The organism is Salmonella sp. 2020_1459 (genome assembly GCF_043847915.1).
Taxonomy (GTDB): Bacteria; Pseudomonadota; Gammaproteobacteria; order Enterobacterales; family Enterobacteriaceae; genus Salmonella; species Salmonella enterica.
In genome coordinates this window covers 57,672-288,357 of the sequence record NZ_JBCMFA010000003.1, presented here as the reverse complement: position 1 = coordinate 288,357, position 230,686 = coordinate 57,672, and the positions used below count along the sequence as shown (strand labels likewise).

Below are 230,686 nucleotides of genomic sequence, written 5' to 3'. Positions count from 1 at the left end.
GTTTACTACAAGGCGCGGGCGCCATGTGGCTATTAAGCGTGAGCCAGGTCGGGCTGGCTGCCGTAAGCCAGGTCGTTGCGGTGCGTATCTGGCCTGCGTCCAGCTATACCCGCGTCACGGTAGAGTCGAATCGTCTGCTGAAATATAAACAATTTGCCTTAAGTAACCCGGACCGCGTGGTAGTAGATATTGAGGATGTGAATCTGAACTCGGTGCTTAAAGGCATTGGCGCGCAGATTCGCAGCGACGATCCGTATATCAAATCCGCAAGGGTAGGGCAGTTTGATCCTAAGACTGTGCGTATGGTCTTTGAGCTAAAACAAAACGTGAAGCCGCAGCTATTTGCGCTGGCGCCTGTGGCAGGCTTTAAAGAACGTCTGGTGATGGATCTTTATCCTGCCAATGCGCAGGATATGCAGGATCCGCTGCTGGCGCTGCTGGAAGACTACAATAAAGGCGATCTGGATAAGCAGGTGCCGCCTTCGCAAAGCGGGCCGCAGCCCGGTAAAGCGGGGCGCGACCGCCCCATTGTTATTATGCTTGATCCGGGACACGGCGGCGAAGACCCCGGCGCGATAGGCAAATACAAAACGCGTGAAAAAGACGTGGTGCTCCAGATAGCCCGCCGCCTGCGCGCGTTGATCGAAAAAGAAGGCAACATGAAGGTCTATATGACGCGCAATGAAGACATCTTCATTCCGTTAAAAGTCCGGGTGGCGAAAGCGCAGAAACAGCGCGCCGACCTGTTTGTCTCTATTCATGCGGATGCCTTCACCAGCCGGCAGCCTAGCGGTTCATCCGTATTCGCACTATCGACCAAAGGCGCCACCAGTACCGCGGCGAAATATCTGGCGCAAACGCAGAACGCCTCGGACTTAATTGGCGGCGTGAGCAAAAGCGGTGACCGTTATGTCGACCATACGATGTTCGATATGGTGCAATCGCTGACCATTGCCGATAGTTTGAAATTCGGTAAAGCGGTGTTGAAGCAGCTTGGTAAAATTAATGACCTGCATAAAAACAAGGTCGAGCAGGCGGGGTTTGCGGTGTTAAAGGCGCCCGATATTCCGTCTATTCTGGTCGAGACGGCGTTTATCAGTAACATTGAAGAAGAACGCAAGCTCAAGACCGCGACGTTCCAGCAACAGGTCGCAGAGTCGATTCTGGCGGGCATTAAAGCGTATTTTGCCGATGGGGCGACGCTGGCGAGAAGAAGTTAACCTGAGATGACGGCGAGTTTATTGCGCGGGTAAGTAGGATGCTGCCCGCACTGTCGTTGCGGACCAGACGACAGATACAAAAAAACACCCGTAAGGGTGTTCATTAAGTTGGTTGCGGGGGCCGGATTTGAACCGACGACCTTCGGGTTATGAGCCCGACGAGCTACCAGGCTGCTCCACCCCGCGTCCGTCTAAACTTGCATTCTCATTGTAATTGGTTGCGGGGGCCGGATTTGAACCGACGACCTTCGGGTTATGAGCCCGACGAGCTACCAGGCTGCTCCACCCCGCGTCCGTGGATGCGCACTATACTCCGCTGAGCTTTTGTTGCAACCCTTTTTTCATATAAATCGCTAATTTCTCATGAATTGCGCAAATACACCGCAGATAGCGCGATTTTTAAACGAATTTACATAATGAGATCGCGATCGCATTTCATTACTCCGGACGGTTTGTTATCTTCACCGGGCACTTTCGATTACGCAGAAGACGAGACACCATGAAAGGACGTTGGGCAAAATATGTGGCGACAGGCGTAATGCTGGCAATGCTGGCTGCCTGTTCATCAAAACCGACCGATCGCGGTCAGCAATATAAGGACGGGAAATTTACCCAGCCCTTCTCCCTGGTAAACCAGCCGGACGCGGTGGGCGCGCCGATTAATGCTGGTGACTTTGCCGAGCAGGTCGACCAGATCCGTTCCGCGTCGCCGCGTTTATACACCAATCAAAGCAACGTCTATAACGCTGTCCAGAACTGGTTACGTTCCGGAGGCGATACGCGCACTATGCGCCAGTTTGGTATTGATGCCTGGCAGATGGAAGGCACCGACAACTACGGTAACGTCCAGTTCACGGGCTACTATACGCCCGTCGTTCAGGCTCGCCATACGCGCCAGGGCGCGTTCCAGTACCCTATCTATAGTATGCCGCCAAAACGCGGACGCTTACCGTCCCGCGCCCAGATCTACGCAGGCGCGCTGAGCGATAAATACATCCTGGCCTGGAGTAATTCGCTGATGGATAACTTTATTATGGATGTCCAGGGCAGCGGTTATATTGATTTCGGTGATGGTAGTCCGCTGAACTTCTTTAGTTATGCCGGTAAAAACGGCTGGCCTTATCGCAGTATTGGTAAAGTGCTTATCGATCGCGGTGAAGTGAAAAAAGAAGATATGTCGATGCAGGCTATACGCGAATGGGGAGAGAAGCATAGCGAAGCGGAAGTGCGTGAATTACTGGAGCAGAACCCGTCGTTCGTCTTCTTTAAGCCGCAATCTTTTGCGCCGGTCAAAGGCGCCAGCGCCGTACCGCTGATTGGGCGAGCATCCGTCGCCTCCGACCGCAGCATCATTCCGCCTGGCACGACCTTGTTGGCGGAAGTACCGTTGCTGGATAACAACGGTAAATTTAGCGGTCAGTATGAGCTACGTTTGATGGTCGCGCTGGATGTCGGCGGAGCGATTAAAGGCCAGCACTTTGATATTTACCAGGGAATTGGCCCGGATGCCGGGCATCGTGCCGGATGGTATAATCACTATGGTCGCGTCTGGGTGTTAAAAAGCGCGCCGGGCGCCGGTAACGTGTTTAGCGGCTGATTGTGGTATTCTGCGACAACCGGATTGCCCGATAACGCGATCGCTATTGGGCCTGAAAATAGTGAGCAGGGGTGAGGAATAACCTCACCTTTTTTTATTCTGAGGTCATATGTCAGTGGTGATAAGTGATGCCTGGCGCCAACGCTTTGGCGGCACCGCGCGTCTGTACGGTGAAAAAGCGCTGCAGCGGTTTGCTGAGGCGCATATCTGCGTCGTGGGAATCGGCGGGGTGGGATCATGGGCGGCAGAGGCGCTGGCGCGTACGGGCATCGGCGCGATTACGCTGATTGATATGGACGATGTCTGCGTGACCAATACGAACCGTCAGATCCATGCGTTGCGTGATAACGTCGGGTTGGCGAAAGCGGAAGTGATGGCCGAACGGATTCGGCAAATTAACCCGGAGTGCCGGGTAACGGTTATCGATGATTTCATCACGCCGGATAATGTGGCGGGTTATATGAACGCGGGTTTTACCTATGTCATTGACGCCATTGACAGCGTTCGTCCAAAAGCCGCGCTGATTGCGTACTGTCGCCGATATAAGGTTCCTTTAGTGACCACTGGCGGCGCGGGCGGGCAGATCGATCCGACGCAAATCCAGGTCGCTGATTTGGCGAAAACCATCCAGGATCCGCTGGCGGCAAAACTGCGCGAGAGATTGAAACATAATTTTGGCGTAGTGAAGAACAGTAAAGGTAAGCTGGGCGTGGACTGCGTTTTTTCCACCGAAGCGCTGGTTTACCCACAGGCGGACGGTTCCGTATGGGCGATGAAAGCTACCGCAGAAGGGCCAAAACGGATGGATTGCGCCTCTGGCTTCGGCGCGGCGACGATGGTGACGGCAACGTTCGGTTTTGTCGCCGTTTCCCATGCGCTGAAGAAGATCATGGCTAAAGCGGCGCGACAAGAATAAAAGGACGGGGCGGAGTGTCACGCAGACGCGTATCCGGCCCTGCGCCCTTCGTTAGCGAAAGAAGCGCTGTACCCTGCCGAACACCGGTTTCAGACGGGCGCGGAGATAATGGGAATATAAATTTTCAGATATGCATAGAAACAACCCGAACCATACCGCACAAAAGCAGAGCAGTTCCGCGTAATTAATGTGTTCGCCAAATATCATAATGGCAAGTAAGAACTGTAAAGACGGCTCTATATATTGCGCCAGTCCGGTGACAATCAACGAGGTGTGATTTAACGCGATGGCAAATAATACCAGTGGAATGATCGTCACTGGCGCCGTCATGACATACAAAAAGAAAGGAGTATTAGCGGATATAATTGGTCCGGTATCGCTAAAGAGAAAAATTAATAGTGAGACAGGCAATGCCCATAATGTTTCAATCGTTATCGATGTCATCACATCATAATGTATAAACTTTCGCGCCAGGCCATATAGCGCAAATGATAATCCCATGGTTAGCGCCAGCGCCGGGAAATGCCGTAACATGATAATTTGAAAAGTCAGGCCACAGACACCAGAAAAAACGGCGATGGCCTGAAACAACGACAGTTTTTCTTTAAGAAAAATGCATCCCAGCGCAATAACAAATAGCGGGTTGATAAAATAGCCGAGGCTGGCATCAAGCACCAGATGATGGGTTAGCGCATAAATAAAAGATGACCATGAGACAATCATCAAAAGTCCGGCGATCATGCAGAAGAAAAAAGATTTTTTATCTTTCCAGGCATCATGAAATCGCGTTCGCTGCCGAAATAACAATCTTACTGCCAGTAATAATGGAATTGACCAGAACACCCGGTATATCAATATTTGTGCGAGATTTCCCCCTGATAAATATTGATAATATAAAGGTGTTAACCCCCATAATATAAATGCCAGTACCACAAACATGGTACCGCTACGCAGATATTTTTCCACTTATCCATATCCTGTTATAACTTCACCCGATACGTATGAATTTTCCAGTTCTCCTGCTACGCTACATCGAGTGGCTTTATTTACTCTAAAATCTTCACGCCGTTTTAACATGGATTCTAACATTGTAATTTCATTGTGATAGCTGATAAAAATCAAAAGAATGTTTATCAGGGAAATCTGACGCCGAAACTAATAAAGTGACTGGATTATTTTATCTGCATCGCCTGACCGCCGCGGACGGCGCTGTCAGGCGACAGAATATTTACGCTATTTCAACGCTTATGCGTTGCGGCAACAATCGCTTCGCTCAGCGCGTTCAGCCCCTGACTGCGTGAGGCGCTAAGCTGGGCGCGTAAACCCAGCTCATCAAACAGCGCCAGCGGTGAACGAGCCTGCAACTCGGCGGCGTTTTTTCCTTCCACCGCGGTGAGCAATACCGCCAGCAGGCCGCGGACAATCCGCCCCTCACTGTCGCCGAAAAAGTGCATCGTTCCGTTATCTGATCGGGTAAAGCCCAGCCAGACGCGGTTCTCGCAGCCGGCTATCTCCTTCGCCTGCGCTTTGCATTCATCCGGCAGAGCGGGGAGCTGTTTTCCTAACAGAATCAACTGACGATATTTATCCTCCCACTGGGTCAGCGGGAGAAAGATAGCGCGTAACGTCTCTTCCGTTACCGTTGTGCCGAACGGGTGTCCGGTATAAAGAGGGGTTGTCATTAATCCACCAGCAGTTCCAGCGCGCGGTCAACGGCGTTAACCAACGCATCCACATCATGTTGGGTATTATACGGCGCAAAAGAGGCGCGCAGAGTCCCTGTGACGCCAAGTTCCGCCAGCAATGGCTGGGCGCAATGTTGCCCGGCCCGGAGCGCAATACCGTATTCCGCCAGCAGCGTCACCATATCGCCGTGGTGCACGCCGACAAAATCAAAGGCCAGCAGGCTGGCGTCCTGGCAGCGGAACGAACGAAAGCCCGGACGTTTCGCCAGTGCGTCTTCCGCCAGCGTCGCCAGCCCCCGGCTCCAGTTTTCGGCCTGTTCAATATCGATATCGGACAGCCATTCCAGCGCAGCGCTCAGGCCGATGACCCCGGCGACGTTCGGCGTCCCCGCTTCCAGTTTCCAGGGAGCGCTTTGAGTGGTGAAGCCTTCAAAGCTAACGTCACGGATCATCTTGCCGCCGCCGAGCCAGGGCGACATCGCCTCAAGAAGCTCCGGCTTACCGTACAGCACGCCGATACCGGTCGGGCCATACAGTTTGTGAGCGGAAAAAGCATAAAAATCGATATCAAGCTGCTGGACATCCGCCGGGAAGTGTACCGCGCCTTGCGCGCCATCTACCATCACGACCATTCCCGCTGCGTGAGCGGTGCTGATAGCGCTTGCGAGATCCGGGCAGCCGCCCGTTACGTTCGACATTTGCCCCAGCGCCAGAATCCGGCTGCGCGACGTGATCAGTTCCGGCAGACGCTCAACATCAGGAAGACGCCGGTCATTAAGCGGCAGTTTTATGACCTGCGCGCCGGTTTGTTGCGCCACCATCAGCCAGGGCACAAGGTTGGCGTGATGCTCGGCGACGCTAACGATAATTTCATCGCCGGGGCGCAGACGAGGACGGGCGTAACACTGCGCCACCATGTTGATCGCTTCGGTGGTGCCGCGTGTCCAGACGATACTTTTTTCATCGGGCGCGTTTAACAGTCGCGCTGCTTTTGCTCTGGCCGCTTCATATTGCGCCGTCAGGCGCTGCGCCTGCGCAAACTGGCTACGATGAACGTTACCGGCGCTCAAATAATAAAACTGGTGCGTGGCGTCAATGACTGCCTGTGGCTTTAATGCCGTGGCGGCGCTATCGAGATAAACACCCGCATCGGCTAGCGCGGGAAACTGCGCGCGAAACTGCGTGGGATTAAAAGCGTTCATGATATTCCTCGGTTCAGTTTACCGATCGTGGCGTAAAAGCGCGGCTGATACAAGGTTTGTCCTAACCATCGGAATCGTCTGTATATCCTGGCGAATTATGTAAAGGAGGTTATGCTGAATAATGTTAGGCGAATGTTTAAGCCTGTTACGGAGTCCGCTTTAAATAGCACAAACAGCTTTAAGGAGAAGAAGATGAAAAAGACTGCCGCAATTATCTCTGCATGTATGCTGACTTTTGCCCTGAGCGCCTGTTCCGGTCCTAATTACGTTATGCACACCAATGATGGACGTAGCATTGTGACCGACGGTAAACCCCAGACCGATAACGATACCGGTATGATTTCGTATAAAGACGCTAATGGCAACAAACAGCAGATCAATCGTACTGACGTGAAAGAGATGGTGGCTCTGGAAAACTAACCGTTTGTTATACAAAAAAAAGCACCGCAATATGGCGGTGCTACATTAATCACTATGGACAGACAGGGTAAATGTACAGGAAGTGAAAAAGGGTAGTCTCGCTACCGTGGTCTGAATCGCAGACCAATTGCAAACACAACAACACAACATCACAACCGTAAGCCAAAAGCCCATCAGAACACGCATTCCGATAAAACTTTTCGTTCCGGCTCAGGAAGTGCCGCCACTATAGGTATTTGCTGGTAGAACCTCAACGGACAATTTATAATGTCTCAGATTAAAAAAACTAATAGGTTACATGTTGTTACCTATTTGTTAAATTCATTCGACATTAAGTCCAGAGGCCATGTCAAAACGATTACCTCCTTTAAATGCGTTACGCGTTTTTGATGCTGCCGCGCGCCATTTGAGCTTTACGCGAGCAGCGGAAGAACTTTTTGTGACGCAGGCCGCAGTAAGCCACCAAATTAAGTCACTTGAGGATTTTTTGGGGCTAAAACTGTTCCGCCGCCGCAATCGTTCGCTGCTGCTGACGGAAGAAGGCCAAAGCTATTTTCTCGACATTAAAGAGATATTTTCCCAGCTCACGGAAGCAACGCGTAAGCTCCAGGCGCGCAGTGCCAAAGGGGCGCTGACGGTGAGTTTACCGCCCAGTTTTGCCATCCAGTGGCTGGTGCCCAGGCTCTCCAGCTTTAACTCAGCTTATCCGGGAATTGACGTTCGGATACAAGCCGTTGACCGTCAGGAAGATAAACTGGCAGACGATGTCGATGTCGCGATTTTTTATGGCCGGGGAAACTGGCCGGGCTTGCGCGTCGAAAAATTATACGCAGAATATTTACTGCCCGTCTGTTCTCCTTTATTACTCACAGGCGAAAAACCGTTAAAAACGCCGGAAGATCTGGCGAAACACACGCTATTGCACGACGCCTCCCGGCGTGACTGGCAGGCCTATACTCGTCAGTTAGGGCTCAACCATATTAACGTTCAGCAAGGGCCGATATTTAGCCACAGCGCGATGGTGCTACAGGCCGCTATTCACGGACAGGGGATCGCGCTGGCGAATAATGTTATGTCGCAGTCGGAAATTGAAGCCGGGCGACTGGTGTGTCCATTTAACGATGTTCTGGTGAGTAAGAATGCTTTTTATCTGGTTTGTCATGACAGCCAGGCAGAACTGGGTAAAATAGCCGCCTTCCGTCAGTGGATTTTGGCGAAGGCGGCGACGGAGCAAGAAAAATTCCGTTTTCGTTACGAACAATAATTAACTTAGGGTATGACCATGACCAGCCGTTTTATGCTGATTGTCGCCGCTATCAGCGGTTTTATTTACGTTGCTCTGGGCGCGTTCGGGGCGCATGTTTTGAGTAAAACCCTGGGCGTGGTTGAAATGGGCTGGATTCAGACCGGCCTGCAATATCAGGCGTTCCATACGCTGGCGATCTTTGGCCTGGCGGTGGCGATGCAGCGCCGTATCAGCATCTGGTTTTACTGGAGCAGCGTTTTTCTGGCGCTGGGCACGGTGCTGTTTAGCGGCAGTCTGTACTGCCTTGCGCTTTCGCATCTGCGCCTGTGGGCGTATATCACGCCTGTCGGCGGCGTCAGTTTCCTGGTGGGCTGGGCGCTATTGCTGATTGGCGCCATTCGTATGAAACGTAAGGGCGCGAGCCATGAATAAAGTTGTATTGCTCTGCCGTCCGGGGTTTGAAAAAGAGTGCGCTGCAGAAATTACCGATAAAGCGGGAAAACGGGAAATATTTGGTTTTGCACGCGTAAAAGAGAACGCAGGCTATGTCATTTATGAATGCTACCAGCCGGAAGATGGCGAAAAGCTGATTTCAGAACTGCCGTTCAGTTCGCTGATTTTCGCCCGCCAGTGGTTTGTGGTGGGTGAACTGCTGCAACATTTACCGCCGGAAGACAGAATTACGCCGGTTGTCGGCATGTTGCAGGGCGTAGTGGAAAAGGGCGGCGAGCTGCGAGTTGAAGTCGCCGACACCAATGAAAGTAAAGAACTGATGAAGTTCTGCCGCAAATTTACGGTGCCGCTGCGCGCGGCTTTGCGTGATGCGGGCGTATTGACGAATTATGAAACGCCGAAGCGTCCGGTCGTTCATGTCTTTTTTATCGCGCCAGGATGCTGCTATACCGGTTATTCGTTCGCGCATAACAATTCACCGTTTTATATGGGCATCCCGCGTTTGAAGTTTCCGTCTGATGCGCCGAGCCGCTCAACGCTGAAACTGGAAGAGGCGCTCCACGTTTTCATCCCGGAAGATGAGTGGGATGAACGTCTGGCGAACGGCATGTATGCGGTGGATTTGGGTGCCTGTCCCGGCGGATGGACGTACCAGTTAGTGAAGCGCAATATGTGGGTCTACTCCGTAGATAACGGCCCGATGGCGCAAAGCCTGATGGACACCGGGCAGGTGACCTGGTTGCGTGAGGATGGCTTCAGGTACCGTCCGAACCGGAATAATATTTCATGGATGGTCTGCGATATGGTGGAGAAGCCGGCCAAAGTCACCGCGTTAATGGCGCAGTGGCTGGTGAACGGCTGGTGTCGGGAGACGATTTTTAACCTTAAACTGCCGATGAAAAAACGCTATGAAGAGGTGTCGCATAACCTGGCGTATCTTCAGGCGCAGTTGGATGAGCATGGCGTTAATGCGCAGATCCAGGCGCGTCAGCTTTATCACGATCGCGAAGAAGTGACGGTACACGTGCGTCGGTTGTGGGCGGCTGTTGGCGGGCGTCGCGACGAGCGATAAAAACGCGCTGCCGTCATCCGGCGCGTCATCAGCGCCGGATGGCGCACGCTTATCCGGCCTATGACTGCGGCGCATCTGAAACAATATGCGTCACGTCATCCAGATGGCCGATGCGCGCCTCTCCTGAACGATTAAATTTACTTTTATCAATCAATAATAAAGACTGCGAGGCGCGCCTGAGCAGGATAGATTTAAAATCGGCGTTGATCGCATTGGAGTCCCACAGATCGCCGCCGCCGTCGATCCCCTCACAGGAAAAGATGAACAGATCGATATCAAGCGATTTTAGCTGTGAGATAAGCGACGGATTAACGTAACAGCCATATTTACGTTCAAGCTGGCCGCCGGAACTTATCAGCGCAATGCGTTCGCGTTTTCCCAGCTCCTGACAGATAGGATGGCTATTGGTAAAAACCTGAATGGGAATATCCGGCAACTGGCGGGCCAGATACCAGCAGGTTGAACTGGCATCCAACGCAATCGTCATTCCTTCTTCTATCCACGCTAACGCTTCACGGGCAATATCGGCTTTATGCGCATAATGGCTTTTCAGGCGGATATGGAATGGATCGCCGCTGTCCTGATTTTCACGATGAATATATTTAGCTCGTCCGTGATTACGCAGCACTTTTCCCTGCGTCTGTAGTTCACTGAGATCGCGGCGGATGGTCTCTTTACTGACGTTAAGCCGGGTGGCCAGCGCTTCGGTGGTCAGACTTTTATGATTGATCAGCAGATCGACTATCGCTTGTTGGCGTGCCGCTTTCATTTTTCTCACCCCATCATTCGATGAACGCCCGCGTCATGCGGGCGCACCGGCAAGAGATTACGGCGTTACCCCTTTTTTTAAAAGAATATTTCCGTACTTCGCGCACTCTCCTGTGATAACGATCGCAAACGCTTTTTGCGCCCGCTCATAAAACGCATAGCGGTCGATACGGACGATATCCGGGCACGGCGCTTCTAATGACAAGGCATCGCGATAACGCGCTTCAACGCTGGGGTCGAGCGTGTCGCCTTCCACGGCGGCCATCATCACCAGCGGCGGGGCGTAGCTATCCAGCTCAAAGAGCGGAATGATTGCCCGCAGTAGATCGCTGACGCTAAGACCATCGGCGCGAATCACCTGCGGGCCCAGGCTATGCGCGGGAAAGTGAGCGTCGGAAAAAATGATTTCGTCCCCGTGGCCCATCTCGGCCAGCACTTTGAGCAGTGTCGGGGAAATTAACGGTGAAATGGTTTTTAGCATTTCATACTCCCTCAATAATTTCAGGTTCGGTTTGCGGCCAGAAATAGCGATACTGATAATTGACCTGCGCGCGCGCCTGCTCCGGGCTACTAAATTCGCCTACGCCGTACCAGCCAAACATGGCAGCGCCGGCCACGGTGGTTTCCGCGTCGTCCAGCACTTTGATAGGGAGAGCAAGCTGATTCGCTTTAATTTGATTCCATAAAGCGTTGCGACTGCCGCCGCCAACCAGTAACAGTTCTGTGGCGTTAAAATGACCGATTTTCTCCAGCGTGCGCAGATTACGCTGAAGTTGCGCCGTCAGGCCTTCCAGCGCGGCGCGATAGAAATGGCCGCGGGTGGTATTGAGCGTCACGCCCTGCCAGCCTGCATTTTGGCAGGCGAGCAGATCGCACTGCATCCGTACGCCTTCCGCGCCAGCGGGAATAGCGCGCGCTTCGTCGATCAGCGTTTGCCATGGTGTTTCCGGCGTCCACAGCAGTTTTCGTACCCATTCGAGTACACCGGAGGCCAGCCACTGCATTCCGGGGTTATAAAGCCCCGACTGACTGTCCAGTTCACAGGTCGAGCCCGGATACTGACTGAGCAGCGAGGTATCCACCTGACCGCTGCGTACCATCAGAATCTCCCATGTTCCGGAGGAGAGCACCGGTTCACCTTGCTGCGCGCCAGCGCCGAATAACGCGAACTGAGTATCGTGTCCGGCAGAGATCACCGGCACACCCGCCGGGAGACCGAGTAGCCTGGCCGCGTCTGTCTGTAGCGTGCCTATCTGGGCGCCTGCTTCCACGATACGCGGAAACAGGCGGCGCGCCAGGCCCGTCGCCTGCAGGATTTCCGGACTAAAGTCGCGCTGATGGATATCCAGTAGCTGGCTGGTGCCTGCCATAGTGATATCGGTCGTAAACTCGCCGGTCAGACGGTGGTTAATCAGCGACGAGATAAACAGCCAGCAGTGAGCTTGTTCCAGCAGGCGCGGATGATTCTCTTTAAGCCAGACCAGTTTATACAGCGTGTTAAAACTGAACGCGCCGACGCCGGAGAGCGTCTGCAATTGCCGGGGCGAGATAAAGCGCTCAATCGTTTCCATCACGGCGGCGGTTCGCGGGCATTTCCAACTGATGACCGGGTAGAGCAGCTTACCCTGCGCATCGACCAGCGCGCCATCGACGCCGAACGTAGTCACCGTAATACCGCGAACAACACACTCCGACAGGGCGCTGGAGAGTGACCTGCAGCAGTCGGCGAAACGTTGCAGGATGGCGTCCAGCGACCACTGATGCCAGGCGCTATTTTCTGCGGCAATGTCGCTGGCGTTAGCGGTTGAGGCGCGGGCGACAATTTTCCCCTGGCGATCAACGGCGATCGCCCGAACGTTTGTCGCACCGCAGTCGAGAACCAGGATAACGTCTTGTTTCATAGATAACTCCATAAACGCCGCCCGATGGCGCTACGCTTATCCGGCCTACGGTTCACGAGCCCGTAGGCCCGGTAAGCCTGCGCCACCGGGCTAAGCCGCATTAACGTTTATACAGCGGGCCATAATTCTGGCAGGCGCGATAATCCTGGCCTTCGATATCCATACCGTGAGCCGCCCAGGCGGAAGGACGGTAGATCTTCGCCTCCTCCACGTTGTGCATACATACCGGGATACGCAGCATCGCGGCGAGAGTAATAAAGTCTGCCCCTACATGGCCGATGGTGAGTACGCCGTGGTTAGCGCCCCAGTTCGCCATCACCGAATAGACATCGGTAAACGGGCCTTTGCCGGTAAGACGCGGCGCAAACCAAGTAGTAGGCCAGGTAGAGTTGGTGCGGGCATCAAGCTGATCGTGCATCGCTTTCGGCAGTTCGACGCTCCAGCCCTCGGCGATTTGCAGTACTGGTCCCAGGCCTTTAATGATATTCACGCGGGTCATGGTGAATGGCACGCCGCCTTCGGTCAGGAAACGGGATGAGTAGCCGCCGCCGCGGAAGTATTCGTGAATCGCCGGGCACCATTCGGTGGCCGCCAGACACGCATCCGCCTCTTGTTGGCTGATTTCCCAGTGTGGTTTCATGGTCGGCTTGCCTTCGCTGTCGCGCTGTTTACAGGCACCGTCCAGAGCGGCAGAACCGGAATTAATCAGGTGAATAATGCCGTGTTCCGCCAGGCCGCTGAGCGCCTGGCCGGTGACGCGTTCTACGGCTTCCGGCGACCAGTAGGTTCGCACGTCGGCGAATATCTGCGCGGTACCAGTGAGTTGATGGCCGAACAGCATCGCTACGCCGTTCAGACTGTCATTTTCGGTGGCGACGACAAACGGTTCGCGTACGCCATTCCAGTCAAAAGAGCTATTGAGCAGCGCTTCGGCGGTATCGCCGTTCGGGTATTGATCGGTCCAGTGGCGCTGGCCCTGGAAGCCGGCGGCAATGGCGTTGTAGCCCAGCGATTCTTCAACTAACCCTTTGTCTGCCAGCGTCTTGTTGCCCTGCATCATGTCGCGAATACACATCGCCATCAGCAGGCTCTCTTTTAACACCGCGCGGTTCTGGGCTTCATTGCGCTTATACTGCGAGGCGTTCTGATCTTCGCCGTAGCGGAAGTTTTTATCCGCCCACGCCAGCGCCATCGCCAGTTCGGCCTCATCATAAATTTTTTGATCGATACGGCGGCGCAGTTCGGTCATATCTACCGCTTGCACCTTCATGCCCAGCCAGGATTCAAAGAAGTTATGATCGACAATGGAACCCGCGATCCCCATCGACACGCCGCCGACGGAGAGGTAGCTTTTGCCTTTCATACTGGCTACCGCTAACCCTGCCCGCGCAAAACGCAGCAGTTTTTCTTCGACGTCGGCGGGAATGGAGGTATCGTCGGCATCCTGCACGTCATGGCCATAAATGGAGAACGCTGGAATGCCTTTCTGGCTGTGCGCCGCCAGCGCCGCGGCAAGGTAAACCGCCCCAGGACGCTCTGTGCCGTTAAAGCCCCAGATGGCTTTCGGACGCATCGGGTCCATATCAATGGTTTCGCTGCCATAGCACCAGCACGGCGTAACGGTAATGGTCACGCCCACGTTCTGGCTACTGAATTTTTCTTCACAGGCGGCGGATTCCGCCATTCCGGCAATACAGGTATCCGCAATGACGCACTCCACCTGTGCCCCGCAGGCGTGGCGGATTTTCTCGGTGATGAGCGCCGCCGTCGCTTTCGCCATGTTCATGGTTTGTTCTTCGAGCGACTCGCGTACGCCCATACGACGTCCATCAATCACCGGGCGGATACCGATTTTCGGTAAGCTGATTTTTTTCATGACAGATTCCTCACGTTATTCGGATAAATGTTCAGTTTGTCGCCGCTTGTGAACGGAAACGGGCAAAAATGAAGATGACGGCAAAGCACAATGCCGGAACCAGTTCGGCGGTCGGGATTTTGCCTGCGGCGTCGCTAACGAAGCCCATTACTGGCGTGACAATACCGCCGCCAATGATGGTCATGACGATAAAAGACGAGCCGTACTTAGTGTCCTGTCCCAGATTTTTGATACCCAGCGAGAAGATGGTCGGGTACTGGATTGACATAAATGCGCTACACAACGTCAGCGCCAGCAGGCCGATATGTCCGCCGCTAAAGGCGGAAATCAGACACAGGAGCATGGCAAACAGGGCGTAGGCGGCCAGCACTTTATGCGGCGCGAAGCGGCTGATAAGCCAGGTCCCGGTGAAACGGCCGATAAAGAAGCACACCATCGTGCCGGTCAGGTAATTGGCGGCGAAACCGGGCGTCATTCCAGGGATCTCCTCAATGGCGTAGCGGATCAGATAGCTCCAGCAGGCGGTTTGCGCCCCCACGTAGCAGAACTGCGCCAGCACCGCCCAGCGCCAGTGGCGGATACGGATGAGTCGGGAGAGAGAAGATAAGAAAGAGCTTTGTTTAGCATCGCTATGATCGTCACTTTGCAGGGCCGGAAATTTGGTCAGCATAATCAGCAGCGCAACTACTAATACGATGGCGACGATAATCATGTATGGCGTTTGTACCGATAACACCAGGCTGTGTTTATAGGCGCTAAGCTGATCCGGCGTCATTTTATCAAGCGCTTCTTGCGATTGATGCGGCACGTTAGACAAAATAAGGCTTTGCCCAAACACAACGGCGATAATAGCGCCAAAGGAGTTAAAAGTTTGCGCCAGATTAAGCCGGAAATGTCCGCCGCTTTCTGGACCTAATACCGTAACAAAAGGGTTGGCTGCAGTTTCAAGGCAGCCTAAACCGGCGGCGATGATAAACAGGCCAATTAAAAACAATGTGTAATTCATTATCTCGGCGGCAGGCCAGAATAATGCGGCGCCAACAGCATACAAAAAAAGTCCGGTGATAATCCCTGCTTTATAACTGAGTTTTTTCATCAAAATCCCAGCGGGAATTGGAATGACGAAATAACCGAAATAAAACGCTGACTGAATAAGCCCGGCCTGAAAGTTAGTTAGCGTAAAAGCTTGTTGAAACTGCGGTAATAAAATGTCATTCAGATTATTGGCGACGGCCCACAGAAAAAATAGCGAGCAAAGTAAGGCGAATGGAATAATGTAGCGCTTGCTCTTGCTTTGCTCTGCATCCACAGCACGAAAACTCTGCGTTTGTATTGTTGTGTTTCCCATAGCATCCTCATCGGTTCAGAAGCTTTTGCGTGCGGTCGGTTCTGGTCACCAGACCGTAAAATTAGGTGAGTTCGCTTTTCTTTCCGGTAATAAATTGGCGTCCGGAATGAACTCATGGATTCATTTTCAAATAAAAAAGGCCTTTTAATATGATGGCGGTCACATTTATACCTGAGAGCAGAGCGTTCTGTGATTATCATCACTTTAATTTCCATAAAAAAATGACCGTTTGAGATGTTTAATTTAAAAAACCACAGACTGAATGCCCGAATTAAATTATTGCCACGAAAACGGGCAGTAGTAACTTATTCTTCATTTTTGCCCGTTTTAAAAAATATTATTAAGAGCGGGCATTTATCGGCGAGAGAAACGGTAGTCGTCTGGTTTATCGTGGCGAATTAATTGATGTGAATCACAAAATATCGTTATTTAAATTCCCTTCTCTTTATTCAGTATGATGATAGTTGCTAACTATTCGATTATTTCAACAGGACAGCAGCGCGATGCGAAAGGCGGTTTTGTTGTCTCATTTTGAATCACAGAGAGAGGTAAATAATGGAACGAAATAGACTGGCGCGGCAGATTATTGATACCTGTCTGGAAATGACGCGGTTAGGGTTAAATCAGGGGACGGCAGGTAACGTGAGCGTACGTTATCAGGGCGGATTGCTGATTACGCCGACGGGGATCCCCTACGAGAAGCTGACAGAGTCGCACATTGTCTTTATTGATGCTGACGGTCAGCATGAGCAGGGCAAGCTGCCTTCCAGCGAGTGGCGTTTTCATATGGCGGCATACCAGACGCGCCCTGACGCCAATGCCGTGGTACATAACCACGCTGTCCATTGTACGGCAGTCTCGATCCTCAATCGCCCGATTCCGGCGATTCACTACATGATTGCCGCCGCAGGAGGAAACTCTATTCCCTGCGCGCCCTACGCCACTTTTGGCACCCGCGAACTTTCTGACCATGTTGCCGTGGCGCTTAAAAATCGTAAAGCGACGCTGTTACAGCATCACGGGCTTATTGCTTGTGAAGAAAATTTAGACAAAGCGTTGTGGCTGGCGCATGAAGTGGAAGTGCTGGCGCAGCTCTATTTAAGTACGCTGGCCATTGTCGATCCGGTACCGGTACTGGATGACGAGGCGATCGCTATCGTACTGGAGAAATTTAAAACTTACGGATTACGTATTGAAGAGTGATGTAAGGAGACAGGCGATGGCGAACAGAATGATTCTGAATGAAACGGCATGGTTTGGCCGGGGAGCGGTGGACGCATTAACCGATGAGGTGACGCGCCGCGGTTATCATAAAGCGCTGATTGTTACCGATAAAACGCTGGTGCAATGCGGTGTGGTCGATAAAGTGACAAGCAGAATGGATGCCGCAGGGCTGGCGTGGGAGATCTATGCGGGCGTGATCCCTAATCCTACGATTTCCGTTGTCCAGGAAGGGCTTAAGGTCTTTACCCAAAGCGGCGCGGACTATCTCATCGCCATTGGCGGCGGTTCTCCGCAGGATACCTGCAAAGCGATCGGTATTATCAGTAACAATCCGGAATTTGCCGATGTGCGCAGTCTGGAAGGGCTATCGCCGACCCGTAAACCCAGCGTGCCGATTATGGCGATCCCGACAACGGCGGGAACCGCTGCGGAAGTCACTATCAATTATGTGATTACCGATGAAGAGAAACGGCGCAAATTCGTTTGTGTCGATCCGCATGATATTCCGCAGGCGGCATTTATCGATGCCGATATGATGGACGGTATGCCACCCGCGCTGAAAGCGGCAACGGGCGTGGATGCGCTAACCCATGCTATTGAAGGCTATATTACCCGGGCCGCATGGGCGCTGACGGATGCATTACATATCAAAGCCATTGAGATTATTGCTGGCGCGCTGCGCGGCGCCGTAGCCGGAGAAAAAGAGGCCGGTGAGGCGATGGCGCTGGGGCAATACGTTGCCGGGATGGGGTTTTCCAATGTGGGGCTGGGACTGGTGCATGGGATGGCGCATCCGCTGGGCGCGTTTTACAACACGCCGCATGGCGTCGCGAATGCTATTTTGCTTCCGCATGTGATGCGTTTTAATGCCGGGTCTACCAACGAGAAATTCCGTGATATCGCCCGGGCGATGGGGGTGAAGGTAGAAGGATTGAGTCTTGGAGAGGCGCGTAATGCCGCAGTGGAAGCCGTATTTACGCTAAATCGCGATGTGGGAATTCCGCTGCATTTGCGTGATGTCGGCGTTCGAAAAGAGGATATCCCGGCGCTGGCGCAGGCGGCGTTCGATGATGTCTGTACGGGCGGCAATCCGCGTGAAGCGAGTCTGGCGGACATTGTCGAACTGTATCATACCGCCTGGTAATTTTGCCGGATGGCGCTGCGCTTATCCGCTCTACATTTCGTGCAGTTCTGTAGGCCGGATAAGGCGTTCACGCCGCCATCCGGCAACAAAACTACCGCGCCAGCCGTAGCTGCTGTAAGTTTCCGTCGATATGTAAATCGGTTTGCAGACGTGCAATATCGCGGCAGAGAAATGCCATTTCTCTATGCGTCTCAAGCTTTTTGCGCCACTTTTCCGGCACCTCGTCCAGATGGGCGTAAATTCCCTCCAGATTTTGAAACTGAATCAATAGCTGGGTCGCGCTTTTAGGGCCGATACCGGCAACGCCTGGGACTTTCGAACTACTGATTCCTGCCAGACCCCAGTAATCCGGCAACTGCCGGGGAAGTACGCCAAACTCTTTTTCAATAAACGGCGCGTCCAGCCAGCGTTTCTGGAAGTAGTCGCGAATGCGCAATCCCGGAGAGAGCAACTGGCAATAGCCTTTATCGGTTGACACAATGGTTGCCTGGTGTCCGGCTTCGGTAACTTTTAGCGCCAGCGTCGCCGCCAGATCGTCCGCTTCGTTACCGTCTGATGCCCAACAGCGTACGCCGCGCTGTTCAAATGCGGCGCGTAGGGCGGGCATTTCATTATGTAAATCGTCAGGCATCGGCGGACGTCCTGCTTTGTAGTCCGGCAAACGCTGATGACGCCAGCCGCTACTGCGCGCGTCGTCATCAAATACCGCTACGGCATGGGTTGGCTGGCTGTGGATAATCAATTGATCGAGCGCGTGTTGGCAGGTTTCCACACAGGGCGATCCCTGAACGGCGTGAATACGGCGAATCAAATTGAGCGCGTCGACGATAAGCAGATGAGCAGCCACGGTGTTCTCCCTTACAAACCTGCGCGTAGGGTAACATTCACGGCGGGGGGAGGCGAGCATTGCGAAATAGCGCTATCCGTAGGCCTGATAAGCGAGGCGCCATCAGGCAACAAAAGCCGGATGGCGGCGAGCGCCTTATCCGGCCTACAGATCCTAAAATGTGCTGAGAATTAATCGCAGGTAACGATCTTCATCGCCAGGCCGCCGCGCGAAGTTTCGCGGTACTTAGCGTTCATGTCTTTACCGGTTTCGTACATGGTCTCAATCACTTTATCGAGGCATACGCGCGGTTCGCTGGTACGGCGCAGCGCCATACGCGCGGCGTTGACCGCTTTGACTGAAGCAATTGCGTTACGCTCAATGCAGGGAACCTGTACCTGACCGGCAACCGGATCGCAAGTTAACCCCAGATTATGCTCCATGGCGATTTCTGCGGCGATACACACCTGCGCCGGACTACCGCCCAGCAGCTCGGCCAGACCCGCTGCCGCCATGGAACAGGCCACGCCGACTTCTCCCTGACAACCCACTTCGGCGCCGGAAATAGAGGCGTTCATCTTATACAGCGAGCCAATCGCGCTGGCGACCAGCATATAGCGAGCAAGTGAGTTAGCATTTACTTCGCGGATAAACTTGTCATAGTACGCCAGCACCGCCGGAACAATACCACATGCGCCGTTAGTCGGCGCAGTGACTACTCGTCCGCCTGCGGCATTCTCTTCGTTCACCGCCAGCGCGAACATATTGATCCAGTCGACGACCGCCATCGGATCGGTGGTGGTCTTATCCTGACTGACCAGCACCCGACGCAGCGCCGCCGCGCGACGCGGAACGCGCAGTTTGCCCGGCAATACGCCCTCGGTGGTGATACCGCGCTCAATACCGCTGCGCATCACCTCCCAGACCCTGGCGAAGTGCTGCTCCAGCGCTTCTTTACTGTGCAGAGCCAGTTCGTTTTGCATCATCAGACCGGAGAGCGACAGACCCGTCTCCTGGCAATGGCGCTGTAAATCCGCGGCGGTTTTGTAAGGGTACGGTACGTTAACAGGTTCGCTATTCGTCAAACCAAAGTGCTCTTCATCGACGATAAAGCCGCCGCCAATGGAGTAGTAGGTTTGGCTGTAGAGCACCTTATCGCCCGCCAGCGCGGTAATACGCATCCCGTTCTCATGCAGAGACAGGTTGTCGGCGTGGAAATTCATGCACTTATCGACCGGAAATTCGACTTCATGCTGCCCATTGGCCAGTAGTAAACGCCCATGGGTGTTCACATCCTGGATAAAGGACGGAATGGCGTCGATATCGACGGTGTCCGGCAGATTCCCCGCCAGGCCCATAATAATGGCGATATCAGTGTGGTGGCCTTTACCCGTCAATGACAGAGAGCCGTAGACATCCACCACGACGCGGGTGACATCTGTAAGGATATGGCGGGCAATCAGATCGTCCGTGAACTGCTTGCCTGCTTTCATTGGTCCGACGGTGTGAGAACTGGAAGGGCCAATGCCGATTTTAAAAATATCGAATACGCTAATCATAGGGCATCCATTGCGGTTGTATCATAGAGAAGCGCCGCGGTAAGCGGCGCTAAAGGACTTAGCTGAACAGTGAGTAGAAAATAGCGGAGATGGCAATCAGGCCCATAATCACAACGAATACGTTGCTGATATGACCGCTGTACTTACGCATTGCCGGTACTTTCTGGATGGCATACATCGGCATCAGGAACAGAATCATCGCGATGATCGGGCCGCCCAGGGTTTCAATCATGCCCAGGATGCTGGGGTTCAGCGTCGCCACAATCCAGGTGGTGACCAGCATGAACAGCGCGGTAATTTTATTCAGTTTGTTGATTTCGATGGATTTACCTTTACCACGCAGCGATTTAATCACCATCCCGTTAAAGCCTTCACGCGCGCCCAGGTAGTGGCCGAGGAAAGATTTGGTGATAGCAATCATCGCAATGATCGGCGCCATCCAGGCGATGATCGGCGCGTTAAAGTGGTTCGCCAGGTAAGACAGAATAGAGATGTTCTGCTCTTTTGCCGCTGCCAGATCTGCCGGCGTCAGGCTCAGCACGCAGCTGAAGACGAAGAACATCACGGTCAGCACCATCATGATGTGGGCGAAGGCCAGAATTTTAGAACATTTCTTCTCAGCGCCTTCACCGTACTCTTCACGCTTCGCAACCGCGAAGGAGGAGATGATCGGGGAGTGGTTGAAAGAGAAAACCATCACCGGAATCGCCAGCCACAGCGTCATCCACAGACCGTTACCGGTAGACGCGGCGGAATCAAAGGACAGAGTTTCCAGCGCCGCGCCGTTCCACTGCGGGATCAGGTACAAGGCCAGCAGCATCAGCGCAGCGACGAACGGGAATACCAGGATACTCATCGCCTTAACGATCATTTGCTCGCCGAAGCGCACGATGGTCATCATGCCAACAATCAGGATCAGGGAAAGAATCGCCCGCGGCGGCGGATTAATCGCTAACTGGTGGGTCAGGAAGCTTTCCACGGTATTAGTAATCGCCACGCTGTAAACCAGCAGGATGGGGTAAATCGCGAAGAAGTAAAGCAGGGTAATCAGTTTACCTGCGCCGATACCGAAGTGTTCCTCAACGACTTCAGTGATGTCTTCACCCGGATTTTTACCGGACAGCACGAAGCGTGTTAAGCCACGGTGTGCGAAAAAGGTCATCGGGAAAGCGAGAATCGCCATGATGATGAGCGGAATCATGCCGCCGACGCCTGCGTTGATCGGCAGGAACAGAACGCCCGCGCCGATAGCCGTGCCGTAAAGGCCCAGCATCCACATGGTATCCGTTTTGCGCCATGCGCTTCGAGAGTCAATCGAAGCAATCGTGCTGGTCTGAGTGGTTTCCATCTATTTCTCCTGGAGGATGCTAAAAATCAGGTTGCTGGTCTAATCCAATGAAAAAAGACCTGATCGTAAAATGAAATCTGCTTAGGGACGCTTTTTATATAATTTTTCGCCGTAATAATTTTCGGGCGGAAAGATACATTTAAGTGATGAATCTATCAGTGATCCCGATCTCAAATGCAATAATCCGCTTCTTACATGGATAAATTTGGACCATTAATCTATTAAAAAAACGTCATAACGAATTTCCGGGCGCGAAGGCTACCATTAACGATATAAGGCCGGAAAGATTGGGGCGCAAGATACGGAGGTTTGACTATAAAAATCAAGGTTTTTAGTAGATTCTGGCGAAGAATAAGAGTTTGGACCGATAAATCACGGTAAGAGGAGTGAGGTAAACGTTTGCCTGGCAATCTATTTATGGTGAATTATAAATGGTGTTTATAAAACAATGCGGGCTATGCCACTGATGATCATCATAAAAAATGAAGGCATACGTTAATTGCCGTACCGCAATGAAAGGAATGGGAGAAGCGCCCGGCTGCTGGCGGCAACCGGGCATAAGCGTTAAGCGCAGATCTCGTAACAGGGGATGTAGGCGGAACCTGGCAATTTCATACGATGCTGCGCGACGAAACCCTGCAGCAGATCGTCCATGCGACGCATCATTTCTCGATCGCCGTGGATTTTATACGGACCATTAGCTTCAATGGCGCGTATCCCGACCTCCTTCACGTTCCCCGCGACAATACCGGAGAAGGCGCGTCGCAGATCCGCCGCCAGAATCTCAACCGGCTGATCCGGGTACAGTTTCAGGTTGGCCATATTCTCATGCGACGGCTCAAACGGCACCTGAAGATCCGGTGCTATACGCATCGACCAGTTAAAACTATAGGCGTCGCCGGTATCGCGGCGATTCTCTTTCACTTGCGGCATCGCTTTCTTCATCAGTCGCGCTACCTCCGCCGCATCGTCAATGATGATGCGGTAATGACGGCGGGCCGCTTCGCCCAGCGTATGGGTAATAAACTCATCCAGCACGCGGAAGTAATCGGCGCTCTCTTTTGGTCCGGTCAGGATCAGCGGCAGCACCTGATTTTTATTGGCTGGATTCATCAGAATCCCCAGCAAATAAAGCAGCTCTTCCGCCGTACCCACGCCGCCCGGGAAGATGATGATACCGTGTGCGATACGGACGAACGCTTCCAGGCGTTTTTCGATATCCGGCATGATGATCAGTTCGTTCACCAGCGGGTTAGGCGGTTCAGCCGCAATAATGGAAGGTTCAGTCATGCCGATAAAGCGGCTGTCTTTATAACGCTGCTGTGCGTGACCGACCGCCGCGCCCTTCATGGGGGCTTCCATCGCCCCAGGGCCGCAGCCGGTGCAGATGTTCAGCTCGCGTAATCCCAACTGCGTGCCGACGCGACGGGCATACAGGTACTCGTTTTCGTTAATTGAGTGGCCGCCCCAGCATACCACCATGTTTGGCGCTTCGCCGACGTGCAGCGCCCGGGCGTTGCGCAAAATGGAGAACACCAGATTGGTGATATGTGTTGAGCTTTCAAGATCCAGATGCTGGAAACGACCAGCATTGTGGATCTGTCCATTCACAAAGAGAATGTCGCGCAGCACCGCGAACAGGTTAGCCTGTAGCGCACGAATAATCCGCCCGTCAACAAAGGCGTCTTCAGGCGGATTAATCAATTCCAGCTTCACGCCGCGCTCGCGGCGCAGTACGTTAATATCGAAATTTTCAAAGCGGGACAGCAGCTCTTTGCTGTTGTCGGTCAGGCTGCCGGAGTTAAGAACGGCAAGTGAACAGTTACGAAACAGTTGATACAGGTCGCTACTGGCCGTGCGTTTCAGCATGTCCACTTCCAGTTGCGACAACATATCCATTGAGCCAAGCGGGCTAATATGTGTAATCAAGTAAACTCCTTATGGGACGCAACACGCCATTCCCTGTTGATTACAATAGCCCTGGCTGATGACCTTTCACAACCTTACATGCGCAATCCGGCACGCAAAATTGACAAAAAAATTACTGTCGCGCCAGCCTGCCCGTGGCGGGCACGAAATCGGTATTGCTGCGCCAGGGATTAATGTCCAGCCCGCCGCGGCGGGTATAGCGCGCATAAACGCTTAACGTTTCCGGCTGGCAGAAGCGCAGAATGTCATTAAAAATACGCTCTACGCACTGCTCGTGAAATTCATTATGGTGACGGAAGGAGACCAGATAACGCAGCAGTTTTTCCCTGTCGATTTTGCGCCCGCGATACTGAATTTGTATCGAGCCCCAGTCCGGTTGGTGGGTGATCAGGCAGTTGGATTTCAACAGATGGCTGACCAGCGTCTCCTCTACTTGCTTCTCGCCGCTGACCGCATGTTGCAGATAGTCGGTAGTAAACTGGTAGTTGTCGATACTGATATCCTGATCGTCAATACAGGCGCCGTGGAAATGGGCGACAGGCTGTCCTTCCAGCTCATCAAGACGATGAAGCTTCACGCTAACGTTGCCCTGCGCGCAGGCGCGCAGATCGCGCTCCAGCGTCTGGCGCACCGTCTCCCAGGTGTCAAAGCGCGTCTGGTTAAAGCTGTTCAGATACAGTTTAAAGCTTTTGGATTCGATTAAATTAACGCTGGTGTAATCCAGTTCGACATGCCCGACGGCGACCTGCGGAAGACCCTGGCTGTTAAGCCAGGAAAGTTCATACAACGTCCAGATATCCGCGCCGTGGAACGGCAAATTATCGGCTGTTAATCCGAGCGGGTCACGATTCAAACTGCGCGGTACGCCCTGCAGCAGGCTGGCGTCATAATTGTCCCGGTAATCCGTTGATTTTCCGAGAGTCAGGCCATCAAGAGCCTGATGGTTTTCATAAGAAGACATGTTTCACCGTCATAAACCAGATACACTATGCGTCAAGTGTATCCTGGCTTTTATGAAGAGAGAAACTGGTGGACGAACTGACAGCGCAGGCATTGAAAGCCTTTACGACGCGTTACTGCGACGCGTGGCAAGAAAAACACGGTAGCTGGCCGTTGAGCGAAGAACTGTATGGCGTACCTTCTCCGTGCATTATTTCTTCAACCCGCGATGCCGTTTACTGGCAGCCGCAACCTTTTGAAGGCGAAGAAAATGTAAACGCGGTTGAACGCGCCTTTGATATTATGGTACAACCTGCGCTCCACGCGTTTTACACCACGCAGTTTGCTGGCGACATGCCCGCGCAGTTTGCGGATGAAAAGCTTACGCTACTGCAAACCTGGAGTCAGGATGACTTTCGGCGCGTGCAGGAAAATCTGATAGGCCACCTGGTCACGCAAAAGCGGCTCAAGCTTCCTCCCACGCTTTTTATTGCGACGCAGGAAAATGAGCTTGAGGTCATTTCGGTCTGTAACCTGTCCGGCGAGGTGATTAAAGAAACGCTGGGCACCCGTAATCGCACCGTTCTTGCCGCAACGCTTGCGGAATTCCTTACGCAACTTAATCCTCTTCTGTAATCGTTTGCCCTAACGGGTGTGAGAGATCTCTTACAAAGTCTGTAGGAGATCGCCAGGATATCAGCGGATACTGAGTCCCGTTTTCTTATGTAAGTCTATATAAAACAACTAATTAAAATGTTTTTGCGCACTTTCATATGAAAATTTACTTAAGGTATTGTCTGTAAGCGTCTTGTAAGACAAGGTGAAACAGGCGATTCTATCTTCGTCGACAGGGAGTCGTACAACGAAGCGAACGTCAGGATGATGACGCTTCAGCAGGACACGCCAGGATGGTGTTACAAGGAAAGGCTTCAGGATGAAGCAAAGTGGAAAGCGCAGGATGCGTTAAAGGACACCTCCAGGACGGAGAACGAGAGCCGATCAGGATGTTCGGCGGGTCTGGATGACCAGGGACGCTTCAGGATGAAGCTATCACATCGGGCGATGTGCGCAGGATGCAAACGTTCAGGATGAACAGGCCGTAAGGTCACAGGAAAAGTTGTCACGGATGAGCAGGGAGCACGAAAAGTAGCTGGAATGCTGCGAAACGAACCGGGAGCACTGTTTATACAGTGCTCCCTTTTTTTTGTTATTCTTCGCGCCAGATTTTCATCATTGAGGTTTTAACATGACGACTCATGACCGTGTGCGTCAGCAGTTACATGCGCTTGAAACGCTGCTGCGCGAGCATCGCCACTGGCGGCAGGATGCGCCGCAGGCGCACCTGTTTACCAGCACCCAACCATTTTTTATGGATACCATGGAACCGCTGGAATGGCTGCAATGGGTATTGATCCCACGTATGCATACCCTACTTGATAATGCGCAGCCGCTGCCCGAGGCGTTTGCCGTCGCCCCTTATTATGAAATGGCGCTGGCGGCGGATCATCCGCAGCGGGAGGCGATCCTGGCGGTTTTGCAGGATCTGGATGCGCTATTCGTCCGCGATAAATCCTGATGCTGGAGATCCTCTATCAAGACCCGTGGCTGGTTGCCGTGAATAAACCCGCAGGCTGGCTTGTTCACCGGAGCTGGCTGGATCGCGACGAAAAAGTCGTGGTCATGCAAACGGTGCGCGACCAAATCGGCCAGCATGTTTTTACCGCCCACCGTCTCGACAGGCCCACGTCGGGCGTACTGTTAATGGGGCTGTCCAGCGAAGCGGGACGCCGTCTGGCGCAGCAGTTCGAGCAGCACCACATCCGTAAACGCTACCATGCCATTGTGCGCGGCTGGCTGATGGATGACGCGGTACTGGATTATCCGCTGGTGGAAGAGCGCGATAAAATTGCCGATAAATTCGCCCGCGAAGATAAAGCGCCCCAGCCGGCTGTAACGCAGTATCGCGGGCTGGCGACGGTCGAAATGGCGGTGCCGACCGGACGTTATCCCACCACGCGTTATGGTCTGGTTGAGCTGGAACCAAAAACGGGACGCAAGCACCAGCTTCGTCGTCATCTGGCGCATCTGCGTCATCCTATCATCGGCGACAGCAAGCATGGCGATTTGCGACAAAACCGCAGCGCCGCAGAGCATTTTGCCTGTCGTCGCCTGATGCTTCATGCCAGTCGGCTTGAACTGACGCACCCCTTTACCGGACAGCCGTTGATAATTCAGGCCGGGTTGGATGAAACCTGGATGCAGGCGCTGACGCAGTTTGGCTGGCGTGGACTTCTCCCTGACAATGAAAGGGTTGAGTTTACGGCGGCGTCCCGGCAGGATGAGACTCATCAGGCATAATTCAGGGAGATACGCATAATGGCGGAAATTGGTATTTTTGTCGGGACCATGTATGGCAACTCACTGCTGGTGGCGGAAGAAGCGGAAGCGATCCTCGCCAGACAGGGCCACAGCGCGACCGTGTTTGAAGATCCTGAACTGTCCGACTGGCAGCAATATCAGGATAAGGTTGCGCTGGTCGTTACCTCGACGACCGGGCAGGGCGATCTACCGGATAGCATTGCGCCGCTCTTTCACGGCATTAAAGATACAGTCGGTTTTCAACCAAACCTGCGTTACGGGGTGATTGCGTTAGGTGATAGCAGCTACCCCAATTTCTGTAATGGCGGCAAACAGTTTGATGCCCTGTTGCAAGAGCAAAGCGCGCAGCGGGTGGGGGAGATATTATTCATTGACGCCAGCGAACATCCGGAGCCGGAGAGCCAGTCCAATCCCTGGGTTGAAAACTGGGGAACTTTACTTTCCTGAGGTAAATCCCTCCCCCCTACGGGAGGGTACCTTTTCGTTTGCTTGCGTTGCCAGTAAGCAAATAACGACCTGTATACAGTGTAAAGTAACTGAATCGTGTTAGCTTTGTGCATATGCCCGCAAAAGCAGCAGTTTTTTACGGGCGTTTTCATGTAATCAAGCGACCTGTTTCACATTCTTCTCTTTTTACTCCTCCTGCGTCGACGCCGACGCCTTCTGATTTCATTTCCGTGAAGTGGCTTCCACTGTCTTGGGCTTTTGCCATAAACAGGCGTAATTCATCGCCAAAATACTGTGTTGTTGCACGGTGAGTGTGTGTGGCGCGCTTTTTATACTTCTCCTGCCAGTGAATAAAAGCATGCAGCGTGCAAAGCAAACGACCTAATAAAAGCTGCAACAAGGAAACGTTATCTCTGATTCCCTACCGGTTGTGCAGTTCAGAGTGAGCGTAGCTAACGCGAAATTTCAGGAGTGCAACAATGAGTTCATTAAGTCACGCGGCGAGCAGTGCGGAGAAACGCACGAACGCCCGCTACTGGATAGTGGTGATGCTGTTTATCGTCACATCCTTCAACTACGGCGACCGCGCCACATTGTCCATTGCCGGCTCAGAAATGGCCAAAGATATCGGCCTTGATCCGGTAGGCATGGGCTATGTTTTTTCTGCTTTTTCATGGGCCTATGTTATCGGGCAGATCCCGGGCGGCTGGCTGCTGGACCGCTTTGGTTCCAAACGCGTCTATTTCTGGTCTATTTTCATTTGGTCAGTCTTCACCCTGTTGCAGGGTTTTGTCGATATCTTTAGTGGTTTCGGCATTATTGTCGCCCTCTTTACGCTTCGTTTCCTGGTCGGTCTGGCGGAATCGCCTTCTTTCCCGGGCAACAGTCGCATCGTTGCGGCCTGGTTCCCGGCGCAGGAGAGGGGAACGGCGGTGGCCATCTTTAACTCCGCGCAATACTTTGCCACGGTTATTTTCGCGCCGATTATGGGCTGGCTGACGCACGAAGTGGGCTGGTCGCATGTCTTCTTCTTTATGGGCGGGTTAGGGATCATCATCAGCTTTATCTGGTTGAAAGTTATCCATGAACCAAATAACCATCCGGGCGTAAATAAGAAAGAGTTGGAGTACATCGCAGAAGGCGGCGCGCTGATCAATATGGATCAGAAAGACACCAAAGCGAAAGTACCGTTTAGCGTCAAATGGGGCCAGATCAAACAGCTGCTGGGCTCTCGTATGATGATTGGCGTTTACATCGGTCAGTACTGTATTAACGCATTGACCTATTTCTTTATTACCTGGTTCCCGGTCTATTTGGTCCAGGCGCGCGGCATGTCGATTCTCAAAGCGGGCTTTGTCGCCTCGGTTCCTGCAGTCTGCGGCTTTATCGGCGGCGTGTTGGGCGGCATCATTTCCGACTGGCTGATGCGTCGTACTGGCTCCCTGAATATCGCGCGCAAGACGCCGATTGTGCTGGGAATGTTGCTGTCAATGGTTATGGTGTTCTGTAACTATGTGAACGTGGAATGGATGATCATCGGCTTTATGGCGTTGGCCTTCTTCGGTAAAGGTATCGGCGCGTTGGGCTGGGCAGTAATGGCGGATACCGCGCCGAAAGAGATCAGCGGTCTTTCCGGCGGCTTGTTTAATATGTTCGGCAATATCTCCGGTATTGTGACGCCAATCGCGATTGGTTACATCGTTGGCACCACCGGCTCCTTCAACGGCGCGTTGATCTATGTCGGCGTACATGCCCTGGTGGCCATCATCAGCTATCTGGTGCTGGTAGGTGATATTAAGCGTATTGAACTGAAACCTGTCGCAGGACAATTATCATGACAACGCAATCCAGTCCCGTTATTACGGACATGAAGGTCATTCCGGTTGCCGGACATGACAGTATGCTACTCAACATCGGCGGCGCGCATAACGCGTACTTCACCCGTAATATCGTCGTCCTCACCGATAACGCCGGGCATACTGGCGTCGGCGAGGCGCCGGGCGGAGAAGTGATTTATCAGACGCTGGTCGATGCTATTCCGATGGTATTAGGCCAGGAAGTCGCCCGCCTGAACAAAGTGGTGCAGCAGGTGCATAAAGGCAACCAGGCTGCTGATTTTGACACCTTTGGTAAAGGCGCATGGACGTTTGAACTGCGGGTTAACGCGGTGGCAGCTTTGGAAGCGGCGCTGCTTGATCTACTGGGGCAGGCGCTTAATGTGCCGGTCTGTGAACTGTTAGGGCCCGGTAAACAGCGCGATGCCGTCACCGTGTTAGGCTATCTCTTCTATATTGGCGATCGCACTAAAACCGATCTGCCGTATCTGGAAAGCACGCCGGGCAGTCATGAATGGTATCGCCTGCGTCATCAGGAAGCGCTGAACAGCGACGCGGTCGTGCGGCTGGCGGAAGCGTCTCAGGATCGCTACGGTTTTAAAGATTTTAAACTCAAGGGCGGCGTGCTGCCGGGCGAACAAGAGATTGATACCGTTCGCGCGCTAAAAAAATGCTTCCCGGACGCGCGTATTACCGTGGATCCGAACGGCGCCTGGCTACTGGATGAAGCCATTGCGTTGTGCAAAGGGCTGAATGATGTACTGACCTACGCGGAAGATCCGTGCGGCGCGGAGCAAGGATTCTCTGGTCGTGAAGTCATGGCGGAATTCCGCCGCGCGACAGGACTGCCGGTGGCGACCAATATGATTGCCACCAACTGGCGTGAAATGGGACACGCGGTGATGCTCAACGCGGTAGATATTCCTCTTGCCGACCCGCATTTCTGGACCCTCACCGGCGCCGTTCGCGTGGCGCAACTGTGCGATGACTGGGGGCTAACCTGGGGCTGCCATTCGAATAACCATTTTGATATTTCATTGGCGATGTTTACCCATGTCGGCGCGGCGGCGCCAGGCAAACCCACCGCTATTGATACGCACTGGATCTGGCAGGAGGGCGATTGCCGCCTGACTAAAAATCCGCTGGAAATTAAAAACGGCAAAATTGCCGTTCCGGATGCGCCAGGACTGGGCGTGGAGCTTGACTGGGAACAGGTGCGAAAAGCGCATGACGCGTATAAAAAGCTGCCAGGCGGCGCGCGTAATGATGCAGGCCCGATGCAATACCTGATCCCCGGCTGGACTTTTGACCGCAAACGCCCTGTTTTTGGTCGTCACTAATTCTGAATAAGGACACAGTTATGAGTACTCAATTTACGACGCCTGTAGTGACTGAAATGCAGGTTATCCCGGTTGCGGGTCATGACAGTATGCTGATGAACCTGAGCGGCGCGCACGCCCCATTCTTCACGCGCAACATCGTCATTATTAAAGATAACTCCGGTCATACCGGGGTTGGCGAGATTCCGGGCGGCGAAAAAATTCGCAAAACGCTGGAAGATGCGATCCCACTGGTGGTGGGAAAAACGCTGGGTGAATATAAAAATGTCCTGACCGCCGTTCGCAACCAGTTTGCCGATCGCGATGCGGGCGGACGCGGTTTACAAACATTCGATCTCCGTACCACTATCCATGTGGTGACTGGCATTGAAGCGGCAATGCTTGACCTTTTGGGCCAACACCTGGGCGTCAACGTCGCTTCGCTGTTAGGCGACGGTCAGCAGCGCAGCGAAGTCGAAATGCTGGGTTATCTGTTCTTTGTCGGCAATCGCAAGGCCACGCCGCTGCCGTATCAGAGCCAGCCGGATGAGCAATGCGACTGGTATCGTCTGCGCCATGAAGAGGCGATGACGCCGGAAACGGTAGTGCGTCTGGCGGAAGCCGCCTATGAAAAATACGGCTTCAACGACTTCAAACTGAAAGGCGGCGTGCTGGCGGGCGAAGAAGAGGCCGAGTCAATCGTGGCGCTGGCGAAACGTTTCCCACAAGCGCGCGTCACGCTCGATCCAAACGGTGCCTGGTCGCTGAACGAAGCGATCAGCATTGGTAAATACCTGAAAGGTTCTCTGGCCTATGCAGAAGATCCGTGCGGCGCGGAGCAGGGTTTTTCCGGACGTGAAGTGATGGCGGAATTCCGTCGCGCGACCGGATTACCGACGGCCACCAATATGATAGCGACCGACTGGCGTCAAATGGGGCATACGCTGTCGCTGCAATCCGTCGATATCCCGCTGGCGGACCCGCACTTCTGGACTATGCAAGGCTCTGTACGCGTGGCGCAAATGTGTCATGAGTTCGGTCTGACCTGGGGCTCGCACTCTAACAACCACTTTGATATTTCGTTGGCGATGTTTACCCATGTTGCCGCGGCGGCGCCGGGCAAGATCACCGCGATCGATACCCACTGGATCTGGCAGGAAGGCAACCAACGTCTGACTAAAGAACCGTTTGAAATTAAAGGCGGCATGGTGCAAGTACCGACCAAACCGGGTCTGGGCGTTGAGCTCGATATGGATCAGGTGATGAAAGCGCATGAGCTCTATCAAAAACATGGCTTAGGCGCGCGTGACGACGCGATGGGAATGCAGTACTTAATTCCTGGCTGGACGTTTGATAATAAGCGTCCTTGCATGGTGCGTTAAGTCAGAACCGGTTCCGTAAGGAACCGGTGCTTCTCTGGGTGTATGCTTAACAGGATCAACATGCGTAAGGACGACTTATGAAAATAGTGATCGCACCAGACTCGTATAAGGAAAGTTTGAGTGCTCTTGAGGTAGCGACCGCCATTGAACAAGGATTTCGCGAGATCTGGCCTGACGCCGATTACCTGAAATTACCGCTGGCTGATGGCGGAGAAGGTACTGTCGAAGCGATGGTTGAAGCGACGGTGGGTCGAATCGTGCATGTTGAGGTCACCGGGCCGTTGGGGCATCGCGTCAATGCGTTTTATGGGCTTTCCGGCGATGCGCGTTCCGCGTTCATTGAAATGGCGGCCGCCAGCGGGCTGGAGCAGGTGCCGCCCGCGCAACGCGATCCGTTGAAGACCACATCATGGGGAACCGGCGAGCTGATCCGTCATGCGCTGGATGCGGGCGTTGAGCATATCATTATTGGTATCGGCGGTAGCGCCACCAACGATGGCGGCGCGGGGATGGTGCAGGCGCTGGGGGCCAGGCTACGGGATGCGCAGGGCAATGATATTGCGCAAGGCGGCATTGGGCTGGAAACACTCGCCAGCATTGATATCCGCGGCCTGGATAAGCGTTTGTCGGCGTGCCATATAGAGGTCGCCTGCGATGTCACGAATCCCCTTACCGGCAAAGAGGGCGCGTCTGCGGTTTTTGGTCCGCAAAAAGGGGCGACGCCGGAAATGATTGAACGCCTGGATACGGCATTGACTCGCTATGCGCATTTGATTGCCCGCGATCTGCATGTCGATGTGTTGGATCTGGCAGGCGGCGGCGCGGCAGGCGGCATGGGGGCGGCGTTATACGCGTTTTGCGGCGCGCAGCTACGGCGTGGCATTGAGATTGTCACCGATGCGCTTCATCTGGAAGCGTGTCTTGCGGATGCTGATTTAGTCATCACCGGCGAGGGACGCATCGACAGCCAGACCATTCACGGTAAAGTCCCTATTGGCGTGGCAAACATCGCCAAACGGTATAACAAGCCGGTAATTGGTATTGCGGGTAGCCTGACGGCGGACGTTGGCGTGGTTCATGAACATGGGCTTGATGCCGTTTTCAGCGTGATTTATACCATCTGCACGCTGGAGGACGCGCTGAAGAATGCGAGTGAAAACGTACGAATGACCGCGCGCAACGTGGCTGCAACGCTGAAAGCGGGGCAACAGTTACGCTGAGTTATAGGCCGGATAAGGCGGTCACGCCGCCATCCGGCGAATATCATCCTAATATCTTCTTCGCTTCACGCGCAACATTATCCATCTCATCCAGCAGCTCCAGAAACTCAGGCTCCAGCTCCTCTTCGTGGACGCCGCTGCGAAGCTGTTGCTCAATAAGCTGGCAAAGGTTCTTCATCCGCGGTACGCCGCTATAGCCGCAGCTCCCGTGTAGCTTATGGACCAGATCGACCAGGCCGTTGGGATTTTCTCCCACCAGTTGTTCTTCAATTTTGTTGCGCACTTCCGGCAGAAAATCAATCAGCATTTGCAGCATATCCCGCGCCAGATCGGGCTTACCGGCAGCCTGGCGGAGCGCAAGCTGCCAGTCGAGCGTTGCATTCGGATTGAAGATAAACTCAGCCGGTTCCTGCGCCATCAGGCGCGCTGCTACGTTGGCGCCAGGTTTATAGCGCAGCAACAGATTATGCAACTTCTCTTCTTCTATCGGTTTAGCCAGATAGTCGTTCATGCCCGCGCTGAGCAACTTCTCTTTTTGCCCGGCCATCGCATGTGCCGTAACGGCAATAACCGGTGTTTGCTGCTGATGAGGAAGCTGGTGAATCAATTCGCAGGCGCGTATGCCGTCCATATCCGGCATCTGAATATCCATCAAAATCAGATCAAACTGCATTTGTTTCGCCCGATCCACCGCCTGATGTCCGCTATCACAAAGCTCTACGTGCTGGACTTTATCTTCCAGTAACGCGCCGATAAGCTTCAGATTAGCGGGATTATCATCAACCGCCATAACCGTCATGGTGATTTTACTGGTATCCATTAGCAGCGGTTCAGGATGGTGATTCAACTGGCAATATTCCGTCAGCGCTGGCAACAGGCGCGTTGACGTCAATGGTTTTAACAGACAGGCCGCCGCGCCTCCTTGTTTCAGCTTTTCGGCGTTAATTTGCGCATGGCAAGGTAGCGCCAGCAGTAGAAAGTCCGTCATTGACGCCGCTTTCGCCAGACGTTCATGCTGCATGGTGAGCGGCTCGCGGAAGGTCACCGGAACGCTCAAAATCATAATATCGTAGTGCGCTAACGGCAGCGCGGAGAAGGTCGGGCTGTAAACCACCTCCACCGGCGTGTCGCTCAGCAGATCCAGGGTACATTGCGCGGCGGTAGCATTCGGTTCGACATAAGCCAGCCGTTTCCCGGCCAGACACGCGGTCGACGGCCCGTCAATAATGACATTTGGGTTAAGATCAAGATTAATATGAAACCAGAAGGTCGAGCCGCGATTAGGCTGGCTGTGGAAAGAGATATCCCCGCCCATTTCGTTGACCAGCTTTTGCGTAATCACCAGCCCAAGGCCGGTGCCGCCGTGACGGCGAGAAATACTGGCATCGGCCTGGCGAAACGCCTGAAACAGTCGCGACTGGTCGCGTTCCGGAATGCCGATCCCCGTATCGCGGATCTGCACTTCAATCTGTACTTTGGTGTTACTGAGCGCCCGCTTTTCTACCAGAATGTCGATATTGCCACTCTCGGTGAACTTAATGGCATTACCCACCAGATTAGTAATGACCTGTTGCAGGCGCAGCGGGTCGCCAATCACATTATCCGGGACGTCGTTTTTAATATTTAACGTCAACTCCAGTCCTTTATCATGCGACGAGTGAGCCAGCAGCGTAACCACTTCATCCAGCGTGTTGCGCAGTGGAAAAGGGATACTTTCCAGAATGAGCTTACCGGCTTCCAGCTTGGAGAAATCAAGCACGTCATTAATGATCGCCAGCAGATTATTCGCGGAACGCTCAATGGTGTTCAGATGGTCACGCTGGGTGGGGTTCAGCTCCGTTTTTAATGTCAGGCGGGTAAAGCCAATGACGCCGTTCAGCGGTGTTCGCAGTTCGTGCGACATGTTCGCCAGGAACTCCGACTTAATACGCGCCGCTTCCTGGGCGCGCTTTTTCGCCAGATCCAGCTCAACGTTTTGGATTTCCATCTGCTCAAGGGTTTCACGCAGGTCTGAAGTGGCCTGATCGATATTATGCTGCATCTCTTCGTGATAGGCGGCAAGCGACATCGCCATGGAATTAATGCCGTTTTTCAGCATGTCCAGCTCGCCCAGCATAAATCCTTCCACCCGGCTATCCAGTTGTCCGCGGCGAATGCGGTCAACGGTATTCACCATATTACGGATAGGCCCGGTGACATCGCGCATAAGCCGCCAGCCAAAGATCAGCGCAATGCCAATACAAAAAAGCATCATTACGCTGGAGATAAAAATCTCTTTGTATTGCTGTAGCCTTACCGACTTGAGATCCAGTTCAAGCGCCACATACCCCAGCATATTTTTGGTATTTTTCGCGTCGGCAATCGCTGACTCGTCCGGCGAATAGCTCTCCGAGATAATCGGGGTGCGCAGAATCATAATATCGCCGTGGCGATCGACACTCAGACGACGTGGAAACGGCGCTCCGGCGGGAAGCTGCATCTGTGAGGGGTCCAGATGGAAATTAGACGTTACAAACAGGCGGTTATGATCGTCATAAACGGAAATCGCCCGCACAATATCAGAGTGTCTGCGGTGCAGGACGCTGATAAGTTGGCCGATAGACTCCCGGTTTTGTAAGTTCATACCATATTCGCTGGAGACGGCGAGCGGTTCAATAATACTGGCGCCGGCATCTTCCAGTTGACGCTGCAGGTCGTTATAGCGGTGCACTACAAAAAAGATACTGAGCAGCAAACCTATCAGGACGGTCGGGGCCAGGATCAGAATCATCATGCGTGCGCGCAGGCTGTAGTTGGTCATGGAGTTCCGTTATGGGACAATTAGGGTCACACTGTTAAATTGAGAAAAACCTGGTCGATGGCGCAATTCTACTCTGCAAAACGGCGCGTGACGACGCGTCAGATCATAACCGTTAAAGTCAATGACCTCGATTCATTTGGTCAGGGCGTAGCCCGTCATAACGGAAAGGCGCTGTTTATCCCCGGTTTATTGCCTGAGGAAAGCGCAGAAGTCATTATTACAGAAGATAAAAAGCAATTTGCCCGCGCACGCGTTTCGCGCCGTTTGAATGATAGCCCGGAACGAGAAACGCCGCGCTGCCCGCATTTTGGCGTCTGCGGCGGTTGTCAGCAACAGCATGTCAGCATCGCCCTGCAACAACGCAGCAAAAGCGCGGCGCTGGCGCGTTTGATGAAACACGAGGTGAATGACATCATCGCCGGCGCGCCCTGGGGTTATCGGCGTCGTGCGCGGTTAAGTCTGAATTGCCCGCCGGATAAACCGCTGCAAATGGGATTTCGCAAAGCGGGTTCCAGCGATATCGTCAATGTCGAACAGTGCCCCGTTTTGGCGCCCCAGCTTGCAGCATTGCTGCCCCGAATCAGGGCGTGTCTGGCGAGTTTACACGGCACCCGACATCTTGGGCATGTTGAGCTGGTACAGGCGGGAAGCGGTACGCTGATGATTCTGCGCCATACCGCGCCATTAAGTGCGGCGGATAAAGAAAAACTGGAACGCTTTTCGCATTCTGAGGGATTGTCTCTGTTTCTGGCGCCGTTTAGCGAGATACTGGAAACGGTATCTGGCGAAGCGCCTTGGTATGATTCGCACGGCTTACGTTTAGCCTTCAGTCCGCGAGACTTTATTCAGATTAATGAGGCGGTAAACCAGCAAATGGTCGCCCGCGCGCTGGAGTGGCTTGATGTGCGCGCCGAGGATCGTGTCCTGGATCTGTTCTGCGGAATGGGGAATTTTACGCTGCCGCTGGCAACGCGCGCGGCAAGCGTGGTAGGGGTTGAGGGCGTTCCGGCGCTGGTAGAAAAAGGCCGTGAAAACGCCATCCGCAATGGTTTACATAATGTGACATTCTTCCATGAGAACCTGGAGGAAGATGTCACGAAGCAGCCGTGGGCGAAAAACGGCTTTGACAAAGTCTTGCTCGATCCTGCGCGTGCGGGGGCTACAGGAGTGATGCGACATATTATAAAATTAAAACCTATTCGCATTGTTTATGTATCCTGTAACCCGGCGACGCTGGCGCGCGATAGTGAAGCGCTGGCCAATGCGGGATATGAGGTTACGCGTTTAGCGATGCTCGACATGTTCCCGCACACAGGACATCTGGAATCAATGGTTCTGTTCGAGCGCATGTAATGATTACCGGCTTACCGACTTCGGTAGGCCTGGTCCCTTAAGGAGAGGACGATGGTCGCGGTAAGAAGTGCACATATTAATAAAGCTGGTGAATTTGATCCGAAGAAGTGGATCGCAAGCCTGGGAATTTCCAGCCAGCAGTCGTGTGAGCGCTTAGCCGAAACCTGGGCGTATTGCCTGCAACAGACACAAGGACATCCGGATGCGGATCTGTTGCTGTGGCGTGGCGTGGAGATGGTAGAAATTCTTTCCACGCTGAGTATGGATATCGACACGCTGCGGGCGGCGCTACTGTTCCCTCTGGCCGACGCCAACGTAGTCAGCGAAGATGTACTGCGCGAAAGCGTCGGCAAATCTATCGTTACCCTGATTCATGGCGTGCGCGATATGGCGGCGATCCGTCAGCTAAACGCCACTCATAACGACTCTGTTTCTTCGGAGCAGGTTGATAACGTCCGTCGAATGTTATTGGCGATGGTGGATGATTTCCGCTGCGTGGTTATCAAACTGGCCGAGCGAATCGCTCATTTGCGCGAAGTGAAAGAGGCGCCGGAAGATGAGCGCGTGCTGGCGGCGAAAGAATGTACCAACATCTATGCGCCGCTCGCTAATCGTCTGGGCATCGGGCAACTGAAGTGGGAACTGGAAGACTACTGTTTCCGCTACCTGCATCCGGCGGAATACAAACGCATCGCCAAACTGCTGCATGAGCGCCGTCTCGATCGCGAACATTACATCGAAGAGTTTGTTGGACATCTGCGCGCTGAAATGAAAAACGAAGGCGTGCAGGCGGAAGTCTACGGACGACCAAAACATATTTATAGCATCTGGCGCAAAATGCAGAAAAAGCATCTGGCGTTTGATGAACTCTTTGACGTGCGCGCCGTGCGTATCGTCGCTGAACGTCTGCAAGACTGCTACGCCGCGTTGGGGATAGTGCATACGCACTATCGCCACCTGCCGGATGAATTCGATGATTATGTCGCTAACCCGAAACCGAACGGTTACCAGTCTATCCACACCGTGGTCCTGGGACCGGGCGGTAAAACCGTTGAGATCCAGATCCGTACCAAACAGATGCATGAAGACGCCGAACTGGGCGTGGCGGCACACTGGAAGTATAAAGAAGGCGCCGCGTCCGGCGGCGTGCGTTCCGGTCATGAAGACAGAATTGCGTGGCTGCGTAAGCTGATCGCCTGGCAGGAAGAGATGGCCGACTCCGGCGAAATGCTGGATGAAGTGCGCAGCCAGGTGTTTGACGATCGGGTCTACGTTTTTACGCCAAAAGGCGACGTGGTTGACTTGCCTGCCGGATCTACGCCGCTCGATTTTGCTTACCACATCCACAGCGATGTCGGGCACCGCTGCATCGGCGCGAAAATTGGTGGGCGTATTGTGCCATTCACCTATCAGTTGCAGATGGGCGATCAGGTTGAAATTATCACTCAGAAGCAGCCGAATCCCAGCCGCGACTGGCTGAATCCAAACCTGGGCTATGTGACGACCAGCCGCGGACGCTCGAAAATTCACGCCTGGTTCCGCAAGCAGGATCGTGACAAAAATATCCAGGCTGGACGGCAGATCCTCGACGATGAGCTGGCGCATTTGGGGATTAGCCTGAAAGAGGCCGAAAAACATCTGCTGCCGCGCTACAACTTTAATGAGCTGGAAGAGTTGCTGGCGGCGATAGGCGGCGGCGATATCCGTCTTAATCAGATGGTGAATTTCCTGCAATCGCAGTTCAATAAGCCGAGTGCAGAGGAGCAGGATGCAGCGGCGCTGAAACAGCTTCAGCAAAAAACATACGCGCCGCAAAATCGTCGTAAAGACGACGGGCGCGTGGTGGTGGAAGGGGTTGGTAACCTGATGCACCACATTGCCCGCTGCTGCCAGCCGATTCCGGGGGATGAAATTGTCGGCTTCATTACTCAGGGGCGGGGAATTTCCGTGCACCGGGCCGACTGCGAACAGCTGGCGGAACTGCGCTCCCATGCGCCGGAGCGGATCGTAGAGGCGGTATGGGGCGAAAGCTATTCGGCGGGATATTCGCTGGTGGTGCGCGTCCAGGCCAACGATCGCAGCGGCTTGCTACGTGATATCACCACCATTCTGGCTAACGAAAAAGTCAACGTGCTGGGTGTCGCCAGCCGCAGCGACATTAAACAGCAGATCGCCACCATTGATATGACCATCGAGATCTACAACCTGCAGGTGCTGGGCCGCGTGCTCGGTAAGCTGAACCAGGTGCCGGATGTGATTGATGCACGGCGACTGCACGGGGGGTAAAGTGAAACGTTATTATCTACAAAGTAGTCTGATATATCTACCCGTTATACTTTACGTTGCCTGTGTGTTGGCATGGCCCGGCTCTCCGGGCCTCGCCCTAAAGGGCCGCCGTAAGCGGCGTTCACATCGGCCTTGCCAATTTGTCCTCGCTCCCCCCAGTCACTGACCAGCGTAAGCCTCGGGGATTGATGGGGGACATCCTTGTCCCCTACCGCAGGTAGCCTTCGGCTGTTCAAATTCGTATCAGACGAATTTGTCACTGCGTCGCCGCCTGCCTGCAACTCGAATTATTTAGGGTATATGAGTATAAAAGTATGCAATCGTAAACTCAGATCTATTAAGAAAAATACTATTGCCAGGGCAAAATAACTGTCACGCTGCAATTAGTATCAACGTTTATTCGTTCCCAGTTGCCGATTATTCTTCCCAGTTCGCCATTGTTGCATGCCCCCATATCACCATTCCTACATTGATAATCTACATTTGTTTTAATCCTGCTATCAGCACAAACTACATTGATCGTGCTATTTTCCAATGTATAATCGAATCCTTCACCCCACGTGACATTTTTCTCCTTATACATCAAATAAATTTTCCCTAGTTCTATATTTTCTGCCTTATCGTTATAATGAAGTTCATTATAATTTAACACGGAGTTCTTATCCAAAGACGCAGTTATGAAACCAATCGGCGATGCAACCGTATAAGTTGAATTGTTATTCGTAAAAACAGAACCTGTCCCAGAATGATATTTGTATTGACCGCATCCAGGTACCGTAAAAATAAACCCGGGATCATATAGTGGTGGCATTGTTATGTTAGAAATAACACCTGTATTAGGGGTTGGTGTTATTGCGCCTGTATTAATTACTACTGCACCACCAATCGCCATACCCTGAAAGCCACTGCCATCCATCGGGATCTCTGTTATATATCTCATTGTTCCTGTAGCATATAATTTACTTTCGATAATTGACATGCCATTATCTGTCCTTACAGGTACAGCTTTGTCTGTGTCATAACCAGTAACAAAGCATGTTATGCCGTAATAACCAGGAAAATTACCATTGAGTAATGTACACTGGGCATCTGTATTAACTTTGACATCTGCTGTTGTATATAAATTAACTGTTATGCCACCAATAAACATAGATATGAGACTTCCATTAAGCAGGGTTGCCTCATATTTTGCTGGAATAACAGTGCTATCATGCGGCCAGCTTTTGCATTGTGAGAATTCAGCCTGTTGAGCCTGAGGTAGTACTAAATAATTTGTTGAGTCACGTATTACTAATGGTTCAATCATTACATTTTGGTTAATGGCCTGAGTTATCCCAGGATATGCAATTATACTTAGAAAAAATAATGCTTTTTGATTCATTTAAATTTCCATTATTTAAATAAAATATTAGAAATGAGTATATAACTTGAGAAGTTACTGATATTCAAAACTCACTGTTGCGCTACCCGAAAATTCCCCCGGCATAACCTCTTCACCAGCGTATTTTTGCAGCCTGGCCTGCAAGTTGATGGTGGTAATCCCTTCTTTCAGCACAAAAGCTGTACCCACTGTTGCATTGATACTCACTGGTTGCTGTGCAGCCGTTTCCACGCCAATCGCAAAACCACTGGCTTCCGACGAGGGCTCCAGCGCCAGCAGTCCGGGCAGGGTACTGTCTTCAACGCCCTGAAAGGTCACCAGCACGCCGTTGGCTAGCGCTGTTTTGCAATCCTGGAGGCTAAGTGTGAATGGAACAGGAGTCGTTTGCCCGCTGGCGTCGAAATTGTCACTGCCAATAGTATGAAAATCCACCGTCGCCATCGTGTCATTATCCACTACCAGGTTACAGGCGCCGGCAACCAGCTTACCGCTGTAGTGCACATTAGGCGTGGCGGCAGGTAACGTATTGCAAACCGCCCATAACATTACGCCTCCGATCAAATGCCCGGCAGTTTGAAAAATACGGTTCATTGGTAATCCACCTGTAACGTGGCAAAAGCCTCAAAATCGCCTTCGGCAGGCTCTTTACCGGGCTGTTTTACCGGCACGGCTTTTAATGTGGGAAGCGATGACTCATCGATGGTTAGCGACGTGCCGGGAGGAAATACCGTGCCGTTCTGCTGAAGTTCAATGCCCAGCTCAGGGACATTGGTGGTTAAGGCATTTGCGGAGTAAGGCGTCGCCGTGCCCAGATAGCTCAACGTAAAAGTTAATGCGTCATCGCGAAAGCTGCTGTCGCAGGTAAGGGTCCACGGGATCTCGGTCAGGTAATTGACGCCGTCAATATTATCAATAATCACGCTACCAAAACTGACCTCCAGCGTTTCACCATTATTGATAGTACAGGCGGGCGGGTTTATCAGTTTGCCGTGAAAGGTCAAATTGTCGGCGCAGGCAAACTGGGTGATTAAAAGCGTCAGGATAAGCGCCCTTTTCACTATGAATCTCTCCATCACTGGTAATCCACGACTAACGTCGCACTGGCGTTAAAATCGCCACCCGCTAACTGCGTGGTGGGCTCTTTAACCGGTACGGCTTCCAGCTCCGGCCCATTGCTGCCGCTCAGGGTGAAGTTCAGCCAATCCGTTATGCCAACCGGAACCAGTTGCTTATTGCCCGCCTGCTGAATACGGATGCCTAACCCCTGTACCGAAGTTTGCAGAACCTGCTCCCCGCTGATGGTGGTGGTGGTCCCCTGAATTTGTAGCTTCAGATAGTCGCTCGCTCTGCCATCGCAGTTCAGGCTGTAGCCCACAGGTTTCGTTTGAGAAGCATCTCCAACTTTGGTGGTCAGGACATCGCCAAACTCTACGGAAGCGCCGCCTACCGTACAGGGCGGTGGTTGAGTGACGACCAGATGCAGCTCCAGTTGCACGGTTTTTGTGCCGGCAGCCTCGGTGCCGGCAACGAATCCACCGCACAGCAGCACCAGCATTTTCCAGCGAGTCAACATCGTCATGGATCTCTTTCGCACAGGATTACTTATTCGCTTTCTTCTCAGCGTCACGGGTTTTTTCCTCATTGACCTTGCAGGTATTCCCTGAGCAGGTGAAAACCAGCAGGCGATGGCCGCCGTAATCATCGACGTAGCCCACCACCGGCGAGCTGCCGAGCGAGGAACCTTTGATGGGAGAGGTCACTTTTTCACGCGGGGCAATCAGCAGGTTTTTAAAGCCGGAGGCGGTTTCGTTCTCTTTGCTACCGGCATTGCTGATGACGAGGTAAAACGGTGTGGGGTTGTCGAAGATCACACCATCGCCCTGGTAGGTCAGCGTGAGCTTCGTCTGCCACGGGTGCGTCTTATCTACCTGCCGGGCGACGGCTACCGGGCGGTAGAAAAACTTAATACGCGTTTGCAGCGCCAGCTGGAGCGTATTAGGCTTATCGCTTTTCGGCGGAATTTCCCGCACGTTGAAATAAAACAGACTTTCCCGGTCCTGCGGTAGGCTAGCCGCGGCTGGTAACGGCTGGACTTTAACCTGCCCGTCGGATTTTGGCTCAATACGCTGCAGCGGCGGCAGGGCGGTAAAATAGCGGGTATCTTTGGCGAACTTATCGTCTTCCAGCCACGCCTGTGCGAGATAGGGCAGCGTGGCGTTGCCGTTTTTCAGCGTGACGGTGATTGAATTTTCATTGCCGTTAAAAATAACGCGGGTACGATCCGGCACAATCGCGCTGTGCGATACCAGCGGCGCAGCCAGTAATACCGAAGCGATAAGCGCCTGGCGCTTAAAATGGTTGGTCTTGTTCATTACGGGTTCCCTTTATTCCATATCCTTGCGATTCACCGCATGGTTGTCAGCCAGCGGTATGGGCGGGGTTTGAGTGGTTGTCGCCACCGGCGCGGCCGGTTGGCCATCGGTTTGCGTATGTTCCTGGATTAGCGGTTGCGCAGGCAGCGGAGAACTTTTCTGCGGTGCGGTGGTGGGCTGACCTTCCAGCATTTTGCATGGCAGCAATAGCGCGTTGGCCAATAGCTCCGGTGTAAACGTGGGCGGGAGTGATGCTTCACACTGCGCCGCGCCATCCCAGAAGACTTTCAATGTTTCCCCGGCTTTTACGCCCGCCAGCCAGGCGTTGCCGTCATCGGCCACCAGGCCCAACTGCTGCTGGCGCTCGTTTTTCACTTCGGCGCCGAACGGTGGGAAGTCGCCGTCTGCCAGCCGGAAAACCGCCATCATTTTCTCGCCGCTGACCACGTCAAAGTGACGGTAGCCGATGGCGCCTTCGGTGAGCGTGATCTGCACAACCGACTTAGTAGCTTCCGCCTTCTCCGGCAATTTGTTCAGATCGATACGCGCCAGGCTGCGCGAATAGCTTCCGACATCCGCAATCACGGCCTTGCCGAAAATGTTGGTTGAGGTTGGCGAGCCGCTACCGCTAACGGGGACGTCCGCAATGCCGTCGGTATCAACCAGCAAACGTGTGCTGCCCGCTAAACTTCCCCGGTGCAGCGCGCCGCCCTGGGTGGTCAGCGTCATGCCGCCGCGCAGCGACATGCCCAGCGAACGGTACGATCCTTCTTCATAATCCGCGCTCAGATCGATGTCCGTCAGCGCGCCCTGATGGCTGTAATAACCGTCTGCCTGCGCGCCTTGTTCATCCTGCCCGACATGAAGCTGCCAGTTATCGCCGTTCTGGCTGTGGCCGGAATAGCCGAGTTGATTACGGTGTTGACTACCGTTAAACGTACCGTTGTAGCTGATGGAATCATTGCCCCAGGGAACAGACAGCGAGATATAGACGCCATCATCTTTATCACCGTTATATTCGCTGCGATAGCCGTTCAGCGACGCACTGAGATTTTTTATCGACCCTAAGTCGAAGTACCAGGAAAGAGACAGGTTATAGTTACTCTGATCCGGGCTGTCCCAGAAGGTACTGCGTGAGTAGCTGAAATAGGCGCTCATGCCCTGTTCACGGAAGTTCTGGTTATAGGTGACCGTATAGCGTTCTTTTTCGTGACCGGCATTGAGATGATGGTAGGTTTTCGCATCCAGATAGTCGCTCATGCTCATAAAGTTCTTTTCTGAGAAGCGGTATCCGGCAAAGGTTAGTCGGCTGTCGATTTCATCAAAGTCACGGGAATAGCTGATGCGATATGAGTTACCCTGCAGCGTTTCGCCGTCAAACCCGTCGTCTTGCGGCATGTGGGCGATGGAGTGCGTAATGTCGACCGCCACCGCGCCCACCACGCCAAGATCCTTACCACTTCCCAGCGCCACGGCCTGATAGTTGCTTTCTCCAATTGCGCCGCCATATAGCGACCAGCCGTTGGTGACCCCCCACGAAGCTTCCGCCGAGGCGAATGTGCCGGTAATGGGATGATGATCCCAGTCCTGCGGGCGGCCCAGCGCCATCTTGTAGCGCACCATGCCGGGGCGCGTCAGGAAGGGAACCGATGCGGTGTTAACGTCAAACTCCTGGGTCTGACCGTTCTGCTCTTCCACGGTGACGTGCAACGTACCGGAAACGGACTGGTTGAGATCCTGAATACGGAACGGTCCTGCGGGCACCTGCGTTTCATACAGTACGCGCCCCTGCCAGGAGACTTTGACTTTTGCGTTAGAGCGCGCAATGCCCACGATCTCCGGCGCATAGCCGCGCAGTTTCGGCGGCAGCATCTGATCGTCAGAAATGACGCTGGCACCGATATAGTTAAAGCTGTCGAAAACATCGGACTGGAGATAGCTTTCGCCCAGCGTAAGTTTGGCCCCGAGCGTCGGTAGTGCTCGATAGGCGTAGTAGCGGCTCCAGCTCTGATCGTGGAGGGTGGAAGTGTTCTCGTCATCGTCACGATGGTCGTAGCTGGCCTGCCAGTCGGCCCGCAGTCGCCATGCGCCCAGGTTCGCGCCTAACGTCCCGTTGCCGCTGATACTTTGCTCTTCGCTGCCGCTTTCTTGATCGTGGCGGAGCTGATTATTAATGTTGTAATCCAGAATGATGCCGGGAATACCATTATCCCAGCGGGCGGGTGGATCCCAGTCGACATCGCTGTATTCCATATACGCCTGGGGTAAATTCACCAGCAGCGTGGAGTGTCCCAGGTCGGCCTGAAAATCCATGCCTTTCAGTGAATCTGGCGCCAGACATTGTCGTTCACCGTGCGTTATCCAGACGAGTTTTTCCGCGAGTTCCGGTTTTATACCCAATTGCGTAACTAATTCTGGTTCTGCGCAAACCTCACTTCCTTGTGGATCATGTTCTGGTATAACCCAGTTAACAGGAAATTCCTGCGGCAGAGTCTGTCCGTTAATTTTAATTTGTAAGAGGTAGACGCCTGGCAGAATAAAACCCTTACGAGAAAACTGTGCAATGTTAACGTTATCGCGATTTTTTACATCGAGGAAATCGGTATTAAATTCGATGTCTTTGCCTGACGCGCTATAAGGGGAGGCGCTTAGAAGCATTCCCACTCCGCACGCTATTGGGCAAAGAACACTTTTCCATGTGTTATTCATCAAATATATTCCGCAATAAAACTCAACAGGAATACCCTACCTAAAGCGGCAGGGTATTATCGTCGTGACTCTGTTAACTGAATTACAGGTAAGAGATAGTGACGTTGGCGGCACTGCTGAATTCACCTGTGCCTACGGTGCCGGTTGCTGCGCCAACCAGCCAGGCGGTGAAATTCAGGCTTTGCTTCTCATCAAGGATGCTGTCTCCGTCCAGGTCCGCAATGGCCTGTGTATAGGTATCGCCCAGTTTGATATTGTTTTTGCCAGCATCGCCGATTGCCAGGCTTACGTTGCTAATAGCGCCAGTGCCGTCAGTCTTCATCAGCGCGAGATTATCCGTGGCGCCTGTAGCCGCTGTGGTTCCACTACCTGTAGTGAATACCACATTCATATTTTTCTCGGTAGCCCAGGTACAACCCTCAAGATCGATATGAAAGGTACGGGCATTGTTGATGGTCGTTTTACCATTACTCAGCGTGCCATTACCGATACTTGAACCCATATTGACTGTTTGATCTTCCGTATCCAATGTGACGGAGCAGGGGGAGTCAACAATATTACCAAGGAAAGTGACCTTCGCTGTGTTGCTACCCGCGGCTTGAGCGCCGGAGACAATTCCCATAACTAAAGATGCAGTTACTGCCAGTTTACAAAAATGAGATGACTTCATCGTGTTATCCTTAATTAACGTGTTTTATGGCAACATTTTGTACGCGTATACCAAGGGATATGCGGCATAGAGCCATGCTGCGGGCTTTGGGTAAAAAATAGGTCATAATAAAAATATTATATTTCTACATTTTTATGAGTATATTCTTATGAGCTGAATGATCGTACCTGCTCATAGAATATTATATGTAATACTTTCAATATATTTATTTCATGTATGTTCCAGAAAAAACAAAAAAGCGGTCTTTTTTGAATATTAAACTGGCGTGCATGCTACTCGTTTTTCCGTAAAAGTGAAATAATTTATTTTTTTTGAAAGGGAAGGCTCTTTGGGGGGGGAGGCTTATAGTGTTTGCATAATTTTTTTACTTAATTGATGTTATTTATAATGCCTGGTGCAAATATCTGTTTTTTTAATAAATTAGTTATATGATATATTATATTGTTGTGTATCGATTAATAATTTTAAAGTTATACGGGAAAGGTAGCATTCAACGCCTGTTAACAATATATTTTATTATATAGGCGTTGTCGTAGTGTCTCTGTGCGTGAATGGTTAAGAATAATACGTTACAATTGTCGCTAGTATTTACAACCGATTAAAAACCATGACAACTAACCATCAAATTGACCGTCTTCTCACCCTCATGCAGCGCCTGCGCGACCCGGAAAACGGCTGTCCGTGGGATAAAGAGCAGACCTTCGCCAGCATCGCGCCTTATACGCTGGAAGAAACCTATGAAGTACTGGATGCGATTGCGCGTGAGGATTTTGACGATTTGCGCGGCGAACTGGGCGACCTGTTGTTCCAGGTGGTGTTTTACGCGCAGATGGCGCAGGAAGAAGGCCGCTTCGATTTTAATGATATCTGCGCTGCCATCAGCGACAAGCTGGAGCGCCGCCATCCGCATGTTTTTGGCGAGCTTTCCGCGGATAATAGCGAAGAAGCATTAGTTCGCTGGGAGCAAATCAAAACGGAAGAGCGCGCGCAAAAAGCGCAGCATTCCGCGCTGGACGATATTCCGCGCAGCTTACCGGCCTTAATGCGCGCGCAAAAAATCCAGAAACGTTGCTCAAACGTGGGCTTTGACTGGACGACGCTGGGACCGGTCGTCGATAAGGTCTATGAAGAGATCGATGAGGTGATGTTCGAGGCGCGGCAGGCGGTTGTTGATCAGGCTAAACTGGAAGAGGAAATGGGCGATTTGCTCTTTGCCACGGTCAACATGGCGCGTCATTTAGGTACGAAAGCGGAGCTCGCTTTGCAAAAAGCGAACGATAAATTTGAACGTCGTTTTCGCGAAGTTGAACGTATTGTCGCAGCCAGAGGCCTGGAAATGACCGGGGTGGACCTGGAAACAATGGAAGAAGTTTGGCAGGAAGTAAAACGCCAGGAAATTGATCTCTAAAGGTTTTAGGCGGTCAAGAGCGATTTGTGTGATTTTTTAAATAACAAGCGCTTGATTTACGTCAAAAACATTTACCTCAAAGGGGCTATTTTCTCCCTCCCTGTGTGAATGTCAGCCTGACGAAGAGGAGGAATAATGAAAGTTTGTGGCGTAGGTCATGTTCGGGTATACTGCTTTCCCGTCCTGGTTATTCCATCGTCTTTTAAACCTAACTTCTCAGGTTCCGCATGACAACGAACTATATTTTTGTGACCGGCGGGGTCGTATCCTCTCTGGGTAAAGGCATTGCCGCAGCCTCCCTCGCAGCCATTCTGGAAGCCCGTGGTCTCAACGTGACCATCATGAAACTGGATCCGTACATCAACGTCGATCCGGGTACTATGAGCCCAATCCAACACGGGGAAGTGTTCGTTACTGAAGACGGCGCTGAAACCGACCTGGACCTGGGGCACTACGAGCGTTTCATCCGCACCAAGATGTCTCGCCGCAACAACTTCACGACTGGCCGCATCTACTCCGACGTTCTGCGTAAAGAACGCCGTGGCGACTATCTGGGCGCAACCGTACAGGTAATCCCTCACATCACTAACGCGATTAAAGAGCGCGTGCTGGAAGGTGGCGAAGGCCACGATGTGGTACTGGTGGAAATCGGCGGTACCGTCGGTGATATCGAATCGCTGCCGTTTCTTGAGGCGATTCGTCAATTGGCGGTAGATATCGGTCGTGAACACGCGCTGTTTATGCACCTGACGCTGGTACCTTACCTGGCGGCTGCGGGCGAAGTGAAAACTAAACCGACTCAGCACTCCGTGAAAGAGCTGCTGTCTATCGGTATTCAGCCCGATATTCTGATTTGTCGTTCCGATCGCGCGGTTCCTGCCAACGAGCGTGCAAAAATTGCATTGTTCTGTAATGTGCCGGAAAAAGCCGTTATTTCAATGAAAGATGTCGATTCCATTTATAAAATTCCAGGCCTGTTGAAATCTCAGGGGCTTGATGATTATATTTGTAAACGATTCAGCTTGAACTGTCCGGAAGCTAACCTGTCTGAATGGGAACAGGTCATTTACGAAGAAGCGAACCCGGCAGGCGAAGTGACTATCGGCATGGTCGGCAAATATATTGAACTGCCGGATGCCTATAAGTCGGTGATCGAAGCGCTGAAACACGGTGGTCTGAAAAACCGCGTTACCGTCAACATCAAATTGATCGATTCGCAAGATGTTGAAACGCGCGGCGTCGAAATTCTGAAAGATTTGGACGCTATCCTGATCCCCGGCGGCTTCGGCTATCGTGGCGTTGAAGGTAAAATCGCCACTGCGCGCTATGCGCGTGAAAACAATATTCCTTATCTGGGCATTTGCCTGGGGATGCAGGTTGCGTTGATTGAGTTCGCTCGTAACGTGGCCGGCATGGACAACGCCAACTCAACGGAATTTGTGCCAGACTGTAAGTACCCGGTTGTGGCGTTAATTACCGAGTGGCGCGATGAAGACGGTAACGTTGAAGTCCGTAGCGAGAAAAGCGATCTGGGCGGCACCATGCGCCTGGGCGCGCAGCAGTGCCAGCTTAGCGATGACAGTCTGGTACGTCAGTTGTACGGCGCGTCGACGATTGTTGAACGTCATCGCCATCGTTACGAAGTCAACAATATGTTGTTGAAACAAATTGAAGCAGCGGGTCTGCGTGTCGCAGGCCGTTCCGGTGATGATCAGTTAGTCGAGATCATTGAGGTACCGAATCATCCGTGGTTCGTGGCCTGTCAGTTCCATCCGGAATTTACTTCCACGCCGCGTGATGGACATCCGTTGTTCGCCGGCTTTGTTAAAGCCGCCAACGAGCATCAGAAACGTCAGGCGAAGTAAAAAAGTTAGAACGGCGGTGCACCCTCAGCGGTGCACCGTTTGTCTGAAGTTTTAGTTTAACTAGTGACTTGAGGAAAACCTAATGTCCAAAATCGTTAAAGTCATCGGTCGTGAAATCATCGACTCCCGTGGTAACCCGACTGTTGAAGCTGAAGTACACCTGGAAGGTGGTTTCGTAGGTATGGCGGCGGCTCCGTCAGGTGCTTCTACTGGTTCCCGCGAAGCGCTGGAACTGCGCGATGGCGACAAATCCCGTTTCCTGGGTAAAGGCGTAACCAAAGCTGTTGGCGCGGTTAACGGCCCGATCGCTCAGGCTATTCTTGGCAAAGACGCTAAAGACCAGGCTGGCATCGACAAAATCATGATCGACCTGGACGGTACTGAAAACAAATCTAACTTCGGTGCAAACGCCATTCTGGCTGTCTCTCTGGCTAACGCCAAAGCTGCTGCTGCCGCTAAAGGTATGCCGCTGTACGAGCACATTGCTGAACTGAACGGCACTCCGGGCAAATACTCCATGCCGGTTCCGATGATGAACATCATCAACGGCGGCGAGCACGCTGACAACAACGTCGACATCCAGGAATTCATGATCCAGCCGGTTGGCGCGAAAACGGTTAAAGAAGCCATCCGTATGGGTTCTGAAGTTTTCCATCACCTGGCAAAGGTGCTGAAAGGCAAAGGCATGAACACCGCTGTGGGTGACGAAGGCGGCTATGCGCCGAACCTGGGCTCCAACGCGGAAGCACTGGCTGTTATCGCTGAAGCGGTTAAAGCGGCTGGTTACGAGCTGGGTAAAGACATCACCCTGGCGATGGACTGCGCAGCATCTGAATTCTACAAAGACGGTAAATACGTTCTGGCTGGCGAAGGCAACAAAGCGTTCACCTCCGAAGAATTCACCCACTTCCTGGAAGAACTGACCAAACAGTACCCGATCGTTTCCATCGAAGATGGTCTGGACGAGTCTGACTGGGACGGTTTTGCATACCAGACCAAAGTACTGGGCGACAAAATCCAGCTGGTTGGTGACGACCTGTTCGTAACCAACACCAAAATCCTGAAAGAAGGCATCGAGAAAGGCATCGCTAACTCCATCCTGATCAAATTCAACCAGATCGGTTCTCTGACCGAAACTCTGGCTGCAATCAAGATGGCGAAAGACGCTGGCTACACTGCTGTCATCTCTCACCGTTCTGGCGAAACTGAAGACGCTACCATCGCTGACCTGGCTGTTGGTACCGCTGCAGGCCAGATCAAAACCGGTTCTATGAGCCGTTCTGACCGTGTTGCTAAATACAACCAGCTGATTCGTATCGAAGAAGCTCTGGGAGAAAAAGCACCGTACAACGGTCGTAAAGAGATCAAAGGCCAGGCGTAATCCTGCTTTTACCTCTTAATGTAAAAACCCGCTTCGGCGGGTTTTTTTGTATCTGTTCAATAGCGCAGCCGCTGTGCATGACCGGGCAGACGAAATCTGCAATAATTAACGATTATCCCCTTAACAGAGAACGCTATGCAGTACCCGATTAACGAGATGTTCCAGACTCTACAAGGCGAGGGTTATTTTACCGGCGTCCCCGCTATTTTTATTCGTTTACAGGGATGTCCGGTCGGCTGTGCCTGGTGCGATACCAAACACACCTGGGATAAACTGAGCGATCGGGAAGTGTCTCTGTTCAGCATTCTGGCAAAAACCAAAGAGAGCGACAAATGGGGTGCTGCGAGCAGTGAAGACTTGCTGGCAGTAATTAATCGTCAGGGCTATACCGCGCGTCACGTTGTCATCACCGGTGGAGAACCCTGTATTCATGACCTCATGCCGCTCACCGATCTGCTTGAAAAGAGTGGTTTTAGTTGTCAGATTGAGACCAGCGGGACGCACGAAGTGCGCTGTACGCCCAATACCTGGGTCACGGTTTCACCAAAAGTGAATATGCGCGGGGGATATGACGTGCTTTCCCAGGCGCTGGAGCGCGCCAATGAAATCAAGCATCCCGTTGGGCGAGTTCGTGATATTGAGGCGCTGGATGAACTGTTAGCCACGTTGAGCGATGATAAACCGCGCGTGATTGCTTTGCAGCCCATTAGCCAGAAAGAAGACGCGACGCGTCTGTGTATTGAAACTTGTATTGCACGTAACTGGCGGCTGTCTATGCAAACGCATAAATATTTAAATATCGCCTGATGCATTACTAATCTTACGGACGGCCTGCCGATGCCGTCTGTGACTTATCCATTACCTTGCATTGTTTATTTTCTCTATGTGAATTTCGATGAGTGTATAAAAGCGCGGATAAATTTTTCCATAGCGATGCATGGATCACGCTATTTTGGTAAATTTAAAGAAAAAATCATTCTATGAACTTTTTTGCATCAAAATCAGCAAATTAGCTGTTCTTTAATAATTTAAATTGTTGCGATTATGTTGGTGGAATGTAGTGCTGATAAAAAGTAGTTTATAAACAATGATATCCGTTTAGTGTGTTCCCCGCGCCAGCGGGGATAAACCGTTTTGTTTAATTCTAAAACGGGACAAATGGAAGTGTTCCCCGCGCCAGCGGGGATAAACCGGGAACAACCATTCCCTCAATGAACGGGTTATTGTGTTCCCCGCGCCAGCGGGGATAAACCGCGGACAGGCCTGCCAGTCGGGCAATATCCGTCGTGTTCCCCGCGCCAGCGGGGATAAACCGTTGACGGCCTGGCAGCGCGTGACGTTATTAGCGTGTTCCCCGCGCCAGCGGGGATAAACCGCCAGGCTGGTACTGTGCGCCATAAAGACGCCTGTGTTCCCCGCGCCAGCGGGGATAAACCGCCGACCACAATCAGGGAACTGATCCAGCGTGGGTGTTCCCCGCGCCAGCGGGGATAAACCGTTCAGATTGTCGCTTTTTGTTGCTGCCATTGCGTGTTCCCCGCGCCAGCGGGGATAAACCGCGCATTATTAATGGCGTTGATGTTCTGGCGGGGTGTTCCCCGCGCCAGCGGGGATAAACCGCCTTATCAACTAATTCGTTCCTTGACACTCGTGTGTTCCCCGCGCCAGCGGGGATAAACCGTACCGCGACACCGTCAACGACAGCAACCACTTGTGTTCCCCGCGCCAGCGGGGATAAACCGCAGGTCACTAAAATTTGTAGGGTTATCCACAGGTGTTCCCCGCGCCAGCGGGGATAAACCGGCGCAATTGCAGTTTGACGCGGTGCTGTCATTGTGTTCCCCGCGCCAGCGGGGATAAACCGTCGTTTGTGGCGTCAGTAATACTATTATCGGTGTGTTCCCCGCGCTAGCGGGGATAAACCGTTTTTAAATCCGGACAGACCCTGTAACGGATCGTGTTCCCCGCGCCAGCGGGGATAAACCGATCCGACTGTATGCCCAGCAGAACGAGGGCGCGTGTTCCCCGCGCTAGCGGGGATAAACCGCACGAGTGGCAAATTGATTTCGACGAAAAACCGTGTTCCCCGCGCCAACAAGGATAGCCGTTGCATAATCATAATCTGTGTACCAGTAATGGCAGCTACAAACCTGTAAAGTAAAAAGGCCGCGTTTTCCCGGGGAGGCTTTTAGACAGGAGAAGGCCATGGCGTTAAGGATCAGGGTATTGCTCGAAAATCATAAGGGAGCTGGAGCGGATAAATCGTTGAAGGCCCGGCCAGGATTAAGCCTGTTGGTCGAGGATGAGTCTACGTCGATCTTGTTCGATACCGGCCCTGATGGCAGTTTTATGCAAAACGCGTTGGCGATGGGGATCGATCTGTCCGATGTGTCTGCTGTGGTGCTTTCGCATGGTCATTACGATCATTGCGGCGGCGTGCCGTGGCTTCCTGATAACAGTCGAATCATCTGCCATCCCGATATTGCGCGCGAACGTTATGCGGCAATGACTTTTCTCGGTATTACCCGAAAAATAAAAAAATTGTCGTGTGAGGTGGACTATTCACGCTACCGAATGATGTACACGCGTGGACCCCTGCCGATTGGCGAAAACTTTATCTGGTCAGGGGAAATACCGGTGGTCGCGCCTGAAGCCTACGGTATTTTTGGCGGCCACGATGCGGAGCCGGACTCTATTTTGGATGAGGGCGTACTGATTTACCAATCGACAAAAGGATTAGTCATCATTACGGGATGCGGGCATCGGGGGATCGCAAATATTGTCCGGCACTGTCAGAACATTACCGGTATAAAGCGGATTTACGCGCTTGTCGGCGGATTTCATCTCCGCTGCGCATCACCGTTCACGCTGTGGCGAGTCAGGCGCTTTCTGCAAGAACAAAAACCTGAAAAACTATGCGGTTGTCACTGTACAGGGGCCTGGGGGCGGTTGTGGCTACCGGAAATAACCGCACCTGCAACCGGTGATGTGCTGCGTTTTTAACACCGCGCGCTGGACAATGTTTTCACTGATAAAACGTCGTGTGGATAGGCTGGAATCAATTTGCCATCCAGCCCACGCGTTAATAAACCTTATTCGCCGCGATAGACGCAGCCGGCTGTACAGGTCTCTTTCACCATCACGGCGCTCAGTAGCGGCACGACGGGCTTAACCTGATCCCAAATCCATTTTGCCAGCACTTCGCTGGTGGGATTGGACAGCCCTGGAATATCATTCAGATAGTAGTGATCAAGACGATCGTAAGTCGGTTTAAACGCCGCTTTGAGATCCGCGAAATCCATAATCCAACCGGTATGCGGATCGACTTCACCGGTAATTTCGAGACGCACCATAAACGAGTGTCCGTGCAGGCGGCCGCACTTATGCCCTTCAGGCACGTGAGGCAGGCGGTGAGCGGCTTCAAAGGTGAAATCTTTATACAACGTGGTGGACATGATGAACTCTCAGGCAATAAAAAAACCGCCGTAGGGTACCGGAAAGCGCATTTTTTATCATTAACTAAAACCATTCTCCGCCTTGTGACGGGCAATTAATTTAAGAATTTCCAGAAAATTTAATAATTATCAATCAATTATAAAATCGATTTTGGCGTTAATAACGATAACTAAAACAGGTTAGTTCATTTGGTTATTTGTTATTTCCAACCCTTCTTTAATTGTTATTCCTCTCACCGTTACCCTTATCCTTAGTTTGGGATTTATCGCTTATACACTTCATCCTTCAAGCCGCATCTGTGTTGACTGCGTTTACTCGCCCCAGTCACGTATTTATGTACGCTCCTGGGGCGCGATCAGCTTACAGTCTGGCTACAGCGAACTTGAATGATTTTGTGTATAGATCCGCTTTGCTTACTGGAACATAACGACGCATGACGACACCGGCTCCACTGACTGGGTTGCTTCCGCTTAATCCGGAGCAACTGGCGCGCCTTCAGGCCGCGACAACCGACCTTACTCCCGAACAGCTTGCCTGGGTCTCCGGCTATTTTTGGGGCGTACTGAACCCGCGCTCAGGCGCTGTTGCCGTCACGCCTGTTCCTGAGCGGAAGATGCCGGGGGTTACGCTTATCTCCGCTTCGCAAACCGGCAATGCGCGTCGTGTGGCGGAAGCGCTGCGTGATGATCTGCTGGCGGCCAACCTTAATGTGACACTGGTGAACGCCGGCGACTACAAATTCAAACAGATTGCCAGTGAAAAACTGTTGGTGATAGTGACGTCCACCCAGGGAGAAGGCGAGCCGCCGGAAGAGGCCGTCGCGCTGCATAAGTTCCTGTTCTCGAAAAAAGCGCCGAAACTGGAAAACACCGCTTTTGCCGTGTTTAGCCTCGGCGACACCTCTTATGAATTTTTCTGCCAGTCCGGAAAAGATTTCGACAGCAAACTGGCGGAGCTGGGCGGTGAACGTCTGCTCGACCGTGTCGATGCTGACGTTGAATATCAGGCAGCTGCCAGCGAATGGCGCGCCCGCGTGGTTGATGTTCTGAAGTCTCGCGCACCTGTCGCGGCACCTTCGCAATCCGTCGCTACTGGCGCGGTAAACGACATCCACACCAGCCCCTATACTAAAGACGCGCCGCTGATCGCGACCCTCTCCGTGAATCAGAAAATCACCGGTCGCAACTCGGAAAAAGATGTGCGCCATATTGAGATTGATTTAGGCGACTCCGGTCTGCGTTACCAGCCGGGCGATGCGCTGGGCGTCTGGTATCAGAACGATCCGGCTCTGGTGAAGGAGCTGGTTGAGTTGCTGTGGCTGAAGGGCGATGAGCCGGTGACGGTTGACGGTAAAACCCTGCCGCTCGCCGAAGCGCTGGAGTGGCACTTCGAGCTGACGGTGAATACCGCCAACATTGTTGAGAACTACGCGACCCTGACGCGCAGTGAGTCGCTGTTGCCATTAGTGGGTGATAAAGCGCAGCTCCAGCACTACGCCGCGACCACGCCCATTGTTGATATGGTGCGTTTCTCTCCGGCGCAGCTCGACGCTGAAGCATTAATCGGCCTGCTGCGTCCGCTGACGCCGCGTCTGTACTCCATCGCCTCCGCGCAGGCGGAAGTCGAAAGCGAAGTACACGTAACCGTCGGCGTCGTGCGCTACGATATTGAAGGCCGCGCCCGCGCGGGTGGTGCTTCCAGCTTCCTCGCCGACCGCGTGGAAGAAGAGGGCGAAGTGCGCGTCTTTATTGAACACAACGATAATTTCCGCCTGCCAGCGAATCCGCAGACTCCGGTGATTATGATTGGCCCAGGTACGGGTATCGCGCCGTTCCGCGCCTTTATGCAGCAACGCGCCGCCGACGGTGCGGAAGGCAAGAACTGGCTGTTCTTCGGTAACCCGCACTTCACCGAAGACTTCCTTTATCAGGTTGAATGGCAGCGTTACGTGAAAGAAGGCGTGCTGAACCGGATCGATCTGGCCTGGTCCCGCGATCAAAAAGAAAAAATCTACGTACAAGACAAACTGCGCGAACAGGGCGCGGAGCTGTGGCGCTGGATCAATGACGGTGCCCACATTTATGTCTGCGGCGACGCCAGGCGTATGGCCGCAGATGTCGAAAAAGCATTGCTGGAAGTGATCGCTGAATTCGGCGGTATGGACCTCGAATCGGCAGATGAATATTTAAGTGAGCTGCGCGTAGAGCGCCGTTATCAGCGAGATGTCTACTAATGAGCGAAAAACATCCAGGCCCACTGGTGGTCGAAGGTAAACTGTCCGATGCCGAGCGCATGAAGCTGGAAAGCAACTACCTGCGCGGTACCATTGCGGAAGATCTGAACGACGGTCTCACCGGCGGTTTTAAAGGCGATAACTTCCTGCTGATCCGCTTTCACGGCATGTATCAGCAGGATGATCGCGATATTCGCGCCGAGCGTGCGGCGCAGAAGCTGGAGCCACGTCATGCGATGCTGCTGCGCTGCCGCCTGCCGGGCGGGGTGATTACTACGACGCAATGGCAGGCGATCGATAAATTCGCGGCGGATAACACGATTTATGGCAGTATCCGTCTGACCAACCGCCAGACCTTCCAGTTTCACGGCATTCTGAAGAAGAACGTCAAGCCGGTGCACCAGATGCTGCACTCGGTGGGGCTGGACGCGCTGGCGACCGCTAACGATATGAACCGTAACGTGCTGTGCACCTCCAATCCCTACGAGTCTCAGCTGCACGCTGAAGCCTACGAGTGGGCGAAGAAGATCTCCGAACATCTGCTGCCGCGCACCCGTGCGTATGCGGAGATCTGGCTCGATCAGGAGAAGGTCGCGACCACCGATGAAGAACCGATCCTCGGGCAGACCTATCTGCCGCGTAAGTTCAAAACCACGGTAGTGATCCCGCCGCAAAATGATATCGATCTGCACGCCAACGACATGAACTTTGTGGCGATTGCCGAGAACGGCAAGCTGGTCGGCTTTAACCTGCTGGTGGGCGGCGGTCTGTCTATTGAGCATGGTAATAAGAAAACCTACGCTCGTACGGCCAGCGAGTTTGGCTATCTGCCGCTGGAGCACACCCTGGCGGTGGCCGAAGCGGTAGTGACGACGCAGCGCGACTGGGGTAACCGTACCGACAGGAAAAATGCCAAAACCAAATACACCCTTGAGCGCGTGGGACTGGAGACATTTAAAGCGGAAGTCGAGCGTCGCGCGGGGATCAAATTTGAGCCGATCCGCCCGTATGAGTTTACCGGTCGCGGCGATCGTATCGGTTGGGTGAAAGGGATCGACAACAACTGGCACCTGACGCTGTTTATCGAAAACGGTCGTATCCTGGATTATCCGGGGCGTCCGCTGAAAACCGGTCTGCTGGAGATCGCGAAGATTCATCAGGGCGAGTTCCGTATCACCGCTAACCAGAACCTGATTATTGCCAGCGTGCCGGAAAGCCAGAAAGCGAAGATCGAGAAACTGGCGCGCGATCATGGGCTGATGAATGCGGTGAGCGCGCAGCGTGAAAACTCAATGGCCTGCGTGTCGTTCCCGACCTGCCCACTGGCGATGGCGGAAGCCGAGCGTTTCCTGCCGTCGTTTACTGACAAAGTGGAAGCGATTCTGGAAAAACACGGCATTCCTGATGAGCATATCGTGATGCGCGTGACCGGCTGCCCGAACGGCTGTGGTCGCGCGATGCTGGCGGAAATTGGCTTAGTAGGGAAAGCGCCTGGTCGTTATAACCTGCATCTTGGCGGCAACCGCATCGGGAGTCGTATCCCTCGGATGTATAAAGAAAATATCACCGAGCCGGATATTCTGGCCTCGCTGGATCAACTGATTGGGCGCTGGGCGAAAGAGCGCGAAGCGGGTGAAGGCTTCGGCGACTTTACGGTGCGTGCGGGCATCATTCGCCCGGTGCTCGATCCCGCGCGTGATTTCTGGGAATAACCTGAATTGCCGGATGGCGTCTGTGTAGGCCTGATAAGCACAGCGCCATCAGGCAAGGCAAACAGTGAGGAACTCATGTCCCAACTCGATCTCAACGCATTGAATGAATTGCCAAAAGTCGATCGCGTAATGGCTCTGGCGGAAACCAACGCCCAACTGGAAAAACTGAGCGCCGAAGAACGCGTGGCCTGGGCGCTGGAAAATCTGCCCGGCGAATACGTGCTCTCCTCAAGCTTTGGCATCCAGGCGGCGGTGAGCCTGCACCTGGTGAACCAGATTCGCCCGGATATCCCGGTGATCCTCACCGATACCGGCTATTTGTTCCCGGAAACCTACCAGTTTATTGATGAGTTAACGGACAAACTCAAACTCAACCTGAAAGTTTACCGCGCAGGCGAAAGTCCGGCCTGGCAGGAAGCGCGCTACGGCAAGCTGTGGGAGCAGGGCGTTGAGGGCATTGAGAAATACAATGAGATCAACAAAGTCGAGCCGATGAACCGGGCGCTAAAAGAGCTGAAAGCGCAGACGTGGTTTGCGGGTCTGCGTCGCGAGCAGTCCGGCAGCCGCGCGCATTTACCCGTTCTCGCTATCCAGCGCGGCGTGTTTAAAGTGCTACCGATTATCGACTGGGATAACCGTACCGTTTACCAGTACCTGCAAAAGCACGGCCTGAAATACCATCCGCTGTGGGATCAGGGCTATCTGTCGGTGGGCGATACGCACACCACCCGCAAATGGGAGCCGGGTATGGCGGAAGAAGAGACACGCTTCTTCGGACTGAAGCGCGAGTGCGGGCTGCATGAAGGGTGATTGTCCTTACGCGGTATGATTATACTTGCTGCTATGAAAAATCCGGCAGGCAGCCGGATTTTAAATTGGTTATATACCCAAAATAATTCGAGTTGCTTAAAGGCGGCAAGGGAGTGAGTCCCCAGGAGCATAGATAACTATGTGACTGGGGTGAACGAGCGTAGCCAACACATAAGCAACTTGAAGTATGAAGGGTATATTACTGACTATCTTTATACCAGTAATATATTACGACTGCACCCATCTTTACCAATGTGCAAAGAACGTTCATGGGTTAGATATAGCTTTTCAAGAATTACATCAATAAACATTTTTTTTGCATGATAGTCGTTATAATCCTGATTAAGTTTTTTTAAAAAACCAGAATTTGTTGGTTTAAACTCTGAAAACGGTGAATAGCTATGTAGTAAATAGGAGATACACGGATGCATCATGCTAAAAGCGACTTCACCTTGTACCTCCTGATAACCTATTTTGCAAAACTGAGTCGTAGGCTCAAAGTTACCGGCATTAATACAGGCCAGCATTGATTTTTCATCTGCAGTAAGTGAGTCCTGCCATTCGACAAGCGGGTGGTCTGGAGCCTCTGCGGGACGCATCATCTCATAAACCGCCGTTTTGATTTGTGCATTTCCCGTCACTTCTTTTCGTAGAGTTGAAATCGACTCCTGAAGTAATTCCGGGTGCCAGGTCATCTTCGAACCAATCACCTCACATATTTGTAAAAATAATTGTCTCTCCTCTCTACTCATAGATTCTATCACTGCATCATCTGATATATTAAGGATGTCCTTAATATTGCTTTGGCTGATCACCGTGTCGCCGACCATAAGTAAAAATTGTGTCTGAGAAGCGTCCATCTTGATAGTAAACAGATCTTGATGAGCCGGGCAGGCCAGATGTTGTAGCCGTTTAAAGGCGTAAATTTTATTTATATCCTCTACGTTAACTTCCATCTCTCCAGGTTCACCACGGCCCTGCCCGTGAATGATGGAGTGTAACACTTCCAGCGCATGGTCCTTTTTTTCCGCTCTAAAATGATCCTGGACTTTATCCCAACCCCCCATATGGATTGCTTTTTCTTTATCTGCGCTTAACAGATGAGCAAGCCGACTTTCATTAAGCGTATAATTTTGATGATTACCGAAGCTTAAAGTGACTGGCATAATATTTTCCTTCAAATTTATATTATTCAATATCCGGAGTAAAATATATCGTTCAATTCTCTCTTTTTTATTAAACAGATAAAGTTTACTACAGGAGAGAATTTGAACGACATTATTAATACAGCACATTTATGGTTGGTAATCCTTTGTGGTGACGATAATTCAGACAAAAGGTAGATGATTCGCCGCAAATGGTCGTTTTTTTAAATTTTGGTTTATGCAGGGGGCGTTGGAAGAAGCCTCTTTGATCGCTTCTTCCAGAAGAAAAGAGCGGAAAAATTTATAATAATTATTCGTGGGGTAAATATTTCTGAAGAATATATAAAGTTGAGTGAGCATATTTAAATATAATCTCAGGAAGTGCAATTTTTGTGAGATATATCAACAAAAAAGACCATTAAAAAGGCGTAGAGTGCTTTTATTATCCACATGCTGGAGTTTACGTGTCGATATATCACTATTGGGGAAAGTCTCGACGAGGAGAAAATGACGGCGGTGATGATTACCATTTGCTTTGCTGGCATTCTTTAGATGTTGCGGCTGTGGGTTACTGGATGGTGATAAATAATATTTATTTTATTGACCACTATCTAAAAAAATTAGGCATCCAGGATAAGGAGCAGGCGGCGCAATTTTTTGCCTGGATTTTATGTTGGCATGATATTGGAAAATTTGCTCATTCCTTCCAGCAACTATACCGTCATGAGGCTTTAAACATCTTTAATGAGCCTACACGGCATTATGAAAAAATCGCGCATACCACGCTGGGATACGTGTTGTGGAACTCCTGGCTAAGTGAATGCCCTGAATTGTTTCCTCCTTCTTCGCTTTCAGTTCGTAAAAGTAAGCGCGTTATGGCGCTTTGGATGCCAGTCACTACAGGTCATCATGGACGCCCTCCAGAGGCAATCCAGGAGCTGGACCATTTTCGCCAGCAGGATAAAGATGCGGCAAGAGATTTTCTTCTGAGAATAAAAGCGCTCTTTCCTTTAATTACCTTGCCTGAAGCCTGGGATGAAGATGAGGGTATCGACCAATTTCAGCAACTTTCCTGGTTTATTTCCGCTGCGGTTGTGCTGGCTGACTGGACTGGTTCTGCCAGCCGTTATTTTCCGCGTACTGCGGAAAAAATGCCTGTTGATACCTACTGGCAGCAAGCTCTCGCTAAAGCACAAACTGCCATCACGCTATTTCCCTCAGCGGCGAATGTGTCTGCCTTTACGGGCATAGAAACGCTTTTCCCTTTTATTCAGCATCCCACACCGTTACAACAAAAGGCGCTTGAGCTGGATATCAACGTGGATGGCGCCCAACTCTTTATTCTTGAAGATGTCACCGGGGCCGGAAAAACAGAGGCGGCGCTCATATTAGCTCATCGACTGATGGCGGCAGGTAAAGCGCAGGGACTCTATTTTGGACTGCCGACAATGGCGACAGCCAACGCGATGTTTGAACGTATGGCGAACACCTGGCTGGCGCTGTATCAGCCGGACTCCCGTCCCAGCCTGATTCTGGCGCATAGCGCGCGTCGCTTAATGGATCGTTTCAATCAGTCAATATGGTCGGTCACTCTTTCTGGTACGGAAGAACCCGATGAAGCGCAGCCTTATAGTCAGGGATGCGCCGCCTGGTTTGCCGACAGCAATAAAAAAGCGTTGTTGGCGGAGGTTGGCGTAGGCACGTTGGATCAGGCGATGATGGCGGTAATGCCATTTAAACATAACAACCTGCGGTTACTGGGTCTTAGCAACAAGATCTTACTGGCTGATGAGATCCATGCCTGTGATGCCTGGATGTCCCGAATACTTGAAGGTTTGATCGAACGGCAGGCCAGTAATGGCAACGCCACTATTCTGTTATCTGCGACGCTATCGCAGCAGCAGCGAGATAAGCTGGTGGCGGCATTTTCCCGTGGGGTGAGGCGTAGTGTGCAGGCGCCGTTGCTAGGCCATGACGATTATCCCTGGCTGACTCAGGTCACACAAACAGAGCTGATTGCTCAGCGGGTTGATACACGCAAAGAGGTTGAGCGTTGCGTAGATATTGGCTGGCTACATAGTGAAGAGGCGTGTCTTGAACGTATAGGTGAAGCAGTGGAAAAAGGAAACTGTATCGCCTGGATACGTAACTCCGTTGATGATGCGATTCGTATCTATCGCCAGCTTCAACTGAGTAAGGTCGTCGCCACGGAAAACCTTTTACTCTTCCATAGTCGCTTTGCTTTTCACGATCGTCAGCGGATTGAGTCACAGACGCTGAATCTCTTTGGCAAACAGAGCGGTGCGCAACGTGCCGGTAAGGTCATTATCGCCACGCAGGTAATCGAACAAAGTCTGGATATTGACTGCGATGAGATGATCTCTGATTTAGCGCCGGTGGATTTATTAATTCAGCGGGCCGGTCGACTACAGCGTCATATTCGCGATCGTAACGGTCTGGTGAAAAAGAGTGGGCAGGATGAGCGAGAGACGCCAGTGCTGCGCATTCTTGCTCCGGAGTGGGATGACGCGCCGCGAGAGAACTGGTTATCCAGCGCCATGCGTAACAGCGCCTATGTCTATCCCGATCATGGGCGCATGTGGCTGACGCAGCGCATATTACGTGAGCAGGGGACGATTCGGATGCCGCAATCTGCCCGCTTGTTGATTGAGTCGGTCTACGGTGAGGATGTCAACATGCCGGTTGGATTTGCAAAAACCGAGCAATTGCAGGAAGGCAAATTTTATTGCGACCGGGCATTTGCCGGCCAGATGCTGCTTAACTTTGCGCCGGGCTACTGTGCTGAAATTAGCGATTCTTTACCGGAGAAAATGTCAACGCGGCTGGCGGAAGAGTCTGTCACGCTGTGGCTGGCGAAAATCGTGGATAGCGTCGTAACCCCTTATGCCAGCGGTGAACACGCCTGGGAGATGAGCGTGCTGCGAGTACGTCAGAGCTGGTGGAATAAACATAAAGACGAGTTTGAAAAATTAGACGGCGAACCCTTGCGTAAGTGGTGTGCGCAACAGCATCAGGATAAGGATTTTGCCACGGTGATTGTGGTGACGGACTTTGCCGCTTGTGGTTATTCGGCGAATGAGGGATTGATTGGCATGATGGGGGAATAACGAATACAGATATGGACAATTTTTCACTTTTAACAACGCCCTGGCTCCCCGTCCGTTTCAAAGACGGTTCCACGGGCAAGCTGGCCCCCGTCGATCTGGCAGATGAAAACGTGGTGGACATCGCCGCAACGCGAGCAGATTTACAGGGAGCGGCCTGGCAGTTTCTGTTGGGATTGTTGCAATGCAGTATCGCGCCGAAAAGATACAAAAACTGGGAGGATATCTGGTTTGATGGATTGCGTGCCGATGCGTTACATAAGGCGTTAGCACCGTTAGAACACGCCTTTCAGTTCGGCCCAGAATCCCCCTCGTTTATGCAGGACTTTGAGCCGTTAACCGGAGAAAAAGTGTCGATCGCCTCGTTGCTGCCAGAAACGCCCGGCGTACAAACCACGAAGTTCAATAAAGACCATTTTATCAAACGCGGCGTAACGGAACGTTTTTGTCCGCACTGCGCGGCGCTGGCGCTGTTTTCGTTGCAGCTTAACGCGCCTTCTGGCGGTAAAGGCTACCGCACCGGGCTGCGTGGCGGCGGGCCACTGACCACGCTGGTTGAATTGCAGGAATATCAGGGCGAGCGGCAAACGCCGCTCTGGCGCAAGCTGTGGCTCAACGTGATGCCGCAGGATACTGCGGATCTGCCTTTACCAGACCAGTGTGATGCGGCCATTTTCCCGTGGCTTGCCGCGACGCGGACCAGCGAGCAGGCGAATGCCGTTACCACGCCGGAGCAGGTCAATAAACTCCAGGCGTACTGGGGGATGCCGCGTCGTATCCGCCTGGATTTTGCCACCTTACAGTCAGGTTGCTGCGATATTTGCGGCGCTGAAAGCGATGAGCTTCTTGGCTTTATGACCGTTAAGAACTACGGCGTTAACTACGATGGCTGGCGTCATCCGCTGACGCCTTATCGCGCCCCGGTAAAAGATCAAAACGCATTCTTTTCCGTTAAACCGCAGCCCGGCGGCCTTATCTGGCGCGACTGGCTGGGATTAAGTCAGAACAACCAGACGGAAGCGAATTACGAATCTCCCGCGCAGGTAGTCAAGGTGTTTAACGCCCGCTCGCTGACTGACGTTAAAGCGGGGATCTGGGGCTTTGGCGCGGATTTCGACAATATGAAAATCCGCTGCTGGTATGAGCATCACTTCCCGTTGCTGATGACGGAAGGTCTGATCCCTGATTTACGTAAAGCAACACAAACTGCTACCCGCCTCCTCAGCCTGCTGCGCGGTGCGCTAAAAGAAGCGTGGTTCACCAATGCGAAGGATGCGCGGGGTGATTTCAGTTTTATCGATATTGATTTCTGGAACCTGACGCAGGGGCGCTTTCTCAATCTGATCCACGATCTGGAAAACGGACACAAGCCGGACGAAAGGCTGAATAAATGGCAAAGAGAACTTTGGCTGTTTACCCGGCGCTACTTCGACGACCGCGTCTTTACCAACCCCTACGAGAGCAGCGATCTGAAGCGCATCATGACCGCGCGCAAGAAATATTTTACTTCATCGGCGGAAAAGCAAAGCGCGAAAGCCGCCAAAGCAAAGAAACAGGAGGCTGCTGAATGAGTGTTGTGACGAAAGATGATAAAGCCACTTTGCGTCAGTGGCATGAGGAACTACAAGAAAAACGTGGATTACGAGCCAGCTTACGACGTAGTAAAACGGTGAATGATGCCTGTTTGGCTGAGGGGCTTCATTCATTGTTAATGCAAACACATTCTTTATGGAAAAACAAAGCACCCTGGAATGTTACTGCATTGGCAATCACAGCGGCACTGGCTGCACATATCAAATTTATTGATGAGCAAAAGAGTTTTGCTGCGCAGCTTGGACAGAAGAAAGGTGGCGACACTCCGGTGATGTCAAAATTACGCTTCTCCCACCTATTAGCGGTAAAAACGCCGGATGAACTGCTGCGCCAGTTACGGCGTGCGGTGAAGCTGTTAGATGGTTCGGTCAACCTGTTTTCTCTTGCAGACGATATTTTCTGCTGGTGCCAGGAGCAGAATGACTTGCTGAACCACCATCGCCGCCAGCAGCGGCCAACCGAATTTCTTCGTATCCGCTGGGCGCTGGAATACTACCAGGCCGGCGATGGCGATACCGATAACGAACAAGATTAACAGGGATATCTTTATGACAACGTTTATTCAGCTCCATTTACTGACCGCTTACCCCGCCGCTAACCTGAACCGTGATGATACCGGTGCGCCAAAAACCGTGGTGCTCGGCGGAGCAACACGTCTGCGTATCTCCTCTCAGAGCCTGAAACGCGCCTGGCGTACATCTGAGTTATTTGAACAGGCATTAGCTGGCCATATTGGTATTCGTACTGGTCGCATTGCTCGTGAGGCGGCGCAAATCCTCGTTGATAGCGGCATTGACGCCAAAAAAGCGGTTGAGTACGTCAAGAACATCGCCAACTGCTTTGGCAAGGCAAAAGAGGATAAGAAACCCAAAGATGAGTTGACGAATGCTGAAACCGAGCAACTGGTGCATATCAGCCCTGCTGAGTTTGAGGCCGTGAAAGCGCTGGCGCGCCGTCTGGCAGAAGAAAAACGTCCGGCAACAGAAGAGGAAGCGGAACTGTTACGTCACGATCGCATGGCTGTCGATATTGCGATGTTTGGCCGGATGTTAGCGAAGAAAACTGATTTTAACGTGGAAGCCGCCTGTCAGGTCGCCCACGCCTTCGGCGTCAGCGAAACGATCGTCGAAGACGATTTCTTTACCGCTGTGGATGACCTACGCCAGGCATCGGCAGAAGATGCAGGCGCAGGCCATCTCGGCGAAACCGGCTTTGGCTCCGCTCTGTTTTACACCTATATCTGCATCGACAAAGATCTGCTGGTGAAAAACCTGAACGGCAATGAAGAACTGGCAAACAAAACGCTGCGCGCCTTTACTGAAGCGGCGCTGAAAGTGTCGCCGACCGGCAAACAGAACAGCTTTGCCAGCCGTGCCTATGCCTCGTGGGCGCTGGCCGAAAAAGGCACCGACCAACCACGTTCACTGGCGGCCGCGTTTTATGAACCGATCAACGGTACAGACCAATTGAACGTTGCGGTTAAGCGTATTACATCGCTGCATAAGAATATGAATAAGGTTTATGGGCAGCGGACTGATACCGCCAGTTTCGACGTGATGAATCAGCAGGGAAGCATGGAAGACGTGCTTGACTTCATCTGCGCGTAAGGGGCGGCTTATGAGCCAATATCTGGTTTTTCAGCTTCACGGGCCGATGGCCTCCTGGGGCGTGGATGCGCCAGGCGAAGTGCGCCACAGCCATGAGCTACCCTCGCGCTCGGCGCTGTTGGGGTTATTAGCTGCGGCGCTGGGAATTCGCCGCGATGAGGAGGAACGGCTAAACGCCTTCAATCGTCATTACCAATTTTTGCTGTGCGCCAGTGGCAACCCGCGCTGGGCGCGGGATTATCACACGGTGCAGATGCCGAAAGAGGTACGTAAGGCACGTTACTTCAGCCGCCGTGAAGAGTTGCAGGATCCTGAATTACTGAGCGCGCTGATTTCCCGACGCGACTACTACACCGACGCTTGGTGGATGATCGCTGTCAGCGCGACGCCGGACGCGCCTTACACGTTGGCGCAGCTTCAGGCGTCGTTACAACATCCTGTGTTCCCGCTGTATCTGGGGCGCAAAAGTCACCCTCTGGCGTTGCCGCTTGCGCCGCAACTGCTGGAAGGGAGTGCGGCGGATGTCCTGCGTGAAGCATATCGTTGGTATCAGGATCAATTCAATGCGCTGAAACTGCCTCTCCCCAGATTACAGAACGAATGCTGGTGGGAAGGTGAACACGATGGCTTAACGGCGAGCAAAATTTTACGTCGTCGCGACATGCCGTTGAGCCGCCAGCAATGGCTGTTCGGTGAACGTAGCGTGAATCAGGGGCCGTGGCTCCGCAAGGAGGACGCGTGTATCTCTCAAGAATAACGCTGCACACCAGCGAGCTTTCGCCGGCACAGCTCTTGCATCTGGTGGAGCGCGGCGAGTACGTGATGCACCAGTGGTTATGGGATCTCTTTCCCGGCGGCAAGGAACGGCAGTTTCTTTATCGCCGCGAAGAGTTACAGGGCGCGTTTCGCTTTTTTGTTCTCTCACAGGAACAGCCTGCCGCCAGCGCGATTTTTGACGTGCAGACTCGCCCATTTGCGCCAATGCTGAGCGCGGGACAGACGCTGCGGTTTAACTTGCGCGCCAATCCGACGGTTTGCAAAAACGGCAAGCGTCACGATTTGCTGATGGAGACGAAACGCCAGCGTAAAACGCAGGGTGATAGCCAGGATATTTGGTCTTATCAGCAGCAGGCGGCATTGGAATGGTTGGCGCGCCAGGGGGAGCAAAATGGCTTCACCCTGCGCGAAACGAGCGTTGATGCTTATCGGCAGCAGCAGATACGTCGCGGGAAAGATCGGCAGATGATTCAGTTTAGCAGCGTGGACTATACCGGTGTGCTGGTGCTTAACGATCCCGTGCTTTTCCTGCGACGTCTGGCGCAGGGGTACGGTAAAAGCCGGGCGTTTGGCTGCGGAATGATGATGATCAAACCCGGAGACGACGCGTGACGTTCGTACCGCTCAACCCGATCCCGTTAAAAGATCGAACCTCGATGATCTTCCTCCAGTACGGTCAGATTGACGTGCTGGATGGGGCATTCGTGCTGATCGATAAAACAGGAATACGCACGCATATTCCCGTCGGTTCGGTCGCTTGTATCATGCTGGAACCGGGAACGCGGGTTTCCCATGCGGCAGTGCATTTGGCATCAACGGTCGGCACCCTGTTGGTATGGGTGGGCGAGGCGGGAGTGCGGGTCTATTCCTCCGGACAACCCGGCGGCGCACGAGCCGATAAGTTGCTTTATCAGGCAAAGCTGGCGTTAGATGATGACCTGCGGCTTAAAGTAGTCCGCAAAATGTATGAACTGCGTTTTCGTGAACCGCCTCCCGCCCGTCGTTCCGTTGAGCAACTGCGCGGTATTGAAGGATCCCGTGTGCGGGCGACCTATGCATTACTGGCGAAGCAGTATGGCGTGAAATGGCATGGTCGTAACTATGATCCGAAAGACTGGGAGAAGGGGGATGTCGTCAACCGATGTATTAGCGCGGCGACATCGTGCCTGTACGGGATTTCAGAAGCGGCTATCCTGGCGGCGGGATATGCGCCGGCTATCGGTTTTATCCATAGCGGAAAACCGTTGTCTTTTGTTTATGACATTGCCGATATCATCAAATTTGAATCTGTCGTGCCGAAGGCATTTGAGATCGCCGCTCGTCACCCGGCGGAACCTGATAAAGAAGTGCGCCTGGCCTGCCGTGATATTTTTCGCAGTTCGAAGCTGACCGGAAAATTGATCCCGCTGATCGAAGAGGTGCTCGCTGCCGGTGAAATTGAACCACCTCAGCCTGCGCCGGATATGCTGCCGCCAGCAATACCGGAACCTGAATCATTGGGTGATAGCGGCCATCGGGGGCATGGTTGATGAGTATGGTGGTTGTGGTCACGGAAAACGTACCGCCGCGCCTGCGGGGACGTCTTGCCGTCTGGTTACTTGAGGTTCGTGCAGGTGTTTATGTTGGCGATACCTCGAAGCGTATTCGGGAAATGATTTGGCAACAGATCACACAGCTTGGCGGAGTCGGAAACGTAGTAATGGCCTGGGCAACAAATACTGAGTCTGGTTTTGAGTTCCAGACCTGGGGTGAAAACAGACGTATTCCGGTAGATTTGGATGGACTTAGATTAGTTTCTTTTCTTCCTGTTGAAAATCAATAAGTTGAATGTTCTTTAATAATAAGGAATTGTTATTTTACCGTTGGTAGTTTGTTAGGTAGTAAAAAAGGGCTTTTAGAACAAATATATAGTTTTAGTGTGTTCCCCGCGCCAGCGGGGATAAACCGGCGGCTCTATTGTGCACGTGCTGGCGCTTACGGTGTTCCCCGCGCCAGCGGGGATAAACCGCACATGCACCTTTTGAGCCAGTAATTGACAGGGTGTTCCCCGCGCCAGCGGGGATAAACCGCTTGGAAAAGACAACAATATATTGGTAAATCAGTGTTCCCCGCGCCAGCGGGGATAAACCGGTCACGTACTAGTGACGACATAGACAGACTGGGTGTTCCCCGCGCCAGCGGGGATAAACCGCGGCGGGACCCCGCGATTTTCTCCCTGACGAAGTGTTCCCCGCGCCAGCGGGGATAAACCGCCTTGTGTTGCTCTTTGAATTGCTGCGCCATAGTGTTCCCCGCGCCAGCGGGGATAAACCGGCGTCTCCCCTGTAATTGTGACGCTGTCATCCGTGTTCCCCGCGCCAGCGGGGATAAACCGGGCGTAATACATCATCACGCACAATGACCATCGTGTTCCCCGCGCCAGCGGGGATAAACCGTTGATATCCGCCTCAACTACTACGAGGGTGAAGTGTTCCCCGCGCCAGCGGGGATAAACCGTTTCGTCGGAGCTGGTGGACGTACTGGAACAGGTGTTCCCCGCGCCAGCGGGGATAAACCGAGACACAATACAGCGTATCCACCCCTGAAGAGGTGTTCCCCGCGCCAGCGGGGATAAACCGCTGAGGTTGAGCCGCAAAAGATTGTGACTGATGTGTTCCCCGCGCCAGCGGGGATAAACCGTAGGCTTCTTTCAGCCTGGCGGCTCGTTTACCGTGTTCCCCGCGCCAGCGGGGATAAACCGAATGTTGCACTCACCTCTCTCGCCACAAAACCGTGTTCCCCGCGCCAGCGGGGATAAACCGTAACTCACGTTTGCGAGCTTCCATCTGTGCCGGTGTTCCCCGCGCTAGCGGGGATAAACCGCCGCGCTGGGCCAGCCGCATAACGCTGGAAATGTGTTCCCCGCGCTAGCGGGGATAAACCGAAAATGAACTCACCGCCTACAAAGACCAGTTGGTGTTCCCCGCGCTAGCGGGGATAAACCGCCAATACGTATACTGACAACAGTATTACTGACGTGTTCCCCGCGCTAGCGGGGATAAACCGTACGCCCCGAACGCGGGGCTGGCTGCTGACCAGTGTTCCCCGCGCTAGCGGGGATAAACCGGTAATCCGCGCTTACGATACAATGATGGTCGCGTGTTCCCCGCGCTAGCGGGGATAAACCGACGACGAATGCAGCGCAGACTACTGGCGCTGACGTGTTCCCCGCGCTAGCGGGGATAAACCGGCGCTATTCCTACCCCCACACCCCGATCCCCCGTGTTCCCCGCGCTAGCGGGGATAAACCGCCGCGCCTTATCGTCGTACATACCCGGCGGTAGTGTTCCCCGCGCTAGCGGGGATAAACCGAAAATTGTATCATGTTTGGATTGCTGACAGATGTGTTCCCCGCGCTAGCGGGGATAAACCGGCTGAGTAGGAACACATATTAACCGGCCCTTCGTGTTCCCCGCGCTAGCGGGGATAAACCGCGAAAAAACGGGCGCTGCGGGTCATTTTCGAAGTGTTCCCCGCGCCAGCGGGGATAAACCGATCCGCGCCTTTCCACGCTTAAACGTTACGTAGTGTTCCCCGCGCCAGCGGGGATAAACCGTTGTACTGATCATCTTCCAGCCCGGCAAACGCGTGTTCCCCGCGCCAGCGGGGATAAACCGCGTTCTTCCAGCACATCCTGCGGCTGCACGACGTGTTCCCCGCGCCAGCGGGGATAAACCGTCACGCGGGCCCCCTTATTGGGTCGGGCAGGTGTGTTCCCCGCGCCAGCGGGGATAAACCGGGCAACTGGGCGATCATCTGGGCGCTGTTTATGTGTTCCCCGCGCCAGCGGGGATAAACCGCGCTGATATTGTTCGCGCAGATCGTCGTACTGGTGTTCCCCGCGCCAGCGGGGATAAGTCGAGGGGCGTTCCGCAGTCGGCAAGGGCTGAAAAATGTTCCCCGCGTCAGCGGGGATAAACACGTTTCACCAGCATATCAGGACGTTTTTTCCGCCTTCGCCAGCTCTTTTACCAATGGCAGCATTATCCGCACTACATCGCGGCTACGGCGCTCAATCCGCCCTGGCAGCGCCTTGTCAATATGCTGTTGATTATCAAGCCGTACGTCGTGCCAGCTATTGCCGTTTGGGAAGGATGCATTTTTCACGCGTTGCTGGTATCCGTCTTTTTTACCCAGATTCCAGTTCGTCGCCTCAACAGAAAGCACCGATATTCCCGCTTTATCGAAAACCTCCGCATCATTACAGCAACCCGTTCCTTTGGGGTAGGATGGATTGCGTCCCGGATTGGTGTTGGCGGCGATGCCATAACGGCGCGCAATCGCTAATGCCCGATCGCGGGTCAGTGTACGCACTGCTTCCGGCGTATTTTTCCCGCTATTAAAATAGAGCTTGTCGCCAACAATCAGGTTATCGAGATTAATCACCAGCAGCGTATTTTTCTTCTCAGCGTCACTCATTCGTTTGAGTAAATTTTCCGCGCCTAGCTTTCCCTCTTCTTCCCCGCTGGTGGCGATAAAACGAATCCCATAATGGGTCGGTATATCTTTCAGACGCGCCGCCAGTTCCAGCATAACGCCTAATCCCGCGGCATTATCATCCATTCCCTGTAACGTTAAACCGCCCAGATTGGCATCGACATCAGCGTCGCTCTGCGGAGCGTAGGTATCCAGATGCGCCATAATGATGATCTGTTGCGGCACCCGCCCTTCATGGGCGGCGATGACCGTACTGCCCGTCACGTTATGCCAGTTTTTGCGATTATCCTTCGTGGTATAAATAAATCGGCTATTAAACGTTCGAATATCGCTTTGGTATCCCATCTGGGTAAATTGTTGGCGTAAATAATCGGCAGACAACATCTCGGCGGGGGAGCCCGTCATTCTCCCGGGAAAAAAGGTGGCGATATGTCGTGCCTGAGTATTCGCTATTTCACCAGGCCCTGGTGATGCTGCTTGTGCAGGAAGGATAAAGCCTACGCCGAGCGCCAGAATGACGGCAAAGCGGCGCGTTGCGGAAAACATAATGAGTCCTTAAATACAGAACAAAATTTTACGTGGCTAGTATGAAACCGCGATCGTGTTAATACAATTTCATTTGCTCCTAAATGCTGGCAATCCGGTACGTTAAGCATTTTTTGATATTGGTTTTTGGGCCGCGTTATTCCTTTGAGGAACTACTCATTCCAATTCGTCATTTCATTCACTCTCCCGCGCTCCCTATAGTCGTGTAATCGAAATGTTTAGCAAAAAACGGTATTGCAAAGGAACGGTTATGGATCAAAAACGACTCACCCACCTGCGGCAACTGGAGGCGGAAAGTATCCACATTATCCGTGAAGTGGCAGCGGAATTCGCTAACCCGGTCATGCTGTACTCCATTGGTAAAGACTCCAGCGTTATGCTGCATCTGGCGCGTAAGGCGTTTTATCCGGGTACGTTACCGTTCCCGCTATTGCACGTTGATACCGGTTGGAAATTCCGTGAGATGTACGCCTTTCGCGATCGTACCGCCAACGCATACGGCTGCGAATTGCTGGTACATAAAAATCCGGAAGGCGTGGCGATGGGCATCAATCCGTTCGTTCACGGTAGCGCTAAACACACTGACATTATGAAAACTGAAGGGTTAAAGCAGGCGCTGAATAAGTACGGTTTTGATGCCGCGTTCGGCGGCGCACGGCGCGATGAGGAAAAATCCCGCGCGAAAGAACGTATTTACTCCTTTCGTGACCGTTTCCATCGCTGGGACCCGAAAAATCAGCGGCCAGAGTTGTGGCGTAACTATAACGGTCAGATTAATAAAGGCGAAAGTATACGCGTCTTCCCGCTCTCCAACTGGACTGAGCAGGATATCTGGCAATACATCTGGCTGGAAAACATCGACATCGTGCCGCTGTATTTGGCTGCTGAACGCCCGGTTCTGGAACGTGACGGCATGTTGATGATGGTGGATGACGATCGTATCGATCTCCAGCCTGGCGAAGTCATCAAAAAAAGGATGGTGCGCTTCCGTACACTTGGCTGTTGGCCGCTCACCGGGGCGGTGGAATCCCACGCGCAAACGCTGCCGGAAATTATCGAAGAGATGCTGGTTTCTACCACCAGCGAGCGCCAGGGGAGGATGATTGACCGCGATCAGGCGGGGTCAATGGAGCTTAAAAAACGTCAGGGGTATTTCTAAGGAGTCGCCATGAACACCATACTTGCACAACAAATCGCCAATGAAGGCGGCGTCGAAGCCTGGATGATTGCCCAACAGCACAAAAGCCTGCTGCGTTTTTTAACCTGTGGCAGCGTTGATGACGGTAAAAGTACGCTGATAGGTCGTTTGCTGCACGATACTCTGCAAATTTATGAAGATCAGCTCTCTTCTCTGCATAATGACAGTAAACGTCATGGCACGCAGGGAGAAAAACTCGATCTGGCGCTACTGGTAGATGGGCTGCAGGCCGAGCGTGAGCAGGGCATTACTATTGACGTCGCGTACCGCTATTTCTCCACGGAAAAACGAAAATTTATTATCGCCGACACGCCGGGCCATGAACAATATACCCGGAATATGGCGACCGGGGCGTCCACCTGCGATCTGGCGATCCTACTGATCGACGCGCGTAAAGGCGTGCTGGATCAGACGCGTCGCCATAGCTTTATCTCCACTCTGTTGGGGATCAAACACCTGGTGGTGGCAATCAACAAAATGGATCTCGTTGACTACCGCGAAGAGACCTTCGCCCGTATTCGTGAAGATTACCTGACCTTTGCTGAACAGTTGCCGGGCGATCTGGACATTCGCTTTGTCCCGCTTTCGGCGCTGGAAGGGGATAATGTCGCCGCGCAGAGCGCGAATATGCGCTGGTACAGCGGTCCGACGCTGCTGGAAGTCCTGGAAACGGTAGACATACAGCGTGCGGTAGACCGTCAGCCGATGCGCTTTCCGGTACAATACGTCAATCGCCCGAATCTTGATTTTCGGGGGTATGCCGGCACTCTGGCGTCTGGTAGCGTCAAAGTCGGAGAGCGCATTAAAGTGCTGCCGTCCGGCGTGGAATCCAGCGTGGCGCGTATCGTCACTTTTGATGGCGACAAAGAAGAAGCCTGTGCGGGCGAAGCCATTACCCTGGTACTCAACGACGACATTGATATTAGCCGCGGCGATCTGCTGCTGGCGGCAAACGAGACGCTGGCACCTGCGCGGCACGCTGCGATCGACGTGGTATGGATGGCGGAACAGCCGCTGGCGCCGGGCCAAAGCTACGACGTTAAACTTGCGGGTAAGAAAACCCGCGCGCGTATCGAGGCTATTCGCTATCAGATTGATATCAACAATCTGACCCAACGAGACGTCGAAAGTCTGCCGTTAAACGGTATTGGTCTGGTGGAGATGACATTCGATGAGCCGCTCGCGCTGGATATTTATCAGCAAAATCCGGTGACGGGCGGGTTGATTTTTATCGACCGACTTTCTAACGTTACCGTGGGCGCTGGCATGGTGCGGGAACTGGACGAACGCGGAGCGACGCCGCCCATGGAATACAGTGCGTTTGAGCTGGAGCTGAATGCGCTGGTACGCCGTCATTTTCCGCACTGGGACGCCCGCGATTTGCTGGGAGATAAACATGGCGCTGCATGATGAGAACGTGGTCTGGCACTCTCATCCCGTTACTGTCGCCGCTCGTGAACAGCTCCACGGCCACCGTGGCGTGGTGCTGTGGTTTACCGGACTCTCCGGTTCGGGAAAATCAACGGTGGCCGGCGCGCTGGAAGAGGCGTTACATCAGCGTGGCGTCAGTACCTACCTGTTGGATGGCGATAATGTGCGCCACGGTTTGTGCCGTGATTTAGGCTTTAGCGATGCCGATCGCCAGGAAAATATTCGGCGGGTAGGCGAAGTGGCCAGTCTGATGGCGGACGCTGGCCTGATTGTTTTGACGGCATTTATTTCTCCGCACCGCGCCGAGCGGCAACTGGTAAAAGAGCGCGTCGGCCACGATCGTTTTATCGAGATTTATGTCAATACGCCGCTGGCTATCTGTGAACAGCGCGATCCTAAAGGGTTGTATAAAAAAGCGCGCTCGGGTGAGTTGCGTAACTTTACCGGTATCGACGCCATTTACGAAGCGCCTGACTCGCCCCAGGTTCATCTTAATGGTGAACAATTAGTAACAAATTTGGTTTCCCAATTATTAGACCTGCTGAGACGGCGCGATATTATCAGATCCTGAGACACCACCGGGCTTGTATGCCTGGTATGGTCAAGGTTACAGGATTTAATATGCGTAATAGCCATAACATTACTTTCACAAGGTCAGACGCCTTCATGGTCGACGATGACGCCACCAGTGCATTTCCGGGGGCGGTGGTCGGCTTTGTGTCATGGCTGCTGGCGTTGGGGATCCCTTTTCTACTTTATGGCCCTAACACGCTGTTTTTTTTCCTCTATACCTGGCCCTTTTTCCTCGCGTTAATGCCGGTATCGGTGATTATCGGCATTGCGTTGCATCTGCTGGTAAAGGGCAAAATACTTTTTAGCATTATGTTTACTCTACTGGTCGTAGGCGCGCTGTTCGGCGCGTTATTTATATGGCTATTAGGGTAGACGGGTTATCACTGCGCCTCCGGTCATAATTCAAACCGTAACCAACAATGAGATTATGTTCTCCTTACTCGGGTATACGTAACATCCGGCAAATGTGGTACATTTGCCGGCGTTGTCGCGGCAATCCCGTCCTGAATGTGGAGTCACAGAGGACGTTATGGGATGATGATGCCGTTTTTCAGGGGGCAGGATGGGTAAACTAACGCTGCTGTTGCTGGCTTTACTGGTCTGGCTACAGTACTCGCTGTGGTTCGGTAAGAACGGCATACATGACTATAGCCGCGTCAACGATGATGTGGTCGCGCAGCAGGCGACAAACGCCAAACTTAAAGCGCGTAACGATCAGCTTTTTGCCGAAATTGACGATCTCAATGGCGGCCAGGAAGCGATAGAGGAGCGCGCGCGCAACGAACTTAGCATGACCAAACCGGGCGAAACCTTCTATCGTCTGGTGCCTGACGCCTCAAAACGCGCGGCAACGGCGGGGCAAACTCATCGATAAACCATCCAGGGATTTAACATGGCAGCCACTTTATTGGACGTTTGCGCCGTGGTGCCGGCGGCCGGATTTGGCCGCCGAATGCAAACAGAATGTCCTAAGCAGTATCTCTCAATCGGTAATAAAACCATTCTGGAGCACTCAGTTCATGCGCTGCTGGCGCATCCTCGGGTGACACGCGTTGTTATTGCTATCAGCCCTGGCGATCATCGCTTTGCCCAACTTCCGCTGGCGAATCATCCGCAAATCACCGTTGTGGATGGCGGCAACGAACGCGCTGATTCCGTTTTGGCCGGGTTGCAGGCCGTTGCAAAGGCGCAGTGGGTGCTGGTGCACGACGCGGCAAGACCCTGTTTGCATCAGGATGACCTTGCGCGGTTGCTGGCTATCAGCGAAAACAGCCGGGTCGGCGGTATCCTCGCCAGTCCGGTGCGCGACACCATGAAACGCGGCGAACCGGGGAAAAACGCTATTGCCCATACCGTAGAGCGCGCCGATTTATGGCACGCGCTCACGCCGCAGTTTTTCCCCCGCGAACTCTTGCACGATTGTCTGACGCGTGCGCTGAATGAAGGCGCGACCATCACCGACGAGGCGTCAGCGCTGGAGTATTGTGGTTTTCATCCGGCGCTGGTAGAAGGTCGCGCGGATAACATCAAGGTCACCCGTCCGGAAGATCTGGCGCTGGCGGAATTTTATCTGACCCGAACCATCCACCAGGAGAAAGCATAATGCGAATTGGACACGGTTTTGACGTACACGCGTTTGGCGGAGAAGGGCCGATTATTATTGGCGGCGTGCGTATCCCTTATGAAAAAGGGCTATTGGCGCATTCCGATGGCGATGTGGCGTTACATGCGCTGACCGATGCGCTGCTGGGCGCGGCGGCGCTTGGCGATATCGGCAAGCTCTTCCCGGATACCGATCCGGCATTTAAGGGAGCGGATAGCCGCGAACTACTGCGTGAAGCCTGGCGTCGTATTCAGGCCAAGGGATACACCCTCGGCAACGTGGATGTCACCATTATTGCGCAGGCGCCGAAAATGCTGCCGCATATTCCGCAAATGCGCGTCTTTATCGCCGAAGATCTCGGCTGCCATATGGATGATGTTAACGTGAAGGCGACGACGACGGAAAAGCTCGGATTTACCGGACGCGGAGAAGGCATTGCCTGCGAAGCGGTCGCGTTGCTGATGAAGGCGGCGAAATGACAGAGTTTGACAATCTCACCTGGCTGCACGGAAAACCACAAGGTAGCGGATTGCTGAAAGCGAATCCGGAAGATTTTGTGGTAGTTGAAGATTTAGGTTTTACGCCGGATGGTGAAGGCGAGCACATTTTGCTGCGTATTTTGAAAAACGGTTGCAATACCCGTTTTGTCGCTGACGCGCTGGCGAAATTCCTGAAAATTCACGCTCGCGAAGTGAGCTTTGCAGGGCAAAAAGATAAATACGCCGTTACCGAGCAGTGGCTGTGCGCGCGCGTACCGGGGAAAGAGATGCCCGATTTCAGCGCCTTTCAGCTGGAAGGTTGTAAAGTGCTGGAATACGCGCGTCACAAGCGTAAGCTGCGTTTAGGCGCGCTGAAAGGCAATGCCTTTACGCTGGTGTTGCGTGAAATAAGCGATCGCCGCGATGTCGAAACACGATTGCAGGCGATTCGCGATGGCGGCGTGCCGAACTATTTCGGCGCACAGCGATTCGGCATTGGCGGCAGCAACTTGCAGGGCGCGCTGCGCTGGGCGCAAAGTAACGCGCCGGTGCGCGATCGCAATAAACGCAGTTTTTGGTTGTCGGCGGCGCGTAGCGCGTTGTTTAATCAAATTGTTCACCAGCGGCTGAAGAAACCAGACTTTAATCAAGTTGTTGACGGCGATGCGCTACAATTAGCGGGGCGTGGAAGCTGGTTCGTCGCGACATCTGAAGAACTGCCTGAATTGCAGCGCCGGGTAGACGAAAAAGAGCTGATGATTACAGCGTCGTTGCCGGGCAGCGGAGAGTGGGGAACACAGCGTGCGGCGCTGGCGTTTGAGCAAGATGCCATTGCCCAGGAAACGGTGTTGCAATCGCTGTTGCTGCGCGAAAAAGTAGAGGCGTCGCGCAGAGCGATGCTGCTTTATCCGCAACAATTAAGCTGGAACTGGTGGGATGACGTTACCGTCGAGTTACGTTTCTGGCTGCCCGCAGGCAGTTTTGCCACCAGCGTAGTAAGGGAACTGATCAACACAATGGGTGATTATGCGCATATTGCTGAGTAACGATGACGGGGTTCACGCGCCCGGTATACAAACGCTGGCGAAAGCGCTGCGTGAGTTTGCTGATGTACAGGTCGTAGCCCCGGATCGTAACCGCAGCGGCGCGTCTAATTCCCTCACGCTGGAATCTTCGCTTCGTACTTTTACCTTTGATAATGGCGATATCGCTGTACAGATGGGGACGCCGACCGATTGCGTCTATCTGGGCGTTAATGCCTTAATGCGTCCGCGTCCGGATATTGTCGTTTCCGGTATTAACGCGGGTCCGAATCTGGGCGATGATGTGATCTATTCCGGTACTGTCGCCGCGGCGATGGAAGGTCGTCATCTCGGCTTTCCGGCATTAGCGGTCTCCCTTAACGGCTATCAGCATTATGATACGGCTGCGGCCGTGACTTGCGCGCTTTTGCGAGGGTTAAGCCGGGAGCCGTTGCGTACCGGGCGTATTCTCAACGTGAATGTCCCGGATCTACCGTTAGCGCAGGTTAAAGGCATTCGCGTGACTCGCTGTGGTAGCCGCCATCCAGCGGATAAAGTAATCCCGCAGGAAGATCCGCGCGGTAATACATTGTACTGGATTGGCCCGCCGGGCGATAAATACGATGCCGGGCCGGATACCGATTTCGCGGCGGTGGATGAAGGCTACGTCTCCGTCACGCCGTTGCATGTGGATTTAACCGCGCACAGCGCGCATGATGTGGTTTCAGACTGGTTAGACAGCGTGGGAGTTGGCACGCAATGGTAAGTGGACGTGTACAGGCTCTTCTTGAACAATTGCGCGCGCAGGGCATCAGAGATGAGCAGGTGCTTAATGCGCTTGCTGCAGTGCCGCGCGAGAAATTTATTGATGAAGCGTTTGAACATAAGGCCTGGGAAAATATCGCTTTGCCGATAGGCCAGGGTCAGACGATTTCGCAGCCCTATATGGTGGCGCGAATGACGGAACTGCTCGAACTGACGCCGCAATCCAGGGTGCTGGAAATTGGCACCGGTTCCGGCTATCAGACGGCGATTCTGGCGCATCTGGTACATCACGTTTGCTCCGTTGAGCGGATTAAGGGGCTGCAATGGCAGGCGCGTCGCCGCCTGAAGCAGCTCGATTTACATAATGTTTCTACCCGTCATGGCGATGGCTGGCAAGGCTGGCAGGCGCGTGCGCCGTTTGACGCTATCATTGTGACGGCCGCGCCGCCGGAAATTCCTACCGCGCTCATGGCACAGTTGGATGAAGGCGGCATTCTTGTTCTGCCCGTGGGCGATGAGCAGCAGTTTTTGAAACGCGTGCGTCGCCGGGGCGGCGAATTTATTATCGATACCGTGGAGGCCGTTCGCTTCGTCCCGTTAGTCAAGGGAGAGCTGGCCTAGTTTGCCCTGCAAACACCCACTCTTACGCCTGATGAAGCCGAAACGAATACCTGGAGTTTTCCTGGTTATTCCCGGTGGGTTAAGCGTATCGTGAACACATTTTCCCGTGTTCACTTAATGCGTTGCACGGTTCTTACGTCACTGGTTGTTAACCAAATTTTTTCCTGGGGGATAAATGAGCGCGGGAAGCCCAAAATTCACCGTTAGTCGCATTGCGGCACTATCACTGGTTTCACTATGGCTGGCAGGTTGTACCAGTTCGTCAAACCCTCCGGCGCCGGTCACGTCTGTGGACAGTGGTTCGTCATCAAATACCAATTCCGGGATGTTGATCACACCGCCGCCAAAAATGGGCGCGACGACGCAACAAACGCCGCAACAAGCGCCGCAAATTCAACCCGTTCAGCGTCCTGTAACGCAGCCCATGCAAACTCAACCGGTCACGGAACAACCCGTGCAGATGGAAAATGGGCGAATCGTATACAATCGCCAGTATGGGAATATTCCGAAAGGTAGCTATACGGGTGGCAGTACTTACACCGTGAAAAAGGGTGATACGCTTTTTTACATCGCCTGGATTACCGGGAACGATTTCCGCGATCTGGCCCAGAGAAACAGTATTTCTGCCCCGTATAGCCTGAATGTAGGGCAAACTTTGCAAGTTGGTAACGCATCCGGTACGCCAATTACTGGCGGAAATGCGATCACCCAGGCGGATGCAGCACAGCAAGGAGTTGTGACCAGGTCTGCACAAAATTCCACCGTTGCAGTTGCGTCTCAACCAACAATTACGTATTCTGAGGGCTCAGGTGAACAAAGTGCTAACAAAATGTTGCCAAACAACAAGCCTGCTGGGACGGTTGTCACAGCGCCTGTAACGGCACCAACGGTAAGCACGACCGAACCAAATGCAAGCAGTACGTCAACCAGCGCGCCGATTTCCGCATGGCGCTGGCCGACGGATGGCAAAGTGATCGAAAACTTTGGCGCTTCCGAAGGGGGCAATAAAGGGATCGACATTGCAGGCAGTAAGGGACAGGCTATCGTCGCAACCGCTGATGGGCGCGTCGTATATGCCGGTAACGCACTGCGTGGTTACGGTAATCTTATTATCATCAAACATAACGATGATTACCTGAGTGCCTACGCCCATAATGATACGATGCTGGTCCGGGAACAACAGGAAGTTAAGGCGGGGCAAAAAATCGCTACTATGGGTAGCACCGGCACCAGCTCTACACGCTTGCATTTTGAAATTCGTTACAAGGGGAAATCCGTAAACCCGCTGCGTTATTTACCGCAGCGATAAAGCGGCGGAACCAGGCTTTGACTTGCTAGTTCCGTCAAGGGATCACGGGTAGGAGCCACCTTATGAGTCAGAATACGCTGAAAGTTCATGATTTAAATGAAGACGCGGAATTTGATGAGAACGGAGTAGAGGCTTTTGACGAAAAAGCCTTGAGTGAAGAGGAACCCAGTGATAACGACCTGGCTGAAGAAGAGCTGTTATCGCAAGGGGCCACACAGCGTGTGTTGGACGCGACTCAGCTTTACCTTGGTGAGATTGGGTATTCACCACTGTTAACAGCCGAAGAAGAAGTCTATTTTGCGCGTCGCGCACTGCGTGGAGATGTCGCTTCTCGCCGTCGCATGATTGAGAGTAACCTGCGTCTGGTGGTAAAAATTGCCCGCCGTTATGGCAATCGTGGACTGGCGTTGCTGGACCTGATTGAAGAGGGCAACCTGGGGCTTATCCGTGCAGTCGAGAAGTTTGACCCGGAACGCGGGTTCCGCTTCTCAACATACGCAACCTGGTGGATTCGCCAGACAATCGAACGGGCGATTATGAACCAAACCCGTACGATTCGCTTGCCGATTCACATTGTTAAAGAGCTGAACGTATACCTGCGCACCGCACGTGAGTTGTCGCATAAACTGGACCACGAACCGAGTGCGGAAGAAATTGCAGAGCAACTGGATAAACCGGTTGATGACGTCAGCCGTATGCTTCGTCTCAACGAGCGCATTACCTCGGTAGACACCCCGCTGGGCGGTGATTCCGAAAAAGCGTTGCTGGACATCCTGGCCGATGAAAAAGAGAACGGTCCGGAAGACACCACGCAAGATGACGATATGAAACAGAGCATCGTCAAATGGTTGTTCGAACTGAACGCCAAACAGCGTGAAGTGCTGGCGCGCCGTTTCGGTCTGCTGGGATATGAAGCTGCGACACTGGAAGATGTAGGCCGTGAAATCGGTCTTACGCGTGAACGTGTTCGTCAGATTCAGGTTGAAGGCTTGCGCCGTCTGCGCGAAATTCTGCAGACGCAGGGGCTGAATATCGAAGCGCTGTTCCGCGAGTAAGTACCCTTGTCAAAAAAAGGCCAGTCGACAGACTGGCCTTTTTTTTACCGTTTGTCTTCTGCCAGCAGCGGCGGGATACTCGGCACCATTGGCGCGTCATCAATATCTTTTTGCGTCATGCGAAACGCTTGTGGATAGTGTTCGCGGCTGGTACGGCGTAACGGTTCGGTATCGCGCCAGGTATACAGACAATGCTGACACTGATATACCGTCCAGACTCCTTTTACCGGCGAAGTCGCCATGAGTTCAATATGTGTATCGGCACAGCGTGGACAAATCATCGGTTACTCCTTATTTACGGTTGGCCAGCATGGCGGTCAGCTTTTCAGCCCAGGCTTTAGTTTCCGGTAAATCAACAACCGGCTGGCTATAGTGACCACGGTTATCTGGCGCAACCGGCGTGGTGGCGTCAATGATCAGCTTGTCGGTAATCCCCGCCGGGCTTGAGCCCGGATCCAGTTCCAGGACGGACATATTCGGTAGCTGTACCAGATCGCCTGCCGGATTCACTTTCGACGACAATGCCCACATCACCTGTGGCAGATTGAATGGATCGACATCTTCATCGACCATGATCACCATCTTCACATATCCCAGACCGTGCGGCGTTGTCATCGCTCGCAGGCCCACCGCGCGGGCAAAGCCGCCGTAGCGTTTTTTGGTCGAGATGATGGCCAGCAGGCCGTGGGTGTACATGGCGTTTACCGCCTGCACTTCCGGAAATTCGGCTTTCAGCTGTTGATACAGTGGCACGCAGGTCGCCGGCCCCATCAGGTAGTCGATTTCCGTCCACGGCATCCCCAAATAGAGCGATTCAAAAATGGGTTTGCTGCGATAAGAGACCTTATCGATACGCACCACGGTCATGTTGCGACCGCCGGAATAGTGGCCGGTAAATTCGCCGAACGGTCCTTCAATTTCACGTTTACGGCTTTCGATGACCCCTTCAAGAATGACTTCAGATCCCCACGGCACATCAAAACCGGTCAACGGCGCGGTGGCGATAGGATAGGGGCTTTCACGCAGCGCGCCTGCCATTTCATACTCTGACTGATCGTATTTCAGCGGCGTTGCGCCCATCAGGGTAATGATCGGATCGTTACCCAGCGTGATCGCAATCGGCAGATCTTCTCCGCGCTCTTCGGCTTTGTGCAGGTGCAATGCGATATCATGCATCGGCACTGGTTGCAGACCCAGCTTACGCTTGCCTTTAACTTCCATGCGGTAGATGCCGACATTCTGCTTGCCGAAGTTATCGGGATCGAGCGGATCGCGTGATACCACACAGGCTTTATCCAGATAGAATCCGCCGTCGCCGTCGTTCAGACGAAACAGCGGCAGGATATCAAACAGGTTGATTGCGTCGCCGTCGACGGTATTTTCCGCCCAGCCCGGATTCGCCCGTCGTTCCGGCGCTACCGGAAAATTGTCCCAGCGGCGAATAAATTCATCGATCTGTTTTTTAACCGGCGTGTTAGGCGGCAAACCCAGTGAGATGGCATGGTTCTGCCAGGAACCGATGGTATTCATCGCCACGCGGGCGTCGGTAAAACCACGAATATTGTCAAACCACAGCGCGGGCGCGCCATCGCCGATGCGTCCCGTTGCGTTGGCAGCGGCGGCGAGATCCGGCTCCGCATTCACTTCCTCGCTGATTTTCAGCAGTTGTCCCTGCTGATCCAGCGCATGTAAAAAACTGCGCAAATCATCAAATGCCATTATCCATTCTCCTGTGAAAAATTTGCTGTCTGTCGCAGTCCTTGCCAGCGGCGCGTGCGCGTATGCTCCAGACCAAACTGGTCGAGAACGCGCGCTACGATGTGCTGGATAATATCGTCAACGGTTTGCGGCAGGTTGTAGAACGCGGGCATGGGCGGCACTATCGCCACCCCCATACGAGAAAGCGCTAGCATGTTTTCCAGATGAATCGTGCTGAGCGGCATTTCCCGCGGCACAAGCACCAGCTTGCGACCCTCTTTCAACACGACATCGGCAGCGCGTCCCACCAGCCCCTCGGCATAGCCGGCGCGAACCCCCGCCAGTGTTTTCATACTGCAGGGGATAATAATCATGCCGTCGGTACGAAATGAGCCGGAGGAAATGGTCGCCGCCTGATCGGCCGGGCTATGACAATAATCTGCCAGGGCGGCTACCTCAGCGGGCGTGTAGGGCGTCTCCAGTTCAATAGTGGTTTTCGCCCACTTTGACATTACCAGATGCGTTTCAACATCAGGTATCGCCCGCAATGCCTGGAGTAGCTCGACGCCAAGCGGCGCGCCGGTCGCACCGGTCATCCCCACAATCAATCTCATTTCTTACCTCAAATATCGTTCGTATACGAACATTTTGATCAAAATACGCCCACACGGCCTTTGCGACAAGATCGTTCCCGATGCCTGCGCACGTTTAGCTAAAGCATTCGTCATTAAAAAACCGTGCATAAGTCGTTATGATAGAAAAAGTTAATTTATCCGGAGCGCTCATGGAGTTACGAAACACCGCGTTTCATCTGTTACGCCAACTTTTTCAGCAACATACCGCACGCTGGCAGCATGAACTACCGGAGCTCACCAAACCTCAATATGCGGTGATGCGCGTTATTGCTGAACATCCGGGTATTGAACAGGTCGATCTGACCGAAGCGGCGGTCAGCACTAAAGCGACGCTGGCGGAGATGTTAAGCCGGATGGAAAATCGTGGGCTGGTAAAGCGAGAAAACGATCCGCTGGATAAACGTCGGCGTTTTGTCTATCTCACCGTTCAGGGCCAAACGTTGCTCGCCGCCGCGATACCACTGGGGGATCGCGTTGACGATGAGTTTTTGGGGCGACTGAGCGCTGAAGAACGCGAACAGTTTACGCAACTGGTACGCAAGATGATGACGTAAGCGGCTTGCGCCGCTTTGCTATTTTTTGGCCATCAGCAGTGAGATATCCACTTTGGCCAGCGCCCGAATTGCGCTTTCCGGCAGGCCGTCATCGGTGACGATTTGGTTGAATTCCGCCAGCGGTAACGCCAGCCATGTAGCGACCTGGCCGTATTTGGTCGCGTCGCACACCAGAATTTTTTGGCGGCTGGCGCTGGCGACGGCCCGTTTCACCGTGACTTTATCTTCTGCCGGCGTTGAAATACCGCGCACGCTCCAGGAAGAGGCGGAAATAAAGGCCTGGTCAATCATCAACCCACGCAAAAGCGTCGCCGCGGCTTCACCGACGCACGACCGGTTTTCCCGGCATACCGCCCCGCCAGTGTGAATAATTGTGCAATCGCTATTGTCCATCAGGTAATCGGCGATAACGAAATCATTCGTCACCACCGTAAGTTTATTCATCGTAACCAGCTGCCTGGCGATCGCCAGCGTGGTCGTACCTGCATCAAGGTAGATACAGCTTTCTGGCTGTACCAGGCTGGCGGCCAGTTTGCCAATCGCCGCTTTCTGCGGCGTCGCCAGTTCGGTTTTGATCTGATGCGAGGGTTCGTGCGCCACGCGAGTCGATGATTGCACGCCGCCAGAGACCTGGATTACCGCGCCTTGCTGCTCCAGTTTTTGTAAATCACGGCGGATAGTCATGTGGGATACATGCATGCGCTCGGTCAGTTCAGCGATACTGACGATGCCTTTCTCCGCCACCATATCAAGAATGATTTGTCGACGCTCAGTAGGTATCAACGTCTGCTCCTTTCTTTAGTCCTGTCGCGATTTTACGCGATTTCTCGTCACAGCGTGTGAAGTTCTATGAGGATTGCCTTCACAAAAAATAACACATTTTGTTATTTTTTGTGAAATAACTCACCGCAATTGTTTACAAAAACGCCTATATTCACATAACAAAACATAATATCACGTAAATTAACATGGAGTGATAATGACAACAGGAACTGATTTTCATGTCGGCATTGTGGGGCTTGGCTCAATGGGAATGGGCGCTGCGCGTTCATGCCTGCGCGCCGGGCTTTCCACATGGGGGGCCGATCTTAACCCGCAAGCGTGCGCGAATCTTCTTGCTGAAGGGGCTTGTGGGGCTGCCGCCAGCGCCAGGGAGTTCGCCGGCGTCGTGGATGCGTTAGTCATTCTGGTCGTCAATGCCGCCCAGGTCAGACAGGTGTTATTCGGTGAGGATGGCGTCGCCCATCTGATGAAACCCGGAAGCGCGGTGATGGTTTCGTCCACGATCTCAAGCGCCGACGCACAAGAGATCGCCGCGGCGTTGACGGCATTGAATCTTAACATGCTGGATGCGCCGGTTTCCGGCGGCGCGGTAAAAGCGGCGCAGGGCGAAATGACGGTGATGGCCTCCGGGAGCGAGGCGGCATTTACCCGCCTGAAGCCTGTGCTGGACGCCGTTGCCAGCAACGTTTATCGCATCAGCGATACGCCGGGCGCAGGCTCAACCGTCAAAATCATTCATCAACTGCTGGCTGGCGTGCATATTGCGGCGGCGGCCGAAGCGATGGCGCTGGCCGCGCGGGCCGGTATTCCTCTGGACGTGATGTATGACGTCGTGACCCATGCCGCCGGCAACTCCTGGATGTTCGAAAACCGTATGCAGCATGTCGTTGACGGCGACTATACCCCGCGTTCGGCCGTCGACATTTTTGTCAAAGATTTGGGGCTGGTTGCCGACACGGCGAAAGCGCTGCGCTTCCCCTTACCGCTGGCCTCTACGGCGTTAAATATGTTCACCAGCGCCAGTAACGCCGGTTATGGCAAAGAGGATGACAGCGCTGTGATCAAAATTTTCTCGGGGATTACTCTGCCTGGCGTCACGCCTGAGGAGCCGTCATGTTAAAAATTGGCGTCATTGCCGATGATTTTACCGGCGCGACCGACATCGCCAGTTTTCTGGTCGAAAACGGGATGCCGACAGTGCAGATCAATGATGTCCCAACCGGGACGCAACCGGAAGGGTGCGACGCGGTGGTTATCAGCCTGAAAACCCGCTCATGCCCGGCGCAAGAGGCGATAAAACAATCGCTGGCGGCGCTGGTATGGCTGAAAAAACAGGGCTGCCAGCAAGTCTATTTCAAATATTGCTCGACTTTCGATAGTACCGCCGAAGGCAATATCGGCCCGGTCACCGATGCGCTGATGGTGGCGCTGGATACCTCATTTACCGTGATTTCTCCCGCGCTGCCGGTTAACGGACGCACGGTTTATCAGGGCTATCTGTTTGTCATGAACCACTTGCTGGCGGAGTCCGGTATGCGCCACCATCCTATCAATCCGATGACCGACAGCTACCTGCCGCGTCTGATGGAAGCGCAGGCGCAAGGGCGCTGCGGCGTTATTCCGGCTCAGACGCTTGATGAAGGCGTTGCCGCGACCCGTGCGGCGCTGTCGCGTTTACAGCAGGAAGGATATCGCTACGCGGTACTTGACGCGCTCAATGAGCGGCACCTGGAAATTCAGGGCGAGGTTTTGCGTGATGCTCCACTGGTGACCGGCGGTTCCGGGCTGGCAATGGGGCTGGCGCGTCAGTGGGCGAAGCACGGCGTTTCTCAGGCCCGTTCCGCAGGCTATCCGCTGAGCGGCCGCGCGGTGGTGCTTTCCGGTTCCTGTTCGCAAATGACGAATCAGCAGGTGGCTTTCTATCGACAACATGCTCCCACATGCGACGTTGATGTGGCGCGCTGCCTGTCATCCGAGACGCGCGAGGCCTACGCTGAAGCGCTGGCGCAGTGGGTGCTCAGTCAGGACAGCGAACTGGCGCCAATGATTAGCGCCACCGCCTCCACGCAGGCGCTGGCCGCCATCCAGCAGCAATATGGCGCTACCGAAGCCAGCCATGCGGTAGAGGCGCTCTTTTCCCTGCTGGCCGCTCGCTTAGCGGAAGGCGGTATCACCCGGTTTATCGTGGCGGGCGGCGAAACCTCGGGCGTGGTGACGCAAAGCCTCGGTATTACCGGTTTTCACATCGGACCGTGCATTTCACCCGGCGTGCCGTGGGTCAACGCGCTCCATGCGCCAGTCTCGCTGGCGCTAAAGTCAGGCAATTTTGGCGATGAATCCTTTTTCATCCGCGCTCAAAGGGAGTTTCAGGTATGACGACACTGGCAAAAGAAGAGCACGCTTTGCGAGAAGAGATGGTCAGGATAGCCGCCTCGTTTTTCCAGCGCGGCTATGCCACCGGCTCGGCAGGCAACCTCTCGCTGTTACTGCCGGACGGCAATATTCTGGCGACGCCCACCGGTTCGTGTCTGGGTAATCTCGACCCGCAGCGGCTATCCAAAGTGGACCCGCAGGGCGAATGGCTCAGCGGCGATAAACCGTCTAAAGAGGTGCGTTTTCATCTGGCGTTGTATCGCAATAACCCTTGCTGCAAGGCCGTGGTGCATCTGCACAGCACCTGGTCAACGGCGCTTTCCTGCCTCGAAGGACTGGACCCGCAAAATGTGATTCGCCCGTTTACCCCCTATGTGGTGATGCGGATGGGGGACATTCCGCTGGTTCCCTACTATCGCCCGGGAGATGACCGAATTGCCCGCGATTTGGCTGCGCTGGCGGCCCGGCATCAGGCCTTTTTACTGGCTAATCATGGGCCGGTCGTGTGCGGGGAGAATTTGCAGGAAGCCGCTAATAATACCGAGGAGCTGGAAGAGACGGCAAAGCTGATTTTTATCCTTGGCGAACGCCCGATTCGTTATTTAACCACCGAAGAAATTGCGCAGTTAAGGAGATAACCCGATGCCGCGTTTTGCCGCCAATTTGTCGATGATGTTTACCGAAGCGCCGTTTATCGAGCGTTTTGCCGCCGCTGCTGAAGCCGGTTTTCAGGCCGTTGAGTTTCTGTTCCCCTATGACTTTGCCGCCAGCGAGATTAAAGCCCAGCTATCGCGTCATAATCTGACGCTGGCGCTGTTTAATACTTCGGCGGGCGATACCGCGGCGGGCGAATGGGGACGTGCCGCGCTACCGGGGCGCGAACACGACGCGCGCGCCGATATCGATCTGGCTCTGGAATACGCTCTGGCGCTGGAATGCGAGCAGGTTCACATCATGGCGGGCGTAGTGCCGGATGGCGCTGATGGCGCACGTTATCGCGCCACGTTTATCGATAATTTGCGTTATGCCGCCGACCGGTTTGCCGCCCACGATAAACGTATTTTGATCGAAGCGCTGAGTCCCGGCGTTAAACCCGGCTACCTCTTTTCCAGCCAATATCAGGCGCTGGGCATCGCAGAAGAGGTTGACCGCCCGAATGTGTTCATCCAGCTCGACACTTTCCACGCGCAAAAAGTGGATGGCAATTTGAGTCACCTGATTCGCGAGTATGCGGGCCGCTATGCCCATGTACAAATCGCCTCGCTACCGGACAGACATGAACCGGATGATGGCGAGATCAACTACCCGTGGCTGTTCCGGCTGTTCGATGACGTAGGTTATCGCGGCTGGATAGGCTGCGAATACCAACCACGGAATACCACTCAGGACGGGCTTGGCTGGTTTAACGCCTGGCGCTAACCCTGAACTACCCTACACAACAATAAAGAGGACATCCGGATGCAGATTATCATTACCGGCGGGGGCGGCTTTTTAGGCCAGAAACTCGCAAGCGCCTTATTAAACTCATCGCTGGCGTTTAACGAACTGCTTCTTGTTGATTTAAAAATGCCTGCACGGTTATCAGATTCCCCTCGTTTACGCTGCCTGGAAGCTGACTTAACCCAGCCGGGCGTGCTGGAGAATGTGATTACCGCTAATACCTCTGTTGTTTATCATCTCGCTGCGATTGTCAGCAGTCATGCGGAAGACGATTTTGATCTGGGATGGAAAGTTAACCTGGATCTTACCCGCCAGTTACTTGAGGCGTGTCGTCGACAACCGCAGAAAATTCGTTTTGTCTTCTCCAGCTCGCTTGCCGTTTATGGCGGTACGCTGCCGGAATGCGTCACCGATACCACCGCGCTCACGCCGCGCTCGTCTTATGGCGCGCAGAAGGCCGCCTGTGAACTGTTGGTCAACGATTATACCCGCAAAGGCTATGTGGATGGGCTGGCGCTGCGTTTGCCGACGATCTGTGTTCGCCCGGGTAAACCAAACCGCGCCGCTTCTTCTTTTGTCAGCGCGATTATTCGTGAACCGTTGCAGGGCGAGACGACCGTCTGCCCGGTGTCGGAAAGTTTGCGGCTGTGGATTTCCAGCCCGGCGACGGTGATCCATAACCTGTCGCTGGCCGCAACGTTACCCGCGCCTGGCGAGGCGAGCAGCATCAACTTACCCGGGATCAGCGTAACCGTGGGCGAGATGCTGGAAACGTTGTGTCAGGCGGGCGGCCAGGCGGCGCGCGATCGGGTTACGCATCAGCGCGACGAAGGCGTCGAGAAAATTGTCGCCTCCTGGCCGGGACGTATCGATAACCAGCGTGCGCTGGCGTTAGGTTTTGTCGCCGATAAACGCTTCGATGACATTATCGAACGCTTTCGACAAGATGATATGGAGGGGAGGTCATGACAAGTTTACCGACCCCAATTATCGGTCTGATCGTTGCCGTTTTCGTGCTGGTATGGCTGGTGTTACGCACCCGTGTTCATGCGCTGATCGCGATGCTGGCGGCGGCCTGCATCGCCGGTCTGTTGGGGGGAATGGGCATTGATAAAACGCTCTCTGTCATCACCAGCGGATTCGGTACGACGCTGGGCAGCATTGGCCTGGTGATTGGTCTCGGCGTAATGATGGGGCGCTTGCTGGAGGTTTCCGGCGCGGCGGAGCGTATCGCCTGGAGCTTTATCAAATGGCTGGGGAAACGCCGTGAAGAGTGGGCGCTGGCGATCACGGGTTATATTGTCAGCATCCCCATTTTCGTCGATTCCGCTTTTGTCATTCTTTATCCGGTGGCGAAAGCGCTGGCGAAAAGCGGTAAACGTTCGCTACTGACGCTGGGCGTCGCGCTGGCGGGCGGGCTGGTGGTCACTCACCATACGGTACCTCCGACGCCAGGCCCGCTGGGGGTAGCCGGGATTTTTAACGTCGACATCGGCGCAATGTTATTGACCGGGATGGCGCTGGCGGTGCCCTGTGTGATCGGCATTGTGTTCTATGCGCGGTGGCTGGATAAACGCTACCCTGATTTCGTGCCGCGTACGCTGAACGCCGATGAAGTCAATGCCGCGCTGGAGCAGTACAATAAAGAGAAAGAGCAAAAGGATCTGCCGAGCCTGACGCTCTCTCTGCTGCCTATTGTGGTGCCGATCGTGCTGATCTTCCTGAAGGCTATCTGTTCCACCCTCGCCACTGTAGAAGGATGGTCCGGCCTGGCGACGCATCCGGTGGTACAGGCAATCAACTTTGTGGGAAGTCCAGTGATCGCGTTGGCCATCAGCGTTCTGCTGGCGGTGTATACGCTGGTGCCGCGTATGGATAAACATACCACCGCAGAGCGTCTGGAAGAGGGCTTGCAAAGCGCCGGGATTATCTTACTGGTCACGGGCGCTGGCGGCGCGTTGGGCGCGATCCTGCGCGACAGCGGCGCGGGGCAACAACTGGCGGAGCAGGTTGCCAACCTGCCGATCTCGCCGATCCTGATCCCGTTTATCGTGGCGACGCTGGTACGCCTGATTCAGGGATCGGGGACGGTGGCGATGATCACTGCCGCCTCGATTTCCGCGCCGATCCTGGCGCAGATCCCCGGCATCAATATGTTGCTTGCCGCTCAGGCCGCAACGATGGGGTCGCTGTTTTTCGGCTACTTCAACGATAGCCTGTTCTGGGTGGTTAACCGCATGATGGGCGTCTCTGATGTCAAACAGCAGATGGTGGTTTGGTCTGTACCGACGACCATTGCCTGGGCGATTGGCGGCACCGGCGTGGCGCTGATTAACCTGCTGTTCGGTTCCGGCGGCAGTTGGCTCGATCCGTTACTGCCGATTGTTGTTCTGGCGGCAATTATGCTGTGGGTGCGTTGGCAGGCGCAGGGGATCAAAGACAAGCTGGTAGTTAAGGATTAAGACGGTATTATCCGTCCGGGAGCGCAATGCTCCCGGACTGGCTACAATGATGGGGCGTGCTCCCCGCAATTCCATTGCGAACGTAAAAAATCAATAAATGCGCGTACTTTTGTCGATACATGGCGGGCGTCCGGGTAAACGGCATAAATGCCCTGACGGGGAAAATGATAGTCGGGTAACAGGTGAATTAACGTTCCATCCTCCAGTGCGGTGTTGACTAACCATTGCGGCAGTAATGCGACGCCGCTTCCCGCGAGAGCGAAGGCCATCAGCGAGCGCGCGCTGTCGACAGAAATTTTGCCGGCTTTGCTTATCTCCAGGCGTGAGTGTTGGCCATGATTATTCGTTACTGTCCACCGTAGCGGCGTAGGTAATCGCTCATGAATAATCCATTCCGCCTGGGCCAACGACTCCAGTGACGACACGGGGTGGCGGGCGAGCCACTGCGGCGCGGCGACCGGCAGAATGGTAAAGCGGGATATCAGCGCGGCGCGATAGCGGGAGTCGGCCAGCGAGCCAAGCCGAATCGCCACATCAAAGCGCTCGGCAATTAAATCGGCATGATGTGATGAGGACATATGCCGAATACGGAGATCGGGATGGCGCTGACTAAACTGCGCCAGTACCGGAATGACCACCTGTTCGCCAAACTCGGGCGTAGTGGTAATACGTAACTCGCCGCCCAGCCCACTATGGCTGGCACGCACTTCATCCTGCAAATTTTTCGCTGCGTTGAGTAAATTCACGCCTTTTTGGTAAAAGAGGACGCCGGCGTCTGTGAGCGTCAGTCGTCGGGTGGAACGTAGCAATAACGTTACGCCAAGCTCTTTTTCAAGCTGCCGAATATTAAAACTCACTACTGCTTTTGTTTGGCCCGATGCGGCGGCGGCGGCCGTGAAGCTGCCGCTATCTACCACGGCGATAAACAGCGACATACGCTGCAAATTGAGCATGGCGAGCTCCTTTACTGTCAAAATTATTTTGACAGTATATCGTTGAAGCGCGGACTTATCTGGCTTTCTCCGGACGGCTACATTAGCGCCTCTGACGGAGGATGCATAATGACGTATCGCAGTAAAGTGGCAGTGGTTTACCTGCTCGGCTTCTTTCTTGATCTGATTAATCTGTTTATTGCCAGCGTGGCTTTTCCTGCGATGTCCGTGGATCTGCATACGTCCATATCGGCGCTGGCATGGGTGAGTAATGGTTATATCGCAGGATTAACGCTGATCGTTCCGTTTAGCGCGTTTCTTTCACGTTATCTCGGCGCACGACGGCTGATCATATTTTCGCTCATTCTGTTTAGCGTTGCCGCCGCTGCCGCAGGTTTTGCCGATTCCTTACACAGCCTTGTTTTCTGGCGTATTGTGCAGGGGGCGGGCGGTGGCTTATTGATCCCGGTTGGTCAGGCGTTAACCTGGCAACAGTTTGAACCGCATGAACGCGCTGGCGTGTCATCGGTTGTCATGATGGTGGCGCTACTGGCGCCGGCATGTTCGCCTGCGATTGGCGGGCTGCTGGTGGAAACGTGCGGCTGGCGCTGGATATTCTTTGCCACGCTGCCGGTGGCCGTTCTCACTTTATTGCTCGCTTATCGTTGGCTGAACGCCGCGTCGACGACAATGGCGTCAACAAGATTGCTCCATCTGCCGCTGTTGACGGACAGGCTGCTGCGTTTTGCCATGATCGTCTATCTGTGCGTACCGGGTATGTTCATTGGTATCAGCGTGGTCGGGATGTTTTATCTACAGAACGTCGCGCAGCTATCGCCTGCGGCGGCGGGGTCGCTGATGATCCCCTGGTCGATCGCTTCATTTGTCGCCATTATGCTTACCGGACGTTACTTCAATCGGCTTGGGCCGCGTCCGCTGATTATCGTCGGCTGTCTTCTTCAGGCCGCAGGGATACTGCTTTTAACTAACGTTACGCCTGCGACATCGCACCGTGTACTGATGATGATATTCGCCTTAATGGGCGCTGGCGGCAGTTTGTGCAGCAGTACCGCGCAGAGTGGCGCTTTCCTGACTATTGCTCGCCGGGACATGCCTGACGCCAGCGCGCTATGGAATCTTAATCGTCAGATCAGCTTTTTCCTTGGCGCGACGCTGTTGACGCTGCTGTTAAATGCGCTCCAGCGCGTTATGTCGCTTGAGGTTGCTTATCGCTGGACCTTTATTGCCGCCGCCGGTATCACCCTGCTGCCCCTTATTTACGCTGTCTGTCTAAACAATAGACAAGCACTTCTGTGCCTGAAAAAGGAAAGACCATGAATCCATATAAAGATGAAATTATTCACGCCCATGCGGCGATTGAGAACTGGCTTAGTAAGGAGATGGGTAGCCTGGAGGCGTTGATAGCGCGTTTCGCTGCTGATTTTACGATGATAACGCCAGGCGGTGTTTGTCTGGATTATCCGGCGCTTGGCGCTTTTTTCCAGGCGCAGCGCGCGTGTCGCCCGGGTCTGGTTATCGTGGTTGAGCACATTGACCTTGTGGCGGAGTGGCCGGAAGGCGCCGCGCTGCGTTATCGTGAGCGACAGCAACTGCCGGGCCAGGCCGAGACGGTACGCTGGTCGACGGTCATTTTAAAAAGGGAAAGAGGACGGATAGTCTGGCGTCATTTACACGAAACGACAGTCACAGCCTGAAAAGCCTGTTCCGGCGCGTGGGCCCGATAACGCGGCGCTATCGGGCCCGACACGTTCACACCAGACTTTTCAGCCGATAGATCCACTCCAGCGCCTGGCGTGGCGTCAGGGAGTCCGGATCGAGATTCTCCAGCGCTTCAACGGCGGGCGATGTCTCCTCCGGGGCGGCAAGCAACGACATTTGCGTGCCGTCCACCTGCGTTGCCGCCGCATTGGGCGAGATGCTTTCCAGCTCGCGGAGTTTTTGGCGCGCGCGTTTGATGACTTCTTTAGGGACGCCCGCAAGCGCCGCGACCGCCAGGCCATAGCTCTTACTTGCCGCGCCGTCCTGCACGCTGTGCATAAACGCGATAGTATCGCCGTGTTCCAGCGCATCCAGGTGGACGTTCGCCACGCCTTCCATTTTCTCCGGTAATTGGGTCAGCTCGAAGTAGTGGGTAGCGAACAGCGTTAACGCTTTAATCTTATTCGCGAGATTCTCCGCGCAGGCCCAGGCCAACGACAGCCCGTCATACGTGGAGGTACCGCGCCCGATTTCATCCATCAATACCAGACTGTTTTCCGTGGCATTATGCAGAATGTTCGCGGTTTCGGTCATCTCCACCATAAAGGTCGAACGCCCGGAAGCCAGGTCGTCCGCTGCGCCGACGCGGGTAAAAATACGGTCGATGGGGCCGATTTCCACGTTTTGCGCCGGAACGTAACTGCCGATATAGGCCAGCAGGGCGATCAATGCCGTTTGCCGCATATAGGTACTTTTACCGCCCATATTGGGGCCGGTAATGATCAACATCCGGCGCTGCGGCGACAGATTGAGCGGGTTAGCGATAAACGGCTCATTCAGTACCTGTTCAACCACCGGGTGGCGACCTTCGATAATACGGATACCGGGTTTATCGGTAAATGTCGGGCAGGTGTAATTCAGCGTCCAGGCGCGTTCGGCCAGGTTAACCAGCACATCCAGCTCCGCCAGCGCGTTGGCGCTCTGCTGTAAATCGGCCAGATGCGGCAACAGCAGATCAAACAATTCGTCATATAGCTGTTTTTCCAGCGCCAGCGCTTTGCCTTTCGAGGTCAGAACTTTATCTTCGTACTCTTTAAGCTCAGGAATAATGTAGCGTTCGGCATTTTTCAGCGTCTGGCGACGCACGTAATTGATGGGCGCCAGATGGCTTTGACCACGGCTAATCTGAATGTAATAACCATGTACCGCGTTATAGCCGACTTTCAGCGTATCCAGCCCGGTACGCTCGCGCTCGCGAATTTCCAGACGATCGAGATAATCGGTGGCGCCGTCCGCCAGCGCGCGCCATTCGTCCAGCTCTTCATGGTAGCCGGGCGCAATAACGCCGCCGTCGCGGACCAGTACCGGCGGCGCGTCAATAATGGCGCGTTCCAGGAGGTCGCGCAGCTCGGCGAAATCGCCCATTTTTTTACGCAACGCCTGTACCGGCGCGCTGTCAACGGTTTCAAGCTGAGCGTGCAATTCCGGCAGCTGCTGGAAGGCGTGACGCATTCGGGCGAGATCGCGCGGACGCGCGGTGCGCAGCGCCAGACGCGCAAGGATACGCTCCAGATCGCCGACCTGACGCAGCACCGGTTGCAGTTCGCTGACGGTGTCCTGCAAGGCGCCGATGGTCTGCTGGCGTTCACGCAATATGTTGGTATTTCGTACCGGCATATGCAGCCAGCGTTTAAGCATTCGGCTACCCATTGGCGTCACGGTACAGTCAAGCACCGCGGCGAGGGTATTTTCGACACCGCCGGCCAGGTTTTGGGTAATTTCCAGATTGCGGCGGGTCGCGGCATCCATAATGATGCTGTCCTGCTGGCGTTCCATCGTAATGGAACGAATATGCGGCAGGGAGGTGCGCTGGGTATCTTTTACGTACTGTAACAGGCAGCCTGCCGCACATAATCCACGCGAGGCATTTTCGACGCCGAAACCGACCAGATCCCGCGTACCGAATTGCAGATTTAACTGCTGGCGGGCGGTATCAATCTCAAACTCCCACAACGGGCGACGGCGCAGACCCCGGCGTCCCTCTATTAACGCCATTTCAGCAAAATCTTCGGCATACAACAGTTCGGCGGGATTGGTGCGCTGCAGCTCTGCGGCCATCGTTTCACGGTCGGCGGGTTCGCTCAGACGAAAGCGCCCGGAGCTGATATCCAGCGTGGCGTAACCGTAGCCTTTACCATCCTGCCAGATAGCCGCCAGCAGGTTATCCTGACGCTCCTGTAACAGGGCTTCATCGCTGATGGTGCCAGGCGTAACGATACGCACGACCTTACGTTCAACGGGACCTTTGCTGGTGGCCGGATCGCCAATCTGTTCGCAAATAGCGACGGATTCGCCCTGATTGACCAGTTTCGCGAGGTAGTTTTCTACGGCGTGGTGCGGGATACCCGCCATAGGGATAGGTTCGCCAGCCGATGCGCCGCGTTTGGTCAGCGAAATATCGAGCAACTGCGACGCACGCTTTGCGTCGTCATAAAACAGCTCGTAAAAGTCTCCCATACGATAAAAGAGCAGGATCTCCGGATGCTGGGCTTTCAGCTTGAGATACTGCTGCATCATCGGGGTGTGGTTGGAGAAGTCCTTATCAAATGACTCATTCATATTGATTTTACTCGTTTTTTTATTCTTTCAAGTGCTCATGTGGCCCCAGGTAAAACCCTTATAAACTCACATAAACCCATAAATTTGTAGCTCACCTGTAGCCTAAAATGTGACAGGTTACATTCTCATCATTCCTGGACTACAACAGGGGTGATACTTTGAAAACAACTCTCAGCCAGCCTTTCATTATCAACAAGTTAAGTATCAATGTTAAGCCTGCACTCAGTCGCTCTGGAAAAATCGTTTTCGAAGCTAACCCAGCTCAAAAACTCTACATTGTTTTCGATGACCACAGACAAGCTCCTGCTGGTTTCGGGGTAAAAGCCAGTTTGACGAAAAAAACCTACGTAATCCAGCGAAGAGTAGCCTCGTCAGATCGTAATGTCAGTGAGGGTAGGAAGCCAAGTTCTGTCTTGAAAGTAAAAGTTGGAAATGTGTTCGATTTTCCAAATATTGACGAAACAAGGCAAGTAGCCAGGCAATTAGTTCAGACCATGCTCGCAACAAAGAGAAATTTCAACAAAATTAAGAGGGAAACGGATGCTTCCGAACTCGAGACTGTAATCAAGATTGTGTTGCATGAAGGCAAGCCGATCCATTTCGCCACCACGGTTATTGCGTTTTCTTCCGATAGGTATCTGGAGCTGTGCGATCTTTACTCTTCTCAGGCGATCGAGTAACTACCTGCGTCGGATTACGGCTTCGTTTTTTTGGCCTGCGATCTTAATGCTGAAATGGGCAGAAAAACGCGAAATTTAGACGCTATTACGAATGGGCAATGGTACTTATTGAAGGCTATATCATTGCCCATAATGCAGGGAGGGTTGATATTATATAATTCTATTTCCAGATTACTTTATTTTAAAAAAAGACAGATTGCCTGAACAGAAAGAACCGGTGTCAATGTAGATTTGATTGGCGAATGTTGTTGTGTAGTCAACAATCATATGGCCGAAGATAAAAGTATCCGCACCGCGTATTGGATGGATATTCCCCTGTAACGAACCAAGCAGACGATCGCGTGACCATAGAACGCTATCAATATCAACTTGCTTCCCATAATCGTAGCTGTCATCTGGATAATCGGCATGGGCAATCACGTACTTCTTTGAGGACGTTTCAACTTCTATGATGTGAGGACGCTGCTTAAAAGTTAGTAATAGCTCAGTGGCTTCTTGCCTGTCTTTTTCGGTGACCGAGTCGTACCAGTAACCACCGTTTACATACCAGAAATTGCCATCCTGTGTTTCAAAAGCGTCAAGCGCCATAGCTTCATGATTACCCACTACAGAAATAAACCATGGGGTATTTAACAGTCTCAGTGTTTCAAGGTTTTCTTTTCCTCGATCAATGTTATCTCCAGTGGAGATCAAGAGATCGGTATCAGGAGAGAAATTTAATTGAGCCAGTCTGGTTAACAATAAGGAGTAACATCCATGAATATCACCAACGACCCAAATGTGGCGATAGAGATCGCTGTTGATGTCAGCATAACGAATTAATTCCATGATGTTCCTATAGCACAATTTTGGAGTCTGGTATTATAACAAAAAAGTAGGCCAATATTAATTTTTATTGTTTAAAATATACAGTTATTAAAATATCCTACAGGCTAGAAATGAACAGATAATATATATTTTATGAATCGGTTAATTAAAGTAGACGATGTGCTTGAAAGATGCACGATTTCTCGCGCAACACTTTATTGATTAATTGCAAAGGCATACTTTCCCGCTCAGCGGAAGCTCTATCCCGAAGGGGCTTTGTTGAATAAAGAGATTGGCGGATCTAATCGTTACTGTCGTTTCAGCATCGGGTTCCGATGGCAAAGCAAAAGTTTAAAATCAACATCGGAGCGGCAGCAATGAGGTCTGGAAAAGAAAGTGGGCTATCACCGTCGTTCAGTAGTGGAAACAGCGATGTTCCGTATCAAAACCTTGCTGGGCGGCCATCTGAGCCTGCGGAACTATGACGCGCAGGTGGGTGAAGCGATGGCGATGGTCAAAGCGCTGAACCGGATGACGTTGTTGGCAATGCCGACCAGCGTCAGGCTCGTATAACGAGTGCTCCGGTGGGAGTCCTGTATCCTTATCGTTGGCCGATTCTGAATTATTCAACAAAGCCTCATGTTGTCATAACCTACCAGATGCAGATAAAGCAGCATAAAGCGTTTTAAACGACAGCAACAAGGAAAGGGGTTGATCGTTTAATGGTACTGCGCCAAATCCTTTGTACCAGTCGCAGACCTGTTTATTTTTGGCATCAATAAGTAGGGCTACGCCACCGACCTGCAAAGCCGCCTGTATGCAACGCTTTCCGGCAGATAACAAAAGTTGTGCTCCCAGCCCTTGCCCCTGCATAGATTTGTCTACGGCTAAACGACCCAGACGAAACACCGGCACATCGTATCTCCCTAATCCTTTGCTGATTGCGCCGGGAACCTGTGCATATATCAGTGATGCAGGACTGACTGAGTAAAAGCCGTGGATACGTGTAACATCCGAATTATCAAGCGCAACATAGGTTTTCGTTGTCCCTTTCTCATGATTTTGTCGTGCATGGCGTTGCAGGAATTGGTTCAGATCGGCATCCCCACAATCAAAATTCATTCGATTGTGGGTTTTCCCTATCGCGGCCTCATGCCAGTCTGTAAACATCATTTCTTCATGTCCGGCAGGGCGAAAGCAGCGGCAAGAAGCTTTTCATTCGGCGCTGGCGGGTTATCTAAAATTTCCATGATCATTTTAGTATCGCGCTCCGTCAGATATACCCGTTCGGCGGCATCAACAATCTTCTGTGCGACAGGTAGTATGTTACTGACCACAAAATCCGTCAGGTTGGTTTGCTGGATTGCCGCAGCGCGGACTATCAACTTTTTGGCATCCGTCGATACACGTAACGACAGCCTTTCGTTAGATTCTATAGCTATCTGAGGCATGGTTTTCATCCTCCTGTTTATGAACAATATGTACAATTATAATACATATCTGTACGCTTTCAAGGCGTACATATGAGGCTGATATAGTCCAGGCATGGCAAGAAGGTCGCTCACTGTCTTTAAACAGGGGATTAACTTCGGTTTATCGCGATTGCATTATTTTAATCTCACTGATTACGTATCATCAGGGAGTTTGCTAAATATATCCATGATTCTCTTTTTTGCCGTAACTGCTTGATTGATCCTACCCGCGTAATAGGGACACAACCCTAAGCGGCGGACATCTCCTGCTCACGTTCAGAAGAAGAGAGCTGAGTTTCGCCAGCTGTAGATCTGTGATTTATACAGGTTAAGCTCGCTGGTGGCAGCGGCCACCCCAATGCGTTCCGCCAGTTTCAGGGCTTTCAGGCGTGTGCTGCTTGCGTGGCTTATTGGTGGTTGATGCTGGTTTTGTCATGTGAGTCACCTCTTGCTTGAGCGTTTACTCACTTAGTTGCGTGTCCACTATTGCTGAGTAAGATCAGAAGGTTAAAAATCAACAAAGGCTCAACGGCGTGCATTAGGCCCTGGTGATGAAGGTGGCATATGGGAGGATGTATATCCTACACTTTCATCCGGATGATGTAACAAAAATACAGGTATCGGTAATGAAACAATCATCACCGTTTAATAGAGGCCCATATATTGAGGTTCCATAATGGAAGAAGTTAACTCTGAATTCACAATCGTTGTTGAGTCTGATCTGGATAAATATGAGTTAATTGATTTTTTATCCCAAGGGATTCCAGACATAATAAAAGTGAACTTATTATATTTAAGATACGAAAATACAATGATTACAATAGAAAGAAATTATGACTGTAATCCTAAGTTGATAAATGAGAATGATGGTTGGCTGTATTATAAATATGAATTAACGGTATTTTCCATGGAGAATACCTCGTATGAATATCAGTATGAATTAGCGAATAAAATTATGAATGCTCTACGTGAGGCGGGATATCTGGCAGAATCAATTTGGTAATATACCGGTACCTATGTAACAGCATCGTCGCCACCATACATGCAGGCTAAAAAAGAGTGAATAGTCAAGCACTTCAGAAATATCTACTCGCGATATACCACCAGAACCAAATGGTCAATTTAAAACGGATGGCGTCAGAGTTACTGGTGGTCGAAAGGTAGATACAACACATTATTTTAATTTGAAAAGTATATGAAATTTACTACTTTTAATTTTAATCGATTAACAAAATTCATAGTAATTAGCTCCTGATTAATTCGACATATTTTTCATTAATCATAAAGCCATTTCCCAGCTTTCGCTGATTCAGAAAACATTCTGATTGTTAAAGGCTTACGAGTTCGTTCTACATCTTCCCGTTTTAATTTAAACCATCGTGTAAGCAGTGGAGTATTCTCCCAAGGGAAATAACACGACCATTTAACTTGTGATAAATCTACATTAAATTTTTTTTCAAATTTATCCAAAGCTTCATGCAGGTCATCGCCTGGAGCTTCAAATAAATCAGAATCAAGTTCTAAAGGGATTTCTTTCCAATTGCTGTCTAAATATCCGGGAATCTCTTCACGGAAGAGTGCTAACACCTCTTGCTGAATTGTGTCCATCAAAAGGATGTCCATTGTATACGATCTTTAGGGCGTGCTATTAGGTTGTATTTTGCCTGAGTTCTCCTTGATACCTGGTAAATTGAATTCACAAGACCAACCCAACCTAACCATGGAACATATCGTGCTATGACTGCGGCAAGATTATTTGTTTTTCGCATTCTTATACCAACGGGTGTAGGAACTCTAATACCAAAAGGAGTTCGTGCATTTCGTAAAAGCATTCTCCCATACCTGGAGATAACACTTGTCCCTTTGATTGCCTCTCCCGGTTTCGTTCTGGTTTTTAACCACGGTTGCCCGGCGAGGATAGCAGCACCTGACTCAATGCCAATCCCAGGTTCATCACAAAATTGCTCAAGGAAAATTACATCAAATAGTTCACCTGCTGACAGGTTCGATTGTCCGTGGTAGAAGTAGGTTCCGTTTAGTTCTTCTGTCGTATCCATTCAATCACCTTATAGACTGTTTGCCATTCATTCCAGACATCGGGACGTTTCTGCCGCTATACTAGCTTGGTCGTCAATACGTTGTCACGGGTAAAAAGAACGTTATCCGCGAAAAGTGGATGGGATATCGTAAGAATGCCAACATGTGGAGAAAGAGGGGGATGTCAGTTTACCGCGATATACGAGACGATAGTTTGTCAGTATAAGTTTCGGCTATTTTCCCGAGTCTGGGAGGCAGTTCTTTATCGCAAATAAAAAAAGCAGCAGCGAGGTGCTGCTGTATCAAAAAGCAGATTGATAAATGCAACGTAAGAGACAAATGGCCAACCGTAAAAGTGACCATAGCTATAATAATTATATTGATATTAAGTGGCAATGCAAAATATGGTCTTAATTATATCATGATGAGTTCAGCCAACTGTGATATGGCCTTATAAGGCTTGCAGTCTTTCATGGGCAGTAAGTAACGTCTGATATATGCTTAAATTCTTACTTCCGGGTTCAAGTAAAACTTTTTTAAATTCGGTCATGAGTTGCTCTTCATCTTCTTTCGAACGCATGTATTGTGGATGTTCCTGGAAGAAGGTGAGCGCCTGTTCTTTGGTTTGTTTATATTTTTCGCAAAAAATGCTTGAGCTGATTGCGCTATTTTTTGATGCGGAATTATCAGCGTTCTGGTTTGATAATGATTTATTCTTCGCAAGGTCTGACGGCACATACGGAAGAGACTGACACTCATCAATACTATTTGCGTTGGCCAGTTGCTCTTTCTGAGCGCCAGGTTGCTGTACCGGTTTGCTCACGGAGGAAGGGAGGGGCACCTGGGCACAGCCAATCAGTAAAAAGACAGGAAGACAGCTATAAAATTTTTTCATATTAACTCCAACTACAGAAGAATGAGGCACAATGTTTTTACACAACCGTCAGAACGTTATCTGACAATAGTGATAAGGGGGCGAATGCGTTTCAGGAATGCTAGCAAAAAAAACTTCTGATATAAATAATTAATTCTTCATCCCGATGACAATATTTGATTTTTTGCTGCTGCAGAATAATAAGCCAGAATTTATACACTATGAGCTGATTTTCTATTTTAAATTATCAAGCGCTGTGCAAGTGGGCCAATTTAATTAGCGGGTGGCATCAGTTTCATAATGATTGCATCAGGATTTTGCCACCCGCTCCCGGTATTGTTTACATATTAAAATGATTTTTAACTGGTGCTGACAACTATGCTAAATACGCAGGAAGTACTTAAAGAAGGAGAGAAGCGGAAAATCCGCAGCCCGGAAGCATGGTTTATACAGACGTGTTCTGCGCAAAAGCTGCATATGTCATTTTCTGAAAGCCGACACAATGAAAATTGCCTGATTCAGGAAGGCGCGCTGCTTTTTTGCGAGCAGGCCGTTGTCGCACCAGTATCAGGAGACCTGGTTTTTCGACCGTTAAAAATTGAAGTACTCAGCAAATTACTGGCATTTATCGATGGCGCAGGATTAGTGGACACGACATATGCTGAATCCGATAAATGGGTTTTGCTGAGTCCTGAGTTTCGCGCTATTTGGCAAGATCGTAAACGCTGCGAGTACTGGTTTTTGCAGCAAATTATTACGCCTTCTCCGGCCTTCAATAAGGTACTGGCGCTGTTACGAAAAAGCGAGAGTTACTGGTTGGTTGGCTATTTACTCGCTCAGTCAACCAGCGGCAACACGATGAGAATGCTGGGAGAAGACTATGGCGTTTCTTATACCCATTTTCGTCGTTTGTGCAGCAGAGCGTTGGGCGGAAAAGCGAAGAGTGAATTACGAAACTGGCGTATGGCGCAATCGCTGCTGAATAGTGTAGAAGGTCACGAGAACATCACCCAATTAGCCGTTAATCATGGTTACTCATCGCCTTCACATTTTTCTAGTGAGATCAAAGAGCTGATCGGCGTTTCGCCGCGGAAATTATCAAATATTATTCAATTGGCAGACAAATGAAGACACATATTCTTTTGGCCAGAGTGCTGGCATGTGCCGCGCTTGTTCTGGTTGCACCTGGTTATTCTAGTGAAAAAATACCTGTAACGGGAAGTGGGTTTGTTGCGAAAGACGATAGCCTGCGGACATTTTTCGATGCCATGGCGCTACAGCTAAAGGAGCCTGTCATTGTTAGCAAAATGGCGGCACGAAAAAAAATTACGGGCAACTTTGAGTTTCACGATCCTAACGCATTACTGGAGAAGCTTTCCCTACAACTGGGGCTGATTTGGTATTTCGATGGGCAGGCTATCTATATTTATGACGCCAGTGAAATGCGCAATGCCGTGGTTTCTTTACGCAACGTCTCACTCAATGAGTTCAACAATTTTCTAAAACGCTCAGGTTTATATAACAAAAATTACCCGCTACGTGGCGATAACCGTAAAGGAACATTCTATGTTTCAGGGCCACCCGTCTATGTTGATATGGTGGTCAACGCCGCCACCATGATGGACAAGCAAAACGATGGTATTGAGCTGGGACGCCAGAAAATAGGGGTGATGCGTCTGAACAATACCTTCGTGGGCGATCGTACCTACAATCTGCGCGATCAGAAAATGGTTATCCCCGGTATTGCTACGGCGATTGAAAGGTTATTGCAGGGAGAAGAGCAACCCTTAGGTAATATTGTCAGTAGCGAACCTCCGGCGATGCCAGCGTTTTCAGCGAATGGAGAAAAAGGTAAAGCAGCAAATTATGCCGGTGGCATGAGTCTGCAGGAAGCTTTAAAGCAAAACGCCGCGGCGGGCAATATTAAAATCGTGGCCTATCCGGATACCAACAGTTTGTTAGTAAAAGGAACGGCTGAGCAGGTGCATTTTATCGAAATGCTGGTTAAAGCGCTGGATGTCGCCAAACGTCACGTAGAATTATCCCTGTGGATTGTCGATCTTAATAAAAGCGATCTGGAGCGTTTGGGCACTTCATGGAGCGGCAGCATTACTATTGGGGACAAACTTGGCGTGTCATTAAACCAGGCTTCAATAAGTACCCTCGATGGCAGTCGATTCATCGCCGCGGTAAATGCGTTAGAAGAGAAGAAACAGGCGACGGTGGTTTCGCGCCCGGTATTACTGACTCAGGAAAATGTTCCCGCTATTTTTGATAACAACAGAACGTTTTACACCAAGCTGATTGGGGAACGTAATGTGGCGCTTGAGCATGTAACATACGGAACAATGATCCGAGTGCTGCCCCGTTTTTCCGCAGATGGTCAGATAGAAATGTCGCTGGACATTGAAGATGGTAACGATAAGACGCCGCAATCCGATACTACCACCTCCGTAGATGCGTTACCCGAAGTCGGACGAACGTTAATTAGCACTATTGCGAGAGTTCCGCACGGAAAAAGTTTGCTGGTCGGTGGTTATACACGGGATGCAAATACCGATACTGTCCAAAGTATTCCGTTTTTAGGCAAATTACCGCTTATTGGTAGCCTGTTCCGTTATTCCAGTAAGAATAAAAGTAATGTTGTTCGTGTATTCATGATTGAACCAAAAGAAATTGTCGACCCGTTAACGCCGGATGCCAGCGAATCGGTAAACAATATTCTGAAACAAAGCGGTGCCTGGAGTGGGGACGATAAGTTACAGAAATGGGTTCGTGTTTATCTGGATAGAGGTCAGGAGGCAATTAAATGATTCCTGGCTCAACCTCCGGTATTTCATTTTCCAGAATATTGTCCCGGCAGACATCTCACCAGGATGCGACCCAGCATACTGATGCGCAACAGGCGGAAATACAACAGGCCGCGGAGGATTCGTCTCCAGGGGCGGAAGTACAAAAATTTGTCCAGTCGACGGACGAAATGTCAGCGGCGCTGGCGCAATTTCGTAACCGTCGCGATTATGAAAAAAAATCCAGTAATTTATCTAACAGTTTTGAACGCGTGCTGGAGGATGAGGCTTTACCGAAGGCGAAGCAAATATTAAAGCTAATTAGCGTACATGGCGGCGCGTTAGAAGATTTTTTACGTCAGGCGCGTAGCTTATTTCCTGACCCCAGTGATTTAGTCCTTGTGTTACGCGAATTGCTTCGTCGTAAAGATCTGGAAGAGATCGTGCGGAAAAAGCTGGAGTCGTTACTTAAGCACGTTGAAGAGCAAACCGATCCGAAGACCCTCAAGGCAGGGATTAATTGTGCGTTGAAGGCCCGGCTTTTTGGGAAAACATTATCGTTAAAACCAGGCTTATTGCGCGCCAGCTATCGGCAATTTATCCAGAGTGAATCACATGAAGTGGAGATTTACTCTGACTGGATAGCCAGTTATGGCTATCAACGTCGACTGGTGGTACTGGATTTTATCGAGGGTTCGCTATTAACCGATATTGACGCGAATGACGCCAGCTGTTCGCGCCTGGAGTTTGGCCAGCTTTTACGACGCCTGACGCAACTTAAAATGTTGCGCTCCGCTGACCTGCTGTTTGTGAGTACATTGTTGTCGTATTCGTTTACCAAAGCGTTTAATGCGGAGGAGTCGTCGTGGCTACTACTGATGCTTTCGCTATTGCAACAGCCACATGAAGTGGATTCGCTGTTAGCCGATATTATAGGTTTGAATGCGTTATTGCTTAGTCATAAAGAACATGCATCCTTTTTGCAGATATTTTATCAAGTATGTAAAGCCATACCCTCTTCACTCTTTTATGAAGAATATTGGCAGGAAGAATTGTTAATGGCGTTACGTAGTATGACCGATATTGCCTACAAGCATGAAATGGCAGAACAGCGTCGTACTATTGAAAAGCTGTCTTAATTTAATATTAACAGGATACCTATAGTGCTGCTTTCTCTACTTAACAGTGCTCGTTTACGACCTGAATTACTGATTCTGGTACTAATGGTGATGATCATTTCTATGTTCGTCATTCCATTACCTACCTATCTGGTTGATTTCCTGATCGCACTGAATATCGTACTGGCGATATTGGTGTTTATGGGGTCGTTCTACATTGACAGAATCCTCAGTTTTTCAACGTTTCCTGCGGTACTGTTAATTACCACGCTCTTTCGTCTGGCATTATCAATCAGTACCAGCCGTCTTATCTTGATTGAAGCCGATGCCGGTGAAATTATCGCCACGTTCGGGCAATTCGTTATTGGCGATAGCCTGGCGGTGGGTTTTGTTGTCTTCTCTATTGTCACCGTGGTCCAGTTTATCGTTATTACCAAAGGTTCAGAACGCGTCGCGGAAGTCGCGGCCCGATTTTCTCTGGATGGTATGCCCGGTAAACAGATGAGTATTGATGCCGATTTGAAGGCCGGTATTATTGATGCGGATGCCGCGCGCGAACGGCGAAGCGTACTGGAAAGAGAAAGCCAGCTTTACGGTTCCTTTGACGGTGCGATGAAGTTTATCAAAGGTGACGCTATTGCCGGCATCATTATCATCTTTGTGAACTTTATTGGCGGTATTTCGGTGGGGATGACCCGCCATGGTATGGATTTGTCCTCCGCCCTGTCTACTTATACCATGCTGACCATTGGTGATGGTCTTGTCGCCCAGATCCCCGCATTGTTGATTGCGATTAGTGCCGGTTTTATCGTGACTCGCGTAAATGGCGATAGCGATAATATGGGGCGGAATATCATGACGCAGCTGTTGAACAACCCATTTGTATTGGTTGTTACGGCTATTTTGACCATTTCAATGGGAACTCTGCCGGGATTCCCGCTGCCGGTTTTTGTTATTTTATCGGTGGTTTTAAGCGTACTCTTCTATTTTAAATTCCGTGAAGCAAAACGTAGTGCCGCCAAACCTAAAACCAGCAAAGGCGAGCAGCCGCTCAGTATTGAGGAAAAAGAAGGGTCGTCGTTAGGACTGATTGGCGATCTCGATAAAGTCTCTACAGAGACCGTACCGTTGATATTACTTGTGCCGAAGAGCCGGCGTGAAGATCTGGAAAAAGCTCAACTTGCGGAGCGTCTACGTAGTCAGTTCTTTATTGATTATGGCGTGCGCCTGCCGGAAGTATTGTTACGCGATGGCGAGGGCCTGGACGATAACAGCATCGTATTGTTGATTAATGAGATCCGTGTTGAACAATTTACGGTCTATTTTGATTTGATGCGAGTGGTAAATTATTCCGATGAAGTTGTTTCCTTTGGCATTAATCCAACAATCTATCAGCAAGGTAGCAGCCAGTATTTCTGGGTAACGCATGAAGAGGGGGAGAAACTCCGGGAGCTTGGCTATGTGTTGCGGAACGCGCTTGATGAGCTTTACCACTGTCTGGCGGTGACGCTGGCGCGCAACGTCAATGAATATTTCGGTATTCAGGAAACAAAACATATGCTGGACCAACTGGAAGCGAAATTTCCTGATTTACTTAAAGAAGTGCTCAGACATGCCACGGTACAACGTATATCTGAAGTTTTGCAGCGTTTGTTAAGCGAACGTGTTTCCGTGCGTAATATGAAATTAATTATGGAAGCGCTCGCATTGTGGGCGCCAAGAGAAAAAGATGTCATTAACCTTGTGGAGCATATTCGTGGGGCAATGGCGCGTTATATTTGCCATAAATTCGCCAATGGCGGCGAATTACGAGCAGTAATGGTATCTGCTGAAGTTGAGGATGTTATTCGCAAAGGGATCCGTCAGACCTCTGGCAGTACCTTCCTCAGCCTTGACCCGGAAGCCTCCGCTAATTTGATGGATCTCATTACACTTAAGTTGGATGATTTATTGATTGCACATAAAGATCTTGTCCTCCTTACGTCTGTCGATGTCCGTCGATTTATTAAGAAAATGATTGAAGGTCGTTTTCCGGATCTGGAGGTTTTATCTTTCGGTGAGATAGCAGATAGCAAGTCAGTGAATGTTATAAAAACAATATAAGGGCTTAATTAAGGAAAAGATCTATGCAACATTTGGATATCGCTGAATTAGTTCGTTCCGCACTGGAAGTAAGTGGTTGCGATCCTTCACTCATCGGAGGAATAGATAGCCATTCAACAATTGTTCTGGATTTATTTGCATTGCCAAGTATCTGTATCAGCGTCAAGGACGATGATGTATGGATCTGGGCGCAATTGGGTGCTGACAGCATGGTGGTATTACAACAGCGGGCTTATGAAATCTTAATGACCATAATGGAAGGATGCCATTTTGCCCGCGGCGGGCAATTACTACTGGGGGAGCAGAATGGGGAGCTAACGCTTAAAGCCTTAGTGCATCCGGATTTTTTATCTGACGGTGAAAAGTTCTCTACTGCCTTGAATGGGTTTTACAACTATCTGGAAGTTTTTAGTCGGTCGCTAATGAGATGAAAACACCTCGTTTACTGCAATATCTGGCCTACCCACAAAAAATAACCGGCCCAATTATTGAGGCGGAATTGCGCGATGTAGCCATTGGCGAACTGTGTGAAATACGCCGTGGCTGGCACCAAAAACAGGTTGTTGCACGTGCGCAGGTGGTTGGCTTACAGCGGGAACGCACTGTGCTGAGCCTTATCGGCAACGCCCAGGGGCTGAGCCGCGATGTCGTGCTTTATCCCACTGGACGTGCGTTATCGGCGTGGGTGGGATACTCGGTATTAGGCGCGGTGTTGGATCCGACGGGGAAAATCGTTGAGCGTTTTACCCCTGAAGTGGCGCCGATTAGCGAAGAACGCGTTATTGATGTCGCACCGCCGTCTTACGCTTCGCGCGTTGGCGTCCGTGAACCGCTGATTACCGGTGTGCGCGCGATTGACGGGTTATTGACCTGTGGCGTAGGCCAGCGAATGGGCATTTTTGCCTCCGCAGGATGCGGTAAGACCATGCTGATGCATATGCTGATCGAGCAAACGGAGGCGGATGTCTTTGTTATCGGTCTTATCGGTGAACGAGGCCGTGAGGTCACTGAATTCGTGGATATGTTGCGCGCTTCGCATAAGAAAGAAAAATGCGTGCTGGTTTTTGCCACTTCCGATTTCCCCTCGGTCGATCGCTGCAATGCGGCGCAACTGGCGACAACCGTAGCGGAATATTTTCGCGACCAGGGAAAACGGGTCGTGCTTTTTATCGATTCCATGACCCGTTATGCGCGTGCTTTGCGAGACGTGGCACTGGCGTCGGGAGAGCGTCCGGCTCGTCGAGGTTATCCCGCCTCCGTATTCGATAATTTGCCCCGCTTGCTGGAACGCCCAGGGGCGACCAGCGAGGGAAGCATTACTGCCTTTTATACGGTACTGCTGGAAAGCGAGGAAGAGGCGGACCCGATGGCGGATGAAATTCGCTCTATCCTTGACGGTCACCTGTATCTGAGCAGAAAGCTGGCCGGGCAGGGACATTACCCGGCAATCGATGTACTGAAAAGCGTAAGCCGCGTTTTTGGACAAGTCACGACGCCGACACATGCTGAACAGGCATCTGCCGTGCGTAAATTAATGACGCGTTTGGAAGAGCTCCAGCTTTTCATTGACTTGGGAGAATATCGTCCTGGCGAAAATATCGATAACGATCGGGCGATGCAGATGCGGGATAGCCTGAAAGCCTGGTTATGCCAGCCGGTAGCGCAGTATTCATCCTTTGATGACACGTTGAGCGGTATGAATGCATTCGCTGACCAGAATTAAAGTATTGCAGCGGCGCTGTACGGTATTTCATTCACAGTGTGAGTCGATATTACTTCGCTATCAGGATGAGGACCGCGGGCTGCAGGCCGAGGAGGAGGCGATCCTTGAACAAATAGCGGGTCTGAAATTGTTATTAGATACGCTGCGTGCAGAAAACAGACAGCTCAGTCGTGAGGAAATTTATACGTTATTACGTAAGCAGTCTATTGTTCGCCGGCAGATAAAAGATTTAGAACTCCAGATTATACAAATTCAGGAAAAACGGAGCGAGCTGGAAAAGAAAAGGGAAGAGTTTCAGAAAAAAAGTAAATATTGGTTGCGCAAAGAAGGGAACTATCAACGCTGGATAATCCGTCAGAAAAGATTCTATATCCAGCGAGAGATACAGCAGGAAGAGGCCGAGTCAGAGGAGATAATTTAATGGGCGATGTGTCAGCTGTCTGTTCATCCGGGAACATTTTACTGCCGCAGCAGGATGAGGTTGGCGGTTTATCAGAAGCATTAAAAAAAGCGGTGGAAAAACATAAGACAGAATATTCCGGTGATAAAAAAGATCGCGACTATGGCGATGCTTTCGTAATGCATAAAGAAACGGCTTTACCGGTATTACTGGCGGCATGGCGACATGGCGCGCCAGCGAAATCAGAACATCACAATGGCAACGTTTCTGGTCTGCATCATAACGGAAAAGGCGAACTCAGGATTGCTGAAAAACTGTTGAAAGTCACTGCTGAAAAATCTGTCGGTTTGATCTCTGCGGAGGCCAAAGTAGATAAATCCGCAGCGTTGCTATCGCCTAAAAATAGGCCGTTAGAAAGCGTAAGCGGTAAAAAATTATCTGCTGATTTAAAAGCTGTGGAATCCGTTAGTGAAGTAACCGATAACGCCACGGGAATCTCTGACGATAATATCAAGGCATTGCCTGGGGATAATAAAGCCATCGCGGGCGAAGGCGTTCGTAAAGAGGGCGCGCCGCTGGCGCGGGATGTCGCACCTGCCCGAATGGCCGCAGCCAATACCGGTAAGCCTGAAGATAAAGATCATAAAAAGGTTAAAGATGTTTCTCAGCTTCCGCTGCAACCAACCACTATCGCCGATCTTAGCCAATTAACCGGCGGCGATGAAAAAATGCCTTTAGCGGCGCAATCAAAGCCGATGATGACTATTTTTCCCACTGCCGATGGCGTGAAAGGAGAGGATAGCTCGCTGACTTACCGTTTTCAGCGCTGGGGAAATGACTATTCCGTCAATATTCAGGCGCGGCAAGCAGGGGAGTTTTCGTTAATACCGTCAAATACGCAGGTTGAACATCGTTTGCATGATCAATGGCAAAACGGTAATCCCCAGCGCTGGCACCTGACGCGAGACGATCAACAAAATCCGCAGCAGCAACAGCACAGACAACAATCTGGCGAGGAGGATGACGCCTGATGTCATTGCGTGTGAGACAGATTGATCGTCGCGAATGGCTATTGGCGCAAACCGCGACAGAATGCCAGCGCCATGGCCGGGAAGCGACGCTGGAATATCCGACGCGACAGGGAATGTGGGTTCGGTTGAGCGATGCAGAAAAACGGTGGTCGGCGTGGATTCAACCTGGGGACTGGCTTGAGCATGTCTCTCCCGCTCTGGCTGGGGCGGCGGTTTCTGCTGGCGCTGAGCACCTGGTCGTTCCCTGGCTTGCTGCAACAGAGCGACCGTTTGAGTTGCCCGTGCCGCATTTGTCCTGTCGGCGTTTATGCGTAGAGAACCCCGTACCGGGAAGCGCGCTGCCGGAAGGGAAATTGTTGCACATTATGAGCGATCGGGGCGGCCTGTGGTTTGAGCATCTTCCTGAACTGCCTGCAGTCGGGGGCGGCAGGCCGAAAATGCTGCGTTGGCCGTTGCGCTTTGTAATCGGTAGCAGTGATACGCAGCGTTCGTTGCTGGGCCGAATCGGGATCGGAGATGTACTCCTGATTCGTACTTCCCGTGCGGAAGTTTATTGCTACGCGAAAAAGTTAGGTCATTTCAACCGTGTTGAAGGGGGAATTATTGTGGAAACGTTAGATATTCAACATATCGAAGAAGAAAATAATACAACTGAAACTGCAGAAACTCTGCCTGGCTTGAACCAATTGCCCGTCAAACTGGAATTTGTTTTGTATCGTAAGAACGTTACCCTCGCCGAACTCGAAGCCATGGGGCAGCAACAGCTATTATCACTGCCGACCAATGCTGAACTTAACGTTGAAATTATGGCGAATGGTGTTTTGCTGGGTAATGGCGAACTGGTACAGATGAATGACACCTTAGGCGTTGAGATCCATGAATGGCTGAGCGAGTCTGGTAATGGGGAATGATATCTCATTAATTGCCTTACTGGCATTTTCCACCCTGTTGCCATTTATTATTGCGTCAGGAACCTGTTTCGTTAAATTTTCTATTGTATTTGTCATGGTGCGTAACGCCCTGGGATTGCAGCAGATACCTTCAAATATGACGCTTAACGGCGTCGCATTGCTGCTTTCTATGTTTGTTATGTGGCCCATAATGCATGATGCCTACGTCTATTTTGAGGACGAAGATGTCACCTTTAATGATATTTCGTCATTAAGTAAACACGTTGATGAAGGTCTGGATGGTTATCGCGATTATCTGATCAAATATTCAGATCGCGAGTTAGTTCAGTTTTTTGAAAACGCGCAACTGAAGCGTCAGTATGGAGAAGAGACCGAGACGGTAAAGCGTGACAAAGATGAAATTGAAAAACCATCAATATTTGCGTTATTACCTGCTTATGCGCTGAGCGAAATAAAAAGCGCGTTTAAAATTGGTTTTTATCTCTATTTGCCCTTTGTTGTCGTCGACCTGGTGGTATCCAGCGTGCTACTGGCGCTGGGGATGATGATGATGAGTCCGGTGACGATATCTACACCTATTAAGCTGGTGCTTTTTGTCGCGCTTGATGGCTGGACCTTACTGTCTAAGGGATTGATATTACAGTATATGGACATTGCAACATGACATCATTACGAGACGGGATAGTTAAATGGATGATTTAGTGTTTGCAGGTAATAAGGCGCTCTATCTTGTTTTGATCCTGTCAGGATGGCCGACGATTGTCGCAACGATTATCGGCCTCCTGGTAGGGTTATTCCAGACGGTAACGCAATTACAGGAACAGACGCTGCCTTTTGGCATTAAATTACTTGGCGTGTGTTTGTGCTTGTTTTTACTGTCTGGCTGGTATGGCGAAGTTTTACTCTCTTACGGGCGTCAGGTGATATTCCTGGCGTTGGCTAAGGGGTAAAAAATGTTTTACGCGTTGTACTTTGAAATTCATCACCTGGTTGCGTCTGCGGCACTGGGGTTTGCTCGCGTGGCGCCGATTTTTTTCTTCCTGCCGTTTTTGAATAGCGGGGTATTAAGCGGTGCGCCGAGAAACGCCATTATCATCCTGGTGGCATTGGGAGTATGGCCGCATGCATTGAACGAGGCGCCGCCGTTTTTATCGGTGGCGATGATCCCGTTAGTTCTGCAAGAAGCGGCGGTAGGCGTCATGCTGGGCTGTCTGCTGTCATGGCCTTTTTGGGTTATGCATGCGCTGGGTTGTATTATCGATAACCAGCGAGGGGCAACGCTAAGTAGCAGTATCGATCCGGCAAACGGTATTGATACCTCGGAAATGGCTAATTTCCTGAATATGTTTGCCGCTGTCGTTTATTTACAAAACGGCGGTCTGGTCACGATGGTTGACGTGTTAAATAAAAGCTATCAGCTATGCGATCCGATGAACGAGTGCACGCCTTCATTACCGCCGCTATTAACGTTTATTAATCAGGTGGCTCAAAACGCGTTGGTTCTGGCCAGCCCGGTGGTATTAGTGCTGTTGCTGTCAGAAGTATTCCTGGGTTTATTGTCGCGCTTTGCTCCGCAAATGAACGCTTTTGCGATTTCACTGACGGTAAAAAGCGGCATTGCCGTTTTAATTATGCTGCTTTATTTCTCTCCGGTACTACCGGACAATGTACTGCGACTCTCTTTCCAGGCCACAGGGTTAAGCAGTTGGTTTTACGAGCGAGGGGCGACGCATGTCCTCGAATAAAACAGAAAAACCGACTAAAAAACGGCTGGAAGACTCCGCTAAAAAAGGCCAGTCATTTAAAAGTAAAGATCTCATTATCGCCTGCCTGACGCTGGGAGGAATTGCCTATCTGGTGTCGTATGGCTCATTTAATGAGTTTATGGGGATAATTAAGATCATTATTGCGGATAATTTTGATCAGAGCATGGCTGACTACAGTTTGGCCGTTTTTGGGATAGGGTTAAAATATCTGATTCCATTTATGCTGCTCTGCTTAGTGTGTTCCGCATTACCGGCGTTATTACAGGCCGGTTTTGTGCTGGCGACAGAAGCATTAAAGCCTAATTTATCGGCGTTAAACCCGGTAGAAGGGGCAAAAAAACTTTTTAGTATGCGCACGGTTAAAGATACGGTCAAAACCCTACTGTATCTCTCATCCTTTGTGGTGGCCGCCATCATTTGCTGGAAGAAATATAAGGTTGAAATCTTTTCTCAGCTAAATGGCAATATTGTAGGTATTGCCGTCATTTGGCGTGAACTTCTCCTCGCATTGGTATTAACTTGCCTTGCTTGCGCATTGATTGTCTTATTATTGGATGCTATTGCGGAATATTTCCTGACCATGAAAGATATGAAAATGGATAAAGAAGAAGTGAAGCGTGAAATGAAGGAGCAGGAAGGGAACCCAGAGGTTAAATCTAAAAGACGTGAAGTTCATATGGAAATTCTGTCTGAACAGGTGAAATCTGATATTGAAAACTCACGCCTGATTGTTGCCAACCCCACGCATATTACGATCGGGATTTATTTTAAACCCGAATTGATGCCGATTCCGATGATCTCGGTGTATGAAACGAATCAGCGCGCACTGGCCGTCCGCGCCTATGCGGAGAAGGTTGGCGTACCTGTGATCGTCGATATCAAACTGGCGCGCAGTCTTTTCAAAACCCATCGCCGTTATGATCTGGTGAGTCTGGAAGAAATTGATGAAGTTTTACGTCTTCTGGTTTGGCTGGAAGAGGTAGAAAACGCGGGCAAAGACGTTATTCAGCCACAAGAAAACGAGGTACGGCATTGAGCCGCGTAAAGCAGTAGCGATGTATTCATTGGGCGTTTTTTGAATGTTCACTAACCACCGTCGGGGTTTAATAACTGCATCAGATAAACGCAGTCGTTAAGTTCTACAAAGTCGGTGACAGATAACAGGAGTAAGTAATGGATTATCAAAATAATGTCAGCGAAGAACGTGTTGCGGAAATGATTTGGGATGCCGTTAGTGAAGGCGCCACGCTAAAAGACGTTCACGGGATCCCTCAAGATATGATGGACGGTTTATATGCTCATGCTTATGAGTTTTATAACCAGGGACGACTGGATGAAGCTGAGACATTCTTTCGTTTCTTATGCATTTATGATTTTTACAACCCCGATTACACCATGGGACTGGCGGCGGTATGCCAACTGAAAAAACAATTTCAGAAAGCATGTGACCTTTATGCAGTAGCGTTTACGTTACTTAAAAATGATTATCGCCCCGTTTTTTTTACCGGGCAGTGTCAATTATTAATGCGTAAGGCGGCAAAAGCCAGACAGTGTTTTGAACTTGTCAATGAACGTACTGAAGATGAGTCTCTGCGGGCAAAAGCGTTGGTCTATCTGGAGGCGCTAAAAACGGCGGAGACAGAGCAGCACAGTGAACAAGAAAAGGAATAATTATGGTAAATGACGCAAGTAGCATTAGCCGTAGCGGATATACCCAAAATCCGCGCCTCGCTGAGGCGGCTTTTGAAGGCGTTCGTAAGAACACGGACTTTTTAAAAGCGGCGGATAAAGCTTTTAAAGATGTGGTGGCAACGAAAGCGGGCGACCTTAAAGCCGGAACAAAGTCCGGCGAGAGCGCTATTAATACGGTGGGTCTAAAGCCGCCTACGGACGCCGCCCGGGAAAAACTCTCCAGCGAAGGGCAATTGACATTACTGCTTGGCAAGTTAATGACCCTACTGGGCGATGTTTCGCTGTCTCAACTGGAGTCTCGTCTGGCGGTATGGCAGGCGATGATTGAGTCACAAAAAGAGATGGGGATTCAGGTATCGAAAGAATTCCAGACGGCTCTGGGAGAGGCTCAGGAGGCGACGGATCTCTATGAAGCCAGTATCAAAAAGACGGATACCGCCAAGAGTGTTTATGACGCTGCGACCAAAAAACTGACGCAGGCGCAAAATAAATTGCAATCGCTGGACCCGGCTGACCCCGGCTATGCACAAGCTGAAGCCGCGGTAGAACAGGCCGGAAAAGAAGCGACAGAGGCGAAAGAGGCCTTAGATAAGGCCACGGATGCGACGGTTAAAGCAGGCACAGACGCCAAAGCGAAAGCCGAGAAAGCGGATAACATTCTGACCAAATTCCAGGGAACGGCTAATGCCGCCTCTCAGAATCAGGTTTCCCAGGGTGAGCAGGATAATCTGTCTAATGTCGCCCGCCTCACTATGCTCATGGCCATGTTTATTGAGATTGTGGGCAAAAATACGGAAGAAAGCCTGCAAAACGATCTTGCGCTTTTCAACGCCTTGCAGGAAGGGCGTCAGGCGGAGATGGAAAAGAAATCGGCTGAATTCCAGGAAGAGACGCGCAAAGCCGAGGAAACGAACCGCATTATGGGATGTATCGGGAAAGTCCTCGGCGCGCTGCTAACCATTGTCAGCGTTGTGGCAGCTGTTTTTACCGGTGGGGCGAGTCTGGCGCTGGCTGCGGTGGGACTTGCGGTAATGGTGGCCGATGAAATTGTGAAGGCGGCGACGGGGGTGTCGTTTATTCAGCAGGCGCTAAACCCGATTATGGAGCATGTGCTGAAGCCATTAATGGAGCTGATTGGCAAGGCGATTACCAAAGCGCTGGAAGGATTAGGCGTCGATAAGAAAACGGCAGAGATGGCAGGCAGCATTGTTGGTGCGATTGTTGCCGCTATTGCGATGGTAGCGGTCATTGTGGTGGTCGCAGTTGTCGGGAAAGGCGCGGCGGCGAAACTGGGTAACGCGCTGAGCAAAATGATGGGCGAAACGATTAAGAAGTTGGTGCCTAACGTGCTGAAACAGTTGGCGCAAAACGGCAGCAAACTCTTTACCCAGGGGATGCAACGTATTACTAGCGGCCTGGGTAATGTGGGTAGCAAGATGGGCCTGCAAACGAATGCCTTAAGTAAAGAGCTGGTAGGTAATACCCTAAATAAAGTGGCGTTGGGCATGGAAGTCACGAATACCGCAGCCCAGTCAGCCGGTGGTGTTGCCGAGGGCGTATTTATTAAAAATGCCAGCGAGGCGCTTGCTGATTTTATGCTCGCCCGTTTTGCCATGGATCAGATTCAGCAGTGGCTTAAACAATCCGTAGAAATATTTGGTGAAAACCAGAAGGTAACGGCGGAACTGCAAAAAGCCATGTCTTCTGCGGTACAGCAAAATGCGGATGCTTCGCGTTTTATTCTGCGCCAGAGTCGCGCATAAAAACTGCCAAAATAAAGGGAGAAAAATATGTTAATTAGTAATGTGGGAATAAATCCCGCCGCTTATTTAAATAATCATTCTGTTGAGAATAGTTCACAGACAGCTTCGCAATCCGTTAGCGCTAAAGATATTCTGAATAGTATTGGTATTAGCAGCAGTAAAGTCAGTGACCTGGGGTTGAGTCCTACACTGAGCGCGCCTGCGCCAGGGGTATTAACGCAAACCCCCGGAACGATCACGTCCTTTTTAAAAGCCAGTATTCAAAATACCGACATGAATCAGGATTTGAATGCTCTGGCAAATAATGTCACGACTAAAGCGAATGAGGTTGTGCAAACCCAGTTACGCGAGCAGCAGGCAGAAGTCGGAAAGTTTTTTGATATTAGCGGAATGTCTTCCAGTGCCGTTGCGCTGTTGGCTGCCGCGAATACGTTAATGCTGACGTTGAACCAGGCTGATAGCAAACTGTCTGGTAAGTTGTCATTAGTCAGTTTTGATGCAGCTAAAACGACAGCAAGCTCCATGATGCGCGAAGGGATGAATGCGTTGTCCGGTAGTATTTCCCAGAGCGCGCTTCAGTTGGGGATCACTGGCGTGGGCGCCAAACTGGAATATAAGGGGCTGCAGAATGAAAGAGGCGCGCTTAAACATAATGCCGCGAAGATCGATAAACTGACCACTGAAAGCCACAGTATTAAAAACGTGCTGAACGGGCAGAATAGCGTCAAACTCGGTGCTGAAGGCGTCGATTCTCTGAAATCGTTAAATATGAAGAAAACCGGTACCGATGCGACGAAAAATCTTAATGATGCGACGCTTAAATCTAATGCCGGAACCAGCGCCACGGAAAGTCTGGGTATTAAAGACAGTAATAAACAAATCTCCCCTGAACATCAGGCTATTCTGTCGAAACGTCTTGAGTCTGTCGAATCCGATATTCGTCTTGAGCAGAATACCATGGATATGACCCGAATTGATGCGCGCAAGATGCAGATGACGGGCGATCTGATTATGAAGAACTCGGTCACGGTCGGTGGTATTGCAGGGGCGTCCGGGCAGTACGCCGCTACTCAGGAACGTTCCGAGCAGCAAATTAGCCAGGTGAATAACCGTGTTGCCAGCACCGCATCGGACGAAGCCCGTGAAAGTTCACGTAAATCGACCAGCCTGATTCAGGAAATGCTGAAAACAATGGAGAGCATTAACCAGTCGAAAGCATCCGCACTTGCTGCTATCGCAGGCAATATTCGCGCTTAATCTGAAAGGTCATCTATACGCCATCATGGGTGTGATTTAATCGCGCTCCTGATGGCGAACTGGGGATATTATGCTTAATATTCAAAATTATTCCGCTTCTCCTCATCCGGGGATCGTTGCCGAACGGCCGCAGACTCCCTCGGCGAGCGAGCACGTCGAGACTGCCGTGGTACCGTCTACCACAGAACATCGCGGTACAGATATCATTTCATTATCGCAGGCGGCTACTAAAATCCAGCAGGCACAGCAGACGCTGCAGTCAACGCCACCGATCTCTGAAGAGAATAATGACGAGCGCACGCTGGCGCGCCAGCAGTTGACCAGCAGCCTGAATGCGCTGGCGAAGTCTGGCGTGTCATTATCCGCAGAACAAAATGAGAACCTGCGGAGCGCGTTTTCTGCGCCGACGTCGGCCTTATTTAGCGCTTCGCCTATGGCGCAGCCGAGAACAACCATTTCTGATGCTGAGATTTGGGATATGGTTTCCCAAAATATATCGGCGATAGGTGACAGCTATCTGGGCGTTTATGAAAACGTTGTCGCAGTCTATACCGATTTTTATCAGGCCTTCAGTGATATTCTTTCCAAAATGGGAGGCTGGTTATTACCAGGTAAGGACGGTAATACCGTTAAGCTAGATGTTACCTCACTCAAAAATGATTTAAACAGTTTAGTCAATAAATATAATCAAATAAACAGTAATACCGTTTTATTTCCAGCGCAGTCAGGCAGCGGCGTTAAAGTAGCCACTGAAGCGGAAGCGAGACAGTGGCTCAGTGAATTGAATTTACCGAATAGCTGCCTGAAATCTTATGGATCCGGTTATGTCGTCACCGTTGATCTGACGCCATTACAAAAAATGGTTCAGGATATTGATGGTTTAGGCGCGCCGGGAAAAGACTCAAAACTCGAAATGGATAACGCCAAATATCAAGCCTGGCAGTCGGGTTTTAAAGCGCAGGAAGAAAATATGAAAACCACATTACAGACGCTGACGCAAAAATATAGCAATGCCAATTCATTGTACGACAACCTGGTAAAAGTGCTGAGCAGTACGATAAGTAGCAGCCTGGAAACCGCCAAAAGCTTCCTGCAAGGATAACAGAAGAGGATATTAATAATGGTTACAAGTGTAAGGACTCAGCCCCCCGTCATAATGCCAGGTATGCAGACCGAGATCAAAACGCAGGCCACGAATCTTGCGGCGAATCTTTCCGCAGTCAGAGAAAGTGCCACAACGACGCTGTCAGGGGAAATTAAAGGCCCGCAACTGGAAGATTTTCCCGCGCTGATCAAACAGGCGAGTCTGGATGCATTGTTTAAATGCGGGAAAGACGCTGAGGCGTTAAAAGAAGTTTTTACCAATTCAAATAATGTCGCCGGTAAGAAAGCGATAATGGAGTTTGCCGGGCTCTTTCGTTCAGCGCTCAACGCCACCAGTGATTCTCCTGAGGCGAAGACGCTACTGATGAAGGTGGGGGCAGAGTATACCGCGCAAATCATAAAAGATGGCCTGAAAGAAAAGTCAGCTTTTGGGCCATGGCTGCCAGAAACAAAGAAAGCGGAAGCGAAGCTGGAAAACCTGGAAAAGCAGCTGTTAGATATTATCAAAAATAACACTGGTGGTGAATTAAGTAAATTATCGACGAATCTTGTTATGCAGGAGGTGATGCCCTATATTGCCAGCTGCATTGAACATAACTTTGGCTGTACGTTAGATCCGTTAACCCGCAGCAATCTTACGCACCTTGTTGACAAAGCGGCGGCGAAGGCGGTTGAGGCGCTTGATATGTGCCACCAAAAATTAACGCAAGAGCAGGGTACCAGCGTAGGACGGGAAGCCCGGCACCTTGAAATGCAAACGTTGATACCCCTGCTGCTACGTAATGTTTTTGCACAAATTCCTGCAGATAAACTGCCTGACCCTAAAATTCCGGAGCCTGCGGCTGGACCAGTACCTGATGGTGGGAAAAAAGCAGAACCTACGGGTATTAATATCAATATTAATATTGATAGCAGTAACCATAGCGTGGATAACAGTAAGCATATTAACAATAGCCGAAGCCATGTCGATAATAGCCAGCGCCATATCGATAATAGCAACCATGATAATAGCCGGAAGACGATTGATAATAGCCGAACATTTATTGATAACAGCCAACGCAATGGCGAGTCACACCATTCGACTAACAGCAGCAACGTAAGTCATAGTCATTCGCGTGTGGATTCGACTACGCATCAAACGGAGACGGCACACAGCGCCAGCACAGGGGCAATTGACCATGGCATCGCGGGTAAAATTGACGTCACGGCTCATGCGACGGCAGAGGCTGTGACCAACGCTTCATCCGAAAGTAAAGATGGAAAGGTGGTCACGTCAGAAAAGGGCACTACGGGTGAAACAACCTCTTTTGATGAAGTCGATGGCGTAACCAGCAAGAGCATTATCGGCAAGCCGGTACAGGCCACGGTGCACGGCGTTGATGATAATAAACAGCAAAGCCAGACGGCAGAGATTGTGAATGTGAAGCCGCTTGCCAGTCAACTGGCTGGCGTCGAGAATGTTAAAACCGATACCTTACAATCAGACACGACGGTAATTACAGGTAATAAAGCCGGTACGACCGATAATGATAATAGTCAGACAGATAAGACTGGCCCATTTTCTGGTTTGAAGTTTAAGCAAAATAGTTTCCTCTCAACAGTACCGAGCGTTACGAATATGCATTCAATGCATTTCGACGCCCGTGAGACGTTTTTGGGTGTGATACGTAAAGCCCTGGAGCCAGATACCTCCACACCGTTCCCTGTACGCAGAGCGTTTGACGGCTTGCGTGCGGAAATATTACCCAATGACACGATAAAGAGTGCAGCGTTGAAAGCGCAATGTAGCGATATTGACAAGCACCCAGAATTGAAAGCGAAAATGGAGACTCTCAAAGAGGTCATTACTCATCATCCACAAAAAGAAAAACTGGCTGAGATTGCACTGCAGTTTGCCAGAGAGGCGGGGCTGACCAGGCTAAAAGGGGAAACTGACTATGTGTTAAGTAATGTGCTGGACGGCCTTATCGGAGACGGTAGCTGGCGAGCTGGCCCGGCTTACGAGTCATACCTGAATAAACCTGGCGTGGATCGGGTTATTACTACCGTTGATGGCTTGCACATGCAGCGTTAATTAACCGGGAAAGATGCGATGAATATGGATATTGAAGCAAGAGTCAAAAAAGTGATCACCTCCTGTATTGCCGTTGATGTTGATAGTATCAATGGTCAGACCCATCTGGTTGAGGATCTTTACGCTGACTCATTGGATTTAATTGATATTGTATTTGGTCTTAGTGAGGAGTTTGACATTAGTTGCAATGAAAACGATCTTCCTGATATGACGACCTTTGCGGATATATGCCGTGTTGTTAAAAAAAGTCTTGAGTCCAGGGTGTAGTATTTTTCTCTCGCTTGACAACAATTGAATAAGATTAATTGTTATGAAAATCATCACACATGTAGTACCCGGTTCAGGTATGGCTGCAATATATGATGATATTGCTGACAGTTCGCGTTTTGTTATTAAAGGCAAGTTACGTCATGTTGAAAATGATCCGAAGGAGCTGCTGATATGTGTTCCGATGCGTAGTGAATGGCTATTCTACTGGATTAAAGGAGAGAAATATTGCGCCCGGCGATGGGCGCGAAAAAGTATCAAGACATTGTGTAACCAGATTAAATTTGAAGAAGCAATCTTATAAAAGATATAATTCAAGAGGAAAGTAAATTGCAAGCACACCAGGATATTATCGCTAATATTGGTGAGAAATTGGGTTTACCGCTCACTTTTGACGACAACAATCAGTGCTTATTATTACTCGATAGCGATATTTTTACGTCTATTGAAGCTAAAGATGATATCTGGTTATTGAACGGTATGATTATACCGTTATCGCCTGTTTGTGGCGATTCTATCTGGCGGCAGATTATGGTGATTAATGGTGAACTGGCTGCGAATAATGAAGGTACGTTAGCGTATATTGATGCCGCAGAGACGTTGTTGCTTATACATGCAATTACCGATCTGACAAATACTTACCATATTATATCGCAGCTTGAGTCATTTGTGAATCAGCAGGAAGCGCTCAAAAACATACTGCAGGAATATGCTAAAGTATGAGGAGAGAAAATTGAATAATTTAACGTTGTCTTCGTTTTCAAAAGTTGGTGTGTCGAATGATGCCCGACTTTATATTGCTAAGGAAAATACTGATAAGGCATATGTTGCGCCTGAAAAATTTTCGTCAAAAGTATTAACCTGGCTTGGAAAAATGCCGTTATTTAAAAACACCGAAGTGGTGCAAAAACATACGGAAAATATCAGAGTACAGGACCAAAAGATTTTACAGACATTTCTCCATGCACTAACGGAAAAATATGGGGAAACAGCGGTTAATGACGCACTGTTAATGTCCCGTATAAATATGAACAAACCCCTTACCCAACGTTTAGCAGTGCAGATCACGGAGTGTGTAAAAGCTGCTGACTAAGGGTTTATAAACCTTATTAAGAGCAAGGATAATGTTGGTGTCAGGAATGCCGCTTTAGTCATAAAAGGCGGCGATACAAAAGTGGCAGAAAAAAATAACGATGTTGGAGCAGAAAGTAAGCAACCTTTACTCGATATCGCGCTAAAGGGACTTAAAAGAACATTACCGCAACTGGAACAAATGGATGGAAATAGCCTGCGAGAAAACTTCCAGGAGATGGCTTCAGGTAACGGCCCGCTGCGTTCATTAATGACGAATTTACAGAATTTAAATAAAATTCCAGAGGCTAAACAACTTAATGATTATGTTACAACGTTAACAAATATTCAGGTCGGTGTAGCCCGGTTCTCACAATGGGGAACCTGTGGAGGAGAGGTTGAGAGGTGGGTTGATAAAGCCTCTACTCATGAATTAACCCAGGCTGTAAAAAAAATTCACGTTATTGCTAAAGAACTGAAAAATGTTACAGCTGAACTTGAGAAAATAGAAGCCGGCGCGCCAATGCCACAGACGATGAGCGGACCGACACTGGGCCTGGCACGATTTGCGGTCAGCAGCATTCCAATTAATCAGCAAACCCAGGTGAAACTGAGCGATGGAATGCCTGTGCCAGTGAATACGTTAACTTTTGACGGTAAGCCTGTGGCATTAGCCGGTTCGTACCCAAAAAATACGCCGGATGCGCTGGAAGCGCATATGAAAATGCTTCTTGAAAAAGAATGCTCGTGCCTGGTGGTGTTAACGTCGGAAGATCAGATGCAGGCAAAACAATTACCACCCTATTTCAGAGGGAGCTACACCTTTGGCGAGGTGCATACCAACAGCCAAAAAGTGAGCTCAGCCAGTCAGGGAGAAGCGATAGACCAATACAATATGCAACTGTCCTGCGGGGAAAAGCGGTATACAATCCCGGTATTGCATGTGAAAAATTGGCCAGATCACCAGCCGTTACCGTCTACGGATCAGTTAGAATACCTGGCGGATAGGGTGAAAAATAGTAACCAAAATGGCGCGCCGGGGCGTAGTTCATCAGATAAGCATTTACCGATGATTCATTGTCTGGGCGGAGTGGGGAGAACCGGAACGATGGCGGCGGCCCTTGTACTTAAGGATAATCCTCATAGTAATCTGGAGCAGGTACGTGCAGATTTCCGGGATTCACGGAACAATAGAATGCTGGAAGACGCCTCACAGTTTGTACAACTAAAAGCAATGCAAGCCCAGTTGCTTATGACGACGGCAAGCTGATAAAAACATAGCTTACTTTTAGAACTATCTGAAAGTAAGCTATTTCTGTATAATTATTTGTTTGCCGCGATAGAAAGTCTTTTGTTTTTCTCTTCTGCTGACATTCCTTTTAATTTTCTGTAATTCTCCCAAATTTTTTTAGCATAACGTTTCCTTATATCCGATCGTTTCGGCGACGTCCCGGCATTATAAGCGCCAACGGCCTCCCAGCTATAACCGTAGATTTTCATCATATCTGATAAAATGGAGGCGCCCACAATGACAGAAATGCAGGGGTCCTGTAACAACTGTTTTTCACTAATCCCCATTTTTTTCAGCCTTTTCATATGGAAGCTGTTAATTTGCATCAGGCCAAGATCGGTTGAACCATCTCGGTTATGACCAATGGCGCCAGGTTTCATCGCCGATTCCTGCTGGGCGATAGCGTAAAGTAGTTCGGATTCAATATTGAACATTTTTTCAGCCTGAAGCCAGCAATCAGCCCATGCCGTATTTATGCTAAGCAACCAGATTACGATGATAAAAAAATAATGCATATCTCCTCTCTCAGATTTTACCGTAATTTAATCAAGCGGGGATCCTGTTTCCAACTTTTGAACCAAATATTGTCTTCGTTTTTAAATTTATTCCACATTTTCTCGGCAATAGCTTCGCCGTGGGCAACCAGCACTAACGGTAATAATCCCGGATTATTATCTATACGCTGTTCACTTTCCAGAAATTCTCTTATCGTCGGTAAGGCACGCTCACTATTCTGACAATATTCAGCGTAAAGAAGATTAACAGCAATAAGTCCTGTTATTTCCTGCGTGGATATTTCTTTAGTTAATTTTCGTGCCAGTTCATGTTTACCTTTAAGCGAAAGAAACATAACCTGCATACTTAATAATATTGGATTATCCTGCAGGTGTTGTGAGCGTAATTCATCGCCTAAACGTATAGCATCATCAATACCGGTATGATAATAGGTAATCCACAGCTTAGTGATCCCTGCGGCTGCGCGCGTTGGGTCCAATTTTAAACACTCGTTAATCGTTTGTAAGGCCTCCTCCAACTGACCAGCCATGAAAAGATTCCAGCCATAATAATATTTAATATCTGCAGAAATGGGCGAAAGTAAGTTAGCTTGTTTGAATAGCAAACTCCCGACGATGTATTCTGAGTGAATCGTATTAATTAGCCCCAGTAATCCTAAAGCTTGTGGATTATTGTGGTCCAGCTCTGTCGCCTTAATCGCATGTTCTTTAGCTTTGATCATAGCGTTTTGTTTATCAAAAATCCCCATTTGCGCCATGCTGAGGTAGCATTCTGCCAGCGCACAGTAAGGCGCAATGCTGTTTGGCGACATGTTAACGCATTGAGTCAGCAATTTAAGCGCTTGCTGTAAGCTATAGGGGGTGTATTGATTTAACTCATGCTTACCGCGTAAGTAAACCATAGTACTGTCAATCGAATTTAGCTCGCTAATCTGCTTTGTGTCCCAGCGAAGTCCGGGAATACATCTGAGCAAAAGATTCGCAATTTTGTTTTGCAAGAGAGAAGCGGGTTGGTGTTCTATCAACTTAATGCTTTCCTGGTGCAGCAGGTGATAACCTTTAACCCGAACTATCTCAATCTGTACAATATTATCATTACCATCGGGTATCATCTGCCCGGAGATATAATAATCGGGGCGTAATTGATCCATGAGCTCAAGAATATCCTTAACACTGCGGCAGTTCTTCGTAATGGTCACCGGCAGCACGCTCAGGCCAAAGGGCGCATACTGCGATAATCCCTTCACGATAGAGTAATGCAGACTCTCGGATTGAACCTGATCCTGCATCTGAAAAGGAAGTATCGCCAATGTATGAGTCGTAGGTTGCGGCGCTGGCGGAGACACCACTACGACCGGACGATTAAACCGATAGCCCTGTCCGTACAGTGTTTCAATGTAACGATGCTCTTTATCTTCCGACAGAATACGTCGTAAGGCATAAATACAGCGGGTAAGAGATTCTTCGTTAACTTCCGCGTCGCCCCATACCTGGTCCAGTAAGGTGTTTTTACTCACAATCTCGCCGGCGGCTTCGAGCAGGATGACCAGAACGGCATATTCTTTTGGCGGAATATTGACTTTCTTTTCTGAGCGTAGCAGGGAGCCGTCCATGTTGAGTATGAAATCATCAAAGACGAATTTTTTATTCGATACAGGAACAGGATTAAAATGTGGCATGATAATAGTGTATTCTCTTACAGGGTGAAAAGTTATAATAACTAATACAAGTCGTTAGGATAGAATCTACTGTTTCAGTAATTCTGCTGTTAGTACTAACGGTCAGGTTGAGCTTTTATTATGAGCTTAATGTCATATTCTACGGGCTCGGGTTTATATGTTTTTAACATTTGATTATTTAGCTTATGCCTGTGCTTTAAATAACTGACATGTTGGTAATAATATTGTTATAACTAACTGTGATTATCGAATGGACGCTGCCGTATATCCTGGTGCAGAGAGAGTCAGCGCCGGGCATCTAAATATTTACATATTTAACTTGGCCTCATTGCAATAGAGATTAGTTTTGTAGCTATCTTACTGCATTTTTTTTGGGTGTAAATGCTGCTTATTATATCTTCATGGTTAATGGTCTGATAATTACACCATCAGAACCATTTTTCTCGAAGATTTCCACTAAATGACCATTCGTTGAAAGTTTAAGAGTGTAATTTGTCTTAGGTTCCAAAATATAAATGAAAGACTGTTTATAATGGTGCGCTTATTTTTATATTTTTTTGCAAAATAATGATATCGTCTTTTCTTTACTCCCTTCAGCTATAGCGTCAAAAAGGCAGGGGGTTTATGAGCAGTATCATCCTCAGGCTGGCCCCAGGCATTATATCGATATCAGGAGGAAGAGAGGAGGTATGCCTGGCAGAAAGCTAACAAGCGTGACTGTTTCGGTATAGACCGTTCAGGCAAATAGTTCTCAGAGGGAACGGATGATGTATAAATATGAATAAAATGCCGGCCTTAATCCACAGGGTTAAAGCCGGAAGGAGATAGTGTCATCTGGACGAATTCTTACGCTGTGAATAAGGCAATATCGTTTTACCAGTCATCATAGCGATGACAAGTTCACAAAAATCGTGTTATATAATCAGCCTTACTTTAAATTACCAGAGATATCAGTATAAGCTGTCTTCCGGACAGAACAATGATATTGAATAGACTCCCATCCTGATAGAGCGTGTTAATGCGCAGTCTGAATTTTAAATTATTACAATTTTAATAAAAATCTTTACTTGAGTGGCAGATACAAAAAATGTTAATGGTTCGCCATTTTTATGAATGTCGATGGCGTAGTTTTAAAATATTTTTTGAAACATTGAATGAAGTAGGACGTGCTATCATAACCACATTTTAATGCTACAGCATTAACATTATGGTTGCCTATGCGTAAAAGTTTTGCTGCCTGATTCATTCTTGCCGATAAGTAGATGTCGCTAAAGCTGGTACCTTCTTCTGCAAGTTTCCGTTTGAGCGTTGACGTACTCATAAATATATGATCGGCAACATCCGTAAGCTTCCACTGTCTACTGGGTGACGAAGATATAATGTTGTAAACGCGCTCCTTTAACGTTATCTGAGCCGAGCTAAGGATGATCTCATAACTCTCCGGGAGTCGGAGAAAAGCAGTAAGCAGGAACAGCAGAAAATAAGGAATTAACTCTTCATTTTCAATACAACTCTTGTTGTTACAGTTACTGCAACCTTTGCTTGTATCCTTCGTACAGGAGAACGCCGTTTTCAGATGTTCAAATACCTCTCTTCTGGCAGGAAAGTCAGGCGTATAGATGATTTTCTGCGCTTTCTCTGTGGGTACCGCCATTTTGGTTTGCTGCTCGTTTGGGATAAGTGCATAGAGAGCGCCAAGTCGTTGCGTCGGTATCTCGAGTATATCGAAATCCATGTGGCCATTGACCTCTTCAAGCGTCACGTTAACTACCTGCTCTTTTTTGAGCACCAACATCCCAGGTTCGTCACAGTAAATCGTATCGTGATTATTGCTAATCGTCAGTTTACCGCTCCGAAAGCAAACTAAAGTGAAACTGCTTACATAAAGATTTTTGATGGTAACCTGCTGAGTCTGACTTTTAATTTGCTGCCGGGTATTTGTCAAAAGTGATTTTAATTTCTGTAAGTTATCTGCGGCAGGACGCTGATGACTATTACTTACAAAGGTTACATTTTCCATATTATCCCTTTGTTGATGTTATTTTAATGTTCCTTACTGGTATCCTACTGAAAAAATCTGAGTTGTAAATGCTCTTTATTAGCGTGTGTTGGCAATGGTCTGATTGTTACACCAAAAGAACCCAAATTTGGGTAATTTATCTACAGTAGTTTAAGCCCCAATGGGGATGATGGTTCTTTTAATATGTGTTGAGACGCATTATACAGAATAAATTGATTTTATTTCTCACTTTTCATTCTATTTTCATCAGGAATCCCTGTGTCCTGTGCGGTAATCTGCTGCTATCGAGAACGACAGACATCGCTAACAGTATATATGGAAACATCAAAAGAGAAGACGATAACAAGCCCAGGGCCATACATAGTTCGATTACTTAACAGCTCACTGAACGGCTGTGAGTTTCCATTGCTGACAGGCCGAACACTCTTTGTGGTAGGTCAGAGTGATGCGCTCACTGCTTCAGGTCAACTCCCTGATATACCTGCCGATAGCTTTTTTATCCCGCTGGACCATGGCGGAGTAAATTTTGAAATCCAGGTGGATACGGATGCGACCGAAATTATACTCCATGAGCTGAAAGAAGGAAATTCTGAATCTCGTTCGGTGCAATTAAATACGCCAATACAGGTCGGTGAATTGCTTATCCTGATTCGCCCGGAAAGCGAGCCGTGGGTGCCCGAGCAGCCTGAGAAGTTAGAAACGTCTGCAAAAAAGAACGAGCCGCGTTTTAAAAACGGAATTGTAGCCGCACTGGCCGGGTTTTTTATATTGGGAATTGGGACTGTGGGGACGTTATGGATACTTAACTCGCCGCAGCGGCAGGCCGCAGAGCTCGATTCGTTATTGGGGCAGGAGAAGGAGCGTTTTCAGGTGTTGCCAGGACGGGACAAAATGCTCTATGTCGCTGCGCAAAATGAAAGAGATACGCTGTGGGCTCGTCAGGTTTTAGCGAGGGGCGATTATGATAAAAATGCGCGAGTGATTAACGAAAACGAAGAAAATAAGCGTATCTCTACCTGGCTGGATACCTATTATCCGCAGCTTGCTTATTATCGGCTTCATTTCGATGAGCCGCGTAAACCCGTTTTCTGGCTAAGCCGCCAGCGAAACACGATGAGCAAGAAAGAGCTCGAGGTGTTAAGTCAAAAGCTGAGAGCGCTAATGCCTTACGCGGATTCGGTTAACATCACGTTGATGGACGATGTTACCGCAGCAGGCCAGGCGGAAGCGGGGCTAAAACAGCAGGCGTTACCTTATTCCCGCAGGAATCATAAGGGGGGCGTAACGTTTGTTATTCAGGGGGCGCTCGATGATGTAGAAATACTCAGAGCCCGTCAATTTGTCGATAGCTATTACCGCACATGGGGAGGACGCTATGTGCAGTTTGCGATCGAATTAAAAGATGACTGGCTCAAGGGGCGCTCATTTCAGTACGGGGCGGAAGGTTATATCAAAATGAGCCCAGGCCATTGGTATTTCCCAAGCCCACTTTAATTTAACGCAAATAAGGAAGTCATTATGGCAACACCTTGGTCAGGCTATCTGGATGACGTCTCAGCAAAATTTGATACGGGCGTTGATAATCTACAAACGCAGGTAACAGAGGCGCTGGATAAATTAGCAGCAAAACCCTCCGATCCGGCGCTACTGGCGGCGTATCAGAGTAAGCTCTCGGAATATAACTTGTACCGTAACGCGCAATCGAACACGGTAAAAGTCTTTAAGGATATTGATGCTGCCATTATTCAGAACTTCCGTTAATCAGTTATAAGGTGGATTATGTCGATTGCAACTATTGTCCCTGAGAATGCCGTTATAGGGCAGGCGGTCAATATCAGGTCTATGGAAACGGACATTGTCTCGCTGGATGACCGGCTACTCCAGGCTTTTTCTGGTTCGGCGATTGCCACGGCTGTGGATAAACAGACGATTACCAACAGGATTGAGGACCCTAATCTGGTGACGGATCCTAAAGAGCTGGCTATTTCGCAAGAGATGATTTCAGATTATAACCTGTATGTTTCTATGGTCAGTACCCTTACTCGTAAAGGAGTCGGGGCTGTTGAAACGCTATTACGCTCATGATTCGTCGATATCTATATACTTTTCTGCTGGTAATGACCCTTGCCGGCTGTAAAGATAAGGATCTTTTAAAAGGACTGGACCAGGAACAGGCTAATGAGGTCATTGCCGTTCTGCAAATGCACAATATAGAGGCGAATAAAATTGATAGCGGAAAATTGGGCTATAGCATTACCGTTGCTGAGCCTGATTTTACCGCTGCGGTGTACTGGATTAAAACTTATCAGCTTCCTCCCCGGCCACGGGTGGAAATAGCGCAGATGTTCCCGGCGGATTCGCTGGTATCGTCTCCGCGAGCTGAAAAGGCCAGGTTATATTCGGCTATTGAACAGCGACTGGAACAGTCATTACAGACGATGGAGGGCGTGCTCTCCGCCAGGGTCCATATTAGTTATGATATTGATGCTGGTGAAAATGGCCGCCCGCCAAAACCTGTTCATCTGTCGGCATTAGCCGTATATGAACGAGGTTCGCCGCTTGCGCATCAGATCAGCGATATCAAGCGTTTCTTAAAGAATAGTTTTGCCGATGTGGATTATGACAACATTTCTGTTGTGTTGTCAGAACGTTCTGATGCCCAATTACAGGCTCCCGGCACACCAGTAAAACGTAATTCTTTTGCAACCAGTTGGATTGTGTTGATTATTTTGTTATCCGTGATGTCAGCAGGCTTTGGCGTCTGGTATTACAAAAACCATTATGCCCGCAATAAGAAAGGCATAACGGCTGATGATAAGGCGAAATCGTCAAATGAATAGGCAGCCATTACCCATTATCTGGCAAAGAATCATTTTTGATCCGTTATCGTATATCCATCCTCAGCGGTTGCAGATAGCGCCGGAAATGATTGTCAGACCCGCCGCCAGGGCGGCGGCAAATGAGTTAATACTGGCGGCATGGCGGCTTAAGAACGGAGAAAAGGAGTGTATTCAAAACTCACTGACGCAGCTGTGGCTGCGTCAGTGGCGCCGACTGCCGCAAGTAGCGTATTTACTCGGTTGCCATAAACTGAGAGCCGATCTGGCAAGGCAGGGAGCCTTGCTTGGCCTGCCGGATTGGGCGCAAGCATTTTTGGCAATGCATCAGGGAACAAGTTTATCTGTCTGCAATAAGGCGCCGAATCACCGGTTTTTACTTAGCGTCGGGTATGCACAGTTAAATGCCCTAAATGAATTTTTACCTGAATCTTTAGCACAGCGTTTTCCTTTGCTTTTTCCTCCATTTATTGAGGAGGCATTGAAGCAGGATGCTGTAGAAATGTCAATTTTGCTACTGGCCTTACAATATGCTCAAAAATATCCCAATACCGTCCCCGCTTTCGCCTGTTGAGGGGATACTGATAAAGCGTAAAACGCTGGAACGTTATTTCTCTATTGAAAGATTAGAACAGCAGGCGCATCAACGGGCTAAGCGTATTTTGCGAGAGGCGGAAGAAGAGGCAAAGACCTTGCGGATGTACGCCTATCAGGAAGGTTACGAGCAGGGAATGATAGACGCGTTACAGCAGGTCGCCGCTTATCTTACTGATAATCAGACAATGGCCTGGAAGTGGATGGAAAAAATACAGATTTATGCCCGCGAGTTATTTTCAGCTGCGGTCGACCATCCCGAAACGCTTTTAACCGTCCTGGATGAGTGGCTAAGGGATTTCGATAAGCCTGAGGGGCAACTTTTTTTAACACTGCCAGTTAATGCGAAAAAAGATCACCAAAAACTGATGGTGTTGCTTATGGAGAACTGGCCAGGCACTTTTAATCTTAAATATCATCAGGAACAGCGCTTTATCATGAGTTGCGGCGATCAGATCGCAGAATTTTCACCTGAACAATTTGTTGAAACGGCAGTAGGCGTCATTAAGCATCATCTTGATGAACTTCCACAAGACTGCCGGACAATTTCTGATAACGCCATTAACGCACTTATTGATGAATGGAAGACAAAAACGCAAGCGGAGGTTATAAGGTGATACCGGGTACGATTCCGACTTCTTATTTGGTCCCGACAGCAGATACTGAAGCGACGGGTGTGGTTTCGTTGAGTGCCAGGGCCGCTATGCTGAATAATGTGGATAGCGCGCCTTTAAGCAATGGCGGCGACGTTGATCTTTATGATGCATTCTACCAACGACTTTTGGCGCTTCCTGAGTCAGCCTCTTCTGAAACGCTTAAAGATAGCATTTATCAAGAGATGAATGCCTTCAAAGATCCTAACAGTGGTGATTCGGCTTTTGTTTCTTTTGAGCAGCAAACGGCTATGCTACAAAACATGTTAGCAAAAGTTGAACCGGGCACCCATTTATATGAGGCTTTAAACGGGGTATTAGTTGGTACAATGAACGCACAGTCACAAATGACCTCCTGGATGCAGGAGATTATTTTATCGGGCGGGGAAAACAAAGAGGCAATTGACTGGTGAACCCCCATTGCTGGCGATTTGTGATAAGGTATGGTGTATATATCAGCAAATAATGCAGAAAATGCACCATGCCAGTGTGTCTATCTTATTGATGTATATGGATTATTAAGATGTCTGCCAGCCGTTTTATTCTGAAATGATTATATTAATATTGTAAGCTTTCATTACAAAATTGTGCATAAAGTTTGTAAGGGTATCTTTTTGTGACGAAATGAACGCGCGTTGGAATGTAATTATTGGCTATAATAATAAAAAAATCGGATTTAAATCATCTCTGTGAGTTTTAATTATTTGTTTATAAGAATATAACGATTTTGAGTTCCTTATAGCACACAGGATAAAATATGGTATTGCCTTCAATGAATAAATCAGTTGAGGCCATTAGCAATAATCACCTTCAACAGCCGAACAAATTTCCATTAATAAATGGATTAGCTGACGTAAGAGACTATTATGTCGCAAACTGCTTATTGTTTAAACTTAATAAAGGCAGTTTGCGAATTGAAAACGAATTTGGGGAGTTCATCGAACAATCTGCGCCGTGTTTATTTTTATTGGAAAAAGATCAAACAATCACGCTTAGTATGAGCGAAATAGAAGGGCATATTGATTTTTCTTCACTGGAAGTTTCCTATGACTTAATGCAAAAATTCTACAAAGTTTTTTACAGTACAAGAAACTATAATGATCGAGAGCTATCATTAAAAACGAAACCAAAGTATTTTTTTCATGCGGACTTGTTGCCAGGGATGAGTGATACTTTTGACTCTATTTTGCATGGTGTGGCATGTCCACGGGTTTGTAGTAATGTGAGTATTGATGATCATGATTATTCATATTTCTCATTGATGTATCTTATATCGGCATTTGTACGTAAGCCCGGTGGGTTTGATTTCCTTGAGCGAGCAATAAAAATTACGACAAAAGAGAAAGTTTATAACATTATTATCAGCGATCTCACCCGCAAATGGTCACAGGCTGAGGTGGCAGGAAAGCTGTTTATGAGCGTATCAAGTCTGAAGCGAAAACTGGCCGCTGAAGAGGTGAGTTTTAGCAAAATATACCTGGATGCTCGTATGAATCAGGCTATAAAATTATTACGTATGGGGGCTGGAAATATTTCACAAGTCGCGACGATGTGTGGCTATGATACGCCTTCTTATTTTATCGCTATTTTTAAACGGCATTTTAAGATTACACCGCTTAGCTTTATGCGTACAATGAACCATTGATTTGTGAAATTATTTTAAACGTTACTATCTGTTTGCGTTACAGATACCAAATATTTTTTTAATCGTAGTGTATATTTCAGTATCGCTACACCAGTGATATGTAGTTAATGAAAGGGAATCGAAAGCGTTCATTGTCAGACATACATGGCCACCAGGCGCCGGGCAATCGTTGTACTCTAAGAGATTACAGTAAAGTAAAACAGCAAATTTAATCATTATCAGATTTGTAAAAGGAATTCATTTCGGTAACGACATTGCGCATGTAATAACGTATCTGGTCTTATTACCTTTGTAGTAAGAAGGCGTTATCTACTTGCGCAGTAGTCGCCCAGGAAGAAAAATCATTACCGAAGCTGTGGTCAGTTTTCAAAAAAGGATAAATAAATGAGAAATGTAATTATATACGGTATTAACTGGACTAATTGTTATGCCCTTCAGTCTATTTTTAAGCAAAAATATCCGGAAAAGTGCGTTAAAACGTGTAACTCATTAACCGCACTTTTGCATTCTCTATCCGATATGCCGGACGCCGGGCTGATTTTAGCTTTGAACCCGCATGAGCATGTTTATCTTTTTCATGCGTTGCTGACGCGGTTGCAGAACCGTAAAGTTTTGGTAGTGGCAGATCGCTTGTATTATATCGATCGCTGTGTGCTGCAATATTTTGGCGTTATGGATTATGTTTTAAAAGACGAACTATCCTGCGCTATCCGCTCGGAGCGAGAGAAGCTCCGTCTTCCGGAAGCCTGGCTGCGTTTCTGCCACAGGCCACAAAAGAAAACCGTGGCTGCTACGTATGCTTTTAATGCCGGCGAGACGCCGGAAGAGGTATTGTTTAATATCAATCAATACGCCTGGTGGAATCTACCTCCCGGTGTCACGCAGGCGAAATATGCGCTGCTGATATTATTATCCTCCGGACATCCGGCAATTGAACTGGCGAAAAAATTTGGTCTGGGAACAAAAACCGTCAGTATTTATCGTAAGAAGGTTATGTATCGTTTGGGGATGGACTCTTCACCGCTATCGCTGTTCCGGGGACTGAAACTAGACGCGCATTTACAGCGCACTGCTTTTGCACATAACCCTGCTGTACCTGACGATAATTGCGCGTTACCGATTGCGGTAGGAATGAATTAAAATATTTTTTATCATTTATGACCATGTGTTGAGCTTTTATTATAAAAAAGATTTTTTGAGTAGTAATTCTTATATATAATCATCCGGAGGTGGCTGGTAGCCTGGCTCAATCATTGAGGCATGTTTTTGCAGGCAATATATTGAATCTGAAAAGTTAAAGATGATATTTTCGGTGCAGGAGCTATCATGTGGAGGGAAAAGTATGCTAAGTCCTACGGCTCGTAATATGGGGGCGAGTTTATCGCCTCAGCCTGACGTCAGCGGGGAGCTAAACACCGAAGCATTGACCTGTATTGTTGAGCGTCTGGAAAGTGAAATTATAGATGGCAGCTGGATTCATATCAGTTACGAGGAAACCGATCTCGAAATGATGCCTTTTCTTGTTGCACAGGCCAATAAGAAGTATCCAGAGTTAAATCTTAAATTTGTTATGTCAGTCCATGAGCTTGTTTCCTCTATAAAGGAGACCAGAATGGAAGGCGTTGAATCTGCCCGATTTCTCGTAAATATGGGAAGTTCAGGTATCCATATTTCAGTCGTCGATTTTAGAGTTATGGACGGAAAGACATCGGTGATTTTGTTCGAACCAGCAGCGTGTAGCGCTTTTGGACCTGCTTTACTGGCGTTGAGGACCAAAGCAGCTCTTGAACGTGAACAATTGCCTGATTGTTATTTTGCTATGGTCGAGCTGGACATTCAACGAAGCTCTTCTGAATGCGGTATTTTTAGCCTGGCGCTCGCCAAAAAACTTCAGCTTGAATTTATGAACTTAGTAAAAATTCATGAAGATAATATTTGTGAACGTCTGTGTGGTGAAGAACCTTTTCTCCCGTCCGATAAAGCAGACCGTTATCTGCCGGTGAGTTTTTACAAACATACTCAAGGCGTACAACGATTAAATGAATATGTGGAGGCCAATCCGGCGGCGGGAAGCAGTATAGTAAACAAAAAGAATGAAACGCTTTATGAGCGATTCGATAACAATGCCGTTATGCTAAACGATAAAAAACTCTCTATATCCGCTCATAAAAAAAGGATAGCTGAATATAAGTCTTTACTTAAATCGTAATGAAATTATAAGGTTGCCTGCCAGAGGAAATCCTTCCAGCGCCATAAGACTACTCTATATTATGACCGTATGTTTCCTGAATAGCAGGCAAAAAGTGTTAACCTTGCGCCTCTGGTACGATTTCATTACGCCTGTCGCGCCATGTTGCGTAAATAAATACCGCAATAAACACGATGGCAAATAATACCACGATGGTCGGCGCTGGCGCGCTATCAAGATAAAAAGACAGATAGACGCCCGCAAAAGCGGTAATAACTGACAGACTCACCGCTAATCCCAGCGCGCGCGCAAAGCGTCGCGTCAGCAAAATGGCAATTGCGCCGGGGGCGATAAGCAATGAAATCGACAGAATAATACCCACCGATTTCAGCGTGGCGACGATAGTCAGCGCAATCATACATAGCAGGCCATAATGCAGTAGCGTGGTATTCAGCCCGCTGGCTTTCGCCTGGTGCGGGTCAAAAGCGTGTAGCAGGAGATCTTTCCATTTCAGCCCAATGATTAACGCAATACCCAGTGCAATAACTGACGTTTGTACAATATCCCCCAGCGATACGCCCAGCATATCCCCAAACAGGATGTGATCCAGATGCACTTCCGATTGAATAGAAACATAGAGCACCAGACCTGCGCCAAACATCCCGGAAAAGACGATGCCCATCACCGTATCACGTTTGATGCGGCTGTTATCGTCCAGATAGCCGGTGGCGATAGCGCAAAATAATCCGGCAATGAAAGCGCCAATTGCCAGGGGGATCCCCACAATATATGCCAGCACGACCCCGGGGAATACCGCATGACTCATTGCGTCGCCCATTAACGCCCAGCCTTTTAACACTAAAAACACGGACAGCAAGGCGCAGGGAATCGCCACAATGACCGAAACCATAAGGGCGTTCACCATAAAATCAAACTGAAAGGGTTCCAGTAACGTTGTTAAGAACATGTCGGCTCCTTCTGCAGGCGGGCGCGTCGACGGTTGGCTAACAGACCGTGTTTCGGGGCGAAAATAAAGGCCGTGATGAACAGTAAGGTTTGCATGACGACAATAATTCCGCCAGTGGCGCCATCCAGCCAGTAGCTAAGCCATGCGCCCAGAAAACTGGTCAGGCTGCCAATCACGACGGCAATCATGAGCAGACGTGGAAAACGGTCGGTGAGTAACCAGGCCGTCGCGCCCGGCGTGACGACGAGACAGATCACCAGGAACGCCCCAACGGTTTGCAGGGCCGCCACGGTAGAGACGGACAATAGAGTGAAAAACAACAATTTTAGTCGACCCGGATTAAGCCCGATAGAACGCGCATGGGTCTCATCGAAAAAGACGACCATCAGATCTTTCCACTTTAACAGCAGAATCGTCAGCGAGACTGCGCCGATAATCGCCAGTTGCGCAATATCCGCTGGCGCGATCGCCAGCACGTTGCCGAGAATAATCGTCTGGATATTCACCGACATCGGATTGAGCGACACCATAAAAAGGCCGACGCCAAAAAAAGAGGAGAAGATAAGCCCGATAATCGCGTCTTCTTTCAGGCGTGAGCGTTGGTTAAGAAAGAGCATACTGCCTGCCGCCAGTCCGCCGGAAAGAAACGCGCCGAGCGAGAAGGGCAGCCCTAACATCCAGGCGCCAGCGACGCCAGGCACAATAGAGTGAGATAGCGCATCGCCAATGAGCGACCAGCCTTTGAGCATCAAATAGCAGGAGAGAAACGCGCACAGACCGCCCACCATCGCGGAGACCCACATCGCGTTGAGCATATACTGGTAGCCAAATGGCTCAACAAGCCAGTTCATGACGATTTTCCTCCGCTGGCCACGCGCCGGGAAATAAAGGGGCGCTCGTCATCGGTGATGATGTGCTCTTCACCTCCGCTTAACGCGATATGACGTAGAACGCCGCTAAACGCCTGTTCCAGATTCGCGGCGGTAAACGTGGTTTCGGTAGGGCCGCTGGCCAGTACGGTTCCTTTAATCATTACCGTATAGTCGCAAAACTCGGTGACGGAGCCGAGATTATGCGTTGAGACCAGCATCGTGCGGCCTTCATCGCGCAGTTCCCGCAGTAGATCGATGATTCGCGCTTCGGTTTTTACATCCACGCCGGTAAAAGGTTCATCCAGCAGGATTACCTGTCCATCCTGAGCGATGGCCCTGGCAAGAAACACACGTTTTTTCTGCCCGCCGGACAGCTCGCCAATCTGCCTGTGACGATACTCCTGCATATCTACCCGCGCCAGCGCGGCGTCAACACAGGCGTGATCATACGCAGTGGGACGGCGTAGCCAGCCCATATGGCCGTAGCGTCCCATCATCACCACATCTTCTACCAGCACCGGAAATGACCAGTCCACTTCTTCCGATTGCGGAACATAAGCAATGAGGTTTTTTTTCAGCGCCTTGTTGACTGACTGTTGCAGGATAGTGATATCGCCCTGCGCAAGATGCACAAAGCCCATTAACGCTTTAAATAACGTAGACTTACCGGAACCATTTACGCCTACCAGCGCGGCGATTGAACCGCCAGGCACCTGAAAAGTGGCGTCCCGTAGGGCGGTATGACCGTTGCGATACGTCACCGTGACCTGATCAACGGTAATCGCAGATTGACTCATTGTTGACTCCTCAGTCCGTCGTTAATGCCGTTGACGATGGTTTCGGTCGTGACGCGCAGCAGATCCAGATAGGTTGGCACAGGGCCGTCAGCGGCGCTCAGAGAATCGACATACAGCACGCCGCCATAATGCGCGCCGGATTCACGCGCGACCTGACGGGCCGGTTTATCGGAAACCGTACTCTCGCTAAAGATTGCGGGAATATGGTGCTTTTTAATGGTATCAATCACTTTACGCACCTGTTTTGGCGTCCCCTGTTGATCGGCGTTAATTGGCCAGAGATAAAGCTCTTTCATGTCGTTATCGCGCGCCAGGTAAGAGAACGCGCCTTCACTGGTGACCAGCCAGCGCTGATCGGCGGGAATTTTTTCCAGCTCGGCACGCAACGGATCGGCCATCTGGCGAATTTTCGCTTTATAGCGTTCGGCATTTTGCTTATAGATCTGCGCATTATCCGGATCGTACTTCACCAGGGCGTCGCGAATGTTATCGACATAAATCAGCGCGTTTTCTGCCGACATCCAGGCGTGCGGGTTCGGTTTACCGTTATACGGGCCTTCGGTAATGCCCATCGGTTTGACGCCGGTGGAGACGACGACTTCCGGTACGCCGGAAAGGTGCTGATAAAAGCGGGCGAACCATCGCTCCAGGTTCAGACCATTCGCGAGGATAAGCTGTGCCCCCTGCGCTCGTTTAATATCGCCGGGCGTTGGCTGATACTCATGGATTTCAGCGCCGGGCTTGGTAATCGAGCTGACTTCCGCTGCGTCGCCCGCCACGTTTTTCGCCATGTCGGCAATAACGGTAAACGTGGTGATGACTTTAAATTTTTCTTTTGCATAGGCTGGCGATAGCGCGAGTATCGCGACAATACCGGCAATCAGGAGTGTTTTCAGACGATGTAGATTCGTCATAGTATCCCTCGCAACAATGTGGTTAATTAATCATCGAATATAGCCTTTGCTATGTTATATAGCACAAGGCATGAATAAATGAAAATAATTCTTATTTGCGAAATGACGACGATATGCAGTGATAGTGCTAAAGAGGGATAAGGTGTAAAATAAATGCACCTTAATGTTCGGAGAGAGCACGATGCCTGGTAAACGTATCGCTCGTGAAAAACTGACGATCAAAAAAATGATCGCGCTGTATGAAAGCCAGTGCCCACAGGCGTCAGCGGTGCAGGGGCATTACGACGCGCTGTTCGCCTACGCGCAAAAACGTCTTGATAAATGCGTATTTGGCGAGGAAAAACCTGCCTGTAAGCAGTGCCCGGTGCACTGCTATCAGCCGGCTAAACGCGAGGAGATGAAGCAGATTATGCGTTGGGCAGGTCCGCGAATGCTTTGGCGGCATCCTGTCCTGACCGTGCGGCACCTTATCGACGATAAGCGCCCCGTTCCGGAATTGCCGGAAAAATATCAGCGCAAGAAGTGAAGGGGAAGCGCCAGGCCTACGGCGCGCATCATCTCCAGGCCGGATCAGATCCGGCAACCCGTTACGCTAACGCGTCTTTATCAATACCCAATCGCTTCATACGCGACAGCAGGGTGGTTCGTTTAAGCCCCAGACGCTGCGCCGCGCCTTTTGGTCCAGCCACTACGCCATTGGTCTCTTTCAGCACGCGTATAATAAGCTGATATTCATCTTCGCCTTCTTTGGCGCTTTCAGTCGCAACAGGCGAGGTATCGGGCGTTACGGCGGTAATATCCGGCAGCGACAGTTGTAGCACATTGCCGCGCGTCAGCAGCACGGCGCGCTCGACGACATTCTCCAGCTCGCGAACGTTCCCCGGCCATTCCATGCTGCTAAGCGTGCGCAGCGTTTCGGCGGGAATGCTGTCGATATTACGCCCCATTCGGCGGGCGATTTTGAAAGTGAACGCTTTGACCAGTAGTGGAATATCTTCCGGACGTTCGCGCAACGGAGGAAGCTGGATCGGAAAAACATTTAGCCGATAGTAGAGATCGTTACGGAATTCGCGATCGGCGACCATTTTTTTCAGATCGCGGTTAGTCGCGGCGATCAGCCGCACGTCGGTCTGGATCAGTTTATTGCTGCCGAGACGTTCAAACTCTTGCTCCTGAAGGACGCGCAGCAGCTTAGGCTGTAGCTCCAGCGGCATGTCGCCCACTTCATCCAGAAACAGCGAGCTTTTATCCGCCAGCTCGAAACGGCCAATCCGCTGCGCGCTGGCGCCGGTAAACGCGCCGCGCTCATGACCAAACAAATCGCTTTCCAGCAGCCCCGCCGGCATCGCGGCGCAGTTCATCTTTACCATCCTGCGCCCGCTACGTCCGCTCAGGTTGTGAATGGCGCGGGCAATCAACTCTTTACCGGTTCCCGTTTCGCCCAGAATCAGCACGGTACTGTCGCTCTGCGCCACCATCTCAACCTGCTTTAGCACGTTGTACATCGCTTCGCTGCGCCCGATGATCTCGCCAAACTCGCTGTCGACGTTATTAAGCTGCTCCGTGAGCGCCAGGTTTTCGTCGACCAGGCGTTCCTTCAGTCGGTGGATTTCCTGATAGGCCAGCGCATTATCCACGGCAATGGCTACTCGTTCGGCAATCTGACGCAGCAGCTTGAGGTTGGCGGTGGTAAACACTTTTTCTTCGCACTGGGCCAGTTTGAGCACGCCAAGCATCGTCTTGCCGGACATCAACGGCAGCAGGCAAAGCGTCTGGATCTGATTGCCCCAGGTATCGAACAGCATGCGTTCGTAGGGAGCAAGCGGATCGCGTTCGTTGAGGTTGATAAGCAGCATCTCTTTACTTTTAAAGACGCGCTCCGTGAGCGTGCCGGCTTCGTCGACTTCGCTCTGTTCGTGCGCCGGATGATGCTCATCAAGGTAGTGGGTGGAGTAGATATTCAGCTTATTTTTGCGATGGCTGCGCAACACGATGCTGATCGCGTCGATATTGAAATAGTGGTGGATCTCTTTTGCGACTTCGCTTACCAGCTCATCAATATCCAGACGCGACAGGACGGCGTTGGTGATCGCAACCAGAATACGGAAGTTATCGCGTTCGCGGCACAACAGATCATAATCGACATTATTGTTTACTCGGTTTTGAATTTGCTCGGCGACCACGCCGACAATTTGGGTAAACGTATGCAGACGGTCATATTCCTTTTCACTCCAGGGGCGATCTTCCTGACGGATGAATTCGCAGCCGCCGAAAATACGGCCCTCCGCGGCTAAAGGAAGCAGACAGTAATGACCAAATTCAGGGTAGAGGCCGCTCGCGGCAAGCTGCGGCCAGGTTTCGGTAAACTCATGGAAATTACAGTGCAATGCATCGGGGCGAGAAAGGATGCGACGTACCGGGCCGTGCGCCAGTACGGTTTCATCTTCATATTCAACAGGACGGCCATTTTCTCGCGTCGCATAATATTGTGCGCGTTGCGACTGCGCCTGCCATAGCACAATGCCGGCGCTGTCGGCGAGCGCTGAACGCTTTACCAGTTGCGAAAGCGCTTCACTGAGCGACGCCAAATCGGGCTGCTGCAATAAGGTACGAGTGATATCGAACAAGCCTTGCTGTCCAAGATCGCTCATGGGTGTATACGACATGTTGCTTTTCCAGGAAAATACCGCAAAACGGTGCGAAAACGGTAAATGAATTATAGGTATAAGTCGTAAGTTATTGCCGGATGGCTGACCGCAAACTCGCTGGTCACACACTCCGTAGGCCTGATAAGCAAAGCGCCATCAGGCGTTCATGCAGCGTTAATGCCGGATGTCGACGCAAATGCGTCTTATCCGGCCTACAGTATGCTGCCAACAGGCTGCTAGCATATACGAGGTAATGGTTCGGCGTGTGGCAAATCAAGGGTTCGCTTCACGCCATAGAGTCCGGCTAAGCGAACGCCTTTGCGTTCCACGACTTCGCCAATCAGCGCTGCATCACGTCCCAGCGGATGCGCGCGTAATGCCGCCAACGCCCGATCTGCGGCCTGCCGTTCAACGGCAATCACCAGTTTTCCTTCGTTGGCAAAGTTCAGGGCATCCAGCCCCAACAGCTCGCAGACGCCGCGCACGGCAGGTTTGAGCGGCAGTGCGGATTCGGACAATTCAATACCGTAACCGCAGGACGCCGCAAACTCATGGGCGACCGCATTCACGCCGCCGCGCGTGGCGTCACGCAATGCCTTCACTCCGTCAATATGACGCAGCGTCTGAATAAGCGGCGTTAATACTGCGCAGTCGCTCGCCAGCTCGCCATCCAGTCCCAGTTGCTCACGCAGGTTGAGAATAGTGGCACCGTGATCGCCAAGCGTACCGCTGACTAACAGCACATCGCCAACGCTCAGCGTTTGCGCGCCCCAGTGAATATCGGCGGGAATCGCCCCCATGCCGGCAGTGTTGATAAACAATTTATCCGCCGCGCCGCGCTGCACAACTTTGGTGTCGCCGGTTACAATGGCGATACCCGCTTCCCGCGCGGTCGCCGCCATGCTATTGACCACGCTTTTTAACGTCTCCATCGGCAGCCCTTCTTCAAGGATAAAGCCGCAGGAGAGATAGCGGGGGATCGCGCCGCTCACCGCAACGTCGTTCGCCGTACCGCAAATCGCCAGTTTGCCGATATTGCCGCCGGGGAAAAAGAGCGGATCGATCACATAGCTATCGGTAGAAAACGCCAGACGGTCGCCCTCCGCCGTCAGCTGCGCCAGCTCCAGACGCGCCTGATCTTCTTGTTCCGCCAGCCACGGGTTGGCAAAGGCCTCCATAAACAGGCTATTAATCAACTGTTGCATAGCCTGGCCGCCGCTGCCGTGGGCGAGTTGTATATTGTTCAAACTTCACACTCCTGCTGACGATACTGATACCAGGCGGCGCATGCGCCTTCGGAAGAGACCATCAGCGCGCCGAACGCGGTCTCTGGATTACATGTTTTACCAAATAGCGGGCACTGATGCGGCTTGCATCTGCCGGTCAGCACTTCGCCGCAGCGGGCGCGCGGATCGTCATAGACCTGCTGCGGCGCTGGGCGGAAATGCGCTTCGGCGTCAAAGCGCTGATACTCCGGCGTCAGGTGGACGCCGGAGGATTCAATCACGCCCAGACCGCGCCACTCGCTATCGCCATTAACGCAGAACACATCGGCAATGGCCTGCTGCGCCAGCATGTTTCCGGCATCCGGCACCACGCGACGGTATTGATTTTCAACCTGGCTTAGGGCCGCTATTTTCTGCTCAACCAGCATGACCACGCCTTGCAGTAGATCAAGCGGTTCGAATCCAGCCACCACCAGCGGGCGATTAAAATCGGCGGCGATAAACTGGTACGCCTCGGTGCCGATGACCATGCTGACGTGGCCTGGCGCAAGAAAGGCGTCAATGCCGTTGTCCGGCTGTTCCAGTAGGCTACGCAGCGTCGGGATCAGCGTAATGTGCTGGCAAAAAAAGTAGAAGTTTCGCACGTCACGCTGTTTTGCCTGCTGCAGCGTGATGGCGGTGGTCGGCATGGTGGTTTCAAAGCCCAGCCCGAAAAATACCACTTTGCGGGTCGGGTTATCCTGCGCCAGCTTCAGCGCGTCCATCGGAGAATAAACAATACGCACATCCGCGCCGCGCGCTTTAGCCTGCAACAGAGAACCCTGTTTCCCCGGCACGCGCATGGCATCGCCAAAGGTGCAGAAAATCACCTCCGGATGGCTGGCGATTTCCACGCAACTGTCGATGCGTCCCATTGGCAGCACGCAGACCGGACAACCGGGGCCGTGAATAAACTCCACGTTTTCGGGCAGTAACTGATCGAGACCAAATTTAAAAATCGCGTGGGTATGACCCCCGCAGACTTCCATAATGCGCAGCGGTCGTTCGGCAGTGTAAGGAAGAAGGGCGGCGCGTTCACGCAGGTGTTCAATGAGCTGCATTACCTGTTCCGGCGCACGGTACTCGTCAACAAAACGCATTATCTCTCCTCACCATACAGCAGTGCGCCGACGTCCGGCTCAACATCAAACATATTTTGTAGCGCGTCGAGCGTGTCGCGCGCTTCCGCTTCGTTAATGACGCTCATGGCGAATCCGACATGGACCAGCACCCACTGACCCAGACGCGGCTGACCGTTTTCATCACAACTGCCGACTAATGTGAGATCGACGTCGCGCTGAATGCCGCAGACGTCAACTTTTGCCTGATTGCCGTCAATGGCGCGGATTTGACCCGGAACGCCTATGCACATCGCTGCGCCTCCAGCCAGGCCAGCCACTGATCCATGCCTTCGCCGCTGGTGGCGGAAATCAGGATAATTTCAATCTCCGGGTTCACTTCACGCGCGCTGGCGATGCACTTCTCAACGTCAAAATTGAGGTAGGGCAGCAGATCGACTTTATTGAGCAGCATGAGCGACGCAGCGGCAAACATATGGGGATACTTCAGCGGCTTATCTTCACCTTCGGTCACGGAAAGCACTGCGACTTTATGCTTTTCGCCCAGATCGAAGCTGGCCGGGCAGACGAGATTACCGACGTTTTCGATAAACAGAATACCGTGGTCATCCAGCGGCAGGCGCGGCGCGGCGTCGGCGATCATTTGCGCGTCAAGATGGCAGCCTTTACCGGTGTTGACCTGAATGGCGGGCGTGCCGGTAGCGCGGATGCGGGCGGCGTCGTTCACTGTCTGCTGGTCGCCTTCAATCACCGCGCACGGTACACGGTCTTTCAATTTCATTAGCGTTTCAGTCAGCAGGGTGGTTTTACCGGACCCGGGGCTGGACACCAGGTTGAGCACCAGTTGCTGGCGGGCGGCGAAACGGGCGCGGTTGCGCTCAGCCAGACGATTATTTTTGTCCAGCACGTCGATTTCAACCTCCAGCATCCGCCGCTGACTCATACCAGGCGCGTGGGTTCCGGCTTCGCCGTGGCCGTAATGCAGATCGCCTTCTGCGGTCTGACTTGGGGCAAAGTCAGGCGTTTTAATGCCGGTAATATTCAGCGCCGGGCGGGCCGCTGGGGCAAAGGGCGCGCTACGAAACGCTGAGTGCGGATTATGTTCATCGCCTTCTATATAAAGGTTGCCTTCAGCGCAACCGCAAGTCGTACACATCGCTTACTCCTGATCTTTTTCTTGTTACAGGCTTTCTGCCGGATGGCGACGCGAGCGTCTATCCGGCATTAATCTTCAGTTTCATCAATCTCTATGCGCCGAATTTGTAAGCCGTCATCGGCCACAATTCGCAGCGTATCGCTATGACATTGCGGACAACGACGTACACGGTGGGTTAACAACGTGACATATTGTTGACAATGCTCACACCAGCATTCGGCTTCCTGTTCTTCGAGGTGCAGTTTACAACCTTCTGCTATCGTGCCGCGGCATACCAGATCAAAACAAAAGGAAAGAGCGCTGGTTTCCACGCAAGAAAATGCGCCAATTTTGATCCAGACGGCTGTCACACGTTTTGCACCGTATGCTGAAGCCTGTTGTTCAATCAATTCCAGTGCCCGTTGGCAGAGGGTGATTTCATGCATATCGCCTCCCGTAGTAGTTGCCCCTGTAAAGCAATATTTATGCCAATATTTTTATCCCCTGGCAGGTTAATGTCGACGATGACGAAATGACATGTCGTCACCGCGTCGAAACGGCAGTAACTGTGCGCGTCTTCCATTAAAAACAATAAGTTAAAAATTGGCATGGAAAATGCTTAACGCAGGCATCTCTGTTAAACGGGTAACCTGACATGACTATTTGGGAAATAAGCGAAAAGGCCGATTACATCGCGCAACGGCATCGTCGCCTACAGGACCAGTGGCATATTTACTGCAACTCGCTGGTTCAGGGGATCACCCTCTCGAAAGCGCGCCTGCATCACGCAATGAGCTGCGCGCCGGAAAGGGATCTTTGCTTTGTCCTGTTTGAGCACTTTCGTATTTACGTCGCGTTGGCGGATGGTTTTAACAGCCACACCATTGAGTACTACGTTGAAACCAAAGATGGCGAAGATAAGCAATTGATTGCACAGGCGCAGCTCGATATCGACGGCAAGGTTGATGAACGGGTTAACAACCGCGATCGCGAGCAGGTGCTGGAGCACTATCTGGAAAAAATCGCCAGCGTTTACGACAGCCTCTATACCGCTGTAGAAACCAACTCGCCGGTTAATTTGCGTCAATTGGTAAAGGGAAACAGCCCGGCGGTATAAGCCTGAGGTGTTGCCCGCTTTGATTCGCGATGTGGCGTTGCGCCACGTCATGAATGTTTTGGGGATGGGCGTGTCGATAAGTGTCGAAAATGACATTTCAACGGCATGTTTTCGTCAAAAATGACAATCACCTGAGGAATGCCTGGTGAATCGTTTTGTAATTGCTGACTCCACTCTCTGTATCGGCTGCCACACCTGTGAGGCCGCCTGTTCAGAGACGCATCGCCAGCATGGCCTGCAGTCAATGCCGCGCCTGAAAGTGATGCTGAATGAAAAAGAATCTGCGCCGCAGCTTTGTCACCACTGTGAAGATGCGCCATGCGCCACGGTATGCCCGGTTAACGCGATTAATCGCGTTGACGGCGCTGTCCAGCTTAATGAAAGCCTGTGCGTGAGCTGCAAACTGTGTGGTATTGCCTGTCCGTTTGGCGCTATTGAGTTTTCCGGCAGCCGTCCGCTGCATATTCCGGCGAACGCCAATACGCCGAAAGCGCCGCCCGCGCCGCCAGCGCCTGCGCGCGTCAGTACGTTGCTCGACTGGGTGCCGGGCGTACGCGCTATCGCGGTGAAATGCGACCTGTGCAGCTTTGACGAGCAAGGCCCGGCCTGTGTGCGGATGTGCCCGACTAAAGCGCTACACCTGGTGGAGAACACGGATATCGCCCGCGCCAGCAAACGTAAACGTGAGCTGACGTTTAATACCGATTTTGGCGATCTCACCTTGTTTCAGCAGGCTCAGAGTGGGGATGCATAATGAGTTCACTTTCACTGATTACTAGCGGCGTCGCGTGGTTTGCCGCCGCCGCCGTTCTGGCGTTTCTGTTTTCGTTTCATAAAGCGCTGAGCGGCTGGATTGCCGGTATCGGCGGCGCGGTCGGCAGCCTGTGTACGGCTGGCGCGGGGTTCACCGCACTGACCAGCGCAGTTACGGTGAGCGGCGTGATGCCGTTTACCGGTCACATGCTGCAAATAACGCCGCTGAATGCTATCTGGCTGATTACGCTGGGGCTGTGCGGTCTGTTCGTCAGCCTGTTCAATATCGACTGGCATCGCCATCCACAGGTAAAAGCCAACGGACTATTGATCAACCTGCTGATGGCGGCAGCCGTCTGCGCCGTGGTCGCCAGTAATCTGGGGACGATGGTGGTGATGGCGGAAATCATGGCGCTCTGCGCCGTGTTCCTTACCGGCAGTAGCAAAGAGGGCAAACTGTGGTTTGCGCTGGGCCGTCTCGGTACGCTGCTGCTGGCAATCGCCTGCTGGCTGGTGTGGCAGCGCTACGGCACGCTGGATCTGGGGCTGCTGGATCAACGCGCTCAGCAACTGCCGCTGGGCTCCGATATCTGGCTGCTCGGCGTTATCGGTTTTGGTCTGCTGGCCGGGATTATCCCGCTACACGGTTGGGTGCCGCAGGCGCACGCCAACGCCAGCGCTCCCGCCGCCGCGCTGTTCTCGACCGTGGTGATGAAAATCGGGCTGCTGGGCATTCTCACGCTATCTCTGCTTGGCGGCAATGCGCCGCTGTGGTGGGGCGTGGCGCTGTTGGTGCTTGGGATGATCACCGCCTTTGTCGGTGGTTTGTACGCGCTGATGGAGCATAACATTCAGCGCCTGCTGGCCTATCACACGCTGGAAAATATCGGCATCATTTTGCTCGGTCTGGGCGCAGGCGTTACCGGGATTGCTCTCAATCAGCCGGTACTGATCGCGCTGGGTCTGACCGGCGGGCTCTATCACCTGCTGAACCATAGCCTGTTCAAAAGCGTGCTGTTTCTGGGCGCGGGCAGCATCTGGTTCCGTACCGGTCATCGCGATATCGAAAAACTGGGCGGTATTGGTAAACGGATGCCGGTTATTTCTATCGCCATGCTGGTCGGTCTGATGGCGATGGCTGCGTTGCCGCCGCTGAACGGCTTTGCCGGCGAGTGGGTGATTTACCAGTCCTTCTTCAAACTGGGCAACAGCGGCGCGTTTGTTGGTCGTCTGTTAGGACCGCTGCTGGCGGTTGGCCTGGCGATTACCGGCGCGCTGGCGGTGATGTGTATGGCGAAAGTTTACGGCGTGACGTTCCTTGGCGCGCCGCGCACGAAGGAAGCTGAAAACGCCAGCTGCGCGCCGATCCTGATGGGCGTCAGCGTGGTTGCGCTGGCTATCTGCTGCGTGATTGGTGGGGTTGCCGCGCCGTGGCTGCTGCCGATGATTTCCACTGCGGTACCGTTGCCGCTGGAAACCGCGCACACCACCGTATCGCAGCCGATGATCACGCTGCTGTTGGTCGCCTGTCCGCTACTGCCGTTCATCATTATGGCGATATTCAAAGGCAACCGTCTGCCGTCGCGTTCTCGCGGCGCGGCCTGGGTGTGCGGCTACGACCATGAGCAGTCGATGGTGATTACCGCGCACGGTTTCGCCATGCCGGTGAAAGAGGCCTTTGCCCCGGTACTTAAACTGCGTAAATGGCTTAACCCGGTATCGCTGGTGCCGGGCTGGCAGAACGCGGCGGCCGCGGTGCTGTTCCGTCGTCTGGCGCTGATTGAGCTGGCGGTGCTGGTGGTGATTGTGGTTTCACGAGGAGCCTGAAAATGAGTGTGTTTTATCCGTTAATTCAGGCGCTGGTGCTATTTGCCGTTGCGCCATTGCTGTCCGGTATTACTCGCGTGGCGCGCGCCCGTCTACACAATCGCCGTGGGCCGGGCGTGTTGCAGGAGTACCGCGACATTATCAAACTGCTCGGTCGTCAGAGTATTGCGCCCGCTGATTCCGGCTGGGTTTTTCGCCTGACGCCGTTTGTGATGGTCGGCGTGATGCTGACTATCGCCACCGCGCTGCCGGTTGTCACCGTTGGATCTCCGTTGCCGCAACTGGGTGATTTAATCACCCTGATTTACCTGTTCGCCATCGCCCGTTTCTTCTTCTCTATTGCAGGCCTGGATACCGGCAGCCCGTTCACCGCGATCGGCGCCAGCCGTGAAGCGATGCTCGGCGTGCTGGTGGAGCCGATTCTGCTGCTGGGTCTGTGGGTCGCCGCGCAGGTGGCGGGTTCAACTCATATCAGCAATATCGCCGATACCATTTATCACTGGCCTGTCGCGCGTAGTATTCCGCTGATTCTGGCGCTGTGCGCCTGCGCCTTCGCCACCTTTATCGAAATGGGCAAGCTGCCGTTCGACCTGGCGGAAGCGGAGCAGGAGTTGCAGGAAGGGCCGTTGACCGAATACAGCGGTAGCGGCTTTGCGGTGCTGAAATGGGGCATCAGCCTTAAGCAACTGGTGGTGCTGCAAATGTTCGTCGGCGTGTTTCTGCCGTGGGGACAGATGGAAACCTTCAGCGCAGGCGGACTGTTGCTGGCGCTGGTGATTGCCGTCGTCAAGCTGATTGTCGGCGTACTGGTGATCGCCCTGTTTGAAAACAGCATGGCGCGACTGCGTTTTTGCGCCACTTCACGCGTGACCTGGGCCGGTTTTGGGTTTGCGTTTTTAGCCTTCGTCTCCTTGCTGGCGGCGTGATTTAAGAGAGTTTGAGCATGTCTGAAGAAAAATTAGGTCAACAATACCTTGCGGCGCTGCACCAGGCGTTTCCGGGCGTCGTGCTGGACGAAGCCTGGCAGACCAAAGATCAGCTGACTATTACGGTAAAAGTGAACTATCTGCCGGAAGTGGTGGAGTTTCTTTACTACCAGCAGGGTGGGTGGCTGTCGGTGCTGTTCGGTAATGACGAACGCCAGTTGTGCGGCCACTATGCCGTTTATTACGTGCTGTCGATGGAGCAGGGCACGAAGTGCTGGATTACCGTTCGCGTTGAAGTAGATGCCAATAAGCTGGAATTCCCATCCGTTACGCCGCGCGTGCCGGCTGCCGTGTGGGGTGAGCGCGAAGTACGCGACATGTACGGTTTAATCCCGGTCGGTCTGCCGGACGAGCGCCGTCTGGTGCTGCCGGACGACTGGCCGGATGAACTCTATCCGCTGCGTAAAGACAGCATGGATTATCGTCAGCGCCCGGCGCCGACCACCGATGCGGAAACCTACGAGTTCATTAACGAGCTGGGTGACAAGAAAAATAACGTGGTGCCGATTGGCCCGCTGCATGTCACCTCCGATGAACCGGGCCACTTCCGTCTGTTCGTCGATGGCGAAAACATTATCGACGCCGACTACCGTCTGTTCTATGTCCACCGCGGCATGGAAAAACTGGCGGAAACCCGTATGGGTTATAACGAAGTGACGTTCCTGTCGGATCGCGTGTGTGGTATCTGCGGCTTCGCCCACAGCACCGCCTACACCACTTCCGTGGAAAACGCGATGGGCATTCAGGTGCCGGAGCGTGCGCAAATGATCCGCGCTATTCTGCTGGAAGTGGAACGCCTGCACTCGCACCTGCTGAACTTAGGCCTGGCCTGCCACTTCACCGGCTTTGACTCCGGCTTTATGCAGTTCTTCCGCGTGCGTGAAACCTCCATGAAGATGGCGGAGATACTGACCGGGGCGCGCAAAACTTACGGTTTGAACCTGATCGGCGGGATTCGCCGCGATCTGCTGAAAGAAGACATGATCCAGACCCGTCAACTGGCGCAGCAGATGCGTCGTGACGTGCAGGAGCTGGTGGACATGCTGCTGAGCACGCCGAATATGGAACAGCGTACCGTGGGTATCGGCCGTCTGGACCCGGAAATTGCCCGTGACTTCAGTAATGTCGGCCCGATGGTGCGCGCCAGCGGTCACGCCCGCGACACCCGCGCCGACCACCCGTTTGTGGGCTATGGCCTGCTGCCGATGGAAGTGCACAGCGAGCAGGGCTGCGATGTGATTTCTCGTCTGAAAGTCCGTATCAACGAAGTTTACACCTCGCTGAATATGATCGATTTCGGTCTGGATAATCTGCCGGGCGGCCCGCTGATGGTGGAAGGCTTTACCTATATTCCGCACCGTTTTGCGCTCGGCTTTGCCGAAGCGCCGCGTGGTGACGATATCCACTGGAGCATGACCGGCGACAACCAGAAGCTGTACCGCTGGCGCTGCCGTGCGGCGACCTACGCCAACTGGCCGACGCTGCGCTATATGCTGCGCGGCAACACCGTCTCCGACGCGCCGCTGATTATCGGCAGCCTCGACCCGTGCTACTCCTGTACCGACCGGATGACCGTGGTCGATGTGCGTAAGAAGAAGAGCAAAGTCGTGCCGTACAAAGAACTTGAGCGCTACAGCATTGAGCGTAAAAACTCGCCGCTGAAATAAGGAATCGCCATGTTTACCTTTATCAAAAAAGTTATCAAAACCGGCACGGCGACCTCGTCTTATCCGCTGGAGCCGATTGCGGTTGATAAAAACTTCCGCGGCAAGCCGGAACATAATCCGCAGCAGTGCATCGGCTGCGCCGCCTGCGTTAATGCCTGCCCGTCGAACGCGCTGACGGTGGAAACCGATCTCGCGACCAATGAGCTGGCGTGGCAGTTCAATCTTGGCCGTTGTATCTTCTGCGGTCGCTGCGAAGAGGTGTGCCCGACGGCGGCGATTAAACTGTCGCAAGAGTACGAACTGGCGGTGTGGAAGAAAGAAGATTTCCTGCAACAGTCCCGCTTTGCGCTGTGCAACTGCCGCGTGTGCAATCGTCCTTTCGCGGTACAGAAAGAGATCGACTACGCCATTGCGCTGCTTGCGCACAACGGCGACAGCCGCGCGGAAAACCACCGCGAAAGCTTTGAGACCTGCCCGGACTGTAAGCGTCAGAAATGCCTGGTGCCGTCCGACCGTATTGAACTGACTCGCCATATGAAAGAGGTCAGCTAATGAGCAATTTATTAGGCCCGCGTGACGCCAACGGCATTCCGGTACCGATGACGGTGGATGAATCCATCGCCAGCATGAAGGCGTCTTTACTGAAAAATATTAAGCGTTCGGCATACGTTTACCGCGTGGACTGCGGCGGCTGTAACGGCTGTGAAATCGAAATCTTTGCGACGCTTTCGCCGCTGTTTGATGCCGAGCGTTTCGGCATCAAAGTGGTACCGTCGCCGCGTCATGCCGATATTCTGCTGTTTACCGGCGCGGTGACCCGCGCCATGCGCTCTCCGGCGCTGCGCGCCTGGCAGTCGGCGCCGGACCCGAAAATCTGTATCTCTTATGGGGCCTGCGGCAACAGCGGCGGCATCTTCCATGATCTGTACTGCGTCTGGGGCGGTACGGATAAAATCGTCCCGGTGGATGTGTATATTCCAGGCTGCCCGCCAACGCCTGCGGCGACGCTGTATGGCTTTGCGATGGCGCTTGGCCTGCTGGAGCAGAAAATCCACGCCCGCGCGCCGGGTGAGCTGGACGATCAGCCCGCAGAGATCCTGCATCCGGATATGGTGCAGCCGCTGCGCGTGAAGGTGGATCGCGCGGCGCGCCGGCTGGCGGGTTATCGCTATGGTCGTCAGATCGCCGATGATTACCTGACACAGTTGGGGCAGGGCGAGCAGCAAGTGGCGCGTTGGCTGGAAGCGGAAAACGATCCGCGTTTAACCGAAATTGTCACCCATCTCAATCATGTTGTTGAAGAGGCGCGTATCCGATGAGCGAACAGGTGGTGTTCAGTCAACTGAGCCGTAAGTTTATTGATGAGAACGATGCGACGCCTGCCGAGGCGCAGCAGGTTGTCTATTACAGCCTGGCGATTGGTCACCACCTGGGGGTTATCGATTGTCTGGAGGCCGCGCTCACCTGCCCATGGGATGAGTATCTGGCGTGGATCGCCACCCTGGAAGCCGGTAGCGATGCCCGGCGTAAAATGGAAGGCGTGCCGAAGTATGGCGAGATCGTTATCGATTTCAACCATGTGCAAATGCTGGCGCGCGCGTTTGATGAGGCGCGCGCTGCGCAGACCCCGCAGCAGCAAGAATGGAGCAAACTGATGCTCAGTATGCTGCATGACATTCATCAGGAAAGCGCCATCTATCTGATGGTGAGGAGGCTTCGTGACTGACGTTTTACTCTGTGTCGGCAACAGCATGATGGGCGACGACGGCGCAGGCCCGTTACTGGCGGGAATGTGCGCGGCGCAGCCGAAGGGCAACTGGGTTGTCATCGATGGCGGCAGCGCGCCGGAAAACGACATTGTGGCGATTCGCGAACTGCGCCCGCAGCGTCTGTTGATTGTCGACGCCACCGATATGGGACTTAATCCGGGCGAGATCCGCATCATCGATCCGGATGATATCGCCGAAATGTTTATGATGACCACCCACAATATGCCGCTCAACTACCTTATCGATCAGCTGAAAGAGGATGTCGGCGAGGTGATTTTTGTTGGTATCCAGCCGGATATCGTCGGGTTTTATTATCCGATGACTCAACCGATTAAGGACGCGGTAAATATCGTCTATCAGCGCCTGGAAGGCTGGCAGGGAAACGGCGGATTTGCCGCGCTGGAAGCGCCGGAGGCGTAAAATGCGCACATATTTAGGGAGAATTTGTGTTACACGGCAAAGGTTGTAAGAAGGACGTGAAGATTATCGTATGGAGCGGACTGCTATTTCTCTGCCTCGCCGCACGCGCACTGGCCACCGGTGTTGTCGGTTACCTGCCGATGAGCGACGGTGAATATGCGCAAAAGCGTGCGCTGAAGCCGCTGTTGACCCTGCCTTATTCTGTATCGCCCGACCAGACCTGGCATTTTCGCCAGGTCGGAGTCAGTGGCGTGACGCTACTGCCGGAGCCGAAAAAAGATAACGAATGGCGGATTAGCGGAAAAGACAGAGCCGGTAATTCGTGGGTTGTCCCGGTTGGAAGGCTGATTAATTTGGCGGGTAATGCGCAATTTTATCGCGCTGACCTCGATCGTAACGGCATTCAGGATCTGGTTATCTGGTTGGGCAATCCTGGGTTGGGCCTGGCGCCGAGCGCGCAATACATCATTTTCACCTTTCTCAAGAATGGCCGCCCCTGCGTCTTTGAACCGTGGGGGTTTTATACCGCGACCGATACTGGCGTTGATGATTTGCTTGATTTACAGGGCAATGGGCGCACGCAACTGTTGGATATGCAATTTGACTCAGGCTACTGGATAACCAATTTATATCAGGTGAAGGACGCCCGCTGGCAGCGCGTACACGGCTGGTTTGGCCGGTTGAGTTATCCGGCGCTGACCCGTTTTAATCACTATCCTGGCCGTAAATTAATTATCAAACCTATTGCCGGAAGGAATCCGCAAACGGACGATCTTTCCCTTACGCAGCGCTGTTTAATACGCGGTAACGTATTGCCAGGCGTTAATCAGGATTGATGCCAGTTGCGGTGCAGAGTTGGCTGGCTATCACTGCAAATCTTGACCACCACTGGCGACATTACGTGTCATCGACACTTGTGACGATGACACGTAAATGCTCACGAAAATAGAAATAATATTCTTAAATAACAATGAAATAAAAATTGGCACGATTCGTGTATATATCGGCACATCATCTGTTATTGCTGGAGAATTTGATGAACCGTTTCATCATTGCAGACGCGAGTAAGTGCATTGGTTGCCGTACCTGTGAAGTGGCTTGCGTCGTATCCCATCAGGAAAATCAGGATTGCGCATCGCTGACCCCTGAAACCTTTTTACCTCGTATCCATGTCATCAAAGGCGTGAATGTTTCCACGGCAACGCTGTGTCGCCAGTGTGAAGACGCGCCGTGCGCCAACGTTTGCCCGAATGGCGCCATCAGCCGTGACAAAGGCTTTGTTCATGTGATGCAGGAACGCTGCATTGGCTGTAAAACTTGCGTAGTGGCATGTCCTTACGGCGCCATGGAAGTGGTGGTACGTCCGGTGGTTCGCAATAGCGGCGCGGGGCTGAACGTGCGTGCCGAAAAAGCCGAAGCCAACAAGTGCGATCTGTGTCACCACCGTGAAGCCGGTCCGGCCTGTATGGCCGCTTGCCCAACGCACGCCCTAATCTGCGTGGACCGCAATAAGCTTGAACAGCTGAGCGCGGAAAAACGCCGTCGCGCGGCGCTGGATTCAACGGCATCGCTGCTTTTCTGATTTCTGCGATTGCGCGTAGAATACGCCACAAAGCATTGCCGGATGGCGGCATCAATGCCTTATCCGGTCTACGGTCCGTGCGGTTGTAGGCCTGATAAGCGTCGCGCCATCAGGCATCCGGGTTCGATGATGGCGGGAAAATAAGATGGCGATAGACACACCTTCCGGCGTACAGCTACGCATTCGGGGCAAAGTACAGGGCGTCGGTTTTCGTCCTTTTGTCTGGCAGCTGGCGCAGCAGTTGCGATTACACGGCGACGTGTGTAATGACGGCGACGGCGTCGTCGTTCGGCTGCTGGAAGAGCCGTCGCAATTTATTGCCGCGCTCTATCAGGATTGCCCGCCGCTGGCGCGCATTGACAGCGTTGAACACGCGTCGTTGGTATGGGAGCGCGCACCGACGGATTTCACCATTCGTCAGAGCGCAGGCGGTTCGATGAACACGCAAATCGTGCCGGATGCGGCGACCTGCCCGGCATGTCTTGCCGAGATGAATACCCCAGGCGAGCGGCGCTACCGTTATCCTTTCATCAATTGCACCCACTGCGGACCACGCTTCACCATTATTCGCGCTATGCCCTATGACCGGCCATTTACGGTGATGGCGGCGTTTCCCTTGTGTCCGGAATGCGACAACGAATACCGCGATCCGTACGATCGCCGTTTTCATGCCCAGCCCGTTGCCTGTCCGTCATGCGGGCCGCATCTTGAGTGGCGGAGCCAACATGAACGAGCGGAAAAAGAGGCGGCTTTGCAGGCGGCGGTCGCCCAACTGAACGCCGGAGGCATTATTGCCGTTAAAGGGCTGGGTGGTTTTCATCTGGCCTGCGATGCGCGCAACGATAACGCAGTGGCGATGCTGCGGGCGCGTAAACATCGCCCGGCGAAACCATTGGCGGTGATGTTGCCCACGGCGCAAACGCTGCCGAGCGCGGCGCGTTCGCTGCTGACCACGCCAGCGGCCCCGATTGTACTGGTGGATAAGCAGTATGTACCTTCGCTGAGTGAGGGCATCGCGCCAGGACTTACGGAGGTGGGTGTGATGCTGCCAGCCAACCCATTGCAACACCTCTTGTTGCAGGCGCTCAATTACCCGCTGGTGATGACATCCGGCAACCTGAGCGGCAAACCGCCCGCCATCACCAACGAACAGGCGCTGGACGATTTACACGATATTGCCGATGGTTTTCTGTTGCATAATCGCGACATTGTACAGCGCATGGACGACTCTGTCGTGCGCGACAGCGGCGAAATGCTGCGTCGTTCGCGGGGATACGTGCCGGACGCGATTGCGTTGCCGCCCGGATTTCGCGATGTGCCGCCGATACTTTGTCTGGGCGCGGATCTGAAAAACACGTTCTGTCTGGTACGCGGCGAACAGGCAGTTGTCAGCCAGCATTTAGGCGATCTCAGCGATGACGGTATCCAGGCGCAGTGGCGCGAGGCATTGCGTTTGATCCAGTCAATCTACGATTTTATCCCAGAGCGTATCGTCTGTGATGCGCATCCGGGCTATGTTTCCAGTCAGTGGGCCAGTGAGATGCGTCTACCGACAGAGACGGTGTTACACCATCATGCCCATGCGGCGGCTTGCCTGGCCGAGCATGGTTGGCCGCTGGACGGTGGAGAGGTGATTGCCCTGACGGTAGACGGTATCGGCATGGGTGAGAATGGCGCGCTATGGGGCGGAGAATGTTTGCGGGTCAATTATCGCGAGTGCGAACATTTAGGCGGTTTACCCGCCGTGGCGCTGCCGGGAGGCGATCTGGCTGCCAAACATCCGTGGCGTAATCTGTTGGCGCAGTGCCTGCGCTTTGTGCCGGACTGGCAGGATTATCCGGAGACAGCGGGGCTGCAACAGCAAAACTGGAATGTCCTGGCGCGCGCCATTGAGCGCGGCGTCAATGCCCCATTGGCGTCTTCCTGCGGGCGGTTGTTTGACGCGGTGGCTGCCGCGCTTCGCTGCGCGCCAGCATCGCTTAGCTATGAGGGCGAGGCCGCCTGCGCGCTGGAGGCGCTGGCCTCTCAATGCGCTAACGTTGAGCATCCGGTCACGATGCCGCTTAACGGCGCTCAACTGGACGTCGCCGTTTTCTGGCGGCAATGGTTGAACTGGCAGGCCACGCCCGCGCAACGCGCCTGGGCTTTTCATGATGCGCTGGCGTGCGGGTTTGCCACGCTAATGCGCCAGCAGGCTACGGCGCGGGGGATAACCACTCTGGTCTTCAGCGGCGGGGTGATACACAACCGCTTACTTCGCGCACGTCTCGCCTTTTATCTTTCTGATTTTAAATTGTTATTTCCGCAGCGGTTACCAGCGGGCGACGGCGGGCTGTCGTTTGGACAGGGCGTGATTGCCGCAGCGCGAGCGTTAAGTGAAGTGTAGGGCACCGGATGGCGGCTGCGCCTTATTCAGCCTGTAAATAGATGCTCACTCGTAGGCCGGATAAGACGCGAAGCGGCGCCATCCGGCATCACAGGCTTATACCGACAACGTTTTCAGCAGTGCAAAGGCCTCTTTCATGCGGTCTTCACTCACCACAAAGGCGCGTAGTTGGCCTTCTCCGCTCATGCCTTTGGCAATCATACCGTCAGATTCTGCGGTAATCTGCCAGCTTAAATCACGGCGCTGAGTTTCTCCCGCCAGATGCAGCGGCAGTTCCGGCGTTTTGACTTTGACCAGCATCGCCGGTAGCTTCAGCGGCGCGTTGCCGCCGAGCAGATTTTTCGCCAGGTACATCGCGCTTAACTGGATCGGTTGCAGGAAGGGCAGCACCTGACCGTTGATCTCCGCGCAATCGCCGATCGCATAAATATCCGGGTGACTGGTCTGTAGATAGCTATCCACGCAGACGCCGCGGTTGACGGCTACCCCGGCGCGGCGCGCCAGAGCGGTTTCCGGGCGTAAGCCGGTGGCGGCAATCACCGCATCGACCTCAATACTATGCTGGCTTACCAGCGTAGCGCGGATACCGGCTTCGGTTTTCTCCAGTTTTTGCAACTGCGATTTCAGCAGCAGATGCACCCCCATATCGGTCAGGTGATGCTGTAAGCGACTGCTCACTTCCGGTGGCATCAGTGAGGCGAGAAGGCTGGCGGCGTTATCCATCAGCGTTACCGTTTTCCCGGCGCGGCAGAAATCCATCGCTAATTCACTGCCAATGAGACCGCCGCCGACAATCAGCACTCGCTGCGCGTCGCGCAGTTGTGTCTCACAGGCGCGGTACTCCTGCTGGCTATTCAAAGTAAGCATTAACTCACGTCCTGTAATCGGCGGTACAAAGGCTGTCGCCCCGGTCGCCAGTACCAGCTTGTCGTACTGCCACTGCTTATCCTGACTTTTCACCACATGGGCATCGGCATCAATGTCAGCAACCCAGGTATGCGGGAACAGTCGCAGATTAAACTGTTCAGCAAATTCCCCCGCTAACTGACGGGTGAGATCATCGGCGCGCTGCGACTGGCTGATAACGTGGCTGAGATCGGGCTTGTTGTACTCATCCATGCTGTCCGCCGCAATCAGGGTTAACGGCACATGCGCATCTTGTTTACGGATATTTTTGACGAGCTGGCGGGCGGCGAAGCCCGACCCAATAATGATGATTCCCCGACTCATTTTGCCTCCGTCGCCAGTACGTCGAACACGTCTTTACCTAATGAACATTCCGGGCACAGGAAGTTATCCGGCACGTCGTTCCACGGCGTACCCGGCGCGACATCCTGCAACGGCTCGCCCAGCGCAGGGTCGTAAATCCACTGGCATACGCTGCATTGCATTTTGGGGCCGAGGTCTGCGGCGGCGCAGGTTGTGGTTTCTTCGACTGGCGCGGTTTTCTGTGTGGTTTCCGGCAGCGGAGCAAGCGCCCACTGACGCGCGATGTCGCGACCGTGCTGACGGCACAACTCCAGCGCATCCAGATCCGGACGCCATTTCGCTTTCAGACTCAGGGACATTTCAAAACCGGCATCCTGTAAGCGCGTGGACAGTCGATCCACCGCGCCGCCGCTCCAGCCATGAGAACCGAAGGCGCTGGCACGTTTGTTGCGAAAGCGCAGGCCGGTCATCTCTTCCACCAGACCAGCGATTTTCGGCATCATCACGTTGTTCATGGTAGAAGTGCCGACCAGCACGCCTTTCGAACGGAAGACGTTGGTCAATATTTCATTTTTATCGCTGCGGGCGACGTTAAAGATTTTGACCGCCACGTTGGGGTCCACTTCGTTGATACCCTGCGCGATGGCATCCGCCATCATGCGAGTATTGTTCGACATGGTATCGTAGAAAATAGTGATACGATCTTCCTGATAATCTGCCGCCCATTTCAGATACAGTTCCACGATTTGCGTTGGGTTGTCGCGCCATACCACGCCGTGTGAGGTGGCAATCATATCCACCGGCAGGTTGAAGCCGAGGATTTCGGTAATTTTTGGCGTTACCAGACGGCTGAACGGCGTCAGGATATTGGCGTAGTAGCGCTGGCATTGTTCAAACAGTTCGGTTTGGTCCACTTCATCATTGAACAGGCGCTCGTCGCAGTAGTGCTGACCAAAGGCGTCGTTGCTGAATAACACCGCGTCGCCGGTCATATAGGTCATCATGCTGTCCGGCCAGTGCAGCATCGGCGTTTCCACGAAGATCAACTGCTTGCCGTTGCCGATATCCAGCGTATCGCCGGTTTTCACCACCTTAAAATTCCATTCCGGGTGATGGTGATGGCCGTTGATAGAGTCAATGGCGTTGGCGGTACAGTAGATAGGCGTGTCCGGGATCTGCGCCATCAGTTCGGTCAGCGCGCCTGCATGGTCTTCTTCGGCATGGTTAATGATGATGTAGTCGATGTCCGCGAGGTCGATTTCACTGCGCAGATTTTGCACAAACTCACGGCTAAACTTATGATCGACGGTATCGATCAGCACATTCTTTTCTTCACGAATGAGATAGCTGTTATAGCTGCTGCCGCGCAGCGTTTTGTATTCAGTGCCGTGAAAATCACGTACTTCCCAGTCGCGCTGGCCAACCCAATGAATATTATTTTTAACCAGAATAGACATAACCACCTCAATTCATTCAACGTTTACAAAAAGTTGTTTTGCTTATTGCAGCTAGTGTGCCAACTTTTCATCTTATTGATTTGTATTGAGTTATATTGGTTTTGTATTTTTGATGTAGTCAAAAAGACTATAAATGATGCTGTCAATATGACACTATAGGTGTCAAAATGACAATGAGGTAACCATGAGTTTTTCCGTGGAGGTATTGGCGGGCATCGCCATTGAGTTACAACGCGGCATTGGGCATCAGGATCGTTTTCAGCGGCTGATTACTACGCTGCGTCAGGTTCTGGCGTGCGACGCCTCGGCGCTGTTGCGTTATGAATCACGACAATTTATTCCACTGGCGATTGATGGCCTGGCGCAGGACGTTCTCGGCAGACGTTTTACCCTGGAAGGGCATCCGCGCCTGGAAGCCATCGCTCGCGCGGGGGACGTGGTGCGTTTTCCGGCTGATAGCGATTTACCCGATCCGTATGACGGGTTAATTCCCGGACAGGAAAGCCTGAAAGTCCACGCCTGTGTTGGTCTGCCGCTGTTTGCCGGACAGAACCTCATCGGTGCGCTGACCCTTGATGCTATGACGCCGGAGCAGTTCGAGGTATTTAGCGATGAAGAGCTGCGGCTTGTCGCCGCGCTGGCCGCCGGGGCATTGAGCAATGCGCTGTTAATTGAACAACTGGAAAGCCAGAACATACTGCCCGGGTCGTCAGGCGTGTTTGAACCGATAAAAGAGACGCACATGATCGGCCTGTCGCCGGCGATGACGCAGTTGAAAAAAGAGATCGAGATTGTGGCGGGCTCCGATCTTAACGTGCTGATCGGCGGTGAAACGGGGACTGGTAAAGAGCTGGTGGCGAAAGCCATTCACCAGGGCTCCCCCAGAGCGGTCAATCCGCTGGTCTATCTCAACTGTGCCGCGCTGCCGGAAAGCGTGGCGGAGAGCGAGTTGTTTGGTCATGTAAAAGGGGCTTTTACCGGGGCTATCAGTAATCGTAGCGGTAAGTTTGAAATGGCGGATAACGGCACGCTGTTTCTGGATGAGATTGGCGAACTGTCGCTGGCGCTACAGGCCAAGCTACTTCGCGTGTTGCAGTATGGCGATATTCAGCGCGTCGGCGACGATCGTAGCCTGCGCGTGGATGTGCGGGTGTTGGCGGCGACCAACCGTGACCTGCGTGAAGAGGTGCTGGCGGGGCGTTTTCGCGCCGACCTGTTCCATCGCCTGAGCGTTTTCCCGCTCTTTGTGCCGCCGCTGCGCGAGCGCGGCGATGATGTGGTGTTGCTGGCGGGCTATTTTTGCGAGCAGTGCCGACTGCGGCTGGGGCTGTCCCGCGTGGTACTGAGTCCCGGCGCGCGCCGCCATTTGCTCAACTATGGCTGGCCGGGCAACGTCCGGGAGCTGGAACATGCCATTCACCGTGCGGTTGTACTGGCGAGAGCGACCCGGGCAGGGGATGAGGTAGTACTGGAGGAGCAGCATTTTGCCTTGTCAGAGGACGTTTTACCCGCGCCGTCTGCGGAAAGCTTTCTGGCGCTGCCGGCCTGCCGCAATTTGCGCGAATCGACGGAGAACTTCCAGCGAGAGATGATTCGCCAGGCGCTGGCGCAAAATAATCACAACTGGGCGGCCAGTGCGCGGGCGCTGGAAACCGACGTCGCCAACCTGCATCGGCTGGCGAAGCGTCTGGGACTGAAGGATTAGATAATCCCCGCCTGGTAGAAATCCTGCAGGTTAATGGCGCCGGTGAGTTTGCCGTTTTCATCGACCACCGGCGCGGCGGTAATTTTGCGTTTCATCAGGAGCTCTTTGGCGTCAATGGCGCGGCTTTGCGCCTGGAGCGTAATACCGTTGGGCGTCATGGCTTCGCTTACCGGCGTGGTGAGCGCGCCGCCGCCCACCAGCCAGCGACGCAGGTCGCCGTCGGTAAAGACGCCTTTCACAACATGTTGCTCATCGCAAACCGCCACCAGCCCCAGCCCGGTACGGCTAAGTTCCAGCATGGCATCCATCACGCTGGTGGCGAGCATTACCTGCGGTATTGCATCGCCCTGGCGCATCAGGTGATGCACATTATTGAGCAAACGCGCGCCCAGTGCGCCAGCCGGATGCGAACGGGCGAAATCTTCTTCGTTAAAACCGCGCGCCTGCATGACCGCCATCGCCAGCGCATCGCCCATCATCAGCGTATTGACGGTACTGGATGTCGGCGCCAGATGCATCGGACAGGCTTCACGCTCGACGGAAATATCCAGAACGGCTTTTGCCGCTCGCCCCAGCGGAGAGTGAGGTTTACCGGTCATCGCCAGCAGCGCGACGGATTTATCTTCCAGACGCGGGATGATGAGGTCGAGTTCTTTTGCGCCGCCGGAATAGGAGATAAATAACATCACGTCGCGGCTTTCAATCATCCCCAGATCGCCATGCAGTGCTTCCGCCGGATGAACAAAAAAAGCGGGAGTACCAGTACTGGCAAGCGTCGCGGCGATTTTTTTACCAATATGACCTGACTTGCCAATGCCGGAAACGATCACTTTGCCTTCACAGTGAATAATGATATTGGCGGCGCGGACAAAATCATCGCCCAGACGCTCCGGCAGACGGCTGGCTTCTTGTAGCTCCAGCATTAAGGTCTGACGGCCCGCGTTTAGTAGTGCATCACTCATTGCTTTCTCCGGTTATGATTACTTCAATCCCTTTTGCTTCCAGCGCCTGACGAAATGCCGGATCGATACCCGCGTCCGTGATCAGTTTGTCGACGGTTTCCAGACTGCACACCACATTGGGGCTTTTACGACCAAATTTTGAGGAGTCCGCCATCAGAATCACCTCGCGTGCTGCATTGCACATTGCGTTACTGACGGTGTAAACCTCATTGAACGTGGTCACACCGACGTTCAGGTCAATACCGTCAGTTCCCATGAAAAGTTTATCAAAGCTGAATTGCTCAAAGGCGTTTTCCGCCAGTTGACCGTGAAACGACGCCGATTTTTTACGGAAGGTGCCGCCGGGCATCAGGATAGTTTGTTCGTTGTCCAGTTCCGATAGCGCGTTAACAATATGGAGGCTGTTGGTCATCACCGTGATGTTGCTAAAACGCGAAAGCAACGGCACCATCTGTAACACGGTACTTCCGGCGTCCAGAATAATGGAATCGCCATCATGGATATATTTCACAGCGGCTGCGGCTATCAGCGCTTTTTTGTGGGTGTTGATAAGCGTTTTGTGATCAATAGGCGGATCGGACTCTTCTTTATTCAACACCACGCCGCCATAGGTGCGGATGACGGTTCCGGCATTTTCCAGAATGACCAGATCTTTACGGATAGTGGTGCCTGTCGTGTCAAAGTACTGGGCCAGTTCTTCAACCGAGCATTTTCCCTGTTTTTGCAGGTGCTCCAGAATCGCGGCCTGACGCTGACGAGGTTTCATAGGCGTGATTACCCTGACTTATGTATTTACCCGTCATACTTCACGCTGCATGTGCGTTGGCTTTCCTCGCTTACCCCGGTCACGTACTGATGTACGCTCCTGGGATTCGCTGCGTTGCCGCCTTCCTGCAACTCGAATTATTTAGGGTATTGGTTGCAAAATGATAATTTCGCAAGCTATACGCATTCACAACGAAATTACCCATGTTTCAGTTTAAGCGCCAATGATAGTGCATTCTGCGCGAGCGAATCATGGGGAAAGATCACATCAGGCTGTAATTCATGCAAATGTTTTCCTTGCATTGCGGCAATTTTAACCGGTCTGGCGAATACCGTAAGGCCTTTCATCAATAAAGTGTCCGTCACCCGCTGCTGTTCGTCCAGCGCCACGGCAACCACCACCCGGGGCTTAAAACGCCCGCCGGAGCGCCCGACGCCGACCCGTCCCTGTTGGCTAAGTTTATCGAAAGCTCGATTAAAGCGGGAAATCTGCCAGCCGCCCAGCGCCAGCTGCGCACACCAGGCGATAACGGCGACGGTAATCAGAATGGAAACCATAATGTGCTCCTGTTGTTTTGCCTGATGGCGGCGTAACCGTCTTATCCGGCCTACGGCGCCATCCGGCAATTCACGGTCAGAACATCACTTGACCGCCGGTTACGTTGATCGACTGCCCGGTGCAATAAGACGCTTTCGGGCTGGCATAAAATAGCAGCATGTTCAGCACATCCTGATAATCACACCCGCGTTTGAGCGGTACTTTATCAATGTAATACTGTTCCACCTCGTCGGGCTTAATGCCCAGTTTAGTGGCGTATTGCGGCAGCAGTGACTGGAACATCGGCGATTTCAACAGGTTGCCGAGCATCAACGAGTGTACGGTAATGCCGTATTCCGCCAGATCCAGCGCCAGAGACTGGGTTAACCCCACGCCGCCGAATTTCGCCGCGCTGTAGCCGGAGTTGTGTTTACTGCCCACTTTGCCGGATTTAGAGTTAATCTGAATAATGCGCCCCTGAATGCCGTCGCGGATCATCAGGCGGGAAAACTCACGGGCGCAGAGGAAATAGCCCACCAGATTCACCTGTAGCGAGCGGTCAAAATCGCCCAACTGGAAATCGCTGATAAACGCCGCTTTGGCGATACCCGCGCTGTAAACCAGCAGATCGACGCGCCCGAAAATCTCGTCTACGCCGCGGGAAAGCGCCAGCACGCTCTGCTCGCTGGTGGCGTCGGCGCCAAAACCGTACGCCATACCTTCGCCAAAATCGGCGTTAATTTCCTGGGCGACATTCGCGGCTTTATCGCTTTGAATATCAACGACCGCCACGCGGTATCCTTCTTCTGCAAGCCCACGGCAAAGGAATGCCCCCAGGGTCTGGCCTCCGCCAATGACAACGGCAACTTGATTCATGTTTTTTCTCCTTAAGCGACAAACGTCAAAATACAGCCCGGCGCGATATCGTCCGGTACAGGCCCCGCAACGTGTACGGTGCCGGGAAATTCTGCTTCGCGCAGACCATCGAAGCGCAAAGTGATATGCCCCAGTTCACGCAGGTTTTGCTCGGCTACGCTGCCGACCGCCGTGACCGGATAGCAATGTTGACCCAATTCACACCGCGCGCCAGGCTGCAGCGCGCCGGTCAGTTCGCCATGACAATGGATGAAGCAAAATTCTTCGATATCCGCCGGCGCGCCTTCCCGAAACGTAATCAGCATCTGTTCGCCGAGCGCTTCCTTCGCGCTCTGGCCGATACGGGTGATGGTGGTTTGATAAATCACGCTCATGTCTGAACCTCTTATTGATAGATAAAGCCGGAAACAAACCAGGCGATAAGTACCGTGGGCGCGCCAGTCAGGAAGCGTCCGACCAGCACAGAAGGTACGCCGACGCGAACGGTGTCTTGTTTCGCTTCCGCCAGTGACAGGCCGACCGGGATAAAGTCGCAGGCCGCCTGCGCGTTAATCGCGAACAGGGCGGGAAGCGCCAGATGCGGGGGGATATTGCCCAGGCCTATCTGAACGCCGATCAGGACGCCAATGACCTGAGCGATAACCGCGCCAGGGCCGAGAAAGGGCGACAGCAGCGGGAAAGAGCAGATCAATGCCAGCGTCACCAGCCCCAGTGGATGGCTGGCTAATGGCGCCAGGCCGTGGGCGATCCAGTCGCCAAGACCTGAGGCCATAATGATGCCGATCAGCGCCGAAACGAACGCCATAAACGGCAGGATTGTTTTCAGGACCGTATCAATGGTGTCGCGACCGGACTGGAACAGTACCGCCACGGCGGAGCCCATTCCCATACCGACTTTTGCCAGCAGCCCGTCGCTCTGCTCGGTGATTTTTTTGCTGGTGTCGTAGTCACGTCCTAATGTCGTTTTGGCAGGTTGGGGACTGGCAGGCGTTTCGCCGACAAGAGTAATGTTTTCTTCTTTTACGCCGGAGACATAAATATCCTCAACAATATACTGCGCCAGTGGGCCGGACTTACCCGTCGAGTGAATATTAATGGTTGGGATCCGGCGTTTCGGGTAGATACCGCAGCGCAGCGTACCGCCGCAGTCGATAATGGCCGCGCCGATCTCCGCTTCCGGCGGTTCGCCTTCTTTAAAGCCGTCCACCGCTTGCCAGCCTGTTAGTTGCGCCAGTTTGTCGACGATCGCCGGGCGCGTACCGGCTGTGATATAGACGATCTTTTTGTCTGGCGTAACGTCCAGTTCAAGCGGGCCGCCCCAGCCGCCGGCGCCTTTCTCAATACGAACCCGTGTCATGATACCGCTCCTGTCAGATGAACTTTCTGCTCAAGTTGAATCCCCATTTTTTTCTCAAAAATAGCGGTGGTGAGATCGGTGACCCAACCGCGGAAGAAGTTCGTCACCAGACCTACCAGCAGATAGCTCACCGCGAGCGGGCCGAGAGGAAGCCCTAACGTGGTGAGTCCGCTGGCGATACCCAGATAAACAAACAGTTCGCCGGGATTGATATGCGGAAACAGACCGTTCATGGAGTGACAGCTATAGGAGGCCGCCGCGTAATAGCTCGGCTTGTACTTCTCCGGCATAAAGCGTCCCAAACTCAGGGTCATCGGATTACAAAAAACAAATGTCCCGATACACGGTAAAAGCAGGTAACGAGATAGCGGATTTCCGGCACAACGTTGGGCAAAACGCTCAATACGCTGCTGGCCGATAAAATTGATGAGCGCATTCATGATAACCAGCAGGCTTATCAGTAGCGGAAGAATACCTGTCACCATACCGGTAAACACCTCTCCGCCTTTCTGGAATAACCCGATGAACCACTCCGCACCATGTGTAATGGTTTCGATCATTGTTCTCTCCTGTAGGGTTTTTAGTTTTCTTGCTAATTTCCTGTTCATTGTAATCATGTTGAAAGATTCAAAAGTGTTATTGTGATCGCAAAATAAAAGAAAAATATTTTAAGTTGAAAGATCGCGGGGGTGGGGGAGCGGATACAAACTGAAAAGAGGAGAAAGGTGATTTATTCTCTTGTGCCGCTTCCTTGTGCGGCGGGGGATGCTTTACCATACTTCTCCCTGGCTGAATTTGTTTAATGGATCTCTCATGTTCAAGCGTCGTTATGTAGCGTTACTTCCACTTTGCGTATTGCTTGCTGCCTGTAGCAGCACGCCAAAATCTTCCGAGACTCAAGCGACGACGGGCACGCCTTCCGGCGGCTTCCTGCTTGAGCCGCAGCATAACGTCATGCAAATGGGCGGCGACTTCGCCAACAACCCTAATGCGCAGCAGTTCATTGATAAAATGGTCAGTAAACACGGTTTCGACCGTCAGCAGTTGCAAGAGATCCTCTCGCAGTCTAAAAGACTGGATTACGTCCTGCGTCTGATGGACAGACAAGCGCCGACCACTCAGCCGCCCGCTGGACCAAATGGCGCCTGGTTGCGCTACCGCAAACAATTTATTACGCCGGATAACGTGCAAAACGGCGTCGCGTTCTGGAATCAGTATGAAGACGCGCTGAACCGCGCCTGGCAGGTATACGGCGTACCGCCGGAAATCATCGTGGGGATTATCGGCGTGGAAACCCGCTGGGGACGTATCATGGGGAAAACGCGGATTCTGGACGCGCTGGCGACGCTGTCATTTAACTATCCGCGCCGGGCGGAATATTTCTCCGGCGAGCTGGAAACCTTCCTGCTCATGGCGCGCGATGAGCAAGACGATCCGCTCAATCTGAAAGGTTCCTTTGCCGGCGCGATGGGCTACGGCCAGTTTATGCCGTCTTCCTATAAAGAATATGCGGTCGATTTCAATGGCGATGGGCACATTAACTTGTGGGATCCGGTAGATGCCATCGGCAGCGTGGCGAACTATTTCAAGGCGCATGGTTGGGTGAAAGGCGATATGGTTGCGGTGCCAGCGAATGGTCAGGCGCCGGGACTGGCGAATGGTTTCAAAACAAAATACAGCCTCTCTCAGCTTGCCGCCGCAGGCTTAACGCCGCAGCAATCGTTGGGCAATCATCAGGAAGCCAGCCTGCTTCGTTTGGATATCGGTACGGGCTACCAGTACTGGTACGGCCTGCCGAACTTCTACACCATTACCCGATATAACCACAGCACGCATTATGCGATGGCGGTTTGGCAACTGGGCCAGGCGGTAGCGCTGGCGCGGGTGCGCTAATTTACGCTTAGGGAGGGGAGCACCCCCTCCGCTATTATTATGGCTTTTTGGGCTGATTCTCTGCCTGCAAGTGGGATATCTTCTTTGATAGTGCCAGACTATATCCCAGACATCCCAGGCCTAAGATAATTTGACCGCCATCATACGGTTCAAAATAGCCTGACGATAATATATTCAGTACTCCCATTCCTAATGAACATACTCCACCCACAATTAACCACAGCCGTAGTTGACAGGTTTGTTTCAGTTTGTGCTGTGTGCTTTCCGTTTTTTTGAGTGACATCCTTGCTTTCTCTCCGTGCGTGTAAATTTAGCGACATGGTACTGCTATTTAGTCATGTGCTACCTCATTTCATTCTGCATAAATAACCTGCTGGCATTTTTTCGGAATCCGACTCGTAAAATCGACTGCTCGTCCCCATCTCTGGTGAGAAAGTGCTATCTTGTGCGGCAGGATTTCTAACTGACAGAGGTCATGATGACTGACAGTGAACTGATGCGGCTTAGCGAACAGGTCGGGCTGGCGTTAAAAGCGCGCGGGGCGACCGTAACGACAGCAGAGTCCTGTACCGGCGGCTGGCTGGCGAAAGCCATTACCGACATCGCCGGAAGCTCCGCCTGGTTTGAACGCGGCTTTGTCACCTATAGTAATGAAGCCAAAGCGCAGATGATTGGCGTGCGTGAAGAGACTCTGGCGCAGCATGGCGCGGTCAGCGAACCCGTAGTGGTCGAAATGGCGATCGGGGCGCTGAAGGCCGCTCGCGCCGATTTTGCTGTCGCTATTAGCGGAATTGCCGGGCCGGATGGCGGCAGTGAAGAAAAGCCGGTTGGTACGGTGTGGTTTGCTTTCGCCAGCGTCAGCGGAGAAGGGATTACGCGTCGGGAATGCTTCAGCGGCGACCGTGAATCGGTGCGTCGACAGGCGACGACGTACGCGCTACAAACCCTGTGGCAACAATTTCTACAAAACACTTGATACTGTATGAGCATACAGTATAATTGCTTCAACAGTACGAATTCACTATCCGGTTCAATACCAAGTTGCATGACAGGAGTAATAATGGCTATCGACGAAAACAAACAGAAAGCGTTGGCGGCAGCACTGGGCCAAATTGAAAAGCAATTTGGTAAAGGCTCCATCATGCGTCTGGGTGAAGACCGTTCTATGGATGTGGAAACCATCTCCACCGGTTCGCTTTCACTGGACATCGCACTCGGTGCGGGCGGTCTGCCGATGGGGCGTATCGTCGAAATTTACGGGCCGGAATCTTCCGGTAAAACGACCCTGACGCTGCAGGTGATTGCCGCTGCGCAGCGTGAAGGTAAAACCTGTGCGTTTATCGATGCGGAACACGCGCTTGACCCTGTTTACGCACGCAAGCTGGGCGTCGATATCGATAACCTGCTCTGCTCTCAGCCGGATACCGGCGAGCAGGCGCTGGAAATCTGTGACGCGCTGGCGCGTTCAGGCGCGGTGGACGTCATTGTGGTCGACTCCGTAGCGGCGCTAACGCCGAAAGCGGAAATCGAAGGCGAAATCGGCGACTCTCACATGGGCCTCGCGGCGCGTATGATGAGCCAGGCGATGCGTAAGCTGGCGGGGAACCTGAAACAGTCCAATACGCTGCTGATCTTCATCAACCAGATCCGTATGAAAATTGGCGTGATGTTTGGTAACCCGGAAACCACCACCGGCGGTAACGCGCTGAAATTCTACGCCTCCGTTCGTCTTGATATCCGTCGTATTGGCGCGGTGAAAGAAGGCGATAATGTCGTGGGTAGCGAAACGCGTGTGAAAGTGGTGAAAAACAAAATCGCCGCGCCGTTTAAGCAGGCCGAGTTCCAGATCCTCTACGGCGAAGGCATCAACTTCTATGGCGAACTGGTTGACCTGGGCGTGAAAGAGAAGCTGATCGAGAAAGCGGGCGCATGGTACAGCTACAACGGCGAGAAGATTGGCCAGGGTAAAGCGAACGCGACTACCTGGCTGAAAGAGAACCCAGCAACAGCGAAAGAGATCGAGAAAAGAGTGCGTGAATTACTGTTGAGTAATCAGAATGCCACGCCCGATTTCGCCGTTGACGATAGCGAAGGCGTTGCAGAAACCAACGAAGATTTTTAATCATCAGGTGATGGTGGGTCGGACAAAACGAAGCCGCCATTCAGCAAAACGTTAAATTACCATCAAGGGCTGCATTTATGCGGCCCTTTTGGCATTTCTCCCTGTTAAGGTTTTTTATGAGTGAACCCACATCGCGCCGTCCCGCTTATGCTCGTCTCCTTGATCGTGCGGTACGTATTCTTGCTGTCCGTGATCACAGCGAGCAGGAATTACGGCGTAAACTCTCCGCGCCGGTGATGGGCAAAAATGGGCCGGAAGAGATTGATGCGACGGCAGACGATTATGAACGCGTGATCGCCTGGTGCCACGAACATCACTATCTTGATGACGAGCGCTTCGTGATGCGCTTTATCGCCAGTCGTAGCCGCAAAGGCTATGGCCCGGCGCGTATTCGCCAGGAGTTGAATCAGAAAGGCATTTCCCGTGAATCGACTGAAAAAGCGATGCGAGAATGTGAAATTGACTGGAGTGAAATGGCACGTGAACAGGCCGTTCGCAAATATGGCGAGCCGCTCCCTTCAAACTTTTCAGAAAAGGTTAAGGTACAGCGCTTTTTGCTCTATCGCGGGTATCTGATGGACGATATCCAGCAAATATGGCGAAATTTTGCAGATTGAGCGCATACGGGATTTTACTTCCCGGTAAAGAAAACTTATCTTATTCCCACTTTTTCCGTCTGGACGCGGGTTGCTTAACGGCGAACAGCGTCTGCGACGAATATTCCTTAAATACACAAAATCATTCAAGCCGCATCAAAGCGGCAAGTGAGCCTCGGGAACGCGTGACCGGGAAACTCGCAGCCAACGCAGAGGCGGCCTGAAGGATGAAGTGTAGCTTGATTTCAGGATAATTATGAGCAAGAGCACCGCTGAGATCCGTCAGGCGTTTCTCGACTTTTTCCATAGTAAAGGGCATCAGGTAGTTGCCAGCAGTTCCCTGGTGCCTAACAATGACCCCACTTTGTTGTTTACCAATGCCGGGATGAACCAGTTCAAGGATGTTTTCCTTGGGCTCGATAAACGTAATTATTCCCGTGCAACCACTTCCCAGCGTTGCGTACGCGCGGGGGGTAAACACAACGATCTGGAAAACGTCGGATACACTGCACGTCACCATACTTTCTTCGAAATGCTGGGCAACTTCAGCTTCGGCGATTACTTCAAACACGACGCCATTCAGTTCGCATGGGAATTACTGACCGGTGAAAACTGGTTTGCTCTGCCAAAAGAGCGTTTATGGGTCACCGTTTATGAAACCGACGACGAAGCCTATGAGATCTGGGAAAAAGAAGTCGGCATCCCGCGCGAGCGTATCATCCGTATCGGCGACAATAAAGGCGCGCCATACGCATCGGATAACTTCTGGCAGATGGGCGACACCGGACCCTGCGGTCCGTGCACCGAAATCTTCTACGATCATGGCGACCACATCTGGGGCGGCCCTCCGGGAAGCCCGGAAGAAGACGGCGATCGCTATATTGAGATCTGGAACATCGTCTTTATGCAGTTCAACCGTCAGGCTGACGGGACGATGGAACCATTGCCGAAACCGTCTGTAGATACCGGTATGGGGCTGGAGCGTATTGCCGCGGTACTGCAACACGTTAACTCTAACTATGACATCGACCTGTTCCGCACGTTGATTGAAGCGGTAGCGAAAGTCACCGGCGCCACCGATCTGGGTAATAAATCGCTGCGTGTTATCGCCGACCACATCCGTTCCTGCGCATTCCTGGTTGCCGATGGCGTGCTGCCGTCGAATGAAAACCGTGGCTATGTGCTGCGTCGCATTATTCGTCGCGCGGTTCGTCACGGCAACATGCTGGGCGCGAAAGAGACCTTCTTCTACAAGCTGGTTGGGCCGCTGATTGAGGTAATGGGCTCCGCAGGCGAAGAGTTGAAACGTCAGCAGGCGCAGGTCGAGCAGGTTCTGAAAACGGAAGAAGAGCAGTTCGCCCGTACGCTGGAGCGCGGTCTGGCGCTGCTGGATGAAGAACTGGCGAAATTGCAGGGCGACACCCTGGACGGCGAAACCGCTTTCCGTCTGTATGATACTTATGGTTTCCCGGTCGATCTAACGGCGGACGTCTGCCGTGAGCGCAACATCAAAGTCGATGAAGCTGGTTTTGAAGCCGCTATGGAAGAGCAACGCCGTCGCGCGCGCGAAGCTAGCGGTTTTGGCGCGGACTACAACGCGATGATCCGCGTTGACAGCGCTTCTGAATTTAAAGGTTATGACCATCTGGAACTGAACGGCAAAGTGACCGCGCTGTTTGTCGATGGTAAAGCGGTTGAAGCGATTAACGCGGGACAGGAAGCGGTTGTCGTGCTGGATCAGACCCCATTCTATGCGGAATCAGGCGGTCAGGTTGGTGATAAAGGCGAGCTGAAAGGCGCTGGATTTACTTTCGCTGTGGACGACACGCAAAAATATGGTCAGGCGATTGGTCACCTCGGCAAATTGTCTGCGGGCGCTCTGAAAGTGGGCGATGCGGTACAGGCTGACGTAGATGAAGCGCGCCGCGCACGTATCCGTCTGAACCACTCCGCCACGCACCTGATGCACGCGGCGTTGCGCCAGGTGCTTGGGACACACGTTGCGCAGAAAGGTTCGCTGGTTAGCGATAAAGTGCTGCGCTTCGACTTCTCGCACAATGAAGCGATGAAGCCGTCGGAGATTCGTCAGGTTGAAGATTTGGTGAATGCGCAAATTCGCCGCAACCTGCCGATTGAAACGAACATCATGGATCTCGACGCGGCGAAGGCGAAAGGGGCCATGGCGCTGTTTGGCGAGAAATACGACGAACGTGTACGCGTTCTGAGCATGGGCGATTTTTCTACCGAACTGTGCGGCGGTACTCACGCCAGTCGTACCGGTGATATCGGTCTATTCCGTATTATCTCTGAGTCCGGCACCGCAGCGGGCATTCGTCGTATTGAGGCGGTAACCGGTGAAGGCGCTATGGCCACCGTTCATGCGCAAAGCGATCGCTTAAACGATATTGCGCATCTGCTGAAGGGCGACAGCCAGAATCTGGGCGACAAAGTGCGTGCCGTGCTGGAACGTACACGTCAGCTGGAAAAAGAGTTGCAGCAGTTGAAGGACCAGGCCGCAGCGCAGGAGAGTGCAAATCTTTCCAGTAAAGCGGTCGATCTCAACGGCGTGAAGCTCCTGGTCAGCGAGCTTGCTGGTATTGAGCCGAAAATGCTGCGAACCATGGTTGATGATCTGAAAAATCAACTGGGGTCTACCGTTATCGTACTGGCAACGGTTGTTGAAGGTAAGGTTTCTCTGATTGCGGGCGTGTCGAAGGATGTGACCGACCGGGTTAAAGCAGGGGAATTGATTGGGATGGTCGCTCAGCAGGTGGGCGGTAAGGGTGGCGGTCGTCCGGACATGGCGCAAGCCGGTGGTACGGATGCGGCAGCTCTGCCTGCAGCGTTAGCCAGTGTACAAGGCTGGGTCAGCGCAAAATTGCAATAATTATAAGCGTTCGTTGGCGCCGCAGCCCATGCTGCGGCGTTTACGTCAACGCTATCGACAACGATAAAGTCAGGTTGAAGTTTTGTATATCGGCTAAACTTAGGTTTAACAGAATGTAATGCCATGACTGCTTACACCTAAGGTGTTTGTCATCGCTTACTTTTTGGCGTTATATGATGGATAATGCCGGGATACAGAGAGACCCGACTCTTTTAATCTTTCAAGGAGCAAAGAATGCTGATTCTGACTCGTCGAGTTGGTGAGACCCTCATGATTGGCGATGAGGTCACCGTGACAGTTTTAGGGGTGAAGGGCAACCAGGTGCGTATTGGCGTGAACGCCCCGAAAGAAGTTTCTGTCCATCGTGAAGAGATCTACCAGCGTATCCAGGCTGAAAAATCCCAGCAGTCCAGTTACTAAGGTTTTCGCGTCTCACTTTTCGGGTGAGACGCAGCCTCTCTTCTCGCTCGCCCGCGTTGTCCCTTCATGACTTTTTTCAACCTCACTGTTGATATGGTGCGCTTTTGGCGGCCAGCGTGTCATCAAATTATCTGTTGATAAAACACTCTTTTTGGCTTTTTTACAGACTAATTGAGCGTGAAGTGTGCAAACGATAAAAGCTCTGGAAAAATTGTTTGACTTATAAGTCCCAGAAAGTAATATGTGCGCCACGCAGCGACGATGAGCAGAACAAGTTCTTCGAAGCACTCGTAAGAGGCGTGTGGTGAGGTGGCCGAGAGGCTGAAGGCGCTCCCCTGCTAAGGGAGTATGCGGTCAAAAGCTGCATCCGGGGTTCGAATCCCCGCCTCACCGCCATTTGCATCCGTAGCTCAGCTGGATAGAGTACTCGGCTACGAACCGAGCGGTCGGAGGTTCGAATCCTCCCGGATGCACCATCTCTTACTTGATACGGCTTTCCCGCGGTATCAAAATCTGCAGTAAAGTAAGTTTCCCGATGCATCCGTAGCTCAGCTGGATAGAGTACTCGGCTACGAACCGAGCGGTCGGAGGTTCGAATCCTCCCGGATGCACCATCTCTTACTTGATACGGCTTTCACCGCGGTATCAATATCGGCAGTAAAGCAAGTTTTCCGATGCATCCGTAGCTCAGCTGGATAGAGTACTCGGCTACGAACCGAGCGGTCGGAGGTTCGAATCCTCCCGGATGCACCATATTCTCCGTACTTTCAGTGATGAAGATACGGATAAGATAGCGGTAATCACCGCTGGCACCAGGAAGGATAACGTTGCGTCAGCAACGGCCCGAAGGGCGAGCCGTAAGGCGAGTAATCCTCCCGGATGCACCATCTTATTTAGTGTGGCAGTAAATGCGACATCAAATCTTGTAGTAAACATCTTTTCCAATGCATCCGTAGCTCAGCTGGATAGAGTACTCGGCTACGAACCGAGCGGTCGGAGGTTCGAATCCTCCCGGATGCACCATATTCTCCGTACTTTCAGCAATGCAGATAAGATAGCGGTAATCACCGCTGGCATCAGAAGGATAACGTTGCGTCAGCAACGGCCCATAAGGCGAATAATCCTCCCGGATACGTCACTGCCCTGCAATCGCTTTTCCCCTTATCCTGAACACACCTCTTCATCTCTATTAGCGACAAAATCAACCAATTGCGATAAAGTACTGTCTGGTTATTCGGTTTGCGAGAACACGATGTACGCACGTTATGCTGGTTTGATTTTTGATATGGACGGTACTCTCCTGGATACCGAACCCACGCATCGCAAAGCGTGGCGTGAGGTTTTGGGGCGCTATGGTCTTCGTTTTGATGAACAGGCAATGGTCGCGCTTAACGGTTCGCCAACCTGGCTTATCGCCCAGTCAATCATTGAGCTTAACCATGCCGATCTTGATCCCCTGTCACTGGCGCGTGAGAAAACCGACGCGGTAAAAAGCATCCTGCTGGACTGCGTAGAACCGCTGCCGCTGGTTGAGGTGGTCAAAGCGTGGCATGGGCGGCGTCCCATGTCGGTCGGTACCGGTAGCGAAAGCGCTATCGCGGAAGCCTTGTTAGCGCATCTGGGGCTGCGTCGTTATTTTGATGCGGTTGTGGCGGCAGATCACGTACAGCATCACAAACCTGCGCCTGACACCTTCCTACTGTGCGCCCAGCGGATGGGCGTCATGCCGACGCAGTGCGTGGTATTTGAAGATGCCGATTTTGGTTTACAGGCGGCGCGGGCGGCGGGAATGGATGCCGTGGATGTCCGACTATTGTGAGTGACGGACTGTCGCTCCTGTCTCTGTTTGCCAGTAGTTTTCTCAGCGCGACGCTGTTACCCGGTAATTCTGAGGTGGTTTTGGTTGCTATGCTGGTCTCCGGCGTCAGCCATCCCTGGGTCTTAGTCTTAACAGCAACAATGGGTAATAGCCTTGGAGGGGTAACTAACGTTATTCTTGGGCGTTTCTTTCCGCTGCGCAAAACGTCGCGCTGGCAGGAAAAAGCGACTGGCTGGCTAAAGCGTTATGGCGCAGCCACACTATTATTAAGCTGGATGCCGGTCATCGGTGATTTGTTGTGCCTGTTAGCGGGATGGATGCGCATCCCGTGGGGGCGGACGATCTTTTTTTTGTGTCTTGGTAAGGCGCTGCGCTATGTTGCGCTCGCAGCGGCGACGGTTCAGGGCATGATGTGGTGGTAATAATTGTAGGTTTGGCATGTATGGCCGCCATTACAGTTATGCTTATTAAAACGATTTGGACAGGCGGGAGGTCAATTTGATCCCGGACGTATCACAGGCTCTGGCCTGGCTGGAAAAACATCCTCAGGCGTTAAAGGGGATACAGCGCGGGTTAGAGCGCGAAACGCTGCGTGTCAATGCTGATGGCACGCTGGCGACAACAGGTCATCCTGAAGCGTTAGGTTCAGCGCTGACCCATAAATGGATTACCACGGATTTTGCGGAAGCCCTACTGGAGTTTATTACGCCAGTCGATGGCGATATCCAGCATATGCTCACTTTTATGCGCGATCTCCATCGGTATACGGCCAGGAAACTGGGCGATGAGCGGATGTGGCCATTAAGTATGCCCTGCTATATTGCGGAAGGGCAGGACATAGAGCTGGCGCAGTACGGCACATCCAATACCGGGCGCTTTAAGACGCTCTATCGCGAAGGGCTGAAAAATCGTTATGGCGCCTTGATGCAAACCATCTCCGGCGTACATTACAATTTTTCATTACCGATGGCGTTCTGGCAGGCGAAATGCGGCGTTACGGAAGGCGAAGCGGCAAAAGAAAAAATTTCTGCCGGCTATTTTCGTCTGATTCGCAACTATTACCGTTTTGGCTGGGTCATCCCCTATCTGTTTGGCGCGTCTCCGGCCATTTGTTCCTCTTTCCTGCAAGGAAAGCCAACCACATTACCGTTTGAAAAAACGGACTGCGGCATGTACTACCTGCCATATGCGACGTCGCTGCGTTTGAGTGATTTGGGCTATACCAATAAGTCGCAAAGCAATCTCGGAATTACGTTTAACGATTTGCATGAATACGTTGCAGGTCTGAAGCGCGCGATTAAAACCCCTTCCGAGGAGTACGCACGGATTGGTGTGGAAAAAGACGGTAAGCGGCTACAGATTAACAGCAACGTTCTGCAAATTGAAAATGAGCTGTACGCGCCCATTCGTCCCAAGCGCGTGACGCGCAGCGGCGAATCGCCTTCTGACGCGCTTCTGCGTGGCGGTATTGAGTATATTGAAGTTCGTTCTCTCGATATTAATCCGTTCTCACCGATCGGCGTAGACGAGCAACAGGTGCGCTTCCTCGATCTGTTTATGGTCTGGTGCGTATTGGCCGATGCGCCGGAAATGAGTAGCGATGAGCTGTTATGTACGCGTACTAACTGGAATCGCGTTATTCTGGAAGGGCGTAAGCCGGGCCTGACGTTAGGCATTGGCTGTGAAACTGCGCAGTTCCCGCTGCCCAAAGTCGGGAAAGATCTCTTCCGCGATCTGAAACGCGTGGCGCAAACGCTGGACAGTATCCACGGGGGAGAGGAGTATCAAAAGGTATGTGACGAATTGGTCGCCTGCTTTGATAATCCTGAACTGACATTCTCCGCCCGGATCCTACGGTCTATGATTGATGAAGGCATTGGCGGCACCGGGAAAGCGTTCGGTGAGGCTTACCGTAATCTGTTACGCGAAGAGCCGCTGGAGATTTTACAGGAAGAAGAGTTTATTGCTGAACGTGACGCTTCAGTACGTCGTCAGCAGGAGATTGAGGCGGCGGATACCGAGCCGTTTGCCGCGTGGCTTGCAAAACACGCCTGACCCAAAAGAAAAAGGCCACTCACGGAGTGGCCAAAATTTCATCGCTGAAAACAGGGATGATGATAACAAATGCGCGTCTTTCATATACTCAGACTCGCCCCGGAACAAAGAGTTCAGTTTATTTTTAAAAAATTATCGGAGGTGACTAAATGCCATTATTAGATAGCTTCGCAGTCGATCATACCCGGATGCAAGCGCCGGCGGTCCGGGTTGCAAAAACGATGAACACCCCGCATGGCGACGCAATCACCGTGTTTGATCTGCGTTTTTGCATTCCGAACAAAGAAGTGATGCCGGAAAAAGGGATTCATACGCTTGAGCATCTGTTTGCTGGCTTTATGCGCGACCACCTCAACGGTAACGGCGTTGAGATTATCGATATCTCGCCGATGGGCTGCCGCACCGGTTTTTACATGAGCCTGATTGGCACGCCGGACGAGCAGCGTGTTGCCGACGCCTGGAAAGCGGCGATGGCGGATGTGCTGAAAGTGCAGGATCAAAACCAGATCCCGGAGCTGAACGTTTACCAGTGCGGTACGTATCAGATGCACTCGCTCAGTGAAGCGCAGGACATTGCCCGTCATATTCTGGAGCGTGATGTGCGCGTGAACAGCAATAAAGAGCTGGCGCTGCCGAAAGAAAAACTGCAGGAATTGCATATTTAGTCTTATTGGTGAGCGGTTCCAGTATTTAAATTAACCCCGGTTTATGACCGGGGTTTTTTATTGCTTAATATAATTTGTATTTATTATATTTGCGGCAAGAATACATTTTAAATTAAGTAATGCCTGGCCTGTTAAATAATAAAATGTGATCTGGTAAACAGAAAAGGCGGATAACTCACGATGCCAGAGTGTATTGATCACATAAACTAAAAATCATAAATAATTAATAGAAAAACATAATGGAATGCGCCAGATATCCAGGTAATAACAAGACTCTACTAATAGCCGGTCGATGGGGTTTTTAGCAAATCTTATCTGGTATACATCAAACTTAAGGGATAAAAAATGAAGGCTAAATATTTGGCGCTGATGATAGGTGCTTGCTTTTCTCATAACCTTTGGGCAGCGAATAATATCACTATTGAGCAGCGTCTGGCTGAACTGGAGCAACGTGTTGTTAATGCTGAAAAACGGGCATCCGATGCCGAGGCGCAAATTCGCTCGCTGAAACAGCAGCAGGTCGCCGCTACGCCGACGGTGAATGTCCAGTCCGCCGAGCCCATTGCAGCAGATAAAACGCCGCCGAAGCTGACCTTATCCGGATTCAGCGATATTAAGTTCTATGGCGATGTCGAATTTAATATGGATGCGGCAAGCCGTTCCGGTAGCCTGACCTCGATGAGAACGTCAGCGAATAAAGATTGGGCATCAGGAACCAATGAACGCTGGGATATTAACGGACGCCTGTTGCTGGGCTTTGATGGCTACCAGCGGCTGGACAACGGTAATTTTGCCGGATTCTCTGTACAGCCTCTGGCGGACCTGACCGGAAAAATGAACCTTGATGATGCCGTTTTCTTCTTTGGTCGTGAGAATGACTGGAAAATTAAGGTTGGTCGTTTTGAAGCCTACGATATGTTCCCACTGAATCAGGATACGTTTATTGAATATTCGGGGAATACAGCGAACGATCTTTACAGTGACGGTTACGGCTATATCTATATGATGAAAGAAGGACGGGGACGTAGCGACAGTGGGGGTAACTTCCTGCTGAGTAAAACCATCGACAACTGGTATTTCGAAGTTAACACATTGCTGGAAAATGGCAGTACGTTATATACCGAGAAGCAGTACCACGGAATGGATTTGAGCAACGATAAAAATGTGGCTTACGTCCGTCCGGTTATCGCCTGGCAAAACGGGCGTTTTTCAACGGCGATAGCGATGGAAAGTAACGTCGTTAACAACGCCTATGGCTATTATGAGAATGGGAAGTGGATCGATCAGTCAGATCGTACGGGCTATGGTTTTACCATGACCTGGAATGGTCAAAAAACTGACCCGGAAGATGGCGCGGTGATTAACCTGAATACCGCTTATATGGATGCGACCGATGAGACAGATTTTACCGCTGGGGTGAATGCGCTGTGGCATCGATTTGAACTGGGTTATATCTATGCGCATAACAAAATCGAAGCCTTTAATGCTACCAATATCGATGCCGTTTGTGAGGACGATTGCTGGGTCACCGATCCCGGCAATTATGACATTCACACTATTCATGCCTCATATTTATTCCCCAACGTGATGGATATGAAAAACTTTAACATCTACCTCGGTGCCTATGCTTCATGGGTAGAGGCCAATCCGAATAATGGCGATAACAGTGAAGATGCGCGTTACGGCGGGCGTCTGAGATTCAAATATTTCTTCTGATTGTTGGTTTACTAAAAAAGGGATCCGCAGATCCCTTTTATCAGATAGTTAGTGCGCGCCGCCACCGCCGCCGCCCGCACCGAAGGGCGGTTTGGCGAACCACACCAGGCCGAGCAGCACCAGGAAGATCCCCGCCGACATCCAGAAGATTTCGTTGGCGGAAATAATCAGCCCCTGATTCGTGATTTGCTGAGCTATCCAGCCTGACGCCTGTTGGTGCGTCATCCCTAAGCCTTCCAGTTTATCGTACATAGCCTGAGCGTTTGGATTATACGCCGTAATCGACTCGGTGAGCTGCGCATGGTGTAGCGACTCACGATCGGTCCACATAGTGGTGGTAATCGAGGTGCCGATGGAGCCCGCCAGCGTTCGCGTGAAGTTCGACAGGCTTGATGCCGCCGCCAGCCGTTCGGACGGTAACCCGGAGAGTGTAATGGTGGTCAGCGGCATAAAGAAGCAGGCGACGGCAAATCCCTGAATAAACTGCGGCCATGCGGAAGCGCCGAAATCCATACCCGGTTCGAACGTCCAGGCGCGCCAGTAAAAACAGACGGCGTACATAATGAAGCTGAACGTGACCAGCCTGCGCATATCCAGTTTATGCGCGAAGCGTCCGATAATCGGCGACAAAATTACCGGAATAATGCCGACTGGCGCCGACGCCAGACCTGCCCACGTTGCGGTATAGCCGTACACCTCTTGCAAAAGCTGCGGCAGTAGAACAATGGCGCCGAAATAGAGCATATAGGCAAGGCTGATGCACAAGCAGCCAATAGTGAAGTTACGCGATTTAAAAAGAGAAAGATCGACGATAGGGTGATCGTCGGTCAGTTCCCAGACGATCAGGAAACTGATGGCGATGACGGCGACCACGGTCAGGATGATAATTTCCTGTGAGGAGAACCAGTCCAGCTCTTTACCGCGATCGAGCATAATTTGCAGGCTGCCGATGCCAATCACCAGTAGCGCCAGCCCGACGGCGTCAATACGTCGCCGTTCGGTATGCGTTTCACGTCCGCGCAGCGTGTGTAACGTCATCAGGACGACGGCGATGCCAATCGGCACGTTGATGAAGAAAATCCATCCCCAGTGGTAATTATCACTGATGTAGCCCCCCAGAATCGGGCCGCAAATCGGCGCGACAATGACGGTCATTGACCAGAGCGCCAGCGCAATGGAGCGCTTTGCAGGCGGATAGTTATTCAGCAACAGGCTTTGCGAGAGCGGAATCAGCGGCCCGGCGACCACGCCCTGCACCACGCGGAAGAAGATCAGCATATTCAGGCTGCTGGATACGCCACAGGCCCAGGAGGCCGCGGCAAAGGCGACCGTCGACCACATGAACAGTTTGACTTCGCCAAAACGTTTCGCCAGCCAGCCGGTTAAGGGAATCGAGATAGCGTTCGCCACCCCGAAAGAGGTGATAACCCATGTCCCCTGGCTTAGGGAAGAACCCAGGTTCCCGGCGATGGTCGGAATCGCTACGTTGGCAATGGTGGAGTCCAGCACCTGCATGAATGTCGCCAGCGACAGCGCGATCGTCATGATGACGAGCTGCGCGCCCTCCAGCGGTTTTTGCTGTTGCATCACACGCACCTCAGGATTAACCCGCGTTAGCCTGTACGATGTCGTCGATCAGTTTATTGACCGGCGCGAGATTAATTTCGCGTGCGTTACTTTCGGCAACCGGCGTCGTTCGTACCTGGCTGGCCAGTACCTGACCGTCGCGATTAGCGGTATCCACGGTGACCAGCGTCGATAAACCAATACGCAGCGGATGTTGTTCTAACTGGCGGGCGTCCAGTTCGACGCGTACCGGCAGACGTTGAACCACTTTAATCCAGTTACCCGTCGCATTTTGCGCGGGCAGCAGGGAGAAGGCGCTGCCTGTTCCCATATCCAGACCGACGACTTTACCGGTGTATTTTACGTCGTCGCCATAAATATCAGTAATCACCGTCACTGGCTGCCCAATGCGCATATTCGCTAATTGAGTCTCTTTAAAGTTAGCGTCCACCCACAGATCGGTTGCAGGCACCACGGCCATCAGCGGCGTGGTGGGGCTGATCTGCGCGCCAGGCTGGACGGCGCGGCGGGAGACATAACCGGTCATTGGGCTGACGATGCGGGTACGCTCCAGCGCCAGCCAGGCGTTACGCACTTCGGTCGCCGTTTGTTGAACCGCAGGCTGATCTTCCAGTTTACTGTTGAGTATCATTGCCTGGTTGGCATTGTACTGTTGAATGGCGACATCCAGCTGTGCCTGCGCGCTGGCGACGGCATCGCGGGCGTGTTGCAGCTCTTCACGGCCAATAAGATTGGCGTTACCCAGCGGCACACGACGGTTAAGGTCGCTTTGCGCTTGCGCCAGGGCGGTTTTTTGCACGTCGATATTCGCCTGCAACTGCTTGCTGTTAATCATCAACTGGTGCGTCTGGCGCACGCTAGAGGCCAGCGCCGTTTTGGCTTTTTCAAACGCTTGTTTGGCGTCCGTCTGATCGAGCGTGACCAGAACATCGCCCTCTTTTACAAAGTCGGTGTTATCAGCCCAGACTTTCGTCACGCTGCCTGACACCTGCGCCATGATTTGAACCTGGTTCCCTGCCACGTAAGCATCATCTGTCTCTTCAATATGACGCAATACTAAAAACCAATAAATTCCATATGCCACGGCAATAATAACAAAGAGCAAGGTAAGAAGTAGCAGCGCTGTTTTGCGTTTGCCTTTCTTCTTAGCCGGTTGCTGCGGGGTTTGGATCTCCGCATTTGCGCTCATGTTGTTCTCCACGATCTTATTATTCACATCGGCTGAGCCGACCTGTTGTCAGAAAGGCCAGCAGTAACGCGTGCCGGCCTGTCCGCTTTCCTGTTATTAATCTGGATTTTTGAGCGGGTCGGCGCTTTAGCGCAGCGCCTCAAGAACAGTGCCTTCCTGCTCCATTTGATCAAGACGCGTCAGGAGTTTACGAGTGATGTGCTCAAGTTGATCTTTTTCGGCAGTGCTAAGTGATGACCAGAGTTGATGCAGACAATGATGCTGAGGTGGAAGCACTTCTTGCAAAAATGCCTGGCCTTTCTCCGTTAATTGCAGATGCAGGCAACGGCGGTCGTTATCGCTCTCACGACGCTCAATCCAGCCGCGTTTTTCCAGCTCATCTGCAATGCGTGTCGCATTGGTGCGAGATGAACCCAGCGCGCAGCTTAATTCAGACGGCTGAATACTGTGGTTTTCCTGAGACTCCAGCGTAATCAACGCCATAAACAACGTCTCGTTAATCCCTTGAGCCTTCAGCATCTTATTGCGGTTTTCCAGGAGCTTGCCTTGCATGTGCATACAAAGACGAGTCAAAAGAATTTCCTGATAAGGAAAGTCTTCGTGACGGCTGGCGCGAAATTTTAGCATTTGTTCAATGGGCGTAAACGAACTATCCATTTGGGCATGACCTCATTAATTTCAGCCGATATAGTAACGACAGTGACAAATAAAGTAAATGTATTATTAATACAAAATCATTCTTTCAGGCTATAAAGCAACCAATGATACGCAGACTGAGACGCCAGCGGGAACATTGGGCCCGGTAAAGCGCCGCCTGCGGCAAATCCAGGAATGACGAGAAAAGCGTGAGTGCCTGCATGAAAAAATCAGGAGAGAACGATAAGCGGGAGGGGCGAAAGCCGGGTAAACGGCCTTACAACCCGATGCAAAAGCCACCGGAATATCACGGATAGCTATCGGTGAACGACCTTCGAATCCTTGAACGGGCGCTATTGGCCTGGGAGCAGATGGGGATGCAGGGCTTTCCATAGAATTATATTATTCTTCACCGGTATAAAAATAACCATGATAAATGAATAGCATAACCTTAACAGACTGGGGAGCTCCTTAACACCCTAAGGAGCTTAAACAAAGGTAAACGCTCACTATCCGCTTAATTTACGGCTTCCTGTCGGTGAAAACCTCGCCACCAGACCAGTAAATTAAGTAAGGCTACCGTGACACCCGCCAGACAAACGCCGGCCCAGCCGGCATGTTGCCAGGCGGAGGCGGAAATCAGCGACCCCGCGGCGCCACCGATAAAGTAGCTGGTCATATAGCCGGCGGTGAGCCGGTTACGCGCATCCGGATGCAAACGATAGATGACCGTCTGATTGGTGATATGTACCCCCTGAACGGTGAGGTCCAGTACCAGAATGCCAATAATCAGCGCCAGTACCGAGGTGTGCCCAAGCCAGATCGCCAGCCAGGAGAGTAACAGCAGCAGTAAGCCGAACGTGGTGGTGAGGTGAGATTTACCTTTATCGGCAAATCCGCCAGCCGGACGCGCGCCTAAAGCGCCGGCGGCCCCCGCCAGGCCAAACAGGCCAATCATCCCCTCGGAATAGCTAAACGGCGGCGCGGCGAGCAAAAAGGCCATTGACGTCCAGAGGATGCTGAAATTAGCAAAGGTCAGACAGCCCAGCAGCGCGCGGGTACGCAGCAGCTTATCGTGAATAAACAGGCTGAATACAGAACCCAACAGCTGCGGGTAGTTAAGATGGGTGTCGGATTTGAGCTTTGGCAGTCCGCGCCACAACGCAACGGCCATCAGCGCCATCAGCGCCGACGCTACCCAAAATACGGTGCGCCAACCGCCGAGGTTTGCCAGCAGTCCGGCGACCGTTCGCGCCAGCAGGATCCCCAGCAACAGGCCGCTCATAATAGTGCCGACCACTTTACCGCGGGTGGCGGGCGTCGCAAGCGTGGCGGCCAGCGGAACCAGAATCTGCGCTACCACGGAGAACAGTCCGGTTAAGGCCGTTCCGAGTATCATCATGCTAAGCGACTGACTGCTGGCGGTGATCAGCATTCCGCCAGCCGCCAGCAACGTCATGGAGACAATCAGCGTTCGGCGTTCAAACATGTCGCCGAGCGGCACCAGAAACAACAGGCCAGCGGCATAGCCCAACTGCGCGGCGGTAACGATAAACCCTGCGGAGCTGGCGGAAAGCGAAAAGTGATGCGCGATGGTATCAAGCAGCGGCTGGGCATAGTAGTTGCTGGCGACCGCCAGACCCGTGGCCACAGACATTAAAACGATCAGCGCCGGGCTAAGCTCATGAGTGGGTTTCGTCATTATGGTAATCGTGATTCAGATAATTATTTCCTGGGAAAACAATCATAGCGGATGTTGATGAATAAAGGGGAACGGTGACGTGATGAATCGTGCGCTTTGAGGAGAGATTGCGTTGGCCGGATAGCAGCGCATGAACTGCGCCTTATCCGGCATAAAAAACGATCTTATTTCTGCGCGGCCAGCGCTTCTTTCACCCAGCCGTCAAACTGCTGCTGGTGGGCGTTGATCCAGCCGTCCACGTGACCCTGAACATCGGCTTCAGACGATTTACCGGCATGCATCATGGCGTTCTGCGCGTTGATATCCGCCAGCGGCAGCTTCATGATGGCGAACAGTTTCGCCGCCGCCGGGTTTTTCTCCGCCCATGCCTTATTGGCGACAATATGCATGGTATTAACCGGGAACCCATAGTTCGCGCCGTTCGGCAGTTTAGTATCAATATTTTTCTGTTCGCCCGGCAGAGAGGAGAACGGCACCTGTAGCCAGACGACATCTTTACCCGGCTTCATTACGTCGCTCACCCAGTACGGGGTCCAGGTGTAATACAGCACCGGCTTGCCTTCTTTAAAACGGATAATGGTATCAGCCATCATCGCCGCATAGTTACCGTGGCTGACCTCAACGGTTTTTTGCAGATCAAACGCTTTATTCTGGTGATTGATCACGGCTTCGCAGCCCCAGCCCGGCGAGCAGCCCATCATGTCCGCTTTGCCGTCGCCATTGGTATCGAAGATTTTGGCGATTTTCGGATCTTTTAGCTGAGCGATATTGGTGATGTTGTACTGCTCGGCGGTTTTTTTATCGATCAGATAGCCCTGCGCAGCGCCGGAGACGAAGACGCCCTCGCGGTAAAACTTGTTGTCTCCGCCTGCTGCGGCATACATATCATCATGCAGCGGCTGCCAGTTCACGGCGGTAAACGTCGCATCGCCAGAGGCGATGGAGGTATAGCCTACGTTGTAATCGACTTCACTCGGCTTATTTACGGTATAACCCAACTTTTCCAGCGCCCGGCTGACCAGTAACGTCTGGAAGGACTCTTCAGAAATCGTGCTTTGGATTGGTTGGACGGTAATGCCTTTGCCAGGCAGGTCGGCAGCGAAAGCGCTGGCGGTGACAAGGGTGGCAAACGCTGAGGCAAATATCACAGTATGTCGCATCGTTGTTCCTTTAATTATGGTAGGGAGTTGTAAGCCCGGTAAGCGCAGCGTCACCGGGCGTCAGGAGAGTTACTTAACGAAAGGGCGGGTGATTAGCCCAACAGGACCGGTGGTATACCAGCGACGGTTACCGCGGCTACGCGAGTCGCGCCCGACGGCCTGCGTCAGACGGTCCAGAATGATGGCGAGAATCACAATGCCGACGCCGCCGACGGTTGCCAGCCCCATATCAAGACGACCAATGCCGCGTAGTACCATCTGGCCAAGTCCGCCGACCGCAATCATCGAGGCGATGACGACCATCGAGAGAGCCAGCATCAGCGTCTGATTAACGCCTGCCATAATGGTGGGCATCGCCAGCGGTAGTTGCACTTTGAACAACATTTGGCGCGGGCTGGCGCCGAACGAGCGCGACGCTTCAATTAAGTCGGCAGGCACCTGGTTAATGCCCAGGATCGTCAGGCGTACAATCGGCGGTAGAGCAAAAATAATCGTCACCACCACGCCCGGCACGTTACCGATGCCGAATAACATGACAATCGGCACCAGATAGACAAACGCGGGCGTGGTCTGCATCGCATCCAGCAGCGGACGAACTATTTTGGCTGCGCGCGGGCTGCGCGCCAGCCAGATTCCCATCGGTAATCCGATCACGACGCAGAACAACAGGGCGGTCAATACCAGCGCCAGGGTAATCATCGCCTGCGACCAGGCGCCGATCGCGCCGATGGCGATCAGCGATATCAGCGTTGCGATCCCCATGCCCACGCCGGAAACCTGCCAGGCAATCAGCGCAAAGAGAATAATCGCCACAGGGGCGGGCATTCCCAGCAGCAGTTGCTGAAAGCCGTTGAGGATGTAATCCACCGGCACACGAATCCCCTGAAAAAGGGGACGGAAATGGGTGACGACCCAGTCGATTCCCTCTGTGACCCAGCTATCCAGCGGGATAAGCGTCTTATGGAACGGGTCCAGAAGAGAAAAGTGTTCAGGGGCTGGCGCGGGCGCGCTGTTCAACCAGTCGGTACTGCCGCCGTCCGTGGCTACGCCTGCCGGTGTTCCCCAGGCATCAGCCGTTTGCGTCGTAGTATCGGCCACCTGTGCGGTATCCCACGGATTCGTTTGATCAGCCATTGTTACCCCCCTCGCGATCTAAAGCCTGTAGCAACATACGTTTTGAAATAATGCCAACATACTGGTGTTCTTCATCGACAACCGGCACCGCGCAGGGCGCCTGACCGACGTGAGAGAGCAACTCGCTGAGTGGGGTTTGCGCATCAACGACTAAAGGGTCGTCGATAAGCGCCGCTTCAATCCCTTGCGCCTGGCTTAATGCCGCTTTTAATGAGTCGATGGACACGACGCCCACGAATTTATTGCCACGCTCAATGACGTAACCATATTCACGGTCTTCGTCCTGTAATAATTTCAGTGCCGAACGGGGACCGAAACCTGGCGTTTTACGAATTAATCCGACCGGGCTGCGACGGGCAATATCTTTGGCGCTAAAGACCTGACTAATATCCACGCCACGGAAGAACGTGCGGACATAATCATTTGCCGGATTATTCAGGATCTCATCCGGCGTACCAACCTGTACGACCTCGCCATTTTGCATAATGGCAATCCTGTCGCCAATACGCATAGCCTCATCAAGATCGTGGGAAATAAAGACAATGGTGCGCTGATGTTTCGCCTGTAATTTCACCAGCTCATCCTGCATTTCGGTACGAATTAATGGATCGAGGGCGGAAAACGCTTCATCCATTAATAAGATATCAGGGTTGATTGCCAGCGCGCGGGCAAGCCCAACACGCTGACGCATCCCACCGGAAAGTTCATCCGGGTAGGCGTGAGCGTAATTCTCAAGCCCCACCTGACGCAAGGCGTCCAGCGCTTTTTCGCGACGCTCTTGCGCCGCGATGCCCGCTAATTCCATACCGAATGCCGTATTATCCAGCACGGTCATATGCGGCATGAGCGCAAATGACTGGAAGACCATCGCAATCTTTTTCCTGCGCACCTCGCGAAGCTCAGCGTCTGATATTTTGGCAATATCAACGCCGTCGATCAGTACCTGTCCGCGGGTGGGTTCAATCAGGCGATTGAGAAGGCGTACCATTGTGGATTTACCCGAACCGGATAATCCCATGATGACAAATATCTCGCCTTCTTCAATGGCCAGACTGGCGTCTTTAACGCCAAGCGATAGCCCCGTTTTTTCCAGTATTTGCTCTTTCGATAGTCCCTTTTCAATATATTTGAAGGCACGCTGCGGATGCTCTCCAAATATTTTATACAGATTCTTCACTTCTAATTTAATTGCCATGCAATAGAATGATTCCTGTTATTTACTTATGTCGATATGTTACCTGATAGAAATAGTTACCTTTTTCTACCCTAACATACTCAGAATCTGAGACAACCCTGAATTTGCTTCTGGCATGAATATTGCGAGGTGCTATTGGCTGTGATTTCCCATGATATAAGGGCTGAACGCGAATGGGGAGGAAGAGATATTTTTTGGAACAACCAGCAAAAATCCACCTGAATTGGGGGAATCCAGGTGAATAATGTCACTCGTATTGAGTGTAGGACATGTTGTAATATTTGCGCGATTTGACTCCCTATTGCTTGAAATAAAGGCATGGGAAATGTAACGTTATTTCCCATGCCCGTAAGGTTAAAAATTCCAGTCTTCGTCTTCGGTTTCGACTGTTTTCCCCATCACATAAGATGAACCTGAGCCGGAAAAGAAATCATGGTTTTCGTCGGCATTCGGCGAGAGCGCGGCAAGGATTGCGGGATTCACGTCTGCCATCTCCGGCGGAAATAACGCCTCATAACCCAGGTTCATTAAGGCTTTATTGGCGTTGTAGCACAAGAAGGCTTTGACGTCGTTAACCCAGCCGGTTTCCGCATATAACGCTTCTGTGTAGCAGATTTCGTTGTCGTACAGTTCCATCAACAAATCCAGCGCGAAAAGCTTTAACTCTTCACGCTCGATTGCCGATAGTTTTTGTAGCGCTATCTGATACTTATAGCCAATATAATAACCGTGAACCGCTTCATCGCGAATGATTAAACGAATCAGGTCGGCAGTGTTCGTGAGCTTACCGCGGCTGGAGAAATACATCGGCAGCCAGAAGCCGGAATAGAACAGAAAAGACTCTAAAAAGACGCTGGCAATCTTTTTCTTTAGCGGTTCATCGCTGACGTAATGAGCCAAAATAATCTGCGCCTTACGCTGAAGCGGCGGGTTTTCTTCGCTCCAGGCGTAGGCGGCATCAACCTCTTTCGTCTGGCACAGCGTGGAAAAAATAGAACTGTAAGAGCGGGCGTGTACCGCTTCCATAAAGCTGATGTTCGACAGCACTGCCTCTTCATGCGGCGTGATGGCATCTGCCATTAACGACGGCGCGCCTGCGATGTTCTGGATAGTGTCGAGCAGCGTAAGTCCCGTAAACACGCGAATGGTGAGCTGCTGTTCGGCGGCGCTCAGCGTCTGCCAGGCCGGAATATCATTCGATAACGGCATTTTTTCCGGCAGCCAGAAGTTACTGGTCAGCCGGTTCCATACCTCCAGATCTTTGTCGTCCTGGATCTTGTTCCAGTTGATGGCGCTAATACGAGATAATTTCATATGGCTTTCCTTATAGCGCGCAGGATACGCAGCCTTCAATTTCAGTACCTTCCAGCGCCAACTGGCGAAGCCGGATGTAATACAGTGACTTAATACCTTTTCGCCAGGCATAGATCTGCGCCTTGTTGATATCGCGGGTCGTGGCGGTATCGGGGAAAAACAGGGTGAGCGACAGCCCTTGATCGACGTGGCGCGTGGCCTCGGCATAGGTATCAATAATTTTTTCCGGACCGATATCGTAAGCATCCTGATACATGTCCAGGTTTTCATTGGTCATAAACGGCGCGGGGTAATACACACGCCCGGTTTTGCCCTCTTTGCGAATCTCAATTTTGGCCACAATCGGATGAATGCTGGAGGTCGCATGATTAATGTAAGAAATCGAACCGGTCGGCGGCACCGCCTGCAAATTTTGGTTATAGATGCCATAGCGCATCACATCGTCGCGCAGCTTTAGCCACATTTCTCGTGTGGGCAGCATAATGCCGCTGCGGGCAAATAGCGCCCTGACTTTCGCTGTTTTCGGTTGCCAGTCGTCCTGTAAATACTGCGTAAAATAGTCGCCGCTGGCATAGCGCGACTGCGCAAATCCGGCGAAGGTTTTGCCGCGTTCGCGGGCCAGCCGCATTGAAGTATGCACGGCATGCCAGGTAATGGTGTAAAAATAGAGATTGGTGAAATCCAACGCCTCCGGCGAACCGTAGGCAATGCCTTCTCTCGCCAGATAGCCATGCAGATTCATCTGGCCCAGACCGATGGCATGAGAGGCGGCATTACCGGCGGCTATTGAGGGCACGCTGCGTATATGGCTCATGTCCGACACCGCCGTCAGGCCGCGAATAGCGGTTTCTACGGTACGGCCAATGTCCGGTGAATCCATGACGTGAGCGATATTCAGCGAGCCGAGATTGCAGGAGATGTCATGCCCGATGTGGGTATAGTCAAGGTTATCGTCGTAACGGGAGGCGCTATTGACCTGTAAAATTTCCGAGCACAGGTTGCTCATATTAATGCGACCAGCAATAGGATTCGCGCGGTTTACCGTATCTTCAAACATGATGTAGGGATACCCGGATTCGAACTGAATCTCCGCCAGTGTTTGAAAAAAGTCACGGGCGTTAATATAGGTTTTACGCACGTGCGGATCGGCAATTAATTCATCGTACCGTTCGCTAATGGCGATATCGCCAAACGGTTTGCCGTAGCGTCGTTGTACGTCATAGGGCGAAAAGAGCGCCATTTGCGCGTTTTCTTTCGCCAGCCGGAAGGTGATATCCGGGATCACTACGCCGAGAGAGAGCGTTTTGATCCGGATTTTTTCGTCGGCATTTTCCCGTTTGGTATCCAGAAAACGCAGAATATCCGGATGGTGCGCATGGAGATAAACCGCGCCGGCCCCCTGGCGCGCGCCAAGTTGGTTGGCATACGAAAACGCGTCTTCCAGCATTTTCATCACCGGGATCACGCCGGAAGACTGATTCTCAATGCGTTTGATCGGCGCGCCCGCCTCGCGCAGATTGGAGAGTAAAAACGCGACGCCGCCGCCGCGTTTGGAGAGTTGCAGCGCCGAATTCACCGCCCGCCCGATCGACTCCATGTTGTCTTCGATACGGAGCAGGAAGCAGGAGACCAGTTCCCCACGCTGCTGTTTACCGCAATTTAAAAAAGTCGGGGTGGCGGGCTGAAAGCGACCAGAAAGCATTTCATCGGTCAGTTGGGTGGCCAGCGTTTCGTCACCCTGCGCCAGCGTCAACGCCACCATTGTCACCCGATCTTCAAAGTGTTCCAGATAACGTTTGCCGTCGAAGGTTTTCAGCGTGTAACTGGTATAGAACTTCCAGGCGCCAAGAAACGTCTGGAAGCGAAAGCCGCTGGCGTGGGCGTGCTCGAACAGGCGGAGGACGAAGGCGCGGTCGTAACGCGCGAGGACGGCGTCATCGTAATACCCTTCCCGAACCAGCGTCTCCAGACGTTCATGCTGGCTGGCAAACGTCACGGAATGCGGGCGGACGTGGGCGGCAAAGAAGGCGTCGATCGCCTGCTGGTCCTTGTCGAACTGAATATGGCCTGCTTTATCATAAAGATTCAGCATCGCGTTCAGGGCGTGGTAATCCATGGTTTCCTGCATTACGCGCTCCGGGATAGTTGTTGCCAAAATTCATTTACTCCTTTTCGGACGTTATCGATGTCGCGTTGTGTGCCCATGAGCTCAAAGCGGTACAGCCAGGGGACGCCGCATTTTTGTGCTATCACATCGCCAGCGCATCCCCAGGCATCGCCGAAATTGCGGTTACCGGAGGCGATGACGCCGCGAATGCGCGCCCGGTTGTGTTCATCATTTAAAAAGCGGATCACCTGTCGCGGCACCGCACCGGCCATCCCGCCGCCGCCGTATGACGGCACAACCAGAATGTACGGTTCGTCTACCTGAATTCGCTCCCGTTCATTGAGCGGAATACGCGTGGCAGGCAGCCCCAGACGCTGTATAAAACGGTGCGTATTTTCAGATCTGCTGGAGAAGTAGACGAGCGCGCTCATGCGTTTACCGCGTGGGGTGTCGGGTGCAGACGGTTAATCATGTCCGGGCGGAAGCCAGACCAGCTCAAATCGCCCGCCATCACCACCGGTAATTGACGAAATCCTTGCGCCCGGAGCGTATCCGCTGCATCCGGCACCAGATCGACGTTCACCATCTCAAATTCAAATCCACGGCTTTCCATCGCCCGCTTTGTGGCGTGGCACTGAACACAGTTATTGCGAGTGTAAATAGTAATGCTCATGATTCGTATTTCCATTTAAAATGAGAAAACGGCGCGATGAAACGCGTCGGATTGTCGGGTGTTGATACAGGAAATACTAGATGTAGTTGAATTAAGATTCAACCATACAAGATATGGGAATTTTCGATTGATTCTAACGCCGCTGATGAACGCAGCGGGGTAGGGGCGGCATGGCTAATTTTCGCCGGATGGCGGCGTGAACGCCCGATCCGGCCTGCAGGTTCACGCATAACAGAGTTGGCTGACATCAGCGCCATCCGGCAACAATGCGTCACATTCGCATACCGATCGCCAGACGGTTAAAGCAGTTCATTAAACCGATGGCGAAGGTCAGATCGCTGATTTCACGCGTGCTGAAATGATCGAGCAGCGGCAGGTAAACATTATCTTCGGCGTGGGTTTCAGCAATGTACGTCACCGATTCCGCCCAGGCTAACGCCGCGCACTCTTGCTCGCTGAAATGGTGGCTTACCCGCCATCCTGCCAGCGCATCTAATTTAGCTTGATTCACGCCAGCCTTACGCAGCGCTTTACTGTGCATCTCCAGGCAAAATGCACAACCATTTATTTGCGAAACACGCAGGTAAATCAGCTCCATCAGAGTGAGGTCAAGCGTGCTCTTTTCCAGCGCGTTTTTCGCCTGCACCAGAGCGCTGTAGACCTCCGGGCTCAGTTCATAATAGGGTTGGCGTAACGTCGTCATCATGTTTCTCCTCGTGTTGATGACGAGCACTGTAGCACTATAATGGTCTGTAAAAGAGAGCCATATTTTTACAGAAAAAGCAGACCATATGCCGCGCTATCAGCACATCGCTCGTCAGTTAAAAACGGCCATTGAGCAAGGAGAACTCGCGCCCGGAACGCGTTTGCCTTCCAGTCGGACGTGGGCGCAGGAACTGGGCGTTTCTCGCGCCACGGTGGAAAATGCCTATGGCGAGCTGGTGGCGCAGGGCTGGCTGGAGCGACGTGGCCAGGCAGGCACGTTTGTGAGCAACGCTCTACGGTTTGAGACGGCGCCGCCGATATCCGCCGTTTTTGCCGGAGAAAGTCCGGAGCCGAAACCCTTTCAGATGGGGTTACCGGCGCTGGATCTCTTTCCGCGCGAGAAGTGGGCGCGAGTGATGGGGCGTCGGTTGCGCACGCAGACGCGCTTCGATCTGGCATTAGGCGACGTCTGCGGCGAGGCGATTTTGCGCCAGGCGATAGTCGATTACCTGCGGGTTTCACGTAGCATTGAATGTCTGCCGGAACAGGTATTTATTACCTCCGGATATGCGGATTCTATGCGGCTAATTCTGCGTACATTGTCTGTGCCGGGAGACAGCATGTGGGTGGAAGATCCCGGCTTTCCGTTAATTCGCCCGGTGATAACGCAGGAGGGGATTACGCTGGCGCCGATTCCGGTCGATGCCGATGGGCTGAATGTCGCGGCGGGGATGCGGGATTGCCCGCAGGGGCGCTTTGCATTGGTGACGCCCGCCCACCAAAGTCCGTTGGGGGTGGCGCTGTCGTTAACTCGCCGACGGCAACTTCTGGCATGGGCGGCGAATGTGCAGGCCTGGATTATTGAAGATGATTACGACAGCGAATTTCGTTATCACGGTAAACCACTTCCGCCGCTCAAGAGTCTGGATGCCCCGCAGCGAGTGATTTACGCCGGAACGTTCAGTAAGTCGCTCTTTCCGGCATTACGTACCGCCTGGCTGGTGGTGCCTATAAAGCAGATTGAGCATTTCCGCCAGCAGGCGTCGCTGATGCCCTGTAGCGTACCGTTGTTATGGCAGCACACGCTGGCTGATTTTATCCGTGATGGCCATTTCTGGCGGCATCTGAAAAAGATGCGTCAACATTATGCTCAGCGACGGTTATGGATTGAAGAGGCGCTGGCAGAACAGGGATTTGTCGTGACATTACAGAAAGGCGGTATTCAATTGGTTATTGAGGTTGAAGGTGATGATAAAGCGCAGGTAGCAAAAGCGAATCAGGCCGGACTGGCGGTACAGGCGCTAAGCCGTTGGCGAGTGGTTTCGTCAGGAAAGGGGGGCATTTTACTGTCGTTTACCAATATTACTTCCGCTGCCATGGCGAAACAGGTCGCGTGGCAGCTTCGACAGGCGATACAGTAACCGTTTCGCCGAATGGCGCGACCTGGGCCTGCGGCAATGATGCAGGCCCAATAAAGTATGTCGCCATCCGGCAGCGCACGTCGTTAGCGACGCAGGCTAAGCAGCGCCCCGATAAAAATCCCTACCGCTGCGGCGGTTCCTACGCTACACCAGGGTTTTTCACGCACAAACGTATCCGCGCACCCCATCGCATCACAGGCGGCTTGTTTTACGCGAGTACGACCCTGCATCCGCGCCCGGGTCTCTTTCAGCAACGCCTGTGCTTTACGTCGCGCAGCCTCGGCTTCGTCTTTCGCATCGCTTCCCCAGGATTTAAGGACATCTTCCAGACTGTCGGCTAATCGATTGACATCATTCTGAATATCCTGAACACCATCATCGACGTCGTTTCGGTTCGGTTTGTTAAGCATATGATCCTCCATTGATTTCGATGTAGCTTTCAGTGTAGTTCATATTTTTACCTGCTGAGGCTTGTTACGGCGATATCATGCGTTTCTGGACTTTTCTGAAAGCGTTGATAACGCGCTATCGGGTAAGGTAAGCCCGCAGTACAAGAGAATGAGGATAAAATATGTATTTACGACCTGACGAGGTGGCGCGGGTACTGGAAAAGGCAGGGTTTACCGTCGATGTGGTGACGAATAAGACGTATGGTTATCGACGCGGCGAGAATTATGTTTATGTTAACCGCGAGGCGCGTATGGGGCGTACCGCGCTGATCATTCATCCCAGATTAAAAGACCGTAGCTCATCACTGGCTGACCCGGCTTCGGATATTAAAACCTGCGATCATTACCAAAATTTTCCGCTCTATTTAGGCGGCGAGACCCACGAACATTACGGTATTCCCCACGGCTTTAGCTCCCGAATAGCGTTAGAACGTTATCTGAACGGGCTTTTTGGCGACGAAAAAAGCGACTAAAAGCGCGACTGGCAATGCCAGTCGCGACGTTAACTTATGCCTTAGCCTGATGATAGCTGCTCACTTTAAACAGGCGGCGACAATAATCCAGGAAGTAGCCATAAACCGCGCCCATTAACATTGAAACAACAATGTTTGAACTCACGGCGGCCACTATCTGATGCCAGCCGGCGCCGACGGTCAGCAAGATGATAATATAAACGGGTGACTGAAAGGTGACATAAGCCAATACATCCGCCAGGTTTTTGGCCCATCCCGCCGGGCTTGCCTTACGCGCGACGCGCATAATCAGATCGCGGTAAACGCCGTATGGCCATGCAATCAAAATGTTGACAGGTATCGCCACCAGCCTGGAAGAAAGCGACTGCTCAAAGCTCATTCCGGAGAGGAATATCTCGATCAACATGTTCACAACAGAACAGTAAACAACCATCGCAAACGTGTCTGCTACGGCATGACGCAAGCGTGACTGTGGAGAGAACATGTTAATGCTCCTTGTAGCGTATCGATCAGAATGAGGTGATAGTTGGTAGTGAAATCATAAAGCACTTTTGTCTTTACATAGAGTATATCCCTACATAATAACTATCAACTAGTGTAATATTTTTATTTATAGGCTTTTTGTCGATAAAATACTCTGTGATTGTGTGTTTTTTGCTCGCAGCGAGATTTTCGTTGTTGTTAGTCATTAATTACTTTTAAATCAATGCATTATAATGCATTGTTTTTCTGGCGATTTTCAGCCACATTCCAAATGTTGTCAGATGCGATGTATTCTCGGCTAACGGCACGCGCTCTGCTTTTCTCAGCATAATTATAGCTATTACAGGATGATTTTTAGCATAAAGCTCTGATGATAATTTTTGAATGATTAATCTATTATTGTGCTGAAATATTCACTTCTGTATAAGGTCAGCCACCGTGAGGGTCACCGCGGTTACTGAGATACGCAATACGCTATAAACAGCCAAACGGGAAACCTACAGATATACCGTAGGCAGAATAACCTGAAACACGCAGGGGGTAATGAATATAACCTTCTGGTTAACAGATTAATATAATTAATCGAGTTATGCTGTGTATATCTGTATGAACTTTAGGATCTGGAAATATAATCAACAATCGCATACAATACCGCCTGTAATAGTTTTTTGTTTTCTGCGTTAAAAGGTTTTTATTGATATGAATTTGATGTTACAGAACTTAAATAATATCCGCACGCTGCGCGCTATGGCTCGCGAATTCTCCATTGACGTTCTTGAAGAAATGCTCGAAAAATTCAGGGTTGTCACTAAAGAAAGACGCGAAGAAGAAGAATTGCAGCAACGCCAGCTTGCCGAGAAGCAGGAGAAAATTAATGCCTTTCTGGAGCTGATGAAAGCAGACGGTATTAACCCGGAAGAGTTATTTGCCATGGATTCAGCAATGCCGCGTTCTGCTAAAAAGCGCCAGCCGCGTCCGGCAAAATATCGTTTTACTGATTTCAATGGCGAAGAAAAAACCTGGACCGGACAAGGTCGTACGCCTAAACCGATTGCCCAGGCGCTGGCGGCGGGGAAATCTCTGGATGATTTCTTAATCTAATCACGGATAGCTTTTAACAGATGGCGCTTCGTTTCCTGTCTCTATTAATCGGGACTCCGGGAACGTTGCGCCATGCTCATTCTGATAAATCAGCACACGCCAAAATCGCCCTCTTCGCAATAGGGGGTGACATCTGCCGCTTTGAGGATCAATTTTTCGCCCGGCTCATTACCGACCTGTACCGCGACAATATGATCCTCGTTGACTTCAATCACTTTCAGTTTCGGCCCCCCCATTCGGGGCTGTACGATATCGCCTGGGGTGAACATCACGCCCTCCTGTTGAACAATGGTATAAACCCGCCTTCAGTCTACTACACACTTACCGATGCGCGGTGAAGGTACCGCTTAATGAGTACGGGTATTCCAGGGCATTTTTTCCAGTAGTCGCGCCATTCCGCAGAAGCCGGTCATGCCTGCCAGCATTAACCCGGCCCCGACAAAACCGCTAATGAGGAAAAAGCCGCCGTGGACCGTATAGCCCATAATAACCCCAAGCAACGCCAACCCGCCGGCGGCGATTTGCACCTGACGCATCAGCGGCAACGGTTGCGATTTGTCTTCTGTGACGGGCAATCCTGCCGCTTTCCATCCGTCGATACCGCCTTCCAGTAGACTGACCTGAGCAGGGGCGGCAATGGCCTGTAGTTTTGCTGCATTGCTGCTGGTTCGTTTACCTGACTGACAGTGAAAAATAATCTGTTCCGCTCGCAGGTTGGCGGGCAAATCGCCCTGTTCAAGCCGGGAGAGCGGCGCCAGTTGCGCATGTGGAATATGCTCGCGCAGATATTCATCGGCGTCGCGCACATCAATCAGTTTCGCGCCTTGCGCTATCAGCGCTTGCGCCTCACGGGGGGAAACTATCCCAATGGACATCGTGCCTCCTTATGGACAATAGAGATTCTTTAACGTGGCGATAAGCGTATTAACCGCCTCATTTTTAATGAAATAGTGAATGCGCTGGGCATCGCGTTGACTATCAATCAGCCCTTCTTCCCGCATCCGCGCCAGATGCTGCGACGTCGCGGAGGGGCTTAGCCCGGTAATGCGCGCCAGTTCGCCTGCGCTGGTTTTTGGCGAACCGCAAAGCATACATAAAATCAGTAATCTTTTTGGGTGGCTCATCGCTTTGAGCAGGGCCGCCGCCTGTTCTGCGCTGGCCTGAAGTTGTTCAAGCTCTGTCATAGTTATTTAAGTATTTTCTAAATTTAGTTAATTCTAAAATAAATATCAACCTGATGCCAGCGTAAAAAGCGTAAAGGAGGGTAAAAGCGCGGCGCGCGACTGGCAGGCTCAGGTAAACTGACTATGCTTAGAGATAAAATCTCTTTTTAAACAATGACTAATTTTGCTTGTATGGAGTGTATATGGGTTTCTGGAGAATTGTATTTACGATTATTTTGCCTCCGCTCGGCGTACTTTTAGGAAAAGGGTTCGGTTGGGCATTTATCCTTAATATCCTGCTGACATTACTCGGATATATTCCGGGGCTTATCCACGCATTTTGGGTTCAGATGCGTCATTAATTACCGGCCACCGGCGGCGCATAAGCGCCGCTTATCAGGATAACCTCATTCCCTCTGCTACACTTTTCTTTGTGTGTATTTTTGACAAGCGAGGTGAATATGGGACTTTTCAATTTTGTAAAAGATGCAGGTGAAAAACTCTGGGACGCGGTAACCGCTAACCATGATAAGGACGATCAGGCGAAAAAAGTCCAGGAACATTTAAATAAAACGGGAATACCCGACGCTGACAAAGTGAATGTGCAAATTGCGGATGGAAAAGCGACAGTGACGGGGGATGGGCTGAGTCAGGAGGCAAAAGAAAAAATTCTGGTTGCCGTGGGGAATATCGCCGGGATTAGCAGCGTTGACGATCAGGTTAAAACCACGACGCCAGCGGCTGAAAGTCAGTTTTATACCGTAAAATCGGGCGACACCCTGAGCGCTATTTCAAAGCAAGTGTATGGTAACGCCAATCTGTATAATAAAATTTTCGAGGCAAATAAACCGATGCTGAAAAGCCCGGAAAAAATATATCCGGGACAAGTGTTGCGTATTCCTGAAGAATAATGGCTATCAGGTCGCGCCAGGCTACATTTTCCCTGCCATCGCCTGGCGAATAATGGGAATCGGCGTCAGCAAATGCTGACGCATTAATTCGCTGGCGCGTGCCGCCTCGCGCGCCAGTATCGCTTCGGTTAGCGTGTGATGCTGGATATGTTTATCTTCCAGCATCTCGACGGACAGAACGGTTTCACGTAACCAAATAAAGCGGTAGCGGGCCGCCAGGTCAAATAAGCGTTCGCGCATCTGTACCAGATAGTGGGAGCCGCACCCGGCGACAATGGCGGAATGGAACGCCTGGTGGCGCTGATCCCATTCATCGAGCATATGTTCACTGGCATCGCTGGCTTCCAGTTTGCTGAGCATATGCGCTCGCGCCAGGATCTCCGCCTCCCACGCATCATCGCCGCGTTCAATCGCCAGGCGTACCAGCATCGCTTCCATATTGGCGCGCGCGTCAAAAATATCGAGGAGTTCCGCCTCTGACATGGACGCCACGCGATAGCCTTTTTGATTCACCACGGTGACCAGCCGTTCCGCCACCAGTTGTGACAGCGCCTCGCGCAGCGGCCCTACGCCAAGCGCATAGCGGGCGGTTAATAAACTCATCCGCAGTTTCTCATCCGGCTGATAAGTGCCGCGAATAATGTCATTTTTAAGCCAGCGATAGCCATCTATGGCCGTCGGTTGGGAAAGGGCGGTCATCTTTTACTCCTGAGAAGCTTCCCGGCTGACGCCGGGAATAACTAACGTAGGTTTTGCAGGGGGGCTTTTTGCCACCTTATCAGTTTTTTCCAGCGAGACATAATGGGGACAGTACCTATTATGCCCAGCCCTAACAGCCCCGTTGAAATGACTTCTAGTTGCTGTGCCGGTCGAAATAGCATCACCACCAGGACAAAGCAGATAAAGCCGATAACCAGCCAGGTGAGCCACGGATAAAGCCACATTTTCAACTTAATTTCTCCGCCCTGCGCCAGCAGAATTTTACGCATCCGCAATTGCGAAATCGCAATCACCAGATAGACCAGCAGCGCGATGGCGCCAGAACTGTCGATAAGAAATTTAAACACTTTTGCCGGGGCGTAATAATTGACGATAACGGTTAAAAAGGCCGCGCCGGTAGAGAGGAGAACCGCTACCCAGGGCGTTTTGCTACGGTTAGTTTTTCCCATTATCGCAGGAGCATCGCCGCGGCGGCTAAGGGAATAGAGCATCCGGGAGGCGGTATATAATGCGGAGTTCAGACAACTGGTCACCGACAACAAAATCACGCAGTCCATAATGAATTTTGCGTGCGGAATATGAAGCAGCTCCAGTACCGAACGGTACGAACCTACGCTTTTCAGACCCGGCATATTCCACGGGATCAGCGCCACCACCACAAAAATGGAACACAGGTAAAAGATGGAAATTCGCCAGATAACAGAATTGGTGGCGCGTACGATATGTTTATCCGGCGTATCGGATTCCGCGGCAGCAATAGTAACGATTTCCGCGCCCATAAAAGAGAACATGGTGATCAACATGGCGCTTAACACCGCGCCGAAGCCGTTAGGCATAAAACCGCCGTGATCCCAGAGCCGGGAGATACCGCTTACCTCGGCATACGGATAAAAACCGCTAATCGCCGTCGCGCCCAGCGCGATAAACGCCAGAATGGCAATTACTTTACATAGCGCCAGCCAGAATTCGAACTCGCCGTAATTTTTGACGCTCAATAAATTGCTTCCGGTTAAGGCAAGCGTAATCACTAATGAAAATAGCCATACCGGAATACCCGGTATCCATGAATTCAGAATAATGGCGGCAATATTGGCCTCCAGCGGAATAACCAGCACCCAAAACCACCAGTATAACCAGCCGATGGTATACCCGGCCCAGGGGCCGATCGCTTTATCCGCATAGGTGGAAAAAGATCCGGTATCCGGTGTGGCGACGGCCATTTCAGCCAGCATTCGCATAATCATGACGACTAAAAGTCCTGCGAACAGATAGGCCAGCAGTACCGCAGGGCCGGCCTCCGCAATCGCCACGCTGGAACCGACAAACAGGCTGGCGCCGATGACGCCGGCGATCGATAACATGGTGACGTGGCGTGATTTCAGCCCGCCCCCTAATGCATGTGATTCTGACAATTGCCCCATCCTAAAACCTCTTTATTGTTATTGCGCTCGTTTACCGGATGGCGCCTGGCTTAATTCGGCCTACAATCGAAACGGTTTTTGTAGGCCGGATAAGACAGTTACGTCGCCATCCGACGCTGCTTATTGGACATTACGCTTGTTTCGCCTCATCAAAGCACTGGGCGATAATCTCCAGGCCTTGCCGAATCTGCGAGGCCTCAATAGTGAGTGGAACGAGGATGCGCAAGATGTTGTAGTAAGGACCGCAGGAGAGCAGAATTAACCCTTTCTTGCGGGCGCGGGCCACAATGTCGGCGGTCAGAGCCGCGTTCGGTTTGCCGGGGTCGCCATTTTCGAACAACTCAATGGCGATCATGGCGCCCAGTCCGCGCACGTCGCCAATCTCACGGTGCGTTTCCGCTATCTCCATCAGGCCATCGCGCAGCGTTTTGCCAAGCGTATTTGCCTTTTGCAGTAGATTTTCCTGCTCGAAAATGTCCAGTACCGCCAGCGCGGCGGCGCAGGCAATCGGGTTTCCGGCATAGGTGCCGCCCAGCCCGCCCGGCGCGATAGCGTCCATCACGTCTGCCCGGCCGGTAACGCCTGCCAGCGGAAAGCCGCCGGCGATCGATTTCGCAAACGTGGTAATATCTGCCGCAACGCCCATCTGTTCCATGGCGAACAGCGTACCGGTCCGGCCCGCGCCGCTTTGCACTTCGTCGGCAATCAACATAATGCCGTGTTGGTCGCATAGCGCGCGCAGTCGCTGCATAAACGCGGGAGAGGCGGCGTAAAATCCGCCTTCGCCCTGTACCGGCTCAATAATAATGGCGGCGATATCTTCCGGCGCGGCATCATTTTTAAAGATGCGTTCAATGCTGGCGATCGCGTCGTCGTCGCTGATGTTGTGTAGCGGGCAAGGATAAAGCGCGCGGTAGACATGGCCTGGCATCAATCCCATACCAGCAGAGTACGGGTGTACTTTCCCGGTCAGAGAGAGCGTGTAGTGGGTACGACCGTGGTAAGCGCCGCTAAACGCGATAGCGCCGCTGCGTTTTGTTGCCGCGCGGGCGATTTTCACGGCGTTTTCAACCGCTTCTGAACCGGTCGTGACCAGCAACGTTTTTTTGGCGAAATCGCCCGGTACCTTCTGGTTCATGCGTTCGCACAACGCCAGATACGGTTCATAGGCCAGCACCTGAAAACAGGTATGGGACAATTTCTTCAACTGCGCTTCGACCGCTGAAACAATGCCCGGATGTAAATGACCGGTGTTCAGGACGGCAATGCCGCCCGCGAAATCGAGATACTCACGGCCTTCGACATCCCAGACCCGACAATTTTCCGCCCGCTCGGCGAAAATTGGGTGAATCTGGCCCACGCCGCGAGGAACGGCGTTATGACGGCGCTGCATTAAAGCGTTATTGGTATTCATTAGCGACTCTCCTGTTAAAGGCCGATGCACATATATTTGATTTCTAAATAATCTTCGATGCCGTATTTGGAACCTTCACGGCCTAATCCGGAGGCCTTAATACCGCCGAAAGGCGCGACTTCGTTGGAGATAATGCCGGTATTAATACCGACGATGCCGTATTCCAGCGCTTCGCCGACGCGGAAAACGCGGCTTAAATCGCGTGCATAAAAATAGGCTGCCAGGCCGAACTCGGTATCGTTAGCCTGTCTGATGACATCCGCCTCGTCGCTGAAGCGGAACAGAGGCGCGAGCGGCCCGAATGTCTCTTCTTTGGCGACTTTCGCGTTATCAGGAACATCCGCCAGAATGGTCGGTTGAAAGAAGTTGCCGCCCAATTTGTGCGCTTCACCGCCCGTAATGACGCGGGCGCCTTTTTCCAGCGCGTCGGCGATATGCTCCTGGACTTTCGCCACGGCTTTTTCATCAATCAGCGGCCCGATAGCGACGTCGGCTTGCAGGCCGTCGCCGACCGAGAGCTTATTTACCGCCTGGTTGAGTTTTTCCGCAAAACGATCGTAAACGCCGTCCTGAACATACAATCTATTGGCGCAGACACAGGTCTGCCCGGCGTTGCGAAACTTCGAAGCCAGCGCGCCCTCGACGGCTTTATCCAGATCGGCATCGTCAAAGACGATAAACGGCGCATTGCCGCCCAACTCCAGCGATACTTTTTTAATGTCTTTGGCGCATTGTTCCATTAGCTGGCGGCCAATCTCCGTCGAGCCGGTAAACGACAGTTTGCGTACCAGCGGGTTGCTGGTCAGCTCGCCGCCGATATCGCCTGCCGAACCGGTAACGACGTTAAATACGCCTGCGGGAATTCCGGCGCGCTGGGCCAGTTCCGCCAGCGCCAGCGCGGAAAACGGCGTCTGGCTGGCGGGTTTGAGTACCATTGTGCAGCCTGCGGCCAGCGCGGGGCCGGCTTTACGGGTGATCATTGCCGAGGGAAAGTTCCACGGGGTAATCGCAGCGGTGACGCCGATGGGCTGTTTAATCACCAGCAGCCGTTTATCGGCCTGATGACCTGGAATCGTGTCGCCATAGATACGCTTCCCCTCTTCGGCGAACCATTCAATAAACGAGGCGGCGTAGCTAATTTCGCCTTTCGCTTCCGCCAGCGGTTTGCCCTGTTCCAGCGTCATCAGACGCGCCAAATCGTCCTGATGTTCCATCATCAGATTGAACCAGCGACGCAGGATATTGGCTCGCTCTTTGGCGGTGAGCGCGCGCCAGGCGGGCAGGGCGCGATTGGCGGCGTCGATGGCGTCGCGCGTCTCTTCCGCCCCCATTTTGGGCACATTGCCGAGCGGTTTCCCGTTGGCGGGGTTGCTCACGGGGATGACATCGCCGCCGCGCGCGTCGCGCCAGTCGCCATCGATAAAGGCCTGCTGGCGGAACAGGGTAGAGTCGTTAAGTTGCATAATTGCTTCCTGTCTGAAGGGTTAACGGGTAAATGCGGCGTGTAATGCGTCCACGCTGCGTGCCGCACGCAGCGTACGTCCGGGGTTGCTCTGGCTTTCGCGTAGCGCCTGAACTTTGCTGACGATATGAGCGCCGATAGGTATCGCTGATGTCGCCGCCGGGGAGGGGGCGTTACAGGTGTGAATGGAACGCGGCGTCGTGACAAACAGAAAATCATCAATCAGTTTGCCGTCCGGCGAAACCGCCTGCGCCCGCACGCCTGCCGGCCAGGGCTGGAGATCGTTGACGGTCAGGCTGGGGCAATACTTTTGTACTCGCCGCAAATAGCCGCTTTTGCACAGCGAGTTTTTCATCTCGCCCAGTCCGGAAAGCAGATGATTTTGCAGTACGCGGCGAATGCCGGCGGAGCGGAAAATCTCCAGGGTGTCGGTGAAGGAAACGTCGCGCTTACGGTAGCCTTCGCGTTTAAGCGCCAGCACCGCATTCGGCCCGACCGTGACGCTGCCATCGATCATGCGGGTAAGATGGACGCCGAGAAACGGCATTGCCGGATCGGGGATCGGGTAGATCAAATGGTTAACGATCCGGTTGTGTCGCGGGGCCAGACGAAAGTACTCGCCGCGGAAAGGGCAGATAATAAAACCGGGCTCCACGCCCAGCATTTTGACCAGCCGATCCGCCATCAGCCCTGCACAGCCGATAAGCGTAGCGGTTTCTATTTCCCGACCTTGCGAGGTGCGAATAACAATGCCAGCGGCATGTTCTGTTAGCGCGCTGACCTCGGCATGGTAGATGATCTCGCCGCCTTTGGCCTGAAAGCGGTTCGCCATGGCCGTCGCGACATCGCGATAGCTGACAATCCCGCTGGAAGGGACAAAAATCCCGCCCAGGCCAATGATATTGGGTTCGCGTTCACGCAGCTCCGCCGCGCTTAACCACTCGCGCTCTAAGCCGTTGGCCGCCGTCCGCTCCCATAGCGCGCGCATCCGCGCCATTTCCAGCTCCGAGGTGGCGACCAACATTTTGCCGCAGGTGTCGTAGCGGATGTTGTTTTGATCGCAAAAGGTTTTGGTCGCCTGATTGCCTGCCAGACAAAACTGCGCTTTGAGGCTGCCGGGCGTGTAGTACACCCCGGCATGGATCACGCCGCTGTTATGCCCGGTCTGGTGGCAGGCTGGCGCGGACTCTTTTTCCAGCAACGCGATGCGCGCATCCGGGTAGACATCAATAAGTTGCATGGCGGTCGACATGCCGATAATGCCGCCGCCGATAATCACAAAATCATACATCCGCGTAATTCCTTCGCCGTGGCGCTTATTGGTGAGTTTGATAATGGCTGGCGGCGTAGGCGAAGTAACCGCGCTGGCGCATCAGTTCGCGACGCAAGTCAGGATGCGGCGTAAAACGATCGCGTCCATGTAGCCAGAACAGATTGTTAATCAACAGGAATTTGCCGACCGGTACCGGTACGGAGAGGATGTTTTGACTGGTTTCCAGCGCGTCTGAAAGCTCGCTGAGCCAGACGCCTTCTTCAAAGTCTTTTGGCTGGACGAACTGGTCGATATAACGCATGACCGGGCGGCCTTGTTGGTCGACATCAAACACCGGGTGCCAGACGTCATGGCTAACATTCTTGCTTGGCGGCGCCGCCCAGCGCATGACGCGACGCGCCAGCGGATGGGTAAAAAACGACTCCAGATGTTCCCAGTCATCAAGGTGCAGCAGCAGCGAGTTACCGCCTTCCATATTTTGTTCGTCGATTTTCATCATCAATACGTAGTCGGTCACCTCCTCAACATAGGTACCGTCATTGTGCAGTTCCATTACGCGGTGGGGCTGGCGCAGATAACTGTCGGAGTTGTCGACGTTTTTGACCACGAAACGCGCGTAATACTGGCCGCTCATCGCATCGTAGTTGGAGCGACCAATAAGATGCGCCACCGCCGTCGCCAGTTTGACCATCTCTTCTGCCTGTGCGACATCATCGATCCCTTCGGCGCTGATCAACAGCGCGCCTTGTGCACGATTGAGTAGCGTTTTGATCAACAGCGGTTGTAGCTGATTGCCGCACAGATCGTCGAGGATCTTGCCGATTTTGAAACGTAAGAAAGATTTGTATTCCAGCGCCTGCACCGGCCACTGCGCGACCTGATGGAGAAATTGTCTTGTGGTATCCGCCGTAAACGTTAACGCCAGCAGACGCGGCGACTGCGCCGAAGGGGCAAGAGTGAAACCAATATGGCGTTGGGCTAAATCATCTGTGTTCGCTTTTACGGCAGTCAGTGCATTCATCAGAATCATTCCTCTCGGTAGATGGTCAGGGAGACATGGCGATGCTCATTTCGTAGCCATAAATTAAAAATATCGACATTTTCCAGGAACGCGTATGAAATAACCGTTTTTGTTTAATTATTGTGATCAAAAACAACAAATATTTAACAATGCGAAAGGTGAGGTTAACGGCGCCACGAGCCTGACAACGGCAAGAAGGGGTGTAAAATGAGCGAGTTATGGGGAGAGTGATGCTGGCGGGGTTGCCCGGCCTGGCACATGAGCGCGTAGGCCGGACAAGTACAACGTATTTCAGCAGTCAATTAACCGGCGTCAACCTGCGGTTTACGGCTGTGTTTACGGATCAGACGTAACACTGGCGGTACGACAATGACCATGATCGCCATGAGCAGCAGGGCTTTGGCAACGCCGCTTTGCCACAAAATCGCCATATTGCCGTTACTGATGGAGAGTGCGCGACGCAGGTTCTGCTCCAGCATTTCCCCCAGTACGAATCCCAGGATCAGCGGTGACATGGGGAAGTGCATTTTACGTAAAATGTACCCTAACACGCCAAGTGCGACCATCAGCACCAGATCGAAGGTGGTGCTGTGTACCGCATACACCCCTACCGCCGATACGGCAGCGATGGCGGGTACCAGGAACCACAGCGGAATGGTGAGCATACGGGTGAACAGACCGATCAACGGGATATTCATGATCAGCAGCATCACGTTCGCAATCAGCAGCGCAGCGATGAGTCCCCAGACGATATCCGGCTGTTCGGTGAACATCGCCGGGCCTGGCGTGATGTTGTACAGCGTCAGCGCCCCCATCATCACTGCCGTAGTGCCGGAACCGGGAACGCCCAGCGTCAGCATCGGGATGAAGGAGCCGCAGGCAGAGGCGTTGTTTGCCGCCTCCGGAGCCGCGACGCCGCGAATATCCCCTTTGCCGAAGCTATCGCTGTTGCCGCTGAGTTTTTTCTCGGTCATATAGGTAATGGCGCTGGCGATGGTCGCCCCGGCGCCGGGCAATACGCCGACAAAAAAGCCGATTACCGAAGAACGCAGGGTAGTGCCGATACACTGCGCGCCTTCTTTCAGGTTGAATAACATTCGACCCGTTTTGCGGACCATTGTTTGCCCGCTGCTGGTATGTTCCAGCATTAAAAGTATTTCTGATACCGAGAACAGGCCGATCACCACGACGATAAACTGTACGCCGTCGGAAAGATGAACGCTGTCAAAGGTAAAGCGATAAACCCCGGTGTTGGCGTCCACGCCGACGGTCGCAAGGCCAAGACCGATCAGCGCTGCCAGAAATGATTTAAGCGGATTTTGCGCCATCATGCTGCCAAGACAGGCGATGGCAAAAACCATTAAGGCGAAATATTCCGCCGGACCGAAGGCCAGCGACCATTGCGCCAGTAAAGGGGCGAACAGAATGATGCCGCCGATAGCGATTAATGAACCGAAAAATGAGCTGACTGCGGAAATCGACAGCGCTACGCCGCCTTTCCCTTGCTGCGCCATTGGGTAACCGTCCAGCGCCGTCATGATCGCCGCCGCATCGCCGGGGACGTTGAGCAATATGGAGGAGATCCTGCCGCCATACTCACAGCCAATGTACACCGTCGCCAGCAGAATTAGCGCCGACTCCGCAGGCAGATGCAACGCAAAGGCCAGCGGCAGTAAGATTGCCACGCCGTTGATCGGTCCCAGGCCCGGCAGCAGACCGACGATCGTGCCCACGAAGCAGCCAATCAACGCGATAACCAGGTTTTCCGGCGTCATCGCCACCGCAAAACCCTGAGAAAGATATATCCAGGTATCCATCGTTGCTCCGTTAACTCAGCCAGGCGCCGAGAGGTAAGGTGACATCAAGCAGCCGGTCAAAGGCATACCACAGCAGAATACCTAATACCGCGCCGGAGATACCCGCCGCCGGAATCGTGGCGCCGAACAGCATCCCGATAACCATGGTGAGAAGCGCGGTGGCGATGGGAAAACCCAGCCATTCGAATCCCCAGGCATACATCAGCAGGATGATGATCATGGTAATTAGCTTTTGCAGAACATGGCGGCGCGGCCAGCTCACCGTGTCGGGATGGCGCAATAACAGCGCCAGCGCACAGAGCGCCATCAGGCCGATAATCCCCAGCGGAAAAGGGCGGGGGCCGACGGGTTCATAGCTGTATTCGCTTTGGATCTGCCAGGCGATGAATAGCCCGGCGATACAGAGCAACAGCCAGATACCCGCAAAGATACGATCGCTCATCATTGCCTCCGCGATTATTTCGCGAGTCCGAAGGCTTTCGCCTGTTCACGGTAATCAGTAACCTGTTTTTTCACGTAGTCATCGAGCTGCTGGCCGGTCATGTCGAACTCAAACAGGCCGCGCAGATCGCGCTGCTTTTTAAACTCGTCGGTTTGCTGAAGCTTCTTGAAGGTATCCACCCACCACTGGTAATCGGCCTCGCTGACTTTGGGCCCGACGTAGAAGCCGCGAATAATCGGCCACACCAGGTCGTAGCCCTGTTCTTTAGCGGTAGGGATATTGGCAAGCTGGCCCGGCAGACGATTTTCTGAAAAGACGGCAAGCACGCGGATTTTGTCGCCGCCCAGATAAGGCACCATTTCACTGAGATCGCCGGAGACAACCTGAACATGGTTGCCCATTAATGCCGTCACCGGCTCGCCGCCGCCTTCAAAGGCAACGTAGCGCATCTTGTGCGGGTCGACGTTCGCCTTTTGCGCCAGCAATGCCGACTTCATCCAGTCCTGGCTGCCAATAGAGGCGCCAGCGCCAATGACCACGCTGTTGGGATCTTTTTCCATCGCCGTCATCAGATCTTTCAGCGTCTTCCACGGGGAATCCGCACGCACGGCGATCATGCCGTAATCAGTGCCCACGCTTGCCAGCCAGCGCACATCATCCACGCCGTAGCGACCAAATTTCCCCTGCGACAGGTTGAGCAGCGAACCGCCGGAAAAGGCGACCACTGTCCCGGGTTCGCCAGGGCGTTGGGCGACTATCGCGTTATAAGCCACAGCGCCGACGCCGCCGGGCATATACGTTACCCGCATGGGTTTCTCGATAGCGCCAGTCTCCAGCAAACTCACCTGAATCAGCTTACAGGTGAGGTCGAAACCGCCGCCAGGTTTGGCTGGCGCGATACATTCCGTTCGCGACGGCGCCTCCTGTGCCAGAACAGAGGTACTCATTAATAAAATGCTTGCAGTAAGGGTACGAAGTAATTGTTTTTTCATTTTTTATCCTCACGCCGGACGTCCGGATTTTTCAGGTTCGGAAGAAGATTTTTGTGATTATGTGAGCCGACATGTAGCAGTTCGGTTGCGTGATTGTTAAAACAATAACCTTTCAATTCCCTTTCAATGCGGCAGAAACTTTACAGGATGTGATATGCGTCTCTTATTGGCGGAAGATAACCGTGAGCTGGCTCACTGGCTGGAGAAAGCGCTGGTGCAAAACGGCTTTGCCGTGGACTGCGTATTTGACGGCCTGGCGGCTGACCATCTTCTGCACAGTGAAATGTACGCGCTGGCGGTGCTGGATATCAATATGCCGGGAATGGATGGACTGGAGGTGGTGCAACGGCTGCGTAAACGCGGTCAGACCTTGCCCGTTTTGTTGCTCACGGCGCGAAGCGCGGTGGCGGATCGCGTAAAAGGTCTCAACGTCGGCGCGGATGACTATCTGCCGAAACCCTTTGAACTGGAAGAGCTGGATGCCCGTTTACGGGCCTTGCTGCGACGCAGCGCTGGGCAGGTTCATGAAGTTCAGCAACTGGGGGAATTGATCTTTCATGATGAAGGGTATTTTCTGTTACAGGGACAGCCGTTAGCGCTGACGCCGCGTGAGCAGGCGCTCTTAACCGTATTGATGTACCGACGAACGCGGCCGGTCTCGCGTCAGCAGCTTTTTGAACAGGTGTTCAGCCTGAACGATGAGGTAAGCCCTGAAAGCATCGAACTTTATATTCATCGACTGCGTAAAAAACTCCAGGGAAGCGATGTACGAATTACGACGCTGCGCGGCCTGGGTTATGTGCTGGAGCGCGGCGATGAAGTGGGTTAAGCCGCAATCGTTGTACCTGCAACTCTTACTGTTCTTGGGGTTGCCGCTGATTCTGCTATGGGGGCTGTCGGCGTTTAACAGTTATGTCAATGCGCTACAGGCCGCCACTCAGGCTTATGATCGTACGTTGCTCTCCTCGGCGCGAACGGTATCGGAACGGCTGGTGGTGCGCAATAACCATCTGGAAGTTAACGTGCCCTGGGTGGTGCTGGATAGCTTCGAGCTTAATATGAATGATCGACTCTATTACAAAGTCGTCGACCCTTCCGGAAAGGTCATTTCCGGTTATGACGATCTGCCTGCCATGCCGCCCGCTACGCCCCGTACCCGGCTTTATCCGGCGCTGGCGTGGTTCTATCATACCGAGTATCGCGGCGAGGCGATCCGCGTGGCGCGTTTGCTACAGCCGGTCAACGAAGGCGGCATTATCGGCATGGCGGAGATTTATGTCGCAGAGACGCTGCAGTCCCGTCGTTATCTGGCGGGCCAACTGCTGTTCTCTTCCTGGATCTCACAGGGTCTGCTGGTGTTGCTGACCCTGGTGCTGGTTGGCTGGTTATTACGCCGGATCCTACGTCCTATGCGTCAACTTTCGTCATTAATGGTACGCCGCGAACCGGGTCTGTTAACGCCGCTGCCGGAACTGCTGCCGTGGTCGGAAACACGCTTGTTAATCGTGGCGTTTAATCGCTACATTGACAGGCTCCGCGGCATCCTCTCCCGGCAGGAACGCTTTAGCGCCGATGCTTCTCACCAGTTAAAAACGCCGCTGGCGGTGTTAAAAACGCAGGCGGCGGTGGCGTTAGCCAGCCAGCACCCTCATCACTGGTACGAAAGTCTGCAGGCGATGAGCGTAACGCTGGATAGCACCATTCAGCTCACGGAAAGATTGTTGCAACTTTCTGCGGTAAAGCATAAAGAGCAGGGCGAGCGGCGTTTTTCCCCGGTGAATCTGTACGATATCGTACAGAGCGGCTGTTTTACCCGTCTGGCGCAGGCGCGCAGTAAACATATCGACCTGGGCTACGAAGGCGAACAGGAAGCGATGTGGATCGAGGGGGATGAGGTACTGCTTAGCGAGCTATGCGGAAACTTGCTGGATAATGCGCTGAAATACACGCCTGAGCAAGGCATCGTCACCGCGCGGCTTGAACGGGATGGCGATGCCGTGACGCTGGTTGTCGAAGATAGCGGCCCCGGTATTGATGATGAACACATCCATCTGGCGCTACAGCCGTTCCACCGGCTCGATAACGTAGGAAATGTGGCCGGGGCGGGCATTGGTCTGGCTTTGGTCAATGATATCGCACGCCTGCACCGTACTCATCCCCATTTTTCCCGTAGCGAAGCGTTGGGAGGGTTATACGTTCGGATACGCTTTTTAAGCCTTGTCCCGCAGTAATGCGCACAAATGTGTCAGCGGTAAAGCACGTTTACAAAAAGTCGCATCTTGAGGTGTGACGTTTTAATCAAATAATCATACATTCCCCCTACAAACCGTAGCGTTAATTAAAAATATAGTGGGTGCAGGGGCATGAATAATCATACTAAACGACGGGGAATAGCATTAACCGTTTTTCTTGTCGGTGTTAACATCCTGGCCTGGATTTGGGCGTTCTGTGTTTTTCATCACCATGCCGTCATGCTAAGCGCAGCCATACTGGCGTATAGCTTTGGGCTGCGTCATGCGGTTGATGCCGATCATATCGCAGCCATCGATACCGTCACCCGTAAACTGATGCAGCAGGGTAAAACGCCTTTAGGCGTGGGGGCGTTTTTTTCATTGGGTCATTCGACCATTGTTGTTCTGGCATGTCTGGCGATTGTTGTGACGTCGATGGCATTTCGCGATCGTATTGATGTTTTGCATCAATATGGTTCGTTGATTGGTACGGCTGTTTCCGCTTTTTTTCTGCTGGCGATGGCCCTGCTTAACCTGTTTATTTTGTTCAACGTCTGGCGGCAATTTCGCTCGGTTACCCGCGGCGAGTCAGTGAGGGCGCATGACGAGGCCATACCTGGCGGGCTGATGACGCGTATATTTCAGCGTACGTTTCGTTTGGTCACTTCCAGTTGGCATATGTATTTTGTCGGTTTTCTGTTTGGTCTGGGATTTGATACCGCAACCGAGGTTGGGTTGCTGGGCATTTCCGCTTCAGCAGCTAACCAGGGGCTATCTCTCTGGTCAATGATGATTTTTCCTGTGCTGTTTACCGCCGGGATGGCGCTGGTAGATTCCCTGGATAACTTTGTCATGGTCGGCGCTTACGGTTGGGCTTTCTCGCATCCATTACGTAAGCTTTATTATAATATGACCATTACCGCCGCATCCGTCATTGTCGCGCTGGCGATTGGCGGACTTGAGGCGCTGGGGTTGATTGATGATGCGTTACAGTTAAGCGGAACATTTTGGCAGACCGTCAGCACGCTTAACGATCATATGGGGAATGTGGGCTTCTGGGTAGTGGGTGCTTTTGTGCTATTCTGGCTGCTCTCGTTGTTGAATTATCGCTGGCGCGGCTATGATAAAATCACCCTCAATACCTGATTGATTTCTTTAAAAATAGCATTTCGGCAGTGGTGTCATATCATTGCCGAAGCATTTTATCTCCTGAGAGTATATTCTTCCCGGTAAGTGCGTTATTTTTCATGCTTGCCTTTCGTTATCAATTTAAGCAATCCGATATAACATACAATACCAAAAATAATAATAACAGTTGTATACCCAAGAATCAGCCAGTCTGCATGTGTCATAATATAATCCAGTTATCAGGTATCCCGTGTTAAGGCGATCTTTAAGCCTGTTGTCAGCAAGAACCACTGTACCCGTTCAGTGCTGTTGGCAATAACGTATTGTTTATGCACAAGAGCGTTGTTACAAATAACGTATACATTGAGCATAGACCCCACCCGCATTTTTGTAATGCCATAAAGCAAGGCTACTCCTTTAAGCTACTGACGGTATGCCAGGCCAGAAGAGATAAAAGGGTAGTTGTCATCATCATCTGTTCCTGACGCCAGGTTAATGACACACACATATGAAAATGTATAACCGCTGCACGCTTTTTAGCACGTTATCTGTAACATACCGTGTTAATCAATTCCATAAAACCGAGTATAGTGTAAGTGAATTTCGAGTAATTGTCATTATGATTATATGGTGGTTAACTTATTTTTTAAATTCTGATTAAATTTTCGTTTTTTATCAGTTCATCAGGATTTATGAAAAATCTGGACGTAAAAAACATATTTACGTCCAGGCTTTCTTTTTAGCAAATCGATTTTCCGGTAAAATAGGGGGTCGACCACATGCGCTTATATTCCCATTCAGGCTTTAGTATGCCGATGGAAAAAAGCAATTTTTTTTGTCTTTCCTGGCAGTAATGTCTGGCACGGCTAATATTTAGCCACATTAGTATGCTGCCGGGACTGAGTGGCCTGCACTCATTTTTAATTGCACCATTAGATACGTCAAAGTAGACGTTCATCTGGCTTTCAGATTTCAGTACGATATCAAATGCACAGGGTATCCCTTCAATATAAAGAATATGCCCAAACAGAAGGTGATGCAGTTGACTAAAAAAGTTGGTAAGGTTATCAGCGGGATAGCAGGATGAAGTATTGCCGAAACGAGACCGAAATAACTCGATAAAAATATGAGTCAGTTCATCAGAAGAACAATCAGCAACGCTTTTTACACTTCCGCCTTTTTTAAGAAACCGCTGATATTCATTACGGCGTGTTTTTTCAAACTTAGAAGAGAACGTTTCTTTGACCAGACAATTTTGTTTCTTTCTGGCGAGTTTCCATATGGCATTGCGTATTTGTGGCTGATGCAACGCCGAAAGTCGGTTAGTACGATCGGGCAAGAAGCAGCGTAAATCTGGCGCCATCGGAATAAGTATCTCATCTGACGATAGCGGGAAGGTTCTGCGCGTCAGGATGCCAATATTCTGATCATTACAGATAAAGTAGGCGCCTTTAATCTTATCATCTTCTTTATAGTGGAAGAATTTAAAATGCCAGTTATGGCGCTTCATAAAATAATCAACAATATCTGGGTGCATATTGATACTACCGCCGTATTGCGTAAACACCTCCCGGTATAGGGTAAAGGAAGACGGCTGCCAGCGGGTTAATATACGCTTAACTTCTTGTATTTTCACCAAAACTCCTGACTTAGCTTACTGAAAATGCTATTTTGTATTATTTTTTTGCTTAACCAAATAAAAATGTGACAAATGTTTAGCTTGTATTTAATGGTTAACATGCTAATCGATGACGTTATGGTGAAGGGAATAAGATTAAGATGTTGATCATAACATGAGTGAAAGCGACGGTTTAATACCGCGCTTTTCACTCGCAAGCCATTCTGTATTTAACCATCCAGTAGCGATACAGATTTCAAAGAGATCCGCTGAACGGTAGCAGGATCTGCACATCCGCGTATGAAATAGTTCTACCGGGAGAGGCTGTTAACCTCTTGTATTATTGTATCCAGAATATGATAGCGTTTCCGATACTCTGCGCGTTTTTTGCTGGGGATACTTTCAGGCGCTTTACGCATCACCTGTGATGGCAGATGATATAAGGCACCTTTCTTAACGCCGTTTAGCGACTCCCAGAATTCACTATAGCTGGCCACAAAAGTTTTTTTCTTCTGGAATAAGTACCGGAGTTGACGATAAACATGGTTGTTTTCACTTACCGCATAAATCTCGTCGACATTACAGGCCTGCATCAATGTTGCAAAAGCTTCATACAGCATCCGTTTAGGAAAGAGACCGTAACAATCTTTGGTGGCGTTACGTATGACTTGTGGGCCGACATGTTTACTGGGCCCTTGTAACCCGGCAACCAGCGCTATTTGCTTCCCTTCATGGCGGATAAAGGAAAATGATAAACGTGCCAACGGCGTATCATTGAAACACAGCGTTAATGTCAGCTCACCTTCTCTGTCATAGCCACAGGGACCGCAGTAGATATCTACCAGAGCGTCGTTTTTTCCTTCCAGGTGAGCGAGTAAGATTTGTTCCTCGGACAGGAGGATCTTTTTAATTTTACTTTCCGGAAAGGACTGAACGAACTGGTAGTGTTCCAGAATAGCTTTTGCCCGGCAACGTATGCTAAGCCCGGTATACAAATAGGGCCGCTGGATTTTTGCCGGCAACAGTGGACGATGAATAATCAGCGTTCTGGGCTGAGACAGATGGCATAATTCATTGAAGTATTTAATTGTCGTTACGGGGTTAATAAGGCAACGTAATAAAAATTTATAGCGAAACTTACGCTCTCCCCAGCGTTTATGGCGATAAGGCGTCTGCGCCATGACTTCTTTTAACATTAATAATGGATTATATCTTTCCATATCACTTTGCTGCATCGTCATACTACGGCTCTACTACTCGATAGACTTATAACCGAGACGGTAGCCTGATTGAGTTAAACGTAAAGGCAACGAAGAAGGTCTGTACAGACGATGTTGTTAAACAGTTTATCAATGGCGGTAATAAAACGCCTGAACACGCTTTTTAATAGGTTTTCTGCTAATGAGTGGGATGAGTCCAGAACGTAGTATTAAAACGAATGCCGTGTTTATTATTTTAAATGATGTTATATACTCTAAATAATTCGAGTTGCAGGAAGGCGGCAAGCGAGCGAATCCCCAGGAGCTTACTAAAGTAAGTGACTGGGGTGAGGGAACGCGGCCGCAGCACATGCAACTTGAAGTATGACGAGTATAAGCCAATATATTTATTTGGCTGCTATTGTGTAAGCCAGACAGCAACGCGTCGTGATACGTTATTATGTAACCAGACGTAAAGGGGGTATTCACCTTATCTCTAAATGCAAATCTATATGATAAATTTTATCATGCACTGTGTTGCTGTCTCTGGGAGAAAATATATGGAGCGTTCACTCGATAGTCTGGCTGGTATGGCTAAATCTGCTTTTGGCGCGGGGACTTCTGCTGCTATGCGGCAAGCTACCTCGCCCAAAACCATTCTGGAATATATCATTAACTTTTTTACCTGTGGTGGGATACGTCGGAGAAATGAAACACAATATCAGGAATTGATAGAGACTATGGCTGAGACATTGAAAAGTACAATGCCTGACAGAGGTGCTCCGTTGCCAGAAAACATCATCCTGGATGATATGGATGGGTGTCGTGTCGAATTTAATCTTCCTGGTGAGAATAACGAAGCTGGACAAGTTATTGTACGAGTCAGTAAAGGCGACCATTCTGAGACAAGAGAAATTCCGCTTGTCTCTTTTGAAAAAATATGTCGAGCTTTACTATTCAGATGCGAATTTTCTCTCCCTCAGGATTCTGTAATATTAACTGCCCAGGGAGGCATGAATCTTAAAGGCGCTGTCCTTACCGGAGCAAATCTGACGTCAGAAAATTTATGTGACGCAGACTTAAGCGGCGCAAATTTAGAGGGGGCAGTGCTGTTTATGGCGGATTGTGAAGGTGCAAATTTTAAGGGCGCAAATCTATCGGGAACATCACTAGGCGACAGTAATTTCAAGAACGCCTGTCTGGAAGATAGCATTATGTGTGGCGCTACCCTCGATCACGCTAATCTTACTGGCGCCAATTTACAACACGCGAGTCTGTTAGGCTGTAGCATGATAGAATGTAATTGCTCCGGTGCAAATATGGATCACACTAATCTTTCAGGCGCAACCCTTATACGTGCTGATATGAGCGGTGCGACATTACAGGGTGCTACTATAATGGCTGCAATTATGGAAGACGCTGTCTTAACCCGGGCAAATCTGCGAAAGGCGAGTTTCATTTCTACGAACCTGGACGGGGCTGATTTGGCTGAGGCTAATTTAAACAATACCTGTTTTAAAGATTGTACACTAACCCATTTGCGTACCGAAGACGCCACAATGTCTACAAGTACACAAACACTCTTTAACGAATTTTATAGTGAAAATATTTAGCCCTTTTTGACGTAAACCTGAAATAAAAGCAATGTAAGAATAACAATCTGCTACTGAATAGTAGCTGAGAGTAAATTATTTACAGTATCTTTTATTATTACAGGAGTATGCGACGGTAAAAATATCTGAATAACCATTCCTATTTTCTCAAGTAGAACTTCCAACTAAAGCGAATTGTTTGAAAAGGAAAACGTTATGCCTGGATGTATAAGTGCCTGTTCGTGCGTTGCCAGCCCGACGCCTCCCGATCCTAAGGGCCCCCCCGCGCCTAAATGGATAGAGTTAAAAGGTTATTGTGTTACATGTACTAGTCAGGAGGATATTCGTCCACCTAAAGGGGGTGAATCAAAGCAAAAAATGACACCCAGCGAGTTAGTGCTGTTACGAGGTCTTTTAAAAGATCTGGGGGTAACACAACATCCCTGGCAAGACCCGACAGTAAAATCCACTAACTGTGGGTTGCCATTTTTCCCGGTAGATCCTAGGGAACGAGAAACCGATGTTTGATGGTTTTCAGTCTGCAAAGCGCCTGATAAATATTACCAGGCGCTTTGTATTTTGGCGCCAACATCACTTTCATCGTCATATATCGAATGACTACAATCGTATCCGATCCCACCATTACCCAGACGGAAAGTCGCTGGCAAACTGTAAGAACGGTTCGCCGTCGGCAGGGAAGCGGCGGTGAACCCTGAACCGTGCTATACCATCTTACCTGGGTGTTTCTTGTGATTAACGATCTGAAAAATAGTTTTATTTTATCTATTTCTGTTTTGTAAAACCTCCGTTCAGTAGGCGCATTCTGCCCCCCTTCCCGGATTTACTGGCAAAGCGGAGCCCGGACAGAGAGTCATATTGCAAAATCCCGTTTCCGTTTTTTTATTACCAGATTTTTGTGGTCGAAAGATTGCCTTTTCCTTAATTGAATGATAATTATTATCATTAGCATATGATAATAATTACTATATAGCCGTAATCTGGCAAGGATGTGAGCTTGAGGGCAACAGCGCTACTTTAGACATTATTTAGGGAATGGGTATGAGAGTTAAGAAGTTCATCTGGTTAATAACCGTGGTTTCTACAGGGGTTAATAGTCCATTATCAGCAGCAGAATCTACTGACGACAACGGCGAAACGATGGTGGTTGAATCCACCGCCGAGCAAGTATTAAAGCAACAGCCGGGCGTTTCGATTATTACTCGTGACGATATTCAAAAGAATCCTCCCGTTAACGATCTTGCCGATATTATTCGTAAGATGCCTGGGGTTAATCTTACCGGCAATAGCGCCTCGGGGACGCGCGGAAATAACCGACAAATTGATATTCGTGGTATGGGGCCGGAAAATACCTTAGTGCTGATTGACGGCGTGCCGGTGACGTCGCGAAATTCGGTTCGCTATAGCTGGCGCGGAGAACGCGACACCCGTGGCGATACGAACTGGGTGCCGCCGGAGATGGTAGAACGTATTGAAGTGATCCGTGGGCCCGCCGCCGCGCGCTATGGCTCCGGTGCCGCAGGCGGGGTGGTGAATATCATCACCAAACGCCCCACTAATGACTGGCACGGTTCGCTGTCGCTCTATACCAACCAGCCGGAAAGCAGCAAAGAAGGTGACACCCGGCGGGGTAACTTTAGCCTTAGCGGCCCGTTGGCTGGAGATACGTTGACGATGCGCCTGTACGGTAATCTCAACAGAACCGATGCCGATAGCTGGGATATTAACTCCTCCGCCGGTACCAAAAATGCCGCCGGACGGGAGGGGGTCACCAATAAAGATATTAATAGCGTCTTCTCATGGAAAATGACCCCGCAGCAAATCCTTGATTTTGAAGCGGGATATAGTCGGCAGGGGAATATTTATGCTGGCGATACGCAAAACAGTACTTCAAACGCGGTTACCAAAAGTCTGGCGCAGTCCGGGCGGGAGACCAATCGCCTGTACCGGCAGAATTACGGTCTAACTCATAACGGCATCTGGGACTGGGGGCAAAGCCGCCTGGGGTTCTACTATGAAAAAACCGATAACACCCGCATGAATGAGGGGCTCTCCGGCGGCGGCGAGGGGCGTATTACCAACGACCAGACGTTCACCACTAACCGCCTGACCTCGTATCGCACCAGCGGCGAGGTGAATGTCCCGGTGATATGGCTATTTGAGCAAACGCTCACCGTCGGCGCGGAGTGGAACCGCGATGAGCTGAACGATCCTTCCTCTACCAGTCTGACGGTTAAGGATAGCAATATCGCCGGGATTTCCGGTTCGGCGGCTAACCGTAGCAGCAAAAATAAATCGGAAATCAGTGCGCTGTACGTTGAAGATAATATCGAACCCATGGCCGGTACCAATATTATTCCGGGTCTGCGTTTTGACTATTTGAGCGAATCCGGGAGTAATTTTAGTCCCAGTCTTAACCTTTCCCAGGAGTTAGGTGAATACGTCAAGGTGAAAGCCGGTATTGCCCGTGCCTTTAAGGCACCGAACTTGTATCAAACCAGTGAGGGGTATTTACTCTATTCGAAAGGCAACGGTTGTCCAAAAGATATTACGTCGGGCGGCTGTTACCTGGTCGGTAATAAGAACCTCGATCCTGAAATTAGCATCAATAAAGAGATCGGGCTGGAATTTACCGTAGACGATTACCACGCAAGCGTCACGTATTTCCGTAACGATTATCAGAATAAGATTGTCGCAGGTGATAAAATTATTGGCAGAAGCGCATCTGGCGCTTATGTATTGCAATGGCAGAACGGCGGTAAGGCGCTGATTGAAGGTATTGAAGCCAGCATGACTGTTCCGCTGATGCCGGACCGTCTGAACTGGAATACCAATGCGACTTATATGATTGCTTCTGAGCAAAAAGATACCGGCAATCCCTTATCGATAATCCCGAAATATACGGTGAATACCTTCCTCGACTGGACTATCACCAGCGCGCTCTCCGCTAACGTCAACTGGACGTTATACGGCAAGCAAAAACCGCGAACACATGCGGAGTCGCGTAGTGAAGAGACCAAAGGATTGTCCGGGAAAGCGCTGGGGGCTTACTCACTGGTCGGCGCTAACGTTAACTACGATATCAATAAGAACCTGCGTCTTAATGTCGGTATCAGCAATATCTTCGATAAACAGATCTATCGCTCCGCCGAAGGGGCAAATACCTATAACGAACCGGGGCGGGCTTATTATGCCGGTGTGACGGCCTCGTTTTGATGGATTATGCCCGCCGCTGGCGGGCATATTCTGGCGGCGGGTTAATGGCAGCGTGGTTTTTGGCTTGCCGGTTCGCGACTGATATCCAGCAATGCACTGCGAAAAGAGGCGTTAAACATGGGCCCGTGGCCCAGGCCCGGGTAATGCTGCAGGGCCGCGTTAACGCCGTTGTTCTCAAGCGTTCTCACGGTCTCCTGAACTTTTTGTAGGAGCTCGGCCATCTGGCGTTGCCTGCTATCCCCATTCGACGCTGAACCTTCCATTATGATGAGTTTTTTATGGCAGAACAGCGACGGCTTCACTGTCGTAAGGCGATTCAACAGGACAAAGTTATCCCTGCTGAGTGACGGGCTGGCGCTGTAATAGATATGAAAGAAGGATGACGACAGCCAGGAGTCTAAAACGAACAGGCCGCCATAAGAATGTCCCCATACCCCGCGCCGTTCGGAGTTGATGGTTATTCCTTGTTCCACCTGCGGCGCGATATGTCTCTCCAGTAGCTGGCGGAACGCTGGCCCGCCGCCGGTTTTACGATGAAAACGCGGGTTATTTTCACTGTCATCGCGATCGATTCCCGGCGCCGGCGTATAGTCATAAGCTCTGCCGTTAAGATCAAACGGCAGGTTAGTCTGATAGCCAATCGCCACAATCACCGGCGGCGAGTGGTCTGCCAGCTGTTTGAGCAGCGTCTCCGGCAGTCTGTCCATCACTGCGTTGCCGTCCAGCATATATAAGACAGGATAACCCGACGGCGGGGCGGCTTTATTGGGAATAGCGGTCCATACCCGGTAATGTCTTGCGCCATCGGCAGATTGAAAGTCATTGACCCTAAAATGGTAATATCCCGAACCTTTATCAGCAATATTCGGTCCTAATGGCTGCATATCCGGCTGCGCATAACTCAGCGCGCTAAAACAAAAACTCACTAAAAATAGCGCCATGCGATAGCACTTGTTGTGGTACTGGCGACCATACATCGGATGTGATTCCTTTTTGGCAGGTGAAGTTTTATCGGGGCAGTAGACGTAATCCGTCAATCAGCGCGCCGCGCCACCAGGCATAATCGTGACCGCCGGTGTACACGCTGCAATGGCTTTCAACGCCGGCGGCGCGCAATTTTTCATGCAACTGTTTGACCTGCGGGACCGTCGAACCTTCCAGCGATCCCACGCACAGATGCGTACGTACGGCTGGCGAGGGCGCGGATAACACATGTTCGCTGACCCATGAGCGCTCTTCTGCGCTGAAATGGTTCGGGCGGTTGCGGTTGTCCGGCGTCCACCACATTGAGGGGGAGTGGCTCAGTACCAGGCCAAAGCTCTCTGGCGCGTGGCGGGCCGCCATCAGCGCGGTCACGCCGCCGAGGCTTTGCCCTGCCAGCACCGTTTGTGTACGGTCCGCCCACTGCCGTTCCGGGTATTTGGCGCGAAGGGTTGGCAGCAGGCGTTCGGCAATGTCGAGCACCAGCTCGCGGCGACCGCCGAGGATTGCGACTCGTTCGCGCGCGTTGATGTTATCAATGCCGAGTACGGCCATCGGCGCGATGCGTCCGCTGCGGATGGCGGCGTCAATGGCGGCGCTTACCCCAAGATGGTCGAACCAGATCTCGCCATCCGTGAGTACCAGTAAGCCCAGCGGTTGTACGACAGGAACGTCAGGAAGATACAGCCGCACATGGCGACGTTGTCCGGCGAGCCGATGCTCTGAGGTGAAAAGCTGCCCGGCGTAAGCGCGACAGCCTGACCACTCCTCCTGTGCCGGGGCATGATCCAACGCCAGAACGGACTCCTGCGCATTGCCCCGAACATTTATTCCCGGCGTGCTGTTCAGCGGGTCCGCCTTCCCGACAAGGGAGGCGAAACGGCTTCCAAGCTGCAACACCGTCTCGTCCGGGGTTTTTGGTGGTATTTCGACCATCGTATAGGAACCGCAGTAGGACGCCGGTAAGCGAAGCGTCAGATGCCAGATATCCGTTGTGGGCAGTTGCGTCATCATACCTTTCGCCACGTTATCTTTATCGGTGACACGGTTCAGGCGAACATAAACCCCCCGCAGAGGAGAGGCGGCACGCCACAGGAAGGTGACTTCCCGTTCATCGTCTGCGCCGTTAATGGCTGTCACCAGCGGCAGCGCGAGCGAGTTTACTTCTCGCCAGAAGTGAGAAGCGTCAACCTGGCTTCCGGCAGCGAGTTGACGGCGAAGGCGCGTAGCGGTCTGTATAGCGACAGGAGCGACGGGCGGGCTCAGTCTCATTCTTTGTATTCCATCTCGTTTATATTTCGGTCAGTATCAATAGCTAAAGCGGCTGTTACATGAACAGCCGCTTGCGGGCTTTCTTTTGCGTAAATCGTGGCGATAAAAACTATCCTACGACCTCTCCTTGCGTATCGCGTGTCTGGCCGACGCTGGCCCGCCACAGACGAGCATACAGGCCATGAGCCGCTATCAACTGCTCATGGCTGCCATATTCAGCGATACATCCTTTATCGATTACGACAATAACATCGCAGCGGCGAGCGGTGGTCAGTCGGTGCGCGACGATAAGCGCGATGCGTTTCTCGGTATGCGTCACTCCGGTAAGCGAGGTTATTAAGCGCTCCTCGGCGCTGCGGTCGATACGTGCTGTCGCCTCGTCGAGCAGCAGAATGTGCGCCTGTGCCAGTTGGGCGCGCGCGAGGGCAATCAACTGACGCTGGCCCGCGGACAGATCCGTGCCGCCGTTATTGACCGGAGTACGAAACCCCAGCGGCAGATGTTGCACAGTTTCAAAGAGTCCCGCCTGTCGCGCCGCGATCTCCACCTCCGTGTCGCTGCTGTCTGGCCGCGAATAGCGGATATTTTCGGCAATATCGCCGCTAAATAATGCGACATCCTGAGTGACCAGCCCCGTCTGGCGACGATAATCACTAAGCGACGCGGCATCAATTAGGCGCTCACCGACACGGATTTGCCCGCTGCCGGGAGAGTAGAGCCCGGCCAGCAGCTTGATCAGCGTCGATTTGCCGGCGCCGCTACGTCCGACCACCGCGACTACCGTTCCTGGCGGAATGGTGAGCGAGAGATTATCAAGCACAGGTTGCGTTTTTTCGGGATAGCGGAATGTCAATGCCTCCAGACGTAGCGCGCCGCCAGTGCCAGGCGTTATGGAGGACGGTTCAATATTCTCCGTTTCCTCAGTCGCCAATAGCGCATTGATATGTTTGCCGCTGGCGGTCGCCTGCTGCCAGGAATCAACAATGCCTGACAACTGCTGTACCGGGCCATAAAATTGTCCCAATAGCAGGAAGAACGCCGCCAGTATCCCGGGCGTCATTTCGCCTTCGGCGACCCGGGTCGCTCCGATTAAAAGCACGGCGGCATAGGCAGCCTCGGTGCAGAAGGTCAGGAACGGAAAATAGACAGCAAGGTATTTTTGCGCCCGCACGCGGGTGGCGCGGAAGTTGTCTGATAACGCCCGTAGCCTGGCGGCTTCCTGCTTCTGTTGACCGTGTGACTGCACTACCCGCATACCGGAGACCTTTTCCTGAAGCGTACTGTTCACCTTACCAATTTCCAGCCGTGCCTGGGCGTAGGCAGGCGAGCTCAAACGGCGGTAAATCCACGTCGCCAGTATCACTACAGGTACGGCGCTTAATGCCGTTAACGCAAGAATGGGGTCAAGCCAGAACATTGCCGCGGCGATAGCGACCATCGTCACGATGCTGGTGGCCGCGCTGGCAAGACCGTTTTGCAGAAATCGGGCGAGTGAATCAACGTCGACGGTCATGCGAGTAAGACGCGAGTCGATGTGCTTCTCGTGCCAGGGAAGACTCAGGCGTAGCAGGTGGCTGAAGCTGCGTAAGCGTACCGTATGCTGTACCGACTCTGCCGCGCGGGCGGCGAAGATCGTTTGCAGCGCATAGCAGCACCAACCAATCGCCACCAGACACAGCGCGAGCAGAGCGCATATGCCAATAGTCGACATATCCCCTGCGGCAACGCCTGAGTCAATACCGCGCTGCAAAAGCACCAGCACGCCAACGCCTGCGGCGGAATCAAGCGCGATAAGCAGGGCGGCAATGACGAACATCCAGGCTACTGGCGTCAGCAGCGATGAGACTTGACGCCCGTGGCCTGCCAGCGCCATCTGTACGGCGCGTTCCGGAACGCGCGTCATTCGGTCGACAAAACCTTTTCCAGCGGGTGTCTGGCGCTCATGCGCGTCGTCGGATTTTACCGCCTGCGTTGTTGGCCATAGCTCACGTTGTTCCGCCGGGGCGAGGGCGAGAAAATCCCCCTCGCCGCTCATCAGCGAGCGAAACGTCGGACACCTTGCATCCAGCTCCGCCTGGGTACCGATATCCACGACGCGGCCTTTATCCAGTACGACGATCCGATCGGCTAACTGCAGTGTTGAACGGCGGCGTGCAATCACCAGCAGCATATGCTCATTATCGGCATAACGACCAAGAGCCGTATTAATTTCCGCTTCAGTACCGGCATCGACCGCCGAGGTGGTGTCATCGAGAATCAGCAGTTCCGGCGCGGTAATCAGTGCCCGGGCTAGCGCAATACGCTGGCGTTGGCCGCCGGAGAGGTTGCTTCCGCGTTCGGTCAGTCGGGTGTTGAACCCCTGCGGTAGCGCATTGATGAACCCGCTGGCGCCTGCGGCATCGGCGGCGCGTCGAATGTCGTCCTGAGTCGCTTGCGGGTGCCCATAGGCGATGTTTTCCGCCACCGTACCGGCAAACAGAAACGCGTCTTCAAAAACTACGCCAACGCGACGACGAAGCGCCGTCAGTTTCAGGTCGCGAATATTCTGTTGGCCCGCAGTGGTGTTGAGCCACACCCCGCCGGAGGTAGGATCGTAAAAGCGCGCCAGCAACATCAGCAATGTTGATTTTCCGGAGCCGGAGGCGCCAACCACTGCCACGGTTTCACCGGCGTGAATGGAAAACGAGATCTCATTGAGGATACGGTTACCGTTGTCGTAGTGGAAACTCATCTTCTCCACGTCCAGCCCGATAATCTGACCTTCAACCGACTCAGTACCGTCTTCCATGCGAGAACGCGTGTCGATAAGCGCGAAGACGCGCTCCACCGACGCCTGTGTGCGCTGTGCGATAACCAAAAACGATGCCAGTACGCGGGTAGGGCCGGTCAGCATAGCGAGAAAACTCGCGAACGCAACGAAGGTTCCCAAATCGATGCGCCCATTCATTACCGACCAGCCGCCATAGCACAGCAGGACGATTTGCCCTATCACCGGTAGCGCCAGCATGGTTGCGCCCGGCATCGCCTGCGAGATAGCGGCGCCGATGCGTACCCGCACCATCTGCCGCGACTGACCATCGAGCCAACGCGTTTCGCGTAACTCCGCCACGCAGGACTTCACCACTGAGATCTGTTCCAATACTTCGCGCATATGTTCCGTCATGTGCGCCAGCCGGTCTGAGGCAAGCCCCGTTTGCGCGAAAACACGGCGACGGGCGCGCAGGGCGGTAATAGCAAGGGCGGCCAGTACGCAAATCACGATAAGCGTCATGGATGGCGACATCCATAGCATCACCGCGATACCGGCCACATAGTAAGTGAGCACCGCCAGCGGCACCGGACACATCTGTAGCAAGGTGTGTACCTGTTGAAGATCGCTGTTGGTACGCGAAATGACCTGCCCGGTACGCAAGGCGTCCTGGCCTGCGCCGTCCAGTTTTTGAATACTGTCGAACGCACGGCTACGTAACGTATGCTGAACCCACAACGAGAGTTCTCCGGCATAGCCGCGGCGCACGTAATTCCCGATAAAATCAAAAAGGGCAATTAACAGCAGGCCGCAGGCAAGTAACGGCAGGTGGGTCGTATCGCCTGCTATCGCGTCATTGACGGCCTGACGCGTTATTAGCGGCGTCAGCGCAGCCAGTA

Annotated in this window: 217 protein-coding genes, 7 tRNA genes, 3 pseudogenes and 2 CRISPR repeat arrays (2 of these 229 only partly in view); of the genes and pseudogenes, 132 read left to right on the top strand and 95 right to left on the bottom strand. The window is 51.9% G+C overall.

What is annotated here, in order from left to right:
• Positions 1-1,220, top strand: partial view of an N-acetylmuramoyl-L-alanine amidase AmiC gene (gene amiC, locus ACH0VJ_RS09860; protein ID WP_000011919.1) — the 3' portion only. Its footprint begins 34 nt before the window's first position; 1,220 of the gene's 1,254 nt are visible here — the last part of the coding sequence; the start codon falls outside the window, past its left edge; the stop codon is at positions 1,218-1,220.
• A gap of 109 nt (positions 1,221-1,329) precedes the next feature.
• Here the strand turns inward: amiC and ACH0VJ_RS09855 are convergent.
• Together ACH0VJ_RS09855 and ACH0VJ_RS09850 are read right to left on the bottom strand one after the other, a co-directional pair.
• Positions 1,330-1,406: transfer RNA gene (locus ACH0VJ_RS09855), tRNA-Met, on the bottom strand.
• A gap of 29 nt (positions 1,407-1,435) precedes the next feature.
• Positions 1,436-1,512, bottom strand: a tRNA-Met gene (locus ACH0VJ_RS09850).
• Positions 1,513-1,719: 207 nt separating this feature from the next.
• On the opposite strand from ACH0VJ_RS09850, the gene mltA reads away from it, so the two are divergent.
• Together mltA and tcdA are read left to right on the top strand one after the other, a co-directional pair.
• Positions 1,720-2,817 carry a murein transglycosylase A gene (mltA, locus tag ACH0VJ_RS09845; protein WP_000678621.1) on the top strand — a complete coding sequence of 366 codons (1,098 nt, stop codon included), beginning with the start codon at positions 1,720-1,722 and terminating at the stop codon, positions 2,815-2,817.
• A 109-nt stretch (positions 2,818-2,926) separates the two neighbouring features.
• Positions 2,927-3,733 carry a tRNA cyclic N6-threonylcarbamoyladenosine(37) synthase TcdA gene (tcdA, locus tag ACH0VJ_RS09840; RefSeq protein ID WP_079833543.1) on the top strand — a complete coding sequence of 269 codons (807 nt, stop codon included), beginning with the start codon at positions 2,927-2,929 and terminating at the stop codon, positions 3,731-3,733.
• Positions 3,734-3,784: 51 nt separating this feature from the next.
• On the opposite strand, the gene rarD is transcribed toward tcdA, so the two are convergent.
• The 3 genes from rarD to csdA form a co-directional block, all read right to left on the bottom strand.
• Positions 3,785-4,672 (bottom strand): EamA family transporter RarD, encoded by an 888-nt coding sequence (rarD, locus tag ACH0VJ_RS09835; RefSeq protein WP_014343890.1) that lies wholly within the window; start codon positions 4,670-4,672, stop codon positions 3,785-3,787.
• 299 nt (positions 4,673-4,971) lie between these two features.
• On the bottom strand, positions 4,972-5,415 hold the full coding sequence (gene csdE / locus ACH0VJ_RS09830) for a cysteine desulfurase sulfur acceptor subunit CsdE (RefSeq protein WP_000211082.1): 444 nt from the start codon (positions 5,413-5,415) through the stop codon (positions 4,972-4,974).
• Positions 5,415-6,620 carry a cysteine desulfurase CsdA gene (gene csdA, locus ACH0VJ_RS09825; protein WP_000991069.1) on the bottom strand — a complete coding sequence of 402 codons (1,206 nt, stop codon included), beginning with the start codon at positions 6,618-6,620 and terminating at the stop codon, positions 5,415-5,417. Before csdA ends, csdE begins: the two co-directional genes overlap by 1 nt.
• Positions 6,621-6,812: 192 nt before the next feature.
• Between csdA and ACH0VJ_RS09820 the strand changes: the two genes are divergently transcribed.
• From ACH0VJ_RS09820 to rlmM, 4 genes are all read left to right on the top strand, one after another.
• A complete protein-coding gene (locus ACH0VJ_RS09820) occupies positions 6,813-7,040 on the top strand; it encodes a YgdI/YgdR family lipoprotein (protein WP_000750393.1) in 228 nt (75 codons plus the stop codon).
• Between the two features lie 346 nt (positions 7,041-7,386).
• The gene (gcvA, locus tag ACH0VJ_RS09815; protein ID WP_000044410.1) at positions 7,387-8,304 is read left to right on the top strand and encodes a glycine cleavage system transcriptional regulator GcvA; all 918 of its coding nucleotides are present in this window, start codon (positions 7,387-7,389) and stop codon (positions 8,302-8,304) included.
• 18 nt (positions 8,305-8,322) lie between these two features.
• Entirely contained in the window at positions 8,323-8,718 is a 396-nt protein-coding gene (locus tag ACH0VJ_RS09810) for a DUF423 domain-containing protein (protein WP_000203913.1), read from the top strand.
• The gene (gene rlmM / locus ACH0VJ_RS09805) at positions 8,711-9,811 is read left to right on the top strand and encodes a 23S rRNA (cytidine(2498)-2'-O)-methyltransferase RlmM (RefSeq protein ID WP_001045499.1); all 1,101 of its coding nucleotides are present in this window, start codon (positions 8,711-8,713) and stop codon (positions 9,809-9,811) included. Before ACH0VJ_RS09810 ends, rlmM begins: the two co-directional genes overlap by 8 nt.
• Positions 9,812-9,869: 58 nt before the next feature.
• On the opposite strand, the gene fucR is transcribed toward rlmM, so the two are convergent.
• The 5 genes from fucR to fucP form a co-directional block, all read right to left on the bottom strand.
• Positions 9,870-10,580 carry an L-fucose operon activator gene (fucR, locus tag ACH0VJ_RS09800; protein WP_000642330.1) on the bottom strand — a complete coding sequence of 237 codons (711 nt, stop codon included), beginning with the start codon at positions 10,578-10,580 and terminating at the stop codon, positions 9,870-9,872.
• A gap of 57 nt (positions 10,581-10,637) precedes the next feature.
• The gene (gene fucU, locus ACH0VJ_RS09795; RefSeq protein WP_000920848.1) at positions 10,638-11,060 is read right to left on the bottom strand and encodes an L-fucose mutarotase; all 423 of its coding nucleotides are present in this window, start codon (positions 11,058-11,060) and stop codon (positions 10,638-10,640) included.
• 1 nt (position 11,061) lies between these two features.
• A complete protein-coding gene (gene fucK, locus ACH0VJ_RS09790) occupies positions 11,062-12,480 on the bottom strand; it encodes an L-fuculokinase (RefSeq protein ID WP_000806784.1) in 1,419 nt (472 codons plus the stop codon).
• A 100-nt stretch (positions 12,481-12,580) separates the two neighbouring features.
• A complete protein-coding gene (fucI, locus tag ACH0VJ_RS09785; protein WP_000724121.1) occupies positions 12,581-14,356 on the bottom strand; it encodes an L-fucose isomerase in 1,776 nt (591 codons plus the stop codon).
• Between the two features lie 31 nt (positions 14,357-14,387).
• A complete protein-coding gene (gene fucP / locus ACH0VJ_RS09780; protein ID WP_000528622.1) occupies positions 14,388-15,704 on the bottom strand; it encodes an L-fucose:H+ symporter permease in 1,317 nt (438 codons plus the stop codon).
• A 555-nt stretch (positions 15,705-16,259) separates the two neighbouring features.
• Between fucP and fucA the strand changes: the two genes are divergently transcribed.
• Both fucA and fucO read left to right on the top strand, forming a co-directional pair.
• Positions 16,260-16,907, top strand: coding sequence for an L-fuculose-phosphate aldolase (gene fucA, locus ACH0VJ_RS09775; protein WP_000440819.1), 648 nt, complete (start codon positions 16,260-16,262; stop codon positions 16,905-16,907).
• Between the two features lie 16 nt (positions 16,908-16,923).
• Entirely contained in the window at positions 16,924-18,072 is a 1,149-nt protein-coding gene (gene fucO / locus ACH0VJ_RS09770) for a lactaldehyde reductase (RefSeq protein ID WP_000013567.1), read from the top strand.
• A gap of 91 nt (positions 18,073-18,163) precedes the next feature.
• Here the strand turns inward: fucO and xni are convergent, their stop codons facing one another.
• From xni to queF, 5 genes are all read right to left on the bottom strand, one after another.
• Positions 18,164-18,919 (bottom strand): flap endonuclease Xni, encoded by a 756-nt coding sequence (gene xni, locus ACH0VJ_RS09765; RefSeq protein WP_001536725.1) that lies wholly within the window; start codon positions 18,917-18,919, stop codon positions 18,164-18,166.
• Positions 18,920-19,089: 170 nt separating this feature from the next.
• Positions 19,090-20,457: an L-serine ammonia-lyase II gene (sdaB, locus tag ACH0VJ_RS09760; RefSeq protein ID WP_000626384.1), complete on the bottom strand. Its 1,368-nt coding sequence runs from the start codon at positions 20,455-20,457 to the stop codon at positions 19,090-19,092.
• Between the two features lie 58 nt (positions 20,458-20,515).
• Complete coding sequence (sdaC, locus tag ACH0VJ_RS09755; RefSeq protein WP_000450462.1) at positions 20,516-21,805, bottom strand: HAAAP family serine/threonine permease SdaC; 1,290 nt, start codon at positions 21,803-21,805, stop codon at positions 20,516-20,518.
• A gap of 564 nt (positions 21,806-22,369) precedes the next feature.
• The gene (ppnN, locus tag ACH0VJ_RS09750; protein ID WP_000627973.1) at positions 22,370-23,734 is read right to left on the bottom strand and encodes a nucleotide 5'-monophosphate nucleosidase PpnN; all 1,365 of its coding nucleotides are present in this window, start codon (positions 23,732-23,734) and stop codon (positions 22,370-22,372) included.
• Positions 23,735-23,846: 112 nt separating this feature from the next.
• Positions 23,847-24,695: an NADPH-dependent 7-cyano-7-deazaguanine reductase QueF gene (gene queF, locus ACH0VJ_RS09745; RefSeq protein ID WP_000100456.1), complete on the bottom strand. Its 849-nt coding sequence runs from the start codon at positions 24,693-24,695 to the stop codon at positions 23,847-23,849.
• Positions 24,696-24,763: 68 nt separating this feature from the next.
• Here queF and syd point away from each other — a divergent pair, with 68 nt between their 5' ends.
• The 4 genes from syd to ACH0VJ_RS09725 all read left to right on the top strand — a co-directional run bounded on the left by syd (position 24,764) and on the right by ACH0VJ_RS09725 (position 27,499).
• Positions 24,764-25,309, top strand: coding sequence for a SecY-interacting protein (syd, locus tag ACH0VJ_RS09740; protein WP_000343990.1), 546 nt, complete (start codon positions 24,764-24,766; stop codon positions 25,307-25,309).
• A gap of 610 nt (positions 25,310-25,919) precedes the next feature.
• Positions 25,920-26,249, top strand: coding sequence for a YqcC family protein (locus ACH0VJ_RS09735; RefSeq protein WP_000207015.1), 330 nt, complete (start codon positions 25,920-25,922; stop codon positions 26,247-26,249).
• Complete coding sequence (gene truC / locus ACH0VJ_RS09730; RefSeq protein WP_000890028.1) at positions 26,249-27,031, top strand: tRNA pseudouridine(65) synthase TruC; 783 nt, start codon at positions 26,249-26,251, stop codon at positions 27,029-27,031. Before ACH0VJ_RS09735 ends, truC begins: the two co-directional genes overlap by 1 nt.
• Before the next feature lie 18 nt (positions 27,032-27,049).
• Positions 27,050-27,499: a flavodoxin gene (locus ACH0VJ_RS09725; RefSeq protein ID WP_000807738.1), complete on the top strand. Its 450-nt coding sequence runs from the start codon at positions 27,050-27,052 to the stop codon at positions 27,497-27,499.
• 148 nt (positions 27,500-27,647) lie between these two features.
• On the opposite strand, the gene ACH0VJ_RS09720 is transcribed toward ACH0VJ_RS09725, so the two are convergent.
• The gene (locus ACH0VJ_RS09720) at positions 27,648-27,899 is read right to left on the bottom strand and encodes a hypothetical protein (RefSeq protein ID WP_001626563.1); all 252 of its coding nucleotides are present in this window, start codon (positions 27,897-27,899) and stop codon (positions 27,648-27,650) included.
• A gap of 79 nt (positions 27,900-27,978) precedes the next feature.
• Here ACH0VJ_RS09720 and gudP point away from each other — a divergent pair, with 79 nt between their 5' ends.
• The 4 genes from gudP to ACH0VJ_RS09700 all read left to right on the top strand — a co-directional run bounded on the left by gudP (position 27,979) and on the right by ACH0VJ_RS09700 (position 33,255).
• Positions 27,979-29,337: a galactarate/glucarate/glycerate transporter GudP gene (gene gudP / locus ACH0VJ_RS09715; protein ID WP_000097015.1), complete on the top strand. Its 1,359-nt coding sequence runs from the start codon at positions 27,979-27,981 to the stop codon at positions 29,335-29,337.
• A complete protein-coding gene (locus tag ACH0VJ_RS09710; RefSeq protein ID WP_023196536.1) occupies positions 29,334-30,674 on the top strand; it encodes an enolase C-terminal domain-like protein in 1,341 nt (446 codons plus the stop codon). Before gudP ends, ACH0VJ_RS09710 begins: the two co-directional genes overlap by 4 nt.
• Positions 30,675-30,694: 20 nt before the next feature.
• On the top strand, positions 30,695-32,035 hold the full coding sequence (gene gudD / locus ACH0VJ_RS09705) for a glucarate dehydratase (protein ID WP_000107113.1): 1,341 nt from the start codon (positions 30,695-30,697) through the stop codon (positions 32,033-32,035).
• A 77-nt stretch (positions 32,036-32,112) separates the two neighbouring features.
• Positions 32,113-33,255 carry a glycerate kinase gene (locus ACH0VJ_RS09700; protein WP_000706491.1) on the top strand — a complete coding sequence of 381 codons (1,143 nt, stop codon included), beginning with the start codon at positions 32,113-32,115 and terminating at the stop codon, positions 33,253-33,255.
• 43 nt (positions 33,256-33,298) lie between these two features.
• Here the strand turns inward: ACH0VJ_RS09700 and barA are convergent, their stop codons facing one another.
• The gene (barA, locus tag ACH0VJ_RS09695) at positions 33,299-36,055 is read right to left on the bottom strand and encodes a two-component sensor histidine kinase BarA (protein ID WP_000186401.1); all 2,757 of its coding nucleotides are present in this window, start codon (positions 36,053-36,055) and stop codon (positions 33,299-33,301) included.
• A gap of 57 nt (positions 36,056-36,112) precedes the next feature.
• Here barA and rlmD point away from each other — a divergent pair, with 57 nt between their 5' ends.
• Complete coding sequence (gene rlmD, locus ACH0VJ_RS09690) at positions 36,113-37,408, top strand: 23S rRNA (uracil(1939)-C(5))-methyltransferase RlmD (protein ID WP_000046848.1); 1,296 nt, start codon at positions 36,113-36,115, stop codon at positions 37,406-37,408.
• Between the two features lie 51 nt (positions 37,409-37,459).
• The gene (gene relA / locus ACH0VJ_RS09685; RefSeq protein WP_000226842.1) at positions 37,460-39,694 is read left to right on the top strand and encodes a GTP diphosphokinase; all 2,235 of its coding nucleotides are present in this window, start codon (positions 37,460-37,462) and stop codon (positions 39,692-39,694) included.
• A gap of 349 nt (positions 39,695-40,043) precedes the next feature.
• Here the strand turns inward: relA and ACH0VJ_RS09680 are convergent, their stop codons facing one another.
• The 7 genes from ACH0VJ_RS09680 to ACH0VJ_RS09650 all read right to left on the bottom strand — a co-directional run bounded on the left by ACH0VJ_RS09680 (position 40,044) and on the right by ACH0VJ_RS09650 (position 46,826).
• Complete coding sequence (locus ACH0VJ_RS09680; protein ID WP_001071988.1) at positions 40,044-41,075, bottom strand: hypothetical protein; 1,032 nt, start codon at positions 41,073-41,075, stop codon at positions 40,044-40,046.
• Positions 41,076-41,129: 54 nt separating this feature from the next.
• On the bottom strand, positions 41,130-41,666 hold the full coding sequence (locus tag ACH0VJ_RS09675) for a fimbrial protein (RefSeq protein ID WP_001079646.1): 537 nt from the start codon (positions 41,664-41,666) through the stop codon (positions 41,130-41,132).
• Entirely contained in the window at positions 41,663-42,133 is a 471-nt protein-coding gene (locus ACH0VJ_RS09670; RefSeq protein ID WP_000816751.1) for a fimbrial protein, read from the bottom strand. Before ACH0VJ_RS09670 ends, ACH0VJ_RS09675 begins: the two co-directional genes overlap by 4 nt.
• A 14-nt stretch (positions 42,134-42,147) precedes the next feature.
• The gene (locus tag ACH0VJ_RS09665; RefSeq protein ID WP_000178267.1) at positions 42,148-42,654 is read right to left on the bottom strand and encodes a fimbrial protein; all 507 of its coding nucleotides are present in this window, start codon (positions 42,652-42,654) and stop codon (positions 42,148-42,150) included.
• A gap of 19 nt (positions 42,655-42,673) precedes the next feature.
• Positions 42,674-43,447, bottom strand: coding sequence for a fimbria/pilus periplasmic chaperone (locus tag ACH0VJ_RS09660; RefSeq protein ID WP_001044460.1), 774 nt, complete (start codon positions 43,445-43,447; stop codon positions 42,674-42,676).
• Between the two features lie 12 nt (positions 43,448-43,459).
• Positions 43,460-46,156, bottom strand: a complete 2,697-nt coding sequence (locus ACH0VJ_RS09655) for a fimbrial biogenesis outer membrane usher protein (protein ID WP_071588228.1) — start codon at positions 46,154-46,156, stop codon at positions 43,460-43,462.
• 82 nt (positions 46,157-46,238) lie between these two features.
• A complete protein-coding gene (locus ACH0VJ_RS09650) occupies positions 46,239-46,826 on the bottom strand; it encodes a fimbrial protein (RefSeq protein WP_000842511.1) in 588 nt (195 codons plus the stop codon).
• 607 nt (positions 46,827-47,433) lie between these two features.
• Between ACH0VJ_RS09650 and mazG the strand changes: the two genes are divergently transcribed.
• From mazG to ACH0VJ_RS09625, 5 genes are all read left to right on the top strand, one after another.
• Positions 47,434-48,234, top strand: a complete 801-nt coding sequence (gene mazG / locus ACH0VJ_RS09645) for a nucleoside triphosphate pyrophosphohydrolase (protein WP_000210451.1) — start codon at positions 47,434-47,436, stop codon at positions 48,232-48,234.
• A gap of 227 nt (positions 48,235-48,461) precedes the next feature.
• On the top strand, positions 48,462-50,099 hold the full coding sequence (gene pyrG / locus ACH0VJ_RS09640) for a glutamine hydrolyzing CTP synthase (protein ID WP_000210863.1): 1,638 nt from the start codon (positions 48,462-48,464) through the stop codon (positions 50,097-50,099).
• 82 nt (positions 50,100-50,181) lie between these two features.
• Positions 50,182-51,480, top strand: coding sequence for a phosphopyruvate hydratase (eno, locus tag ACH0VJ_RS09635; RefSeq protein ID WP_000036734.1), 1,299 nt, complete (start codon positions 50,182-50,184; stop codon positions 51,478-51,480).
• A gap of 135 nt (positions 51,481-51,615) precedes the next feature.
• Positions 51,616-52,287: a 7-carboxy-7-deazaguanine synthase QueE gene (gene queE / locus ACH0VJ_RS09630; protein ID WP_001199961.1), complete on the top strand. Its 672-nt coding sequence runs from the start codon at positions 51,616-51,618 to the stop codon at positions 52,285-52,287.
• Positions 52,288-52,583: 296 nt separating this feature from the next.
• Positions 52,584-53,588: direct repeats of the CRISPR family, unit length 29 nt; unit sequence GTGTTCCCCGCGCCAGCGGGGATAAACCG.
• A 97-nt stretch (positions 53,589-53,685) separates the two neighbouring features.
• A complete protein-coding gene (locus tag ACH0VJ_RS09625; protein ID WP_001208002.1) occupies positions 53,686-54,483 on the top strand; it encodes an MBL fold metallo-hydrolase in 798 nt (265 codons plus the stop codon).
• Positions 54,484-54,572: 89 nt separating this feature from the next.
• Here the strand turns inward: ACH0VJ_RS09625 and queD are convergent, their stop codons facing one another.
• Positions 54,573-54,935, bottom strand: coding sequence for a 6-carboxytetrahydropterin synthase QueD (gene queD / locus ACH0VJ_RS09620; RefSeq protein ID WP_000108313.1), 363 nt, complete (start codon positions 54,933-54,935; stop codon positions 54,573-54,575).
• Between the two features lie 434 nt (positions 54,936-55,369).
• Between queD and cysJ the strand changes: the two genes are divergently transcribed.
• The 3 genes from cysJ to cysH all read left to right on the top strand — a co-directional run bounded on the left by cysJ (position 55,370) and on the right by cysH (position 59,691).
• The gene (cysJ, locus tag ACH0VJ_RS09615; RefSeq protein WP_000210925.1) at positions 55,370-57,169 is read left to right on the top strand and encodes an NADPH-dependent assimilatory sulfite reductase flavoprotein subunit; all 1,800 of its coding nucleotides are present in this window, start codon (positions 55,370-55,372) and stop codon (positions 57,167-57,169) included.
• Positions 57,169-58,881, top strand: coding sequence for an assimilatory sulfite reductase (NADPH) hemoprotein subunit (gene cysI, locus ACH0VJ_RS09610; protein ID WP_001290661.1), 1,713 nt, complete (start codon positions 57,169-57,171; stop codon positions 58,879-58,881). The genes cysJ and cysI overlap by 1 nt, the downstream gene beginning before the upstream one ends.
• Positions 58,882-58,956: 75 nt before the next feature.
• Positions 58,957-59,691: a phosphoadenosine phosphosulfate reductase gene (cysH, locus tag ACH0VJ_RS09605; RefSeq protein ID WP_000080404.1), complete on the top strand. Its 735-nt coding sequence runs from the start codon at positions 58,957-58,959 to the stop codon at positions 59,689-59,691.
• Positions 59,692-59,903: 212 nt separating this feature from the next.
• Here the strand turns inward: cysH and sopD are convergent, their stop codons facing one another.
• Positions 59,904-60,857, bottom strand: a complete 954-nt coding sequence (gene sopD, locus ACH0VJ_RS09600; protein ID WP_001145544.1) for an SPI-1 type III secretion system effector SopD — start codon at positions 60,855-60,857, stop codon at positions 59,904-59,906.
• Between the two features lie 443 nt (positions 60,858-61,300).
• Here sopD and ACH0VJ_RS09595 point away from each other — a divergent pair, with 443 nt between their 5' ends.
• From ACH0VJ_RS09595 to cas2e, 8 genes are read left to right on the top strand one after another with little or no spacing between them, the layout of a single operon-like run.
• Positions 61,301-63,964 carry a CRISPR-associated helicase/endonuclease Cas3 gene (locus tag ACH0VJ_RS09595; RefSeq protein WP_000029735.1) on the top strand — a complete coding sequence of 888 codons (2,664 nt, stop codon included), beginning with the start codon at positions 61,301-61,303 and terminating at the stop codon, positions 63,962-63,964.
• A gap of 11 nt (positions 63,965-63,975) precedes the next feature.
• Positions 63,976-65,532, top strand: coding sequence for a type I-E CRISPR-associated protein Cse1/CasA (gene casA, locus ACH0VJ_RS09590; RefSeq protein WP_000368585.1), 1,557 nt, complete (start codon positions 63,976-63,978; stop codon positions 65,530-65,532).
• Positions 65,529-66,089, top strand: coding sequence for a type I-E CRISPR-associated protein Cse2/CasB (gene casB / locus ACH0VJ_RS09585; RefSeq protein WP_000117946.1), 561 nt, complete (start codon positions 65,529-65,531; stop codon positions 66,087-66,089). Before casA ends, casB begins: the two co-directional genes overlap by 4 nt.
• 13 nt (positions 66,090-66,102) lie before the next feature.
• Positions 66,103-67,161, top strand: coding sequence for a type I-E CRISPR-associated protein Cas7/Cse4/CasC (gene cas7e / locus ACH0VJ_RS09580; protein ID WP_000206414.1), 1,059 nt, complete (start codon positions 66,103-66,105; stop codon positions 67,159-67,161).
• Positions 67,162-67,171: 10 nt separating this feature from the next.
• Positions 67,172-67,918 carry a type I-E CRISPR-associated protein Cas5/CasD gene (cas5e, locus tag ACH0VJ_RS09575; protein ID WP_000085112.1) on the top strand — a complete coding sequence of 249 codons (747 nt, stop codon included), beginning with the start codon at positions 67,172-67,174 and terminating at the stop codon, positions 67,916-67,918.
• Positions 67,900-68,550, top strand: a complete 651-nt coding sequence (cas6e, locus tag ACH0VJ_RS09570; protein WP_000281479.1) for a type I-E CRISPR-associated protein Cas6/Cse3/CasE — start codon at positions 67,900-67,902, stop codon at positions 68,548-68,550. Before cas5e ends, cas6e begins: the two co-directional genes overlap by 19 nt.
• A complete protein-coding gene (gene cas1e, locus ACH0VJ_RS09565; RefSeq protein ID WP_000144830.1) occupies positions 68,547-69,467 on the top strand; it encodes a type I-E CRISPR-associated endonuclease Cas1e in 921 nt (306 codons plus the stop codon). Before cas6e ends, cas1e begins: the two co-directional genes overlap by 4 nt.
• Positions 69,467-69,760 carry a type I-E CRISPR-associated endoribonuclease Cas2e gene (cas2e, locus tag ACH0VJ_RS09560; RefSeq protein ID WP_001518648.1) on the top strand — a complete coding sequence of 98 codons (294 nt, stop codon included), beginning with the start codon at positions 69,467-69,469 and terminating at the stop codon, positions 69,758-69,760. The genes cas1e and cas2e overlap by 1 nt, the downstream gene beginning before the upstream one ends.
• Positions 69,761-69,856: 96 nt before the next feature.
• Positions 69,857-71,899: direct repeats of the CRISPR family, unit length 29 nt; unit sequence GTGTTCCCCGCGCCAGCGGGGATAAACCG.
• 14 nt (positions 71,900-71,913) lie between these two features.
• Here the strand turns inward: cas2e and ACH0VJ_RS09555 are convergent.
• Positions 71,914-72,960, bottom strand: a complete 1,047-nt coding sequence (locus tag ACH0VJ_RS09555) for an aminopeptidase (RefSeq protein ID WP_000490481.1) — start codon at positions 72,958-72,960, stop codon at positions 71,914-71,916.
• 250 nt (positions 72,961-73,210) lie between these two features.
• On the opposite strand from ACH0VJ_RS09555, the gene cysD reads away from it, so the two are divergent.
• The 10 genes from cysD to ACH0VJ_RS09505 all read left to right on the top strand — a co-directional run bounded on the left by cysD (position 73,211) and on the right by ACH0VJ_RS09505 (position 80,652).
• Entirely contained in the window at positions 73,211-74,119 is a 909-nt protein-coding gene (gene cysD, locus ACH0VJ_RS09550; protein WP_000372384.1) for a sulfate adenylyltransferase subunit CysD, read from the top strand.
• Between the two features lie 9 nt (positions 74,120-74,128).
• Positions 74,129-75,568 carry a sulfate adenylyltransferase subunit CysN gene (gene cysN / locus ACH0VJ_RS09545; RefSeq protein WP_001092255.1) on the top strand — a complete coding sequence of 480 codons (1,440 nt, stop codon included), beginning with the start codon at positions 74,129-74,131 and terminating at the stop codon, positions 75,566-75,568.
• Positions 75,555-76,160 (top strand): adenylyl-sulfate kinase, encoded by a 606-nt coding sequence (gene cysC, locus ACH0VJ_RS09540; protein WP_001173664.1) that lies wholly within the window; start codon positions 75,555-75,557, stop codon positions 76,158-76,160. The genes cysN and cysC overlap by 14 nt, the downstream gene beginning before the upstream one ends.
• Before the next feature lie 50 nt (positions 76,161-76,210).
• Positions 76,211-76,534, top strand: coding sequence for a DUF3561 family protein (locus ACH0VJ_RS09535; protein ID WP_023196115.1), 324 nt, complete (start codon positions 76,211-76,213; stop codon positions 76,532-76,534).
• 190 nt (positions 76,535-76,724) lie between these two features.
• Positions 76,725-77,036 carry a cell division protein FtsB gene (ftsB, locus tag ACH0VJ_RS09530; RefSeq protein WP_000517480.1) on the top strand — a complete coding sequence of 104 codons (312 nt, stop codon included), beginning with the start codon at positions 76,725-76,727 and terminating at the stop codon, positions 77,034-77,036.
• An 18-nt stretch (positions 77,037-77,054) separates the two neighbouring features.
• On the top strand, positions 77,055-77,765 hold the full coding sequence (gene ispD, locus ACH0VJ_RS09525; RefSeq protein WP_000741649.1) for a 2-C-methyl-D-erythritol 4-phosphate cytidylyltransferase: 711 nt from the start codon (positions 77,055-77,057) through the stop codon (positions 77,763-77,765).
• Positions 77,765-78,244 carry a 2-C-methyl-D-erythritol 2,4-cyclodiphosphate synthase gene (ispF, locus tag ACH0VJ_RS09520; protein ID WP_001219244.1) on the top strand — a complete coding sequence of 160 codons (480 nt, stop codon included), beginning with the start codon at positions 77,765-77,767 and terminating at the stop codon, positions 78,242-78,244. Before ispD ends, ispF begins: the two co-directional genes overlap by 1 nt.
• Positions 78,241-79,290, top strand: coding sequence for a tRNA pseudouridine(13) synthase TruD (gene truD / locus ACH0VJ_RS09515; protein WP_000134250.1), 1,050 nt, complete (start codon positions 78,241-78,243; stop codon positions 79,288-79,290). Before ispF ends, truD begins: the two co-directional genes overlap by 4 nt.
• Positions 79,271-80,032, top strand: a complete 762-nt coding sequence (surE, locus tag ACH0VJ_RS09510) for a 5'/3'-nucleotidase SurE (RefSeq protein ID WP_001221538.1) — start codon at positions 79,271-79,273, stop codon at positions 80,030-80,032. Before truD ends, surE begins: the two co-directional genes overlap by 20 nt.
• On the top strand, positions 80,026-80,652 hold the full coding sequence (locus ACH0VJ_RS09505; RefSeq protein ID WP_000253545.1) for a protein-L-isoaspartate(D-aspartate) O-methyltransferase: 627 nt from the start codon (positions 80,026-80,028) through the stop codon (positions 80,650-80,652). The genes surE and ACH0VJ_RS09505 overlap by 7 nt, the downstream gene beginning before the upstream one ends.
• Before the next feature lie 138 nt (positions 80,653-80,790).
• Here the strand turns inward: ACH0VJ_RS09505 and ACH0VJ_RS09500 are convergent, their stop codons facing one another.
• Positions 80,791-80,949: a peptidase gene (locus ACH0VJ_RS09500; protein ID WP_223148970.1), complete on the bottom strand. Its 159-nt coding sequence runs from the start codon at positions 80,947-80,949 to the stop codon at positions 80,791-80,793.
• On the opposite strand from ACH0VJ_RS09500, the gene nlpD reads away from it, so the two are divergent.
• Together nlpD and rpoS are read left to right on the top strand one after the other, a co-directional pair.
• Positions 80,879-81,961, top strand: a complete 1,083-nt coding sequence (gene nlpD, locus ACH0VJ_RS09495) for a murein hydrolase activator NlpD (protein WP_223149274.1) — start codon at positions 80,879-80,881, stop codon at positions 81,959-81,961. The two genes, ACH0VJ_RS09500 and nlpD, sit on opposite strands and share 71 nt — an antisense overlap.
• Positions 81,962-82,023: 62 nt before the next feature.
• Complete coding sequence (rpoS, locus tag ACH0VJ_RS09490; RefSeq protein ID WP_000081498.1) at positions 82,024-83,016, top strand: RNA polymerase sigma factor RpoS; 993 nt, start codon at positions 82,024-82,026, stop codon at positions 83,014-83,016.
• Between the two features lie 44 nt (positions 83,017-83,060).
• Here rpoS and ACH0VJ_RS09485 read toward each other — a convergent pair whose 3' ends face one another.
• Genes ACH0VJ_RS09485 through ACH0VJ_RS09475 form a run of 3 tightly spaced genes read right to left on the bottom strand, consistent with a single transcriptional unit; the run spans position 83,061 to position 85,328 of the window.
• Positions 83,061-83,297, bottom strand: a complete 237-nt coding sequence (locus ACH0VJ_RS09485) for a non-oxidative hydroxyarylic acid decarboxylases subunit D (protein ID WP_000562993.1) — start codon at positions 83,295-83,297, stop codon at positions 83,061-83,063.
• Positions 83,298-83,307: 10 nt separating this feature from the next.
• Positions 83,308-84,735 carry a non-oxidative hydroxyarylic acid decarboxylases subunit C gene (locus tag ACH0VJ_RS09480; RefSeq protein ID WP_000863168.1) on the bottom strand — a complete coding sequence of 476 codons (1,428 nt, stop codon included), beginning with the start codon at positions 84,733-84,735 and terminating at the stop codon, positions 83,308-83,310.
• On the bottom strand, positions 84,735-85,328 hold the full coding sequence (locus tag ACH0VJ_RS09475) for a non-oxidative hydroxyarylic acid decarboxylases subunit B (RefSeq protein ID WP_001237182.1): 594 nt from the start codon (positions 85,326-85,328) through the stop codon (positions 84,735-84,737). The genes ACH0VJ_RS09480 and ACH0VJ_RS09475 overlap by 1 nt, the downstream gene beginning before the upstream one ends.
• A 170-nt stretch (positions 85,329-85,498) precedes the next feature.
• Between ACH0VJ_RS09475 and ACH0VJ_RS09470 the strand changes: the two genes are divergently transcribed.
• A complete protein-coding gene (locus ACH0VJ_RS09470; RefSeq protein WP_000423338.1) occupies positions 85,499-85,903 on the top strand; it encodes a MarR family winged helix-turn-helix transcriptional regulator in 405 nt (134 codons plus the stop codon).
• Positions 85,904-85,921: 18 nt separating this feature from the next.
• Here the strand turns inward: ACH0VJ_RS09470 and ygbI are convergent, their stop codons facing one another.
• Positions 85,922-86,686: a DNA-binding transcriptional repressor YgbI gene (gene ygbI, locus ACH0VJ_RS09465; RefSeq protein ID WP_000613178.1), complete on the bottom strand. Its 765-nt coding sequence runs from the start codon at positions 86,684-86,686 to the stop codon at positions 85,922-85,924.
• 196 nt (positions 86,687-86,882) lie between these two features.
• Here ygbI and ltnD point away from each other — a divergent pair, with 196 nt between their 5' ends.
• The 6 genes from ltnD to ACH0VJ_RS09435 are packed head-to-tail and all read left to right on the top strand — an operon-like array spanning position 86,883 to position 92,961.
• Positions 86,883-87,806, top strand: a complete 924-nt coding sequence (gene ltnD, locus ACH0VJ_RS09460) for an L-threonate dehydrogenase (RefSeq protein WP_000206958.1) — start codon at positions 86,883-86,885, stop codon at positions 87,804-87,806.
• Positions 87,800-89,062 (top strand): 3-oxo-tetronate kinase, encoded by a 1,263-nt coding sequence (gene otnK / locus ACH0VJ_RS09455; RefSeq protein ID WP_000912484.1) that lies wholly within the window; start codon positions 87,800-87,802, stop codon positions 89,060-89,062. Before ltnD ends, otnK begins: the two co-directional genes overlap by 7 nt.
• Positions 89,059-89,697, top strand: a complete 639-nt coding sequence (locus ACH0VJ_RS09450; protein WP_000209068.1) for an aldolase — start codon at positions 89,059-89,061, stop codon at positions 89,695-89,697. Before otnK ends, ACH0VJ_RS09450 begins: the two co-directional genes overlap by 4 nt.
• Before the next feature lie 4 nt (positions 89,698-89,701).
• Positions 89,702-90,478: an HPr family phosphocarrier protein gene (locus ACH0VJ_RS09445; RefSeq protein WP_001136888.1), complete on the top strand. Its 777-nt coding sequence runs from the start codon at positions 89,702-89,704 to the stop codon at positions 90,476-90,478.
• A 39-nt stretch (positions 90,479-90,517) separates the two neighbouring features.
• Positions 90,518-91,468, top strand: a complete 951-nt coding sequence (denD, locus tag ACH0VJ_RS09440) for a D-erythronate dehydrogenase (protein ID WP_001165730.1) — start codon at positions 90,518-90,520, stop codon at positions 91,466-91,468.
• Complete coding sequence (locus tag ACH0VJ_RS09435; RefSeq protein ID WP_000202728.1) at positions 91,465-92,961, top strand: GntP family permease; 1,497 nt, start codon at positions 91,465-91,467, stop codon at positions 92,959-92,961. Before denD ends, ACH0VJ_RS09435 begins: the two co-directional genes overlap by 4 nt.
• Before the next feature lie 41 nt (positions 92,962-93,002).
• Here the strand turns inward: ACH0VJ_RS09435 and ACH0VJ_RS09430 are convergent, their stop codons facing one another.
• A complete protein-coding gene (locus ACH0VJ_RS09430; RefSeq protein ID WP_000216303.1) occupies positions 93,003-93,935 on the bottom strand; it encodes a LysR family transcriptional regulator in 933 nt (310 codons plus the stop codon).
• An 87-nt stretch (positions 93,936-94,022) separates the two neighbouring features.
• Here ACH0VJ_RS09430 and ACH0VJ_RS09425 point away from each other — a divergent pair, with 87 nt between their 5' ends.
• Together ACH0VJ_RS09425 and ACH0VJ_RS09420 are read left to right on the top strand one after the other, a co-directional pair.
• A complete protein-coding gene (locus ACH0VJ_RS09425) occupies positions 94,023-95,231 on the top strand; it encodes an MFS transporter (RefSeq protein ID WP_000222393.1) in 1,209 nt (402 codons plus the stop codon).
• The gene (locus tag ACH0VJ_RS09420) at positions 95,228-95,608 is read left to right on the top strand and encodes a DUF4440 domain-containing protein (RefSeq protein WP_031622216.1); all 381 of its coding nucleotides are present in this window, start codon (positions 95,228-95,230) and stop codon (positions 95,606-95,608) included. Before ACH0VJ_RS09425 ends, ACH0VJ_RS09420 begins: the two co-directional genes overlap by 4 nt.
• A 55-nt stretch (positions 95,609-95,663) precedes the next feature.
• Here ACH0VJ_RS09420 and mutS read toward each other — a convergent pair whose 3' ends face one another.
• On the bottom strand, positions 95,664-98,231 hold the full coding sequence (mutS, locus tag ACH0VJ_RS09415) for a DNA mismatch repair protein MutS (protein WP_001005813.1): 2,568 nt from the start codon (positions 98,229-98,231) through the stop codon (positions 95,664-95,666).
• A 158-nt stretch (positions 98,232-98,389) separates the two neighbouring features.
• Between mutS and ACH0VJ_RS09410 the strand changes: the two genes are divergently transcribed.
• Entirely contained in the window at positions 98,390-98,911 is a 522-nt protein-coding gene (locus ACH0VJ_RS09410; protein WP_000858987.1) for a hypothetical protein, read from the top strand.
• A gap of 171 nt (positions 98,912-99,082) precedes the next feature.
• On the opposite strand, the gene pphB is transcribed toward ACH0VJ_RS09410, so the two are convergent.
• Positions 99,083-99,739 carry a protein-serine/threonine phosphatase gene (pphB, locus tag ACH0VJ_RS09405; protein WP_000420452.1) on the bottom strand — a complete coding sequence of 219 codons (657 nt, stop codon included), beginning with the start codon at positions 99,737-99,739 and terminating at the stop codon, positions 99,083-99,085.
• A gap of 337 nt (positions 99,740-100,076) precedes the next feature.
• Between pphB and ACH0VJ_RS09400 the strand changes: the two are divergent.
• Positions 100,077-100,291, top strand: a pseudogene (locus ACH0VJ_RS09400) (IS5/IS1182 family transposase); the annotation flags it as partial.
• Positions 100,292-100,363: 72 nt separating this feature from the next.
• Here the strand turns inward: ACH0VJ_RS09400 and ACH0VJ_RS09395 are convergent.
• From ACH0VJ_RS09395 to ACH0VJ_RS09385, 3 genes and pseudogenes are all read right to left on the bottom strand, one after another.
• Complete coding sequence (locus tag ACH0VJ_RS09395) at positions 100,364-100,891, bottom strand: GNAT family N-acetyltransferase (protein WP_000971655.1); 528 nt, start codon at positions 100,889-100,891, stop codon at positions 100,364-100,366.
• A complete protein-coding gene (locus ACH0VJ_RS09390) occupies positions 100,888-101,178 on the bottom strand; it encodes a DUF1778 domain-containing protein (protein WP_000855692.1) in 291 nt (96 codons plus the stop codon). The genes ACH0VJ_RS09395 and ACH0VJ_RS09390 overlap by 4 nt, the downstream gene beginning before the upstream one ends.
• 269 nt (positions 101,179-101,447) lie before the next feature.
• Positions 101,448-101,626: pseudogene (locus ACH0VJ_RS09385) on the bottom strand (IS3 family transposase); the annotation flags it as partial.
• Between the two features lie 240 nt (positions 101,627-101,866).
• On the opposite strand from ACH0VJ_RS09385, the gene ACH0VJ_RS09380 reads away from it, so the two are divergent.
• On the top strand, positions 101,867-102,193 hold the full coding sequence (locus ACH0VJ_RS09380; protein WP_000393302.1) for a hypothetical protein: 327 nt from the start codon (positions 101,867-101,869) through the stop codon (positions 102,191-102,193).
• A 272-nt stretch (positions 102,194-102,465) separates the two neighbouring features.
• Here ACH0VJ_RS09380 and ACH0VJ_RS09375 read toward each other — a convergent pair whose 3' ends face one another.
• The 3 genes from ACH0VJ_RS09375 to invH form a co-directional block, all read right to left on the bottom strand.
• On the bottom strand, positions 102,466-102,813 hold the full coding sequence (locus ACH0VJ_RS09375; RefSeq protein WP_001669174.1) for a DUF1493 family protein: 348 nt from the start codon (positions 102,811-102,813) through the stop codon (positions 102,466-102,468).
• Positions 102,798-103,247, bottom strand: a complete 450-nt coding sequence (locus ACH0VJ_RS09370; protein WP_000381617.1) for an STM2901 family protein — start codon at positions 103,245-103,247, stop codon at positions 102,798-102,800. The genes ACH0VJ_RS09375 and ACH0VJ_RS09370 overlap by 16 nt, the downstream gene beginning before the upstream one ends.
• A 431-nt stretch (positions 103,248-103,678) precedes the next feature.
• A complete protein-coding gene (gene invH, locus ACH0VJ_RS09365; RefSeq protein ID WP_000715100.1) occupies positions 103,679-104,122 on the bottom strand; it encodes an SPI-1 type III secretion system invasion lipoprotein InvH in 444 nt (147 codons plus the stop codon).
• A 456-nt stretch (positions 104,123-104,578) separates the two neighbouring features.
• Here invH and invF point away from each other — a divergent pair, with 456 nt between their 5' ends.
• From invF to sptP, 22 genes and pseudogenes are all read left to right on the top strand, one after another.
• Complete coding sequence (gene invF / locus ACH0VJ_RS09360; RefSeq protein WP_001674874.1) at positions 104,579-105,229, top strand: type III secretion system transcriptional activator InvF; 651 nt, start codon at positions 104,579-104,581, stop codon at positions 105,227-105,229.
• Positions 105,226-106,914, top strand: coding sequence for a type III secretion system outer membrane ring protein InvG (invG, locus tag ACH0VJ_RS09355; protein ID WP_000848099.1), 1,689 nt, complete (start codon positions 105,226-105,228; stop codon positions 106,912-106,914). The genes invF and invG overlap by 4 nt, the downstream gene beginning before the upstream one ends.
• Positions 106,911-108,029, top strand: coding sequence for a type III secretion system gatekeeper InvE (invE, locus tag ACH0VJ_RS09350; RefSeq protein ID WP_000612171.1), 1,119 nt, complete (start codon positions 106,911-106,913; stop codon positions 108,027-108,029). The genes invG and invE overlap by 4 nt, the downstream gene beginning before the upstream one ends.
• Positions 108,030-108,053: 24 nt before the next feature.
• Entirely contained in the window at positions 108,054-110,111 is a 2,058-nt protein-coding gene (gene invA / locus ACH0VJ_RS09345) for a type III secretion system export apparatus protein InvA (RefSeq protein WP_000927220.1), read from the top strand.
• A gap of 23 nt (positions 110,112-110,134) precedes the next feature.
• Positions 110,135-110,542, top strand: a complete 408-nt coding sequence (gene spaK, locus ACH0VJ_RS09340) for an SPI-1 type III secretion system chaperone SpaK (RefSeq protein WP_001164066.1) — start codon at positions 110,135-110,137, stop codon at positions 110,540-110,542.
• Complete coding sequence (gene invC, locus ACH0VJ_RS09335) at positions 110,539-111,834, top strand: SctN family type III secretion system ATPase InvC (protein ID WP_000856766.1); 1,296 nt, start codon at positions 110,539-110,541, stop codon at positions 111,832-111,834. The genes spaK and invC overlap by 4 nt, the downstream gene beginning before the upstream one ends.
• Positions 111,812-112,255 carry an SPI-1 type III secretion system protein SpaM gene (spaM, locus tag ACH0VJ_RS09330; protein WP_001520714.1) on the top strand — a complete coding sequence of 148 codons (444 nt, stop codon included), beginning with the start codon at positions 111,812-111,814 and terminating at the stop codon, positions 112,253-112,255. The genes invC and spaM overlap by 23 nt, the downstream gene beginning before the upstream one ends.
• A complete protein-coding gene (spaN, locus tag ACH0VJ_RS09325; RefSeq protein WP_000503085.1) occupies positions 112,255-113,265 on the top strand; it encodes an SPI-1 type III secretion system protein SpaN in 1,011 nt (336 codons plus the stop codon). Before spaM ends, spaN begins: the two co-directional genes overlap by 1 nt.
• Entirely contained in the window at positions 113,265-114,176 is a 912-nt protein-coding gene (gene spaO / locus ACH0VJ_RS09320; RefSeq protein WP_000058739.1) for an SPI-1 type III secretion system protein SpaO, read from the top strand. The genes spaN and spaO overlap by 1 nt, the downstream gene beginning before the upstream one ends.
• The gene (spaP, locus tag ACH0VJ_RS09315) at positions 114,166-114,840 is read left to right on the top strand and encodes an SPI-1 type III secretion system export apparatus protein SpaP (RefSeq protein WP_000526016.1); all 675 of its coding nucleotides are present in this window, start codon (positions 114,166-114,168) and stop codon (positions 114,838-114,840) included. The genes spaO and spaP overlap by 11 nt, the downstream gene beginning before the upstream one ends.
• 25 nt (positions 114,841-114,865) lie before the next feature.
• Positions 114,866-115,126, top strand: a complete 261-nt coding sequence (spaQ, locus tag ACH0VJ_RS09310) for an SPI-1 type III secretion system export apparatus protein SpaQ (protein WP_000342503.1) — start codon at positions 114,866-114,868, stop codon at positions 115,124-115,126.
• Positions 115,127-115,129: 3 nt separating this feature from the next.
• A complete protein-coding gene (gene spaR / locus ACH0VJ_RS09305; protein WP_000498965.1) occupies positions 115,130-115,921 on the top strand; it encodes an SPI-1 type III secretion system export apparatus protein SpaR in 792 nt (263 codons plus the stop codon).
• A complete protein-coding gene (spaS, locus tag ACH0VJ_RS09300; protein WP_000097719.1) occupies positions 115,908-116,978 on the top strand; it encodes an SPI-1 type III secretion system export apparatus protein SpaS in 1,071 nt (356 codons plus the stop codon). The genes spaR and spaS overlap by 14 nt, the downstream gene beginning before the upstream one ends.
• A 137-nt stretch (positions 116,979-117,115) precedes the next feature.
• A complete protein-coding gene (gene sicA, locus ACH0VJ_RS09295; protein ID WP_000386309.1) occupies positions 117,116-117,613 on the top strand; it encodes a SycD/LcrH family type III secretion system chaperone SicA in 498 nt (165 codons plus the stop codon).
• 2 nt (positions 117,614-117,615) lie between these two features.
• The gene (sipB, locus tag ACH0VJ_RS09290; RefSeq protein ID WP_000245788.1) at positions 117,616-119,397 is read left to right on the top strand and encodes an SPI-1 type III secretion system needle tip complex protein SipB; all 1,782 of its coding nucleotides are present in this window, start codon (positions 117,616-117,618) and stop codon (positions 119,395-119,397) included.
• A 27-nt stretch (positions 119,398-119,424) separates the two neighbouring features.
• The gene (gene sipC / locus ACH0VJ_RS09285) at positions 119,425-120,654 is read left to right on the top strand and encodes an SPI-1 type III secretion system needle tip complex protein SipC (protein ID WP_000909019.1); all 1,230 of its coding nucleotides are present in this window, start codon (positions 119,425-119,427) and stop codon (positions 120,652-120,654) included.
• Between the two features lie 70 nt (positions 120,655-120,724).
• Positions 120,725-121,756 (top strand): SPI-1 type III secretion system needle tip complex protein SipD, encoded by a 1,032-nt coding sequence (gene sipD / locus ACH0VJ_RS09280; protein ID WP_000932249.1) that lies wholly within the window; start codon positions 120,725-120,727, stop codon positions 121,754-121,756.
• 18 nt (positions 121,757-121,774) lie between these two features.
• Positions 121,775-123,832, top strand: a complete 2,058-nt coding sequence (sipA, locus tag ACH0VJ_RS09275; RefSeq protein ID WP_000258819.1) for an SPI-1 type III secretion system effector SipA — start codon at positions 121,775-121,777, stop codon at positions 123,830-123,832.
• A gap of 18 nt (positions 123,833-123,850) precedes the next feature.
• The gene (locus ACH0VJ_RS09270) at positions 123,851-124,099 is read left to right on the top strand and encodes an acyl carrier protein (RefSeq protein ID WP_001055579.1); all 249 of its coding nucleotides are present in this window, start codon (positions 123,851-123,853) and stop codon (positions 124,097-124,099) included.
• Positions 124,100-124,142: 43 nt separating this feature from the next.
• On the top strand, positions 124,143-124,403 hold the full coding sequence (locus tag ACH0VJ_RS09265) for a hypothetical protein (protein ID WP_000692254.1): 261 nt from the start codon (positions 124,143-124,145) through the stop codon (positions 124,401-124,403).
• Positions 124,404-124,429: 26 nt separating this feature from the next.
• Complete coding sequence (sicP, locus tag ACH0VJ_RS09260) at positions 124,430-124,822, top strand: chaperone SicP (RefSeq protein WP_001147852.1); 393 nt, start codon at positions 124,430-124,432, stop codon at positions 124,820-124,822.
• A pseudogene (gene sptP, locus ACH0VJ_RS09255) lies at positions 124,809-126,440 on the top strand (SPI-1 type III secretion system effector GTPase-activating protein SptP). Before sicP ends, sptP begins: the two are co-directional and overlap by 14 nt.
• Positions 126,441-126,493: 53 nt before the next feature.
• On the opposite strand, the gene iagB reads toward sptP, so the two are convergent.
• The 3 genes from iagB to hilD all read right to left on the bottom strand — a co-directional run bounded on the left by iagB (position 126,494) and on the right by hilD (position 130,675).
• Entirely contained in the window at positions 126,494-126,976 is a 483-nt protein-coding gene (gene iagB, locus ACH0VJ_RS09250; protein WP_000558928.1) for an SPI-1 type III secretion system invasion protein IagB, read from the bottom strand.
• 17 nt (positions 126,977-126,993) lie between these two features.
• Positions 126,994-128,655 carry a transcriptional regulator HilA gene (gene hilA, locus ACH0VJ_RS09245; protein ID WP_001120086.1) on the bottom strand — a complete coding sequence of 554 codons (1,662 nt, stop codon included), beginning with the start codon at positions 128,653-128,655 and terminating at the stop codon, positions 126,994-126,996.
• 1,090 nt (positions 128,656-129,745) lie between these two features.
• The gene (gene hilD / locus ACH0VJ_RS09240) at positions 129,746-130,675 is read right to left on the bottom strand and encodes a transcriptional regulator HilD (protein ID WP_000432700.1); all 930 of its coding nucleotides are present in this window, start codon (positions 130,673-130,675) and stop codon (positions 129,746-129,748) included.
• Between the two features lie 315 nt (positions 130,676-130,990).
• Between hilD and prgH the strand changes: the two genes are divergently transcribed.
• The 10 genes from prgH to avrA all read left to right on the top strand — a co-directional run bounded on the left by prgH (position 130,991) and on the right by avrA (position 138,613).
• Positions 130,991-132,169 (top strand): type III secretion system inner membrane ring protein PrgH, encoded by a 1,179-nt coding sequence (gene prgH / locus ACH0VJ_RS09235; RefSeq protein ID WP_000450196.1) that lies wholly within the window; start codon positions 130,991-130,993, stop codon positions 132,167-132,169.
• Between the two features lie 24 nt (positions 132,170-132,193).
• A complete protein-coding gene (gene prgI / locus ACH0VJ_RS09230) occupies positions 132,194-132,436 on the top strand; it encodes a type III secretion system needle filament protein PrgI (RefSeq protein WP_000235228.1) in 243 nt (80 codons plus the stop codon).
• 18 nt (positions 132,437-132,454) lie between these two features.
• A complete protein-coding gene (gene prgJ, locus ACH0VJ_RS09225) occupies positions 132,455-132,760 on the top strand; it encodes a type III secretion system inner rod protein PrgJ (protein WP_000020431.1) in 306 nt (101 codons plus the stop codon).
• On the top strand, positions 132,757-133,515 hold the full coding sequence (gene prgK / locus ACH0VJ_RS09220) for a type III secretion system inner membrane ring lipoprotein PrgK (protein WP_000621238.1): 759 nt from the start codon (positions 132,757-132,759) through the stop codon (positions 133,513-133,515). The genes prgJ and prgK overlap by 4 nt, the downstream gene beginning before the upstream one ends.
• Positions 133,487-134,086: an oxygen-regulated invasion protein OrgA gene (orgA, locus tag ACH0VJ_RS09215; RefSeq protein WP_001574876.1), complete on the top strand. Its 600-nt coding sequence runs from the start codon at positions 133,487-133,489 to the stop codon at positions 134,084-134,086. The genes prgK and orgA overlap by 29 nt, the downstream gene beginning before the upstream one ends.
• The gene (gene orgB / locus ACH0VJ_RS09210; RefSeq protein WP_000916654.1) at positions 134,043-134,723 is read left to right on the top strand and encodes a type III secretion system linker protein OrgB; all 681 of its coding nucleotides are present in this window, start codon (positions 134,043-134,045) and stop codon (positions 134,721-134,723) included. The genes orgA and orgB overlap by 44 nt, the downstream gene beginning before the upstream one ends.
• Positions 134,720-135,172 (top strand): type III secretion system effector protein OrgC, encoded by a 453-nt coding sequence (locus ACH0VJ_RS09205; RefSeq protein WP_000612179.1) that lies wholly within the window; start codon positions 134,720-134,722, stop codon positions 135,170-135,172. Before orgB ends, ACH0VJ_RS09205 begins: the two co-directional genes overlap by 4 nt.
• Before the next feature lie 344 nt (positions 135,173-135,516).
• Positions 135,517-136,404, top strand: a complete 888-nt coding sequence (gene hilC, locus ACH0VJ_RS09200; RefSeq protein WP_000243998.1) for an invasion transcriptional regulator HilC — start codon at positions 135,517-135,519, stop codon at positions 136,402-136,404.
• Between the two features lie 384 nt (positions 136,405-136,788).
• Positions 136,789-137,544 (top strand): transcriptional regulator SprB, encoded by a 756-nt coding sequence (gene sprB / locus ACH0VJ_RS09195; protein WP_001246659.1) that lies wholly within the window; start codon positions 136,789-136,791, stop codon positions 137,542-137,544.
• 160 nt (positions 137,545-137,704) lie between these two features.
• Complete coding sequence (avrA, locus tag ACH0VJ_RS09190; RefSeq protein ID WP_077907574.1) at positions 137,705-138,613, top strand: type III secretion system YopJ family effector AvrA; 909 nt, start codon at positions 137,705-137,707, stop codon at positions 138,611-138,613.
• A 97-nt stretch (positions 138,614-138,710) separates the two neighbouring features.
• Here the strand turns inward: avrA and sitD are convergent, their stop codons facing one another.
• The 4 genes from sitD to sitA are packed head-to-tail and all read right to left on the bottom strand — an operon-like array spanning position 138,711 to position 142,142.
• The gene (gene sitD, locus ACH0VJ_RS09185; RefSeq protein ID WP_000480209.1) at positions 138,711-139,559 is read right to left on the bottom strand and encodes an iron/manganese ABC transporter permease subunit SitD; all 849 of its coding nucleotides are present in this window, start codon (positions 139,557-139,559) and stop codon (positions 138,711-138,713) included.
• A complete protein-coding gene (gene sitC / locus ACH0VJ_RS09180) occupies positions 139,550-140,410 on the bottom strand; it encodes an iron/manganese ABC transporter permease subunit SitC (RefSeq protein WP_001104336.1) in 861 nt (286 codons plus the stop codon). The genes sitD and sitC overlap by 10 nt, the downstream gene beginning before the upstream one ends.
• Positions 140,407-141,228, bottom strand: coding sequence for an iron/manganese ABC transporter ATP-binding protein SitB (sitB, locus tag ACH0VJ_RS09175; RefSeq protein ID WP_000083158.1), 822 nt, complete (start codon positions 141,226-141,228; stop codon positions 140,407-140,409). Before sitB ends, sitC begins: the two co-directional genes overlap by 4 nt.
• Entirely contained in the window at positions 141,225-142,142 is a 918-nt protein-coding gene (gene sitA / locus ACH0VJ_RS09170) for an iron/manganese ABC transporter substrate-binding protein SitA (RefSeq protein ID WP_000182930.1), read from the bottom strand. Before sitA ends, sitB begins: the two co-directional genes overlap by 4 nt.
• A 181-nt stretch (positions 142,143-142,323) precedes the next feature.
• On the opposite strand from sitA, the gene ACH0VJ_RS09165 reads away from it, so the two are divergent.
• A complete protein-coding gene (locus ACH0VJ_RS09165) occupies positions 142,324-142,668 on the top strand; it encodes a nitrous oxide-stimulated promoter family protein (protein ID WP_001117938.1) in 345 nt (114 codons plus the stop codon).
• 61 nt (positions 142,669-142,729) lie between these two features.
• On the opposite strand, the gene flhA is transcribed toward ACH0VJ_RS09165, so the two are convergent.
• The 6 genes from flhA to hypA form a co-directional block, all read right to left on the bottom strand.
• A complete protein-coding gene (gene flhA, locus ACH0VJ_RS09160) occupies positions 142,730-144,808 on the bottom strand; it encodes a formate hydrogenlyase transcriptional activator FlhA (RefSeq protein WP_000122692.1) in 2,079 nt (692 codons plus the stop codon).
• A gap of 218 nt (positions 144,809-145,026) precedes the next feature.
• Complete coding sequence (hypE, locus tag ACH0VJ_RS09155) at positions 145,027-146,037, bottom strand: hydrogenase expression/formation protein HypE (RefSeq protein WP_001059959.1); 1,011 nt, start codon at positions 146,035-146,037, stop codon at positions 145,027-145,029.
• Positions 146,034-147,155: a hydrogenase formation protein HypD gene (gene hypD, locus ACH0VJ_RS09150; protein ID WP_001212962.1), complete on the bottom strand. Its 1,122-nt coding sequence runs from the start codon at positions 147,153-147,155 to the stop codon at positions 146,034-146,036. Before hypD ends, hypE begins: the two co-directional genes overlap by 4 nt.
• Complete coding sequence (hypC, locus tag ACH0VJ_RS09145; protein WP_000334871.1) at positions 147,155-147,427, bottom strand: hydrogenase 3 maturation protein HypC; 273 nt, start codon at positions 147,425-147,427, stop codon at positions 147,155-147,157. Before hypC ends, hypD begins: the two co-directional genes overlap by 1 nt.
• Positions 147,418-148,290 carry a hydrogenase nickel incorporation protein HypB gene (gene hypB / locus ACH0VJ_RS09140; protein ID WP_000337636.1) on the bottom strand — a complete coding sequence of 291 codons (873 nt, stop codon included), beginning with the start codon at positions 148,288-148,290 and terminating at the stop codon, positions 147,418-147,420. Before hypB ends, hypC begins: the two co-directional genes overlap by 10 nt.
• 68 nt (positions 148,291-148,358) lie before the next feature.
• Positions 148,359-148,715 (bottom strand): hydrogenase maturation nickel metallochaperone HypA, encoded by a 357-nt coding sequence (hypA, locus tag ACH0VJ_RS09135; RefSeq protein WP_000544461.1) that lies wholly within the window; start codon positions 148,713-148,715, stop codon positions 148,359-148,361.
• Positions 148,716-148,924: 209 nt separating this feature from the next.
• On the opposite strand from hypA, the gene hycA reads away from it, so the two are divergent.
• The 12 genes from hycA to hypF all read left to right on the top strand — a co-directional run bounded on the left by hycA (position 148,925) and on the right by hypF (position 160,776).
• Positions 148,925-149,386 (top strand): formate hydrogenlyase regulator HycA, encoded by a 462-nt coding sequence (hycA, locus tag ACH0VJ_RS09130; protein ID WP_000158075.1) that lies wholly within the window; start codon positions 148,925-148,927, stop codon positions 149,384-149,386.
• Between the two features lie 145 nt (positions 149,387-149,531).
• The gene (hycB, locus tag ACH0VJ_RS09125) at positions 149,532-150,140 is read left to right on the top strand and encodes a formate hydrogenlyase subunit HycB (protein ID WP_001079164.1); all 609 of its coding nucleotides are present in this window, start codon (positions 149,532-149,534) and stop codon (positions 150,138-150,140) included.
• Positions 150,140-151,966 carry a formate hydrogenlyase subunit 3 gene (gene hycC, locus ACH0VJ_RS09120; RefSeq protein WP_000097050.1) on the top strand — a complete coding sequence of 609 codons (1,827 nt, stop codon included), beginning with the start codon at positions 150,140-150,142 and terminating at the stop codon, positions 151,964-151,966. Before hycB ends, hycC begins: the two co-directional genes overlap by 1 nt.
• A gap of 2 nt (positions 151,967-151,968) precedes the next feature.
• A complete protein-coding gene (locus ACH0VJ_RS09115; protein WP_000110563.1) occupies positions 151,969-152,892 on the top strand; it encodes a respiratory chain complex I subunit 1 family protein in 924 nt (307 codons plus the stop codon).
• 17 nt (positions 152,893-152,909) lie between these two features.
• Positions 152,910-154,619, top strand: a complete 1,710-nt coding sequence (hycE, locus tag ACH0VJ_RS09110; protein WP_001288155.1) for a formate hydrogenlyase subunit HycE — start codon at positions 152,910-152,912, stop codon at positions 154,617-154,619.
• A gap of 9 nt (positions 154,620-154,628) precedes the next feature.
• Positions 154,629-155,171, top strand: a complete 543-nt coding sequence (gene hycF / locus ACH0VJ_RS09105; RefSeq protein WP_000493767.1) for a formate hydrogenlyase subunit HycF — start codon at positions 154,629-154,631, stop codon at positions 155,169-155,171.
• The gene (hycG, locus tag ACH0VJ_RS09100; RefSeq protein ID WP_000067419.1) at positions 155,171-155,938 is read left to right on the top strand and encodes a formate hydrogenlyase subunit HycG; all 768 of its coding nucleotides are present in this window, start codon (positions 155,171-155,173) and stop codon (positions 155,936-155,938) included. Before hycF ends, hycG begins: the two co-directional genes overlap by 1 nt.
• Positions 155,935-156,345: a formate hydrogenlyase maturation HycH family protein gene (locus tag ACH0VJ_RS09095; RefSeq protein ID WP_000003725.1), complete on the top strand. Its 411-nt coding sequence runs from the start codon at positions 155,935-155,937 to the stop codon at positions 156,343-156,345. Before hycG ends, ACH0VJ_RS09095 begins: the two co-directional genes overlap by 4 nt.
• Entirely contained in the window at positions 156,338-156,808 is a 471-nt protein-coding gene (hycI, locus tag ACH0VJ_RS09090) for a hydrogenase maturation peptidase HycI (protein ID WP_000132996.1), read from the top strand. The genes ACH0VJ_RS09095 and hycI overlap by 8 nt, the downstream gene beginning before the upstream one ends.
• 26 nt (positions 156,809-156,834) lie before the next feature.
• Positions 156,835-157,644 (top strand): hypothetical protein, encoded by an 810-nt coding sequence (locus ACH0VJ_RS09085; RefSeq protein ID WP_000902280.1) that lies wholly within the window; start codon positions 156,835-156,837, stop codon positions 157,642-157,644.
• Positions 157,645-157,844: 200 nt separating this feature from the next.
• Entirely contained in the window at positions 157,845-158,390 is a 546-nt protein-coding gene (gene hydN, locus ACH0VJ_RS09080) for an electron transport protein HydN (RefSeq protein WP_001078791.1), read from the top strand.
• 145 nt (positions 158,391-158,535) lie between these two features.
• The gene (gene hypF / locus ACH0VJ_RS09075) at positions 158,536-160,776 is read left to right on the top strand and encodes a carbamoyltransferase HypF (RefSeq protein ID WP_000963436.1); all 2,241 of its coding nucleotides are present in this window, start codon (positions 158,536-158,538) and stop codon (positions 160,774-160,776) included.
• A gap of 96 nt (positions 160,777-160,872) precedes the next feature.
• On the opposite strand, the gene norW is transcribed toward hypF, so the two are convergent.
• Positions 160,873-162,006: an NADH:flavorubredoxin reductase NorW gene (gene norW / locus ACH0VJ_RS09070; RefSeq protein WP_000086342.1), complete on the bottom strand. Its 1,134-nt coding sequence runs from the start codon at positions 162,004-162,006 to the stop codon at positions 160,873-160,875.
• Positions 162,003-163,442, bottom strand: coding sequence for an anaerobic nitric oxide reductase flavorubredoxin (gene norV, locus ACH0VJ_RS09065; protein WP_000026011.1), 1,440 nt, complete (start codon positions 163,440-163,442; stop codon positions 162,003-162,005). The genes norW and norV overlap by 4 nt, the downstream gene beginning before the upstream one ends.
• A 184-nt stretch (positions 163,443-163,626) precedes the next feature.
• Here norV and norR point away from each other — a divergent pair, with 184 nt between their 5' ends.
• Complete coding sequence (gene norR, locus ACH0VJ_RS09060) at positions 163,627-165,147, top strand: nitric oxide reductase transcriptional regulator NorR (protein ID WP_000010801.1); 1,521 nt, start codon at positions 163,627-163,629, stop codon at positions 165,145-165,147.
• Here norR and gutQ read toward each other — a convergent pair.
• The 7 genes from gutQ to srlA form a co-directional block, all read right to left on the bottom strand.
• On the bottom strand, positions 165,144-166,109 hold the full coding sequence (gutQ, locus tag ACH0VJ_RS09055; protein ID WP_001278206.1) for an arabinose-5-phosphate isomerase GutQ: 966 nt from the start codon (positions 166,107-166,109) through the stop codon (positions 165,144-165,146). The two genes, norR and gutQ, sit on opposite strands and share 4 nt — an antisense overlap.
• Positions 166,102-166,875, bottom strand: a complete 774-nt coding sequence (gene srlR, locus ACH0VJ_RS09050) for a glucitol operon DNA-binding transcriptional repressor SrlR (protein ID WP_000804536.1) — start codon at positions 166,873-166,875, stop codon at positions 166,102-166,104. The genes gutQ and srlR overlap by 8 nt, the downstream gene beginning before the upstream one ends.
• Before the next feature lie 197 nt (positions 166,876-167,072).
• Positions 167,073-167,432 (bottom strand): transcriptional regulator GutM, encoded by a 360-nt coding sequence (gutM, locus tag ACH0VJ_RS09045; protein WP_000253627.1) that lies wholly within the window; start codon positions 167,430-167,432, stop codon positions 167,073-167,075.
• A 76-nt stretch (positions 167,433-167,508) separates the two neighbouring features.
• On the bottom strand, positions 167,509-168,288 hold the full coding sequence (gene srlD / locus ACH0VJ_RS09040) for a sorbitol-6-phosphate dehydrogenase (RefSeq protein WP_001077372.1): 780 nt from the start codon (positions 168,286-168,288) through the stop codon (positions 167,509-167,511).
• 11 nt (positions 168,289-168,299) lie between these two features.
• On the bottom strand, positions 168,300-168,662 hold the full coding sequence (gene srlB / locus ACH0VJ_RS09035; protein ID WP_000111553.1) for a PTS glucitol/sorbitol transporter subunit IIA: 363 nt from the start codon (positions 168,660-168,662) through the stop codon (positions 168,300-168,302).
• Positions 168,663-168,673: 11 nt separating this feature from the next.
• Entirely contained in the window at positions 168,674-169,645 is a 972-nt protein-coding gene (locus ACH0VJ_RS09030; protein WP_000199033.1) for a PTS glucitol/sorbitol transporter subunit IIB, read from the bottom strand.
• Entirely contained in the window at positions 169,642-170,205 is a 564-nt protein-coding gene (gene srlA / locus ACH0VJ_RS09025; RefSeq protein WP_000573333.1) for a PTS glucitol/sorbitol transporter subunit IIC, read from the bottom strand. The genes ACH0VJ_RS09030 and srlA overlap by 4 nt, the downstream gene beginning before the upstream one ends.
• Positions 170,206-170,458: 253 nt before the next feature.
• On the opposite strand from srlA, the gene mltB reads away from it, so the two are divergent.
• Positions 170,459-171,538 carry a lytic murein transglycosylase B gene (gene mltB / locus ACH0VJ_RS09020; protein WP_000476819.1) on the top strand — a complete coding sequence of 360 codons (1,080 nt, stop codon included), beginning with the start codon at positions 170,459-170,461 and terminating at the stop codon, positions 171,536-171,538.
• A gap of 37 nt (positions 171,539-171,575) precedes the next feature.
• Here mltB and ACH0VJ_RS09015 read toward each other — a convergent pair whose 3' ends face one another.
• Complete coding sequence (locus tag ACH0VJ_RS09015) at positions 171,576-171,821, bottom strand: hypothetical protein (RefSeq protein ID WP_001519391.1); 246 nt, start codon at positions 171,819-171,821, stop codon at positions 171,576-171,578.
• Positions 171,822-172,016: 195 nt separating this feature from the next.
• On the opposite strand from ACH0VJ_RS09015, the gene pncC reads away from it, so the two are divergent.
• The 15 genes from pncC to ACH0VJ_RS08940 all read left to right on the top strand — a co-directional run bounded on the left by pncC (position 172,017) and on the right by ACH0VJ_RS08940 (position 183,818).
• Entirely contained in the window at positions 172,017-172,514 is a 498-nt protein-coding gene (gene pncC, locus ACH0VJ_RS09010) for a nicotinamide-nucleotide amidase (protein WP_000132239.1), read from the top strand.
• A gap of 84 nt (positions 172,515-172,598) precedes the next feature.
• Entirely contained in the window at positions 172,599-173,660 is a 1,062-nt protein-coding gene (gene recA / locus ACH0VJ_RS09005) for a recombinase RecA (RefSeq protein WP_000963150.1), read from the top strand.
• A gap of 116 nt (positions 173,661-173,776) precedes the next feature.
• A complete protein-coding gene (gene recX, locus ACH0VJ_RS09000) occupies positions 173,777-174,277 on the top strand; it encodes a recombination regulator RecX (protein ID WP_001294863.1) in 501 nt (166 codons plus the stop codon).
• Between the two features lie 235 nt (positions 174,278-174,512).
• On the top strand, positions 174,513-177,143 hold the full coding sequence (gene alaS / locus ACH0VJ_RS08995) for an alanine--tRNA ligase (RefSeq protein WP_000047228.1): 2,631 nt from the start codon (positions 174,513-174,515) through the stop codon (positions 177,141-177,143).
• 234 nt (positions 177,144-177,377) lie between these two features.
• Positions 177,378-177,563 (top strand): carbon storage regulator CsrA, encoded by a 186-nt coding sequence (gene csrA / locus ACH0VJ_RS08990; protein ID WP_000906486.1) that lies wholly within the window; start codon positions 177,378-177,380, stop codon positions 177,561-177,563.
• A gap of 303 nt (positions 177,564-177,866) precedes the next feature.
• Positions 177,867-177,959: transfer RNA gene (locus ACH0VJ_RS08985), tRNA-Ser, on the top strand.
• A gap of 3 nt (positions 177,960-177,962) precedes the next feature.
• Positions 177,963-178,039 (top strand) — tRNA-Arg (locus ACH0VJ_RS08980).
• 61 nt (positions 178,040-178,100) lie between these two features.
• Positions 178,101-178,177: transfer RNA gene (locus ACH0VJ_RS08975), tRNA-Arg, on the top strand.
• Positions 178,178-178,239: 62 nt separating this feature from the next.
• Positions 178,240-178,316: transfer RNA gene (locus ACH0VJ_RS08970), tRNA-Arg, on the top strand.
• Between the two features lie 193 nt (positions 178,317-178,509).
• Positions 178,510-178,586 (top strand) — tRNA-Arg (locus tag ACH0VJ_RS08965).
• Between the two features lie 229 nt (positions 178,587-178,815).
• On the top strand, positions 178,816-179,382 hold the full coding sequence (gene yqaB, locus ACH0VJ_RS08960) for a fructose-1-phosphate/6-phosphogluconate phosphatase (protein WP_000271296.1): 567 nt from the start codon (positions 178,816-178,818) through the stop codon (positions 179,380-179,382).
• Positions 179,379-179,804 carry a YqaA family protein gene (locus ACH0VJ_RS08955; RefSeq protein WP_001279499.1) on the top strand — a complete coding sequence of 142 codons (426 nt, stop codon included), beginning with the start codon at positions 179,379-179,381 and terminating at the stop codon, positions 179,802-179,804. The genes yqaB and ACH0VJ_RS08955 overlap by 4 nt, the downstream gene beginning before the upstream one ends.
• 76 nt (positions 179,805-179,880) lie before the next feature.
• Positions 179,881-181,437: a glutamate--cysteine ligase gene (gene gshA, locus ACH0VJ_RS08950; RefSeq protein ID WP_000611821.1), complete on the top strand. Its 1,557-nt coding sequence runs from the start codon at positions 179,881-179,883 to the stop codon at positions 181,435-181,437.
• Between the two features lie 149 nt (positions 181,438-181,586).
• Positions 181,587-182,102: an S-ribosylhomocysteine lyase gene (gene luxS, locus ACH0VJ_RS08945; protein ID WP_001130194.1), complete on the top strand. Its 516-nt coding sequence runs from the start codon at positions 181,587-181,589 to the stop codon at positions 182,100-182,102.
• Between the two features lie 345 nt (positions 182,103-182,447).
• Positions 182,448-183,818 carry a carbohydrate porin gene (locus ACH0VJ_RS08940; RefSeq protein WP_000645134.1) on the top strand — a complete coding sequence of 457 codons (1,371 nt, stop codon included), beginning with the start codon at positions 182,448-182,450 and terminating at the stop codon, positions 183,816-183,818.
• Between the two features lie 48 nt (positions 183,819-183,866).
• Here the strand turns inward: ACH0VJ_RS08940 and emrB are convergent, their stop codons facing one another.
• The 12 genes from emrB to ACH0VJ_RS08880 all read right to left on the bottom strand — a co-directional run bounded on the left by emrB (position 183,867) and on the right by ACH0VJ_RS08880 (position 197,218).
• Positions 183,867-185,405, bottom strand: coding sequence for a multidrug efflux MFS transporter permease subunit EmrB (gene emrB / locus ACH0VJ_RS08935; protein ID WP_001187301.1), 1,539 nt, complete (start codon positions 185,403-185,405; stop codon positions 183,867-183,869).
• A 16-nt stretch (positions 185,406-185,421) separates the two neighbouring features.
• Entirely contained in the window at positions 185,422-186,594 is a 1,173-nt protein-coding gene (gene emrA, locus ACH0VJ_RS08930) for a multidrug efflux MFS transporter periplasmic adaptor subunit EmrA (RefSeq protein ID WP_001275601.1), read from the bottom strand.
• 126 nt (positions 186,595-186,720) lie between these two features.
• The gene (gene mprA, locus ACH0VJ_RS08925; RefSeq protein WP_000378431.1) at positions 186,721-187,251 is read right to left on the bottom strand and encodes a transcriptional repressor MprA; all 531 of its coding nucleotides are present in this window, start codon (positions 187,249-187,251) and stop codon (positions 186,721-186,723) included.
• A gap of 496 nt (positions 187,252-187,747) precedes the next feature.
• Positions 187,748-188,932 carry an MFS transporter gene (locus ACH0VJ_RS08920; protein WP_000165758.1) on the bottom strand — a complete coding sequence of 395 codons (1,185 nt, stop codon included), beginning with the start codon at positions 188,930-188,932 and terminating at the stop codon, positions 187,748-187,750.
• 164 nt (positions 188,933-189,096) lie between these two features.
• Complete coding sequence (gene proX / locus ACH0VJ_RS08915; protein ID WP_001216617.1) at positions 189,097-190,092, bottom strand: glycine betaine/L-proline ABC transporter substrate-binding protein ProX; 996 nt, start codon at positions 190,090-190,092, stop codon at positions 189,097-189,099.
• A 69-nt stretch (positions 190,093-190,161) separates the two neighbouring features.
• The gene (proW, locus tag ACH0VJ_RS08910) at positions 190,162-191,226 is read right to left on the bottom strand and encodes a glycine betaine/L-proline ABC transporter permease ProW (RefSeq protein ID WP_000775022.1); all 1,065 of its coding nucleotides are present in this window, start codon (positions 191,224-191,226) and stop codon (positions 190,162-190,164) included.
• Positions 191,219-192,421, bottom strand: coding sequence for a glycine betaine/L-proline ABC transporter ATP-binding protein ProV (gene proV / locus ACH0VJ_RS08905; protein WP_000985529.1), 1,203 nt, complete (start codon positions 192,419-192,421; stop codon positions 191,219-191,221). Before proV ends, proW begins: the two co-directional genes overlap by 8 nt.
• 354 nt (positions 192,422-192,775) lie before the next feature.
• Positions 192,776-193,735, bottom strand: a complete 960-nt coding sequence (gene nrdF / locus ACH0VJ_RS08900) for a class 1b ribonucleoside-diphosphate reductase subunit beta (RefSeq protein ID WP_000777891.1) — start codon at positions 193,733-193,735, stop codon at positions 192,776-192,778.
• Positions 193,736-193,745: 10 nt separating this feature from the next.
• A complete protein-coding gene (gene nrdE / locus ACH0VJ_RS08895) occupies positions 193,746-195,863 on the bottom strand; it encodes a class 1b ribonucleoside-diphosphate reductase subunit alpha (RefSeq protein WP_371354686.1) in 2,118 nt (705 codons plus the stop codon).
• Complete coding sequence (gene nrdI, locus ACH0VJ_RS08890; RefSeq protein ID WP_001275396.1) at positions 195,863-196,273, bottom strand: class Ib ribonucleoside-diphosphate reductase assembly flavoprotein NrdI; 411 nt, start codon at positions 196,271-196,273, stop codon at positions 195,863-195,865. The genes nrdE and nrdI overlap by 1 nt, the downstream gene beginning before the upstream one ends.
• Positions 196,270-196,515, bottom strand: coding sequence for a glutaredoxin-like protein NrdH (gene nrdH / locus ACH0VJ_RS08885; protein ID WP_000028871.1), 246 nt, complete (start codon positions 196,513-196,515; stop codon positions 196,270-196,272). Before nrdH ends, nrdI begins: the two co-directional genes overlap by 4 nt.
• Positions 196,516-196,786: 271 nt before the next feature.
• Positions 196,787-197,218 carry a carboxymuconolactone decarboxylase family protein gene (locus ACH0VJ_RS08880; protein ID WP_000209810.1) on the bottom strand — a complete coding sequence of 144 codons (432 nt, stop codon included), beginning with the start codon at positions 197,216-197,218 and terminating at the stop codon, positions 196,787-196,789.
• An 88-nt stretch (positions 197,219-197,306) separates the two neighbouring features.
• Between ACH0VJ_RS08880 and ACH0VJ_RS08875 the strand changes: the two genes are divergently transcribed.
• The gene (locus ACH0VJ_RS08875; protein WP_001138483.1) at positions 197,307-198,641 is read left to right on the top strand and encodes a PLP-dependent aminotransferase family protein; all 1,335 of its coding nucleotides are present in this window, start codon (positions 197,307-197,309) and stop codon (positions 198,639-198,641) included.
• An 83-nt stretch (positions 198,642-198,724) separates the two neighbouring features.
• Here ACH0VJ_RS08875 and ACH0VJ_RS08870 read toward each other — a convergent pair whose 3' ends face one another.
• Positions 198,725-199,051, bottom strand: coding sequence for a DUF883 domain-containing protein (locus tag ACH0VJ_RS08870; protein ID WP_001519557.1), 327 nt, complete (start codon positions 199,049-199,051; stop codon positions 198,725-198,727).
• A gap of 161 nt (positions 199,052-199,212) precedes the next feature.
• On the opposite strand from ACH0VJ_RS08870, the gene ACH0VJ_RS08865 reads away from it, so the two are divergent.
• Positions 199,213-199,563: a DUF2002 family protein gene (locus ACH0VJ_RS08865; RefSeq protein ID WP_000281304.1), complete on the top strand. Its 351-nt coding sequence runs from the start codon at positions 199,213-199,215 to the stop codon at positions 199,561-199,563.
• Positions 199,564-199,597: 34 nt separating this feature from the next.
• Here ACH0VJ_RS08865 and alaE read toward each other — a convergent pair whose 3' ends face one another.
• Complete coding sequence (alaE, locus tag ACH0VJ_RS08860; protein WP_000492669.1) at positions 199,598-200,047, bottom strand: L-alanine exporter AlaE; 450 nt, start codon at positions 200,045-200,047, stop codon at positions 199,598-199,600.
• A gap of 698 nt (positions 200,048-200,745) precedes the next feature.
• Between alaE and stpA the strand changes: the two genes are divergently transcribed.
• Positions 200,746-201,147, top strand: coding sequence for a DNA-binding protein StpA (gene stpA / locus ACH0VJ_RS08855; protein ID WP_001051100.1), 402 nt, complete (start codon positions 200,746-200,748; stop codon positions 201,145-201,147).
• Positions 201,148-201,236: 89 nt separating this feature from the next.
• On the opposite strand, the gene ACH0VJ_RS08850 is transcribed toward stpA, so the two are convergent.
• The 3 genes from ACH0VJ_RS08850 to ACH0VJ_RS08840 form a co-directional block, all read right to left on the bottom strand.
• A complete protein-coding gene (locus tag ACH0VJ_RS08850) occupies positions 201,237-201,416 on the bottom strand; it encodes a hypothetical protein (protein WP_000494942.1) in 180 nt (59 codons plus the stop codon).
• Between the two features lie 78 nt (positions 201,417-201,494).
• Positions 201,495-202,022: a rhodanese family protein gene (locus ACH0VJ_RS08845; protein WP_000022009.1), complete on the bottom strand. Its 528-nt coding sequence runs from the start codon at positions 202,020-202,022 to the stop codon at positions 201,495-201,497.
• A gap of 9 nt (positions 202,023-202,031) precedes the next feature.
• Positions 202,032-202,331, bottom strand: a complete 300-nt coding sequence (locus ACH0VJ_RS08840) for a helix-turn-helix transcriptional regulator (protein WP_000137433.1) — start codon at positions 202,329-202,331, stop codon at positions 202,032-202,034.
• 182 nt (positions 202,332-202,513) lie between these two features.
• Here ACH0VJ_RS08840 and ACH0VJ_RS08835 point away from each other — a divergent pair, with 182 nt between their 5' ends.
• Complete coding sequence (locus ACH0VJ_RS08835; RefSeq protein ID WP_000508175.1) at positions 202,514-202,672, top strand: YqaE/Pmp3 family membrane protein; 159 nt, start codon at positions 202,514-202,516, stop codon at positions 202,670-202,672.
• Positions 202,673-202,771: 99 nt separating this feature from the next.
• On the top strand, positions 202,772-203,221 hold the full coding sequence (lysM, locus tag ACH0VJ_RS08830; protein ID WP_000522406.1) for a peptidoglycan-binding protein LysM: 450 nt from the start codon (positions 202,772-202,774) through the stop codon (positions 203,219-203,221).
• 21 nt (positions 203,222-203,242) lie between these two features.
• Here lysM and csiR read toward each other — a convergent pair whose 3' ends face one another.
• The 9 genes from csiR to ACH0VJ_RS08785 all read right to left on the bottom strand — a co-directional run bounded on the left by csiR (position 203,243) and on the right by ACH0VJ_RS08785 (position 213,783).
• Positions 203,243-203,920 carry a DNA-binding transcriptional regulator CsiR gene (csiR, locus tag ACH0VJ_RS08825; protein WP_000126155.1) on the bottom strand — a complete coding sequence of 226 codons (678 nt, stop codon included), beginning with the start codon at positions 203,918-203,920 and terminating at the stop codon, positions 203,243-203,245.
• Between the two features lie 41 nt (positions 203,921-203,961).
• Positions 203,962-205,362 (bottom strand): GABA permease, encoded by a 1,401-nt coding sequence (gabP, locus tag ACH0VJ_RS08820; RefSeq protein WP_000531282.1) that lies wholly within the window; start codon positions 205,360-205,362, stop codon positions 203,962-203,964.
• A gap of 130 nt (positions 205,363-205,492) precedes the next feature.
• On the bottom strand, positions 205,493-206,776 hold the full coding sequence (gene gabT / locus ACH0VJ_RS08815) for a 4-aminobutyrate--2-oxoglutarate transaminase (RefSeq protein ID WP_001095555.1): 1,284 nt from the start codon (positions 206,774-206,776) through the stop codon (positions 205,493-205,495).
• Between the two features lie 14 nt (positions 206,777-206,790).
• Positions 206,791-208,239: an NADP-dependent succinate-semialdehyde dehydrogenase gene (gabD, locus tag ACH0VJ_RS08810; RefSeq protein WP_001176521.1), complete on the bottom strand. Its 1,449-nt coding sequence runs from the start codon at positions 208,237-208,239 to the stop codon at positions 206,791-206,793.
• Between the two features lie 21 nt (positions 208,240-208,260).
• Positions 208,261-209,529 carry an L-2-hydroxyglutarate oxidase gene (gene lhgO / locus ACH0VJ_RS08805; protein ID WP_000271905.1) on the bottom strand — a complete coding sequence of 423 codons (1,269 nt, stop codon included), beginning with the start codon at positions 209,527-209,529 and terminating at the stop codon, positions 208,261-208,263.
• Positions 209,530-209,554: 25 nt separating this feature from the next.
• Positions 209,555-210,532, bottom strand: a complete 978-nt coding sequence (glaH, locus tag ACH0VJ_RS08800) for a glutarate dioxygenase GlaH (protein ID WP_000993090.1) — start codon at positions 210,530-210,532, stop codon at positions 209,555-209,557.
• Positions 210,533-210,834: 302 nt separating this feature from the next.
• Positions 210,835-212,349 (bottom strand): tripartite tricarboxylate transporter permease, encoded by a 1,515-nt coding sequence (locus ACH0VJ_RS08795; protein WP_000382036.1) that lies wholly within the window; start codon positions 212,347-212,349, stop codon positions 210,835-210,837.
• Between the two features lie 10 nt (positions 212,350-212,359).
• Complete coding sequence (locus ACH0VJ_RS08790; RefSeq protein WP_001574835.1) at positions 212,360-212,794, bottom strand: tripartite tricarboxylate transporter TctB family protein; 435 nt, start codon at positions 212,792-212,794, stop codon at positions 212,360-212,362.
• An 11-nt stretch (positions 212,795-212,805) separates the two neighbouring features.
• A complete protein-coding gene (locus tag ACH0VJ_RS08785; protein ID WP_000744414.1) occupies positions 212,806-213,783 on the bottom strand; it encodes a tripartite tricarboxylate transporter substrate binding protein in 978 nt (325 codons plus the stop codon).
• Positions 213,784-213,937: 154 nt separating this feature from the next.
• Here ACH0VJ_RS08785 and tctD point away from each other — a divergent pair, with 154 nt between their 5' ends.
• The 3 genes from tctD to ACH0VJ_RS08770 all read left to right on the top strand — a co-directional run bounded on the left by tctD (position 213,938) and on the right by ACH0VJ_RS08770 (position 217,160).
• Positions 213,938-214,612: a transcriptional regulator TctD gene (tctD, locus tag ACH0VJ_RS08780; protein ID WP_001237934.1), complete on the top strand. Its 675-nt coding sequence runs from the start codon at positions 213,938-213,940 to the stop codon at positions 214,610-214,612.
• On the top strand, positions 214,599-216,014 hold the full coding sequence (locus ACH0VJ_RS08775) for a sensor histidine kinase (RefSeq protein ID WP_000872338.1): 1,416 nt from the start codon (positions 214,599-214,601) through the stop codon (positions 216,012-216,014). Before tctD ends, ACH0VJ_RS08775 begins: the two co-directional genes overlap by 14 nt.
• Positions 216,015-216,146: 132 nt before the next feature.
• On the top strand, positions 216,147-217,160 hold the full coding sequence (locus ACH0VJ_RS08770) for a HoxN/HupN/NixA family nickel/cobalt transporter (protein ID WP_001059351.1): 1,014 nt from the start codon (positions 216,147-216,149) through the stop codon (positions 217,158-217,160).
• A gap of 721 nt (positions 217,161-217,881) precedes the next feature.
• Here ACH0VJ_RS08770 and ACH0VJ_RS08765 read toward each other — a convergent pair.
• Both ACH0VJ_RS08765 and ACH0VJ_RS08760 read right to left on the bottom strand, forming a co-directional pair.
• Positions 217,882-218,778, bottom strand: coding sequence for an antimicrobial resistance protein Mig-14 (locus tag ACH0VJ_RS08765; RefSeq protein WP_000701511.1), 897 nt, complete (start codon positions 218,776-218,778; stop codon positions 217,882-217,884).
• A gap of 293 nt (positions 218,779-219,071) precedes the next feature.
• Positions 219,072-220,001, bottom strand: a complete 930-nt coding sequence (locus ACH0VJ_RS08760; protein WP_000178732.1) for a VirK family antimicrobial peptide resistance protein — start codon at positions 219,999-220,001, stop codon at positions 219,072-219,074.
• Positions 220,002-220,519: 518 nt separating this feature from the next.
• On the opposite strand from ACH0VJ_RS08760, the gene pipB2 reads away from it, so the two are divergent.
• From pipB2 to ACH0VJ_RS08745, 3 genes are all read left to right on the top strand, one after another.
• Complete coding sequence (gene pipB2, locus ACH0VJ_RS08755; protein WP_001667622.1) at positions 220,520-221,572, top strand: SPI-2 type III secretion system effector PipB2; 1,053 nt, start codon at positions 220,520-220,522, stop codon at positions 221,570-221,572.
• A gap of 174 nt (positions 221,573-221,746) precedes the next feature.
• Positions 221,747-222,079, top strand: coding sequence for a hypothetical protein (locus tag ACH0VJ_RS08750; protein WP_077907576.1), 333 nt, complete (start codon positions 221,747-221,749; stop codon positions 222,077-222,079).
• A 531-nt stretch (positions 222,080-222,610) separates the two neighbouring features.
• Complete coding sequence (locus tag ACH0VJ_RS08745; RefSeq protein ID WP_001532079.1) at positions 222,611-224,785, top strand: TonB-dependent siderophore receptor; 2,175 nt, start codon at positions 222,611-222,613, stop codon at positions 224,783-224,785.
• A gap of 41 nt (positions 224,786-224,826) precedes the next feature.
• Here the strand turns inward: ACH0VJ_RS08745 and ACH0VJ_RS08740 are convergent, their stop codons facing one another.
• The 3 genes from ACH0VJ_RS08740 to iroC all read right to left on the bottom strand — a co-directional run.
• The gene (locus ACH0VJ_RS08740) at positions 224,827-225,762 is read right to left on the bottom strand and encodes an alpha/beta hydrolase (RefSeq protein WP_000274363.1); all 936 of its coding nucleotides are present in this window, start codon (positions 225,760-225,762) and stop codon (positions 224,827-224,829) included.
• Positions 225,763-225,793: 31 nt separating this feature from the next.
• Positions 225,794-227,038 (bottom strand): esterase family protein, encoded by a 1,245-nt coding sequence (locus tag ACH0VJ_RS08735; protein ID WP_001239950.1) that lies wholly within the window; start codon positions 227,036-227,038, stop codon positions 225,794-225,796.
• 109 nt (positions 227,039-227,147) lie between these two features.
• Positions 227,148-230,686: the 3' portion of a salmochelin/enterobactin export ABC transporter IroC gene (iroC, locus tag ACH0VJ_RS08730; RefSeq protein ID WP_001111812.1), read on the bottom strand. The gene runs 118 nt beyond the window's last position; 3,539 of the gene's 3,657 nt are visible here — the last part of the coding sequence; the start codon falls outside the window, past its right edge — the gene reads right to left on this strand; it ends in the stop codon at positions 227,148-227,150.

Excerpts from the sequence above, each read along its gene's own strand:
- ACH0VJ_RS09650 (WP_000842511.1), bottom strand. The coding sequence starts at position 46,826 with ATGAAGTCATCTCATTTTTGTAAACTGGCAGTAACTGCATCTTTAGTT.
- cysH (WP_000080404.1), top strand. The coding sequence starts at position 58,957 with ATGTCCCAACTCGATCTCAACGCATTGAATGAATTGCCAAAAGTCGAT.
- pphB (WP_000420452.1), bottom strand. The coding sequence starts at position 99,739 with ATGGAATTAATTCGTTATGCTGACATCAACAGCGATCTCTATCGCCAC.
- csdA (WP_000991069.1), bottom strand. The coding sequence starts at position 6,620 with ATGAACGCTTTTAATCCCACGCAGTTTCGCGCGCAGTTTCCCGCGCTA.
- invC (WP_000856766.1), top strand. The coding sequence starts at position 110,539 with ATGAAAACACCTCGTTTACTGCAATATCTGGCCTACCCACAAAAAATA.
- ACH0VJ_RS09030 (WP_000199033.1), bottom strand. The coding sequence starts at position 169,645 with ATGACACGGGTTCGTATTGAGAAAGGCGCCGGCGGCTGGGGCGGCCCG.
- ACH0VJ_RS09425 (WP_000222393.1), top strand. The coding sequence starts at position 94,023 with ATGACGTATCGCAGTAAAGTGGCAGTGGTTTACCTGCTCGGCTTCTTT.
- cysC (WP_001173664.1), top strand. The coding sequence starts at position 75,555 with ATGGCGCTGCATGATGAGAACGTGGTCTGGCACTCTCATCCCGTTACT.
- ACH0VJ_RS09015 (WP_001519391.1), bottom strand. The coding sequence starts at position 171,821 with ATGTCACTCAAAAAAACGGAAAGCACACAGCACAAACTGAAACAAACC.
- hycG (WP_000067419.1), top strand. The coding sequence starts at position 155,171 with ATGAGCAATTTATTAGGCCCGCGTGACGCCAACGGCATTCCGGTACCG.
- spaQ (WP_000342503.1), top strand. The coding sequence starts at position 114,866 with ATGGATGATTTAGTGTTTGCAGGTAATAAGGCGCTCTATCTTGTTTTG.
- mutS (WP_001005813.1), bottom strand. The coding sequence starts at position 98,231 with ATGAATGAGTCATTTGATAAGGACTTCTCCAACCACACCCCGATGATG.
- alaS (WP_000047228.1), top strand. The coding sequence starts at position 174,513 with ATGAGCAAGAGCACCGCTGAGATCCGTCAGGCGTTTCTCGACTTTTTC.
- ispD (WP_000741649.1), top strand. The coding sequence starts at position 77,055 with ATGGCAGCCACTTTATTGGACGTTTGCGCCGTGGTGCCGGCGGCCGGA.
- gcvA (WP_000044410.1), top strand. The coding sequence starts at position 7,387 with ATGTCAAAACGATTACCTCCTTTAAATGCGTTACGCGTTTTTGATGCT.
- ACH0VJ_RS09475 (WP_001237182.1), bottom strand. The coding sequence starts at position 85,328 with ATGAGATTGATTGTGGGGATGACCGGTGCGACCGGCGCGCCGCTTGGC.
- hilD (WP_000432700.1), bottom strand. The coding sequence starts at position 130,675 with ATGGAAAATGTAACCTTTGTAAGTAATAGTCATCAGCGTCCTGCCGCA.
- hypB (WP_000337636.1), bottom strand. The coding sequence starts at position 148,290 with ATGTGTACGACTTGCGGTTGCGCTGAAGGCAACCTTTATATAGAAGGC.
- ACH0VJ_RS09485 (WP_000562993.1), bottom strand. The coding sequence starts at position 83,297 with ATGATTTGTCCACGCTGTGCCGATACACATATTGAACTCATGGCGACT.
- gutQ (WP_001278206.1), bottom strand. The coding sequence starts at position 166,109 with ATGAGTGATGCACTACTAAACGCGGGCCGTCAGACCTTAATGCTGGAG.
- sipB (WP_000245788.1), top strand. The coding sequence starts at position 117,616 with ATGGTAAATGACGCAAGTAGCATTAGCCGTAGCGGATATACCCAAAAT.
- spaK (WP_001164066.1), top strand. The coding sequence starts at position 110,135 with ATGCAACATTTGGATATCGCTGAATTAGTTCGTTCCGCACTGGAAGTA.
- ACH0VJ_RS09735 (WP_000207015.1), top strand. The coding sequence starts at position 25,920 with ATGACGACTCATGACCGTGTGCGTCAGCAGTTACATGCGCTTGAAACG.
- srlR (WP_000804536.1), bottom strand. The coding sequence starts at position 166,875 with ATGAAACCTCGTCAGCGTCAGGCCGCGATTCTGGAGCACCTGCAAAAA.
- cas2e (WP_001518648.1), top strand. The coding sequence starts at position 69,467 with ATGAGTATGGTGGTTGTGGTCACGGAAAACGTACCGCCGCGCCTGCGG.
- pncC (WP_000132239.1), top strand. The coding sequence starts at position 172,017 with ATGACTGACAGTGAACTGATGCGGCTTAGCGAACAGGTCGGGCTGGCG.
- ACH0VJ_RS09480 (WP_000863168.1), bottom strand. The coding sequence starts at position 84,735 with ATGGCATTTGATGATTTGCGCAGTTTTTTACATGCGCTGGATCAGCAG.
- rpoS (WP_000081498.1), top strand. The coding sequence starts at position 82,024 with ATGAGTCAGAATACGCTGAAAGTTCATGATTTAAATGAAGACGCGGAA.
- hycC (WP_000097050.1), top strand. The coding sequence starts at position 150,140 with ATGAGTTCACTTTCACTGATTACTAGCGGCGTCGCGTGGTTTGCCGCC.
- ACH0VJ_RS08790 (WP_001574835.1), bottom strand. The coding sequence starts at position 212,794 with ATGATGAGCGATCGTATCTTTGCGGGTATCTGGCTGTTGCTCTGTATC.
- ACH0VJ_RS09505 (WP_000253545.1), top strand. The coding sequence starts at position 80,026 with ATGGTAAGTGGACGTGTACAGGCTCTTCTTGAACAATTGCGCGCGCAG.
- recX (WP_001294863.1), top strand. The coding sequence starts at position 173,777 with ATGAGTGAACCCACATCGCGCCGTCCCGCTTATGCTCGTCTCCTTGAT.
- ACH0VJ_RS09450 (WP_000209068.1), top strand. The coding sequence starts at position 89,059 with ATGACGACACTGGCAAAAGAAGAGCACGCTTTGCGAGAAGAGATGGTC.
- gudD (WP_000107113.1), top strand. The coding sequence starts at position 30,695 with ATGAGTACTCAATTTACGACGCCTGTAGTGACTGAAATGCAGGTTATC.
- ACH0VJ_RS08880 (WP_000209810.1), bottom strand. The coding sequence starts at position 197,218 with ATGACGACGTTACGCCAACCCTATTATGAACTGAGCCCGGAGGTCTAC.
- hycE (WP_001288155.1), top strand. The coding sequence starts at position 152,910 with ATGTCTGAAGAAAAATTAGGTCAACAATACCTTGCGGCGCTGCACCAG.
- hydN (WP_001078791.1), top strand. The coding sequence starts at position 157,845 with ATGAACCGTTTCATCATTGCAGACGCGAGTAAGTGCATTGGTTGCCGT.
- norR (WP_000010801.1), top strand. The coding sequence starts at position 163,627 with ATGAGTTTTTCCGTGGAGGTATTGGCGGGCATCGCCATTGAGTTACAA.
- ACH0VJ_RS09700 (WP_000706491.1), top strand. The coding sequence starts at position 32,113 with ATGAAAATAGTGATCGCACCAGACTCGTATAAGGAAAGTTTGAGTGCT.
- mazG (WP_000210451.1), top strand. The coding sequence starts at position 47,434 with ATGACAACTAACCATCAAATTGACCGTCTTCTCACCCTCATGCAGCGC.
- gabT (WP_001095555.1), bottom strand. The coding sequence starts at position 206,776 with ATGAATACCAATAACGCTTTAATGCAGCGCCGTCATAACGCCGTTCCT.
- ACH0VJ_RS09095 (WP_000003725.1), top strand. The coding sequence starts at position 155,935 with ATGAGCGAACAGGTGGTGTTCAGTCAACTGAGCCGTAAGTTTATTGAT.
- ACH0VJ_RS09395 (WP_000971655.1), bottom strand. The coding sequence starts at position 100,891 with ATGATGTTTACAGACTGGCATGAGGCCGCGATAGGGAAAACCCACAAT.
- ACH0VJ_RS08920 (WP_000165758.1), bottom strand. The coding sequence starts at position 188,932 with ATGACGAAACCCACTCATGAGCTTAGCCCGGCGCTGATCGTTTTAATG.
- ACH0VJ_RS09665 (WP_000178267.1), bottom strand. The coding sequence starts at position 42,654 with ATGACGATGTTGACTCGCTGGAAAATGCTGGTGCTGCTGTGCGGTGGA.
- nrdI (WP_001275396.1), bottom strand. The coding sequence starts at position 196,273 with ATGAGCGCGCTCGTCTACTTCTCCAGCAGATCTGAAAATACGCACCGT.
- cysJ (WP_000210925.1), top strand. The coding sequence starts at position 55,370 with ATGACGACACCGGCTCCACTGACTGGGTTGCTTCCGCTTAATCCGGAG.
- ACH0VJ_RS09675 (WP_001079646.1), bottom strand. The coding sequence starts at position 41,666 with ATGAACCGTATTTTTCAAACTGCCGGGCATTTGATCGGAGGCGTAATG.
- ACH0VJ_RS08745 (WP_001532079.1), top strand. The coding sequence starts at position 222,611 with ATGAGAGTTAAGAAGTTCATCTGGTTAATAACCGTGGTTTCTACAGGG.
- ACH0VJ_RS09810 (WP_000203913.1), top strand. The coding sequence starts at position 8,323 with ATGACCAGCCGTTTTATGCTGATTGTCGCCGCTATCAGCGGTTTTATT.
- rlmD (WP_000046848.1), top strand. The coding sequence starts at position 36,113 with ATGGCGCAATTCTACTCTGCAAAACGGCGCGTGACGACGCGTCAGATC.
- sipC (WP_000909019.1), top strand. The coding sequence starts at position 119,425 with ATGTTAATTAGTAATGTGGGAATAAATCCCGCCGCTTATTTAAATAAT.
- ACH0VJ_RS09535 (WP_023196115.1), top strand. The coding sequence starts at position 76,211 with ATGCGTAATAGCCATAACATTACTTTCACAAGGTCAGACGCCTTCATG.
- fucR (WP_000642330.1), bottom strand. The coding sequence starts at position 10,580 with ATGAAAGCGGCACGCCAACAAGCGATAGTCGATCTGCTGATCAATCAT.
- iagB (WP_000558928.1), bottom strand. The coding sequence starts at position 126,976 with ATGCATTATTTTTTTATCATCGTAATCTGGTTGCTTAGCATAAATACG.
- sdaB (WP_000626384.1), bottom strand. The coding sequence starts at position 20,457 with ATGATTAGCGTATTCGATATTTTTAAAATCGGCATTGGCCCTTCCAGT.
- mprA (WP_000378431.1), bottom strand. The coding sequence starts at position 187,251 with ATGGATAGTTCGTTTACGCCCATTGAACAAATGCTAAAATTTCGCGCC.
- ACH0VJ_RS08740 (WP_000274363.1), bottom strand. The coding sequence starts at position 225,762 with ATGTATGGTCGCCAGTACCACAACAAGTGCTATCGCATGGCGCTATTT.
- gabD (WP_001176521.1), bottom strand. The coding sequence starts at position 208,239 with ATGCAACTTAACGACTCTACCCTGTTCCGCCAGCAGGCCTTTATCGAT.
- sitA (WP_000182930.1), bottom strand. The coding sequence starts at position 142,142 with ATGACGAATCTACATCGTCTGAAAACACTCCTGATTGCCGGTATTGTC.
- sdaC (WP_000450462.1), bottom strand. The coding sequence starts at position 21,805 with ATGGAAACCACTCAGACCAGCACGATTGCTTCGATTGACTCTCGAAGC.
- relA (WP_000226842.1), top strand. The coding sequence starts at position 37,460 with ATGGTCGCGGTAAGAAGTGCACATATTAATAAAGCTGGTGAATTTGAT.
- ACH0VJ_RS09710 (WP_023196536.1), top strand. The coding sequence starts at position 29,334 with ATGACAACGCAATCCAGTCCCGTTATTACGGACATGAAGGTCATTCCG.
- sipA (WP_000258819.1), top strand. The coding sequence starts at position 121,775 with ATGGTTACAAGTGTAAGGACTCAGCCCCCCGTCATAATGCCAGGTATG.
- gutM (WP_000253627.1), bottom strand. The coding sequence starts at position 167,432 with ATGGTTTCCATTCTGATTACCGTCGCCGTTATCGCCTGGTGTGCGCAG.
- ACH0VJ_RS08770 (WP_001059351.1), top strand. The coding sequence starts at position 216,147 with ATGAATAATCATACTAAACGACGGGGAATAGCATTAACCGTTTTTCTT.
- ACH0VJ_RS08835 (WP_000508175.1), top strand. The coding sequence starts at position 202,514 with ATGGGTTTCTGGAGAATTGTATTTACGATTATTTTGCCTCCGCTCGGC.
- invH (WP_000715100.1), bottom strand. The coding sequence starts at position 104,122 with ATGAAAAAATTTTATAGCTGTCTTCCTGTCTTTTTACTGATTGGCTGT.
- ACH0VJ_RS09435 (WP_000202728.1), top strand. The coding sequence starts at position 91,465 with ATGACAAGTTTACCGACCCCAATTATCGGTCTGATCGTTGCCGTTTTC.
- hycF (WP_000493767.1), top strand. The coding sequence starts at position 154,629 with ATGTTTACCTTTATCAAAAAAGTTATCAAAACCGGCACGGCGACCTCG.
- hypC (WP_000334871.1), bottom strand. The coding sequence starts at position 147,427 with ATGTGCATAGGCGTTCCGGGTCAAATCCGCGCCATTGACGGCAATCAG.
- emrA (WP_001275601.1), bottom strand. The coding sequence starts at position 186,594 with ATGAGCGCAAATGCGGAGATCCAAACCCCGCAGCAACCGGCTAAGAAG.
- invF (WP_001674874.1), top strand. The coding sequence starts at position 104,579 with ATGTCATTTTCTGAAAGCCGACACAATGAAAATTGCCTGATTCAGGAA.
- alaE (WP_000492669.1), bottom strand. The coding sequence starts at position 200,047 with ATGTTCTCTCCACAGTCACGCTTGCGTCATGCCGTAGCAGACACGTTT.
- ACH0VJ_RS09445 (WP_001136888.1), top strand. The coding sequence starts at position 89,702 with ATGCCGCGTTTTGCCGCCAATTTGTCGATGATGTTTACCGAAGCGCCG.
- ACH0VJ_RS09660 (WP_001044460.1), bottom strand. The coding sequence starts at position 43,447 with ATGAACAAGACCAACCATTTTAAGCGCCAGGCGCTTATCGCTTCGGTA.
- ACH0VJ_RS09420 (WP_031622216.1), top strand. The coding sequence starts at position 95,228 with ATGAATCCATATAAAGATGAAATTATTCACGCCCATGCGGCGATTGAG.
- hypD (WP_001212962.1), bottom strand. The coding sequence starts at position 147,155 with ATGCGTTTTGTTGACGAGTACCGTGCGCCGGAACAGGTAATGCAGCTC.
- ACH0VJ_RS09725 (WP_000807738.1), top strand. The coding sequence starts at position 27,050 with ATGGCGGAAATTGGTATTTTTGTCGGGACCATGTATGGCAACTCACTG.
- mltA (WP_000678621.1), top strand. The coding sequence starts at position 1,720 with ATGAAAGGACGTTGGGCAAAATATGTGGCGACAGGCGTAATGCTGGCA.
- stpA (WP_001051100.1), top strand. The coding sequence starts at position 200,746 with ATGAATTTGATGTTACAGAACTTAAATAATATCCGCACGCTGCGCGCT.
- invE (WP_000612171.1), top strand. The coding sequence starts at position 106,911 with ATGATTCCTGGCTCAACCTCCGGTATTTCATTTTCCAGAATATTGTCC.
- ACH0VJ_RS08795 (WP_000382036.1), bottom strand. The coding sequence starts at position 212,349 with ATGGATACCTGGATATATCTTTCTCAGGGTTTTGCGGTGGCGATGACG.
- queF (WP_000100456.1), bottom strand. The coding sequence starts at position 24,695 with ATGTCTTCTTATGAAAACCATCAGGCTCTTGATGGCCTGACTCTCGGA.
- ACH0VJ_RS09265 (WP_000692254.1), top strand. The coding sequence starts at position 124,143 with ATGAAAATCATCACACATGTAGTACCCGGTTCAGGTATGGCTGCAATA.
- fucK (WP_000806784.1), bottom strand. The coding sequence starts at position 12,480 with ATGAAACAAGACGTTATCCTGGTTCTCGACTGCGGTGCGACAAACGTT.
- cysN (WP_001092255.1), top strand. The coding sequence starts at position 74,129 with ATGAACACCATACTTGCACAACAAATCGCCAATGAAGGCGGCGTCGAA.
- lhgO (WP_000271905.1), bottom strand. The coding sequence starts at position 209,529 with ATGTATGATTTTGTGATTATCGGCGGCGGCATTATCGGCATGTCGACC.
- sitB (WP_000083158.1), bottom strand. The coding sequence starts at position 141,228 with ATGAGTCAATCTGCGATTACCGTTGATCAGGTCACGGTGACGTATCGC.
- nrdF (WP_000777891.1), bottom strand. The coding sequence starts at position 193,735 with ATGAAATTATCTCGTATTAGCGCCATCAACTGGAACAAGATCCAGGAC.
- ACH0VJ_RS08775 (WP_000872338.1), top strand. The coding sequence starts at position 214,599 with ATGAAGTGGGTTAAGCCGCAATCGTTGTACCTGCAACTCTTACTGTTC.
- fucI (WP_000724121.1), bottom strand. The coding sequence starts at position 14,356 with ATGAAAAAAATCAGCTTACCGAAAATCGGTATCCGCCCGGTGATTGAT.
- ACH0VJ_RS08870 (WP_001519557.1), bottom strand. The coding sequence starts at position 199,051 with ATGCTTAACAAACCGAACCGAAACGACGTCGATGATGGTGTTCAGGAT.
- gudP (WP_000097015.1), top strand. The coding sequence starts at position 27,979 with ATGAGTTCATTAAGTCACGCGGCGAGCAGTGCGGAGAAACGCACGAAC.
- norV (WP_000026011.1), bottom strand. The coding sequence starts at position 163,442 with ATGTCTATTCTGGTTAAAAATAATATTCATTGGGTTGGCCAGCGCGAC.
- ACH0VJ_RS08735 (WP_001239950.1), bottom strand. The coding sequence starts at position 227,038 with ATGAGACTGAGCCCGCCCGTCGCTCCTGTCGCTATACAGACCGCTACG.
- invG (WP_000848099.1), top strand. The coding sequence starts at position 105,226 with ATGAAGACACATATTCTTTTGGCCAGAGTGCTGGCATGTGCCGCGCTT.
- rarD (WP_014343890.1), bottom strand. The coding sequence starts at position 4,672 with ATGTTTGTGGTACTGGCATTTATATTATGGGGGTTAACACCTTTATAT.
- srlD (WP_001077372.1), bottom strand. The coding sequence starts at position 168,288 with ATGAATCAAGTTGCCGTTGTCATTGGCGGAGGCCAGACCCTGGGGGCA.
- ACH0VJ_RS08865 (WP_000281304.1), top strand. The coding sequence starts at position 199,213 with ATGTATTTACGACCTGACGAGGTGGCGCGGGTACTGGAAAAGGCAGGG.
- lysM (WP_000522406.1), top strand. The coding sequence starts at position 202,772 with ATGGGACTTTTCAATTTTGTAAAAGATGCAGGTGAAAAACTCTGGGAC.
- prgJ (WP_000020431.1), top strand. The coding sequence starts at position 132,455 with ATGTCGATTGCAACTATTGTCCCTGAGAATGCCGTTATAGGGCAGGCG.
- srlA (WP_000573333.1), bottom strand. The coding sequence starts at position 170,205 with ATGATCGAAACCATTACACATGGTGCGGAGTGGTTCATCGGGTTATTC.
- pipB2 (WP_001667622.1), top strand. The coding sequence starts at position 220,520 with ATGGAGCGTTCACTCGATAGTCTGGCTGGTATGGCTAAATCTGCTTTT.
- avrA (WP_077907574.1), top strand. The coding sequence starts at position 137,705 with ATGATATTTTCGGTGCAGGAGCTATCATGTGGAGGGAAAAGTATGCTA.
- csdE (WP_000211082.1), bottom strand. The coding sequence starts at position 5,415 with ATGACAACCCCTCTTTATACCGGACACCCGTTCGGCACAACGGTAACG.
- csiR (WP_000126155.1), bottom strand. The coding sequence starts at position 203,920 with ATGACCGCCCTTTCCCAACCGACGGCCATAGATGGCTATCGCTGGCTT.
- hypF (WP_000963436.1), top strand. The coding sequence starts at position 158,536 with ATGGCGATAGACACACCTTCCGGCGTACAGCTACGCATTCGGGGCAAA.
- spaM (WP_001520714.1), top strand. The coding sequence starts at position 111,812 with ATGCATTCGCTGACCAGAATTAAAGTATTGCAGCGGCGCTGTACGGTA.
- spaO (WP_000058739.1), top strand. The coding sequence starts at position 113,265 with ATGTCATTGCGTGTGAGACAGATTGATCGTCGCGAATGGCTATTGGCG.
- ACH0VJ_RS09655 (WP_071588228.1), bottom strand. The coding sequence starts at position 46,156 with ATGAATAACACATGGAAAAGTGTTCTTTGCCCAATAGCGTGCGGAGTG.
- sitD (WP_000480209.1), bottom strand. The coding sequence starts at position 139,559 with ATGTTCTTAACAACGTTACTGGAACCCTTTCAGTTTGATTTTATGGTG.
- ACH0VJ_RS09390 (WP_000855692.1), bottom strand. The coding sequence starts at position 101,178 with ATGAAAACCATGCCTCAGATAGCTATAGAATCTAACGAAAGGCTGTCG.
- proW (WP_000775022.1), bottom strand. The coding sequence starts at position 191,226 with ATGGCTGATCAAACGAATCCGTGGGATACCGCACAGGTGGCCGATACT.
- eno (WP_000036734.1), top strand. The coding sequence starts at position 50,182 with ATGTCCAAAATCGTTAAAGTCATCGGTCGTGAAATCATCGACTCCCGT.
- rlmM (WP_001045499.1), top strand. The coding sequence starts at position 8,711 with ATGAATAAAGTTGTATTGCTCTGCCGTCCGGGGTTTGAAAAAGAGTGC.
- sipD (WP_000932249.1), top strand. The coding sequence starts at position 120,725 with ATGCTTAATATTCAAAATTATTCCGCTTCTCCTCATCCGGGGATCGTT.
- sopD (WP_001145544.1), bottom strand. The coding sequence starts at position 60,857 with ATGCCAGTCACTTTAAGCTTCGGTAATCATCAAAATTATACGCTTAAT.
- spaS (WP_000097719.1), top strand. The coding sequence starts at position 115,908 with ATGTCCTCGAATAAAACAGAAAAACCGACTAAAAAACGGCTGGAAGAC.
- ACH0VJ_RS09115 (WP_000110563.1), top strand. The coding sequence starts at position 151,969 with ATGAGTGTGTTTTATCCGTTAATTCAGGCGCTGGTGCTATTTGCCGTT.
- casB (WP_000117946.1), top strand. The coding sequence starts at position 65,529 with ATGAGTGTTGTGACGAAAGATGATAAAGCCACTTTGCGTCAGTGGCAT.
- proX (WP_001216617.1), bottom strand. The coding sequence starts at position 190,092 with ATGCGACATACTGTGATATTTGCCTCAGCGTTTGCCACCCTTGTCACC.
- surE (WP_001221538.1), top strand. The coding sequence starts at position 79,271 with ATGCGCATATTGCTGAGTAACGATGACGGGGTTCACGCGCCCGGTATA.
- casA (WP_000368585.1), top strand. The coding sequence starts at position 63,976 with ATGGACAATTTTTCACTTTTAACAACGCCCTGGCTCCCCGTCCGTTTC.
- ACH0VJ_RS09680 (WP_001071988.1), bottom strand. The coding sequence starts at position 41,075 with ATGAATCAAAAAGCATTATTTTTTCTAAGTATAATTGCATATCCTGGG.
- ACH0VJ_RS09470 (WP_000423338.1), top strand. The coding sequence starts at position 85,499 with ATGGAGTTACGAAACACCGCGTTTCATCTGTTACGCCAACTTTTTCAG.
- ACH0VJ_RS08875 (WP_001138483.1), top strand. The coding sequence starts at position 197,307 with ATGCCGCGCTATCAGCACATCGCTCGTCAGTTAAAAACGGCCATTGAG.
- truD (WP_000134250.1), top strand. The coding sequence starts at position 78,241 with ATGACAGAGTTTGACAATCTCACCTGGCTGCACGGAAAACCACAAGGT.
- orgB (WP_000916654.1), top strand. The coding sequence starts at position 134,043 with ATGCTCAAAAATATCCCAATACCGTCCCCGCTTTCGCCTGTTGAGGGG.
- recA (WP_000963150.1), top strand. The coding sequence starts at position 172,599 with ATGGCTATCGACGAAAACAAACAGAAAGCGTTGGCGGCAGCACTGGGC.
- ACH0VJ_RS09380 (WP_000393302.1), top strand. The coding sequence starts at position 101,867 with ATGGAAGAAGTTAACTCTGAATTCACAATCGTTGTTGAGTCTGATCTG.
- mltB (WP_000476819.1), top strand. The coding sequence starts at position 170,459 with ATGTTCAAGCGTCGTTATGTAGCGTTACTTCCACTTTGCGTATTGCTT.
- ACH0VJ_RS09625 (WP_001208002.1), top strand. The coding sequence starts at position 53,686 with ATGGCGTTAAGGATCAGGGTATTGCTCGAAAATCATAAGGGAGCTGGA.
- norW (WP_000086342.1), bottom strand. The coding sequence starts at position 162,006 with ATGAGTCGGGGAATCATCATTATTGGGTCGGGCTTCGCCGCCCGCCAG.
- prgK (WP_000621238.1), top strand. The coding sequence starts at position 132,757 with ATGATTCGTCGATATCTATATACTTTTCTGCTGGTAATGACCCTTGCC.
- tcdA (WP_079833543.1), top strand. The coding sequence starts at position 2,927 with ATGTCAGTGGTGATAAGTGATGCCTGGCGCCAACGCTTTGGCGGCACC.
- yqaB (WP_000271296.1), top strand. The coding sequence starts at position 178,816 with ATGTACGCACGTTATGCTGGTTTGATTTTTGATATGGACGGTACTCTC.
- gabP (WP_000531282.1), bottom strand. The coding sequence starts at position 205,362 with ATGGGGCAATTGTCAGAATCACATGCATTAGGGGGCGGGCTGAAATCA.
- sicA (WP_000386309.1), top strand. The coding sequence starts at position 117,116 with ATGGATTATCAAAATAATGTCAGCGAAGAACGTGTTGCGGAAATGATT.
- spaR (WP_000498965.1), top strand. The coding sequence starts at position 115,130 with ATGTTTTACGCGTTGTACTTTGAAATTCATCACCTGGTTGCGTCTGCG.
- ACH0VJ_RS09375 (WP_001669174.1), bottom strand. The coding sequence starts at position 102,813 with ATGGACATCCTTTTGATGGACACAATTCAGCAAGAGGTGTTAGCACTC.
- ACH0VJ_RS08850 (WP_000494942.1), bottom strand. The coding sequence starts at position 201,416 with ATGTTCACCCCAGGCGATATCGTACAGCCCCGAATGGGGGGGCCGAAA.
- fucO (WP_000013567.1), top strand. The coding sequence starts at position 16,924 with ATGGCGAACAGAATGATTCTGAATGAAACGGCATGGTTTGGCCGGGGA.
- ftsB (WP_000517480.1), top strand. The coding sequence starts at position 76,725 with ATGGGTAAACTAACGCTGCTGTTGCTGGCTTTACTGGTCTGGCTACAG.
- glaH (WP_000993090.1), bottom strand. The coding sequence starts at position 210,532 with ATGAATGCACTGACTGCCGTAAAAGCGAACACAGATGATTTAGCCCAA.
- srlB (WP_000111553.1), bottom strand. The coding sequence starts at position 168,662 with ATGAGCGTGATTTATCAAACCACCATCACCCGTATCGGCCAGAGCGCG.
- flhA (WP_000122692.1), bottom strand. The coding sequence starts at position 144,808 with ATGTCGTATACACCCATGAGCGATCTTGGACAGCAAGGCTTGTTCGAT.
- emrB (WP_001187301.1), bottom strand. The coding sequence starts at position 185,405 with ATGCAACAGCAAAAACCGCTGGAGGGCGCGCAGCTCGTCATCATGACG.
- spaP (WP_000526016.1), top strand. The coding sequence starts at position 114,166 with ATGGGGAATGATATCTCATTAATTGCCTTACTGGCATTTTCCACCCTG.
- fucP (WP_000528622.1), bottom strand. The coding sequence starts at position 15,704 with ATGGGAAACACAACAATACAAACGCAGAGTTTTCGTGCTGTGGATGCA.
- truC (WP_000890028.1), top strand. The coding sequence starts at position 26,249 with ATGCTGGAGATCCTCTATCAAGACCCGTGGCTGGTTGCCGTGAATAAA.
- nrdH (WP_000028871.1), bottom strand. The coding sequence starts at position 196,515 with ATGAGCATTACTATTTACACTCGCAATAACTGTGTTCAGTGCCACGCC.
- cysI (WP_001290661.1), top strand. The coding sequence starts at position 57,169 with ATGAGCGAAAAACATCCAGGCCCACTGGTGGTCGAAGGTAAACTGTCC.
- hilC (WP_000243998.1), top strand. The coding sequence starts at position 135,517 with ATGGTATTGCCTTCAATGAATAAATCAGTTGAGGCCATTAGCAATAAT.
- tctD (WP_001237934.1), top strand. The coding sequence starts at position 213,938 with ATGCGTCTCTTATTGGCGGAAGATAACCGTGAGCTGGCTCACTGGCTG.
- hycA (WP_000158075.1), top strand. The coding sequence starts at position 148,925 with ATGACTATTTGGGAAATAAGCGAAAAGGCCGATTACATCGCGCAACGG.
- orgA (WP_001574876.1), top strand. The coding sequence starts at position 133,487 with ATGATAAGGCGAAATCGTCAAATGAATAGGCAGCCATTACCCATTATC.
- otnK (WP_000912484.1), top strand. The coding sequence starts at position 87,800 with ATGTTAAAAATTGGCGTCATTGCCGATGATTTTACCGGCGCGACCGAC.
- ACH0VJ_RS09165 (WP_001117938.1), top strand. The coding sequence starts at position 142,324 with ATGCCTGGTAAACGTATCGCTCGTGAAAAACTGACGATCAAAAAAATG.
- ACH0VJ_RS09820 (WP_000750393.1), top strand. The coding sequence starts at position 6,813 with ATGAAAAAGACTGCCGCAATTATCTCTGCATGTATGCTGACTTTTGCC.
- ispF (WP_001219244.1), top strand. The coding sequence starts at position 77,765 with ATGCGAATTGGACACGGTTTTGACGTACACGCGTTTGGCGGAGAAGGG.
- ACH0VJ_RS09555 (WP_000490481.1), bottom strand. The coding sequence starts at position 72,960 with ATGTTTTCCGCAACGCGCCGCTTTGCCGTCATTCTGGCGCTCGGCGTA.
- pyrG (WP_000210863.1), top strand. The coding sequence starts at position 48,462 with ATGACAACGAACTATATTTTTGTGACCGGCGGGGTCGTATCCTCTCTG.
- barA (WP_000186401.1), bottom strand. The coding sequence starts at position 36,055 with ATGACCAACTACAGCCTGCGCGCACGCATGATGATTCTGATCCTGGCC.
- cysD (WP_000372384.1), top strand. The coding sequence starts at position 73,211 with ATGGATCAAAAACGACTCACCCACCTGCGGCAACTGGAGGCGGAAAGT.
- queE (WP_001199961.1), top strand. The coding sequence starts at position 51,616 with ATGCAGTACCCGATTAACGAGATGTTCCAGACTCTACAAGGCGAGGGT.
- denD (WP_001165730.1), top strand. The coding sequence starts at position 90,518 with ATGCAGATTATCATTACCGGCGGGGGCGGCTTTTTAGGCCAGAAACTC.
- proV (WP_000985529.1), bottom strand. The coding sequence starts at position 192,421 with ATGGCAATTAAATTAGAAGTGAAGAATCTGTATAAAATATTTGGAGAG.
- fucU (WP_000920848.1), bottom strand. The coding sequence starts at position 11,060 with ATGCTAAAAACCATTTCACCGTTAATTTCCCCGACACTGCTCAAAGTG.
- hypA (WP_000544461.1), bottom strand. The coding sequence starts at position 148,715 with ATGCATGAAATCACCCTCTGCCAACGGGCACTGGAATTGATTGAACAA.
- sitC (WP_001104336.1), bottom strand. The coding sequence starts at position 140,410 with ATGAACTGGCTTGTTGAGCCATTTGGCTACCAGTATATGCTCAACGCG.
- ACH0VJ_RS08840 (WP_000137433.1), bottom strand. The coding sequence starts at position 202,331 with ATGACAGAGCTTGAACAACTTCAGGCCAGCGCAGAACAGGCGGCGGCC.
- cas7e (WP_000206414.1), top strand. The coding sequence starts at position 66,103 with ATGACAACGTTTATTCAGCTCCATTTACTGACCGCTTACCCCGCCGCT.
- fucA (WP_000440819.1), top strand. The coding sequence starts at position 16,260 with ATGGAACGAAATAGACTGGCGCGGCAGATTATTGATACCTGTCTGGAA.
- ACH0VJ_RS09270 (WP_001055579.1), top strand. The coding sequence starts at position 123,851 with ATGAATATGGATATTGAAGCAAGAGTCAAAAAAGTGATCACCTCCTGT.
- sprB (WP_001246659.1), top strand. The coding sequence starts at position 136,789 with ATGAGAAATGTAATTATATACGGTATTAACTGGACTAATTGTTATGCC.
- ACH0VJ_RS08940 (WP_000645134.1), top strand. The coding sequence starts at position 182,448 with ATGAAGGCTAAATATTTGGCGCTGATGATAGGTGCTTGCTTTTCTCAT.
- luxS (WP_001130194.1), top strand. The coding sequence starts at position 181,587 with ATGCCATTATTAGATAGCTTCGCAGTCGATCATACCCGGATGCAAGCG.
- ACH0VJ_RS08760 (WP_000178732.1), bottom strand. The coding sequence starts at position 220,001 with ATGACGATGCAGCAAAGTGATATGGAAAGATATAATCCATTATTAATG.
- spaN (WP_000503085.1), top strand. The coding sequence starts at position 112,255 with ATGGGCGATGTGTCAGCTGTCTGTTCATCCGGGAACATTTTACTGCCG.
- ACH0VJ_RS08845 (WP_000022009.1), bottom strand. The coding sequence starts at position 202,022 with ATGTCCATTGGGATAGTTTCCCCCCGTGAGGCGCAAGCGCTGATAGCG.
- ACH0VJ_RS08785 (WP_000744414.1), bottom strand. The coding sequence starts at position 213,783 with ATGAAAAAACAATTACTTCGTACCCTTACTGCAAGCATTTTATTAATG.
- prgI (WP_000235228.1), top strand. The coding sequence starts at position 132,194 with ATGGCAACACCTTGGTCAGGCTATCTGGATGACGTCTCAGCAAAATTT.
- ACH0VJ_RS09370 (WP_000381617.1), bottom strand. The coding sequence starts at position 103,247 with ATGGATACGACAGAAGAACTAAACGGAACCTACTTCTACCACGGACAA.
- hilA (WP_001120086.1), bottom strand. The coding sequence starts at position 128,655 with ATGCCACATTTTAATCCTGTTCCTGTATCGAATAAAAAATTCGTCTTT.
- prgH (WP_000450196.1), top strand. The coding sequence starts at position 130,991 with ATGGAAACATCAAAAGAGAAGACGATAACAAGCCCAGGGCCATACATA.
- ltnD (WP_000206958.1), top strand. The coding sequence starts at position 86,883 with ATGACAACAGGAACTGATTTTCATGTCGGCATTGTGGGGCTTGGCTCA.
- queD (WP_000108313.1), bottom strand. The coding sequence starts at position 54,935 with ATGTCCACCACGTTGTATAAAGATTTCACCTTTGAAGCCGCTCACCGC.
- cas5e (WP_000085112.1), top strand. The coding sequence starts at position 67,172 with ATGAGCCAATATCTGGTTTTTCAGCTTCACGGGCCGATGGCCTCCTGG.
- csrA (WP_000906486.1), top strand. The coding sequence starts at position 177,378 with ATGCTGATTCTGACTCGTCGAGTTGGTGAGACCCTCATGATTGGCGAT.
- nrdE (WP_371354686.1), bottom strand. The coding sequence starts at position 195,863 with ATGCAGGAAACCATGGATTACCACGCCCTGAACGCGATGCTGAATCTT.